Origin of the sequence: Streptomyces fulvorobeus (assembly GCF_013167895.1) — a bacterium.
Classification (GTDB): Bacteria; Actinomycetota; Actinomycetes; order Streptomycetales; family Streptomycetaceae; genus Streptomyces; species Streptomyces fulvorobeus.
Genome location: NZ_BLWC01000001.1, coordinates 3251572 through 3481220, shown reverse-complemented (window position 1 = coordinate 3481220; position 229649 = coordinate 3251572). Strand labels below are relative to the sequence as shown.

Here is a 229649-nt window from a genome sequence, read left to right as displayed (position 1 = left end):
CCCCCGCGGTCGGCGACCCCGTCGCGGACCACGTCGAGGGCTGGCGCCGGGCGATGCACGAGTCCGGCCGGTCCACGGACGGCCGGCTCTTCCAGGCCCCGTACAACCGTTACGACGCCTACCAGGCGGCCCTGCGGCTGCTGGCGGGCCCCGACAGGCCCCCGGCCATCTTCTGCTCCACGGACGACCAGGCCATCGGTGTGCTGCGGGCGGCGCGCGAGCTGCGGATCGACGTGCCGGGCGAGCTGGCGGTGGCGGGCTTCGACGACGTGAAGGAGGCCGCGCTCACCGATCCCCCGCTGACGACCGTCTCCTCGGACCGTCCGGCGATGGCGCGGGCGGCGGTGGACCTGGTCCTCGACGACTCGCTGCGGGTGGCGGGCTCGCGCCGGGAGCGGCTGAAGCAGTTCCCCTCCGCCCTGGTGGTCCGGCGCTCCTGCGGCTGCGGAGAGTCCCCGGCTCCGGCTTTCGTTCCGTAACCCCTGCCGCGGCTGCCTTGTCCGGGGCATACAGGGTTCTGCGCGGCTTCTCAGCACACCCTCAGCCGCTTCTCATGTTCGCCGGACACGCTCGTGTACATGACTGAGAGCCACCGCCCGAGCGGCGAGTACCCGACGTACGCCTCCTACGGAACCCCCGGCGCGGCGGCCTACCCGCCGCCGCCCCCGTACGAGCCCGCGCCCCCGAGGCCCGCACGCCGCGCCAGGCGCCCGGTCGCGCTGCTGGCGGCCGTGGCGATCGCGGCGTCGGTGGTCGGCGGCGGCACCGCGACCCTGATCGGGGAGTTGGCCGACGGCGGCACGAACGGCTCCGGCTCCGGGGGCGTCGTGCAGGGCACGACCGTCTCGCGGAGCGACGCCGGCACCGTCTCCGGTGTGGCGAGCGCCGTGGCGCCCACGATCGTCGAGATCGGCGCGACGTCGACGGCCGGGCGGTCCACGGGCTCCGGGGTCGTCATCACGCCGGACGGCGAGATCATCACCAACAACCACGTCATCTCCGGCGCCTCCGAGATCGAGGTCACGCTGAGCACCGGCAGGAAGTACACCGCCGACGTCGTCGGCACCGACGCCGCCAAGGACCTCGCGCTCATCAGGCTCCAGGGCGCGAGCGGACTGAAGACGGCCTCGCTCGGCGACTCCTCCGAGGTGAAGGTCGGCGACCAGGTCGTGGCGATCGGCTCCCCCGAGGGCCTGACCGGCACCGTGACCAGCGGCATCGTCTCCGCACTCGACCGCGACGTGACCGTCACCAAGACCCCCGACCAGGGCCAGACCCAGGGCCGGCAACAACAGGGCGGCGGGGACTGGCCGTTCGAGTTCGGCGGGCAGCGGTTCAACGGAGAGACGGGCACCTCCAAAACCACCTACAAGGCGATCCAGACCGACGCCTCGCTCAACCCCGGCAACTCCGGCGGCGCGCTGATCAACATGAAAGGCGAGATCATCGGCATCAACTCAGCCATGTACTCACCCAGTTCGGCGGGCTCCTCGGCCAGTTCGGCGGCGGGCAGCGTGGGCCTGGGCTTCGCCATCCCCGTCGACACGGTCAAGGCCGGCCTGGACACCCTGCGGGCGGGCGACGCCTCCTGACCGGCTCCACCGCGCCGGACGCGCCGCACGCCTAAGCACCACGGCCGTGCGAGGCTGACAGCACCCCGACGAGTCAGGAACGAGAAGAGGACGACCAGCGATGAGCCCCGCCGAAGACGATCCGCAGCGCATCCTGATCGTCGACGACGAGCCCGCCGTGCGTGAGGCCCTGCAACGCAGTCTCGCGTTCGAGGGATACGGCACCGAGGTCGCCGTCGACGGGTACGACGCCCTCGCCAGAGCCGAGGCGTACGCCCCCGACCTGATCGTCCTGGACATCCAGATGCCGCGCATGGACGGCCTCACCGCCGCCCGCCGCATCCGGTCCACCGGAGCCACCACGCCCATCCTGATGCTCACCGCCCGCGACACCGTCGGGGACCGGGTCACCGGCCTCGACGCGGGCGCCGACGACTACCTGGTGAAGCCCTTCGAGCTGGACGAGCTGTTCGCCCGTATCCGCGCCCTGCTGCGCCGCAGCTCGTACGCGGCGCGGCAGGGCGGCGGCCTCCCCGACCACGACGTGCTGGCCTTCGCCGACCTGCGGATGGACCTGACCACCCGCGAGGTCACGCGCGGCACCCGTCGCGTCGAGCTGACCCGTACGGAGTTCACGCTCCTGGAGATGTTCCTGGCCCACCCGCGCCAGGTCCTCACCCGCGAGCAGATCCTCAAGGCGGTCTGGGGCTTCGACTTCGAGCCGAGCTCCAACTCCCTGGACGTGTACGTGATGTACCTGCGCCGCAAGACGGAGGCGGGCGGCGAACCGCGTCTCGTCCACACGGTCCGGGGTGTGGGATACGCCCTGCGGCCGGGGGGTGGGGAGGGGTGAGAGGCCCCCTGCGCCGCATCCGCGCGCTGCCGCTGCGTTCGCGCCTCGCGCTGCTGGTCGCCACCGCGGTCGCGGTGGCCGTCGCGGCGGTCGCGGCGGCCTGCTGGTTCGTGACGAAGGCGCAGCTGGAACGGCAGCTGGACGACTCGCTGCGCAATTCGACGGCGATCGACAAGACGTACGTACAGGGCCTGCTGAACGCCTGCGCGGGCACCGCCGCCAGGCCGCCGACCTCCCCCACCTCCTACCGTGTGCAGATCATCGCGACCACCGGTGAACCCTGTGCGGCCCCGCCGCTGACCGCCGCGTTCCCCACCACCGCGGAGGACCTGGCGGTGGCCGGCGGGGAGAGGGAGAGCGTGCTGCACACGGTCACCGACAGGGACGGCCGGGACCTGCGGGTCTACACGTACCCGATCCGGCTGGCCGGGCCGGGGCCCGCCGCCGTCAACACCCTCGCCGTCTCCGTCGCCCGTCCCGTGAGCGAGGTCGACAACCCCCTCTCCTCCCTCGCCTGGGTCCTCCTGCTCGTCTCCGGCGTCGGCGTCATCGGCGCGGGCGCCGCGGGACTCTGGATCGCCAGGTCCGGCCTGCGGCCGGTCGACGAACTCACCGAGGCCGTCGAACACGTCGCCCGCACCGAGGACCTCACCGTCCGCATCCCGGTCGAGGGCGAGGACGAGATCGCGCGGCTCTCCCGGTCCTTCAACTCCATGACCGCCTCGCTGGCCACCTCGCGCGACCGCCAGTCGCAGCTCATCGCGGACGCCGGGCACGAGCTGCGCACCCCGCTCACCTCGCTCCGCACCAACATCGAGCTGCTGGTGCGCAGCGACGAGACCGGCCGGGCCATCCCGACCGACGACCGCAGGGCGCTGATGACCTCGGTCAAGGCGCAGATGACCGAGCTGGCCTCCCTCATCGGCGACCTCCAGGAGCTGGCCCGCCCCGACGCCGCCCAGCCCGGACCCCTCCAGGTGGTCGCGCTGCACGACATCACCCGTACCGCGCTGCGACGGGCCGGACTGCGCGGACCCGAGCTGAGGATCACGGAGGAACTGGCCCCCTGGTACGTACGGGCGGAGCCCGGCGCGCTGGAGCGGGCGGTCGTCAACGTCCTGGACAACGCGGTCAAGTTCAGCCCGCCCGGCGGCACCGTCGACGTCACCCTGCACCGGGGCGAGCTGACCGTCCGGGACCACGGCCCCGGCATCCCGGCCGAGGAGCTGCCGCACGTCTTCGAGCGCTTCTGGCGCTCCCCCTCGGCCCGCCAGCTCCCCGGCTCGGGCCTCGGTCTCTCCATCGTGGCGCGCACGGTCCAGCAGGCGGGCGGCGAGATCACGCTGCGCCCGGCGGACGGCGGGGGCACGGAGGCGGCGATCCGTCTGCCGGGCGCCCCGCAGCCGCCACCGGGCAGTGAGCGCGCCTTCGCAGGCGTCGACGGAGACGACGACGGGGGCGGCGGGCCGTCCGGCCAGCCGCCCCCGTACGCGGGGCTTACTTGATGATCGTGATCCGGTTTGTGGCCGGCGGGGCCAGCGGTGCGGCGGGCGAGGAGTGCGCCGCCAGATAGGCGTTGAACAGGTCCAGGTCGGAGGCGCCGACCAGCTTGTTCGTGCCCTGGCCGAGGGCCGGGAAGCCGTCGCCGCCGCCCGCGAGGAACTCGTTCATCGCGACGCGGTAGGAGGCGGCCGGGTCGATGGCCACGCCGTTCAGCCGGACACTGCCGACGACCAGGCGGGCCGCGCCCGACTTGGTCATGTCCAGGGTGTAGGTGAGGCCCTGGGACACCTGGAGGATCTTCGGGGACGCTTCGTTGGAGCCGCTGACCTGCTGCTGGAGCGCGGCGATGAGCCGCGCACCGGTCAGGTCGACGACGTTCATCATGTTGGTGAACGGCTGCACGGTGAACGCCTCGCCGTACGTCACCACACCGTCGCCCTCACTGCCGGACGCGGCGTACACGAGGTCCGAGCGGATACCGCCCGGGTTCATGAAGGCGACCTGCGCCCCGCCCTTGTCCGCCGGGGCCAGACCCTCCAGCTGCGCGTCGGCGATCAGGTTGCCGAGCGGCTTCTCGGGGCGGTGGAGCCGCGGCCGTTGATGTCGGCGGAGATGAAGCCCTGCGGCCGGCCGGCGACCGGCGCCGCGAGGGTGTTCCAGCGGGCGATCAGGGCCGTCATGTCGGTGGCCCTGGCCTGGTCGCGGTGGACGACGTGGTTCTCCGACGTCACGGACTTCACCGACGTACGGACGATGTCCTTGGTGCGGCGGTCGTAGGTGAGGGTCGTGTCCGTGTACACCTTGCCGAACGACGAGGCCGAGGTGACCATGCGCGGCTTGCCCGCCGGGTCCGGGACGGTGCAGACGTACGCCTGGTGGGTGTGGCCCGTGACCAGCGCGTCGACCTTCGGCGTGATGCCCTTGGCGATGTCGACGATCGGCCCGGAGATGCCGTCACCCGCGCCGGGGCTGTCGCAGTCGTAGTTGTACGCGGTGGAGGCGGGCGCGCCGCCCTCGTGGATCAGCGCGACGATGGACCGGACGCCCTGGCGGTCGAGCTCCTCGGCGTACTTGTTGACCGTCGCCGTCTCGTCGTGGAACTCCAGGCCCTTGACGCCGTTGGCCGTGACGATGTCCGGGGTGCCCTCCAGGGTCACTCCGATGAAGCCGATTTTGACGCCGTTCTTCTTCCACACCGTGTACGGCCTGAGGACCGGCTTGCCGGTCTTCTCGTCGGTCACGTTGGCCGCGAGGTACGGGAAGTCGGCGCCCTCGAAGGTCTTGCCGGCCTCGTAGCAGCCGTCGACCGGGTGGCAGCCGCCGTTCTGGAGGCGGCCCAGCTCGGTGGCGCCCTCGTCGAACTCGTGGTTGCCGACCGCGCTCACGTCGAGGCCGAGTCCGTTGAGCGCCTCGATGGCGGGCTCGTCGTGGAAGAGACCGGACAGCAGCGGGCTCGCGCCGACCATGTCGCCGCCGGCCGCGGTGACGGAGTACGGGTGGCCCTGGCGCGCGGTGCGCAGCGCGGTCGCGAGGTACTCGACGCCTCCGGCCGGGATGGTCTTCGTCGTGCCGTCGGCCTGCTTCTCGGTGACCGAGCCGGCCGAACCGGCGGGCGGCTCCAGGTTGCCGTGCAGGTCGTTGAAGGACAGCAGCTGCACGTCGACGGTGCGGCCCGGCGCGTGGCGGTCCGTGCCGCGGTCATCCGCGCCGGCCGGTATCGCGGCGACGAGCGCGGCCACGGTGGCAAGTCCGGCTGCGGCGGCGAGCACCCGCCGGGACGCCCGGTTCTTCTGCGAAGTCGCTGACATCGGTCCCCTTTGAGTTCAGCGGGAGGGTTTGGGAGTTGCGGGAAGGGTGAAGACTTTCCGGACGCAGCCTAGGGTCAACGCGCGTAGCGCGACAGGGTTTGCGGGTTACGACCGGGTTGCTTCTCGGTCGGTACGGGACCATCCACCGCACATCCCCCCTTCGGCCCACATACCTGGCAGAAGCGTCACTGCGCCCGGGCCCGCCCGCCAGCCACCACGCCCGTACGGAGACGGGCCGGCCACCGACCCGCGCCACACCCCCGCCTCCGCCACCCCGCCCGCCGTACGCTCGTACACATGACGACAGACGTACCCCTCCCCTCCCCCGGACGCGAGCTCCAGACCCTCGACGCGCTCACCCCCGAGCAGGCCGACGCCGTCCTCGACCTGCTCGCGGAGGCCACCAGGACCGACGGCAGGCAGGCGGTCTCCGAGCAGGGGCGTCTACAGCTCAGGGGCGAGCACCGCGAAGGCGTACGGCACTTCCTGCTCACCGCGGGCGGGGTCCTCGCCGGGTACGCGCAGCTGGAGGACACCGACCCCGTCGAGGCACCGGCCGCCGAACTCGTCGTCCATCCCGCCCGCCGCGGCCAGGGGCACGGGCGCGCGCTCGGCGCGGCGCTCCTCGCCTCGACGGGCAAGCGGCTGCGGGTCTGGGCACACGGCGGCATGCCCGCGGCCCGCCACCTGGCCCAGATCCTCGGCCTCTCCCTCTTCCGCGAACTGCGCCAGCTCAGGCGCCCCCTGACGGGGGCCGCCATCGCCGAGCCGGTGCTCCCCCCGGGCGTCACCGTCCGTACCTTCAACCCCGGCGAGGACGACGCGGCCTGGCTCGGCGTCAACCACGCCGCCTTCGCCCACCACCCCGAGCAGGGCTCCCTGACCCAGCGGGACCTGGACGACCGCAAGGCCGAGCCGTGGTTCGACCCGAAGGGCTTCTTCCTCGCCGAACGCGACGGCGAGCTGATCGGCTTCCACTGGACGAAGGTGCACGCCGACGAACAGCTCGGCGAGGTGTACGTGGTCGGCATCCGCCCCGACGCGCAGGGCGGCGGCCTCGGCAGAGCGCTCACCGCGATCGGCCTGCGCCACCTGGCCGCCGAGGGGCTGCCCACCGCGATGCTCTACGTCGACGCGGACAACCCGGCTGCGCTGACGGTGTACGAGCGGATGGGTTTCGTGACGCACGAGGTGGACCTGATGTACCGCACGGAGTCCTGAGAGGCCGGAACGCCCTCCCGGGAGGCGGCGCGGGTCTGCGGCCGGAGATCTGGTGAGTGGAGGCGGCCGGCCTCACCGGGGACGGTTGCCGGAGACGGTGTGCTTACCTTCCGCGTCCTGCGCCGCCGCACCGGCTGATACCACCCCTGCCCGGACCCGGGGGAGCCCGGGCAGGGCGTTCACCCCCGGTGCGCGGGGAAGCGCCCCGCAGTGACACCGCAGCCTGCATGTCATGTCGCCGTTACCGGCCATTCAGAAACGCTTGCAACCCTCACGGGATGCAGCCAGCTGTGCCCGCCCCCCGCAACGGCAGACCCCGAGGGTCCGCCGGGCCTTCCGCGATCTTTCCTGGCTCCGACGCGCCTGAGGAGCCGTCCACGCGGAACAATAGGTCCATGAGCCAGCAGCCCAGCTCCGAGGTCCCGGTCCAGCCCGCCCAGCCGTCGGTCGGCTCCCTCGCCGCGCACCGGCCCCGCCCGGTCGCCGAGTCCGCGTCCAAAGGCGTCGGTTTCGCCACCGCCGCCGATCTGGACCCGGAACTCGACACCGACGCGGACGCCTACGAACCCGACCGCGACGGCGACGGCCTGCCACAGGGCCGCTTCCTGGACCGGGAGCGCAGTTGGCTCGCGTTCAACGAACGAGTCCTGGAACTGGCCGAGGACCCCGCGACCCCCCTCCTCGAACGGGCTAACTTCCTCGCGATCTTCGCGTCGAACCTGGACGAGTTCTTCATGGTCCGCGTCGCCGGCCTGAAGCGCCGCATCGCCACCGGGGTCGCCACCCGCTCCGCCTCCGGCCTCCAGCCGCGCGAGGTCCTCGACCTCATCTGGACCCGCTCCCGCGAGCTCATGGCCCGGCACGCCGCCTGCTACCAGCAGGACATCGCGCCCGCCCTGTCCGACGAGGGAATCCAGCTGATCCGCTGGCCCGACCTGACCGAGAAGGAGCAGGCCCGCCTGTTCACCTTCTTCCGGCAGCGCGTCTTCCCCGTACTGACCCCGCTGGCCGTCGACCCGGCGCACCCCTTCCCGTACATCTCGGGACTCTCGCTCAACCTCGCCGTCGTCGTGCGCAACCCCGTCAGCGGCCACCGCCACTTCGCCCGGGTGAAGGTCCCGCCGCTGCTGACCCGCTTCCTTGAGGCGTCGCCGCAGCGGTACGTCCCCATCGAGGACGTCATCGCGGCCCACCTCGAAGAGCTCTTCCCCGGCATGGAGGTCCTCGCCCACCACATGTTCCGGGTCACCAGGAACGAGGACCTGGAGGTCGAGGAGGACGACGCCGAGAATCTGCTCAAGGCCCTGGAGAAGGAGCTCATGCGGCGCCGCTTCGGCCCGCCCGTGCGGCTGGAGGTCGAGGAGTCCATCGACCCCTACGTCCTGGACCTGCTCGTACGCGAGCTGAAGATCTCCGAGACCGAGCTCTACCCGCTGCCGGGACCGCTCGACCTCACCGGCCTCTTCGGCATCGCGTCGCTGGACCGGCCCGAGCTCAAGTACCCCAAGTTCATCGCGGGCACCCACCGCGACCTGGCCGAGGTCGAGTCCGCCTCCGCGCCGGACATCTTCGCCGCGCTGCGCGAACGGGACGTCCTGCTCCATCACCCGTACGACTCGTTCTCCACCTCCGTCCAGGCGTTCCTTGAGCAGGCGGCGGGCGACCCGGACGTCCTGGCGATCAAGCAGACGCTCTACCGCACCTCCGGCGACTCCCCCATAGTGGACGCCCTGATCGACGCGGCCGAGTCCGGCAAGCAGGTCCTCGTCCTCGTGGAGATCAAGGCCCGCTTCGACGAGCAGGCCAACATCAAGTGGGCCCGCAAGCTGGAGGAGGCCGGCTGCCACGTCGTCTACGGCCTCGTCGGCCTCAAGACCCACTGCAAGCTGTCGCTCGTCGTCCGCCAGGAGGGCGACACCCTGCGCCGCTACTCCCACGTCGGCACCGGCAACTACCACCCCAAGACCGCCCGGCTGTACGAGGACCTCGGCCTGCTCACCGCCGACCCGCAGGTGGGCGCCGACCTCTCCGACCTCTTCAACCGGCTCTCCGGCTACTCGCGCCGCGAGACGTACCGCCGGCTGCTGGTCGCCCCGAAGTCCCTGCGCGACGGGCTGGTCGCCCGTATCAACAAGGAGGTCTCCCACCACCGCGCGGGCCGCCCCGCGTACGTCCGCTTCAAGGTCAACTCGATGGTCGACGAAGCGATCATCGACGCCTGCTACCGGGCGGCGCAGGCGGGCGTGCCCGTGGACATCTGGGTACGCGGCATCTGCGCGATACGCCCCGGCGTCACCGGCCTCTCCGAGAACGTCCGGGTCCGCTCGATACTGGGCCGCTTCCTGGAGCACTCCCGGGTCTTCTCCTTCGGCAACGGAGGCGAGCCCGAGGTCTGGTTCGGCAGCGCCGACATGATGCACCGCAACCTCGACCGCCGGATAGAAGCACTGGTCCGGGTCACCGACCCGGCCCACCGCGCCGCCCTCAGCCGGCTCCTGGAGACGGGCATGGCCGACACCACCTCCTCCTGGCACCTCGGTCCCGACGGGAACTGGACCCGGCACGCCACGGACGCGGACGGCCAGCCGCTGCGGCACGTACAGGAAATGCTCATTGATGCCCGGAGGCGCCGGCGTGCGACGCCCTGATCAGCAGACGACGACGCGGGAGGCCGCGGAACTCTCCGCGGGGAGGTCCTCGGACCGTACCTCCAGGAGCAGGCCGGAGACTTCCTGCGCGGCCTGCGGCTGCACCGCGAGCACAGCGCGCCCACCGACGGCGGCAGCCGCGGCGCCCAGGAGGCGGCCGGTGCGCTGCGCCGGTCGGCCCGCCGGATCGGCGGCTCCCTGCACACGTTCCGGGGGCTGCTCGACGCGAACTGGGCCGACCAGCTCCGTACGGAACTGGCCTGGCTCTCCGGCACGCTGGCCCGCGAGGACGCGTACGCCACCCGGCTGGCCCGGCTGCTCGAAGCGCTGCACGCGCTGTCCGGGAGCTCGCTGCCGGGCGCCCGCACCGCCGCCCCCGGCGCCGGCGCCGCTGATGTCCCTCCCGCCTCCCCCGCGGACAAGGAACGCGCCGCGCTCGGCGTCGGCGCCGCGCGGGCCGGGGCCCTCCTCGAACGGCAGCTGACCCTCGCCCGGACGCGCGCCCACTCCGCCGCGCTCCAGGCCCTGGGCTCCTCCCGCTTCCACGCGGTCGCCGACGCCGTCGCGCTGCTCGCCTCCGAGGTCCCGCTGGCCGCGTCGGCCGCCGCCCCTGCCGCCGAGATGCTGTACGGCCCCGCGGAGCACGCCGAGAAGCGGCTGCTCGGCGCGGTGGCGGCGCTGCCGCCCGACGAGACGGTGGAGCCGTACAACGAGGCACAGGACGCGCCCTGGCACCATGCCCGCCTGCTGCTGCGCCTGCACCGCTACGCCGACGAGGTGGTGCGGGGCACACCCGATCCGGTCCTGGCGGGCGCGGGGCACGCCCTCGACCTGCACCGGGACGCGGCGGAGGCGGCATCGGCCGCGGCGGCGGCGGCCCGTACACCCCGGATCGCCCCCGCGACGGCGTACGCCCTCGGGGTGCTCCACGCCGACCAGCGGCACGAGGTGGAAGCGGCGCGCGGTGTGTTCAGGGAGAGCTGGCCGTACGCCGCGGCCGTGACGGGCCCATGACCCGCCCGGCCGGCCCCGTGGCGGCGGCCGGCTGCGTGCTGTGGCGCCGCTCGCCGTACGACGGGGAGCTGGAGATCTGCCTGGTGCACCGCCCCCGCTACGACGACTGGTCCTTCCCCAAGGGCAAGCTGAAGCGCGGCGAGCCCGCATTGGCGGGCGCGCTGCGCGAGGTACTGGAGGAGACCGGCCACCACTGCGCGCCGGGGGCCCGGCTGCCCACGTCCCGGTACGAGGTGGAGGGCAGGCCGAAGGAGGTCACCTACTGGGCCGCGGAGGCGACGGACGGCTCCTTCACGCCGAACGACGAGGTGGACCGCATCGTCTGGCTCTCCCCCGCGGCCACCCGGGACCGGCTGACCCAGCCCCGCGACCGCGTCCAGCTCGACGCCTTCCTGACCAGCGGCGCCCCAGGTCGCACGGCCCGCTGACGGCCTGCTGACGGCCCGCTGACGGCCGATTCCCGGGCAGGCACCACGAACCGGGCATCACGGACCTCCACAGAGGACACGCCGACCGGAACCAGCCTGCCCGACACGGTTCACCTCCCGTTCACTCTGACCCGTGGGCGGCTTCACCTGTTCTGCCTAATTTCGGACGTACACGGTGCGCGGCGACAAGCCACAGCACCTTTCCTCATCGCACGCCGTCGTAGAACGAGACAGTCACGGCGGCTCCTGGAAGGAACACCCGAAAAAGTGAAGCTTCAGCGCAAGAACCGGCTTCGTGCCACCGCGCTCGGTGCCCTCGCCGTCTCCGGCGCCCTGGTCCTCACGGCGTGCGGTTCGGACGACAACACCAGCGGCGACACCGGTGGTACCGGTGGGGAGACCAGCGCCGCATCGAACATCAAGTGTGACGGCGCCAAGGGTCAGCTCCTCGCCTCCGGGTCCAGCGCGCAGAAGAACGCCATGGACCTCTGGATCAAGAACTACATGGCCGCCTGCCCGGGCGTGGAGATCAACTACAAGTCCTCCTCGTCCGGCGAGGGCATCATCGCCTTCAACCAGGGCACGGTCGGCTTCGCCGGCTCCGACTCGGCGCTCAAGCCCGAAGAGGTCGCCGAGTCGAAGAAGATCTGCAAGACCGGCCAGGGCATCAACCTCCCGATGGTCGGCGGCCCCATCGCCGTCGGCTTCCACCTGGAGGGTGTCGACAGCCTCACGCTGGACGCCTCCACCCTCGCCAAGATCTTCGACAACAAGATCAAGAAGTGGAACGACCCGGCGATCGCCAAGCTCAACGACGGCGCCAAGCTGCCCGACAAGGCCATCCAGGCGTTCCACCGCTCCGAGGACTCCGGCACCACGCAGAACCTCGGCAAGTACCTGGCCGCCGCCGCCCCCGAGGACTGGAAGTACGAGGCCGAGAAGAAGTGGCCGGCCCCCGGTGGCCAGGCCGCGTCCGGCTCCTCCGGTGTCGCCGCCCAGGTGAAGCAGGTCGACGGCGCGATCGGTTACTTCGAGCTCTCGTACGCCTCCTCGCAGTCCATCTCCACCGTGGACATCGCCACCGGCGGTGCCACCCCGGTGAAGGCCACGTCGGAGAACGCCTCCAAGGCCATCGGCGCCGCCAAGATCAAGGGCACCGGCAAGGACCTGGCGCTCGACCTGGACTACACCACCAAGGCCGAGGGCGCCTACCCGCTGGTCCTGGTGACGTACGAGGTCGCCTGCGACTCCGGCAACAAGTCCGACACCCTCGCCACGGTCAAGTCGTTCCTGACCTACACCGCGTCCGACGAGGGCCAGAAGGTGCTGGCCGACGCCGGTTACGCGCCGATCCCGGCCGAGATCAACGCCAAGGTCCGCGAGACCGTCGCCGGCCTCTCGTAACCCTCAGCAGCACACGGCAACACATGGCGGGCCGGTCCGGCGCACCCCTCCGGACCGGCCCGCCACCAGCCCCATCCGGTGCACCGCCGCCAGGGGAGCCACTCGCTCCCCCACACAGACCGGAAAGACCATGGCTTCCATCACACCGATAGACACACCACCGGCCTCGCCGGCCCCACCGAAGCCCGCCAAGTCCACCGGGCGGGCAGGCGACAAGATCTTCCTGGGCCTCTCGCAGGGCTCGGGCATTCTCCTGCTCCTGCTCATGGCGTCCATCGCCGTGTTCCTGAGCTACCGCGCCGCTCTCGCCGTCTCCAAGGACGAGGGCAACTTCTTCACCACCTTCGACTGGAACCCGGCCGGTGACCCGCCGGTCTTCGGCATCGCGGTCCTCCTCTTCGGCACCGTCGTCAGCTCGATCATCGCGATGGTCATCGCGGTTCCGATCGCTGTCGGCATCGCCCTCTTCATCTCGCACTACGCGCCCCGAAGGCTGGCCGCGCCCCTGGCGTACGTGGTCGACCTGCTGGCCGCCGTGCCGAGCATCATCTACGGCATCTGGGGCGCCCTCTTCCTCGTGCCGTACCTGGAAGGGCTGAACCTCTGGCTCGACCAGTTCCTCGGCTGGACGTACATCTTCGAGAAGACCGAGGTCGGCGTCGCCCGCTCGCTCTTCACCGTCGGCATCCTGCTCGCGATCATGATCCTGCCGATCGTGACGAGCGTCAGCCGCGAGGTCTTCCTCCAGGTCCCGAAGATGAACGAGGAAGCGGCGCTCGCCCTCGGCGCCACCCGCTGGGAGGTCATCCGCCTCTCCGTGCTGCCGTTCGGCCGCTCCGGTGTGATCTCCGCCTCGATGCTGGGGCTGGGCCGCGCGCTCGGCGAGACGATGGCCGTGGCCACCGTCCTGTCGCCGAGCTTCCTCATCTCGATGCACGTGCTCAACCCGGGCGGCGGGACGTTCGCCCAGAACATCGCGGCGAAGTTCGACGAGGCCAACCAGCTCGGGCGTGACGCCCTGATCGCCTCCGGCCTGGTCCTCTTCGTCCTCACCCTGCTGGTCAACGGCGCCGCGCGGCTCATCATCGCCCGCCGCAAGGAGTACTCGGGGGCCAACGCATGACCACCACCGACACGAGCGTCCAGGAACACCCGACGCCCACCCCGCCCGCGAACGGGACCACGCTGCGCAGCCGCTCACTCCCGCGCTGGGCCCCGCTCGCCTTCGCCGCCGTCTCGATCGCCCTCGGCGTCGGGATCGGATCGGCGGCCGGCTGGGAGAGCCGCATCCAGTGGGGCCTGGTCTCCGCCATCCTGTTCGTGGCCATCTCGTACGCCGCGACGACCGCGGTCGAGAACGAGCGGCAGGCCAAGGACCGCCTCGCCACCAGCCTCGTCTGGGTCTGCTTCCTCCTGGCGATCGTCCCGCTCGCGTCCCTGATCTGGACGACGGTGGGACGCGGCGCCGAGGTGCTGGACGGCTACTTCCTCACCCACTCCATGGCCGGGGTGCTCGGTACCGAGCCGGGCGGCGGCGTCTACCACGCCCTGATCGGCACGCTGGAGCAGGTCGGCATCGCCACCGTGATCTCCGCGCCGATCGGCCTGCTGACCGCCGTGTACCTGGTCGAGTACGGCAAGGGCGGGCTCGCCAGGGCCGTCACCTTCTTCGTCGACGTGATGACCGGTATCCCGTCCATCGTGGCCGGTCTCTTCATCCTGTCGATCATGCTGATGGCGGGTCTCCAGCCCTCCGGCCTGATGGGCTCGCTGGCTCTGACGATCCTGATGATCCCGGTCGTGGTGCGCTCCACCGAGGAGATGCTCAAGCTCGTACCGAACGAGCTCCGCGAGGCGTCCCTCGCCCTCGGCATCCCGAAGTGGCGCACCATCCTGAAGGTGGTCATCCCGACCGCGATCGGCGGCATCACGACGGGCGTCATGCTCGCCATCGCCCGGATCGCCGGTGAGACGGCCCCGATCATGCTGCTCGTCTTCGGCGCCCAGCTGATCAACCCGAACCCGTTCGAAGGCGCCCAGTCCTCGCTCCCCTTCTACATCTGGGAGCAGTACCGGATCGGCAGCGAGGCGTCGTACGACCGCGCCTGGGCCGCCGCACTGGTGCTGATCGTCTTCGTCATGCTCCTCAATCTGGTGGCTCGCGGCATCGCCCGCTGGAAGGCCCCCAAGACCGGTCGCTGACGCGGCCGACAGCGACCTCTCGAAAGAAGCAGTGATCCCCATGGCCAAGCGAATCGACATCGGCGGTCTCACCGCCTTCTACGGCAGCCACAAGGCGATCGAGGACATCTCGATGACCGTGGAGCCCCGCTCCGTGACGGCCTTCATCGGCCCGTCCGGCTGCGGGAAGTCCACCTTCCTGCGCACCCTGAACCGGATGCACGAGGTCACCCCCGGTGGCCGCGTCGAGGGCAAGGTGCTGCTGGACGACGAGGACCTCTACGGTCCCGGGGTCGACCCGGTCACCGTGCGCCGCACGATCGGGATGGTCTTCCAGCGCCCGAACCCGTTCCCGACCATGTCGATCTACGACAACGTCGCGGCGGGCCTCCGGCTGAACGGCTCGTACAAGAAGAACCAGCTGGCGGACGTCGTCGAGAAGTCCCTGCGGGGCGCCAACCTCTGGAACGAGGTCAAGGACCGCCTCAACAAGCCGGGCTCCGGCCTCTCCGGCGGTCAGCAGCAGCGTCTGTGCATCGCCCGCGCCATCGCGGTCGAGCCGCAGGTGCTCCTCATGGACGAGCCCTGCTCGGCCCTCGACCCGATCTCGACCCTCGCCATCGAGGACCTGATCGGCGAGCTGAAGGAACGCTTCACGATCGTCATCGTGACGCACAACATGCAGCAGGCGGCGCGCGTCTCGGACCGTACGGCCTTCTTCAACCTCTCGGCGGTGGGCAAGCCGGGCCGTCTCATCGAGATAGACGAGACGGAGCGCATCTTCTCCAACCCGTCCGTCCAGGCCACCGAGGACTACATCTCCGGCCGCTTCGGATAACCCCCCTGAACGCCTGCGGGTGCTGCATGGCGGTGCCACCCGCACGGCAAAGGGTCCGCCCCGCTCTCCTCACGGAGTGCGGGGCGGACCCATGTCCGGCGGACGTACGGGGCTGTCGTCACCCGAACAGCAGCCGCACGACCCCATAGCTCACCGCGGCGACCAGCGCCGCCGCCGGCATCGTGATGAACCAGCCGAGGATGATGTTCTTCGCGACACCCCACCGCACCGCGTTCAGCCGCTTCGTGGCCCCCACGCCCATGATCGCGGACGTGATCACGTGAGTCGTGGAGATCGGCGCGTGGAACAGGAACGCGGAACCGAACATGATCGAAGCGCCCGTCGTCTCGGCCGCGAAGCCCTGCGGCGGGTCGAGCTCGATGATCTTCCGGCCGAGCGTACGCATGATGCGCCAGCCGCCCGCGTACGTGCCGAGCGAGAGCATCAGCGCACAGGCGATCTTCACCCAGATGGGGATCTCGTCGTTCGGGCCCTCGACATCGGCGATGACCAGGGCCATCACCACGATGCCCATCGTCTTCTGCGCGTCCTGGAGACCGTGACCGAGCGCCATGCCCGCCGCCGAGACCGTCTGCGCGATACGGAAGCCGCGCTTGGCCTTGTGGGGGTTGGAGTTCCGGAACATCCACATGATGCCGACCATCACCAGATAGCCGACGATCAGGCCGACGAACGGCGAGATGAACATCGGGATGACGATCTTCTCCAGCACACCGTCCCAGTGCACCATCGTCCCGCCGGCCAGCGCCGCGCCGACCATCCCGCCGAACAGGGCGTGCGAGGACGAGGACGGCAGACCGTAGTACCAGGTGACCAGGTTCCAGATGATCGCGCCGACCAGCGCCGCGAAGAGGATTCCCATCCCCTTCTGCCCCTCGGGCGTCGCGATGAGCCCTTCGCTGACGGTCTTGGCGACCCCCTGGCCCAGGAAGGCGCCCGCGAGGTTCATCACGGCGGCCATCGCCAGGGCCGCACGCGGGGTCAGCGCCCGGGTGGAGACCGAGGTGGCGATGGCGTTCGCCGAGTCGTGGAAGCCGTTCGTATACGTGAAGCCGAGCGCGACACCGATGGTCACGATCAGCGCAAAGGTGTCCACGAGGTTCAGGACTCCTTGACCGCGATGGTCTCCACGGTGTTCGCGACGTGCTCGAACGCGTCAGCGGCCTCTTCCAGCACGTCCACGATCTGCTTGAGCTTCAGCACCTCCATGGCGTCGTACTTGCCGTTGAAGAGCTGCGCGAGCAGCTTGCGGTGGATCTGGTCGGCCTGGTTCTCCAGCCGGTTGACCTCGATCCAGTACTCGGTGAGGTTCTCCATGGTCCGCAGGCTCGGCATGGCCTCGGCGGTCAGTTCCGCCGCCCGGGCCAGCACCTCGATCTGCTGCTCGACACCCTTGGGGAGCTCCTCGACCTGGTACAGCACGACCAGGTCGACGGCCTCCTCCATGAAGTCCATGATGTCGTCGAGCGACGAGGCGAGCTTGTAGATGTCCTCGCGGTCGAAGGGCGTGATGAACGAGGAGTTGAGCTGGTGGAAGATCGCGTGGGTGGCATCGTCCCCCGCGTGCTCCGCTGCCCGCATACGCTCCGCGATCTCGACTCGGGAGGCAGCATCCGCCCCGAGCAGTTCCATCAGGAGCTTCGAGCCCGTGACGATGTTGTCCGCTGATGCGGAGAACATGTCGTAGAAGCTCGTCTCCCTGGGGGTCAGACGAAAGCGCACGTGGGGTCCTCGGGGTGCTCTGGATTCGGTCAGGCTGATGCTAGGCGCATCATCCGGCCACGGCTAACCGGCGTTGTTCAGTGTCGCCCATCGGGCAGAGTGATCAGCACGGACCCCCGGTCACGTTTCGACTGGATTCGGTACGATATACCCGCCAGGGGTATTGCGCCGCAGGGCGGCAGACAACGGGAGGAAGCGATGACCACCACCGAGGCCACCGAGGCGGCCGGTACCGCGGGCGCTGAGCCGGGCACGGCGCCGGGTGCTGAGCAGGTCGCGGAAGCCGGTACGGCCACCGTCGTCACCGACCACGACCGCGGTATCCACGGCTACCACCACCAGAAGGACGAGCACCTCAAGCGCCTGCGCCGGATCGAGGGCCAGGTCCGCGGCCTCCAGCGGATGGTCGACGAGGACGTCTACTGCATCGACATACTGACCCAGGTCTCGGCGTCCACCAAGGCCCTCCAGTCCTTCGCGCTCCAGCTCCTCGAAGAGCACCTGCGCCACTGCGTCGCCGACGCCGCGGTCAAGGGCGGCGACGAGATCGACGCGAAGGTCGAGGAGGCCACGAAGGCGATCGCCCGCCTGCTCCGTACGTGATCCGGGACCCGGCCCCGTACGACGGACGGAACACCTCCCGGCGGCCGGCCCTGCTACCGGTCGCCGCCCCGGACGTTGAGCACCTCGTCGATACGGTCGGGACTGAGCCGGTCCTCACGGGCGGCCGAGGCCGCGATCATGAGCTCGCCGCACAGTTCGATTTCGGCCAGAGCCAAACAGTCCTGAGCGTTCGGGGCGCTGAGCGTCACCACGTGCGTCACCTCTCTCTGCCGTCGCCGACTCCTGGCGCACCGGCTTCCTAGCGTAGGGAGCGGAACACCCGCCGCGCATGGCACGGACGGACCATTTCGACCCCCTCCCTACCGGCCCCCCTCGCCGGTCCGGCCCTGCTGGATCAGGCCGGTGTAGATGTCGCCCCCCGCCGGCAACCGCACGGCGACCGGCACCCCGAACCCGTACAGCAGCATCGTGGAGACGACCTCCACCGCCGGCCCGTCGGAGGCGAAGCTGAAGCGGTGACGCACCTTGCGCAGCCGCCCGTCCTCGTCGAGGTACGCGTCGAACGGCACCGCGTCCGCGCTGAACCCTTTCGCCGCGGCGGCGAGCGCGCCCCGCGACCGCGCCGACGCGCCGCCCGCCGCCCGCCCCAGGTGGGCGGTCCCCCGGTAGTGATGGACCGTCACCCCGGCGAGCTCCGTCTCCCCCACATACGTCACGTCCCGGGCCGAGCGCAGCAGTTCGGCGGCGGCCATCGGATCGGTCACCCCGCCCGTGACGAGGTTGCCGTCCTCCAGCGCGGTCGTGTCGACCCGCACCCACTTCTCGTCGGGCACCCCGGCGCCGCGGTTCTTCATGTACAGCGCACCGGGCGCCAGGAGTTCGGTGATCGGCCGGTGCCCCTCCTCCCCGGCGGCGTCCTTCGGCAGCACGACCGTGACCCGCCCCAGCTGCCTGCGGAAGTCGTACGCTCCCCGGCCCCTGATCGTCACCCGGGTCCCGCCCGCCGAGGTCTCCATCGACGTACGCATCTCGGCACTCCCCGCCGCGGCCAGCACGTCCGCCGCCCGCCGCAGCGTCTCGGCGGAACCACCGGCACCGGCCGCCTCGGCACGGAGCCGCTCGCCGCGCCCGCTCGCGTCACCGGCCCCGCTCCCGCCGGAGCAGCCGGCGGTCACCGCCATCACGCCCGCCACGGTGAGGGCACAGAAAGCCAGGGCCCCGCCTCCGCACCTGTGCTGCTGCACCACCATCGCCTGCCAACCCCCAACGACCAACCCGGCACGAGCCCCCCACCCATCCCGCCTAACGACCACCGGGGCGCCCCGTCACGCCGCCCGCGCCCGCCCGTGTCCCCGGGCGCCCCGGTCCGGGAACATCGGCGGGCCCACGGACCACCGTTCGGCCGCCGCCCCCAGTACCGTGGACGCGTGCATGAGGAAGCCCCTACCCAGGCCCCGGAGCCCACCCGCATCCCGGTTCCCCGCACGGCCGACCTGATGACTCCGCCCCGCCCCGGCACCATCTCGACCGACGCGCATCCCGCCGCCGGGCCGCACAGCGTCACGACGACCGAACGGGGCTCGTTCTGCCTGGCCCGCTGTACCTGCGGCTGGCGAGGCCCGGCCCGCCGGTCGCGCGACCGGGCCCGTACCGATGCCGAACAGCACGAATCCCACCCCGCGACCACCCGAGACGACTCCGGTCCGACGTAGGCCGGAGCCCGTATGCCAGATGCCCGTAGCCTCGTATGCCCTTCGGGCCGTGGCGCGACCACGCCCTCTGACCGGGCCGCCGAGCCCCGCACCCCCGCACCACCTCGTGACCGCCCCGGCCGATCGGCCGGAGCCCACCCCCGAGTCCGGCCCGGAGGCCGCCCATGACCCGGCCGCACCACCCGAAGGCGGCTTCGCCCACACCCCAGGCCCCACCCGAACCGCAGCTCCCTCCCGAGGTCCCGTCCCCGTTCGGGCGGCGTGCCGTGCTCGGCATCGGTCTGGCCACGGGCGCGGGCGCCGCTCTGACCGCGGCCACCGGCTGCGGAGCGAACGGCGGTCCCGGCGCGGCCGGCCCTTCAGCCACCGGCCGCTCCCGGCCCTCCGACCCCGCTTCCCCGACCCTCCCGTCCTCCTCCCCCTCGCGCTCCCCCGCCGCCGGCCCCGCCTCCGCCGACTGGCCGGCCCTCGGCCGCAGCCTCGACGGCCTCCTCGTACGACCAGGGGACACCGCCTACGCGACTGCCCGGCAGCTCTACAACACCCGGTTCGACCCCCTGAAACCCGCGGCGGTCGCCTACGTACGGCACGAGGGCGACGTCCGCGAGTGCCTGGCCTTCGCCCGCGCGGCCGGTACGCCGGTCGCGATCCGCAGCGGCGGTCACTCGTACGCGGGCTGGTCCAGCGGGACCGGAACCCTGGTCATCGACGTCTCCCCGCTCGCCCGCGTGGACGCGAACGGCACCATCGGGGCCGGCGCCAGACTCGTCGACGTCTACCGAGGGCTGGCCCGCCACAGCAGGACCGTGCCGGGCGGCTCCTGCCCGACGGTGGGCATCTCCGGCCTCACCCTCGGCGGCGGACACGGAGTCACCTCGCGCGCATACGGCCTGACCTGCGACAACCTGACGTCCGCCACCCTGGTCACCGCGGACGGCAGCACGCTCACGGCCGACGCAGACCAGCACGCGGACCTCTTCTGGGCCCTGCGTGGCGCGGGCAACGGCAACTTCGGCGTCGTCACCGAACTCCGCTTCCGCACCCGGCCGGCGCCGTCGACCGTCACCGGCTTCCTCTCCTACCCGTGGTCACGCGCCCAGGCCGTCCTCGCCGCCTGGCAGCGGTGGGGACCGGAGCAGCCGGACGAGATCTGGTCCGCCGTCCGGCTCGACGCGGGCCCGGGGGGAGGAACGCCGACGGTCTCCGTGGCCACGCTCTCGCTGGGCACGTACGGGGACCTGCAGAACGCCGTGGACCGGCTCGCCGACATGATCGGCGCCTCGGCCTCCTCCGTATCGCTGCGCCCGCGCGGATTCCTGGACGCGATGCTCGTCCAGGCGGGCTGCTCCGGCCTCACGGAAGCCCAGTGCCATCTGCCGGGCCCCACCCCTGGGCGCGACGAGGGCGGGGCGCTCCAGCGCGAGGCGTACGCCGCGTCTTCCGCCTTCTTCGACCGGCCGCTCTCCGGGGCCGGCCTGCGGGCGCTGATCGACCGGGCCGAGGCGTTCACCCGGATCACGGTGGAACAGGGCGGCGGCGGAGGTTCCGTTCTGCTCACCGCACTCGGCGGGGCGATCAACCGGGTCGACCCGCAGGCGACGGCCTTCGTGCACCGCGGTTCACGGGTACTCGCCCAGTACGTCGGCGCCTGGCGGCCCGGGACCTCGGGAGCCGCCCAGCAAAGCTGGCTCAAAAAAACCCATGGGGCGCTGCGCCGGTACGCGTCCGGGGCCGCGTATCAGAACTACGTCGACCCGCAGCTGGCCGACTGGCGGAAGGCGTACTACGGTGCGGCGGCCGACCGCCTCGGACGGGTGAAGGAGCGGTACGACCCGACTCGCTTCTTCACCTTCCCCCAGTCACTCTGATTCCTCTGCTCCCCCTGCACCTTCTGAGGAGAGGAACGGATCAGAACCACCGGACCGCCCGCCGCCCGCCCACCGCCCGTCAGGCGGCAAGGTCCTTCTCTCCCGCACCACCGCCGCCGGTCCCGGGCCGCGGCTCGGGAATCCCGAGCGCCCGTCCCCGGTCGTCGGCCTCGGCCGAAGCGCCGACCGGCCTGCTGGAGCGGACGAGGCGGCCGATCCTGCCGGACCTGGACACCGCGGTGACGAGCGGTGTCAGCAGAGCCATCGCCAGCGGCGCGAGGAGCAGCGCCACCGCCGTACCCAGTGCGAAGCCGCCGATGACGTCCGTCGGATAGTGCACACCCATGTAGACGCGGCAGGCGCCTTCGACGAGCGCGAGGGCGAGGGCGGCGAAACCGAACTTCCGGTTGGCGACGAAGAGTCCCACGGCGATCGCCATCGCCATGGTGGCGTGGTCGCTGACGAACGAGAAGTCCGTCTTGCCCGCCACCAGGACTTCGAGGCCGTCGTGGTCGTTGAACGGGCGTGGCCGTTCAACGAAGCCCCGGATCGGGATGTTGATCAGGAGGGCGATGCCCGCGGCCAGCGGCGCCCAGACGAGTCCCGCGACGGCTGTCACCGAGTCCTCGGCGGTCCCGCGACGGCGGACACTCCACCAGCACCACAGCGCCACGAGGACCATGCCGAGCATGATCCCGTACTCACCGACGAACTCCATGACCCGGTCGAACCAGGGGGGAGAAGCCTTCGCCAGCCCGTTGATGTCGTAGAGCAGGCTGACGTCGGGGTTCGACCCTTCGAGTGCGAGTCCAGCCATCTGCTGCGGCCCCTTGCCTTGTCTGCTGCTGCGGCGCACACAGGCGTGCGCCGCTTTCGGTCGACCCCCGTGCCCGGTGCGATACCGCGTGTCCGGGCAGCGCCGCACGGTCAGTGTGCCTGCTGCCCCAGTCCAGGAAACGGTCTGTCAGCTGCCTGCGTTCCGACCTCCACCGAATGATCACCATGACGTTATCGAAGAGTGACTCATCGTCGCAGCTCAGGGCCCAGGCTTCACGGAGAGTTCCGGCCATGGCGACTGCCCGTCAGCCGGCGGCCGCACGCCCGTCGCATGAGCGTCAGGCCGCCGGCAGATCGGTCGGCAGGGCGGCCGCGCCGTCCTTGGTGACCCGCGTCGCGCCGAAGTAGTCGGGCGTGTCGATCTTGTCGAAACGGATCACGGACCCGGTGTACGGGGCGTTGATCATGTACCCACCGCCTACGTAGAGGCCCACGTGACGGATGGTGCGCGAGTTGGTCAGATCGTCGGAGAAGAACACCAGGTCCCCGGGGAGCAGCTCGTCCCGCGAGGGATGCGGCCCGGCGTTGTACTGGTCGTTGGCGACACGGGGCAGCTCGATGCCGACGGTCCGGTACGCGGCCTGGGTCAGCCCGGAACAGTCGAACCGCCCGCCCTGCTCGGCCGTGCCGTTACCGCCCCAGAGGTAGGGCGTACCGAGCTTCTCCTGCGCGAAGTAGATGGCCGCGGCCGCCTGCCGTGAGGGCGCGACGCGGCCGACCGGCCTGGCGAAGCTCTTCTCCAGCGAGCGGATGATCCTGACGTAGTTCTGCGTCTCCGCGATAGCGGGCACCCCGCCCGACCGGATCACCCGGTAGGCACCCGCGTTGTAGGCCGCCAGCATGTTGTTGGTCGGATCACCGGGGACCCTCTTCACGTACCCGGCCAACTCGCAGTCGTACGAGGCGGCGGACGGAATGGCGTCGGCCGGGTCCCACACGTCCCGGTCCCCGTCGTTGTCCCCGTCGATACCGTGCGAGGCCCAGGTCCCCGGGATGAACTGCGCGATGCCCTGAGCCGCGGCATGGCTCTGGGCGCGCGGGTTCCAGCCGCTCTCCTGGTACAACTGCGCGGCCAGGAGTGCGGGGTTGATGGCGGGACAGAGGTTGCCCCACTTCTCCACGAGCGGCTGATACCGCGCGGGCACGGCCCCCTTGGCCAGCCCGACGACTCCCCCACCGCCACCCCCGGCGAGCCCGGCGGCGGCGGAGTACGTACCGACGATGAGCAGCGCCACGAAGCACAGACACAGCCCGATCCCACCACCGACGACCACCCAGTATTTCCGCACCCCTCAACCATCCCCCATCCAGGCCCGGTTCATGGCCCGATTCGCTGGTGTGTGCGGGCGGGAAGGGAGCACGGCGGAGGCACGGGGGGAGCGACGGCGCCTCAGGGGGCGCCGGCGGACCAGAAGTCGGAGCGGAGGTGAGGACGGGGGATGTTCTCCATGCCTTCGTAGGAGGGGGCGGTGGGCTTGGTGGTGGAGTCGGCCACGTCGGACTTCTCTACGCAGGGGCTGTCGACCTCGAAGAAGGCTTGGCCCTCGCCTCCAAAACTCAGGCTTACACCAAACCCTCGTTTTGTTTGGGCATAGATCGCCGGAAAATCTCCATCATTATTGATCGTTTTGATTTCATAATCACTCTCACGCCAGTACCGATCGACGACTCCCAGAAAGCTCCCGCGCCGGTCACCTGAGATGACAGTCATAACTGTCCGTCGCCGCGTTACATCGCAGCTACCTGTAGTCGTTGGACCGTGAGTCCACTGCACCTCCGGTTCAATCTGCACCAAGGTTTCATCAAGCACCTTGTCAGAATATTTCGCCGCCATTTGCATATCCATTCCGATTCCAGTCCTGCAACCCAACAGAGTGACACCTAGCAGGATAGTTGCCCCTAGGCTCTGCGTTCGGTATCTCATCGCGGCTCTTCCATCTTTAGCTTGTGCGCGTTTCCAGAAACCACCAGGGCAATACTGTCCGCCGAAGAAGGATCCTTGACTGGGTCGAAATACTGGGAGTGCGCGTCAAACGACAGCCCTCCCCGACTGAGTAGAGAAGGGCCTTCACTAACTGAGAATCTCCTGGCACCAAAAGCATGGCTCGCCGGGTCCTTGCCAAACCAAGCATCGTCATCGCCTTGGTCGACCATGCCGCCGACCACATACCCGACCGGGCCCGCAGCCGCGGTCATGTTCCCCTGTAGTGCTGAAGGCGTCTTGGTCACCATGTCGTTCTCCGCAGCGCCGACGAACACATGCCTGCCGCCGACGCCGAGATCTTCAGCTCGATCCACGCCAACACCTGGACTGCCCACAAGCACGATGTCGTCGACTCCCGACAGCCCTTCACTTTGCTGCGTTGCGGCACCCACTGTGCGAGAACCGTACGAGTGCCCAATAGCTGTCATATGCGGGTCACTGCGCTCGTTGGTAGCGACCAGTCCACTGATGAATTCGCCGAAGGCACGTCCACCTTTCTCGGCCCTTTCACCACCCATGACCGCTAAGCTGTCCACCCCATCCCATGCCTGGGGGGCGTCATACCCTAGCCACGCAATCGAAGCGCTCGATGAATCATATTTACGAGCCCCCATCGCCGTGTCGCGAGCCCGCTTGAGATCACTCTCAGCAAAATCCTTGTCCAGGGATGTATTCAACCCCGGAACATAGGCCGCCACATTCCGAGACGTATCCGGATTCCCGTACGCCACAATCGCCCGGCCATTCCCCTGATCCCCGATCCCCAGCAGATACATCGGCGGGTCCCCAGGCCGGGGAACCGCCTGGAGTTGCCGGTCGATCTCCCGCAGCGCGGCCAACCGCGTCGCCGACACCTCATCGCCCCGCCCCTCCAGCTTGCCGATCAAAAGCTGGAGGTTGTCGCGGTTGGCGGCGTCGCGTACCAGGGCCGGGATCCCGTCCAGGTTCCCGATCTGGTCCGGGTACACCGCGAGGTACTCCTCGCGCTGTTCCCGGGTCAGCCCGGCCCACCACGCCCCACGCTCAGCCGGACTCGCGTCCAGCGGAATGCCGTCCTTGAGGTACCCCCGCGCCGCGCCCCGCACCGCCGCCGCGTCCCCCGCCGCGTCCGTCCACGTCGAGTCCGGGACCTTCAGGCCCTCTTCCGCCTTCAGCCTCCGCAGGATCCTCGCGTACCGCCAGTCGATCTCGGCCGCCGTCCGCACCGCCTTCACGACTCGGTCCGCGATGTCCTGCGCCTTCGCCGCGTTCGGGTTCGGCGCGACGAGCCCGGACGGTGCCGCCAGCCCCGGCACACCTCCCCCGGACGTCGTGCCGCCCACCACGGGCTTCCCGTCGGCAAGCCCCTCGCCCGCCGCCGGATACGTCACCGACCCGTCCGCGTGCACCGTGAACCGCAGCGCGGCCGCATCCTCCAGGGCCTCCGCGAGCAAACGCTGCTGCGCCCGCATCTCGTGGGCCAGGCTGTTCAGCGTCGTACGGAGCAGACCGCACTCGGTGTAGATGTACTGGAAGTTCCGGCTCAGCTGCCGCAACCGCCCGACCGCCGCATCGGCCGCCTCGCCCTGCTCCGACTCCCGCAAGCCGTTCAGCAACTGCTGTTCGATCCGGTCCCGCGCGAAGTCGGCCCGGTTGCTCGCCCGGCCCCACCCATCGGCCGCGCCTTCAAGTTCCGCGCATTTCAGGTCCCGTAACTTCGCCCACGTCAGCGCCGGACCACTCATCGCGCCCCGCCCCCGCCCGCCGCCGGCGTGAACGACGACCGCACGGCCTCGTCCGTCTCACCCTGGGCACGGGCCACCGCCCGCAGCCTCCCCGCGAGGCTCGCGCACTCGCCCTGCGCGGTCGTGATCCGCCGTTCCCAGGACTCGCGTACGGCGCCCAGTTCCGCCAGCGCTGCCAGGTCGCCCGCCCCCGCCGGCAGCCCTTCATGAGCCGCCCCCAACTCGGCCCGCACCGGCGCCAGATGCGTCCGCATCGCCTCCGCGCCACCGGCGGCCCGCGTCCACGCCCCGTCGCTGTGCTTGAGCACCCGGCTGTCCCCGCCCCCACCCCGTGGACCGGCCAGGTCACTGAGCCTCTGCTGCCCCACCACGGCCACGCCGCTCACCCCGCTCCTTGATCATGGAGCGGCACTGTCCCAGCTCTCCGGTAGCCGACATGCCACACCCGCACGGGACCCCAGATGCCCAGGGCCTCCGGCACCCCCGGAATCCCGGGCGACAACGGCAGCGCGGCCGCCCAGCCCGAATCACCCGTTCGGTGGAGGGCCGGGCGAAGACGCGGCCCTCCACTGCCAAGACGGTCACGGGCGCCCCGGAGACCACCATCACCGCCTCCCCGGACGGCTCCCGTCGCGATGTCGGGCCACCTTCACACCGGCCCCCGGCGCGGCAACGGCTCTCGAACGGCGCGTAGGAACACACCCCCCGCACCGAACGCCGCGACCGCGTCAGGAACCCGAGGCCATCCTCGTTGCCCGTGGTCACGCCCCGTGATACACAGAGTAACCATGCTTGTGCGCGCGAATGTCGGAACTAGTCGCAGGTCAGGGCGGTCGGCCCGGTCAAACGTGCGAGATCCGGGTAAAGAGACACGGGAAGGCGTCCACGGGCGCGGTTTCATCAGCGAAGATAGAAGGCGACCCGTGCCGGACGGCACGGGCGGCGAACTACCCAACTGGGGCGGTGACTTACATGATCCTGGCAGCTGAAAAGGGCGACATCACCACCATCATCGGCGGAATCGCCCCGAATTGGGGGCCGTTCGGGACCCTCGGCAACGAGGCGCGCATCATGATCGAGGTGGTGATGGCCGTAGCCATCCTGCTCTGTCTCGGTATCGCCATCTGGGGCGCTGCGAAACAACGCATCGGCGCCACAGCCATGCGCGACACCTTCAGCGCCGAACAGGGCAAAGGTCTGATCGTGGCCGGGCTCACCGGGGTCTTCATCATCGGCTCACTCGGCACCCTGTTCACCATCGTGTACGGCATGGCGGTCTGACCCGGACGCCGACCGCAACGCCCGGGCCGTCCCCGCCCACCTCACACCATCCGTCCGTCGTCCGTCGTGCCCACCGGCTGAGGTTGCGTCTCCCTGATGTCCAGTCACCACACCGCGTCCACGCGGCCACGAGCACAACTAGCGTCGTACTGCGTGGCACCGCAGACGGCTGAGGGGGCCTACGCGGCATGAGCCAGGGCGACGACCACGGTTACGGCGGCGAGTCGGGCGGTCGCGGTGACGACCCGTACAGCACGCTGGGCGGCACCCGCCAGACCCGCACACGCCTCCCAGACGGCGGCGGCGACCACGGCCGCCGCCCGGCCCGCGCCTCCCGCTCCCTCGTCATGGTGGTCGGCGTGGTCGTCCTCCTCCTCGCCGCAATCGCGTTCGCGAACCGGAGTGGAGGGGGCGACGGCAAAACGGCCGACGGCAACGCGGAGAGGCCGGCCACCACGGGGACGGGCCCCACGGCCGCCACGGGCACCAAGCCGGTCCAGGGCGCCGACGGCACCGTCCCCGCCGGCTTCGCCCACGACGAACAGGGCGCGCAGAGCGCGGCGGCGAACTACGCGGTGGCGCTGGTGTCCGCGGAGATCCTCAAGCCGGATCGCCGGGGCGACATCGTGCGCCAGATCTTCGCGGCCCAGCGGGCCGACGAGCTGGAAGCCAAGTTCGATGAGGCGTACAGCACGGAGTTCCTCGACAGGCTCGGACTCGACGCCGAGGGCAATCCGGCCGAGGGCCTGACCTACGTATCAAGAACCGCTCCCGTAGGAACGAAACTGACCGCCTACTCACCCACCTCGGCGACAGTCGAGGTCTGGTGCACGGGAGCCTTCGGGACAGCGGGCGTCAGCTCCACCAACCCGGTGAGCAACGACTGGTTCACCTTGACGCTGAAGCTCCAGTGGGTGAGCGACGACTGGAAGGTCGACAGCTTCGCTCAGAAGGAAGGACCCGCTCCGGTCAACACCGACCGCACGGCGTCCAATGCTGACGAGATCGCCAAGGCAGTCGAGGAGTACGGAGGGTTCACGTATGCCCGCTAGCACCCGCCGCACGCTCAGGACCGGTGCGCTCCTTGCCGGTGTCCAGGCAACGATGGTGATCCTGGCGACCCGCGCCGTCGCCGCACCGTCTCCGACCCCCACGCCGTCCGGCTCCAGCAACTGCGACTTCGTCATCGGCCCGGTAAAGGACGACTGCGAACGTGAGGCCGGCGGCTCCTCCAACCGCCCCCCCACCACCACAGACGACGCCCTCGACCCCCTCTCCTCCCTCGCCCGAGGCTGCGCCGACGCCGCCTCATGGACCGTCGGCAAGCTCAGCGAGGCCGTGAAGAGCACGGCGAACGTCGACTTCACCAACCCCACGTTCCTCCAGCAGTACGCGGTCGTCTTCGCGGCCTCCACCGTCCTGACCCTCGTCCTGTGGCTCCTCGCCGTCGCCAAGCGCGCCATCCGCGGCGTGCCGCTGGCCACCGCGATCTCCGAGGCGGTCGGCTTCCTCTGGCTGACCGTCCTCGCCTCCGCCTTCACCCCGCTCATCCTCTACACCATCGTCTCCGCCACCGACGGGATCACCGAAGTCATCTCCTCCGCGAGCGGCGGCCAGACGGACGTCTTCTTCGGATCGTTCGCGAAGGCCCTCGAGAAGGGCGAGGACATCGGCGGCGGTCCGATCATGCTGATCGTCGTCTCGCTCGTGTCGATCCTCGCCGCCGGAGTCCTGTGGCTGGAGCTCGTGATCCGGGCCGCCCTGCTCTACGTCGGCGCACTCCTCGGAGTGGTCGTCTACGCCGGGCTCGTCGACAAGAACATGTGGGGCCACGTCCGCCGCTGGGCGGGCATCATGATCGCGGTGATCATGGTGAAGCCGGTCATCGTCGTCGTGCTCGGCCTGGCCGGAGCCCTCTCCCAGGACGAGGGCCCTGACGCGTTCTCCGCCGTCGTCTCCGGCCTCTCCATCATCCTGCTGGCGATCTTCGCCTCCGCCATGATCTACCGCTTCGTCCCCGGCTTCGGCGACGAGATCCAGGGCGCCCGCACCAACCGCAAGCAGGCCACCGACGGCTCCCAGGCCGCCGCCCTGATCAGCTCCCCCGCCGCCCTCGTCTCCCAGGGCATCAAGACCCACAGCGGCCGCAACGACCAGAACAGCGGCGGTGGAGGCGGCGGCGCCCGCTCCGCCAACCCGGTCAGCGGCGGAGTCGCCGCCCACAGCTCCCGCAGCACCGGCGGCGGGCCGGCGGCCGCCCCCGCCCCCCGCAGCGGTTCCGGACCCACCGCCGGGACCCCCCACAGCAGCCGCTCCTCCCGGGGCGGTTCAGGCAGCACAGGTAACAACAGCACAGGAGGTGGCGGGCGTTGACGAGTCAGCCCCACACCATCGCGCCCCGCCGTACGTATCTCATCGGCCGTGCGCGGCCCAACGCGATCATCGGCAAGAACCGCGAGACCGGCGAGATCGCCCTCATCATCGGCGGCGCGTTCCTCGGCATGATGAGCGGGCTCATCGTCCCCGTTCTGTCCCTGCGGATCGTGCTCCTCATGGGCTTCCCGCTGCTGGCCCTCGCCATCGTGTACGTCCCCTACAAGCACCGCACCTTCTACAAGTGGTTCGAGATCAACCGCAGCTTCAAGCGGTCCCTGCGCCGGGGCACCGCCTACCGCTCCGCCGCCATGGAAGCCGGCGTGAGCGCGGACGGCCGTGAGGTGGAGATCGGCCCGCCCCCCGGCATCGGCCGGATCAGCTGGCTCGCCGCGCCCTTCGGCCCCGACGAGATCGCCGTACTCCTGCACGCCGACCGGCGCACCGTCACCGCCGCCATCGAGATCGAGGGCCCCGGCGTCGGCCTGCGCGACAGCGAGGACCAGGAAGCCCTGGTCGACCGGTTCGGCACGCTGCTCAAGCACGTGGCGAACGGCGACGGCTTCGTCACCCGCCTCCAGATGCTGGCCCGCACCCTGCCCGCCGACCCCGACGCCCACGCCAAGGACGTCGCCCAGCGCGGTGACAAGTCCTCCCCCGGCTGGCTCCAGGAGTCCTACGACCAGCTCCAGTCGATGGTCTCCACCTCCAGCGAGCAGCACCGCGCCTACCTCGTCGCCTGTATGCACTACAGCCGCGAACTGGCCGCCGAGGCCAACGCCATGGCCCGTGCCATCCGCCCGCACGGCGGCCGCAAGCTCGACCGGGACTCCGGCCTCGCGGTCGTCATGGCCCGCGAGCTCACCGACATCTGCGCCCGCCTCGCCGAAGCCGACATCCGGGTACGCCAGCCGCTCGGCCAGAGCCGTCTCGCCTCCCTCGTGCACTCCATGTACGACCCCGACCACCCCATCGACCACATCCAGGCGATGACCAAGCGCAACGCCTGGCCGGCCGAGCTGGACGCCGTCGAGCCGACGTTCCTCCAGGCCAAGACCCGCGAGTCCACCACCCGCGCTCCCTGGTGCCACGCCACGGCCTGGGTGAAGGAATGGCCGATGACCCCGGTCGGCGTCAACTTCCTCGCCCCCCTTCTCGTCCACACCCCGGACGTCATCCGTACGGTCGCGGTGTGCATGGACCTCGAACCCACCGAGGTCGCCATCGAGCGCATGCTCACGGAGAAGACGAACGACGAGGCGGAGGCCAGCCGGCAGGCCAAGATGAACCGGACCGTCGACCCGCGCGACATCGCGGCATACGGGCGCCTCGACCAGCGGGGTGAAGATCTCGCCAGCGGCGCGGCCGGAGTCAACCTGGTGGGGTACATCACCGTGTCGTCCCGTTCACCCGAGGCCCTCGCCCGCGACAAGCGGACGATCCGGGCCTCTGCCGGCAAGTCGTACCTGAAGCTGGAGTGGTGCGACCGCGAACAGCACCGCGCCTTCGTGAACACCCTGCCGTTCGCCACCGGAATCCGCCGCTGACGCCCCGGCGACCCCCGTACTCCCCCACGTACCCCGCGCCCCCGTACAGCTGCACCCGCAACACCCCGCCACGATCCGCGAGACCGAGAGGGAGGTCATTCACGCCATGCGAGATCCGCTGTCCGCGTTGTCGGACGCCTTTACCGCCTTCCTCTTCGGGAAGGTCGAGACGACCCGGCCACCCGTCCGTACGTCGACGGGTCAGGCCCAGGCCGTCTACCTGCCGACCGCCGCCCCCGGCCTAGGCGACTCGGGCGTGATCATCGGCCGCGAGGTGTACTCCGGCAAGGGCTACATCTACGACCCCTTCCAGCTGTACGGGCAGCAGCTTCCCGCCCCGCACTGGCTCGTCCTCGGCGAGTCGGGCAACGGCAAGTCCGCGCTGGAGAAGACGTACGTGCTCCGCCAGCTGCGCTTCCGCGACCGCCAGGTCGTCGTCCTGGACGCCCAGGGCGAGGACGGGGTCGGGGAGTGGAACCTCATCGCCCAGGAGCTGGGCATAACCCCCATCCGGCTCGACCCGGCCGCCGCCCTCAACGGCGGCATCCGGCTCAACCCGCTGGACCCGGCGATCACCTCGACCGGCCAGCTCGCCCTGCTCCGTACGATCGTCGAAGTCGCCATGGGTCACGGCCTGGACGAACGTTCCGGCTTCGCCCTGAAGGTCGCGCACGCCTTCGTGACCGACACCATCACCGACCGCCAGCCGGTCCTCATGGACATCGTGGAGCAACTGCGCCACCCGAAGCCCGAGTCCGCCCAGGCGATGAACGTCGACATAGACGACGTACGGGCCTGGGGCCTGGACGTCGCCCTCGTCCTTGACCGCCTGGTCGACGGTGACCTGCGGGGCATGTTCGACGGGCCGACGACGGTCGGCATCGACCTCGACGCACCCCTGATCGTCTTCGACCTCTCGCACATCGACCGCAACTCGATCGCCATGCCGATCCTGATGGCGATCGTCGGCGTGTGGCTGGAGCACACCTGGATCAGGCCCGACCGGAAGAAGCGCATCTTCCTGGTCGAAGAGGCATGGCACATCATCAACTCCCCCTTCGTGGCCCAGTTGTTCCAGCGGCTGCTGAAGTTCGGCCGCCGTCTCGGCCTGTCCTTCGTCGCCGTCGTCCACCACCTCAGCGACGTCGTCGACGGAGCCGCCGCGCGGGAGGCGGCGGCGATCCTCAAGATGGCCTCGACACGCACGATCTACGCCCAGAAGGCCGACGAGGCGAGAGCGACCGGGAAGGTGATCGGCCTGCCCAGGTGGGCCGTCGAGATCATCCCCACCCTCACCCCCGGCATCGCCGTATGGGACGTCAACGGCAACGTACAGGTGGTCAAACACCTCATCACCGAGGCCGAGCGCCCCCTCGTCTTCACGGACCGCGCGATGACCGAGGGCTCCGCCAACGACCTGCTCCCCGAGGACATCCGAGCGGCGGAGCTGGAGGCGGAACAACGGGCGGTCCGGATCGAGCACGCGCAGCGGATGAACGAATCGTCCGAGTCCACGGTGGCCTGACATGGCGTCGAACAGAGAGGAACGCGGCACCGGCGGCCTCCCGGACGGATTCCTTGTCGGCCTCCTGGGCCTCCTGTTCGCGCTGACGATCCTGGGCTGGACCGCCACCGGGCTGGCCGGCCTCTTCGCCCATGGAGCCTGGCCGCAGGGCGTCACGTTCACCCAGACGCCCCTGGCCCTCCGCGCGCTCGCCACCGACCCGCAGAACCTCCCGGGCGCCTGGCCCACCACCCCGCCCGGGCAGCTCTCCGGTTACGGACTGTTCTGGGGCCTGTTCATCGGCGAGCTCATGGTGCTCCTGGTGCTGGCGGTGTTCGCCCTGGGAGCCGTGGCCCGCTGGCGCGTCGTCCGCGAGAACCGCCGCCACGAGCAGCTCGCCCAGGTCCAGCAGCCCCCACCCCCCGCACCCGCGCCCACCTGCGTACACGAGCAACATCCCCACACCCCAGCACCACCACCCCAGTGCCCTCCTCAACCCCGCCCCCTGGCCCCACCCTCACCAAGATCCCCGTCCCCCACACACCCCTCGTGGCTGCCTCCGGCAGCCCGCACCTCGTCTACGGGCCCGCGGCCACCCGCCGCCCCGCAGCCGTGGGGGCCATCCTGGAGGCCGAGGGCCCCGTCCTCGTGGTGACCTCCGACCCCACGGTCTGGGCCGAGACGAAGGATGCCCGCAGCAAGCTCGGCCCCGTCCTCGTGTACGACCCCGGCCACCTCTGCGACACCCCGGCCCGGCTCCACTGGTCGCCCACCGCCGACTGCGAGGAACCTGAGGCCGCCGCGTCCCGGGCCACCGCGCTTCTCGCCCCCGTACGTCCCCAGGCCCTTATGGACGCGGCGATGGCGGACACCGCCGAGACGCTCCTGAAGTGCTGGCTGCACGCCGCCGCCGTCGACGGCCGCCCCTTCCGCCAGGTCCATCGCTGGGCACTCGGCGGCAACGGCAACGAGGCCGTCCGCCTCCTCCGTACGCACCCCAAGGCGGCATCCGGGATCGCCGGCCTGCTGGAGTCCGCGCTCATCGCCCATCCCGAACGCCGGGAGCTGGCACAGGAACTCACGGTACGGGCCTTCGCCGCCCTGTCATCGGTCCACATCCGCGAGGCATGCACTCCGAACCGAACCGATGCGGTCGCGCTGGAATCTTTTACGGGCGAAAGGGGAACGCTCTATGTGGTCGGTGAATCCATCGAGGACCCTCGCTCCCGCCCCGGCGCGATGCCTCTGCTCACCGCCCTGTCCTCACACGTGGTCGAGCACGGCCGCCGCCTGGCCGCACGGTCAACCGACGGTCGGCTCGACCCACCAATGACGCTCGTCCTCGACGACGTCGCGGCGGTGGCGCCGCTGCCCCAGCTTCCGGAGCTGCTGTCGACCGGCCCGTACCAGGGCCTGCCCCCTCTGGTACTGCTCCGTTCCCAGGAACAGGGCCGCGCCCGCTGGCGGCAACCTCTCGAATGACCCATGGGTGGAGCCGACCTCGCCGGCACCGGCACGGCACCGGTGCACTCCGCAAACAGACGGTGAACGCAGAAAAGCCCCGTGCCACAAGGGCACGGGGCTTTCCCGGAATGATTGTTCGGCGGCGTCCTACTCTCCCACAGGGTCCCCCCTGCAGTACCATCGGCGCTGAAAGGCTTAGCTTCCGGGTTCGGAATGTAACCGGGCGTTTCCCTAACGCAATGACCACCGAAACACTATGAAATCAACAAACACCGGACAACAACACAGCCGTTCGTTATTTCAGAACTAACACAGTGGACGCGAGCAACTGAGGACAAGCCCTCGGCCTATTAGTACCAGTCAGCTCCACCCGTTACCGGGCTTCCACATCTGGCCTATCAACCCAGTCGTCTACTGGGAGCCTTAACCCCTCAAAGGGGGTGGGAATACTCATCTCGAAGCAGGCTTCCCGCTTAGATGCTTTCAGCGGTTATCCTTTCCGAACGTAGCCAACCAGCCATGCCCTTGGCAGGACAACTGGCACACCAGAGGTTCGTCCGTCCCGGTCCTCTCGTACTAGGGACAGCCCTTCTCAATATTCCTGCGCGCGCAGCGGATAGGGACCGAACTGTCTCACGACGTTCTAAACCCAGCTCGCGTACCGCTTTAATGGGCGAACAGCCCAACCCTTGGGACCGACTCCAGCCCCAGGATGCGACGAGCCGACATCGAGGTGCCAAACCATCCCGTCGATATGGACTCTTGGGGAAGATCAGCCTGTTATCCCCGGGGTACCTTTTATCCGTTGAGCGACAGCGCTTCCACAAGCCACTGCCGGATCACTAGTCCCGACTTTCGTCCCTGCTCGACCCGTCGGTCTCACAGTCAAGCTCCCTTGTGCACTTACACTCAACACCTGATTGCCAACCAGGCTGAGGGAACCTTTGGGCGCCTCCGTTACTCTTTAGGAGGCAACCGCCCCAGTTAAACTACCCATCAGACACTGTCCCTGATCCGGATCACGGACCCAGGTTAGACATCCAGCACGACCAGAGTGGTATTTCAACGACGACTCCACAACCACTGGCGTGGCCGCTTCACAGTCTCCCACCTATCCTACACAAGCCGAACCGAACACCAATATCAAACTATAGTAAAGGTCCCGGGGTCTTTCCGTCCTGCTGCGCGAAACGAGCATCTTTACTCGTAGTGCAATTTCACCGGGCCTATGGTTGAGACAGTCGAGAAGTCGTTACGCCATTCGTGCAGGTCGGAACTTACCCGACAAGGAATTTCGCTACCTTAGGATGGTTATAGTTACCACCGCCGTTTACTGGCGCTTAAGTTCTCAGCTTCGCACACCCGAAAGTGCACTAACCGGTCCCCTTAACGTTCCAGCACCGGGCAGGCGTCAGTCCGTATACATCGCCTTACGGCTTCGCACGGACCTGTGTTTTTAGTAAACAGTCGCTTCTCGCTGGTCTCTGCGGCCACCCCCAGCTCACCGAGTAAATCGGATCACCAGTGATGGCCCCCCTTCTCCCGAAGTTACGGGGGCATTTTGCCGAGTTCCTTAACCATAGTTCACCCGAACGCCTCGGTATTCTCTACCTGACCACCTGAGTCGGTTTAGGGTACGGGCCGCCATGAAACTCGCTAGAGGCTTTTCTCGACAGCATAGGATCATCCACTTCACCACAATCGGCTCGGCATCAGGTCTCAGCCTCAATGTGTGACGGATTTGCCTATCACACGGCCTACACCCTTACCCCGGGACTACCACCGCCCGGGCTGGACTACCTTCCTGCGTCACCCCATCGCTTACCTACTACAAGTCTGGTTCATCGGCTCCACCACTACCCTCAACTCCGAAGAGATCAGGCCGGCTTCACGGACTTAGCATCGCCTGATTCAGTACTGGGCGTTTCAAAGCGGGTACCGGAATATCAACCGGTTGTCCATCGACTACGCCTGTCGGCCTCGCCTTAGGTCCCGACTTACCCTGGGCAGATCAGCTTGACCCAGGAACCCTTAGTCAATCGGCGCACACGTTTCTCACGTGTGTATCGCTACTCATGCCTGCATTCTCACTCGTGAACCGTCCACAACTCGCTTCCGCGGCTGCTTCACCCGGCACACGACGCTCCCCTACCCATCCATACTCCCGTTGGGGATATGTGTATGAATGACACGACTTCGGCGGTACGCTTGAGCCCCGCTACATTGTCGGCGCGGAATCACTTGACCAGTGAGCTATTACGCACTCTTTCAAGGGTGGCTGCTTCTAAGCCAACCTCCTGGTTGTCTCTGCGACTCCACATCCTTTCCCACTTAGCGTACGCTTAGGGGCCTTAGTCGATGCTCTGGGCTGTTTCCCTCTCGACCATGGAGCTTATCCCCCACAGTCTCACTGCCGTGCTCTCACTTACCGGCATTCGGAGTTTGGCTAAGGTCAGTAACCCGGTAGGGCCCATCGCCTATCCAGTGCTCTACCTCCGGCAAGAAACACACGACGCTGCACCTAAATGCATTTCGGGGAGAACCAGCTATCACGGAGTTTGATTGGCCTTTCACCCCTAACCACAGGTCATCCCCCAGGTTTTCAACCCTGGTGGGTTCGGTCCTCCACGAAGTCTTACCTCCGCTTCAACCTGCCCATGGCTAGATCACTCCGCTTCGGGTCTAGAGCGTGCAACTCAAACGCCCTATTCGGACTCGCTTTCGCTACGGCTTCCCCACACGGGTTAACCTCGCTACACACCGCTAACTCGCAGGCTCATTCTTCAAAAGGCACGCAGTCACGACTGCATGTGCAAGCACATACAGCGACGCTCCCACGGCTTGTAGGCACACGGTTTCAGGTACTATTTCACTCCGCTCCCGCGGTACTTTTCACCATTCCCTCACGGTACTATCCGCTATCGGTCACCAGGGAATATTTAGGCTTAGCGGGTGGTCCCGCCAGATTCACACGGGATTTCTCGGGCCCCGTGCTACTTGGGTGGTTCTTAAACGAGCCGTTGATGTTTCAGCTACGGGGGTCTTACCCTCTACGCCGGACCTTTCGCATGTCCTTCGCCTACACCAACGGTTTCTGACTCGTCTCACAGCCGGCAGACCATGAAAAAGAACTCCCACAACCCCGCATGCGCAACCCCTGCCGGGTATCACACGCATACGGTTTGGCCTCATCCAGTTTCGCTCGCCACTACTCCCGGAATCACGGTTGTTTTCTCTTCCTGCGGGTACTGAGATGTTTCACTTCCCCGCGTTCCCTCCACACTGCCTATGTGTTCAGCAGCGGGTGACAGCCCATGACGACTGCCGGGTTTCCCCATTCGGAAACCCCCGGATCAAAGCTTGGTTGACAGCTCCCCGGGGACTATCGTGGCCTCCCACGTCCTTCATCGGTTCCTGGTGCCAAGGCATCCACCGTGCGCCCTTAAAAACTTGGCCACAGATGCTCGCGTCCACTGTGCAGTTCTCAAACAACGACCAGCCACCCACCACCCCACCCATACAGGCGAGTTCACTGGGGCCGGCAACCGAAGATCCAGACAAAAAAATGCCCGAACCCTCAGATACCCAACAGCGTGCCCGACCCGACCGACCAATCCTTCTTTCCACGCCGAAGCAGTACTCGAAAAACCAACCTGTCGTGCCGAATAGTCAACGTTCCACCCATGAGCAACCACCGCCGAACATTCGCCGGCGAAATGGTCTCTGGATTCCCCGAAGAGAACCTAGATGCTCCTTAGAAAGGAGGTGATCCAGCCGCACCTTCCGGTACGGCTACCTTGTTACGACTTCGTCCCAATCGCCAGTCCCACCTTCGACAGCTCCCTCCCACAAGGGGTTGGGCCACCGGCTTCGGGTGTTACCGACTTTCGTGACGTGACGGGCGGTGTGTACAAGGCCCGGGAACGTATTCACCGCAGCAATGCTGATCTGCGATTACTAGCAACTCCGACTTCATGGGGTCGAGTTGCAGACCCCAATCCGAACTGAGACCGGCTTTTTGAGATTCGCTCCGCCTCGCGGCATCGCAGCTCATTGTACCGGCCATTGTAGCACGTGTGCAGCCCAAGACATAAGGGGCATGATGACTTGACGTCGTCCCCACCTTCCTCCGAGTTGACCCCGGCAGTCTCCTGTGAGTCCCCATCACCCCGAAGGGCATGCTGGCAACACAGAACAAGGGTTGCGCTCGTTGCGGGACTTAACCCAACATCTCACGACACGAGCTGACGACAGCCATGCACCACCTGTATACCGACCACAAGGGGGGCACCATCTCTGATGCTTTCCGGTATATGTCAAGCCTTGGTAAGGTTCTTCGCGTTGCGTCGAATTAAGCCACATGCTCCGCTGCTTGTGCGGGCCCCCGTCAATTCCTTTGAGTTTTAGCCTTGCGGCCGTACTCCCCAGGCGGGGAACTTAATGCGTTAGCTGCGGCACCGACGACGTGGAATGTCGCCAACACCTAGTTCCCAACGTTTACGGCGTGGACTACCAGGGTATCTAATCCTGTTCGCTCCCCACGCTTTCGCTCCTCAGCGTCAGTAATGGCCCAGAGATCCGCCTTCGCCACCGGTGTTCCTCCTGATATCTGCGCATTTCACCGCTACACCAGGAATTCCGATCTCCCCTACCACACTCTAGCTAGCCCGTATCGAATGCAGACCCGGGGTTAAGCCCCGGGCTTTCACATCCGACGTGACAAGCCGCCTACGAGCTCTTTACGCCCAATAATTCCGGACAACGCTTGCGCCCTACGTATTACCGCGGCTGCTGGCACGTAGTTAGCCGGCGCTTCTTCTGCAGGTACCGTCACTTTCGCTTCTTCCCTGCTGAAAGAGGTTTACAACCCGAAGGCCGTCATCCCTCACGCGGCGTCGCTGCATCAGGCTTTCGCCCATTGTGCAATATTCCCCACTGCTGCCTCCCGTAGGAGTCTGGGCCGTGTCTCAGTCCCAGTGTGGCCGGTCGCCCTCTCAGGCCGGCTACCCGTCGTCGCCTTGGTAGGCCATTACCCCACCAACAAGCTGATAGGCCGCGGGCTCATCCTTCACCGCCGGAGCTTTTAACCCCGTCCCATGCAGGACAGAGTGTTATCCGGTATTAGACCCCGTTTCCAGGGCTTGTCCCAGAGTGAAGGGCAGATTGCCCACGTGTTACTCACCCGTTCGCCACTAATCCACCCCGAAAGGCTTCATCGTTCGACTTGCATGTGTTAAGCACGCCGCCAGCGTTCGTCCTGAGCCAGGATCAAACTCTCCGTGAATGTTTTCCCGTAATCGGGATCACACCATGAGAGCGGAACGACCGAGTCGGAATAAGACCGGCCGTTCACAGCGTCCTCGCTAGTGTTGCCCACCCCGAAACCCCAAAGGGCCGGAGCGGGACTTTTTCAAAGGAACCACCAACCTGCCGAAACAGGCCGGGGTATCAACATATCTGGCGTTGACTTTTGGCACGCTGTTGAGTTCTCAAGGAACGGACGCTTCCTTCGGTCCCGTGTCACCGGGGCCCTCCGGGCGCTTCCCTTCGGTCTTGCGTCTCCGACTCTACCAGACACTTTCATGTCCGATTCCCGGTCGAAGCGGGATTCGCTTTCCAGTTCTTCGCTTTCGCGTTTCCCTTTCCGGCGGGTCCGACTCTATCAGATCCTTATCGGGCCTGATTCCCAGTCAGCGGGATTTGTCTTTCCGGCTGTTGGGCCGTTCCGACGTCCCGAACTCTAGCGGATTCCCCCGGTGACTCATAATCGAGCCATTCGAAATGAATTCCGGCACGCCGAAATTCTCCCCGGCGGGAGGTCGTGCAGAGTTTGGGTGCCGCATGTGCGGCGGGATCGGTTGTCACAGAACCGTTTCGGCCCCGTGACAACTCGAAGAACCTTACGGATCGAGGAGGGGTGTGTCAACCCCGCCCCGGTCGGCCTCAGTCCAGGTCGGTGAGTCGGCCGCCGGCGTCCGGCTGGGCGTGCTCCACGCGGCGCAGGAGGCGGATCAGCATGTCGCCCAGACCGCCGCGTTCGTCGTCGGAGAGGTCCTGGAGCAGGTCTTCCTCGAAGGCGGTCGCCATACGCATCGCCTCCAGCCACTTCGTACGGCCTTCGTCGGTCAGTTCGACGATGACGCGCACCCGGTTGTTCTCGTCCCTGTCGCGGGTGACCAGGCCCTCGCCCGCCATGCGGTCGATGCGGTGGGTCATCGCTGCCGGGGTGAGGCCGAGGCGCTTGGCGAGTTCGCCCGGCCCCAGTCGGTAGGGGGCGCCGGCCAGGACCAGGGTCTTGAGCACCTCCCACTCGGCGTTGCTGATGCCCAGAGCGGCGAGCTGCCTCCCGTACGCGACGTTCATACGGCGGTTGAGGCGGCCGAGGGCCGAGACGACCTGCTCGACCTGCGGGTCCAGATCGCGGAACTCGCGCTGATAGGCGGCGATCTGCTCGTCGAGGCTCGGCTCCTGCGGGCCGGGCTCGGGGGTGTCGGACATGGCGGGCAGTATGGCACGCCCTCCCTTGGCCCCTAAGTCCTTCAAGGTCAATTGTTAAGCATCTAACTTTAGTGCTAAAGTCTTCGAGTCTTGGTAGTTCGATGTTGTCTGATTCTTCGAGATCTTGAGGTAGGTGAGCGTGACCAGGGAGATGGGCGCAGCGCTGCGGCGGATTCAGGTCGGGAGCGCGCTGAGCGCGTTCGGACTCGGGTTCACCGTTCCGTATCTGTACGTCTACGTGGCGCAGGTGCGGGATCTTGGTGCCGGTACGGCGGGTGTCGTACTGGCTGTCTTCGCCATGGCAGCTCTGGCCGTCCTGCCGTTCACCGGGCGGGCCGTCGACCGGCGCGGTCCGGTGCCCGTACTGATCGTCGCCGCCGCCGTCGCGGCGGTGGGGGCGGCCGCCCTCGGCCTGGCCGGCGGGGTGACGGCCACCGTGCTGTCCGCCGCCGTGCTCGGTGCGGGAACCGCGGTCATGCAGCCGGCGCTCGCGACGATGCTCGTGTGGTGCTCAAGCACGTCCACCCGTACCCGCGCGTTCGCCATGCAGTTCTTCCTGCAGAACCTGGGGCTCGGGATCGGCGGGCTCTTCGGCGGGTTGATCGTCGACACGGACGATCCGTCGAGCTTCACCCTGCTGTTCCTCGTCGAGGCCGGGATGTTCGTCGTGCTCGGTGTCGTGTCGGCGACCGTCCGGATGCCGCGTACGGCTTCCATCACCGACGCCCGGCCTACCGACGGCGCGGCGCCCAAGGGCGGGCTGCGGGTGCTTCTCTCGCACGGGGCGATGGTGCGGCTGTGCGTGCTGGGCTTCGTGCTGTTCTTCGCCTGTTACGGGCAGTTCGAGTCCGGGCTCGCCGCCTACGGCACCGAGGCCGCAGGGATCGAACCCTCGACCCTGGGTGTGGCGCTGGCAGCCAACACCGCGGTCATCGTCGCCGCGCAGTTCGTCGTACTGCGGCTGGTGGAGCACCGGCGGCGTTCGCGGGTCATCGCGTGGGTCGGTGTGATCTGGGCGTTCGCCTGGATCGTGGCGGGATACGCGGGGCTCGGGCACGGCAGCCAGACCATGGCGACGGCCGCGATGATCTCGACGTACGCCCTGTTCGGACTCGGAGAGTCCATGCTGTCGCCGACCGTGGCTCCGCTCGTCGCCGATCTGGCGCCGGCTTCGATGGTCGGTCAGTACAACTCGGCCTTCGCGCTCTGCAAGCAGCTCGCGCTGGCGGTCGGGCCGGCCGTGGGCGGGCCCATGGGGGCGACGCTGCACGGGCCGTACATCGTGACGTTCGTCCTGTTCTCGCTGGGCATCACCGTGCTGGCACTGAGGCTGGGCCGCCGGCTCACCCCCGTACAGGACCGGCCCTCGCTCGCGCCGGTGCCCTCTCGCGTGGTGGCCGTGTCACTGCCGGGGAAGGCGCCGGCCGTGACGCCGGCCGTCGCTCACTGAGGCAGCGCGAACTCGCACCACACCGCCTTGCCGCCGCCCGGGGTGCGGCGGCTGCCCCAGGACGAGGCGATCGCCGCGACGATGGAGATGCCGCGGCCCGCCTCGTCCGCCGGTTCCGCGCGGCGCCGGCGCGGCAGGTGGTCGTCACCGTCCGTCACCTCGATGATCAGGCGGCGGTCCGTGCGGCGCAGGCCGAGCCGCATCGGCGGGGTGCCGTGCTGGAGGGAGTTGGCGACGAGTTCGCTCGCCGCGAGGACGCCCAGGTCGCAGAGTTCCACCGGGAAGCGCCAGGACGTGAGCACTCCCGTGGCGAAGGCGCGGGCGCGCGGGGCGGCCTCGACACCACCGAGCAGTTCGAGCGAGGCGTTGTGGAACAGCTCGGCGTTCGACCCGGTGCGCGCGGGGTGCTGGACGACCAGCACGGCGACATCGTCGTCGTGCTCCGCGGTCACGCCGAGGGAGCGGATGAGCCGGTCGCAGACCACCTGCGGTGATCCCTTGGCACCCGAGAGGGCGCGCTCCAGCGCTGCCACTCCTTCGTCGATGTCCTCGCTGCGCCGCTCGACCAGGCCGTCCGTGTAGAGGACGGCGGTGGAGCCCGGGGGCAGGCCGATCGTGCCGGAGGTGTGGATCCAGCCGCCGGTGCCGAGCGGGGGGCCGGTCGGGTCCTCGGCCCGGTGGATGACGCCGTCCTCGTCGCACACGAGGATCGGCAGGTGGCCCGCGGAGGCGTAGACCAGCCGGGCCTCGTTCGGGTCGTGGACCGCGTAGACGCAGGTGGCGATCTGGCTGGCGTCGATCTCGGCGGCGAGCCCGTCGAGGAGCTGGAGCACCTCGTGGGGCGGCAGGTCGAGGCGGGCGTACGCGCGCACCGCGGTGCGCAGCTGGCCCATGACCGCCGCCGCCCGCACGCCGCGTCCCATCACGTCCCCGATGACGAGGGCCGTGCGGCCCGCGCCGAGGGTGATGACGTCGTACCAGTCGCCGCCGACCGCCGCGTCCGTGCCGCCCGGCTGGTACGTGGCGGCGATCCGCAGGTCGTCGGGCTGCTCCAGCTCCTGCGGGAGCAGGGAGCGCTGGAGGGTGACGGCCGTCTCGCGGTGGCGGCGCTCGCTGGTGCGGAGCCGCTCGGCCGCGTCGGCGTGGTCGGTGACGTCGGTGGCGTACAGGAGCACGCCCGCCTCACTCCCCGTGCCGGACGCGGCCACGGGGGTACAGGTCACGGTGTACGAGTCGCCGCTGAGGACCTTGCGGGACTTCACCGTGCGGGGGGTGCCGCTGCGCAGGACCTGGTCGAGCAGGGGCAGCAGGCTCAGCTCGGCGAGCTCGGGCATGGCTTCGGCCGCCGGGGCGCCGATGGGGCGGGGGCCGAACGCGGTCTCGTACGCCTCGTTCACATAGGTGACGCGGTGGTCGGCGCCCTGGAGCAGGGCTACCGGGGCGGGCAGCTGACCGAGGATCTCGCGGGCCGAGAGGTCCGCCAGGCCGGGAGCCGGTACGCCCGCGGCTGGGGACGCTTCTGCGGCCACGGACGATTCCGCGTCGGCTTCGGCGTCGGCGTCGGTGGCCGGCAGGGCGCTCGCGGTCTCCGGCCTGGCGCATTCGGCGCGGGCGGCGGGGACGGAACTGCGGTCGTCCCGCGCGGCGGCTCGACGCTGCGTGCCGGGGAGGCGGGCGCTCCAACGCGTGAAGTTCACGGAATTTCTGGCCTCGTGTGTCGGTCTGGCCCGCTCGGGCGGGCTGCTTCTTCTGCCAATTCTGCTGCGGTTGTGCTGCCTGGTCCCGCTGCCGGTCCCGCTGCCGGAGCGGGGCGCCGGAGACGGGACCCGGGAAGGCGCGGCCGGGCTTCGTCGTGCTGGTGAGGCGCCGCCGATCGTCACTGATGGTCACTGGGGCGGGTCACTCTGCGCACGTGTGGGCCCACCTATGGTCACACGTCCAGTGTGGCGGACCGTACTGACAGTGGTCGTTCAGCCCTCGGTCGGCCGGGGGTCGGCCACGGGTCCGAGGGCTGAACGGAAGCCGTCGCTACGGCGGCGGCCACCGGCCGCCGCCGGCTCAGTCGGCCGCCTTCGGGGGCCGTCGCCCTCACGGGGCACGGCCGGCCCTCCAGGGGTGCCCGGGCCGCCCGCGGCGAGAGCGAACTCGGCGCGGGGATGCTCCAGGGAGCCGAGCGAGACGATCTCCCGCTTGAAGAGTCCGGCCAGGGTCCATTCGGCAAGGACGCGCGCCTTCCGGTTGAACGTGGGGACCCGGCTGAGGTGGTAGACGCGGTGCATCAGCCACGCCGGGTAGCCCTTGAGCTTGCGACCGTAGACGTGTGCGACGCCTTTGTGGAGGCCCAGGGAGGCGACGGAGCCGACGTAGGCGTGCCGGTACTCCTTGAGCGGGCGGCCTTCGAGTGCGGCGAGGACGTTCTCCGCGAGGACGGCGGCCTGGCGCACGGCGTGCTGGGCGTTGGGCGCGGTCTCCCTGCCCGGTTCGGCGGCTGTCAGGTCGGGGACGGCCGCGGCGTCGCCCGCCGCCCAGGCGTGCGGCCGGCCGTCGACGGCGAGCGTGGCGGTGCAGCGGAGCCGCCCACGCTCGGTGAGGGGCAGGTCGGTCGCGGCGAGGAGCGGTGCCGGTTTCACGCCGGCCGTCCATACGAGTGTGCGTGTCGGGAAGCGGGAGCCGTCGCTGAGCACGGCGACCCGGTCCTCGCACGAGTCCAGCCGGGTGTCGAGGCGTACGTCGATGTTGCGCCCGCGCAGCTCTCGGATGGCGTACTTCCCCATCGCGTCCCCGACCTCCGGGAGGATGCGGCCGGACGCCTCGACGAGAATCCACTTCAGGTCGGTGGCCTTGATGTTGTGGTAGTACCGGGAGGTGTAACGGGCCATGTCCTCCAGCTCGGCGAGCGCCTCCACACCCGCGTAACCGCCGCCCACGAAGACGAAGGTGAGGGCGGCGTCGCGGATGCCGGGATCGCGGGTGGCGGAGGCGATGTCCATCTGCTCGATGACGTGGTTGCGCAGCCCGATGGCTTCCTCGACGGTCTTGAAACCGATGCCGGATTCGGCGAGTCCGGGGATCGGCAGGGTGCGCGAGACGGAGCCGGGCGCCAGGACGATCTCGTCGTAGACGATGTCGAGGCCGCCGGTGCCGTCCTCGGCCGAGGCGAGTGTGGTGACGGTGGCGGTGCGCCCGGCGTGGTCGACGCGCTGCACCTCACCGATGACGATCGTGCAGTGCTTCAGGACGCGGCGGAGCGGCACGACCACATGACGGGGCGAGATCGAGCCGGCGGCCGCTTCCGGAAGGAACGGCTGGTACGTCATGTAGGGCTCGGGAGTGACCACCACAATCTCGGCATCGCCGCTCTTCAATCTCTGCTTGAGCCTGCGCTGGAGACGCAGTGCCGTGTACATGCCGACGTAGCCGCCACCGACTACGAGAATGCGCACACCGGGCCGGGTGCCGGGGGTCGTCCCCGGAAATCTGGAGCCATCACCATCCCATGACGCAACGGAGTCAGGTGTTTGTCCACAGCCCCGACAAATTGTGTGACTGGAAGTCAGCGGCGGCCGGACGGCGCGCGCGTGCCGCGGAATGCGATACCTGTGCAGGTCAGACGTGAAAAGAGGGGTGGCGGGCGGGGGTGATATCGGTGACCAACCGGTCCTTGCTCCGATCGGGGGGCGCTCCGTGCGGAACTACCCCCTTCTGAATTGACCCAGGCTCAACTATGTTCGTAACCCGTCGAGGTGTCAGGTGCGGAGAGTGATCCGCGCCTCGGCGGATACGGCGGGGAAGTCTCCGGGGGGAGACGTCATAACCGGGGGAAGTCATGCACATTCAGGATTCGCATTGGCAGGCCGCTGTCCAGTCCTCTTCCGAGGGCCATGGACGGCTGAGCGCGGTGGGTACGGCGGGGACAGCTGGGACCGGCGTCCGTCAGGCGCCGCTCCGCGTGGACGCACAGCGCAATCTGGAACACGTACTGCGGGCCGCGCGTGAGGTGTTCGGCGAGCTGGGTTACGGGGCTCCGATGGAGGACGTGGCGCGTCGCGCCCGGGTCGGGGTCGGCACGGTCTACCGGCGGTTCCCGAGCAAGGACGTGCTGGTACGGCGGATAGCCGAGGAGGAGACCTCCCGGCTGACCGAGCAGGCGCGGGCCGCGCTCGGGCAGGAGGAGGAGCCGTGGTCGGCGCTCTCCCGTTTCCTGCGGACGTCCGTGGCTTCGGGTGCGGGCAGGCTGCTGCCGCCGCAGGTGCTGCGCGTGGGCGTGGAGGCGGACGGGACGGACGCGGGGGTACGGGGGCCGGGCACGGAATCCGCCGCCGAGGCGGCGCCGGGCGAGGGCCAGGACGCGGCGCGGGTTCCGCAGCAGCGCCAGGGGGTGGGTCAGCCCGACCTCCGTGTGGTCGCGCGGCGCCCGGCCGCCGAAGAGGTTCTCGACGACGAGGACACGGGCGCGGGTGAGCTCCTGGAGGTCGTGGGCAGGCTCGTCGACCGGGCCCGGGAGTCGGGTCAGCTCCGCGGTGACGTGACGGTGGCCGATGTGCTGCTGGTCATCGCCACGGCGGCGCCCGCACTGCCGGACGCGGCCCATCAGGCGGCGGCTTCGGCGCGGCTCCTCGACATACTGCTGGAGGGACTGCGGGCCCGGGCCGTGTGACGTGCCGGGTGTCCGTCCCCCCGGGGGCGGTCACCCGTACAGCCCCGCTGCCGTCAACCGCGCGCCTGCCGGGGAGGGCCGGATTGTTCCCGTACGAGTGATCTCGCGTGCCCACACCTGACAAATTGCCCTCGGATGGGTGGTTGACGGGATCAACAGTCCTGGGTGACCCCACGCTGTGGGACTCTTGCCCGGTTCGGGTCCGAAGGCGCAAACGGGGGCTTCCGCGATGAGCGGTGACGGGCAGCAGGAAGTACCCCTCGACGGCGTCGCCGCCGGGAGCGGGGAGACGGGGACCGGCGGCCAGGTGCCCAGCCAGGCCGGAGCGGAGCGCTCGGCCGGAGAGGCCGGGAGGGACGCCGAGGGAGACGCCGAGGGGGGCACCATCCTGCCGGGCCCCTGGCCCGCGGTGCGGGCCGACGAGGTGTCCGCGGCCGCCGCGTCCACACCTGGTGAGGGGTACGCGGTTCCGCCGCAGCGCGAGGGCGGCAGCGCCTCGGCGGACGGCGTGGTGTCCGACGCCCAGTTGATCCGGGCCATGCGCGCCGGCGACGACCGGGCGTACGACGAGCTGTTCCTGCGGCACTCGGGCGCGGTCCGCCGCTACGCGCGCAGCTGTTGCCGCGACGCCCACACCGCGGACGACCTGACGGCCGAGGTGTTCGCGCGCACGCTCCAGGCGGTGCGCGGCGGCAAAGGGCCGGAGGAAGCGGTCCGCGCCTACCTCATGACCGCCGTACGGCATGTGGGCGCCGCCTGGACGAAGAGCGCCAGGCGGGAGCAGCTCGTCGACGACTTCGCGGTCTTCGCGGCGCGGTCCACACGTGTCTCGGCGCTCTCGGACGACGACACCCTGGAGCTGGGCGCCGACGTGCTGGCGATGCGCGCGGCCGAGCAGTCCATGGCCGTGCAGGCGTTCCGGAGCCTGCCCGAGCGCTGGCAGGCGGTGCTCTGGCACACCACGGTGGAGGAGGAGTCGCCGAGCGAGATCGCCCCGCTGTTCGGTCTGACCGCCAACGCCACCGCCGTACTGGCCAGTCGGGCCCGTGAAGGGCTCAAGCAGGCGTACCTGCAGGCGCACGTGGGCCGGGCGCTGACGACGGGGGGCGACTGCGCGCAGTACGCGGACCGGCTCGGTGCGTACGCCAGGGGCGGGCTTCGCATGCGGGCGGAGCGAGGGCTGCGCAGGCACCTGGACGAGTGCGCGAGGTGCCGGACCGCCGCGGGGGAGCTGACGGACGTCAATGCCGGGATTCCGGCCCTGCTGCCCGTCGCGGTCATCGGCTGGTTCGCCGCCGGTTACTCGCTCAAGGCCGCGGGCATCGTCACGGGAGGTGTGGCCGGCGCGACCGGTGCCGGTGCCGCCGCGGCGGCCACGGGCGGTGGCGCGGCCGGAACCACGGCTGGTGGCGCGGTGGCTGCCGAGGGCCTCGGCGCACCGGCGAAGGCCGGGATCGCGGCCGCGGTGGCCGTGGCCGCTGCCGCCGGACTGGTGTGGGCCCTGGTCGGGGACGACCAGCCGAAGCCCGAGCCGAAGCCGGTGGCCAGGCCGCCGGTGGTGGCCCCCGCCGTCCCCGCTCCCGAGCCGCCGCCGAGGCCCCGGCCCCCGCGCCGCCGACCCGCCCTCCGGCCCCCGCTCCGGAGCCTGCTCCCACGCCCAGTCCGACTCCGCCGCCGAGCCCGCGCCCCAGCCCCAGCCCGGCCCCTGAGCCGCCGCCGGAGCCCGCGCCGCCACGGTCGCCCTCCCCCGTACCCGCCCCGAAGCCACCCGAGCCCGCGCCCGCCCCGGCCCCCGCTCCGCGGGTGTACCAGGTCAGCGAGATGAGCTACTCCGCGTTCGGTGACCACACCGAGCCGGAGGTGGTGATCGGCCGGAGCAGCTGGCTCTGGCAGCGGTCGGGCCTCTCGATCGCTGCCACGCGGTACGCGCGCGGAGTGACCGTCCACGCGAACTCCTCGGTGCTCATCGAGCTGAACCGCCGGTGCACCCGTTACGAGGCGATGGCCGGGGTCGACGACCTGACGATGGGCCTCGGGGCGGTGCGCTTCTCCGTGTTCGACGGTGACGGCGCACGGCTGTGGCGGTCCCCGGTGGTGCACGGCGGCGACGCGGCCGTGCCGGTGCGCGTCCACATCGCCGGTCAGCAGCGCGTTCACCTCGTCGTGGAAGCCGCGGAGGACACACGGACAGCGATGGGGACGGGGGCGGGAATGGGGAAGGGGAACGGGGAAGGGGTCGGCAGGGCGTTCGACGCCGTCGCCCTGGCCGACTGGGCGGAGTCCCGGGTCAGTTGCACGTAGGGCTCGGGAGGAGCCGGGGACGACCTGGACACGACCCGGGAGGACCCGGGTGTCCGCGGGGTTTGCAGCGCTCCGAAGGCCGTTACGACTGAAGGGTCCGCCTGGCCGGGACCACGCCGCCCGCCACCGCGCGCTGGCGCGGAGCCGCCGTGCCTGTCCAGCAGGTGCCCCGGCGGGCGAGGAGCCGCCGGAGCCAGAGCTCCGTGGACGCCAGCTCGGCCAGCCCGTCCAGCGGCAGCGGCTCACCCTCGGACGCCGCCCGCAGGGCCTTGCGCACGACCCGTGCCTCGACCAGGCCCGCGTCGGCGAGGAGCGGGGCGTCGAACAGGTCCAGCAGCTCCGGGAGCGCGGCGCGCAGTCCCACGCGGGTGGCCGCCGTCGAGGTGGCGTGGGACGGGGCGCCCCACCCCGGTGGCAGCTCCTGGATGCCCGCGCCCGCCAGGACGCTGCGCAGGATCGCGGCGCGCGCGCCCGGCTGGACCCGCAGCGATTCCGGAAGGGCCCGGGCGGCTCGTACGACCTGGTTGTCCAGGAACGGGGCGTGCAGGCGTTGGCTGCGGATCTCGGCCGCCTGTTCCAGGATGCGGTGATCGTTGGCGTGCCGGGCGAGCGCGGCACGGGCGCGGGCCTCGCCCGGGCGCTGCACGGAGGTCGGCCGGAGCGCCGCCTCCTGAAGGCGAACCGATACTTCGGCGAGCGCCTCCCCGGTCAGCCAGCGGGCCGCGGGACCCGGCCGTGACCAGGTGAGGGCCGAGAGGGACGCGTCGGCGGGGGTGTCGAGGTGGGGGGCGTGTCTGTTGGCGTCCGGCAGCCGGCCGGCCGCCGCTTCGAGCCCGGTGCGGTACGACGTACGGGCGAGCCTGCGTGCCGCCCGGTAGACGGCCAGCGGCACGAACAGGGAGTGCGCCGACGCTCCCTCGGCTCTGGCGAGCGCGGCGACCGGTCGCAGCAGGTGGCGCCTGCGACGGTCCAGCAGGAGGTCGGCGAGACGGGCGGGGTGGGCGTCGAGGACCTGGCGGGCGCCGTACCCGACGAAGTGGTCGGCGCTGCCCCCCGCGAGGCGGCGGCGGTGGCGCGCGGCCTCGACCAGGGAGGGCCCGGGTTCGTCGGTGAGCGGACCGTCCAGCTCGGCGTAGGGCAGGGCCTCCTCGCCCGCGGCGACGACCACATGGTGCAGCCGCGGGTTGGCGGCGATGACGCGGGCCCGTTCCAGCTCGTCCTCGTGGTCGCGCGTGGTGAGGTCGTTGAAGGTGACGGCGAGTAGCCGCTCCCCCGCTCCGGTGCCGTGCCCGAGGAGGGTGCCCGGCAGGCCGGGCAGCCCGGCGGCCAGCAGTGCGAGGGTGGCGGACGCGCTGCCTCCGGAGAGGTCGGCGCCGATGCCGGGCACGGGCGCCCCGCGGGCCGCCCGGCGTTCGGCGGGCCCCATCCCGGGTACGGGCCCGGGGTCGACCGGCAGCGCCTCCGGGGCGTGGCGCGGCGCCAGGAGCCGGGCGCGTACGGCTTCGACCAGGGCGTCCCGCACGCCCTCCACCGCTCGTACCGGGTCGCTCTGGGGGGCCGCCACGGCCAGGGAGGCCACCGCCTCGTACCCGGTGATCTCGCGCGAGCCCTCCCGCAGGATGAGCGCGTGGCCCGGCGGGACGCGCTTGACCCCCGCGTAGGGCGTGCCGTTGCCCAGTGCCTCCGGGGTGTCGGGGCAGGCGAGGAGCGCGGCCAGGTGCCCGATGTCCAGCTGGGCCTCGATGAGGTCGGCGAGCGGGAGGGCGGCGGTGGCGTACGCCGTGCCGTTGGCCCAGGGTGTGTGGAACACGGGGCGCGCTCCGGCCAGATCTCCGACGACGGTGATCCGGCGGCCGATCTGGACGACGGCGGTGTAACTGCCGGGCCAGGCGGTGAGGTGGCGCAGTGCTCCCCCGCGTGCGGACAGCAGGCCCACGCGCAGTTGTTCCTCGGTGGCGCCGCAGCAGCCGAGGACGGCGATGCGGGCGGCGGGGGCGCCCGGAGGCGTCGCGGCCGTGACGACACGGATCTCGTCGGGCCGCCAGTCCCCGACCGCCCACAGCGGATCGGGGTCTCCCCAGAGCAGTTGGGAGCCGACGGGGTGAACTGTGCGCCCCTCGTCGCCCGCGTCGACCGCGCCGACGGTGCCGAAGCTCGCGGCGATACTGCTCCACCCCACCAACCAACGCATCGCCGCCTCCACAGGCTGTGGACAAACCGGCGCGCCTGAACCGAGGAACGCCTGCTGCGGGACATGCTGCCACGACAACGGCCCACCCGAGGGGGTACGGGCGGCGCACGCCGGAACTGGATGCGCCCCTGGCAAAGGCCCGACAGCCCCTCCGCGGAGAATCCACCAACGGAAGGCCGCCTTCCGGCCGTTGAGGCGCGTGAAGGCCGGAGGCGATCCCGGTTCACCCTGCGGCGGGCGGTCGCGATCCAGCCACCGTACGGCCGTTCGCACGGACCTCATCCCATAGACGTCATTCAGCCAATCTCGAACGGCTGAGGCGCGGCCTGTGCCCCGTGCGCCGCACTCCGCGACACTCTGCGGCACGCCGCGATGCCGGGGTGGGGCGTACGGGAGCGGCGCCGGGCGCTCCGGCTCGGCGCCGGTCCCGGCCCCCGGCCGCGCACGGTCCGGGAGGTGCGGCGCACCTCCCGGACCGGTCCACCGCCCGCGGGGAATGGAGCGGCGGTATCCCCCAGCCCACTGAGTCCAGTGCAGCGGGCCGACCCACGCAGCACCTATCGAAGCGCTTGCACCCCGGCCCGTACGAGAGCGCACGGCCGGGCGCACGGCCACACGTGAGGGGCACGTCCGGCGGCGCCCGGGGTACCACGGCGGACCAGCCGGAGATCCGCCGCCGCGGGCCCGCACGCTCCCGGCCCGAGCACGGCCGCGGTCACCGGCCGCCGCGCGCGCCGCCGTCGGCCGACAACAATCCCGCCATACGGACGTCTGCCCCTTAACGGTAGGGATGCGGCGAACTACGCTGTGTTTACTGACGTTCTCGGCAGGGAGGCATATTCCTCGGGGCTCGGCCAAATGCGTGTGCGGCCGGAGTGCCGGGGTTCGTCCCTGGGGAGGACACGGTACGAATGCCGCGCGCCTCCCGGGTGACGCGGCGGCCGTCTGTGTGTCGAGGGGTGGCGCATGTCCAGGGAGCAACGCGGGCCGAACGAGAAGCTCGGCACGGTTCTCGCCCTCGCGGGAATCAGCAACGCCGGGCTCGCCCGGCGGGTCAACGACCTCGGAGCACAGCGCGGTCTGACACTGCGGTACGACAAGACCTCGGTGGCCCGGTGGGTCGCCAAAGGCATGGTGCCCCAAGGCGCCGCGCCCCATCTCATCGCCGCGGCGATCGGCGCAAAGCTCGGCCGCCCGGTGCCGCTCCACGAGATCGGGCTCGCGGACGCCGATCCGGCGCCCGAGGTCGGCCTGGCGTTCCCGAGGGACGTGGCCGAGGCCGTTCGGTCGGCGACCGATCTCTACCGGCTGGATCTCGCCGGACGGCGGGGCGGCGGTGGGATCTGGCAGTCACTGGCCGGTTCGTTCTCCGTCAGCGCGTACGCGACACCCGCGTCCCGCTGGCTGATATCACCCGCCGACTCGTCGGTGGCGCGGGATTCCACGGCCGCGGAGGCCGCCATTCTCGGAGTTCCCGGAGCGCGGGGCGCGCTCGGAGCACAGGGAGCACACGCCGGTGTGCCCATGCAGCCGGGGCCGGACTCCGTCTCCGACGCCTCACCGTTACGGGTCGGCCACAGCGATGTGTCCAAGCTCCGGGAGGCCGCCCAGGACGCACGCCGCTGGGACTCCAAGTACGGCGGCGGGGACTGGCGCTCCTCGATGGTCCCGGAGTGCTTACGCGTCGACGCGGCACCCCTGCTCCTCGGTTCGTACAGCGACGAGGTGGGCCGCGCGCTGTTCGGCGCGTCGGCGGAACTGACCAGACTCGCCGGGTGGATGGCGTTCGACACCGGCCAGCAGGAAGCCGCCCAGCGCTACTACATCCAGGCGCTGCGCCTGGCACGGGCCGCCGCCGACGTTCCGCTGGGCGGTTACGTACTGGCGTCGATGTCCCTCCAGGCCACCTACCGCGGCTTCGCCGACGAGGGCGTGGACCTGGCGCAGGCGGCCGTCGAGCGCAACCGCGGCCTCGCCACCGCCCGCACCCTGAGCTTCTTCCGGCTGGTGGAGGCGCGGGCCCACGCGAAGGCGGGCGACGCCCAGGCCGCCGGGGCCGCCCTCAAGGCCGCCGAGAGCTGGCTCGAACGCTCACGGCCCGGAGACGCCGACCCGTCATGGCTGGGCTTCTACTCGTACGACAGGTTCGCGGCCGACGCCGCCGAGTGCTACCGCGACCTGAAGGCACCCCGGCAGGCGCGCCGCTTCACCGAGCAGGCGCTCTCCAAACCCACCGAGGAGTTCGTCCGCTCGCACGGTCTGCGCCTCGTCGTGTCGGCGGTGGCCGAACTGGAGTCCGGCAACCTCGACGCGGCGTGCGCGGCGGGGACACGGGCCGTGGAGGTGGCGGGGCGGATCTCCTCGGCCCGCACCACGGAGTACGTACGGGACCTGCTGCACCGGCTCGAACCGTACGGGGACGAGCCCCGGGTGGCCGAGCTGCGCGAGCGGGCCCGGCCGCTGCTGGTCGCCCCGGCGTAGGAGCTGTCCCCGAAGCGGGGGTACGACCCGGTACGTCCGCCCGTCCGGTCCCCGCGCGGGGGCGGATGTGCGCCACGCCCCGCCCATCCGTGGTTTGAGCCCGTTGTCAGTGGGTCAGTGCACTATTCGGGTGGGAGGTGGCGCGATGATGACGCACGCGGCGTACGACTGCGAGGTGCTGGTGATCGGCGGCGGGATCGTCGGTCTGTCGACGGCGTATGCGATCACGCGTACCGCCCCGGGCACCCGGGTCACGGTCCTGGAGAAGGAGCGGGGGCCGGCCCGCCATCAGACGGGGCGCAACAGCGGAGTGATCCACAGCGGTATCTACTACCGTCCGGGTTCGCTCAAGGCCCGCTTCGCGGTAAGGGGAGCCGCCGAGCTGGTCGACTTCTGCGCGGAGCACGGCATCGCCCACGCGGTGACCGGCAAGCTGATCGTCGCGACCGAGCGGTCCGAGCTACCCAGGCTGCACGGACTGGTGCAGCGCGGCCGTGAGCACGGCCTGCCGGTCCGTGAGCTGGGACCGGCCCAGATCGCGGAGTACGAGCCCCATGTGCGCGGCCTCGCCGCGATCCGGGTCGGCACGACGGGCGTCTGCGACTTCGGTGCTGTCGCGGCCCGCCTCGCCGCGGAGGTGGACGGGGCGGGCGGACAGATCCGTTACGGGGCCGCGGTCACCGCGATCGACCGGCGCCCCTGGGGCGTGGCGGTGCGGACGGCGGACGGCCGGGTGGTCCGCGCCAGGGTCCTCGTCAACTGCGCGGGTCTGCACAGCGACCGGATCGCCCGGCTCGCGGGCGACGAGCCGGGAGTGCGCATCGTCCCCTTCCGCGGGGAGTACTACGAGCTCGCCAGGGAACGGCTGGTGCGCGGCCTGGTCTACCCGGTGCCCGACCCCGCCTTCCCCTTCCTCGGGGTGCATCTGACCCGGGGCTTCGACGGCTCCGTACACATCGGGCCGAACGCCGTGCCCGCCCTGGCCCGCGAGGGGTACAGCTGGCCCGTCGTGCGCCCGCGCGAGCTCGCGGCGACCCTGACCTGGCCCGGGTCCTGGCACATCGCCCGGCGGCACTGGCGGTACGGGGCGGGCGAGCTGCACCGGTCGGTGTCGAAGCGGGCGTTCACCCAGGCCGTCCGGCGGCTGCTGCCCGAGGTGACGGAGGACGATCTGCGCCCCTCCACGGCGGGGGTCAGAGCCCAGGCGGTACTGCGGGACGGCACGCTGGTCGACGACTTCCTGATACGTGAGGCACCGCACACGGTGCATGTGCTGAACGCGCCGTCGCCCGCCGCCACCGCCGCACTGCCCATCGGGAGGGAGGTGGCACGGCGGGCCCTGCTGCGGGCTCGTGCCACGGGGTGGAAGCCGCCCGCCGTAGAATCGGGGCACTGTGTCTGAGTCCCTGAACCCCACCCCCGAGACGCCCGGCGCCACGGACGACGCGGCTGCCCTGCGGGCCGCGTCCTTCGAGCGGATGCGCCGGCTGCGCCAGGAGCCCCGCTTCCCCGGCGGCCCCGCCGCCGACCCCGCCGGCTCGCACCACGAGCGCCGCATCCGCAGCTTCCAGCCGCGCCGCAGCCGGGTCACGGCCGGCCAGGAGGACGCCCTCCAGCGGCTGTGGCCGAAGTGGGGCCTGGACATCGACGGGCAGCGCGTCCTCGATCCGGGCGAGATGTTCGACGGGCTGCCGGTGGTCCTGGAGATCGGCTTCGGGATGGGGGAGGCCACCGCGCAGATGGCGGCCGACGACCCGGAAACCGGGATTCTCGCCGTCGACGTGCACACTCCGGGTCAGGGCAATCTGCTGGGGCTCGCGGACCGGGCGGGTCTGACGAACGTCCGCGTCGCCAACGGTGACGCGATCATCCTGCTCCGCGAAATGCTCGCACCCCAGGCACTCGACGGCCTGCGGGTGTACTTCCCCGACCCCTGGCCCAAGGCCCGCCACCACAAGCGGCGCCTGATCCAGCCGGACTTCCTCGACCTGGCCGCCCAGCGGATGAAGCCGGGCGCCGTGGTCCACTGCGCGACCGACTGGGAGCCGTACGCCGAGCAGATGCTGGAGGTGCTCACCGCGCATCCCAGCTTCGAGAACACGCAGGCGGACGGCGGGTACGCGCCACGGCCCGCGTTCCGGCCGCTGACCCGGTTCGAAGGCCAAGGACTGGACAAGGGGCACGTCGTGCGCGACCTGCTCTTCACCCGCGTCTGAACCGGTCGCCGCGTGCCGCGCTCCCCGGGGGCGGGGGCGGACGCGCTTCTCGGCCATGCGCCCCGCACGCCGTGGCCAGCTGTCAGTGCTCCTCGTTAGGGTCATCGGATGTCCGAATGGTCCGCGCAGCACCAGCAGCCGCAGCCGGCGGTCCCGGTCCTCGAGGAGCGACGGCTCCACGAGATCCTGGGCGCCGTGCCGGAGCGCGGCCAGTGGCGTTACCGGCCGCGCCGCGTCGGCATGGTCTGGCGCAGCAAGGCGTTCCGCGCCGGTGCGGTGATCTCCGTACTGGCGCTGTGCGGACTGCTCATCCTGTCGCTGGTCCGCGAACAGACCGGTACGGAGGGCTTCCTCGTCGGGCTCGGGCTCGCGGTGCTGCCCGTGCCGCTGCTGATGGCGGCCTTCCGCTGGCTCGACCGGGTCGAGCCAGGCCCCTGGCGGAGTCTGCTGTTCTCCTTCGCCTGGGGTGCCTTCGCCGCCGCGCTGGTCGCGATCACCGCCAACACGTTCGCGGCCCGCTGGATAGCCGAGGCGTCGGCGGACCCGAGGAGCGCCGACACGCTGGGCGCCACGGTGATAGCGCCGGTCGTCGAGGAGAGCGCGAAGGCCGCCGCCGTCCTGCTGATCTTCCTCTTCCGCAGACGGGAGTTCAGCGGCGTCGTCGACGGGATCGTGGTCGCCGGATTCACCGCGACCGGTTTCGCGTTCACCGAGAACATCCTCTACCTGGGCAACGCCTTCGGCGAGGACCAGCAGTTGGGCAGCGCGGGGCTCGGGTCGGTGACGGCCGGGACCTTCTTCGTCCGTGTGGTGATGTCCCCGTTCGCCCACCCGCTGTTCACCGTGCTCACCGGCATCGGCTTCGGAGCCGCCGCCCTCAGCGCGCGGCGCCACCGGGCCCGGCGTATCGCGCTCCCGCTCCTGGGGCTCGTCCTCGCCATGGCCATGCACGCCCTGTGGAACGGCTCGTCGACCTTCGGCAGGTACGGGTTCCTCGCGGTCTACGGGGGGTTCATGGTCCCCGCCTTCGCCCTGGTCACCTGGCTGGCGATCTGGTCGCGCCAGCGCGAGCTGCGCACCCTCGCCGCCGAGCTGCCCGTGTACGCGGCGGCGGGCTGGCTCTCGCCCGCCGAGCCCTCGGCGCTCTCCTCGATGCGGGCCCGCGGCATGGCACGTGACGCGGCCCGGTACTGGCACAGCGGCCCCGGCCGGGCCGGTGGCAGGGCCGCGGCCCGGTCGGTGGCCGAGTACGAGTCGTTCGCGACGTCACTGGCCGTGCTGCGGCGAAGGGCCCGCCGGGGGGCGGTCGGCCCGGACTTCGCCGTACGCGAGCAGGAGTTGCTGCACCACCTGTGGGAGCGCAGACAGGTCGCGGGCCCGGCGCTGACGTACGCGGCGGGCCGGCTCGGGCGCCACCGGCCGGCACCGCTTCCGCCTCCGCACCAGTGGTACGGGGGCTTCAACCCGTACCTGGGCCAGGCGGCTCCCCCCGCCGGGCCACTCCCGCACCAGTGGGCACAGCCGCACCACCGGCAGCCGTACCAGCCACCGCCGTACCAGCAACCCGCCCACGGGCAGGGCGCCGCTCACCGGCAGCCGCCCCATCGCCCGCACGCACACGACTCGACCCGCCACCGGAGGCACTGAGCGCTTCCCCGGAGGCGGAGGCATCGCACGCCTCAGGCCGAGGCGTCGGTCAGCGCCGCCTGCTCCTGCCCGGTCAGCCGGAGGCCGGCGACCGCGACCAGCGCGGGCACCTGCTCGACCGTACGGGCCGACGCGATCGGGGCCACCACGGTGGGACGGGCGGCCAGCCAGGCCAGGGCCACGGTGGCGATCTCCTCGCCGCGCTCCCCGGCGATCCGGTCGAGCGCGGCGAGAACCCTCCGCCCGCGCTCCGACTCCAGGTGCTGTCCCGCCTGGCCGGCCCGCGGGCTGTCGACCGTGGTGCCCGCGCGGTACTTGCCGGTGAGGAAGCCCGAGGCCAGCGCGGAGTACGGGACGGCCGCGAGACCGGCGTCGGCGGCCGTGTCCTGGAGCCCGCCCTCGTAGGTGCCGCGCGAGACGAGGTTGTAGTGCGGCTGCACGGCGACGTAACGGGCCAGGCCCTCGCGCTCGGAGAAGTCCAGTGAGGCCCGCAGCCGCGCGGGGCTGATGTTGGAAGCGGCGATCTCGCGCACCTTGCCGTCCTTCACCAGCTGGTCCAGGGCGGTGATGATCTCCTCGACGGGGACGGTCTCGTCGTCGAAGTGCGTGTAGTAGAGGTCGATGTGGCCGGTGCCGAGCCGGCGCAGCGATTCCTCGGCCGCGCCCTTGATGGTCGCGGCGGAGAGCCCTTTGTACGAGGGGTGGGCGCCGACCTTCGTGGCGACGACGATCTCGGAGCGGTTGCCGCGCGAGGCCAGCCACCTGCCGACGACGGTCTCCGATTCGCCGCCCTCGTTGCCTGGCGCCCAGGCCGAGTAGGAGTCGGCGGTGTCGACGAAGTTGCCGCCCGCCGCCGCGTAGGCGTCCAGCACGGCGAAGGACTGCGCCTCGTCGGCCGTCCAGCCGAAGACGTTGCCGCCGAGGGCGAGGGGAAAGACCTCCAGGCCGGAGGAGCCGAGCGTACGGAGTGAAGTCATGGGTGGTTCAACCCGCTCACCGCGTCGCGCTATTCCGTTCTCCGGCGCGTACCCCGGAGGAGTGCCGGACCGGCAGCCCTGGCGTCGGGGGTGTACGTCAGGGCTGCCGGGGTCGGGCGCGTGTCCGGGTGGAAGCGGGACACGGTGGTGTGGCGGGTGCCGGGTCTCAGACCGTGAGGCCCTTGCTGCGCAGCCAGCTCAGCGGGTCCATACCGGAGCCGCCGGGGGTGTGTACCTCCAGGTGCAGGTGGACACCGGTGGAGTTGCCTGTCGATCCGGCACGGCCGATGACGTCGCCGGTGTTCACGCTCTGGCCCGCGGCGACGTTCAACGAGGACTGGTGGCTGTAGGTGACCTCGGTGCCGTCGTCGAGCTGGATGACGGTGTGGTAGCCGTACGCCGTGTGCCAGCCGGCCGATGTGACGGTCCCGCCGCGCACGGCCTTGATCGGTGCGCCCGCCTGCGTCGCGAAGTCCAGGCCCGTGTGCTGGCCCGATGACCACATGGGTCCGGACTGCCCGTAGGTCGAGGTGATCGTGTACGAGGAGAGCGGCAGGGTGTAACTGGCGGCCAGCTTGGCGATCCGCTCGGCCTCGGCCTTGCGCGCGGCGGCCTCCTCGGCCGCCTTCTTCTCGGCGGCGGCCTTCGCCTCCGCCTCGTCCTGCTGGGCCTTCGCCTCGGCCGCGGCCTTCTCGGCGGCCGCCTTCTCCTGGGCGGCCCTGGCCTCGGCGTCGGCGTTGGCCTGCTGCTGTTCGGCCTGCTGGAGGATGCGGTTGCGCAGCGCCTCCCCGGCGTCCGTCGTGCCCTGCTCGGCCTCGGCCGTGGTGATGCCGGCGGTGGTGAGCGGGGACGAAGCCACCACCATGGCGGCGTCCTTGGCACCGGAACCACCGGAACCGTCGGACATGAAAGAGCCGACACCGGGAAGGGACTTGGCGTCGGGCAGATTGTCCGCGAGGGAATCGGGAAGAGAGATGGAGACGGGCGGCTTGCCCTGGGCGGTGGCCATGCCACCCGCGCCGACTGCCGCGATCACACCGACCCCGAGGACGGTGGAGCTACGAGCGAGACCGCGCTGCTTGGCTACGCGATGCCTGCCGCGAACGGGCCGGAGGGAATCCTCGGTGGGGTTCCACTCCTCCCAGGTCCTCTCCTGGGCACCGAGCGTGTCGGTACCGAAGGATGACGGGGCCTCGGGGGCAGGCTTGTTGGACGCCACGTGGGCGCACTCCTTTCCTTCCTTCTCGCCTACCGGGTTAGCTGACGGGTTCGGAGCAGGAAGGTCTCCTACGGGCCGTTCTGCCTCTCGCGAGACACAGGTGGCCCGATTCACCCCATGTAGGTGGTTCCCCGGTTCCCTTGCGGAATTCGGCGCTCGCGCACGGTGCCGCCTCTTACGACGACTGGGACGACCGCGCTGCGTTATCGAACGTTAATAGACGGACGGCTCGCATTCCAAGCTGTTCCAGGTGATCGTTCCCACCTTCGACCTGGACTTAACGGGATACAACCGGGTGCAATCGGGCGAGTCGCACACCGACCCGCCACCATCTGTTTTCTGACGCTGCGTCACCTGTTCTGCGGAGGGGCACCCTTCAGTCACGGACGGTGGCTCCGTCCAGCGGCACCGCTCGCGCGTCGCCCGCCGAAGGACCGTCACCCCTTGGCTCATTCCGGTCCCCCGGGCCCCCGGCCCACGATCTTCACGGTCCTCCGCCGCTCCGGCTGCCCCTCGGCCGGCCGGCCGACCGCGAGCAGCGCCATGTCGTCCGTGGACCGGCCGCCCGTGTGCAGGCGTACGTCATCGGTCAGCGCGGACAGCAGTTCCTCGGGTCCGGGGAAGATCCGCCCCCGCAACCGGGCCGCCGGGTCGTAGAAGGCCCCGGCCGCGTCCCGCGCCTCGGAGAGGCCGTCCGTGAACATCAGCAGCGTCGCCCCCGCGGGCAGCGGCCACTCCTCCGCGCGGTCCGGCCACACCCCCAGGTCCATGCCGAGCGGCAGCGCGGGCGAGGCGGAGGTGAGCACGTCCAGCTTCCCGTCCGCGTGCAGCAGGATCGGCTCGGGGTGCCCCCTGTTCACGATCCGCACCAGACCGGCCCCGGGCGGGATCTCGGCGAGTGCGGCCGTGATGAACCCCTCCATCGCGTCGAGCCCGCCGCGCCGCGTCCCCTCGCGCGCCAGAGCGCGCTCCAGGCGCTGCGCCACGCCCTCCAGCGACCGCTCCTGCTCGGCGGCCTCCCGGAACGCCCCGATGACCACCGCGACCGCCGCGACCGCGTCGAGCCCCTTGCCCCGCACGTCCCCGACCACCAGCCGCACCCCGTACGGGGTGTCCGCGACGGCGAACAGGTCGCCGCCGACGTACTCGTCCGCCTGAGCCGCCTCGTACCGTGCCGCGACGTGGAGCCCGCCGATCCGCTCGGCCGGCGTCGGCAGTACCGCCCGCATGGCGGTCTCCGCGATGACCCGGGCCGACGCCAGCTGCTCGTTGCTCCGCCGGACGACACCGTTGATGAAGAGGGCGAGCAGCCCGGCGGTGGCGACGGTGAGCAGTTCGATGACCGGCTCGGCCTCTCTGAGCGTGCGGGTCAGCAGGTCGAGCACCGCCATGACGAGGACCGAGGCGATGCCCGTACGTACCGTGCTGGCCCGCGAGAAGAACGGCGCGGCGATCAGGGGGGCCGCGACGAACAGGGGGACGGGTGTGAACGTCGGCGGCGTCGTCACGTCGAAGAGCGCCCCGCCCGCGATCATCGCAGTGGGCAGCACGCGGACGAACCGACGGGCACGGACTCCCCCGCGAGCTCCGCCCGGACCTGTGTCCCGCTTCCCCACCTGTGCACTCCTGCCCGGGTCCGCCTACGGTTGCGGACGGTACCGCGCCCCACTCAGGCTGACCGGAGCCGCGCCGCGCGGCGACTCCTCATCGGCCGAAGGAGGGAACGCGCGGGGGCGCTTTCCGTGCCCTCGGCACGTATTGACCCCTGTGACCCGTCGGATACCCAGGAACGACTTACACATCCAGGAAACGACTCGTACGTGGAAACGACTCGGGCCCGGCACGCTGTGTGCGTACCGGGCCCGGTCCTTCAGTAGCGGGGACAGGATTTGAACCTGCGACCTCTGGGTTATGAGCCCAGCGAGCTACCGAGCTGCTCCACCCCGCGTCGTAAACACAACTCTACGGCATCGCGGAGGGACTCATGACCACGCCTCGCGGCGGCGTCCGGCCGGCCGGGCTCCGCGGTGCGGGGACCGGACCTCCTGCGCCGGGGCGGCCCGATTGCGCGGCTTCATCCCGATTGCGCGGCCTCCTGAGCGGCGGGAGGCTTGAGGTACCTGCCTGAAGACGGACCGGTGCGTCGCTCGCTGTCAGCGTGCCGGTGAGGAGATGGTCATGGACAGCACAACTTTTGAAGCGATGGCGACCGCGCTGCGCGGCCCGGTCATCGGGCCGCGCGACCCGGAGTACGGGGCGGCCCGCACCCTCTACAACGCCATGATCGACAAACGGCCTGCGGCGATCGTCCGGTGCCGGGACACCGCGGACGTCATGGCCGCGGTCGACTTCGTCCGGGACAACGGACTGGAGCTCGCCGTCCGGGGCGGCGGGCACAGCGGCCCGGGCCTCTGCCTCGTCGAGAACGGCGTCACGGTCGACCTCTCGCCGATGCGCGGGGTACGGGTCGACCCGGCCGCGCGGACGGCCCGGGTGGCCGGCGGCGCGCAGCTCGGCGACCTCGACCACGCCGCGCACGGCTTCGGCCTGGCGACCCCGGCGGGCATCATGTCGACGACGGGCGTCGGCGGGCTCACCCTGGGCGGCGGACACGGCTACCTGACCCGCAGGTACGGGCTCACGGTGGACAGCCTGCTCGCCGCCGACGTGGTCCTCGCGGACGGCAGCTTCGTCACGGCGAGCGAGAACGAGTACGCGGACCTGTTCTGGGCCCTGCGCGGCGGCGGCGGGAACTTCGGCGTCGTCACCTCGTTCGACTTCCGCCTGCACCCGGTGGACACCGTGGGCATGGGGATCACCGTGTGGCCGCTGGACATGATCGGCGAAGTGCTGCGCTGGTACCGCGACTTCCTGCCGCAGGCACCCGACGACGTGTACGGCTTCTTCGCGTCGCTCACCGTGCCTCCGGGCCCGCCGTTCCCCGAGGAGATCCAGGGGCAGAAGATGTGCGGGGTCGTGTGGTGCTTCACGGGCGACCCGGCCGGGGTCGGGGAAGCCCTGTCGGTGGTCGAGGACCCCGGTACACCGACGTTCCACTTCACCTCGCCCATGCCCTATCCGGTGCTCCAGACCATGTTCGACGAGCTCATCCCCAAGGGTCTCCAGTGGTACTGGCGAGGGGACTTCTTCGACCGGATCACGGACGAGGCGATCGACGTGCACGCCCGCTACGCGGAGAGCCTGCCCACCGGCCTGTCGACGATGCACCTCTACCCGGTGGACGGGGCGGCGGCCAGGGTCGGCCAGGACGACACCGCGTGGGCCTACCGGGACGCCGTCTGGTCGGGCGTCATCGCCGGCATCGACCCGGACCCGGCCAACGCCTCGGCGGTCACCCGGTGGAGCACCGACTACTGGGAGGAGCTGCATCCGCACTCGATGGGCGGCGGTTACGTCAACTTCATCGGCGCCGACGAGAGCCGGGAGCGCGTCCGGTCCACCTACCGCGGCCACCACGACAGGCTCGCCGACGTCAAGAAGGCGTACGACCCCGACAACCTGTTCCACGCCAACCAGAACATCGCACCGGCGGAGTGACCGTCAGCACCCCGCCCCAGGGGTGACCCATCCGGGTACACACGGCGCCGAACACCCACCCGATACACCCCTGTTCACGGACAATGTCTCCCTTGTCCCGCCACCACGCGCCGCCCCGGGGAGACCATGCGCACCCGTACGACCGCCATCGCCGCCACCGCCCTCGGAGCAACACTCCTGCTCGCGGTAGTCACCGCCTGCACACAGTCCGAAGCGGAGGTACGGGCCACCTGCGAGAGGGCGCTGGACAACCATTCGACCCTCGACAACCGCCCCGAGGCGTGCCAAGAGGTGCCGGACGAGTCGTACCGGACACTCCTGCTGGTCTACGACCTCAAGGCGGAAGGACTCGACTGACCGGGCCGCAGCGCGCCCGCCTCCGAATGCAGGTGTCCGTACGCCAGGATGGCTTGTTCGGGCGCGGAGTTCATGTTGCCCGTCACCCGGCGCCAGCATCTGGTCGAGCACTACACGTCCCCCGAGATGCTCCGGCGGCAGCCGCCCTGCTCGGCCTCGACTACTCCGAGGCCCGCTTCGGCAGCGTGGACGAGATCTACAGAAGCGAATCCGGCCGCGACATCCTGACCGAACCCACCCTCCTCTTCGCGGACGCCGGCAAAGACGGGGCAGCTGCCGTGGCCGCCCAGGGCCGCTGACTGTGAGGTCTGAGGACCGTCCGTCCGCAAGAGCCCGGAAACGACGGAATAAAAGTCCCGGCAGGCTCCTGCCGGGACTTCCGTCGGGCAAGCCGGTGCTCCAGAAATTGCCGGTCAGAGACATGCCCTTGACGCCCGGTCCAGATCTGACCGCGTCGTGCCAGCACGTCCGCTCACGCATCGCTCACGCATCGGACTCACCAAGGGCGTTTCGACCCAGGCCGCTTTCCACCTGTTCGTTCGGGGGCATGCGAGGCGCGGGAACACTCTGAATCGCGGAAGACAGACTGGCTGGCCCCTGGCCCGTGATCGGATCTTGCGAAGCACATAGTGGCCACACCGTCGGCTGGACCAGTTCCATGCCGGTATGCCGAATATTCTCGCGGAACAGCACCTATGCCTCCTGTGCCAGGCAGCTCAAGCCGTGGCTTCACTTCACGCTCTGGACGGCTTGGCCAGTGTGGGCAGTTGTGGCTCGCTCGGTGCCAGGTACGAATGCCTCCCCCGTGCTCGACCGGTGGTCCCCGTCGTGGCCAGACGACAAGACGCATGGCAGCCTCCCCTTGTAGGCCGGGTTTCCTTCACCGCATCCGTAGAGGTACGGCTCGGCGCCCGCCTCACAGATGGCCGCGCGGGCCGCTGCCCACACACTGCGGGCCATTACCGGCACGTCCTGCGCATGCTGGAGTGCCACCCTCACGGACACCTGCACCATTCGGCTGCATGACTCAACCGAGAAGGGAGAAGCCGGGGGCGGCGTGGGTTCCGTCTTGGCGGCCTCCACTTCCTTCAGTGCAGCCATGCGCTCCTCGCCCTCAGCCTCTGCCTTCGCCCTAGCCGCGGGGCCGCAAGGGTGGTCGCCCTTACGGGCCTCGGCGAGCAAGGTGCGCGCCTCGCGGAGGAGCGGCAGGAACGACTCGATGTTCGCGATAAGCCGGTCGGTCTGCTCCTCGTCAAGCTCGTAGGAATCGCCGCCAGACCAGATCCACAGCTCGGATCTGACACCGAACACGTCAGGCTCGGAGTTCACGGTGGTGACGTGGGCGGTGAGAAACGGCTCGGCATTTCCGTCGTGGAGCTGGGCTTCCAACGGCGGAATGATCGCCGGGGCGGCCTGGTGCCACTCCGAGGTGACGCCGGGGCTGCTGTGGTCCATGGCGCACCACGGCGTGCAGCAGTAGGTGGCCATCCACTCCGGGCCGCGCTCAGCGGCTGTTAGGACGTGGGTGTGCTGGTCGGAGGGCATTGTTGTTAACGCCTGTGCGGTGCTGTACATACCGATTCCTCGTTCTCTACTTGCTTGTGCATGTGTGGATCGCTGCTGACCAAGATCCTTGGCGGGACTCAGGGAAGAATTGCGGTCGCTCCCTTCGGACAGCCCGAGAAAGCAGTGATGGTCGGCGCTACGAGCGACGCGGTTTCGGCCAAGCTCCATCGATAGCTGGTTCTCGGCTGCGAGGTTGGCAGGTGGCCCCGGTGAGTCCGAGTTCCCTTCCGGGGTCGATCAGAGACGGACCACGGCCGGTAATCCGCAGGTGACCACGATCGTCGGTGCTGAGACTGGTCGCACCAACCACCGCTTTGCTTCGGTCATCTGTTGGTGGACCGCCCGCAACCAGAACGCCTGCTACTGGCCGACCACAACTCGCAACCGCTCCGGCTCAGCAGCCCGAATTCAGCTCGGCACACGATCACACCAACGAGTGGAGCAACAATTAGTCACATGATCCACACGGCACGATTCCGGCACCTCCGACGCCGGAACCCTGAGTGGATAGCTCGATTGGCGAAAATGTCAGAGCAGCAACAGGACAGGGCGATCTACGATCGCTGGTCATGGTCGTATACACGAGCGGGAACCGGACTGATGCGTCGCCGAAACGAGCGGTGGAGCCGCATGCTGAGTTCTTCCAGAGGATCGCCGGTCCGTTCTGGGACCAGGTTCGGGATGTGATCAACGAGTGGTGGTCGCACCTCCCGGACCAGGCTCAGACCGGCGCGCGTAGTCGGCTGCTCGACGGGAACTCCGACACGAACGTCTTCTCTGCGCTGTGGGAGCTGTACCTGCACGAAATGCTGCTCGGTTCCGGCTGTACCGTGGAGATCGAACAGCCGATAGGCACACGTGGCAAAAGTCCCGACTTCCTGGTCACCCGCGACGGCAGGCAATTCATCGTCGAGGCGATCTGGACGGCCCAGCGCCTGGGTGGCACCGTGCCTGACTCACTGCCACCTCAGCTGGCCGATGCCATCGATAGCGTGCCGAGCCCAAATTTCTTCGTAGCGTGTGAGCTCGTCAGGACTGGGGTGGCAACACCGTCGCAGAAGCGGCTGAAGGTTGGGCTGACGCGGTGGCTCGCGAGTCTGGACCCCGATCAAGTCATCGCCCAGTACGAGCGCAAGGCCCCGTTGCCCAGACACACCTGGCTCGAAGCTGGCTGGTGCCTCACGTTCGAGGCGATCCCTCGCAGCCCGGGCAGACGAGGCGATCCAACGAGCAGGACCATCGGTGTCCTCTCCGCATCGCCCTGGCTCGACGACGAGTCGAAGCGAGTGTTTGACGCGGTCAAGAGGAAGGGCGGGAAGTACGGCGACCTAGCGCTGCCATTCATCGTGGCGGTTGGACACGCGGCCGTATTTCCCGAAGACGAGGACACGGAGACCGCGTTGTACGGGACTTCGGCCGAGTGCGCGCACGGCAGCATACCGACCTTCGGCCGGATGTCGGACGGCTACTGGACTGCTGCCTACGATCACCCTCACGCCCGAGTCAGTGGCGTGCTCATCGTCGACAATCCTGCACCCTGGACCTGGACGAAGAACATCCCTGTTCTGTGGCACAGCCCCGCTCCCAGTTCCCTTCCAGCGCCAATTCTCCCTACATGGGCGACTGCACAGCTGGCCAACGACCAAGTTGAACGCCGGCCAGCGGCTTTGCCGACCCACGCTGCCCTCGGCTTACCCCAGCAATGGCCTGTCGGCGAAGCCTTCCCCCGGAATCACGAGAGCAGCTCAAGCTGACTGCAGTGGGCGGGGCGAAGGGCACGGCTCAACCAGGGCGTGCGCCGACCGACGCGGTCGTATAGACCAGCTGCGCCCCGTGGATGACGAGGACGGCGTCTTTGCCCTTGCCGGGGACTGTCTGACCGCCATGGGCCGGTGACCTACGTGTGGTCTGTCCCATTCATACGGCGACCTCGGCCGAGAGACTGGCACGCCGCAGTAGGGTGCGGGGACCATGAACGAAACACTGGCAATCTGGGCGCGTCAGGTGGCAGTCGCGGAGTTGCGTGAGCCGCTTCCTCGCCGATGGGCGCACTCTCAAGGGGTCGCGCGGCGCGCGGCCGAACTGGCGGAGGTCCTGGGCCAAGACGCAGACCTGCTGGCTTCTGCCGCCTTGCTTCACGATGTGGGCTATGCACCGCGGCTGGCCGTGACCGGCTTTCATCCGCTGGATGGGGCCAGGTTCCTTCGTGACGTCCATGGAGCGGATGAGCGGCTGGTGCGGTTGGTGGCGAACCACTCGTTGGCGTTGCTGGAAGCTCAGGAGCGCGGATTGCGGGACGTGCTAGAGGTCGAGTTTCCCCTGCTCGACAACCAGCGGCTTGTTGACGCCCTCGTCTACTGCGATATGACGACCACGCCCGATGGCGAGGCCACCTCTGCCGCGACTCGGCTGGCGGAGATCACCGACCGTTACGGCTCCGACAGCCTGGTGGGGCGGTTCATCCGTCGGGCGACGCCGGACATCCTTGCGGCTGTGGGACGGGTGGAGGCGGCGCTGGAGGCTCAGCCCAGGTAGGGGTACGTGCCCGCGAGGTAGTCGCCGATCTGCTGGCGCATGCTGGGGTGGACGTCGTACTGGTCGAGGTCGGCCGGCTGGATGAAGCGGACGCCGTCTGCCTCGTCGTTGATGGTGGGCTCGCCTCCGACGGGGCGGCCGATGTAGGTGTTCTCGTACTGCTGGCGGATTTCGCCGTCGGTGTAGGCAACGATGTGGTTCGGGTTGGTGTAGACGCCCAGGAAGCCGGTGATCTCGGCGATGATGCCGGTCTCCTCCAGGCACTCCCGCACCGCGCACTGTGCCGCCGTCTCGCCGATGTCCTGAGCGCCACCTGGCAGGGCCCACTGGCCTGTGTCGCGACGGCGCTGGAGCAGGATGGCGCCGCTGTCGTCCACGACGAGCAGGTTGTTGGCGGGGATGAGGGTGTTCGCCTTGGGCGCCTTGGGATCGTTGTAGTACTCAGTCCTGCCCATGCGGAGAGGTCCCCTCCTGGTCCGGTGTCCAAGGGCGCGCTGTGGCCCAGACGGCTTCAAAACTCTGAGCGTAGTTGTCGAACCACCCTGTGGCATCGACTCTCTTGAGGTGGAGCAGTGGGTTGGCGCTCGCCGGCTGACCCCACACGTGCGGGTTGACCAGCAGGTTGTCGTCGTAGCGGAACATTGAGGTGTAGAGCGTGGTGTCGTGCAGCCGGACCTCGCAACCGGCCTCGGACAGTAAGGAGCGGTAGTAGGTCAGGGAGGCACGGATCTTGGCGCCGAGTGTGTCGCCGATGCCTTCTTCGCGGCTGCGGATGGCCGCTGCCTGGCCGTTCGATTCGCCGAAGCACAGGCGGACTTGGACGCCGTCGGCCGCGCGCTCGGCGAGCATCTTGGCCACGTGCGGGTTGGACTGGGCGAAGAATGTGCCGGAGAAGACGAGCACGCCGATCTGCTTCTGGGCTCCCTTCAGGAGCGAGAGCCAGGTGTCCCGAGGAACACTGGCCCTGTTCTGGTAGGTGCCGACGAGTTCGACGCCTGACCCGGCGCTGGTTTGGCTCGCGCTCGGCGGCGGGGTCGGCCAGAGGAAGGTCTCCTCCACACGCAGGTGTTGGGCGACGTGGAATCGATGGCGTGGGTGGGGAACGCGCCCGCCAAGCCAGCGACTGACGGTCTTCGGGTCTACCTCACAGGCTTCGGCGAGCGATTCTGGTGAGACGCCGCGTTGGGCGAGTACGGAGTGCAGTCGCTCGTTCACAGCGCTATCCAAGCCGAGGCGTCCAGGAGCGGGCAAGGACGCTTTGGGACGTTCCCACGAAGCTGACGCCGCAACCGGGATATTTACGCTTGCGGTATGGAGCTCATCGTCCTGTGGGACATCGACCACACGCTCATCGAGAACTCAGGGGTGAGTAAAGAGATCTACGCCGCCGCCTTCACGACGCTGGCGGGCACCGGTCCGACAGGGCCGGCGCGGACGGAGGGCCGTACGGATCGCCTGATCATGCGCGACATGTTCCAGCGAGAAGGGCTGTCCGAGCCGGACTGGGCGACTATCGAGGCTGCTCTTGCCTGTGCTGGGCAGGAGCGGCTCCGCGAGCTCAGCAGGCGAGGAACAGCGCTGCCGGGTGTACGCGATGTCCTGAAGGCTGCCTCGGTACGAGACGCCTGGGTCTCATCGGTCCTGACCGGCAATATCGCGGCCAATGCCCACGTGAAGGTGTCGGCGTTCGGCCTTGACCCTCTGCTGGATCTGGCAGTTGGCGCTTACGGGGCGGACGCCCTCCAGCGTCCCAGCCTGGTAGCTGTCGCCCGGGAGCGTGCCCAGTGTCTCCGGGGCGTCCAGGATGACGTGCCTGTCGTACTTGTAGGGGATACGCCGAGGGACGTCGAGGCTGCACTCGCCACGGGCTCGCGGATCATCGCCGTCGCTTCTGGCGTCCACAGCCGCGAAGAGTTGGCTGCTGCCGGTGCATCCATGGTGCTACCGGATCTCACGGACACCGCGCAGGTGCTCGGGATCCTGGAGAGCTTCGCAGCGCGCTGAAAACGTCCCAGGACGTCCTCGGATCGTCCGGATACGCGGTGATGCGGTCCTGTGCCGTTCCGCCAGCATCAGGTCTCCCACCAGGCAACTGCCAGAAGGAGACCCACGTGATCGGGGAAGTCACCGGGATTCGCAGAATCCGGATGCTGTACCTGCAACTGTTGTACCGCTGCAACTTCGAGTGCCTGCATTGTTTCCACGGCAAGCGGCTCCAGCATGCCGACGCGTTCACCGCCGACGAGGCAATCAACCTCCTCACGCTTATGCGCGAGCAGTACGGCACCGAGGCTGTCACTCTGCTGGGCGGCGAGCCGTTCGTCTACAAGGACCTCATCCAGGTCGTCCGGTACGCCAAGCAGGAACTGGGCATGCGGGTTGAGATCTGCACCAACGGCTATCGGATCGAGCGCCGGCTGACCGAGATCGCTCCCGACCTGGACCTGTTGCGGGTCTCGCTGGAGGGCATCGGCTCGACCAACGACCACATCCGCAAGTTCGGGAGCTACCAGAGTGCGCTGAGCGCACTCGACATCGCCCGGGGACTCGGCGTCCGTACCGGCGCGACCATGACGGTCACCTCTCGCAACATCGACGAGGTGCTGCCGCTCGCCCGTATCCTCCAGCAGTACGGGGCAGAGCAGTTGAAACTCCACTGCCTGCGGCCGGTCGGCAACGCAGCCGCTCACCCCGAGTTCCTGGTCACCGACCCCGCTGCGTACATCCGCCTTCGCGGTCAGCTCCAGGCGGCCGAGCTGGACATCGAGGTGATCGTCGACGAGGACCTGTCCGAGCACGGCGCCCCGGAGGTCTGCGCTCCCGAGGGAGGCCCCGAGGCCATCGAGCGGATCGAAGCCGACCCGCGCGGTGCACTCACCATGTCCTGCAAGGCGGTCGGCAAGGACTCACATGCCTTCTGGTACGACAAGCTCGCCGACCACATCGAACACCGCCCGTCCGCCACCGACGAACTTACCCTCGCGGTACCAGACGTGGTGTACAGACGTGTCTGACACCCCGCTGTTCGAGAGCCTCGAAGGACTCCGCGGCACCGGCAAGTCGACCATCGCTCCGATGCTGGCAGTAGCCCATGGAGCCGTTCTGGTCCCGACCGTTCCGCTCATCTACCAGGCGCTGCGACGCGAGGTGGACCTGCTGGGGAATACCGAGGCCCGGATGTGCTTCTACCTGTCCGCGCTGTTCACGGCGGCCGATGAGATACGGCGCTACTTGTCCGCAGGCACCCCAGTCGTCGTGGAGAGCTACTTCGCCCGCTGCCTGGCCACCCACCGCGCTCTCGGTGCCCGTCTCGGCGTCAGGCTGCCGCCCGACCTGCCCCAGCCTGTGACCTACGAGCTGACATGCGGCGACGACGAGCGCCGGCGTCGGCTCGCTGACCGGACCAAGCCCGTATCCCGCTGGGACGCCCTCGTCGAAGGCGCTCCCGACCGGGTTACCGACGCCTACGCCCAGTTCCCGATGCACCGCGTGGACACCACGCGGCTGGACCCCGACGAGGTCCTCCAGGCGATCCTGGCCATCGACACGCAAGGAGCCCACCACCGTGCAGACGCAAAGCCTGTGGGAGCACACCCTCACTTTCTTCCCCCAGTTCCTTGCCGCGCTGAAGGAGCGTGTCGCTCCTGACGCCACTGTCGCGGTCATCGGCGCGAGCGATGGCAAGTTCATCCTGCCGCTGGCCGCAGCCGGCTATCGCGTGATCGCGGTAGAGCGTGATCCCCTTGCTCTTCACGGCGGTGAGGTCAGCCTCCCGGGTGAAAACCGGGCTTACGCGATGGGCCTCATCGACCGCCTCAAGCTCGAATCACTGCACGACAGCGTGCAGGTTGTGGAGAAGGACTTCCTTCAATGGGAGCCTCTGGACATGCCGTGCGACGCCATCTGGACGAGCTGCTCGTGGCATTACAGTGCCAATCACCATCGCCCGCTCGCCGAGTTCGTCACCCGCATGCAGGCTTCCGTATGCCAGGACGGCCTGTTCGGAGCGGAGTTCATGATGCCTGTCACTCAGCGCCAGCATCTGGTCGAGCACTACACGTCCCCCGAGAAACTGCGGCGTCACTTCATCGGTGACTGGGACGTGCTGCTGACTCTGCGAACGAATGAGTTCGCCGAGCGGGCCCACATCGGTCAGCTCCAGGACCACACCCACCGGATGGGCCTGCTCCTCGCGGCCCGTACCCCCTCCTTTCGCTAAGGGAAGAGCCCATGAAGCACGAGTACGAGGCCAAGTTCCTCGCCATCGACGTCGCGGGCCTCCAGGCCAAGCTCACCGATCTCGGTGCCGCCCAGGCGTTCCCGCGCACCCTTCTCACCCGCAAGATCTTCGAGAACGACGCTCTCGAAGGAGGTGCCTGGGTGCGGCTGCGTGACGAGGGCACCCGATCGACGCTGACCCTCAAGCAGGTTACCGACGCCACCACGATCGACGGCACCACCGAGATCGAGACCGAGGTCGCGGACCTGCACGCCATGGCCGAGATCCTCCGCAGTCTCGGCATGCGTGAAGTCCGGTACCAGGAGAACTACCGCGAGGAGTGGTGTCTCGGCGAGGTCGCCTTCGACTTCGACACCTGGCCGGATCTCCCCACGTTCGTCGAGATCGAAGGGCCGGACGAGGCGTCGGTCCGGCAGGCGGCTTCCCTGCTCGGCCTCGACTACTCCGAAGCTCGGTTCGGCAGCGTGGACGATATCTACAAGAGCGAATCCGGCCGCGACATCCTGGCCGAGCCCACCCTCCTCTTCGCGGACGCCGACAAGGGCGGAGCGGCTGCCGTGGCCGCTCAAGGCCGCTGACTGTAAAGGCCGAGCTGTGCTTATGGAACTGGCCGTGCCCCACCGGGTGATTCCCGGTATCGCCGAGTTCGCCCGTGAAGGTCTACCCGCGCCGGCAAGCACCAATGACGCCAACCACTGGGTCGACGGACTGTGCTGGCTCTACTGCGGCCAGAGGTGGACGCGTGTCCTGTGGATCGGTCCCGCAAGCGTGGCCGGTGCCCAAGCAGCGATGTACGCCTGCGGCCCCTGCATCCGAGAACTTCAGGAACGAGTCTGGCAGTCCATCCTCCTCAACGATGAGCCGGTGCGTTCGACGGCGTCAGGGGCTCCCGCCGAGGCAAAGCCTGAGGGCCGACGTCGGGTGGGACGCCGTTGAGAAGCACTGGTTACTCCATAGCCGGCTGCTGGGTATGTGCGCTCAGGCTCCGCCCCGCGTTCCCCACAGCGACAGGCCCCGCAGAACGGCATCAGTAGCGCATGTCATCGGACCGTCCGCCCGCAAGAGCCCGGAAACGACGGAGCGCCCCGACCGGCCAAAGCCGGTCGGGGCGCTCCGCCGCAGGTCAGAGGGTTTCCCCTCCCCTGCCACGCGTAGGCCGTGTGGGACTCGAACCCACAACCAACGGATTAAAAGTCCGCTGCTCTGACCAATTGAGCTAACGGCCCTCGTGGATCACCCCCGAGCATAGCCCGCCCCGGACCCGCAGCCGATCCGGTATCCCCTGCCGGGCCCGTCGCGGCCGGGTGACGCGGGTCGTCGAACTGGTTCCGGCCGGGTCCCGCCTCACCGGAGCAGCGGTCCTCCGTCGGTCACCGGCGGCGCCCCGGACCAGCAGGCGGCGGCCGTGGCGGGGAGTGGCTGCGTCAGAAGACGCCCTTGTAGACGTGCCAGCCGGAGGCGATCTGCGTACGGCTGCCGAACGCGCCCTTGCCGTTGCCGTTGTTGCGGAAGAGCCGGCCGCTCGTGTCCCGCTCGACCAGGTCCGGCCTGCCGTCCCCGGTGATGTCGCCGACGCCGACCACCACGTCGTACGAGCGTCCCCAGTCCGAGGCGACCAGCGCCCGCCCGGCGAAGCGGCCGGTGCCCAGGCCGTTGTAGCGCCACAGCCCGCCGTCGCGGTCGTGGGCGAGCAGATCGGCCCTGCCGTCCCCGGTGATGTCGCCGACGCCCGTCATGCGCGCGTACTTGCCCAGGGCGCTGCCGATCTTCAGCCGGGCGGCGAACTTCCCGTCCGCCGTTCCGGCGTGGAAGTAGACGTCCCCGGTGGACTTCTGGCGGGTGACCAGGTCGGGCCTGTTGTCCCCGTTCAGGTCTCCGGTCGACGTCATCACGTCGTAGACCTGCCAGCCCGTACCGAGCGACACATGGCTGCTCGACGGCGTGTACGCCCGGCCGCACCGGCCCGAGTAGCGGCGCAGCTCTCCGCCCGCCATCCGGACCAGCAGTTCGGCACAGCGGTCGCTGCCCGTGTCGGCGAACGGGAGAGCGGTGCTGCCGGCCGGCCAGCCCGCGCCGGAGGACTTCCCCGAGAAGACGCCGCCCTTCTGGCCGAAGTGCTGGGTCAGCGTGCCACTGGAGTTGAGGGTGACCAGGTCCCCCAGCGCGGCGTACGCCTGGTCGTGGAAGCCGTGGCGGCCGCCAGAGACGCCGATCGTGCCCTGCGTGGTGTACGTGCCCGAGCCCTCGCGCGGGGTCGCGGTGAGGCTCCAGGTGTGGTCGGCGCTGTAGGTGTACGCGCCCGTGTCGGTGCGCCCGTCCCAGACGACGGCGGCCACGGTTCCGCCGCCGCCCTTCATGGTCCTGACCGTCCGTCCGGAACCGTCCTTGACGGTGAAGGTCCAGGTCGCTGGCTTGCTGAGCTGCCAGGAGCTCGACCAGACCTGCCCGCCACCGGAGTCCTTGATGTCCAGGTAGGTGTCGTCCTGGTCCGCGGAGAGCCTCTCCAGCGGCCTGGTGGGTACCCCGCTCGGCACCACGTGCGCCGCGTGGGAGGCGTCCAGATACGCGATGTCACCGCCGAACCTGTCGACCGCCCAGGTGAGCCCGCGCTGGTCCGCGGTCTTCCCTGCGGGCAGGTCGGCGATCACGCGCGGCGCGGCGGCCGCGCCGGTGTGGAAGTCGGTGAGCACCAGCTTCCCCGCGGTCCGGTCGTGGCGGACGAGGTAGCCGTCCCCGACCAGCGCGGGGCCGGAGGGTACGGTGACCGACTTCCTCGCCGTACGGTCCCAGACGCCCGCCGCGCCGGAGGTGCCGCAGTTCCAGTAGACCCAGCGTCCGACCGGCCGTACTTCCCTGATCACGCAGGGGGCGCCCGTGGCGACGGTCTCGACGGTCTTCTTCTGCACGACGTCCAGCACGGTCAGCGCACCGGCCGTCGAGCTCGCCGACCACAGCCGGGTGCCCCAGATGCCGGCCGCCCGCACGGAACGGGTCATCCGGACGTCGCTGCTGCGGTAGTCGAGCCGGCCGTCGACGTACTGCGCGGCGGGCGAGCCGCCGTTCAGGACGTAGTACGAGCCGGTCAGGTCGACCAGTTCCAGATCGCTCGACTCCAGCTCGTCGACGAGGAGCGAGTTCTTGCCCGTCCACACCTGGAGGGACTCCGTGCCCTGCCCGCTGACGGCTATGACCCCGTAGTGGCCGTTGCCCGCAGCCGTGATCCGGACGCACGAACCGGCGTCGCACGGGACGGACTTGAGGTGGGCGCCTCCGGCGTACTCCCCCGCGTAGTTCATGTACGAGGGTCCCGCCACCGCCGACGCGTCCGCGGTGACCTGCCTCTGGGTGATATACGGATCGCCGTTCGGCGCCCGCTCCACCGTGTGGAGCAGGCCACCGGCGAAGCCGAGACCCCGCCCGGTCGTCGGCACGGGAGCGGCGACGGCCGCACCGGCCGCCACCGGGGCCGCCTGCGCACCGGGCAGCACGCCCACGGTGGCGGCGAGAACGGCCAAAGACGTCACAGCGGTACGGCCGCGCGCATAGCGAGCCAAAGAGAGTCCCTCCCCAGGAATACCCATGGGCGTGGGGGAACAGCGGCGCACTGTCGCTGAGTGCGCCCGCCGGTTCCTGCCGGCCCCGGCCCCCCGGCCCGAGCCCTCCACGCAAGTCGCCGGATCGTAGCAGCCGTTGCAGATGAGGCGTGAGGGAAAAACAGAAGCGGGCCCGTTCGTGAAGAACGGGCCCGCTTCAGCAGCTCACAGCCTTACGGCGAGATGACGGTCAGCTGTTGCGCTTCCAGCGCGGCTTGTCGTCGCGGCGGCCGAACGAGCCGGTGCTCGTGCCGGTGCCGGTGCCACCGCGGTGGTCGTCGCGGCGACCGGTGGGACGCTCGCTGGTGCCGCCGGCGCGGAAGCCGCCGGCCGGGCGCTCGTCACGACGGTCACGGTTGAACGGGCGGTCGGTGCCCCCGGCGCGGATGCCACCGGACGGGCGCTCGTCACGACGGTCACGGTTGAACGCGGGACGGTCGTTGTCACGGTTGAACGCCGGACGGCCACCACGGTCGTCACGACGGTCGCCGCCACCCGTGCCACCGGCACCACCGGAGCGGAAGCCGCCCGAGGGACGCTCGTCACGACGGTCACGGTTGAACGCGGGACGGTCGTTGTCGCGACGCTCGAAAGGACGGCCACCACGGTCGCCGCCACCGGTACCACCAGCGCCGCCGGAGCGGAAGCCGCCCGAGGGACGCTCGTCACGACGGTCACGGTTGAACGCGGGACGGTCGTTGTCCCGGTTGAACGCCGGACGGCCACCACGGTCGTCACGACGCTCGAAGGAACGGCCACCACGGTCGCCACCGCGGTCGTTGCCACCGCGGTACCCGCCACGGTCGCCGCCGCGGCTGTCACGGCGCTCGAAGTTGCCGCGGTCGTCGCGACGCTCCTCGCGGACGGCCGGCTGCTGCTCCGGTACCGCTGCCGCGGCGGCCTCGATCGCGGCCTCCGCCTCGGCGGCGGCCGCGGCCACTGCCTCCTCGGGGTCGTCCCCCCGCTCGCGTGCGGCGCGGGCGACCAGGCGGTCGGCCTCCTCGCGCAGCTCGCCGGCGCGGCGCTGGACGCGCTCCAGCTGCTTCGTCAGGTCGGCGACCTCGCGCTCGGCCTGCTTGGCGGCGTTGTTCGCGGAGTCGGCCTGGACCTCGGTGAGCGAACGGGCACCGGTGATCTCGGCGACCTCGGGCTCGAAGACGCCCGCGCCCTGCACGAGGTGACGCGAGGCGTCGACGCCCGCGTCCTCCATGAGGCGGAAGATCTGGCGACGCTGGTGCGGAAGCGCCAGCGACACGACGACACCGGACTTGCCGGCCCGGGCGGTACGGCCCGAACGGTGCAGGTAGTCCTTGTGGTCGCCGGCCGGGTCCACGTTCAGGACCAGGTCGATGCCGTCGACGTGGATACCGCGGGCGGCGACGTCGGTCGCGACGAGCGCGTGGACGTAGCCCTTCTTGAAGTCCTCGAGCACGCGGGTGCGGGCACCCTGCGTCATGCCGCCGTGCAGCGCGTCGGCCTTCACGCCGGACTCGATGAGCTGCTCGGCGATACGGTCGGCGCCCAGCTGGGTGCGGACGAAGATGATCGTGCGGCCCTTGCGGGCGGCGATCGCGGCCGTGACGGGCGCCTTGTCCTTCGGCTTCACGACGAGGACGTGGTGCGTCATGGTCGAGACGTTGCCCTGGGCGCTGTCCACTTCGTGGGTGACCGGGTTGCTCAGGTAGCGCTTGACCAGCGTGCCGATCTCGTTCTCCATGGTGGCGGAGAAGAGCATGCGCTGTCCGCCGCCGGGGATCTGGTCGAGCAGCTCGGTGACCTCGGGCAGGAAGCCCAGGTCAGACATCTGGTCGGCCTCGTCGAGCACGGCCACCTGGACGTTGGCCAGGGAGCAGGCACCGCGGTTGATGATGTCGCGCAGACGGCCCGGGGTGGCGACGAGGACGTCGACACCGCGCTCCAGCGCGTAGATCTGGTTGCTCATCGACGTACCGCCGCAGACGACCTTCATCTTCAGGCCGAGTACGTCGCCGTACGGCTGAAGCGCGTCCGCGACCTGCATCGCGAGCTCACGCGTCGGCGTCAGGATGATCGCGCGGGGCTTCTTCTTCTCCGTGGTGCCGCCGGCCAGCGTGGCCAGGGTCGGCAGGCCGAAGGAGAGGGTCTTGCCGGAGCCGGTACGGCCGCGGCCCAGGATGTCCTTGCCGGCCAGGGCGTCCGGGATGGTCGCGGCCTGGATCGGGAAGGGCGCGGTGACGCCGTTCTGGGCGAGCTTGCGGACGATGCCCTCGGGCAGACCGAGGGAGGTGAAGGTGACGGTCGGCTCGGCGTCCTCGGCCTCGGCGCTGTCGTCCGCGGCGGCCTCGGGGTCTCCACGACCTCGGCGGCGGCGGTCTCCACAGGAGCGGCGTCGACGCGGGCGGCCTGCGCAGGGGCGGCCTCGACGCGGACGACCTCGACAGGAGCGGCCTCGGCGGCGGGGGTCTCGACGACCTCCACGACCTCGACCTCGACGACCTTCACGACCTCGGGGTCGGCGGCGACGACGGCGGTGTCCGCCTCGGCCACGACGGCCTCGGCGAGCTCCGCGAGCTCGTTGTCCTCAAGGGACTCGACCGACTCGACGTTCTCGATGGTGTCGAGGGTGATGAGCTCGTCGTTCTCGACGTTCTCGGGCATGACGGTGTGGTCAGAACTGGAAATTGACATACGAAATGCGAAACCTTCCGGAGTCTCGGCACGCGCCCGTAACTCCGTGATTCGCAATTTCGACCGCCTCAATGCGGTCCAGCCACGGCAAGGGAGAGTACGCGCCACACGGCGCTCTTCTGTGTCGGCGCCGGGCAATGGATCAAACGATCTATAACCATACGCACCCTTACCCGTATAGCGCAAACCGCCTGGTCACAGCCCTCTTTCCGCCCCGCGCAGCGCCCTCGTTCAGGCTGGCCCCACCTGCGGTGAAGCCTCCGGCGTACGCCGCGTCCCGGGGCTGTCGGGAGCGCCCATCGCCTGGTTCCTGAGCTCCGCGGCGGGCGAGGCTGAGGGCTCCTGCGGCGGCGGCGTCGGTTCGGGATCGGGGTCGGGCGCGGGGTCGGGGTCGGGGACCGGAGGAGGCGGGGTGGTCGGCTCATGAGTGACCGGCGGGGGCGGCGGCTCACCCGGTCCCGGCACCGACGGCTGCGGGGCCGGCGGCCTCCCCGCTCCGGTCGGCACCGGCGCTCCGGGCTTCGGGGAGGCCGGCGCCCCACCGGGCGCGGCCGACGGCGCGCCGCCCGGAGCGCTCGGGCCCGGCTTGGCGCCGGCCCCCCGGTCGGACTGCGCCTCGGCACGGCCGCCGCCGTGGCCGGCCCGGCCGGAACCAGGGACCGTGCCGCCGTTCGGTTCGGCGGACGCTCCCTTCGGGCCAGCCGACCGCGAGGGCGCCGGCTTCCCACCGTCCTCGCCGACGCTCATGCAGCCGGTGGACGCGGCGATCGTCAACGCGGTGACGGCTGCCCAGCGGGCAGGAGCGGACAACTGGCGCACGGGTGGCACCTCCGGGGCGTGAGGGGGGCGGGGAAGGCGGGGGCTCCGTGCCCAACTCCCCCGACCCCGCCGGGGACACGCCCCCGACGCCGCCTACCGCCCGAACCCGCCCGCGAGTTCCACCCCCAGGAACACCGCGCCGAGGCCCACCAGCAGGGACACCACGACGTTGGCCAGCGCGAGAGACGCCCGGCCGCCCTCGGCGAGCCGCAGCGTCTCGTAGGAGAACGTGGAGTACGTCGTGAGCGCCCCGCACAGCCCCGTACCGAGCAGGTCGAACATGGGTTCGGACACCGCCGCCCCGGTCAGCACCCCCAGCAGCAGGCTGCCCGCCGCGTTGACGGTGAAGGTCCCCCACGGGAAGACGTACGGCAGCCCGGGACCGTGACGCGCCCGCACCGCGCGGTCCGTCAGATAGCGCAGGGGCGCCCCCACCGCCCCGCCGAACGCCACCAGGAGCCAGTTCACGCGCCCCTCCCACCACCGCGCACGCCCAGCAGGGCCCGCGTCGCCGAGGCCGCGGCCCAGACCGCGCCGAGCGCCCCGGCGAGCGTCGCCGCCGCGTACGCGAGGGCGGTCGGCGCCTCCTGGCGGTCCAGCAGCTTCGACACATCGGCCGCGTACGTCGAGAACGTCGTGAACCCGCCGAGCACACCGACCCCCAGGAACGGCCGCACCAGCGGATGAGCCGCGCCGTCCCGCTCGGCGACCAGCACCATCAGCACGCCGATCAGGGCGCAGCCGGTCACGTTGACGCCGAGGACCGCCCAGGGGAACGACCCCCCGGCGGCAGGCCAGAGCACCAGGGCGGCATACCTGGCGACGGCCCCGAGCGCCCCGCCCGCCGCGATGGCCCCGAGCACCCCCACCCCTCGCGGGGAGCGCTCACCCGTAGCCCAGCGCGTGCAGCCGCTCGTCGTCGATGCCGAAGTGGTGGGCGATCTCGTGGACCACGGTGATCTCCGTCTCGGCGACGACGTCCTCGTGCGACCCGCACATCCGCAGCGTCGGCCCGCGGTAGATGGTGATCCGGTCCGGCAGCACCCCCGCGTACCACTCACCGCGATCGGTGAGCGGCGTGCCCTCGTAGAGCCCGAGCAGGTCGGGGTCGCCGGGGTCAGGTTCGTCCTCGACGAACACCGCCACGTTGTCCATCAGCCGCGTCAGCTCCGGCGGAATCCGGTCAAGAGCCTGGCTCACCAGCTCTTCGAACTCCTCGCGCGTCATCTCCAACACCCCGCCATTGTCACGTACGACGGGCTCGTACCGCGTGTTTCCCCACCACCCGCTTGCCCTCCGGCCCGCATGTCCTGGCCGTAACCAGGGCATAGGGGCCCAATGGTCCGTGCCCCGCTCCGCGCCGCCGTCGTCCGACTCCGGCACCGCCCCCGCTCCACCGCCCTCACCGGCGCCCCGCACCCCGTCACCCGGGCGCTCGGGCTGCTCGCCGTCGTCGTGCTGGGGGCCTGGCTGGGGCTGCTGATCGTCGGCAGCGTCCGTACGCCGGTGGGGCCCATGGACACGGACATGACGCTGCGCCCGTCCCTCAGCGGCGGCACCAAGATCAACGTGTCCCCGCTCGGCGCGCTCGAGCTGGACTCCCACATCGCCCCGGTGCGCCTCGACGTCGATGTCGACCGGCTCGACCCGGTGCGCTCCCAGGCTCTGGTCAAACACCCCGAACGGCTCTCCGGCCTCCAGGACGAGGTCACGTCCGACGTCGTCTCCGGCACCCTGGACCTGGCCGTCCGCTCCTGTGTGGCCGTCGTCTCCGGTGCCACCGCGCTCGGTCTCGCGGTCTACCGCCGCCCGCGCCGCGCCCTGGCGGCGGGCGGCCTCGCGCTGGCACTGCTGGCCGCCTCGGGCGTCTGCGCCTACGCCACCTGGAACCCCAAGTCGGTCCTGGAGCCGAAGTTCTCCGGGCTGCTCTCCAGCGCCCCCTCGCTGGTCGGCGACGCCCGCTCGATCGTCACCGAGTTCGACGTCTACCAGCGGGAACTGGCCCGTCTGGTCACCAACGTCACCAAGCTGTACGACGCCACGTCGACGCTCCCCGTCTACCGCCCGGACCCGGCCACCATCCGCGTCCTGCACGTCTCCGACATCCACCTCAACCCGGCGGCTTGGCACATCATCGGCTCACTCGTGGAGCAGTACGAGATCGACGTGATCATCGACTCCGGCGACACGATGGACCACGGCACCGCCGCCGAGAACGGCTTCCTGGACCCGATCAGCGACCTCGGTGCGCCGTACGTCTGGGTCCGGGGCAACCACGACTCGAAGGTCACCCAGGCGTATGTGAAGGGCCTGCGCAACGCGCACGTCCTGGACGAGGGCAGCGCCCTGGACGTCGGCGGGCTGCGGGTGGCCGGCACCGGGGACCCGCAGTTCACCCCGGACCGCTCGCTCCCGGCCCAGGGGAAGGCGGCCGAGCGGATGGCGGGCCTCCGGCTGGCGTCCGCCCTGCGCGACCAGGAGCAGGCCGGCACGCCGGTGGACATCGCGGTCGCCCATGACCCGAACGCCGCACGCGAGACCGACGGCACCGTCCCCCTCGTCCTGGCGGGCCATGTCCACCACCGGGTGAACACGGTGATGAAGTTGGGTACGCGGCTGAAGGTGGAGGGCTCGACGGGCGGCGGGGGGCTGCGCGCCGTGCAGAACGAGAAGCCCGAGAAGGTGCACGCCTCCGTGCTCTATCTGGACCGCTCGACCCGCCGGCTCCAGGCGTGGGACGAGATCACCCTGGGCGGTCTCGGTCTGACGACGGCCGAGGTCAGCCGCCATCTGCCGGAGGGCGGCCCGGCGGACCGCTCCCCCTCCCCGACCGCCCCACACCCACCGGCTGAACGGTTTTGGCGTTCGCCGCCGCATCCCATATGCTTCTGACGTCCCCGACGCGCTGGAAAGCAAACCGGTGGGCCTTTAGCCCTCATCGTCTAGTGGCCCAGGACGCCGCCCTTTCAAGGCGGTAGCACGGGTTCGAATCCCGTTGGGGGCACGCTTTACCGTGTGCGAGACTTGTCTCGCACATAGCTTGGTCCTGTGGAGCAGTTTGGAGTGCTCGCCACCCTGTCAAGGTGGAGGCCGCGGGTTCAAATCCCGTCAGGACCGCTGCAGCCCGTATGAGCTGCGTGGCTGGGTAGCTCAGTTGGTACGAGCGATCGCCTGAAAAGCGATAGGTCGCCGGTTCGATCCCGGCCCCAGCCACCACCCGAAGGCCCCGTCCGGTGGACGGGGCCTTCGTCGTGTCAGCCGCCCTCCCGCTGCTCCAGGAGCCGCTTGCGCTGCCGTCCCGCGCGGCGCCACGCCCGTACGGCGAACGCCGTCGCCACCGCTGCCACCACGGTCCCCAGCAGCACCGCGTCCGGCACGTGCGCGCCGATGCGCTGGGCCCACCGCTCCACGGCGAACGAGTCGTCCACGTCCAGCAGCCCGGGCAGCGCGGTCGTCCCGTCGTACGCGAGGAAGACCGTGCCGAGCCCGATGAAGAAGAGCCCGGACAGCGCGGTGGTGCTGTGCACCTCGAAGCGGCCGACGCGCAGGGGGCGGCCCCTCAGCCAGGCACGGCGCCCCAGCTCGTACCGCTCCCAGAGCAGGGCGAGCACGAACAGCGGTACGGCCATGCCCAGGGCGTAGACGGCGAGCAGCAGCCCGCCGTAGACCGGGCTGCCGCTGACCGCCGCGACCGTGAGGACGCTGCCGAGGACCGGACCGGCGCAGAACCCGGCCAGCCCGTAGACCGCGCCCAGGGCGTAGACCGGGAAGGCGGTCGTGGGCCGGATGCGTCCGCCGATGGCGGCGAGCCTCCGTGAGGCGAAGCCGAGCCCCATGATCTGGGCGGCGCCGAGCGCGATGATCAGCCAGCCCGCGCCGAGGACCAGCGCGTCCCGGTGGCCGTGGAAGAGCCGTCCGGCGTACGAACCGGCGGCGCCGAGCGGGACGAGGGTGGTGGCGAGACCGGCGTAGAAGATGCCGGTGCGGGCCAGCAGCCGTGAGGCCGAGTCGACGGAGTACGCGAAGAAGGCGGGCAGGAGCAGGGCGCTGCACGGGCTGACCAGCGCCAGCAGCCCGCCTAGGAAGGCCGCGAAGTAGCCGATGCCCGCCGTCACTTCGCGGCGTCCGGGGTGGCCTTGGCGTCCGGGGTGGCCGGGGTGGCCTTGGCGTCCTTGGTGTCCTGGGTGGCCGCCGCCGCCTCGATGGCCCGGGTGAACGTCTCCTTCGGCTGCGCCCCGGCGATGGGCCGGCCGTTGACGAGGAACGACGGCGTGGACGTGGCGCCGATCCCGTACGCCTGCTCCTGGTCGGCGCGGACCGCGTCCGCCGCGGCGGTGCCGTCCGTGTCGCGGGCGAACCGGTCGAGGTCCTTCACACCGGCCTGCCGCGCGAGCTCCTTCAGCCGGTCGTCGCCGAAGCCCTTCTCCTTGGCGTCCTCGGCGTAGGCGGCGCGGTGGAACTCCCAGAAGCGGTTCTGCTGACCCGCGGCCCAGGCGGCGCGGGCGGCTGCCTCGGACTCCTCGCCGAAGATCGGCAAGTTGCGCCATTCGATGCGCAGGGTGCCGTCCCGTACGTACTTCTCGATCAGCTCCGGCTCGGTGTCCCGGGCGAACTTCCCGCAGTAGCCGCATCGGAAGTCGGCGTACTCGATGAGGACGACGGGCGCGTCGGTGCGCCCCTGGGCCAGTTTGTCGCCCGCGTCGCGGCGGGCCAGCCCGGCCAGTTCCGCGTAGACCTCGGCGGACGGGTCGTCGCTCACCTCGGCGGCCGGCGACGAGGCCCCCGAACCGGAACCCTGCGGTCCGGTGGCGGCGTAGGAGGCGTATCCGAGGAATCCGGCGGCCAGGACGACGACCGCGCCGTACAGCAGCGGCTTCTTCGACGAGGAGTGCGGGGAGGAGGTGGGCGTGGGCATGCGTCACTCCGTGCGGGGGGATACGGGATGGCGGAAGGGGGAAAGGTGGCCGGGCGGTAGCGGCTACACCCTCAGCACGGGGGTTCTATGGGGCTGGGGGCGGCGCCGGGGCACCACGCGGCGAGCCCGGGTGCCTGGTCGTGCGGGGCGCGGCCCCGGAGCAGCCCCGGTACGACCGTGACCACCGCCGCCAGGCGGCACCACTGCGTACGGGACACGGCGACCGGCCTCTCGGGAAGGGGTGCGGGTGATCAGTTGCCCGAAATGGTACGTGGTGTGACGACTCCCCCTCCCGCGGTCACCCGGGGAGTGACGGAGACCGCGCGAAATGCGTTCGCCACTCCTTGCGCCCGGGTGCGATCCTGGGACCCGTATGTCTACTTCCTTCGCCGATCTCCAGTCACAGCTCGGACAGCTCTCACTCCGCGAGGCGAACCGGCTCGGCCGCCGCCTCGAGGGTGCGCGCCGCATCCGTAAGCCCGAAGCCCGACAGTCCGTGCTGGACGAGATCGCCGCCGAGGCCGGGAAGGCGGCCGAACGGCTCGCGGGGCGCGCCTCGCGGATGCCCGCTCTGTCGTACCCGGAACAGCTGCCCGTCAGCCAGAAGAAGGACGAGATCCTGGAGGCGATACGCGACCACCAGGTCGTGATCGTCGCCGGTGAGACCGGTTCCGGGAAGACCACGCAGATCCCCAAGATCTGCATGGAGCTGGGACGCGGCGTCCGGGGCATGATCGGGCACACCCAGCCCCGCCGGATCGCGGCCCGCACGGTGGCGGAGCGCATCGCCGAGGAACTGGACACCCCGCTCGGCGAGGCCGTGGGCTGGAAGGTCCGGTTCACCGATCAGGTGAACCCCGATGCCACCTTCGTGAAGCTGATGACGGACGGCATCCTGCTGGCGGAGATCCAGACGGACCGCGAACTGCTGGCGTACGACACGATCATCATCGACGAGGCGCACGAGCGGTCGCTGAACATCGACTTCCTGCTCGGCTACCTGGCCAGGCTGCTGCCCAGGCGCCCGGACCTGAAGGTCGTCATCACCTCGGCGACCATCGACCCGGAACGCTTCGCCCACCACTTCGGCGAGGCACCGATCGTCAAGGTCTCGGGGCGTACGTATCCCGTCGAGGTCCGTTACCGGCCGCTCCTGGAGGACGAGGGCGAGGACTCCGACCGCGACCAGACCACCGCCATCTGCGACGCGGTCGACGAGCTGGCGTCGGAGGCGCACGGGCACGTCCTGGTCTTCCTCTCGGGCGAGCGGGAGATCCGCGACACCGCGGACGCGCTGAACAAGCGCAACCTCAGACACACCGAGGTGCTCCCCCTCTACGCCCGTCTCTCGCACGCCGAGCAGCACCGGGTGTTCCAGCGGACCCCCAACGGCATCGTCCGCAGGATCGTCCTCGCGACCAACGTCGCGGAGACCTCGCTGACCGTCCCCGGCATCAAGTACGTGATCGACCCGGGCAACGCCCGCATCTCCCGCTACAGCCACCGCACGAAGGTCCAGCGGCTGCCGATCGAGCGGATCTCGCAGGCCAGCGCCAACCAGCGCAAGGGCCGGTGCGGCCGTACGTCCGACGGCATCTGCATCCGGCTGTACTCCGAGGACGACTTCCTGACCCGGCCGGAGTTCACGGACCCCGAGATCCTCCGTACCAACCTCGCCTCCGTCATCCTCCAGATGACCGCGGCGGGCCTCGGGGAGATCGAGAAGTTCCCCTTCATCGACCCGCCGGACCACCGCAACATCCGCGACGGTGTGCAGCTGCTCCAGGAGCTCGGGGCGCTGGAGCCGGGCGAGAAGTCCTCGCAGGAGGGCAGGCGGGGCAGCGGCTCACGCCCCTGGGGCGCCAGCTCTCGCAGCTGCCTGTCGACCCGCGTCTGGCCCGCATGGTCATCGAGGCCGAGCGCAACGGCTGTGCGCGCGAGGTCATGGTGATCGCCGCCGCGCTCTCCATCCAGGACCCGCGTGAGCGGCCGGCGGAGAAGCAGACGCAGGCAGATCAGCAGCACGCCAGGTTCAGGGACGAGACCTCGGACTTCCTGGCGTACCTGAACCTGTGGCGCTACATCCGCGAGCAGCAGAAGGAGCGCGGCTCCTCCAGCTTCCGCCGGATGTGCAAGCAGGAGTACCTGAACTTCCTGCGCATCCGCGAGTGGCAGGACATCTACGCCCAACTGCGCACGGTGGCCAAGCAGATGGGCATCGAGGTGAAGGAGTCCCCGACCGGTGCCGACGCACCGGAGCAGGCGGTGCACACCTCCCTGCTCGCGGGCCTCCTGTCGCACATCGGGCTCAAGGACACCGAGAAGAACGAGTACGTGGGCGCGCGCAACGCCAAGTTCGCGATCTTCCCGGGCTCGGCGCTGTTCAAGAAGCAGCCGCGGTTCGTGATGTCGGCGGAGCTGGTCGAGACGTCCCGGCTGTGGGCGCGGGTCAACGCGAAGGTCGAGCCGGAGTGGATCGAACCGCTCGCCGGACACCTGCTGAAGCGCACCTACAGCGAGCCGCACTGGGAGAAGGACCAGGCGGCGGTCATGGCGTACGAGCGGGTCACGCTGTACGGGGTGCCCATCGTCGCCCAGCGCAAGATCAATTTCGGCCGTATCGACCAGGAGGCGTCGCGCGAGCTGTTCATCCGCAGCGCCCTGGTCGAGGGCGACTGGCGCACGCACCACCAGTTCTTCCACGACAACCGCAAACTCCTCGGCGAGGTCGAGGAGTTGGAGCATCGTGCCCGGCGCCGCGACATCCTCGTGGACGACGAGACACTCTTCGACTTCTACGATCAGCGGATTCCCGGCCACGTCGTCTCCGGTGCCCACTTCGACTCCTGGTGGAAGCAGAAGCGGCAGGAGGAGCCGGACGCGCTCGACTTCGAGCGCTCGATGCTCATCAACGAGAAGGCCGGGGCCGTCACCAAGGACGACTACCCGGACTCCTGGCGCCAGGGGAAGCTCAAGTTCCGGGTGACGTACCAGTTCGAGCCCGGTGCGGACGCCGACGGTGTGACCGTCCACATCCCGCTCCAGGTGCTCAACCAGGTCACGTCCGAGGGCTTCGACTGGCAGATCCCGGGCCTGCGCCAGGACGTGGTCACCGAGCTCATCCGCTCGCTGCCCAAGCCGGTCCGCCGGCACTACGTGCCCGCCCCGGACTACGCGGGCAGGTTCCTGGACCGGGCCGTCCCGCTCCAGGAACCGCTGCCCTTCACGCTCGCCCGTGAGCTCCAGCGGATGGTGGGCGTCCCGGTGAAGGCCGACGACTTCGACCTGAGCCGGGTCCCGGACCACCTCAAGATCACCTTCCGGGTGACCGACGAGCGGCGCCGCACGGTCGCCGAGGACAAGGACCTGGACGCGCTCAAGGTCCAGCTGCGCCCCAAGGCCCGCCAGGCCCTCTCCAAGGCCGCCGCGGCCACCGCGGGGCCCTCGGGCGAGTCCATCGAGCGGTCGGGCCTCACCGGCTGGACGATCGGCACGCTGGACCGGGTCTTCGAGACCCGGCGGGCCGGCCAGCCCGTCAAGGCGTATCCGGCCCTCGTCGACCAGGGCGCCACCGTGGCCGTACGGCTCTTCGACACCGAGGCCGAGCAGCAGCAGGCGATGTGGCGCGGCACCCGGCGGCTGATCCTCCTCAACATCCCGGTCAACCCGGCCAAGTTCGCCTCGGACAAGCTCACCAACCAGCAGAAGCTGGCCCTGTCCCGCAATCCGCACGGTTCCGTCCAGGCCCTGTTCGACGACTGCGCGACGGCGGCCGCCGACCGGCTGATCGCCGCGCACGGCGGCCCGGCCTGGGACGAGGCTTCGTTCCGCGGGCTGTACGACAAGGTGCGCGCCGATCTCGTGGACCTGACCGTCCGCACGATCGGGCAGGTGCAGCAGATCCTGGCGGCCTGGCAGGCGTGCGAGCGGCGGCTGAAGGCGACGAACAGCCTGGTGCTGGTCGCCAACGTCGCGGACGTACGCGAGCACCTCGCCCGCCTCGTACCGCCGGGGTTCGTCACCGCGACCGGGCTGCGCAGGCTGCCGGACCTGATGCGCTACCTGGTGGCCGAGGACCGCAGGCTCCAGCAGATGCCGACGAACGTCCAGCGCGACACCACGCGTATGGCGAAGGTCCACGAGATGCAGGACGAGTACGCCTGGCTGCTGGAGCAGTTGCCGCAGGGACGGCCGGTCCCCCAGGAGGTGCTGGACATCCGCTGGATGATCGAGGAGCTGCGGGTCAGCTACTTCGCCCACGCCCTGGGGACGGCCCAGCCCGTCTCGGACAAGCGGATCGTCAAGGCGATCGACGCGGCGGCCCCGTGACCCGCGGGACCGGGGAGCGGAGCCGCTCTCCGGTCCTCCCCACGGCCCTCCGGCCGTGACGGGGGCGCCACCGTGGGTGAGTTCGACCGCACCCTCCGACCTCCTGTACAGTCTGGTTTCGCAGCCAGCCGCGAGGCAGCCGCGAAAACCTGGTCCTGTGGAGCAGTTTGGAGTGCTCGCCACCCTGTCAAGGTGGAGGCCGCGGGTTCAAATCCCGTCAGGACCGCAAGAAACGAAAGCCCGGATCTTCTGATCCGGGCTTTCGTGTGTCTTGACGGCGGCACCCGCCCCGGGTAACCCGTAGAGCAGAGGCTGCCCCTGTTCCCTCGGCTGGGGGCCGCGCGTCCACCGGGAGGTGGCACGTATGTACGCGTCCACGGCACGTCACGAGACCCGCGCCCTGCTGCGCGCCCACCTGGCGGCGGCTTCCGGCCTCCGCCACCTCACCCGCCACTGCCCGGTCTGCCATCGCCTGCTGCGGCTCGCCCTGGAGTCCCCGCCGGCGCAGCGCGCGCCCGGCGCCCTCCCCGACCCCCCTCGCCCTCCCCGCCTCCCCCGCCCCTCGGAGGCCCCTGAAGCGCCGGAGGAGCCCTCGACCGTCCCTGCGGCACCCGGCGGGCTCATGGAGCCCCACAGCGGCGCGGGGCGGCGCGCGGACGAAAGTCCTGCCACGGCGTGACCATCGGCCGCGCCGCCCGCCTCCCGGCAGTGGCAGCCTGGAGGTTGGCAAGGCCAGGCCGGTGTGACGGGAGTCACCGAACGAGTTTTGGGAAGGGGCGACTTTACTCCCTTCTTACACCTGGCGAATTTAATATGTGCAATTGCACCAGTCGGACGGCCCGCCCCGCACCCCTCTCGCGAGGCCGGCCCGGAGTGCCCAGGAGGTCCGCACAGGGCCCCGTACCGGTCCGCACACGGTCGACGACGGGCCATGCCCAGCGGCCCCCACAGGGCCCCGCCCTCGGCCGTTCGGGCAGAAAAAAATCGCGCTGGACCCGGCGGAGTCCAGCGCGATCGAGTGACGCACCCGCATTACATAGGTATGACGCCCGTTGGGGCAGGCGTCCGTCATGTGGAGCTATAGGCGGGCAAAGAGGGTTGGGGGACCCGGCAGTGCCCGGTTATGGCGCGGCGACAGGGGTGTGTCAGGCCTCGCTGCGCTGCTGCGGAATACCCGCAAGCAGTGCGCGGACCTCTGCCTCGCGGTACCGGCGATGCCCACCGAGCGTGCGGATGGACGTGAGCTTGCCTGCCTTCGCCCAACGGGTGACCGTCTTCGGGTCCACGCGGAACATCGTGGCAACCTCAGCCGGGGTCAGCAGCGGCTCGGCATCAGGGGTGCGAGCGGTCATGAGCGGCCTCCTCGGGAGAACCGAACCATCTCGGTTCTTTCCTCTAAATTCTGCACCTTGACCCGCGTTGCCCGAAATGGCGGACGCGGGCCGAGTCGGTTATAGGACGAACGGCGTGTCCTCGGCACTACAACTACACCATCCGTCCAGCCGCGTCGGCCAAACCGATGGAATTGCCCTCCCAGGTGTTCATCAGCGACGGAAGCCGATGGACCATGCCATAGCGGACAGTCACGTCACAGTGACGATCAGTCACAGAGCGATCAGGAGTCACCAGACCCCCATAGAGCGCAATACCGAGTTTTCCGCCCATAGTTGGACGGAAGGAGCCCTCCCCGGACTCCTTGTCCTATTTTGCCACGAGGAGTGGGGATGGGCGCAAGGGCGCGGTTAGTGCTATCCGTCACGCTTGAGGCAAAGGCCCGGTTCAGGACGTAGGTCCTGACCTCAGCGGCATACTCTCCAGCCCCACTCGCCCCACGCGTCACACAGGACGCACTTTCACGGGCCGTCAGCTCGCCGGAACGCCCCTCGCGCACCACAGAAAGTGTAGATGCGCTCCGGCTCGCACACCTATGCGCCGGTTGGTGCGCCTCTGCGCCTATTGCCGGGGCATGGCAGGTTTCGTGTCAGTTGGCGAACTGACGGTCCCGGACCACCCGCCACCGCTCGGCGAGACGCGCGTACGCCGTGCCCGCCCCGTCGCTGTCCCCGGTCCGCAGGGCCGCGATCCCCTCCGCCACGTCCGCCGCCGAGCGGTCACCGGCAAGGTGCTCGGGCGGCAGGGCGTGGACGAGGCCGCCGTAGTCGAGCTCGACCAGCGCGCGGGGGTGGAACTCCTCCAGCCAGCGGCCGACGTCCACCAGGCCCTCGGTCAGGGCCCCTTCGTCGACCGTCTCCCGCAGGGTCCTGAGCGCGCGCGCCAGCCTGCGCCTGGCCTGCACCATCGGGGTGCGGTAGCGCAGCACCGGCGCCTCGCCCGTCTCGCCCGCCCCCCGGTACTCCCGCTCCTCGTCGGCGAAGAGCACGAACCAGCGCACGGGGACCTGCCACACCGCCGTCCTGATCCACGGCCGCGCATCCGGATTCCGCTCCCGCCAGCGCTCGTGGTCCGCGAGCGCCTGACCCCGTACGACCGGAGGCAGCACCGCGTCGAACACAGTGGCCGGAAACATCCCCTCCAGTTCCTCCAGAGCCAGCCATCCGCGCAGCCTGGTCCGCCACGGGCAGACGCACACCACCCCGTCGGCCTCGGTGACGAACGCGTCCGCGCTCTCGTGCGCGGGCACTCCGACCGGCGGCGTGGCCGCCAGGCCGGCGAGTGAACGGCGCTGTTCGTCCTGGGCGGTGGGGAAGGAGGCACGCTCCGCGTACCGGGCCCAGTGCGCGCGTTCGGGCCCGGGAAAGGCGGCGAGCGGCTCGTACACCCGCAGGTAGGACGAGTAAGGGACGAGCACTGAAGACACCACCGGCATGTGCCGAATCGTGTCACGCCCGTACTCCGCCAGGGGGTGATCCGCGGCACCGGCACCGATACCCGCGCGGGGAGGACTTACGCTCTTGCCCAGTCGGGCCGGCCGTGCCGGTCGGCCCGGGGCCCTCCCCACCCTCAGGAGGGTCTTTCCGCCGCTTCGTACTTGGGAGTCACCACAGTGACCGATGTGACCGGCGTGCCTGTCGACGTACTGCACACCCTGTTCCACTCCGACCAGGGTGGCCACGAACAAGTCGTGCTCTGCCAGGACCGTGCCAGCGGCCTCAAGGCCGTCATCGCCATCCACTCCACCGCCCTGGGCCCGGCCCTCGGCGGCACCCGCTTCTATCCGTACGCCTCCGAGGAGGAGGCGGTCGCGGACGCCCTGAACCTCGCGCGGGGCATGTCGTACAAGAACGCCATGGCCGGCCTGGACCACGGTGGCGGCAAGGCCGTCATCATCGGTGACCCGGACACGGTCAAGTCGGAGGAACTGCTGCTGGCCTACGGCCGGTTCGTCGCCTCGCTGGGCGGGCGCTACGTGACCGCGTGCGACGTCGGCACGTACGTGGCCGACATGGACGTCGTGGCCCGCGAGTGCCGCTGGACCACCGGCCGCTCGCCCGAGAACGGCGGCGCGGGCGACTCCTCCGTCCTCACCGCCTTCGGGGTCTTCCAGGGCATGCGGGCCTCGGCCCAGCACCTGTGGGGCGATCCGACCCTGCGCGGCCGTACGGTCGGTGTCGCCGGCGTCGGCAAGGTCGGCCGCCATCTGGTCGGGCACCTGCTCGCGGACGGTGCCGAGGTCGTCGTCACGGACGTACGGGCGGAGTCGGTACACCGGATCACCGAACTGCACCCCGGGGTCAGGGTGGCCGCGGACACCGACGCGCTGATCCGCACCGAGGGCCTGGACATCTACGCCCCGTGCGCGCTCGGCGGCGCCCTGGACGACGACACCGTGCCGGTGCTCACCGCGAAGGTGGTGTGCGGCGCCGCCAACAACCAGCTCGCGCACCCGGGTGTCGAGAAGGACCTGGCCGACCGCTCGATCCTGTACGCACCCGACTACGTGGTGAACGCCGGTGGCGTGATCCAGGTCGCCGACGAACTGCACGGTTTCGACTTCGACCGGTGCAAGGCGAAGGCGGCGAGGATCTTCGACACCACCCTGGCCATATTCGCACGTGCGAAGACGGACGGGATTCCGCCGGCCGCGGCTGCCGACCGGATCGCCGAGCAGCGGATGGCCGAGGCCCGCCGCTCCTGACCGGCGCCCTGAGCTCCGTGGCCCCCGCGACCCCGTGCCCCCCGTGAGGGGGCCCGCCCGCCGACCGGCGAGACAAGACTCACCCCGGTCGGCGGGTCGGCCCCCGCAAGAGGTTAAAATCGCAGGTGACCAGCGAGGACCACGCGCTTCGCCGGGTCGGTTCCGTGGTGCTTCATGCGGGCGGCGTACCGTAGGGCCACGGAAGCAGGTACCGTTGAAGCTCCACAGGCGCGGTCTCTCAGCCGGGAGTCCGTCCTGAAACATGAACGCGTGTCAAGACTCTGGGGCCGTCGAGCCCCGTCACCGAGGGGGTCGAGCCATGGGGCGCGGCCGGGCAAAGGCCAAGCAGACCAAGGTCGCCCGTCAGCTGAAGTACAGCAGCGGCGGGACCGACCTGTCGCGTCTGGCCAATGAGCTGGGCGCATCACCTTCGAGTCAGCCACCGAACGCTGAGCCGTTCGAGGACGACGACGAGGAAGATGACCCGTACGCACAGTACGCGGAGCAGTACAACGTCGAGGACGAGGACGAGGACGGCCAGTCCGGCCCTTCGTCACAGCGCCGCGGCGCTTGACCTCGCGCTGACACAACAACCCGGTCCGGGCCTCGCTCGGACCGGGTTTTGTGCTGCCCCGAAGCCCTGCGGCCCTGCGGCCCGAAATCCTGACGCCCCGGACCGCGGTGGTCGAAGGACCCCGGCCCGCGCGGCGACCGAGTACGTGCTCCGGCCCCGGAGGCCCGGTTCGCGGCGGGTGACCGGACGATCCCGGTGACCCGCCGCGTACCGCCTACTTGGCGTACTCGCCGACCAGCTCCGCGCCGGACGCGTGGGCGCCGCGGTCCGTGATCTCACCGGCGACCCAGGACTCCACGCCCCGGTCGGCCAGCGTGGTCAGTGCCACGTCCACGGAGTCGGCCGGGACGATCGCGATCATTCCGACGCCCATGTTCAGCGTCTTCTCCAGCTCCAGGCGCTCGACCTGACCCGTCCTGCCGACCAGGTCGAAGACCGCGCCCGGCGCCCAGGTGGAGCGGTCCACGGTGGCGTGCAGCGCGTCCGGGACGACCCGGGCGAGGTTGTTGGCGAGGCCGCCGCCCGTGACGTGGCTGAAGCCGTGCACCTCGGCCGTGCGGGTGAGGGCCAGACAGTCCAGGGAGTAGATCCTGGTGGGCTCCAGCAGCTCCTCGCCGAGCGTGCGGCCGAACTCCTCGACCTCGCGGTCCAGCGACCAGCCCGCGCGGTCGAAGAAGACGTGCCGGACCAGCGAGTACCCGTTGGAGTGAAGACCTGAGGACGCCATCGCGATGACCGCGTCCCCCTTGCGGATGCGGTGCGCGCCGAGCAGCTGCTCGGCCTCGACCACGCCCGTGCCGGCGCCCGCCACGTCGAAGTCGTCGGGGCCGAGGAGGCCCGGGTGCTCGGCGGTCTCGCCGCCGACCAGGGCGCAGCCCGCGAGGACGCAGCCTTCGGCGATGCCCTTCACGATGGCCGCGACACGCTCGGGATGCACCTTGCCGACACAGATGTAGTCGGTCATGAAGAGCGGTTCGGCGCCGCAGACGACCAGGTCGTCGACGACCATGCCGACGAGGTCGTGGCCGATGGTGTCGAACACGCCCATCCGGCGGGCCAGGTCCACCTTCGTACCGACACCGTCGGTGGCGGACGCGAGGAGCGGGCGCTCGTAACGCTTGAGTGCCGAGGCGTCGAAGAGACCGGCGAACCCGCCCAGACCGCCGAGTCCGGCGACCTCCGGGCGCTGGGTCTTCTTCACCCACTCCTTCATCAGCTCGACGGCGCGGTCACCGGCTTCGATGTCGACGCCCGCTGCCGCGTAGGAAGCACCTGTTGTCTCAGACATTGCCTGGGATCTTTCGTGTGGAGATACGGGGCTGGTGGGAGAGGCGCCGGTCGTACCGGGTCACGGACGACGCAGCGCGTCGGCCGCCGCGGTCGCGGCGGGGCCGGCCGCCAGCTCGGTCTCCAGCAGCTGCTTGCCGAGCAGCTCCGGGTCCGGGAGCTCCATCGGGTACTCGCCGTCGAAGCAGGCGCGGCAGAGATTCGGCTTGGCGATCGTCGTCGCCTCGACCATCGCGTCGAGCGAGATGTACGAGAGCGAGTCGGCGCCCATGGACGTGGCGATCTCCTCGACCGTCATGCCGTTGGCGATCAGCTCGGCGCGGGTCGCGAAGTCGATGCCGAAGAAGCAGGGCCACTTGACCGGCGGGGAGGAGATCCGGATGTGGATCTCGGCGGCACCGGCCTCGCGGAGCATCCGGACCAGTGCGCGCTGGGTGTTGCCGCGGACGATCGAGTCGTCGACGACCACCAGGCGCTTGCCCTTGATGACTTCCTTGAGCGGGTTCAGCTTGAGCCGGATACCCAGCTGGCGGATGGTCTGCGACGGCTGGATGAAGGTGCGGCCGACGTAGGCGTTCTTGACGAGGCCGACGCCGAACGGAATTCCGCTGGCTTCGGCGTAGCCGACGGCCGCGGGGGTTCCGGATTCCGGGGTCGCTATGACCAGATCGGCGTCGACGGGGGCTTCGGCGGCCAGCTTGCGGCCCATCTCCACCCGGGAGAGGTAGACGTTCCGTCCGGCGATGTCGGTGTCGGGGCGGGCCAGGTACACGTACTCGAAGATGCAGCCCTTAGGCTTTGCTTCCGCGAATCGCGAGGTGCGCAGGCCGTTCTCGTCGATGGCGATCAGCTCGCCCGGCTCGACCTCGCGGACGAAGCTGGCGCCGCAGATGTCCAGGGCGGCGGACTCGGAGGCCACCACCCAGCCGCGCTCCAGACGACCCAGGACCAGCGGGCGGATGCCCTGCGGGTCGCGGGCGGCGTACAGCGTCTGCTCGTCCATGAAGACGAGCGAGAAGGCGCCCTTCACCTCGGGAAGCACCTTGGTGGCGGCTTCCTCCACGGTGAGCGGCTTGTCGTCCTCGTCGGTCTGGCCGGCGAGGAGGGCGGTCACGAGATCGGTGTCGTTGGTCGCGGCGACCTGGGTGGCTCGGCCGTCCCTGCGGGGCAGGTCGGCGACCATCTCCGCGAGCTGGGCCGTGTTGACCAGGTTGCCGTTGTGACCGAGGGCGATCGAACCGTGCGCGGTGGCACGGAACGTCGGCTGCGCGTTCTCCCACACCGAGGCGCCGGTGGTGGAGTAGCGGGCATGACCGACCGCGATGTGGCCCTGGAGCGATCCCAGGGACGTTTCGTCGAAGACCTGCGAGACCAGTCCCATGTCCTTGAAGACCAGGATCTGGGACCCGTTGCTCACTGCGATGCCCGCGGACTCCTGTCCACGGTGCTGCAGGGCATACAGTCCGAAATAGGTGAGCTTGGCGACCTCTTCGCCCGGAGCCCAGACACCGAAGACGCCGCAAGCGTCCTGGGGGCCTTTCTCTCCGGGGAGCAGGTCGTGGTTGAGTCGTCCATCACCACGAGGCACGCCACCGAGTGTAGGCGAGATCGACCACCGGTCCGAATTCGCCGTCTGCCGCCCCGGGGCTGCCGGGGCTCCCGGTACGTGGATGACCGGCCCCCGGGGCGCGCCCTCCGCACCTCCCTCGGTGATCACTCCGGGTGACCGGGGCGAAGTGACCGGGCGGGCGGTCCGGGGCCTTTGGGCGGCGGACGCCCGGATTACCGGTGGGCCGACGGGCGGTTTTGGTCGTCCGCCGCCCGGGTGCGGCGCGGTGCGTCGTGGCGCACGGTGATCCGGGGGACCGCCGGCGAAGCCGCCCACCGCACGACTGTTCCGTGGTGAGCCTCACACCGCGGCGGGCCTCGGCGGACGGACCAGGGGGACGCCCAGCCTCCGGGACCGGGCATTGACAGCCGCGCGACAGGGTTGGCAGGCTCCTGCCATGCAGCCCCCCGGTGACCGGTCGGTCACGCTCGTGGAGCGCCGCCACGTCGATCTGGGACGTGTGTCGAGCGCCATCTGTCGCTGCGCCTGAGTCACTCCGCACCCCCGGCGGCCCTGCGAGGGCCCGTCAACGGGCGTGCGCCGAGCCTTTTCCCGGCCTTTTCCTGAGCCCTTGGGCTCCGCCCGGCTGAGCTCCCGGGCCTCGGTCTACCGGGGCGAGGGAGGCGCCGATCAGCTGTTCCGGCTCTCGCACGACCAGCGGGAGCAGGCCGACCGGGCCGCCGCCGAACCGGAGCTGCTCGCCGCTCTGCGGGCGGCCTGGGAGCGGACGGACGCGGGGCTGCTGCCGTATCCGACAGGCGGCGGGTGACCGCTACTTCTCGTCCTTGGGAGCGGAGGCGCCGAGTCCCTTGCCGTCCTGCGCGGTGAGGGACAGGGCGTGGCCGTCGAGCGTGTACGTCGTCTTCCCCCGCAGGACGGCGAGCATGGACCGCTCGACGTCCATCTCGGCCTCCCCGCACATCATGCGGGTGGAGACGAGCGGTCCGAAGGTGATCGCCGTGTCCGTGACCTTCGCCGTGCCCCGGAAGCTGTTGCAGCCGAGGCTGCCCTCCACGGTCCCGTCCTTGCCGAAGGTGAGGCGGGGCGCCTTGTCCCGGGTGCCGGCGGGCACCGACGTGGCGGTCTCGCCGTCCAACAGGGTGGTGACGGTCCAGGTGGTGCCGGCGAGGGGGACGGGGGCCGAGGGCTCGGAGCCGAGGGTGACGGTGTCGCCCCCGGCCGTCGTCAGGGTCAGGGTCCCGCTCCTGACGTCGGCCTTGAGCGTGCCGTCCAACGCGCGGGCCAGGGCGTTCTCGAAGTCCTGGACGTCCTTCTCGCACGCCATCTCGGTGGTGGTCCCCGGCCCCACGGTCACCGTCCCGCCCTCGACGCGGGCGTCGGCGGTGTAGTGGTTGCAGCCGAGATTGCCGGTGGCCCTGCCATCGGAGCCGATCGTGAGGTGGGCGGCGGCCGGGGCGGTGGTCCGCTTGCCGCCGACCGTCATCGACCGCACGCTCCAGCGGACGTCGGTGAGGCGGGGATCGCTCCGCACGGTGCCGCTTCCGGTGTCGGACCCCGAGCCGGCGCCGGAACCCGGCTCCGTGCCGCAGGCGGCCAGGGTGAGAAGGGCCAGGACGCTGAGGGCCATACGTTGAGTGCGCATGGCCCTGGGACGGATCGGGGTGGCGATCCGGTTCCCCTCAGCCCATCAGGGGCAGCAGACCGGCCAGATCGGCCCGCTCCCCGCTCGCGCTGACCTCGGCCGCCTCCAGCGCCTGGGCCCAGCGGGTGCGGCCGGTGGCGAGCCTGGCCCAGACGAGCGGACCGGTCTCGACGACGTTGGGCGGGGTGCCGCGGGTGTGCTTGGGACCGCCGATGCACTGGACGACGGCGAACGGCGGGATACGCACCTCGACCGAGCCGCCGGGAGCCCTGTCGGCGAGGGCGTCGGCGAGCAGCCGGGTGCACGCGGCGAGCGCCTGACGGTCGTACGGGATGTCCAGACCGGCCGCCGCGTTCAGATCGTCGGTGTGCGTGACCAGCTCGACCGTGCGGGTGACCAGGAAGTCCCCGAGCCGCATGCTCCCGACCCCGGTCGCGAGCAGCCGGTCCTCCGGCACGGCGGCCACCAGTTCCCCGAAGCGGTCCGCGGCCTCCGCGCAGAGCGCGTCGAGGTCGGGACGGGCGGCGGCCAGCTCCCGCGTGGCCCGGTCGATCCTCCCGGCCCGGCCGGCCGTGGAGAACGGCCACTCCAGCAGGCCCACATCCGGCTTCGGACCGGCCGGTTCCGGCAACTCCAGGGCGTCGGTGACCCGGGACAGCGCCATCGTGAGGTGCACGACGAGCTCCCGCACGGTCCAGTCCCCCAGGCGCGTCGGCAGCGCGAGCGGCTCGGGGCCGAGGGTGCGTACGGCTTCGCGTACGTGGGCGAACTGGGCCAGGAGTGCGGCCCGGGTCCTGGTGGCGTCGTACGTGCGGGGGCGCTTCTTGGCCGGAGGCATACGGGCGAGACTAACCGGCGCTACCGGACGAACCGGTGCCCTCGGACGAACCGGTGCCCTCGTCGGCGGAACCGTCCAAGGTCTCCCGCACCGTGAAGTGCTCCCCGTTCGCCGGTACGCCGATGCCCCGCCAGCTGAACGGGATGCCCCGCGCCACGTCGAGGTCCGGAGCGTCCATGAGCTGGAAGTGGACGTGCGGCTCGGTGGAGTTGCCGGAGTTCCCGCACGCGGCGAGCTCCTGTCCGGCTTCGACGGTGTCGCCCGCCCTCACCAGGAGCGAGCCGCGGCGCAGGTGGGCGTAGAGCGCGTACGTACCGTCGCCGAGGTCGAGGACGAGGTGGTTCCCGACGACCCCGCCCGCGCCCGTCATGTCGCGCAGAGGGGCCTCGAACAGCATCAGACAGGCGAGCGCGGGACCCGAGTTCCGGCTGAGGTGGTCACGTCGGCCGTCGTTCGCGCGCACCACGGTGCCGTCCGCGACCGCGAACAGCGGGGCGCCGAAGGCCGGGAAGTCCCGGTTGCGGCGGACCAGCGGCCACAGCCACCGGAACGGCGGGCGGGCCGGGGCCCCCGCGCCCTGCGGCTCGGCCACGATGTCGATCGCGTACGTCTGCCCGTAGACGTGGGTTCCGTGGCTCGGCACCCTGTCGGCCGGGCTGTTGAGCGCGCTCCAGCGGCCGGTCACCGGCGGCTCGGTCACGACGGCGGGGCGGTCCCCGGCCAGGTCCGCACGGCTGCGGCGGTTCAGCGTGAGACCGATGACGATGCCAACCACCGCCGGCACGAACGTCACCCCGTAGGGCACGAGCGGATCGGTGAGGAAGCTGATGACCACCAGTGCGAGGAAGGCGATCCAGCAGCAGCGGCTCAGCACCGCCGCGGCTTTGCGTACGGACACGAACTCCCCCTCGGTATGCGCGGGTTCAGGACCGGACCGCCGAAGCCCCCGTCCGGTCGACCCGGACGAGGGCTTCGGCACGACGGGCGGGACTCAGGCGAACAGTCCCTCAAGGGTGCCCTCATGGGCCGTACGCAGCTCGCTCAGCGGAATGCCGAACTCGCCCTGCACCTCGATCTCCTCGCCGTCCACGACACCGATCCGGGTCACGGGCAGACCCCGCGCACCGCACATGTCGTTGAAGCGGAGCTCCTCGCTGCGCGGGACCGAGACGATCGCGCGCCCGGCCGACTCGGAGAAGAGGAAGGTGAACGCGTCCAGACCGTCCGGCACGACGAGCCGCGCGCCCTTCCCGCCGCGCAGGCAGGACTCGGTGACGGCCTGGATCAGGCCGCCGTCCGAGAGGTCGTGCGCCGCGTCGATCATGCCGTCGCGGGAGGCCGAGATCAGGATCTCGCCGAGCAGCTTCTCGCGGCCCAGGTCGACCTTGGGCGGCATACCGCCCAGGTGCTGGTGGACGACCTCGGACCAGGCCGAGCCGCCGAACTCCTCGTGGGTGTCACCGAGCAGGTAGAGGAGCTGGCCCTCTTCCGCGAAGGCGATCGGCGTGCGCCGTGTGACGTCGTCGATCACACCGAGCACGGCCACGACCGGGGTCGGGTGGATCGCCGTGTCACCGGTCTGGTTGTACAGCGACACGTTGCCGCCGGTGACCGGCGTACCGAGCTCCAGGCAGCCGTCCGCGAGACCACGGGTGGCCTCGGCGAACTGCCACATGACGTCCGGGTCCTCGGGCGAACCGAAGTTCAGGCAGTCCGAGATCGCCAGCGGCCTGGCACCGGAGGCGGCGACGTTGCGGTACGACTCCGCCAGCGCGAGCTGCGCACCCGTGTACGGGTCGAGCTTCGCGTACCGGCCGTTGCCGTCGGTCGCCATGGCCACGCCCAGGTTCGACTTCTCGTCGATCCGGACCATGCCCGCGTCCTCGGGCATCGCCAGCACGGTGTTGCCCTGCACGAAGCGGTCGTACTGGTCGGTGATCCAGGACTTGGACGCCTGGTTCGGGGAGGCGACCAGCTTGAGGACCTGCGCGCGCAGTTCCGCGCCGTTCGCCGGGCGGGCCAGCTTGCCCGCGTCGTCGGCCTGGAGCGCGTCCTGCCACGACGGGCGGGCGTACGGGCGGTGGTACGTCGGGCCCTCGTGGGCCACGGACCGCGGCGGTACGTCCACGATCTGCTCGCCGTGCCAGAAGATCTCCAGCTGCGAACCCTCGGTCACCTCACCGATCACGGTGGCGATGACGTCCCACTTCTCGCAGATCTCCATGAAGCGCTCGACGTGCTGCGGCTCGACGATCGCGCACATGCGCTCCTGCGACTCGCTCATGAGGATCTCCTCGGGCGAGAGGGAGGAGTCGCGCAGCGGCACGGTGTCCAGCTCGACGCGCATACCGCCCGAACCCGCGGAGGCCAGCTCGCTCGTGGCGCAGGAGAGCCCGGCGCCGCCGAGGTCCTGGATGCCCGCGACGAGCTTCTCCTTGAAGATCTCCAGGGTGCACTCGATGAGGAGCTTCTCCTGGAACGGGTCGCCGACCTGGACCGCGGGCCGCTTGGCGGGACCGGTGGAGTCGAAGGTCTCCGAGGCGAGCACGGAGACCCCGCCGATGCCGTCGCCGCCGGTGCGGGCGCCGTACAGGATCACCTTGTTGCCGGGGCCCGACGCCTGCGCCAGGTGGATGTCCTCGTGGCGCATCACGCCGATGCAGCCGGCGTTGACGAGCGGGTTGCCCTGGTAGCAGGCGTCGAAGACGACCTCGCCGCCGATGTTCGGCAGGCCGAGGCAGTTGCCGTAGCCGCCGATGCCCGCGACGACGCCGGGCAGGACCCGCTTGGTGTCGGGGTGGTCCGCCGCGCCGAAGCGCAGCGGGTCGACGACGGCGACCGGGCGGGCACCCATGGCGAGGATGTCGCGGACGATGCCGCCGACGCCGGTGGCCGCGCCCTGGTAGGGCTCGACGTACGAGGGGTGGTTGTGCGACTCGACCTTGAAGGTGACCGCGTACCCCTGGCCGACGTCGACCACACCGGCGTTCTCGCCGATGCCGACGAGCATCGCGTCGTTGTCGGGGACCTTCTCGCCGAACTGCTTGAGGTGGACCTTGCTGCTCTTGTACGAGCAGTGCTCGGACCACATCACGGAGTACATGGCGAGCTCGGCGCCGGTGGGACGGCGGCCCAGGATCTCGCGGATGCGGGCGTACTCGTCCTCCTTGAGGCCGAGTTCCTTCCAGGGCTGCTCGGAATCCGGGGTTTCGGCCGCGTGCTCGACCGTGTCCAGGCTCATGCGTCGACCAGCTTCTTGATGATCGAGGTGAAGAATCCGAGACCGTCGGTGCCACCGGTGCCGATCAGCGGCTCGACGGCGTGCTCCGGGTGCGGCATCAGGCCGACGACGTTGCCCGCGGCGTTGGTGATGCCGGCGATGTCGCGCAGCGAGCCGTTGGGGTTCACGTCGAGGTAGCGGAAGGCGACACGGCCCTCGGCCTCCAGCTCGTCGAGCGTGCGCTCGTCGGCGGTGTACTGGCCGTCCAGGTTCTTCAGCGGTACGGAGATCTCCTGGCCCTCGGTGTAGTCCGAGGTCCACGCGGTGCCCGCGTTCTCCACCTTCAGCTTCTGGTCCCGGCAGATGAAGTGGAGGTGGTTGTTGCGCAGCATGGCGCCGGGCAGCAGGTGGGCCTCGGTGAGAATCTGGAAACCGTTGCAGATGCCGAGGACGGGCATTCCCGCCTTCGCCTGCTCGATGACGGTCTCCATGACCGGCGAGAAACGGGAGATGGCTCCGGCCCGCAGATAATCGCCGTAGGAGAAACCCCCGCCAGGACCACGGCGTCGACCTGGTGCAGGTCCTTGTCGCGGTGCCAGAGGGATACGGGTTCGGCGCCCGCGATCCGGACGGCCCGCAGGCTGTCCTGGTCGTCGAGGGTGCCGGGAAAAGTGACGACGCCGATACGAGCGGTCACTTCTCCTCCTCCACCCTCACGACGAAGTCCTCGATGACGGTGTTGGCGAGAAAGGTCTCCGCGAGCTCGTTGACGCGGGCCAGGGCGGCGTCGTCGACCGGCCCCTCGACCTCCAGCTCGAATCGCTTTCCCTGACGTACGTCCGCGATTCCTTCGAAGCCGAGACGGGGCAGTGCGCGCTGCACAGCCTGTCCCTGCGGGTCGAGGATCTCCGGCTTGAGCATGACGTCGACTACGACGCGTGCCACTGGCACTCCCGGTGGTGTGGTGCGGCTGTGTCTCCGGGGGGTTCCCCAGACCCCCGCGGGTCCACTCAGCGTACCTGGCCGGAAATTCTACGCGCATAGATATTCAGCGGGTCCCCGGCGCGGCCCCGGCGGGCCTCCGGCCGGGCGGATCACACCGAGATATCGGCTGCGACAACTCACGGGGAAAGTCCTGGAAAAAAATTCCTCACCGGATTGCCCGTGGACACGCTGAAGCAATTGACTGGGCTTCACAATGCGGCACCCGTCGCTGTACAAATGATTACCCGGGGAAAGCGGCATCACCCCGGAACAGTCGACACCAGTCGATCCGCATCCGCCTGACAGCCGAGAAGGCCGGCATCACCGCATGTCAGAAGCGGCGGTGCCGTAGGAAAGGACCGATATCCGTGGCTCAGCGCGTAGTGGTTACGCTCTCCGACGACATCGACGGGGGAACAGCGGCGGAAACGGTCACCTTCGCCCTGGACGGGAAGTCGTACGAGATCGACCTCAACCCCGCCAACGCAAAGAGACTGCGCAGGACTCTGGCGCCGTACATGGCGGCGGGCCGGAAGCAGACAAATGCCGGCAAGCACGGCAAGACTCCCGTCTCGTACCACCACACCTCACTCGCACCCGACCCGGCGGCGGTCCGCGCCTGGGCCCGTTCGCACCGGATGGAGGTGCCGGCCCGGGGCCGGATTCCCAAGAAGGTCTACGAGGCGTTCCACGCCGCCAGTTGAGAGGCACCGGCACCGGGACCCTCCGGCCGGCGCCGCTTCCGGCCTTCTTCGCGACTCCTGCGGGGAGCCGACTTGCGCGACACCCCCGCAGGTCGGCTAGAGTCTGGAGCACGCCGAGGGGCAAGGCCGAAAGGCCCGGTCCCGAGCCGCGTGCGGGTGTAGTTCAGTAGTAGAACATCCCCCTTCCAGGGGGAAGGCGCAGTGTGCAATTCCTGTCACCCGCTCTGCACCACACTTTCTGGCCCCTTGGTGGATCAGGTAGAGTGGTGAGCGCTCCACCGGTGAAAGCCGAGTGGCAGCAATGCGGACGTAGCTCAGTTGGTAGAGCGCAACCTTGCCAAGGTTGAGGTCGCCAGTTCGAACCTGGTCGTCCGCTCTTGATCGAAGGCCCCGGTCGTTTATCGACCGGGGCCTTTGTCGTATCCGTGCCGCCCTTTCCGTCGGGGCTCCTGGCGCCTCGGCTGTCGCATCTTCTCGCGCCGCCCTGTCCCCGGATCGGCCTCTTGGTATCCGCCTGCGCCCTCGCTCGGCACGCGTCACTTCGGAGGCCCTTGATCGGGAGATGCCGGGCACCGAGGTGTGAAGGTCGCCACATCGCTGCGGGCCGGACTGACCGGTTGCCGGGCGGCGACCGCGACGAGCCACTCCACAACAGGGCATCTGAAGCGCGCGCTCGCGGCGGGCGTCCAGGCGTCCGTGCCGAACGCGGTCAGCGCCCGCGGCCGGCCGGGGCCATCCGTACGGTGCACGCCGGAAACGGTTCCGCGGAGCCGGAGTTGGCGGCTGACGCGATCTCCGCGAGCGCCTCGCCGCCCCGACCGCCCGGGAGACCGAGGTGCGGGAACGGGCGGCGGACGGAGCGCCTGTCGCGGAGGGGCCTCCCTGCCGCAGGGGACGTACGCGACCCCCTGTCGTCGGCGGACTCCGAATGCGGTGCGGAGAACCGTCGTACGGCATCGCGTCCGGCCCGGCAGCGAGGGTGGGTATAGTAGGCACCGCACTTCGGCGCACTGCGAACGTAGCTCAGCTGGTAGAGCGCAACCTTGCCAAGGTTGAGGTCGCGAGTTCGAACCTCGTCGTTCGCTCCACGCAAGAAGGCCCCGGTCCTCGTGACCGGGGCCTTCTTCGTATCCGGGAGTGCGTTACGACCAGGTGGTGCCGGTCAGCAGCTCGTAGGCGTCGACGTACTTGGCGCGGGTCGCGTCCACGATCTCCTGCGGCAGCGCCGGCGGCGGCTGCTCGCTCCCGCGGTCCCAGCCGGAAGCCGGCGAGGTCAGCCAGTCACGCACGAACTGCTTGTCGTACGAGGGCTGGGCGCGGCCTGGCTGCCAGGTCCCGGCGGGCCAGAAGCGCGAGGAGTCGGGGGTCAGCACCTCGTCCCCGATGATCAGCTCGTCCTCCCCGTCGCCCTCGGCGCCGGTGGCGAAGCCGAACTCGAACTTCGTGTCGGCGAGGATGATCCCGCGCTCCCGCGCGATGTCGCGGGCCCGGCCGTACACGTCGAGCGTCGTGCGCCGCAGCCGGGCGGCAGTCTCGGCGCCGACCTCCCGGGCCACCTCCTCGTAACTCACGTTCTCGTCGTGGTCCCCGACAGCCGCCTTCGTGGCGGGCGTGAAGATCGGGGCCGGGAGCTCGGAGCCGTCCACGAGGCCCTCGGGGAGACCGAGGCCGCAGACCGTGCGGGACGCCTCGTACTCGACGAGCCCGGAACCGGTCAGATAGCCGCGCGCGACGCACTCGACGGGCAGCATCCGCAGTGAGGTGCAGATCAGCGTCCGGCCGGCCCAGTCGGCGGGGGCTCCGGCGGGGAGTTCCGTGGACAGGACGTGGTTGGGGACGAGATCGGCGAGCTGGTCGAACCACCACAGCGACAGCTGGGTGAGGACCCGGCCCTTGTCGGGGATCTCGGTGGGCAGGACCCAGTCGTACGCGGACATACGGTCGCTGGCGACCATGACGAGGTCGCCCGCCTCGTTCCGGTACAGGTCGCGCACCTTGCCGGTGTGCAGGTGGGTGAGACCCGGGACCTGCACGGGCTCGGGCTTTTCTACGAAACCGGACACGCTGCCTCCGCGTAGGTTGATCCAGGAGTCGTTCCGATTGTCCCGTATCGGGATGGAGCGGTGAGGGGCGGGGCCTCCGGACGGGCGCCGTGGTGCCCGGGAGCGTCAGTCCCGTTTGCAGATGCGGTCGAGGAGGTTGGCCGTGGCGCGCTGGATACGGGGGTCCACATGGCCTGGGCGGTCCAGGGCCGGGGACCAGGCGAAGGTGCCGGAGGCGAAGACGAGGGCGCCGGAGGGGGCCCGGTACAGGGAGGTCTCCTGGTGGCGGGTGGCTCCGTCGCCGTCCTGGTACGGCGAGTGGGCCAGCAGGATGCGGTTCTCGTGTTCGGGGAGCGTGGTGCGCGGGAAGTAACGGTCCGCCTCGCCCGCCACCAGCCCGTCGATCTCGTCGCCCTCGGTGGCGCCGCTCGCGTCCCAGAGCCAGTGCTCCGCGTTGCGTACGACCAGGGGGCGGGGTTCGGGGACCCGGCCCGCGTACTGGATGCCGAGGAGCTGCTGTTCGGCGCGGTCGACCTCCCGCCACAGGGCGGGCTTGCCCGGTCCGCGGCGCTTGCGGCAGGTGAGCAGCCGGTCGGGGACGCCGGAGGCGGAGGGGGAGAGGCCGACCTGCCAGTACATGGTGTTGGCGGAGAGGAAGACGAGCGAGGTGCCGGTGTCGCGCGCGAGTTCGGTGGTGCGGCGCATGGGCACGGACCAGTACTCGTCGTGGCCGGGGAAGACCAGGCCCCGGTAGCGGCTGGGGTCGACGCGGCCCGCGTGGAGGTCGCGCGCGTCGGCGTAGGCCAGGTCGTAGCCGTACCGCTCGGCCCAGCGGATGAAGTCGTAGGCGTGGCCGACGTGGAGGGGGAGTCCCGCACCCGCGTACGGCCGGTCGAAGGAGACGGTGGCGGCGGCGTCCTTCTCGCCGAGCAGCCGTCCCTGTTCGTCCCAGGCGTGGTAGAGGCTGGCGCCGGTTCGGCCGTCCTCCGGGTAGAGGTTGTACGCCTGCCAGGTGATGTCGGGGAGCAGGAGGAGCAGGTCGGCGGGGTGGTCGTCGCGGACCGTGAAGGGGATGTGGGAGCGGTAGCCGTCGGCGGTGGTGAGGACGGCGACGCACGCGCCGACCGACCAGTAGCTGGGGATCTGGAGCCGCCAGGAGAGCCACCAGTGGTGGCAGGAGACCGTGCGGTCCGCGGCCAGCGGGGGCGGCTGGACGATGCCGGAGAGCCGGGGGCTGGTGGTGATCTTGGCGGCTCCGTCGCCGCCGTAATGACCGATGCGGTAGACGTCGACGGAGAACTGCTGGGGCGGGTCCACCGTGATGTGGAAGTCGATCGCCTCGCCGGGGGCCGCGGCGCCCGGTGAGACGAAGCCCTTGATCTGCCGGTGCACGTCGTCGGCGGTACGCGTCCCGCCTCCGGTGCCGCCACGGCCGAGCTCGGGGTCCGCGTACCAGGGGACGACCTGGCCGGTGTCGTCGAAGTAGTTCTCGCTGCCGCGCAGCCAGGGCAGGGGCCCCTGCCCGAAGGGATCGCTCACGGCATGCGCGAGGGCACCCGACTCCCATCGCCGAATCTGCTCCGCCCCCATACCGCTCCCCTCCCTCGTGTCCCCCGGCCAACTCCGGTGCGCTGGGTGTCAGCGCCGATCCCCAGCACATCACATAACGCACGCACTCCGTCACCGTTCGTCGCGAATTGACGTGAACGGAACCTGCGCTTCCGGGTATTGGGGCCAGAGGGGCGCGTGCGGCGGGCTCGGCGGGCACGGAGGTGGCGCGAGCCGCGCCCGTATCTGTTCTCGCCCGTATCCGTTCTCGCCCGGCTCTGTTCTCGCCCGCCGACCGGCCGCGCGAGGCGCAGCACTTCCGCCGCTCGGTCAGACCAGACGAACCGGTTTGTCGGTGCGGACGCCGACCTTGGCGAGCCACGTACGCAGCGGTTCCGCGTCGCCGTCCTCGACCAGGGTGAGGACGGGCCCGCCCGGGTCGGCCGGGCGCTGACCGTCGACGAGCAGTGCGGGGCCGTCGAGCCAGTCGAGCCCCGGAGCCGCGCCCGCCGTGTCGACGGCGGCGCAGCAGACCATCGCCACCACGTGGTCGACGAGCAGCTCCGTACCCGTACGCGGCGGCTGGAGCGGGAAGAGCGGGAGAGGGCCGGAGCCCCAGAAGTCGAGGGGGTCGGCTCCCGTACCGCCCCGCGCCGGGTCCGCACCCCCGGCCGCCGGCGGAGAGCTCTGGGCCGCCTCCTCGCGGGCCACGGCGGCACCGATTCCGGCGGCGAGCTCCTCGCCGCCCGGCGGAGTGGCGGTCAGGTGGCCGATGACGCGGGCGAGCGTGGGGACCGCCGGGTCGGCGGGGTCGGCCGTGACCGTGGGCGGCCCGGTCCTGGCGTCGAGGACCCGGTTGAGCCGGGCGGCCTCCGCCCGCCACTTCCGGTCGACGACCTCCTCGGGATACTGCTGCCAGTCGACGGGGGACCAGTCGGGGCCGCTCTCCGCCGGCCCGCCGTGGAAGAGCCTGGCCGCCAGCAGTGAGACCGCTTCGTCGGCCGCGCCCGGTTCCTCCAGGAGGTCGCAGGCGGGGCGCTCGCCGAGGCGGGAGGCGAATCCCTCCGCCAGCCGGTCCCGGCGGGACAGCTCGGTCAGGGCGGAGACGACACCGGCGTCGAGCCGCGAAGGCCACCGGCCCATCCGCCACGCGGGCAGCGCGACCCGGGTGAGCAGCCGGTCCCAGCCCGCGTAGGCGAGGCCGACCTGTTCCTGGGCGATGATCCGCAGCCCGTAGTCCACGTTCTGCGCGCGCATCGACGCGGCGGCGGCGACGCACCGCTCCATCTCGGCGGCGTGCTCACGGCAGCCACGCAGCAGAATCCTGGCGACCCGGCCGACGAAGGCGAGCGGCAGCCCGCGTATCGCGCCCTGTCCCGGCGCGGCGCCGTCGGCGACCGCGGCGTCCAGCCCCCGTACGAAACGGCGGGCCGCGGCTATGTCCGGGTGCGCGGACGAGTCGGTGCCGGCGACGACGGGGGCGAGCACCGCCCGCAGCTCGGCGACGCGCATCCACCAGAGGAAGGGGGACCCGATGACCAGGACGGGTGCGGCCCGCACCCGCCGGCGCGGCCGTACCGCGGCGAGACCCCTGCCGGCGCCCGCCGTGCCCGGCTGGGCGGAGGGGTGCGTACGGTCCTCCAGCCAGCTGTCGCAGTCCGGGGTCAGCTCCACGGCGGACGGGGCCGGGACGTCCAGCCGGTCGGCGAGCTCCCGGACCAGACGGTAGAGGTCGGGCGCGGACTCCTCCGTGACGGTGACGGTCGGGCTGACCGCCGGCCTCGCCCTGGCGACCGCGAAGGCGACGGCGGCGGCGACCACCAGCACGACGAGCGCGCCCACCGTCACCGCCCAGCGCACGGTGTCCCAGACACCGCCGCTGATACGGCCCTGCACGGCGGCGGCCAGCAGCACGACGGCCACGGCCGCGGGCAGGATCGCCACGGCCACCGCGCTGCTGCGGATACGCAGCAGCGCGAGAGCTCGGGCACGCGCGGCACGCGCGCCCAGCTCCTCACCCAACCCGGTACCGGACACAGCCGGATGTCACCCCCTCTGCCCCCACGACGGTGTTGCTCACTCCCCCACTGTGGCACCCGTCACTGACATCGCAATGCCGGTGGGCCAAGTGCCGGAACGCTTGCGCCGCACCCTAGTTGGGAGCTCGCCGGGCGTCATCCGGATGGCCGAGTCGTCACTCGATGGAATGGCTTTGGCTAAAGCTGCTGACGCGCCGGTTCACATGGGTTCGCTGTTCTTCGCGGCATGCGGCGCACGGGGGCCGTGCACCCCGGGGCGCGGAGGAGGCGTACGGCCCGCGTGTGGACGGGGAGTGAGTGGACACACCAGTGCCCGGCCGCCTCCGGAGAGGGACCGGGCACTGGTGGGCGCCGAGGGACGGCCGGTGAGCATGCCAGGAACCGGCCGCGTTCAAGCGTCCGAAAAGGCTGGTCAGACCCCGGCGGCCTTCAGCGCGATGTCCGTACGGTGCTGCGCGCCGTCGAGGCGGATGCGCCCGAGCGCCGTGTAGGCCCGCTCCCTGGCCTGGGAGAGGTCCTTGCCCGTCGCGGTCACCGAGAGCACACGGCCCCCGGCGCTCAGGACGGCGTCACCGTCCTGCCGGGTCCCCGCGTGCAGGACGAACGCGTGCGGGGCGTCCTTCGCCGCGACGTCGGCCAGCCCTTCGATCGGGTCACCCGTGCGGGGCGTACCCGGGTAGTTGTGCGAGGCGATGACCACGGTGACGGCGGCGTCGTCGCGCCACTTCAGCGGCGGCAGGATGTCGAGGGTGCCGTTGGCGGATGCCAGGAGGACACCGGCCAGCGGGGTCTTCAGGCGGGCCAGGACCACCTGGGTCTCGGGGTCGCCGAACCGGGCGTTGAACTCGATGACCCGGACGCCGCGCGAGGTGATCGCGAGACCCGCGTACAGCAGCCCGGAGAAGGGCGTGCCGCGGCGGCGGAGCTCGTCCACGGTCGGCTGGAGGACGCTGTCCATGACCTCGTCGACCAGCTTGGGGTCGGCCCAGGGAAGGGGCGAGTACGCACCCATGCCGCCGGTGTTCGGGCCCTCGTCGTCGTCCAGGGCCCGCTTGAAGTCCTGGGCGGGCTGGAGCGGCACCACGGTGGTGCCGTCGGTGATCGCGAAGAGGCTCACCTCGGGGCCGTCGAGGAACTCCTCGATGACCACGCGGTCGCAGGCCAGCGCGTGCGCACGCGCTTCCTCGACGTCGTCGGTGACGACGACGCCCTTGCCTGCCGCCAGACCGTCGTCCTTGACGACGTAGGGGGCACCGAAGGCGTCGAGGGCGGCGTCGATCTCGGCAGGGGTGGTGCAGACGTAGCTGCGGGCGGTCGGGACGTTGGCACCGGCCATGACGTCCTTGGCGAACGCCTTGGAACCCTCCAGCTCGGCCGCCTCGCGCGAGGGCCCGAAGCAGGGGATACCGGCGGCGCGCACGGAGTCGGCGACCCCGGCGACAAGCGGTGCCTCCGGGCCGACGACCACCAGCTCGGCGCCCAGTTCGGCGGCGAGGCGCGCGACGGCGTCACCGTCGAGCGCGTCGACCGGGTGCAGTTCGGCCACCTCTGCGATGCCGGCGTTGCCGGGGGCGCAGTACAGAGCGGTGACGTCGGGGTCGAGGGAGAGAGAGCGGCACAGGGCGTGTTCGCGGGCGCCGCCGCCGATGACGAGGACCTTCACGGGGTGCAGCCTAGCCGCCGGGGGCCACCGAGCTTGACGGCTTCCGCCCCGTGGACGTGCCACCACCGCGTAACCGCCCTGCTCGTACGCGCCCAGGTACTCGCCCTTCCCCAGGTACTCACCCTTCTCCGGGCACTCACCCCTTCACGGCACCCACCCCGGGGGCGCCCTCGTCGCTGCTCGTCACTGCTCGTTGACGAACTCCTCCACGACCGTGGCACCCAGCTCGCGGACGATCAGGTCGTGGCCCGAGAGGGCCGAGTCGACGAGATCCGGGTCGTCGGCCTCGGCGGTGTCGTCCTCCGGGGCCACGGAACGCGGCGGCTCGGGTGCGTAGGAGGACTGGGACGCGGCTTCGGCGCCGGGCCCGCCGGAGCCACCGGGGCCCTGGGACGGCGACGCGTAACTCGACGACGACGGCGACGAGGGCTGGTACGAGGACGGGGAGCGCGGAGGCTGCTGGCCCTGTTGCCCTTGTCCCTGTTGCCCCTGCTGCGGGTCCGGGGGGTCGTACGACTGCGGGCCGGGCGCGGAGGGCTGGTAGGGGGCGGTCGGCGGGCGGCCCCCGCTCTGCGGCGGCGGGCCGGAACCGCCGGAGGGGTCGATGACCGCCTCCACCTTCCACTGGGCGTTGAAGCGCTCGGCGAGTGCCTGCTTCAGGACTTCCTCGCTGCCGCTGGTCGCGAAGTTGTCGCGGGCGCCGGCGCTGAGGAAGCCGATCTGCAAGGTCGTCCCGTCGAAGCCGGTGACCTGGGCGTTCTGGCTGAGCAGGATCCAGGTGAACCGGCGGCGGTTCTTGACGGCCTCCAGGATGTCCGGCCACATGTTCCGCACCTGCGCCGCACCCGCGCCGGACGCCACCCCCGGGCTCGGCTCGGGGGCCGGAGGCGCGGAGGCGGCGGGTGGGGCATGAACCGGGGCGGGAGCCACGGGGGCGGCCTGCGCGGGCGGTGTCCGGCCGGGCACGGACGCGGTCGGCCAGCCGCCGGGGCGGCGTCCCGCGTCGGCCCCGGCGGGAGCGGGCCAGGCGCCGGGCCGCTGCCCGGCAGGCGGCTCAGCCTCCGGCTGCTGGGCAGGAGCGGCGGGGGCGGCCGGTGCCGCGGGCGCGGCGGGGGCGGCCGGAGCGACGGGCGCCGGGTGGGCCTGGGCCGCGACGGCCCCGGGCGCCTCCCCCCGTACCGCGCCCCGCGCGACGGCAGGACCGGCGTCCGGCTGACCGGCGGGCTGCACGGCGGCGGCAGAGGGCGCGACCGGCGCCATGGTGTGGGCCTCGGGCCCCGGCACGTACCCCATGGCGGGGCCGGAGGCGGCGGCGGCGAAGGAGGCGCCGCGCTCCAGCCGGTCGAGCCGGGCCTGGAGCGAACGTTCGTCGTCGAAGGCGGCGGGCAGCAGCACCCGGGCGCAGATCAGCTCGACCTGGAGCCGGGGGGAGGTCGCGCCGCGCATCTCCGTGAGCCCCTCGTTGACCAGGTCCGCGGCGCGGCTCAACTCGGCGGCGCCGAAGACGGCGGCCTGGGCCTGCATCCGCTCGACGACATCGGCGGGCGCGTCGATGAGTCCCTTGTCCCCGGCGTCCGGGACGGCCGCCAGGATCACCAGGTCGCGCAGACGCTCCAGGAGGTCGGCGACGAAGCGGCGCGGATCGTTCCCGCCCTCGATCACCCGGTCGACCACCTCGAAGGCCGCGGCCCCGTCCCCGGCCGCGAAAGCGTCCACCACGGAGTCCAGGAGGGACCCGTCGGTGTAGCCGAGGAGCGAGGTGGCCATGGCGTATGTCACACCGTCGTCGCTCGCCCCGGCCAGCAACTGGTCCATGACCGACATCGAGTCACGCACGGAACCGGCCCCGGCGCGCACGACCAGGGGCAGCACGCCGTCCTCGACGTAACTGTTCTCCTTGGCGCACACCTCGGCGAGATATCCCCGCAGCGTCCCCGGGGGGACGAGCCGGAACGGGTAGTGGTGCGTACGCGACCGGATCGTGCCGATGACCTTCTCGGGCTCGGTGGTCGCGAAGATGAACTTGAGATGCTCCGGAGGCTCCTCGACGACCTTCAGCAGGGCGTTGAACCCTGCCGGGGTGACCATGTGCGCCTCATCGATGATGTAGATCTTGTAGCGACTCGAAGCAGGCCCGAAGAACGCCTTCTCCCGCAGGTCACGGGCGTCGTCCACGCCTCCGTGGGAAGCGGCGTCGATCTCGATGACATCGATGGAACCCGGCCCGTTGCGCGCGAGGTCCTGGCAGGACTGGCACTCCCCGCACGGCGTCGGCGTCGGCCCCTGCTCGCAGTTCAGACAGCGGGCGAGGATGCGCGCGCTGGTCGTCTTCCCGCAACCGCGCGGCCCGCTGAACAGGTACGCGTGATTGACCCGGTTGTTCCGCAGGGCCTGCTGGAGAGGGTCAGTGACATGCTCCTGACCGATGACCTCGGCGAACGACTCGGGGCGGTAGCGGCGGTACAGCGCAAGGGACGACACACATACGAGGTTATCGGGGCGGACTGACAACCGGCCCCGCCCCGGGTACACCACGGCCCCCCGGCCACCGCCGGACCCCGGAAAACGCAAGGGCCCCCCACGCACCCGCCAGAGCCAACCTACCCTTGCTGCCTTCCGGCCCTGGGGGAGTTCAGTCAGATAGCGCCACGTGAGGGGCTGACGCCCACCTTAGCCGATCCCCACCCCCCGAAGTCCACCCGATCCGGCCCGGTGGCACCTCCGGACGATCTCAGGGGCAACGGGTTCGCGAGCACTCCTCAACGTCTTGTATTGTTTGCCGCGGAGGATTCGCCTAGTGGCCTAGGGCGCACGCTTGGAAAGCGTGTTGGGGGCAACCCCTCACGAGTTCGAATCTCGTATCCTCCGCCATTGCTCTCACCGGGCAATACGTCGAAGGGCCCCACCGTTCGCGGTGGGGCCCTTCGGCGTTCTTCTAGGCCCGTAGTCTCATCTGCAGTCTCATTGCGACGCTTCGGAGCCCTCCGCGCCGCTCTCGTCGGGCTCCTTGGCCACTTCCCAGATGAGTCCTCCGACCCGCTGCGCGACGTCGGCCAGGATGCCGCCCGTCACGTGCTGGTACCGGGCCGCCATCGCCGTGGACGACCAGCCCATGATCTGCATCACGACCCGTTCGGGTACACCAAGGATGAGCAGAACCGTCGCCGCGGTGTGCCGGGCATCGTGCAGGCGCCCGTCCCGAACCTTCGCGTCGGTCAGCAGCCGCTTCCACGCGTCGTAGTCCGTGCTCGGAACCAACGGCTCCCCCACAGGAGAGGTGAAGACGAATCCGGACTCCCGCCAGTCGTCCCCTGCGATCGCCCGTTCGTGTGCCTGCTCTCTACGGTGGAGCTCCAGCAGCCTCACCAGTTCTTCAGGGACACCGATGACACGTCGGCCGGCGCGCGACTTCGTGCTTGCCGTGTCCTCGTTCTTCCTGACCCGCTTCTTGCAGTACCCCGGCTTCGTGCCGCAGTCGCCGCCGCACCCGTGCAGGTACTTCGGCCTCAGCCGGTTCTTCCTGACGCGCAGGACTCCGCTGTTCGTATCGAGGTCTGCCCACCGCAGTCCGAGCGCTTCCCCCTGCCGGAGCCCCAGAGCGAGCGCGATGGACCAACGGGCGCTGTTCCGGAGCTTGGCAGCCTCGAAGAGCAGCCTCTGCACTTCTTCGATGTCGTACGGTTCCACCTCCTCTTCCTCGATCCTCGGCGGGACCGCGAGGGTGGCGACGTTCCGCGTGACGTGGCCGCGGCGCATCGCGTGATTCAACGCGGTACGGATCGTCCGGTGCGCCTGGTGCGCGGTGGCGGGCTTGCTGCCATTGGCCAGCATCCGGCTGTAGAAGCGCTCCAGGTGTTCGGGCTCCAGCTTGTCCAGCCGGTGAGCCCCGACACCCGGCACGAGGTGGACCCGTACGGCCACCTCGTAACCGGCGTAGGTGTTCTCCCGCACCGAGGGCTTCGCGATCTCTTCCACCCAGTGCAACAGCCACGCCTTCACGGTCCACGCGCGGCCGGCCTTTCGTACCTTGCCTTCGTCCCGTTGCTTCTCCAGCGCGCGGACCTTCTTGATCACCTCCCCTTCGCTGACCTTGCTCATGACGTGTCGCCGGTCCGGCTTGCCGTCGTCACGGATGCCGACGGTCACTCGTCCGTGCCAGTAGCCGTCACTGCCGAGATAGATGGATGACGCCCCGTCCGGGCGCTTGGGCCGCTTGGCCATTGGTGCTCCTTACGCCGCGGCGTGGTTGTTGCTGGTCTGCATGTGCTGGTTCAGGTAGTTGATGAGCGCCTGAACGGGGACGCGCCGACTTCGGCCGAACGGGACCGTCTGGACGGCGCCGTCACGGATCAGGCCGTACATCGTGGTCCGGCCGATGCTCAGGCGGCGGGCGGCTTCCTCGACTGTCACGGCGAGGAGGGTGAGATCGAAGTCCTGCGGGTTCTCGTCGTTCTTCAGCAATTCGAGCCGGGGCATGGCACTCCTCGGTGCGGTCATGCGAGTTGGTGTGTGTTGAGTCCGCATTGCTGTGTGTCGCGACTCAAGCGACTCAGGGGCCGTTCCGGGGCGGCGTGAGTCGCTTGAGTCGCGACACGGGCTATCGCGGATCGGACGGCGTGAGGGTGATGCCGGTGTACGTGGGCACCTGCCGGCCGTATGCGTCGCGGGGGCGGGCCCGGTGCAGTTGGGGGACGACGGAGAGCAGATTCCGTCCGAACATCTGCTTGGTCCCCACGGCCCGTACGCCGTTGTCCTCGGCCCACTCGCGCCAAACCGCCCACAGGGTGTCCACGGGGACCTCACAGGCGGCGCCGACCGTGCAGCGCTCACGAATGAACGCGCTCGTCGGCGAGGCGGTGTCCTGCATCGTGATGACGGCCTCTTGCGAGGAAGGCGGGTCCGTGATCCGACCGATGCGCTGGAGGCGGGCCAGCCCCTCCAGGGCCCAGTTGAGAATCCCGGGCATCTCGGCGGCCAGCTTGTCGGTGAGGTTGGTGTCTTCCTTCCCGAGCCAGGACACCGTCATGTTGAGCACGATGAACCGGCGGGCGATGACCCCGGAGGAGTCCCCGAAGCTCGGCAACTCGTTGGTGAGGATCATCAGCCGCGTGGGCAGTTTGCCGGTCCACGGGTCGCGGAACTTGCGGTCGATGTCGATGGTGTCCTCACCGGAGATGGTGAGCAGCCGTTCGACGACCTGACCGCCGTCCTTGCCTGAGAGACGGGCGTCGGAGATGACGGCGAGCGGCTTGCCGAGCAGCGTGGACAGACCGAAGTTGCTGCCGAGACCGGCGAGCGTCGGCCCGGCCAGATTTTCGCGTCCGACCAGTTCCTTGAGGACCCGGGCGATGGTGCCTTTACCCGAGCGGGACGGCCCTTTGATGAGCAGGATCTTCTGTTGGTCGGTGCGGCCGGAGAGGACGTAGCCGAACCATTCCTGCAGCGCGTCCAGGGCGGCTTGGTCGTCGGGCCAGATCTGCCGTAGGAAGCGTTCCCATGTCGGTGCCGTGGCTGCGGGGTCGTAGTGGAACGGGACGGAGACGAGGTTGAAGAAGCCGGGAGTGTGCGGCAGCAGGGCCCGGTCCCGGATGCGGAGCAAGCCGTTCTCACAGGCCACGATCGGGCTGCTGTCCTTGCCCGCGGCGTCCTGCTCGACCCACGAGGGGGCGTCGGTGTCGGTGGGCAGGAGCGTGATGGCTCCCAGGGCATCGAGCAGGTTACTGATCTTCTGCTTCGTGGGTGCCCAGTCACGGATCTCGGGCTGGCCGTCCTTACCCGGAACACTGTAGATGGCGTACTCCAGCCGCTTGTAGAGCGAGGACCGCATCTGCTGCTCGTCCAACTCACGCCAGCAGGTACCGGTCCAGCGCATCCACGACCCGCGCCACCGACGGCACACGAGCCTCTGGTTCTCGTTCTGCCAGCTCGGAAGCAGGCGACGCGCCACGGCCATCGGATTGGACGGCACGGGCAGTTCCTCCCGGTCGCTCATGCCGCACTCGCCTCCAGCGCGCCGCCCCGGACGAATCCGGAGCGGATCGCGGTGCGGCACTCTCCGGCGGGCAGGCCGATCGACTGCCCGGCGCTCATGAGTTCGCTGCTGACGGCGGCCTCGGTGAGGTCCCCGCTCCGGATCATCCGGGCGAGGGCGTAGGCCGCGAAGTACACAGCGCGATTACGACCGCCCTCGCGGGCGGACAGCACCTTTTCGAGCTCCCCGCGCAGTGCGGCGGTGCTGTAGGCGGTGGCGTTGCGCATCCGGGCCGACAGCTCGGACAGCGGCATCGGGGCCGGTGCGGGCTTGGGGGTGAGCAGGTCACTGAGCCACGCAGGGAGGGGGGCCGGAGACGCGTCGTGAATGATCTCGTACGACGCTCCACCCACGCTGCTGCCGGCGCCCACCACGTACCCGCCCCAAGCTCGGGTGTCGACCTTCCAGCCCAGGACGTCGGCCGTGCTGCGTAGCCGCTTTCCGGCAGGCGCGGTGAAGTACAGATGCTGGCCGCCACGGCGGGTGCGCACCGTGTACGTCTCGGTCGGCAGCCGTTCCCCGGCGCGCTCGCAGAGCATGGCGAACACGTCCAGGCCGTCCGCTGCTCCCGCCCATTCGGTGGGTGGGGTGTCGGTGGCGTCCTTGGGCAGGTCGAGGTCCAGGACCACGAGGTTCGCGGGCCCGGTGGCGATGCCGACGTTGTAGGGGGCCGTCTGCCAGCACGTGGCGATGTTTCCGGGGTCGGTGGTGGCGCGCTGCTCGGGGATGCGGTGGCCACTCGCGCAGCGGCCGGTACCGGGACAGTGGCGTTCGGGGTGCCCTGCGGGCCGCTTGTCGTCCGGCCGGAGGGGGAAGACGGGCCAGCCTCGCTCGGCAGCGGCCAGGGCGGCGCTCAGCAGCGCTGGGGCAGGGGTTGGTGTCATGCTGGGGGTTCTCCTGTTTCCGCGAAGGGAGAAGGGAACCGGGGCGGTCGCGGTCTTTGGCGAGAGGCGACCGCCCCGGGCATAGCTACTGCTCGTCGGCCCACAGGGCGTACTGCTGGCGGACGTAGTGGCGCGGGTCGCAGATGGCGTCCGGGTCGTCCAGGTCCATCAGCCGCGCCGCGGCGACCTCGGCCGCTTCGATGGCGTCCCCGCCGTGGCCCGCGGCTTCTTCGGACAGCGCGATGCGGTCCAGGAGCGCGGCCTTACGAAGCCAGAACTCCCGGCCCATCCGGGTGCCGAACGGCTTGTCGATGGCGGCCTGAGCGGTCCATCCGATCTCACGGACCATGCTCGGGGCTGTGGCGTATGCCGTGTCCGGGGTGGGCCACTGTTCGGTGCCGGTGCTCACGTCAGTGCTCCTTGGGGGTGTCGGTGGCGGGGAGTTCGGGCAAACCGGCTTCGGTAAGCGCCTGCGGGTTGAAGCCGGGCAGGGCGGCGCGGGTGATGAGTGCGGTGGCGAGCTGTTCGGCGTAGGCCGCGCCGGAGCGGGCGACCTCGATCTGTGCCCCGGCCCGCAGCGCTTCGACGCGTTCGACGTGCCCGTGTTCCTCGCGGCGGATCGTGGTCTGCCGCTCAAAGGCCGCCGTGTCACGGCGGTCGGTGCGCCAGTAGCGGGCGGCGAGTCCGTAGACGACGGCGGTGGCCACGGCCCACAGGAGGATCGGGAGCGGGAGGCCGTCGGTGTATCCGGCGACTCCGGCCAGGGCCAGGGTTCCGGAGGTGGCGAACGCGGTTCCGGCGAGGACCCCGTCACCGCCTCCGCGTCCGGCGGCGGCGAATGCGCCGGCCGTTGCGGCACCTGCTGCGAGGACGACCATCAAGGCGGCGTTTCCGGTGGAGTGTTCGGCACCGTTGGCGTTCCAGATCCGTCCGAGGATCAGCACGGTGGAGGTGGCGATGGCGGGGGCCACCTTGGGGGTGACGAGTGCGGCCCAGTGGCGTTGAATCAGGGGTTCGTTCATGACGGTGCCTCCTACAGGTCCGGGATGGCGTCGATGACGGCGGTGGTGAGTTCGTTGATCGGGCCGGATGCGCCGGTGGAGGCGAGGAAGAACCCGAACATGACGGCGACGAAAGCGGCTCCCCAACCGAGGGAGTTGGAGCGAAGCAGGAAGAACAGGACGAGTCCGAAGAGCAGGACGAGCGAGACGGTGACAGCCACGACGAGAACTCCTTTGAGGCCGATGGGGAGTGCTGGGTAGGGTGCGGGGGCCCCGGGTGCTCGCAAGCTCGGGGCTTGGACCGGCGGTCACGCTGGCGAGCGCCTGACATGGTCGGGATCGCCTCAGGGCGGGTGACCGCCGGTCCCCTGCGTGGAAGGTTCAGCGGGTGCCGTCGCGGTGAAGGCGGGCGGCGACGTTGTAGAGGTGGCGGCCGATCCGGATGCGTTTGCCGGTGGCCTTGCAGCGGCGGCAGTCCTTGCCGCGCTTGGCACGGCCCTTGCGGTCGGTCTTCGTCGCGAAGCCCCAGCCACGGCATTTGCGGCAGTCCCCGAACGGCGAAACCGCACACAGACCGCCATAACTCAGAGTAACAAACAGAAAGAATGCGCTAGCGAGCAGGAGAGGGGTCATGAAGGGCCTCCCGGGCCTGTTTCAGGGGTTTGCGCAGGTGGGACGCTAGAGGCTAGTTAGCTGATCAAGCGGCATATGTGCCGCTAGCGGTGCCGCTAGACCTAGCGGGGTGTACTGCTAGGTCTAGCGGCGGAGCGGGCTAGCTCGCGTCCCGATTTCCGTCACGCTCCGCAATCATGGTGAGGATGTGGGAGCGCTCGATACCGCGCCGGTTGGCGCCCTTCCCGGCCTCCGTCTTGCCCCAGACCTGGCCGGTGCTGACGCCGTGCGGCTTGAGGGCTGCGGCCAGCTGCTCGGGCTCCCACCCGCCGTAGACGTCCGGCCGCAGCTCGGCCAGGCGTGCCACGACGACTTCGGACCACAGCTTCGGCTCTTCGGCCGGCACCACCGCGAGGATGTCCGCGAGCAGATCGAACCCGGACGACTCCCGGTCCTCGAAAACCTCCCCGGCCGCGTGTCCGGTGAGGGTTCCGGCGGCTTCGCGCAGGCGGCGGGCCCGCAGCCCGATCACCTCAGCGGTGGGGGCGTCGACGTAGACGGAGGAGACGATCCGCGCGTCGGAACCTTCACCGACGAAGTAGTGGATGCCCTTGTCCTTCCAGCTGAACATCGTGGCCCTAATCCCCCGCTTGTAGCTGCTGGTGCCGAGGACCATGTCGTTCTCCAGCTGGCCCATGACCTTCAGGCACCATCGGGCCGACGCATTCGCGCTGATGCCGGTGGGCAGGGCCTTTGCGTCCGGGCGCTGGGTTGCGAGCAGGAGCACGATGCCGGTGGCGGGGCCGCGCTTGACCAGGTCGGTGCAGATCTCTTCGAACTCCCCGCCGTGCTTGGGGTGCTCGAACCACACCTGGCACTCATCCACCCCGATGACGATCGGGTGCAGCCCGAGCTTGGGCTTGTTCGCCAGCTCGGACGTCACCTTTGACTCCGGGCAGATATCCCGCGGCAAGGACCGGATCATCTTGGCCCGGCGCCGCAGCTCGGTGCGCAGTTCCCGCAGGTCAGCCAGGGCGTATTCGATGTCCTCGTCGTCGTCCCCGGCCCGGTGGCGGTGCGAGACCCGCTCGCCCACCGGGTCAAGGTCGCCGGTGCCCTTGAGGTCGTAGGTGTGCAGCTCTGCGCGGTTGTCGAGTGCGGCGATGAGCAGGAGCAGACGGAGGAGGAACGTCTTGCCCATGCGGGGGATGGCTCCGATGACCCCGGCGATGTACATCAGGGTGATCTCGACCCAGCGTCCGCGCTGGTCAGTGCCGAAGGAGACCGGCTTGAACAGGTCGACGGACCCGCCCTTGATGAGCGGCCATGCGGGCTTCGTGGCCGTGGACATGTCCTGATCCCCGACCCAGAGCACCAACCGGCCGGTGTGCTCGTCCGGGACGGCTTCGGGCCACACACACCCCAGCGGGCGGCGCAGACCGGAGGCCAGCTTGTCTCGGCGCTCGATGACGTCGGTGACCGTGACGCCGTAGGGAAGGTCCCCCTCCGCACGCCATCCGGGCCCGTCACGGGTGATCGGGGCGGTGAACGTGAACCCGTCCCGGCCCTTACTCTGCACCTGATTGATCGCAGTGATCCCGAGAGCCCCGAGGGCCCGAAGCACGATGTCACTGGTGAGCTTGGGTGCCTTGGTCATCTCCACTGCGCGGGTGATGACCGGGGCATCGGCCTGAGTGCCGGCCGAGCCAAGGGCCAGCAGCAGAACCCCCATCGACAGGGCTTGAAGCCAGCCGGGGGCCAGGACGTAGATGGCGAGCGCGACACCGAGCCCGACGAACATGCCCAGCACCGCAACGAGAGTGCGCAGCCGGACACGGCCGTCACGCTGCCGGGAGAGCTTGAGGTACTCGGCTGCGTCCTCGCGCCGGACGGAAGCGAGCCGGACCGGCTCGCCCTCCCGGTCGGACACCCACCGCATCGTCCCGCCCACGAACTTCGCTGCCCCGCAGGGGACTGGAAGGTGAGGCGGGCGGCGTAGTACGGGGAGCGCAGGGCGTGGTAACCGGCCAGGTGTCCGTAGTGGCCTGCGGCCCACCGGGTCGCGGTCCGCAGCTCGGTGGTGGAGCGCAGCCAGGCGGGGACGATCGCCCGGCGCTTGGCCCCGATGATCCGGCCCATGAACCCGGGCCCGACTTCGGCCGGGCCGTCGACCATCATCGGCTCGTCCGGGTCGCCCGACCCGTCACCCGACCCGGTGGGAGCCGAGTCGGGCGACCGGTCGGCGTGCGGGTCGGCCGACTCGGTCCGGGCCGACCGAGCCTTGTCAAGGTCGACCACTTCCCCGACCGAGTCGGGTTCGGCGGGGGTGAACATGTCGGCTTCGAGTCGGCGGAGAATTTCGCTTTCGTCGTCGTGATTCACTGACTGTCCTTCCCGGACAACAGAGGTGGGAGAGGGGTCTGGACGGCACTGCGGAGGGTCTGCCGTCCACGCACTCAGGGGGTGGCGCTGTACGTGGGGAGCGGCGATAAAGTCGCGGCATGGGGGTGTCTTTCGAGCTGGAGAGGGAGCCGCCGGTCTGCCAGTGGTGCAGGCGGCCGGTAGCGCCGCGCAGGTGGTGGCTGCCGCGTCGGTTCTGTAATCGCTGGCACCAGGTGAAGTTCCGGACGGTGTCGTTCGTCGCCCGAGTGCTCGACTTCCTCTAGGGCTTCAGCGCGTGGACTGATTTTTGGGATGGGCGCAGGTAGGGCACATGCCGAGCGAGATCGGGATGCAATACCCAACATCGACACGGCACTCAGGGCAGGTGCGGCGGGCGAGCATCGCTTTGGCCAGGGCGACGGTCCGCCCCGGGGTCATGGGGCGGACGGGCTTGGCCAGCTCGATCCGGTAGAGGTAGGCGACTGCCACACCGGCTTTGCGGCGGCGCGAGCGGCGCATGATCTGCGCGGCCACTTCCTGCCCGCCGGGGCGCAGTCCGCGGGCGCGGAGTTGGCGGCGGGTGGCGTAGCCGTCGGGGGCGTACTTCCACGGGAACGTCGGTATCCCGTGCATGGTCCCGGTCGGGTCGTAGCACTTGCCGAACGCGGGGGACATCAGGCTGCGTCCCGTGGTCCGGCGAGTGCGGTGCCGCGTCGGCCGGCACGACGGCCGGACCACGTGGCGAGCAGCCTGCCGAGCCCTGCCCGACGTACCCCGGCGCGACCTTGCTTGGCCGCGTACATGGCCTCATCGGCCCGCCGCAGCAGCCCGGAGAGATTTTCACCGGGGTGGTCTGCGGCGCGGACCCAGCCGAGGGACACCGTGGTGTGCACTGCCGGTTCCAACCCGTCCGCGGGTCGGGCGAGCACGCCGTGCAGGACGGCGAGCAGGTCCGAGACGGTCCCGTGGTCGTCGATGACGACGGCGGCGAACTCATCGCCCCCGAGCCGTCCGGCGACCCCGGCCCTGCCGACGTAGTGGGCCAGCCGGTCCGCGGTTGCCCGCAGCAGGGCATCCCCCGCTGCGTGGCCGTAGTTGTCGTTGATCTGTTTGAAGCGGTCGACGTCCGCGAGGACCACCACCGCCCGAGGATCCTTGAGCAGGGTGGAGGCGCGGCGGGTGAAGCCGTCCCGTGTGTGCAGCCCGGTGAGCGGGTCCCTACGAGCGCTACGCAGTGAACGGCGCAGCCACAGCGAGTGGACCGACCATCCGGCCGCGATCGGCCCGGCAGCGGCGAGGGCGGATAAGAGGGTGTTCATGCCGCCACCGACCCGGTCGTGGCGCCACCGGCGTTGTCCTGCTCGGTGTCCACGGAGTGCAGCGGGAGAGCGGCGCGCTCTGCCTTGAGGGTGTCGCGCAACGTGCGGGCAGTCGCCTGAGAGACGCGTACCGCCGTACGGATCCCGTCCGCGGTCAGTGCTGCGTCCGGCCACGCCTCGGTGACCTCCCGGGCCTCTGCCAGGATCTCGTCCGGGGACCGCCTCGGCTTCGGCTTCGGCTTCGGTTTCGGCTTGACGCTGCGGCGAGCAGGCTTCGTAGGCGGCTTCGGCTTCGGTTCCTGGTTGCCTTCCGGCTCCGGGGCCGGTGCTGAGTCAACCGTGGCGGGCGGGTCCTGCTCGGTGGCGGGGTTGAGCTCCCCCAGCTTGAGCAGCACGCGTTCCCTGCGGGGTGTCTGCGAGCGCCACCGGCGGCCGTGCCGCTCACGCAGCTCGGCACGGGCGAGCAGGCGCTCCCGCTCGCGGGCCAGTGCGTCGGCGTAGGAGGTGACCTCCCACAGCGTCATCCGGCGCCACAGTGCGAAGGTGGAGGGGAAGGCGAGCAGCCACCGTGAAGCACGGATCTTGTCCATTCGGCGACCTGTCACCGCGCCGATCCGGGAGGCGTAGACGTGGGCGCCGATCTCGGAGAACACCACCCACAGCAGCGGCATCGTCCCGTGCGCCACCTTGGCCCACAGACCGTGCCCAGCTGAGATGTTCAGTCCGCAGGTCACCAGGGTCAGGACCCAGGGCACGAAGCGCACCCAGGCCAGCGCCATGTCCATCCGGATCAGCAGCAGGTTCGCCACCGAGAACACCGGGATGGACACGTCCATGCCGACCGGGACCATCCACGCTTCGCTGAACCCCCACCGGACCGCCGCAGCCGAGACCGCGTCGAACGAGGAGATCAGACCGAGCGCACCGACACCGGCCGCGGCGAGTGCGCCGAACCCTGCCAGGCCCAGTTCCGGGCGGGTCAGCGGTGGAACGGCCGGCCGATCCGTGCTGTGCGGTGTGGTTGTCATGCCGCCGCACCGCCCCGGTACTGCCGTCGACCGGCCGCCCTGCGGGTGGGGAGCAACACGACGTTGAAGAGATTCGGGGCGTGCGCCTCGATCGCCTCGGCGGCGGCCTGGCTCACGCGGTCGGGCAGGTCGGGGTTGTCGGCGAGAATGTCGCGGGCCGCGTCCAGGCGGGCCGCCCGTTCCATCTCGCTCTCGCCCTCCACACCCAGCCAGAGATCCAGCGGCGTGCCGAGGGCCAGTTCCACGAAATCGGTGTCCGAGACGACCTGATGACCGCCGATGTACGTACGCATACGAGCACTCCGAAGAGTCGAAGGGACGAAGAGGAACCGGGACGGTCGCGGTCTTTGGCGAGAGGCGACCGCCCCGGCGAACGTTCTGTGTGCGGTGGAGCGTGGGAATCGCGTCCCGGCTCCCTGCGACCCCACCCGTACGCCCCGCTGAGCGGACCGGACGGGCGGGGAGGCAACCGGCCGCAGCGCCGGGCACTGCGGCTACAGGTTGGCCGTGCGCGTCACGGCGGACCGGGGTCCGTGGTGACGCACTCGGCGGGTCGTGCTGTGACTCGTTGGGCTTGGCCGCCGTGCCGGTCAAGCACGTACGGCGCCCGCAGTCTTCGACGGAACACAACAACCTCCGAGCGAAGAGACACAGGGCTTCACCTGTCGGCCGATGCCACAGCCAGCCGGTCCCGAGCCTGGGGAATCGGGTGCGTCATCGTTGCTGCTCTGACGCCAGCAGGGCGGCGTGCATACGGGTGGCACCCAGGTGCTCTCGGGTGTTCTCCAGAGCCGTTGCACAGAAGGTTGGTGCCGCCGGGCGACATCACCCGGTCACCGCGGGGACGAGGATTTCCACCCCGTCATTCGTTCTTGGCACGCTGTTCAGTTCTCAAGCTACGAGCGCTTCCTTCGAACCCGTTCCACGGGGCTCTCCGGGCGCAGGTAGAGCCGTTCACTGCAATCACCCCGAGGTGATGCAGTACCTCTATTACAGGTACTGCATCGACTGCCGTCAAGCTCATCGGCGGAACCTCTGGGCTTTGCGCCGGAGCTTCTTGGCGCACCATCAGCATCGATGCAGGTCAGGGGCGTTGGTTACCCCTTCCGTGGACACCTTGGGTCTATCTGGCTACCGTCGAGAAGTCCCAAGACGTCCCACCGGGGGTAGAGATGACCAACGAACGCTTACGTTCGGCCCTGCTCGCTCAGGGCATGACCGTCCGCGACCTGGCCGAAGCCATCGACGTGAACGTCAAGACGGTGGAGCGCTGGATCACACAGGGGAAGGTGCCGTACCGACGGCATCAGTACGCGACGGCCTCTGTGCTCGCCGTGGACGTCACGACGTTGTGGGACGACGGCAGGGCTGTCGACAGCGCTACCGACCTCAGCAAGGCGGAGATCGTCACGGTCTACCCGCACCGCCACATGGTCCCGAACGGACTATGGCGGGAGCTGTACGCACGGGCCCGCACCCACCTCGATGTGCTGGTCTACAGCGGACTCTGGCTCTCGGAGGACCCTCTCTTCCACGACCTTCTGAAAGCCAAGGTTGAGGGCAACGCGCAGGTGCGGATCATGCTTGGGGACCCCGGTTGCGACGCGGTGCGGCAGCGCGGCATAGACGAGGGGCACCGCATCATGGACGGCAAAATCCGAAATGCCCTGGTGAACTACCAACCGCTCTTGACGAGCCACCCAGACGTCGGCTTCCGGCTCCACGACGCCACGCTCTACAACTCACTCTTCCGGTCCGACGACGAGATGCTCGTGAACACGCACGTCTACGGAATCGGCGCCTACATGGCCCCGGTCCTGCACCTGCGCCGACTGCCCGGCGGCGGCCTCTTCGACACTTACGCCCGTAGCATCGAACAGACCTGGGGCAGCGCACGCCCGGTCACCGACGACGACATGGTGGGAGTCTGAAACATGGGACGCATTGACTACCTTCACGACCCGGACGCCCCGCCGGCCAACTCGGTGGTGCCCTCCGTCGTGGCGTTCGTGCAGAACGACGAAGATGCCGTCCTGCTCATCCAGCGTTCGGATAACGGCCGTTGGGCACTCCCCGGTGGCGGCCATGACGTCGGCGAGTCCATCAGTGACACCGTGGTGCGCGAGGTCTGGGAAGAGACTGGCATCAAGGCCGAAGTCATTGGCATCTCAGGGATCTACACCGACCCCGGGCACGTGATGCTCTACGACGACGGAGAGGCACGGCAGCAGTTCAGCATCTGCTTCCGCGCCCGCCCCATTGGTGGGGAGGTCCGAACGAGCGACGAAACAACTCAGGTCCGCTGGGTTCCCCCAGCGGACCTGTCCACGTACGACATCCACTCGACCATGCGGCTCCGAATTGAGCACGCCATGGACGAGGCGCGGCCGACGCCCTACATCGGCTGACGTTTGACCTCTGCGAGCCGCAGCACGACCCGCGCCGTGCACGCGAGGATCTCCGGTTCCGCGCGACGGATAAACGTACCGATCAGGCTGTCAGGCCCGTACCGGCCAGTGATCTCGTTCACCCGGTCCACGGGGTTCGTCGACGTGCCGTCTGGCGTCGTGTTCATGTCGCAGTAGCACAGCGCATCTGCAAGGTCAGGCTGCTCGCGCGGGAACTCGGCTTCCAGCTCGTCGCGCATCCCTCGCGCCTCGGCTTCCATCCACGCGCAGGAGTGGTGAGCAACCAGGCGCACGATGCGCTCGTCCGCGTGCGCGACATCCCGGAGGTACCGAGCCCCGTCGAGCGGGTGAAAGCCAGTCTTGGCCAGGTCCGGCGCGTACCCGATGTCGTGCAGAACAGCCGCGGCCTCCAGCAGCTCGGTATCGTCACCGAGGATCGGGGCAAGAGTCCGGGCCCTCTCGGCCACACCCTGGCAATGCGCCCAGCGACGCGGCAACGGCTCGGCCAGCAGCTTCTCTGCGAGGGGGTAGGCCCACTCGGTCAGTCCCGTAGTCGTCAAGATTCCGGAGACTCCGTTCGCTTCGGCAGCGCCCGCACGGTGCGCTGCTTGCCCTGTCGGGCTTCAGACAGAAGGCCAGCAGCTTCGAGCTTGTCGAGAGCCTTACTCACGGTGGGCCGCGAGACGCCGAACCGCTTGCTGAGCTCCGTCGCACTTGGGAAGGGTGCCCCAAGTGGGAGATCGTCATCCGTGATGATTGCCGCAACCCGATCGGCCAACGGCCTACGGTCAACGGCCTCTCCGGAACGGACAACTCTCCAGCGTCCGCCAGGCACAGGTTCCGCAACCCCTGCCCTCTGCAGAACTCCAAAGACTCGCAGCGCAACACCGCGAGAGACACCGTGGTCACGCATCAGATCTGCAGCGGACGGCAGCTCGGACATGCTCATGTCCGCGTCAATCTGCCCCCTGACAGCATCAGCGATCTTCAAGAAGGTCCCCCGCGGGCTGGCCTGTGGCGACACGCGTTTGTACCTCTCAACGTCGTAGTTGTCCTCTAAGCCTGCCACGCGCTGGTCGGGCATGGGCCCAGGTGACCCATGCATCCTCATTAAGGGGATATACCCATTGAGTATACGATCAAGACGATAAATAACTTACTACGGCTTATGTAAGCTTAGTAAAGAAAGTCACAAATAGCCAACAAGTGAACGTTTGGCGAAACTATTTTGGGGCACCGGCTGACGCATTAAGGCAATCTGCTTGCCACGCACGGTGAAAGCTGGATGATGGGACACCCCCCACGTCTACAGCCCCCACACTCGAAGCTGCCTTTCCGCGCAAGATGTGAAGTGAGACGTTCTTGAACCAGCCCGATATCGAACCGCGTTTCAGTGCAGCCGAGGTAGCTGGCTGCCTCGGTTCGCCTGTGACGTTTCTGGGGTCCGGAGCATTTGGGGATACTTGGAGAGTCGATGACGAAGCGCTGAAAATCATTTGCGTGGACGACTACCCGAGGGCGCGACTTGAACGAGAAGTCGAAGGACTCACTCGCGTTCAGTCTCCCTACGTGGTGAGCTTCCGGGGCCTATCTGAGCTGAATCTAGGCGGGCACATTCGCCCGGCTCTGCGATTTGAGTATATCGCTGGAAGTGATACGGAAGGCCGCCTCAAGCATGGTCAGTTGCTACCCAGACATTCCGCGCTTGGCTTTCTGCGGGGTCTACTGATGGGCGTTCAGGCTCTACATAAGGTCGGCACGGTCCATCGAGATATTAAACCAGCGAATATTTCTCTACGGGACGGAGATTGGGAGCGACCCGTCCTCCTGGATCTCGGGCTTTCCAAGCACATGGACGCAAATACCATCACTGTTTACCCAGGCCATATTGGCACCCCACCATATATGGCACCTGAACAACTGGAGGGTCGGCGGGCGCGGAAGGCTGCCGATCTGTGGGGCGTCGGAGTATCGGTTCGGCAGTTGCTCACTGGGCGACACCCCTTTTATTCGTCAGACGGAAAGTACAGCGTGGATGAGGCTTACGCACGCTTGATGCGTGGCCCGGAACCCCTGTCAACAGAATGCTCCATAGTCGTGGGTGAAGTTCTGGAAAGACTTACGTCGGTTGTTGAGCATGAACGAGGAAGTAGCGGTAGCAATCTTCTGAGGCTGAAAGTCTAACGAGGAGGAAAGAGTGCCGCACGAAGAGCCCGATCCCATGCCGGACGACTACTTGGAGTGGCTGGGGAATGAGAGCAGTATGGCAGATCAAGTTGACGAAGACGGCCTCGCCGACGCCGCCACGGACGCCTACTTATCCGCTGATGAAGAATATATTCCGCTCGATGATGGCACCGGCTATCTAGCCGTTGGAGGAGCGGGGGAGGTAGCATCGTAAATGCAGTCCCATCAGGGTCTTCCATTATCGCAGCTTCTGCGGCGCCAATAGTGGGTACTCGGGATGAGGTGCTGTCTGGAACCCGGCCGATCTATCTGATACACAGAGGAGGGCAGCAGGCGGAAGTTCTGCCCGGCCTCATGGGGGAAGTGCATCGTCAGCATGGACGTTCGCTTTCCATCGGCACAGTAGTTGGATTGCCGTCGGCTAAGGATGCGAAGCTGGCTTCCTTTTTTGCTCAAGCATCTGTGGCGGCCCTGCGTATCGCGGATCCGCAGTGTTTTCGGCTCGATGACAAACTGCTGCGCCTGCCGAAAGATCCCATAGGTGTCAGGGCTTGGGACTATGCCCCCTACCTCGCAACCACTGAGGACAGTGATTGGGGCCGGCAAGTAGTTGCGGCACAGCGCGACGTTGGAGCAAACCTGCTCCTGACCCCTGGGCGGGCGCTCGACCCCGACGACCCGCAAGGCTCGCTGGATTCTCTAATCCGCGAGGCAGACGACATCTTGGCGGTGATGGAGCGCGGCGAGCGTCTTGCGCTGAATCTCACGATCCCATCGCGTTGGCTGTCAGGTGAGGCGCTTCGGAATCGGTTGCTTGATGAGATTCTTGATCAAGATCAGTTCGACGTGCTATATGTTCGGACTCAGTGGGCGCAAGATAAGGCATTCTCCCCTACTGAAGACGCGGCGCTCCTAGGAGGCATCAAAAAGCTTGCTAATCTCTGCCAAGATGAAGGCAAGTGTCTACTGATGCCACAAACCGGCATAACCGGATGGCTATCGCTCGCCCATGGCGCTTCCGGGTATGGGATTGGACTGAGCGGCGCGGACCAGAATTTCGCTGAGTTCGTTCCTCGGCGAGGACGGAAGGGGCAGCAAAGGGCTCAGCGGTATTTCGAGAGCCAAATGCTCCACACCGTGGACCGAGCTGCCCATACTGTTGTGCAGTCCGTTCCAGGGTATATCGAATGCTCCTGCCCGTACTGCCCCCGCCTTTTCGGCAGCGAGCCTTGGTCGCACCCTTTCGCAGCCTTGCATCACCTGTTCATGATGGGTGCGCTGACGGCAAAGGTCCACGAGGATTCAGCCCGGGGCGGGCGACACGGTGCGGTGCGTCGCATCGTTACTTCCGCAAGAAGGTGGACTAGCGGGCTGCCCCTCGGCCCGAGTGAAGTACCCCGCCACTTGGCCGCCTGGGATCAGGGCCTGTAGAAGTCGTTAGGTCTGCGCCGAATACAAGGCCGATTGAGTCGCTAACCTTTCCTTCGACGTAAAGGTTAGCGGCTCTTTCGGCTAGCAACTCGCGATAAACGCTTTGAGCGCGCTTCCTGGCTTTTGGAGCTACCACTCGATTGATTCCTTCAGTGGCGTGCAGCGTAGCCAATCCGACTCCAGCCCGCTGAAACCATTCCTCGTGGGCTGAAGCTGGTCCACCGAACGCGCAGTCGAGCACGAGCCATGCCTCGTCAGCCGAGGTCCCGTGGCGCAACGCCTGGCCGTACCCACTACGCCAGTCACGAATCTTTACCTCGATGGTACAAGTGCGTCTGGCTAGACTTTCGAATTTGGAAACGAGGCGCCAGTGCCCGCGACGTTCTCTTTCCACATGGCCGTGCTCCGCCAGGCGAGGTAGTACGGTCGACGAAATGTACTTCGCGCTCCAAGGGAGACGTTCTGCCAATGCCGGGGCAGTGACCGTTTCGGTATCGACATTTTTAAGAGCGAGAGTGACACACATATCGGACAGGTCAGTGATGAAGGATTTACCACTTGCCTTCCTACGTTTCACGGCACTCTTATTGAAGTCGCAAAATACGATATCAGGAACTCCTGAAGTGGTTTGCACCTCGAAAAATGTGTTACTCGACCCAGGCATTAATTGAGCTGCCTGCTTGGCGATCGGGGCAAGCATGTCGGCTTCTCGCTTGAACTGCGCGGTCGGCATAAGCAGGCTCCTAGCTTCTAAGCGATACATTGTCAGTATAGGCTCAGGAAGCCGGAATAGCTACAGAAAGAGCCTCCTCAGGAGTGCCTTTATTCTAAGGTCGCTCGATAGGCTTTTCGTTCGAAGCCTACTTTAGCGGGGTGCCGTTTGGTGACTTAGTTGACTTTCTTTCGCCCCGAGCATCAATCACTCGCCTCAATAAAGGGGCGTGCGACTGATCGCAGCGCTGCTGAAATATAGCGGTCTACACGAGGGGATTGATGTAATAGCGCAGACATCTTCATTCCAGCAGCTGCCGCCATGCGCCAGTGCGTCTCATGAGCCCTGTAGCAGCCGGCATGACCGTCGTTGACCATTCCGACTTGAGCATTTAAACAGCTACCGAATCGACCTTTACCCCTTACCTGTCTGCGAACGTGGTCAATGCCTTGCGCGCTGCCTTCAAGTAATGATCCAGCGCCGCTCTGATCTCGCCTGTGTAGTCACCGCTGATGCCAATTGGGCGTCCGTCGTCGTGGGTGTCTCCGCCGCTCATGTTCCACACGAGAGCAGTGTGATGCAGGTCGTTGAAGGCTTTCACCACCTTGTTCGCAGCCTCGCTGACCGCCTCGGGTCCTTCCAAACTCACGCCCGCGAGGGTGCGTTGTAGCATCGGCCGGTGTTGATCAATCGTGTACTCGATTCGCCCCGATTCGGCTTCCTGCGTCTCTTCTTCCCATAGGTCTACGAGGGCAATATGGGCTTCCCGACAGGCCAACAGGAACTCGCTGTACGTGCGCTTCCGGGGCTCTCGAAGCTGGAGTTTTGCGTCCGAGATCATCTGCTGCTCGGCCTGCCGGGCCGTGGTCCACGTACGCGGCAACTGGCGCGAGCCCACCAACCTCTACACCGTGGTGGCCCTCCCGCCCGGCAACCGCAAGTCCGCCGTCTTCGCGCTGCTCACCAACCCGCTGTATGAGGCGGAGAAGCAACTCAAGGCCGCGATGAAACCGGTCATCGTCGAAGCGTAGGTGACGGCGCGTCTGGCCAAGGAAGCCGCTGAGAAGGCCGCCGCCAAGGCCGCGTCCGCCGACAACGACAAGAGGGAGCAGGCGGTGGCCACCGCGGTTGGTCTCGCGCAGACTGCCGACACGCTGACCGTCCCGGCCGAACCGGTGCTTCTCGCAGACGACTCCACCCCCGAGACGGTCACCTCGCTCATGGCGGAACAGGGAGGCCGGTGCGGGCGCGATTGTCCTCGACATGAGCATTGTTGCGCAGGCCCCTGCGGAACCCAGGCGTTGACGGACTGTGGGCCGCCCACAGGCCGGTCGAACCTTCAGCGGCGTCAGGGAGTTGTGAGCTGCACTAGCGTTACAGAAGTGACAGGCACGGTGAATTTTAGGGGTCCTTTAGGACAGCTGCTGATCGCGATCGTCATCGTCGTCGATTTGGCATCTACTTCCGCAATCTCCCCGCGTACCGGATTCTGAATTCCGTCACACTTTTGCGACAGGGCTCGGTACGTTTCCGCAGAAATTGTAATATCCGCCGATTTCGACTTAGGCTCCTGCGGTTGCTTGCCGTACTGGTCACTGAGAACGAAACCGGCGAAGGCTAGCGAGAGCGTGAGCACCATTACCGCAACCCTTGCAGCCCATCTCTTCTTTCTGATTACCGTCTCAAGATTGACTTTGACGCTGCTCATCAAGTTATCGTTCGCGAACTTGATGCCGCAGGACTGGCCCCACATGCAAGCCAATGCGGCGAGGGCGAAACCGCAGAACGGGAGAGCAGTAGAGAAATCGGCGGACTCGTCCTTCGGTGCAACCAGAGCAATCACCGCACCATAGACGGTGGTCAACGAAATTGCCGCCGTAAGGATCTTTTCGCAGGCCGAGTCGCTGGACGATAGAGAGGCTTTAATCCCTTCCGTATAGCTGTCAATCGCAATTCTTTGACCGAAATCCGGCGGGATCCGTTCGGGTTGGTTCATGGCGTCTCAGATTCCGTACAGATAGATGTGGTCGCAGTCACAGTGCACAATGACTCCGTCACCCGTTCCAATTGCCCTCACCAATTCTCTCTGCAGGCTCGACTCCTCGGGGAGAAGATTGATTCAAACACTTCCGCCATGAAAACCTCCCGAGGCATTTTGATTTCAGTTGCGAATCGATCTGTTTTTAGTTGGATTCCCTCCGGGAAGAGCAGAGCGGCCAAAGGCTGCGAGAGCAGCGAAAGATTCCCCTGCTTCACCAGCACGGTGGCGCCTGCCGACACAACGGAATCAGGTTCGGTACACAATCCCCCGTCGTTGTGTCTGCACGGTACGACGGCCATTCGAGTCCTCCTCCTAGCAGGGGTGTCAACTCGGACCATATGTGGAGGTGGTCTGAAGCGCCTGTTGGCGTGAGGTGATCGGGTGGTCGACGAGAACAGCCTGGGTAATGAGCATCGCTGGAAGGGAATCGAGACGCCGCAGCGCTTGGGTCATGCCGCGATTGGACCATCGAGTGCGCCCTCGACACGCAGGCAGGCGCCGAAGGGTACCGCCGACAGTCTCAACGGCAGTCTCATCCGTGCCCGTTCGGGACCGTACAGTGGGGTGCTGATCGGTAGTAATGCAGCGGGTGTGTACGAGGTTGAACGACTCTGTACTGGACCATGCAGAGTTGGAAAGCGTGTTGGGGGCAACCCCTCACGAGTTCGAATCTCGTATCCTCCGCCATTGCTCTCACCGGGCAATACGTCGAAGGCCCCGCAGCTTGCTGCGGGGGCCTTCTGCGTTGAGCCTCGCAGTTTGTGTTGCAGTTGCCGCAGTCACCCCCGATCCGACCCCTGCCGCACGCACCGCGGAGATGGTCCCCGCGCTAGCCACCGGCGGCTGCCATCACCTGCTACCGCCCCATGTCGCGCCGAGAGGCACCGCCCGTGGACTCTGGCGCCATCTGTTCGACCGCTCCACGGATGCGAGGCGCTCAGTCACCCCGCGAGACGGTGGCGGCGCCGAGTAGCATCATTCGACCGATATGACGGGCCTGCGCGCAGTCCCGCCGCCCTGAGGAGGTGCTTCCACTTGTGATGGTCGGTGCTCGGTTGAGTCGCACGAGGGTGACTTGAAGGCCGGGCTGCTCAGGGATGCAACCTCTTCACCATGACCGCATACACCGGGGAGTCGGCGAAGGGCTGCTGCTCGCCCGCCTTCTCGTAGCCCCACGTCTCGTACAGGCCCTGAACCTTCGGGTGGGTCACGTCGACCAGAAGCACCGCGAGATCCTCGCCGCGTTCCTTCAGCAGGGCTTCGTGGAGCCGCTCCGAGATCCCTTGCTTCCGCCACTGCGGGCGCACCATGACCTCGGAGACGGCGTAGGTCGCGGTGTAGCCGTTGTTCGGCGCGAACGTCGTGGAGCGCCACCACTCACGACCCGGCTGGAGCGGGGCGCCGTACGCGAAGCCGGTCGGCTCGTCGCCGTCGAAGGCGACGACGCAGGTGAAGCCGTCCATCCCTGACCAGTGATCGACGAACCACGGGAACCGCTGGTTGAAGTCGTCGTCCATCGCGTCGGCGTAGGCGTCGGCATGCACATCGATCAGCATCTGTTTGAAGCCCTCGGGGAGACTCCCCTGTCCGTAGTGCCGCAGGTCGATCACCCTGGTCACGTTCGACTCCATTCATCTCGCATTCGGTCTGCCCAGTCGCGGGCGTACGTCGTCGACGGCGCCAGCCGGAACAGGTCTCGGTGGAAGTCTCCGATCAGGGTGCGCATGCGCCCCGGCAGTGGAGCGCCCTCCATGATCGTGAAGACGGTGGCCGCGGTCGCCGTGGCCTGCTGGGGCTCGCCCTGGCGGAGTTGCGCCAGGCCGAGTTGGCAGGTGGCCAGCGCACGGTTGCGCTGAAATTCCGCCGGCATCTTGGCCAGAGCTCTGTGCGCCATTGCCTCGGCTTCGGCGGGCTCCCCGTTGTGGTTGAGGATGATCGCCGCGAGGTGGTTGAGTTCGGCCGGCCCGTAGAACGCGGTCCATCGAGGGCGCTCCTCTTCGGCCGCCTTCCGGTAGTTCTCCTGCGCTACGCCCAGGGCCCGCCGAGCTGCCCGGATGTCCCCCAGCGACGAGTGGGCGAGCGCCAGACGGACGCGGCCCATGGAGCCGAAGAACGGATCCTTGCGGGCGGCAGGGGAGGCGTTGGCCGCCTGCGCTGCCGCGAGTTGTTCCGGGTAGTTCTTCCGCTGGTAGGCGAGCATGGCCATGTTGACCCACACGCGCATGCTCGTGGAGGGGTCCTGGGACAGGCCGGCGAACGTGGACGACTCGTGCAGGTACGTACGGGCCTTGTCCAGTTCCCGTAGGTCGATACACGACCAGGCGGCGACAGTGGTGAACTCGGCTGCGAGCGCGTACAGGGCACGACGTACACGCTCGCCGGCGTTGCGCTGCTGAAGTTCCAGCACCTTGGCGCGAGCTTCGAGGGCCGCGGTCGCCAGGGAGGTGTGCCCACCTTGGCGGTCATCGGCCTCCACAAGCTGGTTCATGCCAGCCGATGCGCGGGCCACGTCCGTCATACCTACTGACCGACGTTGCTTGACCATCGGAACGGCTGCGGCTGCCGTTCCAGTGGTGGAAGCGATGAAGTCGCGACGCCGCACGGGGCCCTCCGAGGGGTGGTGCATGGAGCTGGGTGCGCTGAACCCTAAGTCCGCCACCGGGCAGCCGAACACACGCTCAAGTGCGGCGCAAGTGCGTCCGATTGGGCGTCGGCTTGATCCGTTGAGCAGGTTGCGGACCGTCCGGGAGGAGATGTCGCCAGGCCGACCGGTGATCTCCTGTAGCGCGGCGTTCAGGCGTGCCGCCAACTCCTCCTGGGTCAGACCGAGTTGATCAAGTCGGTCCTGAAGAACGAGATTTCCTCCCATGCACCGAACGTAGTACCACCGTCACGCTGGCACCTAGAGCTCGGGTAATGGAAACGCAAAGTCTTCCGGTTGGTGGACGTGTACGGATCCGGGACTCTTCCTGTTGCGCTGGGCTCGTCGCTCGTTGACTGGTCATCGGTCGCCAAGCCGGGTTCGGTGCGGCGGCACGGAGGAAAGCCCGGTCCTGCCTTGCTTGTCCGGACAGGGAACCCCAGCCGGAGGGAAAGACCTCGTGACCATGACCGTCGCTCAACCGAATGCGATCGACTCCCCGGGTTACGCCGCAGAGGTGCCCTGCGTACGTGAGTCCGTGAGCCTCGCCCGCGCCTTCATCTCCCAGGTGCTGGCGGTCTGGGGCATGGACGACGACGTGACCGGCTGGGGAAAGATCATCGTCACTGAACTGCTGGCCAACGCCGTCGAGCACACCGAGACCCCGGTGTCGCGAATCCACATCGAGCGACCGAGCAACGGTGCCGTCCGTATCGGAGTCTCCGACCGCTCGCACGACGCTCCCCATCTGAAAACGGCCGACCTGAACGCTGAGAGCGGCCGGGGTCTGAGTCTGGTCGCGGCGATGAGTTCGCAGTGGGGCTACGACATGCACTCGTGGGGCAAGGACACCTGGGCTGTGGTCGAGACTCCGGTGGGGAGAGAGCGGTGAGCACCGCAGTGGCTCCGAAACCTTCAGCCCAGGAGTGGACGCCACCGCTCGACGCGGACGGTTTACGGCTCGTGCTGGAGCGGTTCCGGGCGTGGGAACCCCTCGACATCGAGGAGGGCTTCGACGACCTCGACGCGGCGATCGGCAGTCAGCCGCCACCTGTTGCAACGGCTGTCGCCCTGCTCGGCCGCCTCCGCAGACACCTGAAGCAGCTCACCGACATCACGGTGGCTGACGACAGCTTCCCGCCCAGTGCCGAGATGACCCGCCTTGTCGAGCGAGGAGTTCCTCTGTTGGAGGAGCCCACTCCGGCTGGCTATCGGCAGGCCGTCGGACTCGCCCGCCGTCTCGCCTTCGTGACCGCTGACCTGATCGAAGTGTTGATCGAGGCTCGCTACATCAAGGAGATCGAGTGACGCACGCCCCTTGCCACCCGCGAGCCACCCAGCGGGCTGGTCGACACGAACCGGCCCGCCGGGCAGCCCTCCGCGGGTGTGGACCTCCCAGCTCGCCGTCCAGCGCGGCCCTGTCGGTCAGCCGACGAGAACCGAGCGCGCTCTCCCCTGGATTACCCGACCCATCCGGCACGCGACCGCCGGCCTGCATCCCCAAATACGCACGACTGAAGGAAGTCCATGACGAACACGACCGTCGAGCCCGACGAAGCGACCCGTCTCCGGAACAAGGTGGTGGACGAGTTGCGCGCAGGCGGCGACATCTCCTCCTCGGAGATCGAAGCCGTCATGCGCAAGGTGCCTCGGCACGCGTTCATTCCCGACACCCCGCTGGACAAGGCGTACGACACGTACGCGGCAGTGATCACCAAGACGGACGAGCACGGTGTGCAGCTCAGCTCCGTCTCCGCCCCGCAGATCCAGGCGATGATGCTGGAGCAGGCCCAGGTGAAGCCCGGCATGCGCGTGTTGGAGATCGGTTCGGGCGGGCTGAACGCCGCCTACCTCGCCGAGCTCGTGGGCGAGCACGGCGAGGTCGTCACCGTGGACATCGACCCCGTAGTCACCGAGCGGGCGCACCGGCTCCTGAACGAGCACGGCTACGACCGGGTACGCGTCCTTACCGCCGACGCCGCCGAGCCCATTCCGGAGCTCGGCGAGGTCGACGTCGTCATGGTGACTGCCGGAGCCTGGGACATCGCTCCGGCGTGGACCGTGCAGCTCAAGCAGGGCGGTCGGCTTGTGGTGCCGCTGCGGATGCGTGGCCTGACCCGGTCGGTCGCCTTCACCCAGATCCCGGGCGAACACGGTCCCTACCTGGAGAGCGTGTCGGCGCTCATCTGCGGTTTCGTCCCGATGCAGGGCTCGACAGCCCACCGGGAAGAACTTCTTCTCGTCAACGGCACACCGGAGATCGGGCTGAAGTTCGACGACGGACTACCGGCCGACCCACACCGACTGGACAACGCGGTCACGTTCCCGCGCCACGAGCTGTGGACAGGCGTCGTCATCGGCCTTTCGGAACTCATCGACACCCTCCAGATGGCCATGGCCATCAGCCTGCCCGGCTTCTGCACGATGGCCGTCGACGAGGACCTGGACACGGGCCTGGTCGCCCCCGTGAACAAGCGGTTCGCCCTCGCCGCCGTCGAGGACGACACCTTCGCCTACCTCGTCACCCGCCGCACCGAGGACAACAAGCACATCGAATACGGCGTGCACGCCCTCGGCCCGAACGCGAAGCAGTTCGCCGACCAGGTCGCCGACGTGCTTCGCGACTGGGAGGCCAGCCGGCGCGGGGGCCCCAGCCCGGTCATCCGGGTCTATCCGGCCAACACCTCTGATGACCAGATCCCGGCCGACCGGGTCATCGACAAGGTGCACAGCCGGGTCTCGCTCTCCTGGCCCTCGGCGTAACGCCGGAAGCCAGGTCGTTCCACACCATCCAAACACCAAGAGGAAAGGCACGAACATGACGAGCGCCACTCTGGCCCCGCTCGCCCCGCTGGCGGGCCTGGACGACGACTTCGCGCCCCTGGACGTGAAGGTCGTCATCGCCGAGCACGCGTACGGCAAGCTCATGTGCTCCACGGGCGACGGCTGCGGCACCACCTGCGCGACCGGCGCCTCCGCCTGCGGCTCCTTCACGGAGGACCCGGCCTGATCCAGGCCGTTCCCTGCCGGTGGGCCGAGCGAAGTGCTCCGCTCGGCCCACCGGCCCCTCACCCGCCCCGCCAGACGGAGGGCCCCATGGTTTCCCGAGCAGTCGCCGACTACCGATGGCAGGGCGCTGCCATGCTGCGCGCCACCACCAGCCCCGGGCCGGCAGACATCCCCCGTACCCTCGACCTGGACAACGTGGCCGTCACTCGCGGGTGGCTGAACCGCGTCTGGGAATGCGATGGCTTCCGCAACGCGCTGGAGCTGGCCACCCCCGTCCTGTCCGATGCCATCGAAGCAGTCGTCCAGGGTCGGCAGTCCGAACCCCGTCACGTCCGCCGCACCGCGGTATCGACGGTCTCCTACCTCTTGCGGTGGCAGCACCGGCCGACCCCGCTGGGCCTATTCGCCGGCACCGCTCCGGTGACGGTCGGGCCCAGGGCGAGCGCGCGGTGGCGCGACAAGCACCGCGTGCTGATCCGGCCGGACTCCGAGTGGGTCACCGACATGGTCCTCCAGCTTCAGCGCAGCCCCGTGTTACTGACGCGGCTCCCCCTCGTCGCCAACAACGCCGCTCACACGCGGGGCGATCGGCTCGTGGCGCCGGGCCCACCCTCCGACGGGCACGCCGTCCTGCTGGCCCCGGTCGAGATATCCGTCCGCAATGCCCGGCCGGTGGCCGCCGTCATGGACGCCGCCCGCTCGCCCATCCCTTACGGCGCCTTGTACGGCCACCTGTGCGACAGCTTCCCCCAGGCCACACCGGAGCAGATCGACGCGCTTCTCACCAGCCTGGTCGAGCAGCGGTTCCTCATCACCAGCCTGTGGGCACCCATGACCACCGTGGACCCCCTCCAGCACCTGTGCCACGAACTGGAACAGCACGACGCAGACAACATCCCTGACGTGCGGGACCTGGTCCACGAGCTGTACGCACTACGCGACGAGGTATCCGCCCACCAGCCGACACTCTCCGACATCAGCGTGAGCGCCCTCGCCACGCGGATGCGCGCCCTCACCGCCGTCACCCCGACACCGTTGCTCATTGACACCGCCCTCGACTGCGAGATCCAGCTCCCGCAAACCGTGATCGCGGAAGCGCAGGCAGCCGTGTCAGCCCTCTACCGGACCACCCCGCAGCCCTACGGCTATCAGCACTGGCGCGACTACCACCGCCGGTTCCGGGCCCGGTACGGCGTCGGCGCCCTGGTGCCGGTGATGGACCTGATTGCCGACAGCGGCCTCGGGCTGCCGGCCGGATACATCGGCTCCGAACGCGGAGCCTCCCTAAAGGTGCGCACCGACCGCGACGAGCTGCTGCTCTCGCTGATGCAGCAAGTCCTACTCGACGGCCGCGACGAACTGCGGCTGACGGACGACATGGTCCATGCCCTGGAGAAGGCCGCCGGAACGGACGAGCGGCTGTTCGTGCCCCGAGTGGAGGCCGCCTTCGAGATCCACGCCCCCAGCACCCGGGCGCTGTCCAGCGGCACGTTCGACCTCCTGCTCACGGCGGTGCCCCGCCCCGGCAGCAGCATGGCGGGCCGGTTCGCCCACGTCCTGCCGCCCGAGCACCAAGACGCCCTCGCCACCAGCTATCGCGGGGCACCGGACCGCCTCGCGGCGCAGCTCGTGTTCCCACCGCGTCGGCACCGCAACGAGAACGTCACCCGCACATCACGACTGCTGCCGCACATCATCGAGCTGTCTGGCCACCAGGAGCGCGACGAGACGACGATCCGGCTCGCCGACATCGCCGTAACCGCCGACCCGCGCAGTTTCCATCTCGTGCAGCTCTCCACCGGCCGGCCCATCGACGTGCGGGTCCTGCACGCCTTGGAAGGCGGAACCCAGACCCCGCCGCTGGCCCGGTTCCTGGCAGAGGTGGCCAACGGACGGTACGCCGCCTACAAGCCGTTCGACTTCGGCGCCGGTTCTCGGCTCCCGTACCTCCCTCGGGTCCGCTACCGCCGCACCATCCTCACGCAGGCCCGATGGCTGCTGATGGCGGCAGACCTGCCCGGCCGCAAAGCCCCGGGGCAGGAGTGGGAGGACGCCTTCGCCTCCTGGCGGGACCGGCTGCGGGTCCCGATGCAGGTCGCCGTCATCGAGTACGACCAGCGCCTCCCGCTCGACCTGTTCCACCCGGTCCACCTCCGGGTCCTGCGCGCCCACCTCGACAACGCCCGGCGCGTGGAGCTGCGCGAGGTACCGGCCGCAGACGCCCACGGCTGGATCGGACGGGCACACGAGATCTGGCTCTCGCTGGGCCGATCCGAGCCGGACACCCCGTACGTGCCCCGGCCGCGCTCCACTACGTCTCCGGGCGCCCAGCGGCATCTGCCGGGCGGCGGCGACGTTCTTCACGCACAGCTCCACGCCCATCCGCGCCGCTACGACGAGATCCTGAGCCACCAGCTCCCCCGCCTGCTCACCGCGTTCGGGGAGGAGCCGCCGACTTGGTGGTTCACCCGGCACCGGGAGATGGCCCGGCCGGACGCCGACCAGCACCTCGACCTCACCCTGCTCCTGTCGCCGGACTCGTACGAAGTCGGCGCACGGCACGTCCGCGCGTGGGCCGACAGCCTGCACACGATGGGGCTCGCGTCCGGACTCGCCCTGGCCCCGTACCAGCCGCAGACCGGACGCTTCGGCCACGGGCCGGCCATGGACGCCGCGCACCAGGTGTTCGCCGCGGACTCCGCCGCCGCCCTTGCGCAGATCCAGCTCGCCGAGCGCACCGATGCCTTCGCCCGACAGGCCCTCGCCGCCGCCAGCGCACTGCACCTCGTCACTCCCCTGGCACCGAACGCTGCGGCGGCCGAAGAGTGGCTGGTGGGCAACCTCCCCCAGGGCACCGGACGCTTGGACCGGACCCTGCGCAGCCAGGTGCTCGAACTCACCGGGCCAAACGGCGCCTCTGCGCTCGCGCCCCTCCCCGGGGGCCAGCAGGTCACTGAAGCGTGGCGAGCCCGCGCCGCCGCCGTGGACTTCTATCGGACCGCATTGGTCAGTGAACGTAATCCGCTCGACGTCGCCCGGTCGCTGCTGCACCAGCACCACGTCCGAGCTCTTGGCGTCGATCCGCGCACCGAGGAGACGACGATTCGACTCGTGCGAACAGCCGCCCTCCAGCACCGGATGGCGGACCGATGACCACGCTGGCAACCACCGCCGCAACAGCCTTGGAGCAGTACACAGCTGATCTGGCTGAGCCTCCTCCCCCGCCCCCGGAGGAGCCCTGGGCGGTGCAGTCGCTCGCCGACGGCGCTGCCGGAATCAGCCTGCTGCACATCGAGATCGCCAGCAGGTACGGCGGCTCCTGGCGTTCCGCGCACCGGTGGATCACGAGTGCAGCCTCCGGACCCATCAGCGCGGCCGACCAGACGGGCCTGTTCCTCGGCGCCCCGGCCGTCGGCTTCGTCCTCACCGCCGTCCCTCCGGCCTACCGGCATCTGTACGTCTCGGCCCGCACGACCCTTCACCAGCACATCACCGACCTCGCCAACCGCCGCGTGGACGCCGCGCTCGCCCGTATCGGCAGGGGAGACCTGCCGACCTTCGCGGAGTACGACCTCTTCTACGGCCTCACAGGGGTCGGCGCCTACCTCCTGCGCACCGAGCCCGAGGGCCCAGCCCTGGAAAGGATCTTGCAGTACCTCGTCGCCTTTACCCGGCCGCTCGCCTCTGACGGGCGCGGGCTGCCCGGCTGGTGGGTCCGCCATGACCCGGCGCGCGGCGAGTCGCCCCACTTCCCGGGCGGGCACGGCAACTTCGGCGCGGCCCACGGCATCACAGGCCCGCTCCTCCTCCTAGCCCAGGCCATGCGCCGAGGCGTCACCGTCCATGGCCACCAGGACGCCATGTTCACCATCTGCGCCCACCTCGACGCCTGGTGCCAGCACGGCGATTCCGGCCCGTGGTGGCCAGAGCACATCTCCCGGTGCGACCTCGACCGCAGTCAGCCACATCACGACGCCCCCGCCCGTCCGAGCTGGTGCTACGGCACGACAGGCATCGCACGGGCAGGGCAGCTCGCGGGGATCGCCCTGCGCTCACCCACGCTCCAGAAGTTCTACGAGGACGCCCTGTACCGGACGTTGTCCGATCCCGCGCAACTCGCCCTGGTCACCGACAGCGGTCTCTGCCACGGATGGGCGGGCATCTACCAGACCGCTCACCGCGCAGCCGCAGACGCGCTCGACCCACGGCTGCGTATCCTCCCGGACCGTCTCGGTCACGCCCTCACCGCCTCCGGCCAGCCCAGCACCTCCTCGACTCCCGGCCTGATCAACGGCGCGGCCGGCACCGCACTCGCCCTCACCACGTTCGCCTCGAAGCAGGCACCGAGCACTGGATGGGACGCATGTCTCTTGATCAACTGACTCAGCCAAGTGAGCCGAGCCCGACGCAGCACGCCGTCCTCGCCGTCTTGACCGGCCTGCCGCTCCGCGACGCAGCGCGCCAGTACCGGATGGACCCCGTGGTCCTCTCCGACGCAGTCGCGGTCTACGACCAGGCCGGCCGGGAAGCCCTGGTCCGCCACGCGGCCACCACCGACTGGTGGCAGACGTACCTTCACTTCACGGACTGGTCGAACGCCGACAGCACTTTCGCCACGCATGTCCTGACCATCCTGCGCGAGGCGGAAGCCGCCGACGCGATCGACGGCTGGTGGTACACCAGAAAGCACCCCTGCTGGCGGCTGCGTCTCCGGATCCAGCCCGTGAGCGGTGCCAAGCTGACCATCGAGGATGGCTTCGACCGCCTCGTATCCGAAGGACACCTTCAGCGCTGGTGGCCCGGCATCTACGAACCGGAGACGCCGGCGTTCGGCGGAAAGACCAGCATGACGGCCGCGCACGCCCTGTTCGTCACCGACAGCCGAGAAATCCAGCAATTGCGCCTGCGCGACGATCTCGCCATCGGACCGAGGGAGTTGTCCGTCCTGCTGTGCACCATCATGATGCGCGCCGCACGGTTGGAGTGGTATGAGCAGGGCGATGCCTGGGACCGCGTCATCACGACGGAGCACCGCTCGGCCGTCAGTGACGTTCCGCAGGAGCGGCTCGACGCCCGAGCCCAGGAGATTCGTACCCTGCTTCTCGCCGACAGCGACGTCCTGCTGCGCCCCGGAGGTCCGCTGGAACCCGTCGCCGAGTGGGTCGCCGCGTTTCACAGCGTCGGCCAAGCACTCGCCCGCGGCGTCCAGTACGGAACGCTCAACCGCGGGCTGCGACAGGTACTCAGCTACCACGTGATCTTCCACTGGAACCGGCTCGGGCTGTCCATGCGCGGGCAGAGCATCCTGGCCTGGGCAGCCAGGACAGCGATCCTGCACGGCAACGGGAGTAGGGCGACTTAACGCACAAGGTCCTCGGCACCGTGGATTCCGCACTCCACGGCTGGGCTGTCATACGGCATCATCTACCGACGGCCGGATCACCCCCTGTCAAGAAGCTGATCCAGCACTGCAACCACGGCCGCCGCTCCGACCAAGGCGAAGCCTAGGGTGGGTGCGCGCACGATAAGAACGACGACGAGGGTGCCCGACAGGAGTAAGACGAGCGCACGAACGCTGAGCTGTTCCATGGGGAGACCTTCCATACCAGGGTGATCGGCCAACGCTGTTTCCACAATCAGCGTGCGCGGCCCTCACTGCCCTCTGACAGCCCTGGACAGTCCCTGACAAGATCAGTCAGCTAGGTCCGCTGGCAAGCGTTCTGTGGCAGAGTCTGACTACAGCTAGCGTGTTGCGCGCCGCATTGTCATACAGCGAACTCCGGTCCCAGGGAGGCATCGTGAGTGCTCAGGTCTGGACGAGACCCGATCTCTCCCGCCAGCCCCATCTGAAGGACCTCAACGACAGCCTCCATGAGCTCAGACTGAACGCGGGACTGCCATCCGCACGGGGTATCCGAGATCGAATCGGCAAGGACACGCAGAACTTCTATATCGTTAATCACCAAGCGATTCTGGATGTCTTTCAGAAGCCCGACTTGCCGCAGCTCGCCCGTCTCGACCTCATCGTCCGCGCCCTATCCGAGATAGCTCGCCATGACGAGGACGCAACAGCCGATCGGTTCGACGGCCTGTGGAAGCTCGCAGCCAGCGAAGCGGTCACTCAAGCTCACACGGGCGTTCCAGACGATGCCACGGCACAGGATGAGGATGCGGAAGATGACGCGCCAGGCGATCTCTCCTTGGAGCCCCTCAAAGCCCTAATCATTAATGCCGCACAGTCACTTTGGGACGACAAAGACGCACTCCGAGTATTTCTCGGGGTTGTCCGCCGAAGTGAGGGATTCGCGAAAATGGCGGACGCACTAGAGGAGCACCGACCGGCGAATGCAACGTTCTACGGGGTGCAGAGCCACGAGTTTTCAGTGGCAAACTCCTCTGCACGTTCGGAACTCGTTGCACTGCACCGCATCCTTCGTACGCACCGCCTAAAGAACCGCTGGTCTTTCACCGACATGGAACACGAAACGCGGATCTCCGCTCATAGATGGATCCGCTGGTACACGCTTGACGAACTACCTGACCGCGAGGCTCTCATCGCCTTTTCCAATGCAGCGCGCTTGCAATTGGAGGACCGCACGATGATGCTCGGGCTCTGGAACGCAGCCCGCGAGAATTTGGGCTGGCGGGCACGCCTCGAAGCTCTACCGTCCTCTATCGGGTTTGACGAAGCGTGGGAAATGCGACCTTCGACAGCGTCACGGTTGTGGGTACTAGCAGGCGTAGGAGGCGATCCCTTAGCTGCCCACGGCCCCGATCTCGCGACCGGGACCGTACCCGCTTTCACCATCGCTGGGCCAGCCGGATCTGGGCGGTCCACCGCTCTGACGACGGTCGCACGTTCTTTGATGGCAGGCGGCGTCAGAATCCTGCTGATCGCGCCACGGCCCTCGCCGCTCCGGGCACTAGCGGGGCAGGGCTCCGTGATGGGCTGTATCGACCGGAAGGACTTCGAGCGTCGGGAGGTGGAGGAGGCATTGGACACGGCCACTCGTGAAGACCCGGTGGTGATAGTTATGGATGACGCCGAGGTGCTAGCAGATTCTGGGGCCTCTTCAGTGCTGAGACATCTACTCCTCCACGGATTCGACGAAGGAACGGCTTTGGTCGCAGCTGGCGAAGAGCAGGCACTCGACCAAAGTCTGAAGTGGCTGAGCGAACTGACAAAGGCGCATAGGGGTCTCCTCCTCGCGCCTCAGGTCCCCACGTCCGGCAGGTTGATCGGCAGCGCTTCGGTAAGACTCTCTTCTGTCAGCGATAGGTCCGCCCCTGGCCGAGGCTGGCTGCATCTCGGTGAGGGCACTCTCCTAGCGGTGGCCGTTCCCCGTTCGTCGTGATCACCAGTGGGGAAAAGCTACGGCCGCAGGCCCACAAGTGCCGACCTGACGCCACGCGTTCATACATGCCGGTTGCCCGTTGGCTTGGCTGGGCAGATCTGAGGACGAGCGCGAGCATCGCATCGGGAGGGGATCGTGGCACGTAAGAAATCATTGGCCGGACAGCTAGTGAAGGCGTACCAGGGCTCGAAGAAGGCCAAGGCTGCCGAGCAGAAGCGATTGGAACAGGAACAGGCTCGACGTGCCCGGGCCGCCGAGCAGGCTCGAAGTCGCGAAGAGCGGGCCAGAGCGCAACAGGAGCGGGAGCAGGCCCGGGAGTGGGAGCGGGCACGCAAGGAGAAGGAACGGCAGGACGCGGAGCGAGCGCGTAAGGCCGCGCAGATCGAACGCGACCTGGAGAAGCGCCAGACCGCCAAAAGGCAGGCCGAGGAACGTCGCAAACGTGAGGACGCCAAGGTCAGGGCGGCCGCCGAGCGGCAGGCGAAACTGGCGCGTACCGAAGCGCTGAAGGCCGAGGCAGTCGACCGCACGACGCAGGTACAGGAGCGGATCGAATCCTTGGAAGCGATCCTCCTACAGAGAGCGACGGGTCTGTACGGTCACCGGACGGCCGTGGAGGACGCCTTCAACAGCAGCGGACCGGACGGCTTGGTCGAAGCGATCGAAAGGGTTCTGACGGAGCTGCCCGATCCAGAGGGCCTGCGGGGTGAGTGGCGTGCCGTATTCGCGCCCGAGACACGAGAACTGGTCGTGGAGATGGATCTTCCGGGTCAGGAGGTCGTGCCTGCGGTCGCGCAGTTCCGCTTCAAGTCCACCGCCCCAGCCGCAGTCATCCCCCAGCCCAGAAAAGAAGTAGAGGTCAAGCAGCAGTACTCACGGCTCGTCGCTCGGCTGGCGCTGCGCGCCATCAATGAGGTGCTGGCCGCCAGCCCGCCGTCGCTTGTCGACGTCGTTGCCTTGAACGCTCACGTCCGGAGTAAGAACCGGGCCACCGGGAAAGCTATCCGTCCGTGCCTGGTCAGTGTGCGCAGCAGTCGTGACGACTTCGAGGACCTGGTGCTGGACGAACCCGCGCTCGACCCGGTCCAGTGCCTGCGCCACCTCAACGCCATCGTTTCCCAGCACCCTTACGACCTCGAACCGGTCCGCCCTGTGGTCACATTCGACCTCAGCAAGTACAAGTTCGCTCCCGAAGTGGATGTCGTGGCCGGACTAGACAGCAGGCCGGACTTGATGACGCTGGATCCCATCGAGTTCGAACACCTCATCCGCCGCCTCTTCGAGGCGTACGGCATGAAGGCGTGGGTCACCCAGGCATCGCGGGACGACGGGATCGACGCTGTCGCGACGAATGAGGATCCGATGACAGGCGGCCTGTGCACCATCCAGGCCAAGCGCACCAAGAACACTGTCCCAGCGGAAGCCGTCCGCGCGCTGGCCGGCGTCATGCATGACAAAGCCGCCGCGAAGGGCATCCTTGTCACTACAGCGTGGTTCGGAAAGACCAGCCTGGACTTCGCCCATCGCACCGGCCGCATGCAGCTCATCGACGGCCGTGGGCTCAAGGCTCTACTCCAGGAACAGCTCGGCATCGACGCCCTCATCGGGCTTCCCAAGGTTCCGCCTGGCTGGGTTCCGGAAGACCTCAGGTGAGGAGCACTCCGCCGAACGGATCGCGGTCCGTCGCCTGAGCGGCTGGCCTCGTCCCTACGCGGCGTCCGCGCCCTGCCGAGGGTTGCAGTTCGGGTTGCGTTCATGGGCGTTCACGCAGGTCCCTCCGAGCGACCCAATACCGCTGGATCGCAGGTCAGAACGCCCGCGAACCCGTCCGGACCCCCACACGAACATTTGGAAAGCGTGTTGGGGGCAACCCCTCACGAGTTCGAATCTCGTATCCTCCGCCATTGCTCTCACCGGGCAATACGTCGAAGGCCCCCGCAGCTCGCTGCGGGGGCCTTCGACGTTGATGGTCTCAGTTCTGGTCTCATTCATTTCCAACATAAGAGACATTTCATTCCGCCGACTTGCCGTCGCCGGGTCGAGTCACAAGACATCGCCTTCACTCAGAAGCGGGTTTCTGCCGACTCAGGACGCAAGCGTCCCCCGCGATCCGCCATTCTGGGTCTGTGCAGGACCGATTCCGGTCGGAGACCACCGGCACTCGTCTTTGTGAGGTGTCCCCATCGGCAAGCCCAGTGGATCAACTCTGGCCGCGTGGCTGAGTGATCTGGAAGTCGACCGGCTTGAGCGGGTCCTGGCAGCTCGCCCGGATGCCGTGTCCCCGCCGGAACCACGATCGTTCGGCGAACTCGCGGACCGCCTTCAGCGCCCGGCGTCGGTGGCCCCGGTGTTGACCGGACTCGCGCTGCCACACCTGCAGGTAGCCGAGACACTGGCGGCATTGGGGCCCGTTCCATGTGCCGCCCTGGCCGATCTGGTGGACGTGACCGGAACGGAGAGCGCTCGCGGGCTGGGCGCGGCCTTGGAGGCGCTGGCCGACCGCGCACTCGTCTGGCCGGACGGCGAAGGGCTGCTGCGCATGGCGGCGCCGTTGCCGCAGGCGTGGGACTCGCCGCTGGGGCTGGACGCCCCGCTCACCCGGCTACTGGCGGACACGACCTCCGAGGAACTGCGCCGCATGCTGGTGGCCCTGGGCATCCCGTCACCCGGCACCACCAAGAAGCATCGGCTGACGGCCCTCCTGGAACACCACAGCGATCCGGAGCGGGTGGCCGCGGTGATCGCTTCGGCACCTTCGTCCACCCGGAATCTGCTTGAGCGGCGAGCCTCTCACCGGGGTGAACAGGCTCAATCACAGGCGCATTTCCTCATGTTCAGGACCCCGCCGGCCGACTTCGAGCCGAGTGTGCGATGGGCACTGGAGCGGGGACTGCTGGTCCAGGACCGGCACTCCGGGTACGAATCCACACGCATGCCCGCCGAGGTGGCGCTCGCACTGCGCGGAGCCGGCTGGCGCGCCCCCTTCGAGCCCGTCCCGCCCGTCGTGCGGACGGTGTCCGTCACCTCGGCGGAAGTGGACCGGGAGGCGGCGGCCGCCGCCACGGCGTTCGCCGCACATGCCGCGTCGGTTCTGGCGACGTGCTCCGCGGCTCCGCCGGTCCTGCTGAAGTCCGGCGGGGTCGGAGCACGTGAGTTGTCCCGGATCAGCAAGGCGGCACAGTGCGACGACATCGTCGTACGCCTAGTTCTGGAGACGGCGTACGACGCCGGGCTGCTGGCCCGGGACGGCGACCAGGTCGCGGCAACGGACGGATGCGACACCTGGGCGGAACGAGAACCGGCGGAACAGCTCACCGCGCTTCTCCACGCCTGGCGGACGCTTCCGCTGACTCCGACCCAGGCACGCGGCGAGGACGGCAAGGCGCTGCCCGCGCTCGCCGGAACACCGCCCTGCGGCGGCTGTCCACAGGCCCGGGAAGGGCTCCTCGCCGCCGCGGCGCAGCTCCCGGCGGACCGGGGAGTGCACAGCCCCGCGGAACTGGGGCCGCTGGTCGCCTGGCATCGCCCGCTCGCCGAGCAGCTCTCCCAGGACACCACGCCTTTCGCCACCGCGATCCGGGAAGCGGAACTGCTCGGGGTCGTCGCCCGCGGCGCCCTGTCCCCCATCGGTGCCGCTCTGCGGACCGACGACGCCGAAGCGCTGGCCGCCGCCTGTGAGCGGCTGCTGCCGACGGCCACCAGGGCAGCCCGTTTCGGCGCGGACCTCACCGCCGTCGTCACCGGCACACCGTCCGCCCGCCTCGCCGCACTGCTGGACACCGTCGCTGACAAGGAAGTCGGTGGCACGGCATCGGTGTGGCGGTTCAGCCCCACAACCGTTCGCCGTGCCCTGGACACGGGCCGCACGGCGGATGCCATCGCGGCAGATCTGAGCGCCGTCGCGGTCGGCGCCCTCCCCCAGTCGCTGTCGTACCTGATCAACGACTCCGCACGCACTCACGGCCGTGTGCGCATCACCCCCGCTGCCTGTGTGATCCACGGCGAAGAACCCGCTCTCCTCGCCGAACTCGTCACGCACAGAAAGCTCGCCGCCCTCGGCCTGCGCTTGCTGGCACCGACCGTGCTGGTCAGCCGGACCCCACTCGACAAGACCCTCGCCACGCTCCGGGCCGCCGGCTACGCCCCCGTTGCCGAGAGGGCCGACGGGACCGTACGCGTCGAAAAGACCCGGCGCCGACGTGCCGCCGCACCGGTCCCGCCCCCACTCCCAGGCCAGCGGCGGCGTTCCGTGCCGACGGTGACTCCGGTGACAGTCGGCCTGAGCACGCTGGTCGCCAGGCTGCGGGCCGCCCCGCCGATACTTCCGGCTCCCGACCCGTTCGGCACCGGGGTTCCCTACGGCACGGACACCGAGGAGATCGTCGCCGGATGCGCGAAGAACCTGGCGTACAGCGATGTCCGCCAGCTCGCCCATGCCATCGACGCCGGCACAGCCATCACGGTCGAGTACGTCGCCGCCTCGGGCAACCGGACCGTACGTACCCTCAGCGAGCTCGTGCTCGACCCGCCCTACTTGTATGCGTGGTGCCACCTGCGCGACGACGAACGGGTCTTCACCCTCTCCCGCATCCACGGCGTCATGCCCGGGTAGCCGGGATCCGCGTCGTGGCTCGGTGTTCGGCCGGCCACTGCGGCGATGCCCCACGACCAAGCGCTGCGACGAGCCGCCACTACGATCGCCGACCATGGACTGGGTCGAGCGCACCGCACAGTTGAGGCAGTGGACGAGGAGCGGGACGCGGGCTCCGCACAAGCCGTTGCTGTTCCTGTACGCGCTCAGCCGGTTCCAGCAGGACGCCGATGACGAGCTGCGGTACAGCGCCGTGGAGGAGGACCTGCGGGGACTGCTCGCCGAATACGGTCCTGGTAACCGGACGACGCCCGCCTATCCCTTCCATCACTTGGTGAGTGACGGCGTGTGGGAGGTGCGCACCGAGCGCGGGCCGGGCAGCCCCGGGACCGGGATCAGGGAACTGCGCGCAACCGGCGCCGCTGGGCGGCTGACGCCGGAGCTAAGGGCGGCGCTGCGGCGGGAGCCGTCTCTTCTCGGCCGGATGACACGGGTGCTGCTCGATCTGAACTTCCCGCCCTCCCTCCACGGCGAGCTGTGCGAAGCCGTCGGCCTGGAGCTGGAGGAGGCCGAGACCGCACTGCTCTCGGCCGCGCGCAGGCAGCGGGACCGGCGGATGCGGGAGATGGTCCTGACGGCGTACGAGTACCAGTGCGCCTTCTGCGGGTACGACGGCAGGATCGGCGCGGTGCCGGTCGGGCTTGAGGCCGCCCATGTGCGCTGGCGGGCGTTCGACGGACCGGACGGCGTCGAGAACGGGCTGTGCCTGTGCTCGCTGCACCACAAGCTGTTCGACAAAGGCGTACTCGGTCTCGGCGAAGGCCATGGCAAGGGCCACCGCATCCTGGTCTCGCAGAGCTTCGTCGGCCACAGCACCGCCGCCCGCGAGCACGTCATCACGCTCGCCGACCGTCCGCTCATCGGCCCCCAGCCGGGCGTCCGCCCCATCGCCGCCGCCCACCGTTCCTGGCACACCAGCCAGGTCTTCTACGGCAGCCCACGTCCCGCCACGACCGCCTGACCGCCGACCTGGCGGTCACGAGAATTGCACTGGTAAGGAGTGTGACACCAAGAGTATGGTCGCTTGTATGGCGACGAAGAAGGTAACGGTGACGATTCCCGAGGATCTCCTGGACGAGATCCGTGCGGAGGCGGCAGAACGGGGGATGTCGGCGTACGTCGCCGAGGCGCTGCGCTTCAAGCGCGACCGGGACCGGCTGCGGGAGCTGTCGGACTGGCTGCAGGAGGAACACGGTCCTCTCACCGAGGAAGAGCGCACCACAGCGTTCGAGGAGTTGGAGGGCCTCGACGCCGAGCATGAGCGCCGGCGCGCCACCGGAACGCACGGCGCCGGAGAAGCCGCGTGAGGAAGCGGTCCGGCGAACCCGGGCAGCGGCCGCTACGCGTCTTCGTACTCGACTGCGAAGCCCTATCCCTGGCCGTACGCGGCGACCGGAAGATGATCGCGTGGCTCGACCTCGCAGCCCGGGGTGAAGCCGAGGTGGTCACGTCTCCGATGACGCTGGTCGAGGCGTACGACGGCAGAACCACCGAGCAGCGCTGGGACTGGGTACTCTCCCGGCTCGAAGTCGCTGACATCGGGAAGGACGAGGCCCGCCAGGCCCGCCGCCTGCTGGCGGATGCCAATCTGCACGGCCACAAGTACGCGATCGACGCAATACTCGCCGTCATCGCGCGCCAGCAGAAGGGGCAGGTCACCGTCTTCACCTCGGATGTGGACGACCTGGAGAGGTTGGTTCCGGAGTCGATCGTCGTCAAGAAGGTATGACCGGCCTCCGGTCTCAGTTCTGTATTGCCATCAAGGCCCGCGAAGGCGCGGGTGCGCGCTGGGCACGAGGGGGCAGGCGACGCACGCGCGGACTGTCTCTCCTCCTGGCGGGCCGAGGCCCGGTGGTGCATGGTCCACAGCGGGGCCTGAGTGGTCCAGCTGATCGCAGCAGGTGTCCGACGGCCCATCCGTGGTCTCAGTCCTGGTCTCGTTCGCCTACGTACGGGGCCGTCCAACAGCCCATCCGTGGACCGCTCCGCCACAGGTCAGGACGCACATGACCCCCGCCGGACCCTCAAGCGAACATTTGGAAAGCGTGTTGGGGGCAACCCCTCACGAGTTCGAATCTCGTACCCTCCGCATGCTCTCACCGGGCAATACGTCGTGGGCCCCCGCAGCTCGCTGCGGGGGCCTCGACGTGCAGTGGTCGCGCGGCCCCGCCCCGCCGCGTCCCGCCTTCACGCGTCGGAGAGCAGTGGGTCGTAAGGGGTCGAGCGTCGGCGGCCCGACATGAAGGAGAGGAAGTCCCGCACGAATGCGGCTCGGGAGTAGCGTCCCTGGGCGTCCACGAGGGCGCGGCCGAAGCCTCTTCTGAACAGTGCCCGGTACTCCTCGGCGTCGATGAACTGGTCGCCGTCCGCGTCGGTGACGCCGAAGAGGACCTCCGCGACCCTGATCAGCGCCGGGCCGGCCAGGGACGGGGTCGCGGCCGCGTACTCCTCCTCGCTTACCCGGCCGTCCCCGTCGGTGTCCAGGGCCGCCTGGAGTTCCCTCCACCACGCGGCGAACGCGTCGTACAGCCGGGTCTCCTCGGGCTCGTCCAGGTCGAGGCGGGAGCAGAGCTCCCGTGCCATCGCGGCCAGATCGGGCCAGTCCAGATAGCCGTCCCCGGTCTGGTCCAGCACCTCGGTGAAGAACTCGCGGGCGCTGCGCAGGTTCTCGGCCCCGCCCGTGCCTGGCGCGCCCGCCGTATCTGCCGGATCGCCCGTTCCCCGTCTGCCGTCCTGCTGCGACGGTACGGGCGTGATCAGCCGGAACAGTGCGCCGGCCCGTCTCATCCGGCCGCGCAGAGTACTGAGCGTCTCGGCGTAGGGGCCGTCGCCGTCCGGCGACAGGTGGAGCAGGCTGATGACGTTCTCGGTCTGGAGCCAGTTGTCGGGCAGGGCGCGGGCCATGCGAGCGGCCACGTAGGCGCCCTGCATCAGGGTCTGGGCACCGGGGACCTCCGGCAGTCCCGCCCGGCGGCGGAAGACCTCGGGGAGGGAGGCCACGGTGACGGTGCCGATGACCGGCCCCGCCAGCGCCCGGCCGGTCGCCCAGACCGTGGGCAGGCCCGCGAACAGCGGTGGTGCCGGCAGGTGCTCGAAGAGTCTGTAGAGGATGATGCGCAGCGCTTCCGTGTTCTGCAGTTCCTCCGCGACCATGCGGTCGTAGTACTGCCAGAACTCGGGCAGCGTGGGCGGGAGGTGGCCCGCCTGGTCCCCAACGCCGTGAGGAACCCCTGGAACTCGGCGTAGAGCCGTTCCATGGTGATCGGGTCCAGGGGCTGCCCGCTCAGCCGGCACATGGTGACGGAGCTCTCGAAGAGCGTCGCGACCACCCACGCCCGTACTTCGGGGTCCATCGCGTCGTAGGGACGGTTCTTCGCGTCCGTGCCGCTGAACCGGGTGTGCAGACGGTTGAGCCGTGCCGCCTCGCGCTGCCGTACGTCTTCGTCGGCACCGTACATGCGCTGCAGGCTCACCAGGGTGTTGCGGAGTCGTCGCCAGGGGTGGACGACGAAGGAGGAGTTGTCCACCAGTGCCGCGCCGATCTGCGGGTGGGCGGCTTCCAGCACCGTGGCCCTGACGACGGCCAGTGCCCAGCGGGGATCGTTGAAGAACTGGTGGAACTGCGACCCGGGGCCGAAGAGGGATTCCGTCGGCGCGTCGGTGGTCTCGCTGCCGGGGCCGTCGTACCGGCCCGTGGCTGCCGGGCCGGGGGGCCTGGCGTGGCTGCTGTCCGTGTCCTTCACCTTTCACGCTCTCCGTTCGTTTGCGGTGTCACGCCGCCGAAGCGGCGGTCGCGGTTGCGGTAGTCGTGCAGGCACTCCAGGAAGTGCGGTGCGCGGAAGTCCGGCCAGAGCACCGGGGGGAAGACCCACTCGGCGTACGCCACCTGCCAGAGCATGAAGTTGGAGATGCGCTGCTCGCCGGAGGTACGGATGACGAGGTCGACGTCAGGCATGTCGGGCACCGGCAGGTGCGCGGCGAAGCGCTCCTGGTCGACGGCGTCGGCGGGCACTCCGGCGCGGATGAGGGACCGCGCCGCGGAGACGATGTCCTGGCGTCCGCCGTGGTCGAACGCCACGGTCAGCGTCATGCCCCGGTTGCTCTCGGTCAGCGTCATCAGGTCGTCGAAGTCCTGAGCCAGGGGGGCGGGGATCTTCGGGTCCTCGGCTCCCAGTAAGCGGCAGCGGATGCCGCGGGCGTGCAGGAGGGGCGCGTGTTTACGTACTACACGGCGCACCAAGCGCATGAGGAAGTCGACCTCCTCGCCCGGGCGGCGCCAGTTCTCGGTGGAGAAGGCGTACAGGCTGAGCCACTCGACCCCGGCCGACCGGGCCGCCTCGATGACGTCGATCACCGTCGTCTCCGCCGCCTGGTGCCCCGAGGTACGCGGCAGGGAGCGCTGCTGCGCCCACCGGCCGTTCCCGTCCATCACGCACGCCACATGGCGGGGCACCGGGCGGGGCCGCTGCTCACCGGACGGGCCCCGTTGCTGTACCGGGACCGCCGGTAAGGCCGGGCGCCGCGGCCGCGTGCCGCCGCTGCCGGCCGTCGTACCCGTCGCATGCGCCTGACCGGATGGCCCGGCTCCGCCGGATGTCATCGCAGCGCCCCCTTCGGCTCACGTCCGCGGGTCTCACCGGGCCCGTGGCCTGGGCCGGCCGGCGCGCCCCCGCTGCTCCGCACCTTCAGCAGAGTGCCGGTGCCAGGACGCGGGCGCATCACGATGCCCGCATATTCACCCGTAGCACGTCAGTCGGAGGGCGACGGGGCGGCCGGTGACGCGCCGGGCCACTCCCCGCCGCCCGCGAGCGAGCGCCGGGTCGTACCGCTCCGGCTGCACCCTCCCCGCCCTGGGCCCCGCGTTCCCGCTCCGGCGCCGCGTGTCCGCTCCGGGCGCGGGCCTCAGCCGGCGTTCCCTTCTCAGCGAGGCGGGTCGCCGGCCGCCGCCCGCGACCCGCAGCGGGCACGGCTCGGATACCGGGAGGCTCAGGCCAGCGAGCGTGCCCTGCGTTCCCACTGTTCGATACGTGCCACGGCTCCCCGGAACTGTTTGAGCGCCGCGGTGATGTCCCTGCCCGGGCCTCTGAACTGACGGCTCATGCCGGACATGAGTCTCAGAGCGGCACGTTCGTACGCCGCGTCCTCGTTCTCCGTCGCACCACCACCGGGCCGGGTGGCCAGAGGCCACGCAGAATCCGCGCGGGCGTCAGCAGGTCGAGGCGTCACGGATGCCGCTCCCGGGCGCAGGTTCGGCACCCCCGGCCATCCCCCTACTACAAACGCACCCCGCATCCCGCCGAACGTCCTTCTCCGGCCGGAACCGACGCGCTGACAGCGGTTTTCGGCCAACCCTGTGGGTCTCCTGGGTCCGCAGACAACTCGGGTGCCGCTCACCGGCTCTTCACGGCCGGGGAAAGAGTTCCGCTCCCAGCAGGCATGCGGAACCCGTGTATGAAACGGAGTACGGGGAAAATGACCACATCCCGCCAGACCCGTCTGTGGCGCTCGGCGATGGCCGCGGCCGCGGCGATCACCGTGACCGCCGGAGTCGTGGCCGCCGCGCCCGAAAGCAAGGCGGCCGCCGCGCCGAAGCTCGACCTGATCGCGGCCTCGACCTCGGTGACGCTCGACTCGTGGAAGGAGGACCCCGGGGTCTACCTCGACCTCGGTACGTACGTCACCGCCGACAACGGGCCCTTCGAGCTCAAGGTGACGCGTAAGTCCTACAAGGACCCGGTCGTCGCCACCCAGATCATCCGCGAAGGAAAGACCGTCCGCACCAGGACCCTCCCGCGCGGTGCGGTGAAGGACTTCGCGGGGCTGCCCGGCTTCGCGCGGATCATCATCACCGACGCCTCGGGCAAGGTCGTGGCGAACCGGACGGAGTCCTTCTGCCCGAACAACGCCTCCGGGCGGGTACGGCCCGAGGCGCCGTCCACGTCGAAGTATCCCGAGAGCTGCCCGACCAACCCGTTCACCCTCGGCTCGGTGTGGGGGATCGAGAAGGGCTGGGCGTCCAACACGTACGCGGGGTACTACGGGACTCCGGTGGTCATGAAGCCCGGCAGGTACACCGCCAAGGTGTCCGTGACCAAGAAGTACCGGGACCTGTTCGGGATCGCCGACAAGCCCCGGTCGATCAAGGTGACGGTCCGCGAGCGCAGCTGGGAGGACGAGTCGGGCGAGGCCGGGGCCCGGGGCGCTTCCGCCATGGCCGGTCACGCCGGTCACGGCGGCCCGGTGCGCGCACCCGCGCCCGCCTCCGCGACGAGCGGCGCCGGTCCCTCGTACAACGTGGGTCACGGTCCGCTCACCCCCGCGCCGCCCGCCCTGCCCTGGGCGCTGAGGAAGAGCGCGCTGCGGGCGTCGGACACGGGTGACGCTCCCGGCCAGACGGACGGTTCGCGCCAGGCGCCGGCCGTCGCGCCCAACGCCGCCCGGCCGAAGGGCAAGGCGTCCGTGCCGGACGTGCCCAAGCCGGACCTCCGCTCGCTGCCGGCCTACGGCATCACGGTCAGCGACGGCTACGAGAACGTGAAGGGCAAGGACTACCTGGCCTTCAGCGCCAACGTGTGGAACGCGGGCCCGGCCCAGCTCGTCGTGGACGGCTTCCGGGCGCCCGGCAAGGAGCTGATGGACGCCTACCAGTACTTCTACGACGCCGAAGGCAAGCAGGTCGGCTACACGCCGACCGGCACCATGGAGTGGGACCCCCGCCCCGGCCACGAGCACTGGCACTTCACCGACTTCGCCAGCTACCGGCTGCTGAAGGCCGACAAGAAGGAGACCGTGCGCAGCGGCAAGGAGGCGTTCTGCCTGGCCAACACCGACGCCGTCGACTACACGGTGAAGAACGCCAACTGGCAGCCGGGGAACACCGACCTGTCCACCGCGTGCGGCCAGGAGAACTCGATCTCGGTGCGCGAGGTGCTCGACGTGGGCTCCGGCGACACGTACACGCAGGACCTTCCGGGCCAGTCCTTCGACATCACCGGCCTGGCGAACGGCACCTACTACATCCAGGTGCTCGCCAACCCGGAGAAGCGGCTCAAGGAGACCGATCTCACCAACAACAGCGCCCTGCGCAAGGTCGTCCTGGGCGGCACGCCGGGAGCGCGCACGGTGACCGTGCCCGCGCATGACCTGGTGAACGCCAACTGACCTGCCGGCGGCTGGTGCGGTACGCGGCCCCCGGGACCTTCGTGGTCCTGGGGGCCGCTCCGCTGCCGCCCGGTGCGCCGGCTCCGGAAGCCGTGCGCCGGCCGGTGAGCCGGCCCTGTCAGCCGTGCGCCGCCTCGCGCGCGGCCGGGCTCAGTCCTCGCCCTCCAGCTCGCCTTCCGTCTCCAGGAAGACCTTGCGCAGCGCGTCGAGTACCGCCGGGTCGGGCTTGGCCCACATGCCGCGCGACTCCGCCTCCAGGAGGCGTTCCGCGATGCCGTGCAGCGCCCAGGGGTTGGCCTGCTGGAGGAACTCGCGGTTCGTCGGGTCCAGGACGTACGTCTCGGTGAGCTTGTCGTACATCCAGTCGGCGACCACGCCCGTCGTCGCGTCGTACCCGAAGAGGTAGTCGACCGTCGCCGCCAGCTCGAAGGCCCCCTTGTACCCGTGGCGGCGCATGGCCTCGATCCACTTCGGGTTGACCACCCGGGCGCGGAAGACGCGGGACGTCTCCTCCACCAGGGTGCGGGTGCGGACCGACTCGGGGCGGGTCGAGTCGCCGATGTACGCCTCGGGGGCGGTGCCCTTCAGCGCGCGTACGGTCGCGACCATGCCGCCGTGGTACTGGAAGTAGTCGTCCGAGTCCGCGATGTCGTGCTCACGGGTGTCGGTGTTCTTCGCGGCGACCTCGATGCGCTTGTACGCGGTCTCCATCTCGGCCCGCGCCGGGCGGCCGTCCAGCTCGCGGCCGTAGGCGTATCCGCCCCACACCGTGTAGACCTCGGCGAGGTCGGCGTCGGTGCGCCAGTCCCGCGAGTCGATGAGCTGGAGCAGGCCGGCGCCGTACGTGCCGGGGCGTGAGCCGAAGATGCGCGTGGTGGCGCGGCGTTCGTCGCCGTGCTCGGCGAGGTCGGCCTGGGTGTGCGCGCGTACGTAGTTGCGTTCGGCGGGCTCGTCGAGCGAGGCGGCCAGCCGCACCGCGTCGTCCAGCAGGCCGATGGTGTGCGGGAACGCGTCGCGGAAGAACCCGGAGATGCGCAGGGTGACGTCGATGCGCGGCCGGCCGAGCTCCTCGTACGGGATCGCTTCGAGCCCCGTGACCCGGCGCGAGGCGTCGTCCCACACCGGGCGGACGCCGAGCAGCGCGAACGCCTCGGCGATGTCGTCGCCCGCCGTGCGCATCGCGCTCGTCCCCCACAGCGACAGGCCGACCGAGGTGGGCCAGTCGCCGTTGTCGGTGCGGTAGCGCTCCAGAAGGGAGTCGGCGAGGGCCTGTCCGGTCTCCCAGGCGAGCTTGGAGGGGACGGCCTTGGGGTCGACGGAGTAGAAGTTACGGCCGGTCGGCAGGACGTTGACCAGGCCCCGCAGCGGGGACCCGGACGGGCCGGCCGGCACGAAGCCGCCGTTCAGCGCGTGGACGGTGTGGGTGAGTTCGTCGGTCGTCGCGGCGAGGCGCGGCACGACCTCGCGGGCGGCGAAGTCGAGGATGTCGGCGACCGGCCGCGGCCGTCCGGCGGCGACCGCCGCCACCGCCGAGGGGTCCCAGTCCGCGTCCTCCATCGCCTGGACGAGGGCGCGGGCCTGCTCCTCGATCTCGTCGGCCGCGGTGCGGGTGGCCGCCGACTCGTCGAGGCCGAGGGCCTCGCGCAGGCCGGGCAGCGAGGACGTACCGCCCCAGATCTGGCGGGCGCGCAGGATCGCCAGGACGAGGTTGACGCGCTCCTTGCCGGTCGGGGCGCCGCCCAGGACGTGCAGCCCGTCGCGGATCTGGACGTCCTTGATCTCGCAGAGCCAGCCGTCCAGATGCATGATGAACTCGTCGAAGCCCTCGTCCTCGGGCCGGTCCTCGAGTCCCAGGTCGTGGTCGAGCTTCGCGGCCTGGATGAGCGTCCAGATCTGGGCGCGGATCGCCGGGAGCTTCGCCGGGTCCATCGCCGCGATCTGGGCGTGCTCGTCGAGGAGCTGTTCCAGCCGGGCGATGTCGCCGTAGCTGTCGGCGCGGGCCATCGGCGGTACGAGGTGGTCGACCAGGGTGGCGTGGACCCGGCGCTTGGCCTGGGTGCCCTCGCCGGGGTCGTTGACCAGGAACGGGTAGATCAGGGGCAGGTCACCGAGGGCGGCGTCGGGACCGCAGGCGGCGGACAGGCCGGCGTTCTTGCCGGGCAGCCACTCCAGGTTCCCGTGCTTGCCGAGGTGGATCATCGCGTCGGCGCCGAACCCGTTGTCCCCGGCGGACGCGGCGATCCAGCGGTACGCGGCCAGGTAGTGGTGCGAGGGCGGCAGGTCGGGGTCGTGGTAGATCGCGATCGGGTTCTCACCGAAGCCGCGGGGCGGCTGGATCAGGATGAGCAGATTGCCGCGGCGCAGGGCCGCGAGCACGATGTCGCCCTCCGGGTTGCTGGACCGGTCCACGAACATCTCGCCGGGCGCCGGGCCCCAGTGCCGCTCGACGGCCTCGCGCAGCGAGGCCGGGAGCGTGGCGAACCAGCGGCGGTAGTCGGCCGCCGGGATGCGGACCGGGTTGCGGGCCAGCTGCTCGTCGGTCAGCCACTCCTGGTCGTGGCCGCCCGCCTCGATCAGGGCGTAGATCAGCTCGTCGCCGTCGCCGGAGACGAGACCGGGGATCTCCTCCTCAGGACCGAAGTCGTACCCCTCCGCCCGGAGCCTGCGCAGGAGGGCGACGGCGCTGGCGGGGGTGTCGAGGCCGACCGCGTTGCCGATACGGGAGTGCTTGGTCGGGTACGCGGAGAGGACGAGCGCGATGCGCTTCTCGGCGGCCGGGATGTGGCGCAGGCGCGCGTGCCGTACGGCGATCCCGGCGACCCTGGCCGCGCGTTCGGCGTCGGCGACGTACGCGGGCAGGCCGTCCTCGTCGATCTCCTTGAAGGAGAACGGCACGGTGATCAGCCGGCCGTCGAACTCGGGGACCGCGATCTGGCTCGCGGCGTCCAGCGGGGACACGCCCTCGTCGTTCTCCTCCCAGTCGCCGCGCGAACCGGTCAGGCAGAGCGCCTGGAGGATCGGTACGCCGAGTCCGGTCAGCGCGCCCGCGTCCCACGACTCGTCGTCGCCGCCCGCGGACGCCTCCGCCGGGCGGGTGCCGCCGGCCGCGAGGACCGTGGTGACGATGGCGTCCGCGGCGCGGAGTTCGTCGATGAGCTCGGGCTCGGGGGTACGCAGCGACGCCACGTACAGCGGGAGCGCGCGGGCGCCGGCGTCCTCGACCGCGGAGCACAGGTCGTCGATGAACGCGGTGTTCCCGCTCATGTGGTGGGCGCGGTAGTAGAGCACCGCGATGGTGGGCGCGGCGTCGCCGGCCGGGCGGGCGGTCCGCTCCAGCGGGCCCCAGGCCGGGGCGGGGGCGGGCGGATCGAAGCCGTGGCCGGTGAGCAGCACGGTGTCGGACAGGAAGCTGCCGAGCTGCGCCAGGTTGGCGGGGCCGCCGTGCGCGAGGTAGGCGTGCGCCTCGGCGGCGATACCTATGGGAACGGTGGACGCGGCCATCAGCTGGGCGTCGGGGGCCTGTTCACCGGTGAGTACGACGACGGGGCGGCCGGTGGCAAGCAGCTGGTCGAGACCGTCCTGCCAGGCGCGTACGCCGCCGAGCAGGCGGACGACGACGAGGTGCACGCCGTCGAGGAGCGCGGGGAGGTCGTCGAGCGGGAGGCGGGAAGGGTTGGCGTAGCGGTAGCTGACCGGGCCTTCCGACGCGCGGGCGCTCAGCAGGTCGGTGTCGGACGTCGACAGGAGCAGAATCATGCTGCGTCAAGCCTTCCTCGGGGTGTCCACGCCCCGGGCGGTGTCGGAATGGATTCCCCGGACCCGGGCGGAGCCGGGCGTGCGGGGAAGGGAGTTCCTGACTCGCCCGGCCGGGTCTCGGCCGAGCTCACAGTGGCGGGACCGCGCCGGAATCTCACCGGGCTTCCTCCCCTGTCGCCGTCTGGCGATGGCGGCCGGAGTGACCGCCGTACGCATCCTAAGCGGCGGGGGTGGGCGGGTGGGGGGCGCCCGGGATCTTGCTCTTCCCGCCGGACGGGCGGAGCGGGCCGGGTGTGCTGGGCCGGGGGCGCCACCGGGGCCGGTCCGCAGACGCCGGACAGGCCGGGATCGGTGGCCGGACTCCGGCCCCGGTCGCCGGGCGGGCCGGGGCGGCCCGTCTCAGCCCGTCCGGCGGCTGAGGACGTCCCAGCGCTCAGCCAAGCGCGGCGTGGCCGGAAAAATGGCTGGGGCTGTTCCCCCGGTCGATCCAGGGGCGGCCGTCGGCGCCAGGACCGGCCGGGGAGGCGCGCAGGCCACCGCACCGCGCGGCCGTACCGGCCGGCCCGCCCGCGCCGCAGGGCCTCAGCCGGTCCGGGGAGGCGCCTCGAACGGTCCTCGCCCCCTCCGTCCGGTCCGGGCATCGTGCCGGGCCCCGCCGAACGCGGTGTGATGGTCGGTATGCTCGCCGCCATGTCCGCATCCGCCCTTTCGCCCCGGTCCCAGGGCGCCGCCTGTGCCCGGAGCAGTGGCGATGCCTGCCCCGGCACCCTGCGGCTGCACCAGGCGGACGACGGCGCGCTCGCCCGGGTACGGATACCCGGCGGCATCCTGACCACCGCTCAGGCGGAAGCCCTGTACGAAGCCGCCGGGCGGCTCGGTGACGGCGACGTGCACCTCACCTCGCGCGGCAACGTCCAGCTCCGCGGCCTCGCCCCTGACTGCGGCCCCGAACTCGCCCCGCTGCTCGCGGGCGCCGGGCTCCTGCCCTCCGAACGCCACGAGCGCGTACGGAACATCGTCGCCTCCCCCCTCTCCGGCCTCGACGACCGTGAGTCCCCGGACCTGCGCCCCTGGCTGACCGAGCTGGACCGGCTGCTGTGCCGGAGCGAGAACGCGACCGCGCTCTCCGGCCGCTTCCTCTTCGCCCTCGACGACGGCCGCGGTGACGTGGACGCCCTCGGCGCCGACGTGACCCTCGTCGCGCACCCCCCGGCCGGCGGCAGCACCGCCCTCCTGCGGGTCGGCGCAGGCGACACCGCCCTGCGGCTGCCCGCCGCCGACGCCCCCCGCGCGGCCCTCCTGGCCGCCGAGACCTTCCTGCACGCCGCCCGGCCCTCCGGCGCCTGGCGTGTGAAGGACCTGCCCGACGACGTCCGCGACGCCCTGCCGGACCGGGTGGCGGGGCAGCTCACAGGGGCCGTCCGGACAGTGGCCCCGCGCCCGGCCGGGGCGGTCCCGCCGGCTCCCGGCCAGGTGCCGGCCGGCCGCCGCCCCGCCGTCGCGCTCTCCGCGGGCGTACCGCTGGGCCGTCTCGCCCCCGCGCAGTGGCAGTCGCTCACCGCGACCGCCCGTCGCTGCGCCGGCGAACTGCGCCTCACTCCGTGGCGCGGGGTCGTCGTCCCCGGCGCCGCCCCGGACCTGGCCCCCGCACTGCTGGCCGACCTGGCCGCGGCCGGACTGATCACCGGCCCCGCGTCCCCGTGGACGGGCGTGGGCGCCTGCATCGGACGGCCCGGCTGCGCAAGATCGCTGGCCGACGTACGGGCCGAAGCGGCGGCCTCCGTGGGGCCGCCGGGACGGCTGCCCGTCCACTGGTCGGGCTGCGAGCGCCGGTGCGGGCATCCGCACGGGGAGTGGGTCGACGTGGTCGCCACCCCCGGGGGCGGCCACCGGATCACCGTCGTACGGGACGACGGCCCCCGCGCCCCCGTCACCGTGGCGCCCGGCTCGGACTCGCTCGCCGCGGCCGTGGCGACGGCCCGTACCCCCAGCTGACCCACCCTCATCCACCCGACACAGAAAGCGAAGGCACTGTGCATCAGTACGAGAAGGACGGACCGGCGATCTACCGCCAGTCCTTCGCCACCATCCGCGCGGAGGCGGATCTGGCCGGGCTGCCCGCCGACGTCAGCCAGGTCGCCGTCCGCATGATCCACGCCTGCGGCATGGTCGACCTCGTACGCGATCTCGCCTTCTCACCGGACGCCGTGGCGCACGCCCGTGCCGCACTGCGGTCCGGCGCTCCGATCCTCTGCGACGTGGCCATGCTCGCGAGCGGTGTGACCCGCAAGCGGCTCCCCGCGGACAACGAGGTGATCTGCACGCTCTCCGACCCGGCCGTGCCGGGCCTCGCCGCCGAGCTGGGCACCACCCGCAGCGCCGCCGCCCTCGAACTGTGGCGGGACCGCATGGGCGGCGCCGTCGTCGCCGTCGGCAACGCGCCCACCGCACTCTTCCGGCTGCTGGAGATGGTCGAGGAGGGTGCCCCGCGCCCCGCCGCCGTCATAGGCATGCCGGTCGGCTTCATCGGAGCCGCCGAGTCCAAGGACGCGCTGGCCGCCCACCCGTCCGGCCTGGAGTACCTGATCGTGCGCGGCCGTCGCGGCGGCAGCGCGATCGCCGCGGCCGCCCTCAACGCCATCGCCAGCGAGGTGGAGTGACCGTGAGCACCCAGCGGAACGCGGAAGGCACGAGCGGCGCGGCGGACGCCGCGGGCTCACGGACCACCGGGCGGCTGTACGGGGTCGGGCTCGGCCCCGGCGACCCGTCGCTGATGACCCTGCGGGCCGTCCAGGTCATCGCCGAAGCCGACGTCGTGGCGTACCACAGCGCCCGGCACGGCCGCTCCATCGCCCGTTCCATCGCGGCCGAGCACATCCGTGCCGACCACATCGAGGAGGCGCTGGTCTACCCGGTCACCACGGAGACCACCGACCACCCGGGCGGCTACCGGGGCGCGCTGGAGGAGTTCTACGCCGAGGCGGCGGCCCGCCTCGCGGTGCACCTGGACGCCGGGCTCACCGTCGCCGTCCTCGCCGAGGGCGACCCGTTGTTCTACGGCTCGTACATGCACATGCACAAGCGGCTGGCGGATCGTTACGCCACCGAGGTCGTCCCCGGTGTCACCTCGGTCAGCGCCGCCGCCGCCCGCCTCGGCACCCCGCTCGTCGAGGGCGAGGAGGTGCTGACGATCCTGCCGGGCACCCTGCCCGAGGAGGAGCTGACGGCCCGTCTGGCGGCCACCGACTGCGCGGTGGTGATGAAGCTGGGCCGTACGTTCCCGGCCGTGCGCCGCGCCTTCGAGGCGTCCGGGCGGCTGCCCGACGCGCGGTACGTGGAGCGGGCGACGATGGCGGGGGAGCGCACCGGAGAGCTCGCGGACACCGACCCGGACTCGGTGCCGTACTTCGCCGTCGCGGTGCTGCCGAGCCGTGTCGACGCACCGCGCCCCGAGCGCGCGGCCGGCTCCGGCGAGGTCGTCGTGGTCGGCACCGGCCCGGCAGGACCGCTGTGGCTGACCCCGGAGACGCGCGGGGCGCTGGCCGCCGCCGACGACGTGGTCGGCTACACGACGTACCTGGACCGGGTCCCGGTCCGGCCGGGCCAGGCGCGCCACGGTTCGGACAACAAGGTCGAGTCGGAGCGCGCGGAGTTCGCCCTCGACCTGGCCGGGCGCGGCCGGCGCGTGGCCGTGGTGTCGGGCGGTGACCCGGGGGTCTTCGCGATGGCGACCGCGGTGCTGGAGGTCGCCTCGCAGGACCTGTACAAGGACATCGCGGTACGGGTGCTGCCCGGCGTGACCGCGGCCAACGCCGCCGCCGCCCGCGTGGGCGCCCCGCTCGGTCACGACTACGCCACCATCTCGCTGTCCGACCGCCTCAAGCCGTGGGAGGTCATCGCGGAGCGGCTGCGCGCGGCGGCCGCCGCGGACCTGGTGATGGCGCTCTACAACCCCGGCTCACGCACCCGGACCTGGCAGGTCGGCAAGGCCCGCGACCTGCTGCTCGAGCACCGCTCCCCGGACACGCCCGTGGTGCTGGGCCGGGACGTCGGCGGCCCGGCGGAGAGCGTCCGTACGGTGCGGCTGGCCGATCTCGACCCGGCCGAGGTCGACATGCGCACGATCCTCATCGTGGGGTCCTCGCAGACCCGGTGGGTGCGGCGGGGCGGCGGCCAGGAGATCGTCTGGACGCCTCGGCGCTATCCGGAGGCTTAGCCCGCCAGCGTCTCCCGCAGCCAGGCCACGGCCTGCTCGGGTGTGCCGGCCACCGGGACCCCTCCGGGTATCGGTGGCCGGCCGACCACGACCACCGGGATGCCGGCCTCCCTGGCGGCGGTCAGCTTGGGGGCGGTCGCGTCGCCGCCGCTGTCCTTGGTGACGAGGACGTCGATACGGTGGCGGGCGATCAGGGCCCGTTCCCCTTCGAGGGTGAAGGGGCCCCGGTCGAGCAGGACCTCCATGCGCGCGGGACACGGCGCCTCCGGGGCGTCCACCGAGCGCGTCAGGAACCACAGCTCGTCGAGTCCCGCGAAGGCGGCCAGCCCCATCCGCCCCGTCGTGAGGAAGACGCGGCGGCCCAGCGCGGGCAGGAGCTCCGCGGCGGCGGTCAGCGAGCCTGCCGGGTGCCAGCGGTCGCCCGCCACGGGCACCCACCCCGGGCGGCGCAGCGCGAGAAGAGGAACATGGGCGGTGGCGGCGGCCTCGGCCGCGTGGAAACTGATCGTCCCGGCGAAAGGATGGGTGGCGTCGATGAGGGCATCCACCCGGTGCGCCCGCAGCCAGTCGGCCAGCCCTCCGGCCCCGCCGAAGCCGCCGATCCGCACCTCGCCTGGCGGGAGTGCGGGACGGGCCACACGGCCCGCGAGCGAACTGGTCACCCGTGCCCCGGCGGGCAGGGTGTCCACCAGTGCCCCGGCGAGCCGCCGGGCTTCCGTCGTGCCTCCGAGCACGAGTACATGCAGACGCATCGGATGGTCCATCCATGAGCAGTGAGGCGAAGGGCGGGCGCGCCGCCCAACTCAAACACACCGGTCTGCGGCCCGGGTGGACGACCGGTGCCTGCGCGACCGCGGCGGCCACGGCGGCGTACACGGCGCTGCTGAGCGGTGACTTCCCCGATCCGGTGACGGTCACACTGCCCCGGGGGCAGACGCCCTCCTTCGCCCTGGCGGTGGAGGAGCTCTCCGCCGACCGGGCGATGGCCGGGGTGGTCAAGGACGCGGGCGACGACCCGGACGTGACGCACGGGGCGCTGGTACGGGCGACCGTACGCCACGCTCCGCCGGGTTCCGGGGTGGTGTTCCGGGCCGGTCCCGGCGTGGGCACGGTCACCCTGCCCGGGCTGCCCCTGGACGTGGGGGAGCCCGCCGTCAACCCGGTGCCCCGGCAGATGATGCGGGAGCACATGGCGCGGGTGGCGGCGGTCCACGGCGGCTCCGGTGACGTGGAGATCACCCTCTCCGTCGACCAGGGCGAGGAGATCGCCCGTTCCACCTGGAATCCGCGCCTGGGCATCCTGGGGGGCCTGTCGATCCTGGGGACGACGGGCGTGGTGGTGCCGTACTCCTGCTCGGCCTGGATCGACTCGATCCGCCGCGGGGTGGACGTGGCGCGGGCCGCCGGGCGTACCCATGTGGCGGGGTGCACCGGCGCCACCTCGGAGAGGACCGTGGTGGCGGAGTACGGGCTGCCGGAGATCGCCCTGCTGGACATGGGGGACTTCGCGGGCGCGGTGCTGAAGTACGTACGCAGGCACCCGGTGGACCGGCTGACGGTGTGCGGCGGGTTCGCGAAGCTGTCGAAGCTGGCGGCGGGCCATCTGGACCTGCACTCGGCACGCTCCCAGGTCGACAAGGCGTTCCTCGCGGAGCTGGCGCGGACAGGAGGCGCGGACGACGCCCTGGCGGAACGGATCGCCACCGCCAACACGGGCCTCGCGGCCCTCCAGCTGTGCGCGGCTGCGGGCGTCCCGCTGGGCGACCTGGTGGCGGTGGCGGCGCGCGACCAGGCGCTTTCGGTGCTGCGGGGGGCGCCGGTGGCGGTCGACGTCATCTGTATCGACCGCGCGGGGGCGGTGGTGGGACGCAGCGGCGTGCGGTGACCGGGGGCCGGGCGGCCACCGGTCCGGGGCGGGCCCGGAACCGCCGGTTCAGCACACGTGCCGGTCGCGCCCCGGCGAGTACAGGTGGCTGTCCCGGAACTGCTCCGCCCCCAGCGTACGGCCCACCATGATCACCGCCGTCCGGATCACCCCCGCCGCCTTCACCTGCTCCGCGATGGAGTCCAGCGGCCCCCGCAGGATCAGCTCGTCGGGCCGTGACGCCATCGCCACCACGGCCGCCGGGCAGTCCGCCCCGTAGTGCGGCAGCAGTTCCTCCACCACCCGGTCCACGTACCGCGCCGCCAGGTGCAGCACGATCAGCGCGCCGCTGCGTCCGAGCGTCGCCAGGTCCTCGCCCTCCGGCATCGCGGTCGCCCGCTGCGCGATCCGGGTCAGGATCACCGTCTGGCCGACCGTCGGCACGGTCAGCTCCCGCTTCAGCGCCGCCGCCGCCGCCGCGAACGCCGGTACCCCGGGGACCACTTCGTACGGCACGTCCGCCGCGTCCAGCCGCCGCATCTGCTCGTTGACCGCGCTGAACACCGACGGGTCGCCCGAGTGCAGCCGCGCCACGTCGTGTCCCGCCGCGTGGGCACCTACCAGCTCCGCGGTGATCTGTTCGATGTCGAGCTGCGCGGTGTCCACCAGCCGGGCGTCCGCCGGGCAGTCGTCGAGCAGTTCGCGCGGCACGAGACTGCCCGCGTACAGGCAGACGGGGCTCGCGGCGAGGAGCCGGGCGCCGCGCACCGTGATCAGGTCGGCCGCACCGGGGCCCGCGCCGATGAAGTACACGGTCATGTGTTGTCTCCTGAGCCTTCGCGCACGGATGAGTGCGTGCGTACGGATGAGTGCTTGCGTACGGACCACTGGGTCACGGGCATGGCCTGGCGCCAGCCGGTGAAGCCGCCGACCGGTACGGCATGGGCCACCGCCAGGCGTACCAGCTCCCCGCCGTGCGCCTTGTACCGCTCGGCGAGCAGGGCGTCGGACTCCAGGGTGACCGTGTTGGCGACCAGCCGGCCGCCGTCCGGCAGCGCGTCCCAGCAGGCGTCGAGCAGACCGGGGACGGTGAGTCCGCCGCCGATGAACACGGCGTCGGGCACCGGGAGTCCGGCCAGGGCGTCCGGTGCCCGGCCGGTGACGACCCGCAGACCGGGGACCCCGAGCCGGTCCGCGTTGCGGGCGATGCGCCTGGCCCGCTCCGGGTCGCGCTCCACGCTGACCGCCCGGCAGGAGGGAGCGGTCCGCATCCACTCGACGGCGATCGAACCTGAGCCGCCGCCGATGTCCCAGAGGAGTTCGCCGGGGGCGGGTGCGAGCGCGCCGAGCGTGGCGGCCCGCACGTGGCGCTTGGTGAGCTGGCCGTCGTGTTCGTACGCCTCGTCCGGCAGCCCGGGTACGGCACCGAGCCGCAGGGCGTCCGGGGCGCGCCTGCACTCCACCGCGACGACGTTCAGCGCGTCGCCCGCCGGGTGCGCCCAGGTCGCGGCGATCCCCTCCGCGCAGGACTCGTGCGCACCGCCGAGCTGTTCGAGCACCCGCATCCGGCTCGGCCCGAAGCCCTGTTCGCGCAGCAGGGCGGCCACGGCCGCGGGTGTGGCGGCGCCGGCGCTCAGGACGAGGAGCCTGCGCCCCTCGTGGAGGGCGGCGGCCAGCCGGGCGGCGGGGCGGCCGACCAGGGTGACGACCTCGGTCTCCTCCAGCGGCCAGCCGAGCCGGGCGCAGGCGTGGGAGACCGACGACGGATGGGGCAGGACCCGCAGCGCATCCGCGCCCAGCTCCTCGGTGAGGGTGCGGCCGATGCCGTAGAACATGGGGTCACCGCTGGCCAGGACGGCGACGGCGCGTCCCGCGTGGGCGGCGAACAGCCCCGGTACCGCCGGTCTGAGCGGCGAGGGCCAGGGCACCCGCCGCCCCGCACAGGCCGCCGGGAGGAGCGCGAGCTGACGCGGGGCGCCGATCAGGACGTCGGCCGCCAGGAGCACCGTACGCGAGGCGTCCGGCAGGCCCGCCCATCCGTCGGCTCCGATCCCCACGACACTCACGGCCCGCGAGGGCTGCGTGGCGGATGGTTCGGACGGCTCGGAGGGTTCGGACGGTATGGCGGGTGCGGAAGACAAGGCCGGTACCTCGGTGATCGGGGAAAGGCGCAGCCGCACTCTACTGTCAGGCCCCACCGCGCCCACCGCCCGGTGCCGGGCCCGGCCGCTCCCGGTGCCGCGAGGCCGACGGGTGATTCCCGGGAGTCCTCCGCGCGGTGCCGTGATTTCCCGCCCGGTTCCGACGTCCCCTGGGAGAGCCGTCCACCGGGGGCGGCGTCCGGACCGAGGAGAAGAACCATGAAGTACCTGGTGATGGTGGAGGGCTCGCAGGCCGACTACGACGCGATGAGCGGCAAGGGCTCCCCGCAGAGCCCGGCCTGGAGCGAGAAGGACGTGCAGGAGATGTTCGCCTTCATGCGGGGCGTCAACGACGACCTCGCCGAGACCGGCGAGCTGGTGGAGGCCCGGGGTCTGACCGAACCCGCGAGGACCCGCTTCGTCGGCGTCGGCGACGACGGGCGGACCGTGATCACGGACGGGCCGTACGGCGGGACGGAGGCACTGCTCGCCGGGTACTGGGTCCTGGACTGCGAGAGCCTGGAGAGGGTCACCGAGATCGCCGCACGCGTCGCGCGCTGCCCGCAGCCCGAGGGGGCGCCCGCCTACCCGGTGGTGATCCGGCCGGTCGACGAGGGTCCGGAAGGCGCGTCCTGAGCCCGTCGTGAGGAGTGCCGTACGAGCCGTACGACCGAGGCCGAGGACCTGCCGCGCGGGGAACCGTGGCGGTCAGCCGGCTCCCGCCCGGCGCCGGGAACCCCGCCCGAGCGCTGACCGCCCGAGCGCTGAGGAAGGGGAGCGGTGAGGCGCTGAGAGGAGCGTGGGCCATCGGCAGCAACCCGGGTCGCGGCTGTTCCCCCTCTCGTGATGATCGGGAGATGACCAAGAGCGACGACGGCAAGGACGTCACCCTGCGGATCGCCCAGCGGCCCGAGGCGGACGAGCTCCTCGGGCGCAGTCCGCTGGCCGCGCTCGTCGGCATGCTGCTGGACCAGCAGGTGCCCATGGAATGGGCGTTCACCGGCCCCTACACCCTGGCCCGGCGCATGGGCGGTGACGACCTCGACGCGCGGGACATCGCCGCGTACGACCCCGACGCCTTCACCGCGCTCTTCACCGCGAAACCCGCACTGCACCGGTATCCGGGCTCCATGGCCAAGCGCGTGCAGCAGCTCTGCCAGTACCTCGTGACGGAGTACGGCGGCGACGCGAGCGCCGTGTGGGCGGATGCCGGGACCGGCGACGAGCTGCTGGAACGGCTGAACGCACTGCCCGGCTTCGGTGCCCAGAAGGCGCGGATCTTCCTCGCGCTGCTGGGCAAGCAGTTCGGCGTACGGCCCACGGGCTGGCGGGAGGCGGCGGGTCCGTACGGCGAGGCGGGCTCCCACCGCTCGGTCGCCGACATCACCGGCCCCGAATCCCTCGCCGAGGTACGCGCGTACAAGCAGGAGGCGAAGGCAGCGGGGAAAAAGCCTGCCGCGCCCGACACCGCGCCGGAGACCGCGCCCGGGACCGCGCCCGGGAAGTAGTCCCCAGCGAGCCACACAACCGAGCACAACCGATCACAACCGAATACAGCTGGCCGCAACCGTTCCCAGATGTCACTGCGCTCGCTAGCTTTCGTGCACATCTGTTCACACCGGAAGGACTCCTGTGCACGCAACTCGTCGCAGAGCCATGGCAGTCGTGGCCGCCGCCGCACTGGCCACGCCACTCCTCCTGGGCGCGTCACCCCACCAGGCGCAGTCCTCGCACGACCCCGCCAAGGACGCGGCCAAGCTGGCGCGCACGCTGGTGAAGCGGGCGTCGGCGGACGACGCGTACCGGCACCTCCAGCGGTTCCAGGCGATAGCCGACTCGGCGGACGGCCACCGCGCGGCCGGTTCGCTGGGGCACGACGCCTCCGCCGCGTACGTCTACCAGCTGCTCCGGAAGGCCGGGTACGACGTCTCGTACGAGTCCTTCGACTTCATGTACACCGAGCCGCTCGCCGAGAAGTTCGCCGTCGTCTCGCCCACCCCCCGGGACATCGCCATCAAGGCGATGACGTACACGCGGTCCACCCCGGTCGGAGGCGTGGAGGCGGCCCTGGTCGCCGTCCCCCTCGACGGGACCACCGGCTGCGAGGCCGCGGACTACGCCTCGGCCAACTTCACCGGCAAGATCGCGCTGATCAAGCGCGGCGGCTGCTCCTTCGCACAGAAGCAGGCGACGGCGGCCACCGCCGGGGCGGCCGGGGCGGTCATCTACAACAACGTCGAGGGCGCGCTCTCCGGCACCCTGGGCGACGTCGAGTCGGGGAGGATACCCACCGGCGGGCTCAGCCTGGAGGAGGGCGAGAAGCTCGCCGCGGAGCTGGCCGGGGGCGAGGTGACGGTCTCCTTCGAGATCCGCGAGTTCCAGGAGAAGCGCACCACCCGCAACGTCGTCGCGGAGACTCCCGGCGGCAGCGCGGCGAGGACCGTGATGCTCGGCGCCCACCTGGACTCGGTCACCGAAGGCCCCGGCATCAACGACAACGGCTCCGGCTCGGCCGGCCTCCTCGAAGTCGCGCTGGAGCTGGCCGGGACGAACCGCGCCCCCGCCAACAAGGTGCGCTTCGCCTGGTGGTCGGCGGAGGAGAACGGCCTCCTGGGCTCGGAGGCGTACGTCGCCGCGCTCACCGAGAAGCAGCGGGAGCAGATCGCGCTCTACCTCAACTTCGACATGATCGCCTCGCCGAACGGCGGACAGTTCGTCTTCGACGGCGACGACTCCGACGGAGTGGGCGAGGGCGAGGGGCCCGAGGGTTCCGCGCAGCTGGAGCGTGACATCAACGACTTCCTCGACGGGCGGGGCCAGGCCCGCGAGGGCACGGACTTCACCGGCCGCTCCGACTACGGCCCGTTCATCGACGTCGGCATCCCGTCCGGCGGCACGTTCACCGGCGCCGAGGGCATCAAGACACCGGCCCAGGCGGACAGGTTCGGCGGCGAGGCGGGCACCGCGTTCGACCCCTGCTACCACGCGGCCTGCGACGACCTCGACAACCTCCACCTGGGGCTGTTCGACACGAACATCGACGTGATCGCCGACGCCGTGGGCACCTACGCCCACGACCTGCGCTCGCTGACCCGCCCGGTCCCGGCCGAGCCCACGACCGGGGAGCCCGGCAGCGGCGGCGGCCTCCGCGAGGGCCACGCGCACGGGGTCACCGAGTAGTCCCGGCCCCGCGCGGGGAACCGGCTCGCGGCGGACCCGGCGGAGCGCTCCACCTTCGGGCGTTCTGCCGGGTTCGCCCCTGCTCGCAGTCCTCGTCCCCGGCTGCGCCCGATGCCCCTTGCCCGGTAGGCTTTCCGTGTGATCTTCAAGCGCATCGGAAATGGGCGGCCATATCCCGACCACGGCCGGGAAAGCACCCGACAGTGGGCGGATGTCGCCCCGCGTCCGGTCCGCCTCGACCAGCTGGTGACCACCAAGGGGCAGCTGGACCTCGAAACCCTGCTCGCCGAGGACTCCACTTTCTACGGCGACCTGTTCGCGCATGTCGTGAAGTGGCAGGGCGACCTCTACCTGGAGGACGGGCTGCACCGCGCGGTGCGCGCGGCCCTCCAGCAGCGTCAGGTGCTGCACGCCCGCGTGCTCGACCTCGGCTGACCGCCGCGCGCAACCCCCCAGGACGCTTTTCGGGCCTTTCGGGTGCATTCCCTCCCATGTGGGTGCAATCCATTGATCATTTAGTAGGCACCATCACCAGGTCGCACTACGCTTTGCCCATGAGCATGCTCACTCCCCCCGGCATGGGCGGAAAGTACCGCGTCACGGGCAACACGTTCCCGCGCATGCGCCGTCCCCGTCACCGCCGCAGGCTCGTCCTGGCGGCCGTCGCCGCTGTGGTGGCCCTCGGCCTGGCCGGCTGGGGCACGCTGCAGCTCATCGACGTCTTCACGGGCGGCGACCGGAAGGCCGCCGCGGCCGCCCACAAGAAGAAGTGCGCCACGTCGGTGTCGAAGCAGGCGGCGCTCCCCAGGGCCCTGCCCAAGCCGGCTGGCATCAAGGTGAACGTCTACAACGCGACTCCCCGCAGCGGGCTCGCCAAGGCCGCGGCCGACGAGCTGAAGAAGCGCGGCTTCACCATCGGAAAGGTGGGCAACGCACCCGCCGCGTACGACAAGAAGGTCCCCGGCACCGGCCTCCTGCTGGGCGCTCCCACCGCCGCGAACGGCTCGTTCACGGTGCTCGGCACCCAGCTGCCCGGCAGCGCGCACCGGACGGACGCCCGCAGGACGGCGGACGTCGACCTCATCATCGGTACGAAGTTCAAGGCGTTCAGCACGCCCGCTGCCGCGGCGACCGCCCTGACCGCCCTCACGAAGCCGTCCCCGGCCCCCTCCCCCTGCTGACCCCGGACAGCCGTCGGGGCGGGCCGCGCCTCGCGCGCACCCACCCCGTACCGGCCCTGGACCGGCTCTAGCCGGCCGTGCCGTACATCCGGTCGCCCGCGTCGCCGAGCCCCGGCACGATGTAGCCGTTCTCGTTGAGCCGCTCGTCGACCGAGGCGGTGACCACGGTGACCGGCGTCCCGGCCAGCTCGCGCTCCATCACCTCGACGCCCTCGGGCGCCGCGAGCAGCACCACCGCGGTGACATCGTCCGCGCCGCGCTTGATGAGCTCCCTGATCGCCGCGACCAGCGTGCCGCCGGTGGCCAGCATGGGGTCCAGGACGTAGACCTGGCGCCCGGAGAGGTCCTCGGGCATCCGGGTCGCGTACGTCTCCGCCTGGAGCGTCTCCTCGTTGCGGATCATGCCGAGGAAGCCGACCTCGGCGGTCGGCAGGAGCCGCACCATGCCGTCGAGCATGCCGAGACCGGCGCGCAGGATCGGCACGACGAGGGGCCGGGGGTGCGTGAGCTTGACGCCGGTCGTGGCCGTCACCGGGGTCACGATGTCGACCTGTTCGGTGCGCACGTCCCTGGTGGCCTCGTAGGCGAGCAGGGTGACCAGCTCGTCGGCGAGACGCCGGAAGGTCGGGGAGTCGGTGCGCTTGTCGCGCAGCGTGGTGAGTTTGTGCGCCACCAGCGGGTGGTCGACGACATGAATGCGCATGGCGTCAACAGTAGCCGGGGCCTCCTGGCACCCTGCGCTGGCATCAACCGCCTGTTCGGAGGGAAGGTGGTGCCTCAAGGACCCAGCATTGGGGTGGTGTGTCGATGGCGGACGGCGAGCAGCCGAAACGGGCACGTGCCGCGCGTGTCCCCCCGGAGGAGCCGGGCGACGCGCCGGAGGCGACGGACACCCGGGAGAGTGAGACGTCGCGCCGCAGGCGCCGCGCCCAGTTCCTGCGCGAGCTGCACGAGGCCAAGCAGCTGCGCGACCGCGTGCAGCCCCGCAGGGCCCGTGCGGCCCGGATGCGCCAGGCGATGAGGATGCGTACGTTCCGTTGGTGACGGGCGCCTTACGGGCCGGTGGACCGCTTCCGTCGTACCGCCGCCCAGCAGGCACTCCGGCAACTGGTGGCCGACGCAACCGCCGAAGAGGTCTCGCTCAGCCGCTGTTTCTGCCACGATGCCGATTGGGCGGGCACAGAGCAGCCGGAACAGCGGCTGCCCTCCCGTCGGACCGATTCACCTATGAAAAGTGGGAGAGTCACGGTGTACTTCGCCGCACTGCTCGCGCGCACCGAAGACGGGTGGGAAGCGAGCGACACGGAGCTGGACGATGTGGAGACCCTGACCGATCTGACCGATCTGGCCCGGGACGCCTCGGTGGACGAGGACACGGTCCTCGTCTACATCGAGCAGGAGGACGCCTGGTTCGGCGTCGTCCGGGTGGACGGTGAGGAGGACCCCCGTATCTACGTCTCGGACGCGTCCGCCGCCGCCCGCTCCTCGTACGGGGAGATCCTGCTCACCGACGAACTGCTCGGCCGCGAACCGGGGGCCGGGGACGAGATCGCCGCACTGGAGGAGCTCGTCGACCTCGACGGCACCGAGGACGGCGAGCCGGAAGTGTCCGAGGACGCTGCCGTGGGCGGCCGGGCGGACCCGGCCGCCGACGACGACGTCTCCCCTCTCGACGCCGTACCGCCGGGGCCGCTCGGCGACCTCGCGCTCCTGGCCGACTTCGGTCTCGCGGAGAAGGAGCTGCTGACCCTGCGCACCGACGCGCTGGGGAGATCACGGACGCGCTCGGCGCGGCCGAGGTCATGGAGTCCGTCCGTTAGGGTCCGCGGGTGACCGCACCACCACCCCCTCCCTCCTCACCGCCTTCCCACGACCCGGTACGGGACCCGTGGCGGGCACCCATGCGCCGCGCCCTGGCCGAGGCGGCGCAGGCGGCGCTGGCCGGCGACGTGCCGGTCGGCGCCGTGGTCCTGGGCCCCGACGGCTCACCGCTCGCCACGGGCCACAACGAACGCGAGGCGACCGGCGACCCGACGGCCCACGCCGAGGTGCTCGCCATCCGCCGCGCCGCCGCCGCTCTCGGCGAGTGGCGGCTGTCCGGCTGCACCCTGGTCGTCACCCTGGAACCGTGCACGATGTGCGCGGGCGCCCTCGTCCAGTGCCGGATCGACCGGGTCGTCTACGGGGCCCGGGACGAGAAGGCCGGGGCGGCGGGTTCGCTCTGGGACGTCGTACGCGACCGCAGACTCAACCACCGGCCCGAAGTGGTCGCCGGAGTGCTGGAGGACGCCTGCTCCGCCCAGCTCACGGCCTTCTTCCGCGCCCTCTGAGAGCTGATTTCTGCTCGCGGCCGGGAATGGTCTAAGCTCTCTCTCGGTAGCGTGTCCGAGCGGCCGAAGGAGCTCGCCTCGAAAGCGAGTGTGGGGAGACTCACCGAGGGTTCAAATCCCTCCGCTACCGCTCTTACGAAGGGCCCGACGCATCGCGTCGGGCCCTTCGGGCGTTCCGGGAGGAGCAGGTCGGGGGAGGCGGCGCCGGGGGTCCCGAAGGCCGCATCTGCGTTCTGATCCGTGATCGGGAACATGCTCGGGATACGGCCATTCGTGCGGCTAGAATCGCCCGACCGTACAGGGGAGCGAACGGGAGAGGCAGGGGCTGTGGTGCAAGCGAGGAAGATCGTGCTCTACGCGGTTTCGGTCTTCGTGCTGTACACGATCATCACGTCCCCGAACGGGCCGCTGATCTTGTCCAGGTAGGGTTCGAAGGCATCGCGAGTGCCGCCCAGGGCGTCGGTGACTTCATGTCCGAGCTCATCAACTAGGAGAACCCGATGATCCGCCACCTGGTCCTGATCAAGCTGAACGAAGGCGTCGAACGGGACGAGCCGCGGGTCGTCGCCGGGGTGAAAGCCTTCCAGGAGCTCGGCGGGCAGATCTCGGAGCTGGAGTTCTGGGAGTGCGCCTGGAACATCACCGACCGGCCGATCGCGTACGACTTCGCTATCAACTCGGCGGTCGCCGATCCGGACGCCCTCACGCGCTACACCGAGCATCCGGCCCATCAGGCCGCCGCCGGACAGTGGCGGGAATTCGCCACCTGGGTGATCGCCGACTACCCGTTCTGATCTGACGCGACCCCTTGCTCCGCCTGGCCCCTCACCTCTCAGGTGAGGGGTTTTTCTATGCGTTTAAACCAACTTGTCCTCAACACGGGCATAAGCGGTGCTTGCACACAGTGGACATGTCTTGTGATGCTATGACCGCTTTTGACGGATGAGTTGACCGCAGTTGACCGCGAAGGGGTGGCGTCACCGTGCCGGCCAGTACAGCGCCTCAAGTGCCTCCCCAGAACGTCCAGACCGACGACATCCAGACCGAGACGCCCGACCCCGCCACGCCCACCAGAACCCGGGGCGCGGACACCAGGGCGCTCACGCACGTGCTGTTCGGCCGCCTCAAGGGGCTGGAGCCCGGCACCGCCGAGCACGGCAGGGTCCGCGCGGCCCTGATCGAGGCGAACCTGCCGCTCGTGCGATACGCGGCGGCCCGCTTCCGCAGCCGGAACGAACCGATGGAGGACGTCGTCCAGGTCGGCACCATCGGTCTGATCAACGCCATCGACCGCTTCGACCCGGAACGCGGCGTCCAGTTCCCGACCTTCGCGATGCCGACCGTGGTCGGTGAGATCAAGCGGTACTTCCGGGACAACGTACGGACCGTCCACGTGCCCCGGCGCCTCCACGAGCTGTGGGTCCAGGTCACCGGCGCCACCGAGGACCTGACGACCGCTCACGGCCGCTCGCCCACCACGGGCGAGATCGCCGAGCGGCTCAAGATCCCGGAGGAGGAGGTGCTCGCCTGCATCGAGGCGGGCCGCTCGTACCACGCGACCTCGCTGGAGGCCGCGCAGGAGGGCGACGGCCTGCCTGGGCTCCTGGACCGGCTCGGATATGAGGACCCCGCCCTCGCGGGCGTCGAGCACCGCGATCTCGTACGGCACCTGCTCGTACAGCTGCCCGAACGCGAGCAGCGCATCCTGCTGCTCCGCTACTACAGCAACCTGACACAGTCACAGATCAGCGCCGAGCTGGGTGTCTCGCAGATGCATGTGTCAAGGCTTCTGGCCAGAAGTTTCGCCCGACTTCGATCCGCAAACAGGATCGAGGTCTAACCGGATCGGGTAGATCGTGCCCCGTCCGTTTCGGGCGGCGTAAAAGCCCCACACCCCCTGTTTCCAGCACAGACATCGCGCTTACTTGTCGACATGTCACTACAGCGTGTTGCCGACATGTGACATTCTGCTGGAAGCGCGTTTGCCGCAGCCTCCCCTCCGGTATTCAGGTGGAGGCTGCGTTCCTCCGATGGTCGCGGCCCCCGCGACCGTCCGCGACCTCAAGGGGGTGGCATGTCCGCAGAACAGGGCAGCTCGAAGGTGCTCACGCTCACGAAGAGCGTGCCGGCACCTACCGTGCTCACCAGCTCACCGGAAGCCATCGACACCCGCACGCTGTCCCGCTCCCTGTTCCTGCGGCTCGCCGCACTGGGCCCCGCACCGGGCCCCGACGGGGTGGAGAGCCCGGAGCGGGCCTATGTGCGGGACACGCTCATCGAGCTCAACCTCCCGCTCGTGCGGTACGCGGCGGCGCGGTTCCGCAGCCGTAACGAACCCATGGAAGACATCGTCCAGGTCGGCACCATCGGCCTGATCAAGGCGATCGACCGCTTCGACTGCGAACGCGGAGTCGAGTTCCCCACCTTCGCGATGCCGACCGTGGTCGGCGAGATCAAACGCTTCTTCCGCGACACGTCGTGGTCGGTGCGGGTACCGCGCCGGCTCCAGGAGCTGCGGCTCGCCCTCACCAAGACCAGTGACGAGCTCGCCCAGAAGCTCGACCGCTCGCCGACCGTCCCGGAGCTGGCCAAGGCGCTCGGGGTCTCCGAGGAGGACGTGGTCGACGGCCTGGCCGTCGGCAACGCCTACACGGCCTCCTCGCTGGACTCCCCTTCCCCCGAGGACGACGGCGGGGAGGGCTCGCTCGCGGACCGTCTGGGGTACGAGGACACGGCGCTGGAAGGCGTCGAGTACCGCGAGTCCCTCAAGCCGCTGCTGGCCAAACTCGCCCCGCGTGAGCGCCAGATCATCATGCTGCGCTTCTTCGCCAACATGACCCAGTCACAGATCGGCGAAGAGGTCGGCATCTCCCAGATGCACGTCTCGCGCCTGCTGACCCGTACGCTCGCGCAGCTCAGGGAAGGGCTCATCGCCGACTGACGCCGTACCCCCGCGACTCGCGCGCGGGGGAACGCATCGACGGCGCGGGCCGCCTCGGCGCGATGCGACGCCAGACATGTGGCTTGACCGGCCGCCGGGCCACCGTGACCGCTGCTCCGGCGGCCGTGCTGTGCCCGGGCGGCGGGGTGACCGCCTGCGGCGGCGGTGCGGAACGGCGTACCGGGTGGAGTGGTGGCGCCGCTTCGGCCCCGCCTCCGGCAACGAGCCGAGACTTGAGGACCCCTTCGGCCGGTACGTCATCACCACGTTCGTGCATCCCGTGCTGCTGACCTGAACGGACCTACTTGGATTCGACCCGTCCGAGCGGGTTGGGACCGGCCGTCAGCGCGTCGCAGGCCGCCTGCCAGGCGGAGTCCCCGGGGTACAGCTCGGTGCGCAGGTAGGCCAAGGCGAGCCGCGCGACCGCGGCGACTCGTTCGGGATTCTCGTCCGTGGTCTCGGCCACGTCGTATCCGGGGATTCCGCCGAGCGCGTGCCCCGCGCCGAACAGGGTGAGCAGGGACTTGGGGCTCGGGGCGAGGGTGTAGGGGTCGGCGTGCCAGTCCGGCCCCATGTCGGTGAAGTGCCGGGAGTCGTCCTCGTCGCCGGCGACGACCAGCGCGGGCGTGGTCATCGTGGAGAAGTCGATGGTCCCGAAGACCGGCAGCGCGCTGCCCATGGGTCCGTTGATGACATCGCCCCGGCCAGGCGCGGCCAGCAGCACACCCGCCTTGATCCGGGGCTCGATGACGCTTACTTCCTCCCCGGTCTCGGGGTCGGTGACCCGGGCGCCGAGCAGGAGGCTGGAGGTGAAGCCGCCGAAAGAGTGTCCGGCGACGGCGACCCTGGTGTGGTCCATACGGCCGGCGAGCAGCGGCACGGCCTTTTCGATCACGTCGAGCCGATCCAGGATGTGCGGCATGTCTTCGGCGCGCGAGCGCCAGAAGAAAGGTGCTCCGGGGGCGTCGGCGACCAGGTGGGCCAGCGTCCTGGAGGTGAGGTGAGTGGGCTGGATGACGACGAATCCGTGCGCCGCCCAGAAGTTGACCAGCGGCGCGTAGCCGTTCAGCGAGGAGAGGTTGTTCGAGGGGCCGTGGCCGTGGGAGAGCAGGATGACGGGCAGGTCGGTTCCGCTCTCGGGCGCGGTGACTCGTACCTCGAGGTCCACGGGACGTCCGGGTACGGACAGCGCCAGCGGGCTGTAGGACAGGACCGGGACGGGCGAGCCCAGGGCGTCTGCGGTGGCGGCGGATGTGCTCATGAGTGCTGCTTCCTCTTCTGTCGGGTCTGTCACCACCGGTCTCGGCCGGCCGACGGCAGACAGGGCGTACAGGAGCGCCCCTTCGGCTAACCTTTAAGAGGAGCGCTGCACCACTTAATATCCGGAACAACGCTCCGCTTTGTCAAGTGACGCCGGAAGGAAGAACGTGATGCCCACCGAGAGCCCCACGGGGAAGGCGGTCCGAAGCAAGCGCGCCGACGCCCAGCGCAACCAGCAGACGGTGCTCACGGCTGCCGCCGAGGTGTTCGTCGCCTCCGGCGTCGACGCGCCGATCCGCCAGATCGCGGCCCGGGCCGGCGTCGGGATGGCCACGATCTACCGCCACTTCCCGACTCGGGCGGATCTCGTCACCGCCGTCTACCACCACCAGATCGAGGCGTGCGCGGAGGCCGGCCCGAACCTGCTGGACAGTTCGGACTCTCCGTTCGACGCGCTGCGTCAGTGGATCGACCTCTTCGTCGACTTCCTGGTCACCAAACACGGGCTGGCCGACGCCCTGCAGTCCGACAGCGACCGCTTCGCCGCGCTGCACACCTACTTCATCGACCGCCTGCTGCCTGTGAGCGCCCAACTGCTCGACGCCGCAGTCGAGGCCGGGGAGATCCGGCCCGGCATCCAGCCCTACGAACTGATGCGCGGCATCGGCAACCTCTGCGTCGGACGCGACGACGACCCCCGCTATGACCCCCGCCGATTGATCGGACTGCTCCTCCAAGGGCTGCGGCAACCGCAGTCGCCTTGATGTCGACACCCTCCGGCAGCCGCAGTTCTCACCAACGGCCCTTTGCCCGAGCAGGATCACATGGGGCCGCGCGGGGATCGCCGAGAGCTTGATCGGTTCGCGGAAGCTGTTCTCACTCAGGAGTGCCGGGAGGGCAGCTCTGCGACGTGAGTGGTGCAAAATCCGGGCTCATGACGGGCACTCACGAGCCTTCCTCGCTCACCGTGTCGGAAGCCGATCCCGTGGAACGCCATCCGTGCCCGAAGGGCAAGGCGGCCCCCGGCTCGCCGTGCCGCTCGCGCTCCGGAGCGGTCGCGAGCGCGTACCACCCCGGACGCTTCACCAAGGTGCCGAAGCTCACCAAGGAGCTGCGGGTGCAGACGCCGGCTGCCCGTCATCACCGGCGACATGCCGCACACCGGGCTGCGGCGGAAGGCGGACGTCGAGTCCGTCGAGTCCGTCGAGCAGATCCAGCCCGACCTGATCATCCCCACCGGCAAACGCACGGGCCGGAGCCCGTCCGTCGCCGGCATCTACCGCGCGCTCGCCGAGCGCGAGAGGAGGGAGGCGTACCCCGAAGCGGTCGCGGCGGCGCACGCCGACTTCGCCGACCTCCAGGACGTCGACGACGTTCCCCACCCCCGCCGAGCCCGCATCCGGCACCCGGACGATCCGCCTACGCCGGAGGAAGCCGATCTTCGGCGGCGTCTCCAGGGCCAGGTCCTCCGGTCCTCGGAGGCCGCGTAGCCGGCTAGATCACTCCGTGGCGTGGCGGGTTTCCGGCGTATCGGGTCATGCCCCGAAGCGACGCCCACGGACGCGGGGACGGGGCGAACGGTCAGCCGAGCGCGAGCCAGGCGACCGCACCGAGGATGATGACCACGGCGACGACGGCCGCGATCACTCCGGCCCTCGGTCCCGACGAGGTCGCGGCCGGCCGCTGCCGGCGCTGCGGTTCGCCCTCGTCGACGAATGCGCGGAACATCTGGGTGCTGCCCGCCGGGTCGCTGGTGCCCTCGGGGCCCTGCTGAGGGGCGTGGGGGTTGTGTGCCATGGGGCAGGACCCTAGCGAACTCGGCGTTACCACCCAACCCCCGGGTACCTCAAGGCAGTCGGCGCACCAGTGCGCCCAAGCCTTTTCGGAGACGCGATCCGGCCCCCGGCGAAGTGGCAGGCGTCACAGCCGGGGGAGGGCGGCGGCACACGCTGGGCGTTTGACCCGGTCCCTACGCAGGCTTGGGTTTTCCTTTACTTCTGCAAGCCCACTTTCGTTTGCCTGTAGCAACCATCGGCTTCTATGGTTGCCCTAAGCAATTAGTTGGCGCCGAGATGTCAGGAGGGCCCGTGGCCGCTCGGAGTCACTACCAGGAGCTCGCCCGGCAGCTCAGCGCGGTCGGCGCGGTCAAGCGCGGACTTGCCCGGACCCTCCCCGCCGAGTGCCCCGGCGGGTCCGCCGCCGTGCTGGCCCTCCTGGCGGAGCACGGCGAGATGCGGATCAGCAGACTGGCCGAGCTCCTGGCCGTGGACATGTCGGTGACCAGCCGCCATGTCGCTCATGTGGCCGAACGCGGCTGGATAGAACGGTGTCCGGACCCCGCCGACAAGCGCTCCCGCATCCTGCGGCTGACCCCGGCGGGAGGCGACAAGCTCGGCGAGCTGAGCCACCGGACGACCGAGGTGTTCGCCCAGAAACTCATCGACTGGTCCGACGAGGACGTCGGCCTGCTGAACACCCTGCTGGCCCGGCTGCGTGACAGCTTCGCCTGTCGCGGCTCCGGTGAGTGCCCACCCGGAAAACACGGCGGGGACTGCCGCACGCGGCACTACGAGGATTCGCACACCCGTACACCCCTGTAACAGATGCAAAGAGAAGGAACTCCATGGCTACGACCACACCCACCGGTGTGCGGGGCGGCCACGCCAAGCACGGGGGCTCATCGGCTCCCGACGGCACGCCGATGACACACCGGCAGATCATGGAAGCGCTGGCCGGACTGCTGCTCGGCATGTTCGTCGCGATCCTGTCGTCCACCGTCGTCTCCAACGCCCTGCCCGAGATCATCAACGACCTCGGCGGCGGCCAGAGCGCGTACACCTGGGTCGTGACGGCCTCGCTGCTGGCCATGACCGCCACCACCCCGCTGTGGGGCAAGCTGTCCGACCTGTTCAGCAAGAAGCTGCTGGTCCAGATAGCACTGGTCATCTACGTCGCGGGATCGGTCGTCGCCGGTCTCTCCACCAGCAGCGGCATGCTGATCGCCTGCCGCGTCGTCCAGGGCATCGGTGTCGGCGGTCTCTCCGCCCTCGCCCAGATCGTGATGGCCGCGATGATCGCCCCGCGCGAGCGCGGCCGGTACAGCGGCTACCTCGGCGCGGTCTTCGCCGTGGCCACCGTCGGCGGTCCGCTGCTCGGCGGCGTCATCACCGACACCAGCTGGATGGGCTGGCGCTGGTGCTTCTACGTGGGCGTGCCGTTCGCGGTCATCGCGCTCGTCGTGCTCCAGAAGACCCTGAAGCTGCCGGTCGTCAAGCGTGACGTCAAGGTCGACTGGGCCGGCGCCTTCCTCATCAGCGCCGCCGTCTCCCTGCTGCTGCTCTGGGTGACCTTCGCGGGCGACAAGTACGACTGGATCTCCGGACCCACGTACGCGATGCTCGGCGGCACCGTCGTGCTCATCGGGCTCTTCCTGCTCGTCGAGTCCAGGGCGAGCGAGCCGATCATCCCGCTCCGCCTCTTCCGCAACCGCACCATCACGCTGGCATCGGTCGCCTCGCTGTTCGTCGGTGTCGCGATGTTCGTGGGCACCGTCTTCTTCAGCCAGTACTTCCAGCTGGCGCGCGACGAGTCGCCGACGATGTCCGGCGTCATGACGATCCCCATGATCGCGGGGCTCTTCCTCTCATCGACCGTGTCCGGCCAGGTCATCACCAGGACAGGCCGCTGGAAGGCGTGGCTGGTCAGCGGCGGCTTCCTGGTCACGGCCGGACTCGGCATGCTGGGCACCATCCGGTACGACACGGAGTACTGGCACATCGCGGTCTACATGTTCGTGATGGGCCTCGGTATCGGCATGATGATGCAGAACCTGGTGCTCGCCACACAGAACCAGGTCGCTCCCGCCGACCTCGGTTCGGCCAGCTCCGTCGTCACGTTCTTCCGTTCGCTCGGTGGGGCGATCGGCGTCTCGGCGCTGGGCGCCGTCATGGCGAACCGTGTCACCCACTACGTCAAGGACGGCCTGGCCGACCTCGGTCCCGAGGGCGCGGCCATGGGCCACGGCGGTACCGGCGGCGGGGGCATCCCCGACCTGGACACCCTGCCCGTCCCGTTCCGCACGGTCGTGGAGGCCGCGTACGGGCACGGCGTCGGTGACGTCTTCCTGTACGCCGCTCCGGCCGCGCTCGTCGCCTTCATCGTGACGCTCTTCATCAAGGAGGTCGCGCTGAAGACGAACGCGGCGAACGACACCCCGGGCCCCGGTGAGACCACCGAGGTCACCGAGGCGTCCCAGGTCGCCGGAGGCGTCGCCGGGGTCACCTCGGCCGCCACTTCCGAGGCGCCCGTGGAGACGGTGCGCGGTACCGCGGTACGCGGTGTGGTGCGCGGCGCCGAGGGCGTGCCCGTCGCCCGGGCGGCCGTCACGCTGATCTCACCGGCCGGCCGGCAGCTGGGGCGCTCCGTCGCCCAGGCCGACGGCGGCTACGTACTGGACGCGCCGGGCGCGGGCTCGTACGTCCTGATCGCGTCCGCGGACGGCTTCCAGCCGCAGGCGTCGACGGTGGTCGTCGGCGACGGGCCGGTGGCCTACGACGTCCTGCTCGTCGGTACGAGCGGTCTCACCGGGACCGTGCGGGCCGAGGAGACCGGGGCTCCGGTCGAGGGCGCGATGGTCGTGGTGACCGATGTGCGCGGTGACGTGCTGGCGACCGGCAGGTCCGGCGAGGCGGGCGAGTTCACCTTCGGTGAGCTGGTCCCCGGCGCGGTGACCGTCGCGCTGAACGCCGCCGGTTTCCGTCCGATGGCGCTGCCCGTCGAGGTCGGCGGCCAGGGTGTCACCCGGGTCGAGGCGGCGCTGCGGGCCGGCGCGCTGGTGCGGGGCGTCGTGCGGGCCGGGTCCGCCCGTACCCCGCTCGACGACGCCCGCGTGACGCTGATCGACGCGGCCGGCAACGTGGTCGCCACCGCGAGGACCGGGGAGGACGGGGCGTACGCCTTCACCGACCTGGACGCGGGCGAGTACTCGGTCATCGCGACCGGATACCCGCCGGTGGCCGGCTCCCTGACCGTGGCCGGTCACGGGGTCGACGGCCACGACATCGAGCTCGCCCACCCAGGCGAGTGACCATGTCACCAGGGTGACCCGGTTCACCCTGGGTAGCAAAGACCTCTGGCGGGACGGCACTTCGAGCGGAGAGGCTGTCCCGGCCGGTGGAAACGGCCCCGGGGCGGGTACGGCAGGCAGGGGACGGCCTGCCGCACCCGCCCCCGGGGCCCGACTCATTCGACCCCCGGGTCATGGAGCGAGAAGAGAGATACGGGATGGCACTTCGCGCACAGGTACGCACACGGGACGGCTGGGCGGTCCAGCACGCGGTCGTGACGGTCACCGACATGACCGGCACACAGGTGCTGCGCGCCGACGCCGACGAGGACGGGACGGTCCGCGCCGACGACCATCTGCGGGCCGGCGCGTACACCGTGATCGTGACGGCGGTCGGGTACGCCCCCGCCGCCTCCAGCGCGCTCGTCACGGCCGGCGGCCGGATCGACGCGGGCACGGTCGTGATCGCCCGGCAGGGTGGGGCGGAGCTGCCGCCCCCCGGCGTCTGGTCACTGGACCCGGCGCACTCCTCGGTGGGCGCGGTCGCACAGCACCTGGGGATCTCCAGCGTGCACGGCCGGTTCAGCGACTTCTCCGGCCGGATCGAGATCGCGCCGGACGTCGAACGCTCCCGGGTGGAGGCGGTCATCGCCGCGTCCGGCATCGACACCGGCAACAGCATGCGGGACAACCACCTGCGGTCCGCCGACTTCCTGGACGCCGACCGCTACCCGGAGATCACGTACCGCTCCAGCGGGCTCACCCCCGCGGGTCCCGACCGCTGGACGGTCCACGGGGAGCTCACCCTGCACGGTGTGACGCGCGCCGTGGACCTCGACCTCAGCTATCTGGGCACGGGCCCCGACCCCTGGGGCGGCACCCGCGCGGCCTTCCACGCCACGGCCGAACTGCGCCGCGAGGACTTCGCCATGAACTACAACCAGGTGGTGCGGGCCGGGATCTCGGCGATCGGTACGACGCTCCGCGTGGAACTCGACATCCAGACGGTGCAGGGCGAGTCCCTGCCGTCGTAGCGATTCGGGAGCGTCGTAGGGTCGGGGTATGGCACCCCACATCGCGACCAACACCGCCGTGGAGCTCGACGAGCTGCTGGCGTTCGTGCGGCCCCGGCACCGGGCGATCCTCCTGACCACCCGGTCCGACGGCCGCCCCAGGGCTCCCCGCTCACCTGCGGCGTGGACGACGCGGGCCGGATCGTGGTCTCGACGTATCCGGAGCGTGCGAAGACCCGTAACGCCAAGCGGGACGAGCGGGTGAGCGTGATCGTCCTGTCCGACGACTGGAACGGGCCCTGGGTCCAGATCGACGGTTCGGCCGAGGTGATCGACGCGCCGGATTCGGTCGAACCGCTCGTCGAGTACTTCCGGAACATCTCAGGCGAGCACCCGGACTGGGACGAGTACCGGGCGGCCATGCTCAAGCAGGGCAAGTCCATCATCCGGATCACACCGGAGCGCTGGGGCCCCCTCTCCACCGGTGGCTTCCCGGCCCACCTGGCTCCCGGCAGCTGACGCCCCCGATGCCAGGCCCCCCGCCCGCACCGCCCGCCCCCGAACTGCTCGCGCGGGCCCGGCTCCTGGTCGCGCCCGACGTAGGCGAGCCCGTGGTCCGGGAGCTGGAGCGGATCACCGGGAGGGCGGGGGAGCGGGCGCCGGGGAACGCGCCCGACGGGCCGTACCTCCACGTCGGCGCCTCGCTGCCGGAGGCGCTGCGCACCGGACGGCTCGTGTGGTTCCACAGCGTCAACGCCGGTACGGACGCGCTGCTCGACTCGGGGCCGTGGCCGCCGGACGCCCTGCTCACCCGCACGGTGGGCCGCATGGGCGAGCGGATCGCCCAGTACGTCCTGGCCTGGGTGCTCGCCGAATGCCAGTCCGTTTCCGAGTTCACCGCACAGCACGCGCGCGCCGAATGGCGGCGCCTCCCCTGCGAACCGGTCGCGGGCCGGACCGCCCTGATCTACGGAACCGGGCGCATCGGCTCCGTGGTCGCCGGTCTGCTGCGGGGGTGCGGTATCCGGACGGTGGGCGTGGCCCGGACCCCGCGTCCCGTACCGCCGCCGGGCTTCGACCTGGTGATCGGGGCGGACGCGGAGACGGAGGAACTGGGCGCGGCGCGCTGGGTGGTCGCCGCACTGCCGCTGACCGACGCGACCCGGGGGTACTTCGGTGCGCGCCGCTTCTCGGCCGTGCGGGGTGCGAGCTTCGTCAACGTGGGGCGGGGGGCGACCGTGGACCTGGCGGCGCTGGGGGCGGCGCTGCACGCCGGGACCGTGCGGCGGGCCGTCCTGGACGTGCTTCCGCGCGAGCCCCCGGCGCCCGACGACGGCTGCTGGCGCCTCCCCCGTACGGTGATCACGTCGCACTCAGCCGGGATCACGGCCGACGCGGACGTCGTCGCGGACTTCGGGGCGTGCTGGGACGAGCTGCGCGCGGGCAGGAGACCGGCGCTCGCCGTGGACGTGTCCCGGGGCTACTGAGGGCGGGCCGCCGAGCCGAGTCCGCCGAGCCGAGGGCAGGGCTACCGGGCCCGGACGCCCGCCCTGGCGCACATCGCCTCGATGCCCGCGACCACCAGGTCCAGCGCGAAGACGAAGTCCCGCTCGCGCATCTCGCCGACCGTGTCGCCGCCGCGTGCCTCCATCACCTTCAGGGAGGACTCGGCGAACTCCTTGAGGTGCGGCTCGGCCTCGATCGTGCCCATCGCCTGCTGGAAGTACTCGTCCTGGCTGAGCCCCGCTTCCCTGCACCGGTCCACGAAGTGGCCCTCGATGGTGCTGAATCCGTACACGAAGTGGAAGGCGGCGGCCAGGGCGCCGGTCTGGTGCTTCATCGGCAGCCCGGTGGCGCGGATGATGTCCTGGACGGCGTACGAGAAGAGCATGGCGTGCGGGCCGATGTTGAGGAAGTGGCCGGCCAGCGGCGACACCCAGATGTGACGGACAATCAGTTCGCGGTAACCGCGGGCCATCCCGCGCAGCCGGTCGCGCCAGTCCGTGTCCTCGGCGGGGGGCACGATCTCGGCGAAGACCGAGTCCATCGCCAGTTCCAGCAGGTCGTCCTTGGTGTCGACGTACCAGTAGAGGGACATCGCGGTGACGTCCAGCTCCGCCGCGAGACGGCGCATGGAGAACTTGGCGAGGCCCTCCGCGTCCAGCAGCCGCACCGTCGCCGCGGTGATCCTGTCCCGGTCCAGACCCACGGGCGACTCGGACCTCCGGGCACGCGAAGGCGTCCGGCGGTCCAGCCACACACTGGTCCGTGCGGGGTTGTTCACGCGGTCGGCCGCGGACACCATGGCGCACTCTCCTCGTTCTGCCGGACGGCACCGACCGGGGCGGTGGGGTACGTACCGGACGGCCACGGTCCGGTACGTCTCCCCTCCGATGCTATGCCGCTGTTCCGGCCGAGTCTGCCGCAGCCGGGTCCTTGGCGGCAGGGCCCGCGGGCCCGGATTCGGTCCGCTCGGCCCGCCTGAGCAGCGCCGCGGCGAGGAGCCCGCCCGCCAGCACCGCCACCGCGCCGACCAGCTGGCTCGTCTCCAGCCCCGCGGCGAAGGCGTCCGTGATGCGCTGCCGCTCGCCCTCACCGTCCGCCGCGGCGAGCGCGGCGGGCAGCGAGGCCGCTCCCACGGCCGCCGGCACCAGGGCGGCGAAGCGCGAGTTCAGTACGGCGCCGAGCACGGCGACCCCGAGGCCGTTGCCGAATTCGGCGAGCGTGCCGTTGACCCCGGCGCCCACTCCCGCCTTCTCGGGCGGGATGGCGCTCATGATGGCGTTGGCCATGGCGGGCATCGCGAGCGAGATGCCCGCGCCCATGACGACCAGGCCGAGGAGCATTCCGCCGTACCCGCCGCTGCCCGACACCGCGACGGCACCGAGTCCCGCGGCCAGCAGGCTCATCCCGGCCGCGATGGTGGCGGGCGTCCCCATCCTGGGTACGAGCCGGGCGCCCAGACCCGTGAGGTTGAGCGCCACCACGGTGAGCGCGAGCGGCGCCGTACGGAGTCCGGCCTCCAGGGGCCCGTATCCGAGCACGAACTGGAGGTGCTGGGTCAGCAGGAAGAGCGAGCCGCCCATCCCGAAGGCGACCAGGATCGCACCCGCGACCGCCCCGATGAACTTCTGGTTCCGGAAGAAGTGCATGTCCAGCATCGGGTACGGGATGTGGAGCTCCCACAGCACGAACCCGGTGAGCACCGCGACCCCGGTGAAGGCGGTGAGCAGGACCTGACCGGATGCCCAGCCGTGTTCCGGGCCGGAGATGATCGCGTACACGACGGCGGTCATACCGATGGTGGAGAGCAGCGCGCCGAGCAGGTCGGGCCGGTCGCCCTGCGGGTTCCTGGATTCCGGCACGAGGCGCAGGACCGCGATCAGACCGATGACCGCGACCGGGATGTTGATCAGGAAGATCGCTCCCCACCAGAAGTGGTCGAGCATGATCCCGCCGATCAGCGGACCGGTCGCGAAGCCCAGCGAGTTGACGGTCGACCAGAGGCCGATCGCCTTGACGCGCTCGGTGTCGTCGAAGATCTGGACCACCACGGCCAGGGTGGTGGTGATCAGCAGCGCGCCGCCGACGCCCATTCCGGCCCGGGCGGCGATGAGCTGGCCGGAGGACTGCGCGAGGCCGGCCACCAGCGAACCGATGCCGAAGAGGACGAGCCCGGCGACCAGCATCCGCTTGCGGCCGTAGCGGTCGGCGGCGCTGCCAGCCGTGAGGAGCAGACCGGACTGGACGAGCGAGTAGGCGTTGATCATCCACTGCACATCGGCGGTGGAGGCGTCCAGCTCGGTGGTGAGGGAGGGGATGGCGACGTTCAGGACGGTGTTGTCGAGCAGCACGGTGAGCTGGGCCAGACAGATGACGCCGAGGATCAGCCAGCGCTGCGGGTGCCCCTGGGGGGCGAGGTCGTTCGGCTCGGCGGTGGTCGCCGTCATGGAGGGCTCCTTGAGCTCCGTCGCTACTCGTACGGTGTATGGGAGTGCTTGGCGTCGTACACCGTAAGGCACCTCTTCTACGCCGTACAAGTCCATTTCGCGACCACCGCCCTGGAGGCTTGCCGGCCTGTGCTCCGCCCGGTTACCGCGCCCCGGCCACCGGCCGGGTGAGGGCGTGGAGGGTCGCGCTGCCGGCGGTGACCTGCTCGGAGGAGTTCGGGGGCGCCGGGAGACGAGGAGCAGACCCGCAGCACCGTGACGCCCCTACCGACGAGCGCCGCGAGGCAGGGGGCCAGGGCCACGGTGCAGTACTGGTTCGGCGGTGGAGCGCAGCTGGTCGTGCAGCTTGCCGTACATATGGCTCCGGAACACGAGGGCGGTCACCTTGCCGATGACCGCCGCCACGACCGCGATGAGCGACACGGCGGACACGACGAGCCGCCTCCGCAGCGTCCACGGCCGCCCTGCCCGCCTACTCACCGGGCTTGATCAGATACCCGGCCCCGCGCCGGGTGTGGATCATCGGCGAGCGCCCCGCGTCGATCTTCTTGCGGAGGTAGGAGATGTAGAGCTCGACGACATTGGCCTGGCCCCCGAAGTCGTAGTTCCACACCCGGTCGAGGATCTGGGGCTTGCTCAGCACCCGGCGCGGGTTGCGCATGAGGAAGCGGAGCAGCTCGAACTCGGTGGCCGTGAGATGGATCGACTGCCCGCCCCTGGCGACCTCGTGACCGTCCTCGTCGAGCACCAGGTCACCGACGACGAGCGCGGAGTCCCCGCGCGCCGCCACGGCCGTACCGGACCGGCGGATCAGTCCGCGCAGCCGCGCCACGACCTCCTCCAGGGAGAACGGCTTGGTGACGTAGTCGTCGCCCCCCGCGGTGAGCCCCGCGATGCGGTCCTCGACCGAGTCGCGCGCCGTCAGGAACAGCACCGGCACGTCGGAGAGCTCCCGGCGTATCCGGCCGAGGACGGCGAGACCGTCCGTGTCGGGCAGCATCACGTCGAGGACGACCGCGTCCGGCCGGAAGTCGCGCGCCGCGCGCACGGCCCCCGCGCCGTCCCCCGCACTGCGCACCTCCCAGCCCTCGTACCGCAGGGCCATGGAGAGCAGCTCGGCGAGCGGAGCCTCGTCGTCCACCACGAGTACGCGGACGGGACCGCGGTCCGGCCTGAGGAGTTCGGTACGCCCCTGGGGCGAGGTCGTCATCGTCATGCGCCCACCCTGGGAGACGCCCGTGAGAGAGCTCTTGGCCGTTCCTGTGAATCCCCTGAGAAACCACCGGCATCCCCCGGCTCTCCCCGCCTCACCGGAACAGGACCGGTTGTGACGTGAACACCCGGGCCCCTCCTCGACGCCCTCCCCACGGCACCCTTCCCCCACCCCTGCGACGTCCTTTACCCGGGGCCCCTGCCGACCCGCTCAGAACAACCCGCCCTGCACCCCGCCCCCGCCGATGTCAACGACCGGCACCGACACCCCCGCCCCCGCGTCGGCCGCCCTGAGCTCCCACCCGGTGACCAGCCGCGTGTCCAGCACCACGACACCCCCGGCCCCGCTCTCCAGATGCAGATCCGGCCCCGCGGCGGCCACCAGCCGCCCGGCCACCACACCCCCGTCGACCAGCCCGGTCACCGCCCGGGCCACCTCGACCGCCCCGCCGAACCCGAACACCGCACCGTGGTCGACGGCCTCGAACGGCAGCCGCTCCAACGACTCCGGCCACCCGCCCCCTTCGAGCGCCGCGGCCCGCCCGTACCACTCGGCCACCTCGCCGGTCCGCTCCCCCACTCCCGGCAGCGCCGCCCGCACCACCCTCTTCCTGGCGTACGGAATCCGGTCCGGTACCCCGAGCGCGGCCCGCAGCAGCTCCTCCGTCCGGCGCGCGGCCATCAGCGGCCCGCGCCCCAGCCAGCTGAACACCACGGCCCCCTGCTCCCGCAGCCGTGCCGCACCCCGCTCCTCGGCGGTGATCCCGACCTTGACCATCCCGGGCCCGAACCACGCCAGATAGACGCGGTACGTCCGCGGGTCGTCGGCGATCGTGTCGGCCGCGACCGAATGAGCCCGGTCCAGCCGCGCGCACTCCGGACACCGCGCCCCCGTACCGCGCGCCGGCACCACGGCGTCCACCGGACAGACGTTGCCCCGGGCCCCGGCACAGCGCCGCTCCCCGACGGCCCGGAACCCGATCTCCTGCCCGTACACGAGGCGACTCGCCCGCCGCGCACCGGGCACGCCGTCCTTGCGCCACCCCAGCTCGGGCCGGTCATCGGGCCACCGCAGACCGGTGCAACGCCATCCCACGCCCAACCCCCGCACTCCGCAGAAACATCAGCGCACCCACGGTACGGGCGTCACGGATGGGGCACTCTGGAGTGATGACCGGCCTCCGTATCGAACAGCCCGTAGGCGACGCCATGCTCAAGGACTGGCAGCACGCCCACAACCTGATCCTCCCGGACCACCCCCTGTCGCTCGACGAGGTACGGGCGCGCGCCCCGCACGACTACCTGGAGGTCGCCTACCTCGGCGACGTCCTCGTGGGCTGCTCCACCGTCCGCCCCCCGTCGGACGACACCTTCACCGCGACCGTCATCGCCCGCGTCCTCCCCACCCACCGCCGCCGGGGCTTCGGCACCGAACTCTGCGAACGCTCCCTGAAACGCGCCCACACCCTCGGCGCCCAGGTGGTCGAGACCGTGGTCCTGGCCTCGGACCAGGACGGCCTCCGCTTCGCCCACAAGCACGGCTTCGTCGAGACGGAGCCCCGTCTGCCGCCCGGCGAAACGGACCACTGGATCACGCTGCGCCTCCAGGGAGACACCGCATGACGGTGGCCGAGGCGGTCACCCCGCCCGGTCGGCCCGCGCGGATCGAACAGACCAACCAGACGTACGACGGCACGGACCACTGACCGACGCGAGAGCCGGAGTCCGGACCGTGGCGCTGCTGCCCGTGAACGACGTGGCCCGGTTCGAGACCTCCCTGCCACGCCTGGGGGCCATCGGCGCCGCGGCCATGGTGACGGGCCCCGGCGACAAGCAAGCCGCCGCTGAGGATGTCGTGCGCCTCGGGCGTCACCTCCGAGTGGCCCAGCGCCGACGCCCTCGCGGCCCACTAACGCGAAAGACCCCCAGGACTTCTCCTGGGGGTCTTTCGCCTGCTGTGCACTCGGCAGGATTCGAACCTGCAACCTTCTGATCCGTAGTCAGATGCTCTATCCGTTAAGCTACGAGTGCCTGCCGTTGGTGTGATCCTCCGGCTCGCCTCCGGGGCTTTTCTGCCCTGTCGGCGTTGCGAGAACAACATTACATGACCTGCGCCGTCACGCGAAATCCATTGGCTCCATCCGCCCTGAGCTGCGGAAACACCCTCCCAGGGCCCTCCCGGAGCCCTCCCAAAGCCCTCCCGGAACGACCGAAGCCCCGTGCCTGGGCACGGGGCTTCGGGTGGGAGCGGAGGCGGAGGGATTTGAACCCTCGATGGGCTGTAAGACCCAAACCGCATTAGCAGTGCGGCGCCATAGACCGGACTAGGCGACGCCTCCAGCACACCCCGCGCGAGCGCGAGTGGTGCGTTGCAGATGATGACACAGACGAGCGCGCTGTCACCAATCGCCGCCCACCGTACTAGGCAGGCGGCTGCCAGAGCAAAGCATCACTGCGGTTGCGCATCGTCGCGGCGTGCGGAGCGTTAGAGAGAGCGGGGGCACCGCCCCCGTCCATCGTCCGTCGTGTCCCGAGCACAGGAGCCCCGCATGCTGCGTCGCCTCGCCGTCACCGCCGCCGTCTCACTCGTCGCCCTGTCCACCGCCGCCGCGCCGGCGGCGGTCGCGGCCCCGGCCCCCGTACCGCTGCTGCCGGTACCCCTGTTCCTGGACAGCCCGCAGGGCCCGTGGGCCCCGCAGGAGGGCGGTGACACGGGCAGCCAGGACGCCACGATGCGGATGACCGTGACCGTCACGGACTCCGGGGACCGGGCGGCCGACGGGACCTTCGAGCTCGTGTGCGGTACCGACCGGGCCGGTGGCACCCACGCGAAGGCCCAGGCCGCCTGCGACCGTCTGGCCAAGGCGAGGGCGGCCGACGAGAACCCGTTCCTGCCGACGCCCGCTGGCGCCATGTGCACGCAGATCCACGGCGGACCCGCCACCGCCCGGATCGTCGGCACCTGGCAGGGGAAGCACTTCTCCGCTCATCTGAACCGGGTGAACGGCTGCGAGATCTCCCGGTGGAACAACCTGGTTCCCGTCGTGCCCACCGTCTGACGGTCCTCCGGCCACCCCCGACGCCTGGCGTCCGCGCACGTCACACGGTGCGCGGACGGTCACAGTTCACGCCCCCGGCGTACACCGCTCGCACAGAACCTTGGTGAGAGCTCCCCCTCATAGGCCGCCCTGCCGCGCTCCCCTGCCTTTAGACTCCTTCAGTGACAGCCTGAGGCCCGAGGGGCAGGATGGGGCCCGCTGTCGGCAAGGTGCGGTAATAAGGGAGGAAGCGTCGTCGTGAGCAGCAGGCCATCCCGAGGCGCTGCTCGCCTCGCAGCCATACTCGACGCCCTCCCGGACGGGCTTCTGCTCGTCAATTGCAACGGTACGGTCGTCAACGCCAACACCATCGCCCTCGAAATGTTCGAGACCCCGGGCACCGCGCTCGTCGGGCGCGGACTGCTCGATCTGCTTCCGGAGTTCGACTCCAAGCTGATCCCCGGGTCGATGCGCCGGCCGGAGGCTGCGGACGAGCAGGGCAGGACCAAGCCGACGCGGATGACCGCGCGGCGTACCGACGGCATCGAGTTCCCGGCGGAGATCACCAGCGCGAGCCTGGACAGCGGCCAGGCCGGGTACAACGACATCCACTCCAGCTACACCGGCGACGAGCTGCTGATGCTGGTCGTACGCGATCTGTCGGGCACCGTCGACACCGAGGCCGAGCTGGCCCGTTCGCAGCGCCAGACCGAGATGATCCTGCGGGCCGCGTCCGAGGGTGTCGTGGGGACGGACACGGACGGCCGAGTCGTCCTCGTCAATCCTGCCGCCGCGCAGATACTGGGATTCCGTGCCAGCGACCTGGGCGGCAAGGAGCTGCACCCGCTGGTCCTGCACTCACGCGCGGAGGGCGAGCCCTTCCCGTACGAGGACTCCCCCCTCGCCGACACCCTCAAGTCCGGGCGCAAGCACCGGGTGCGCGGACAGGTGCTGTGGTCCAGGAGCGGTGCGCAGGTGCCGGTCGACCTGACGACCGCGCCCGTCAGGGACGGGGACCAGCTGGTCGGCGCGGTGATGACGTTCACCGACCGCAGGCCGTACGAGGAGCTCACCGAGCAGCACACGGCCGAGGTCGCCGAACTGACCGGGAGCCACACCGCCGAGGTCGCCCGCCTCACCGAGGCCCACGCCGCGGAGATCGCGGAGCTGACCGAGCGGCACGCGGCCGAACTCGCCGACCGCACCGAGCGGTACGCCTCCGAGCTGGAGAAGCAGACCGATCTCCTGGCCGGCCTCGGCGCCCGGCACGGCCAGCTGACCGCCGTGCTGGGCGAGTCGCTGCGCGGCCCGCTGGAGGAGCTGCGCGGGGAGCTGTCCACGCTCGCCGCCGACCCGGCCGGCCAGCTGTGGCCGGAGGCCAACCAGATCCTGCACCATCTGGCCGCGGGGTACGCCCGGATGACGACCCTCGTCGACAACGTGCTGGGATTCCAGCGTCTCGACGCGGGCGCGGAGGGCCTCACCAAGGTCCCCGTCCTGCTGGACGGGGTCGTGGCGGCCGGTATCGACGGCGCCGTGGAGCTGATCGGGCCGGGGCGCGCGCAGTTCGCGGTGCACGCTCCGCCGATCGAGGCCGAGGTGGACCCGGGGCGGCTGGCGACGGCACTCGCCCACCTGGTCGCGGACGTGGCCGGAGTCGACTCGACGGGCAAGACCCGGCTGGTGCCCGGCGGTGGTTACGTCGATTCGACGGTCGTCGTGGCGGCGGCGCAGCGCGGTGAGGTCGTACGCATCGAGGTGCGCGGGCCGTTCGCCGGGGGCGACCCGGTGCACGAGCCGATCGTGCGCGGGATCGTCCGGGCGCACGGCGGCGTGCTCCAGACGCACGAGATGCCGGGGATGAGCGGTAGCGCGTACGTACTGGAGGTACCGCTCGGAGCCGGTTCCGGCACCGTCGCGCTCCCGCCCCCGCAGGTGGAGACCCTACCGGCGCTCCAGGAGGCCGTCCCGGCTCAGGAGGCCCCTCCGCAGGACGAGGGCGGCACGAGTGGCGGTCGGCGCAGGGCGCGCAGGTCGTCGACCGACGCGTTCCTTGACAGTCCTGAGGGCGGCGCGGCGGCCCCGGAGACCGATGCGGCGGAGCCCACCGGGCGGCGCAGGGCGCGGCGCGAGGCGGCGGAGTCCGCTCCGGGCGCTCCGGGCTCTGTCGAGGAGCAGCCGCTCGCGGAACCGGGCACCGGTACGCCGAACGGTGGCTCCGGCCGCAGGCGCGGACGCCCCAGCCCGGCGGAGACGGGCGCGGTGGAACTTCCGGAGAGGGCTCACGGCGAAGGGGCGCACGGGGCTCACGGCCTTCAGGGGCCGCAGAGGTCTCAGGGGCCGCAGAGTCCGCAAGGGGCTGCCCGGCAGGGGCAGGGCCCGGGCCAGGCACTTGCGTTGCCCGCCGCTCCTTCCGCGGCTCAGGTTCCTTCCGCAGGTCAGGTCCCGTCCGCCTTCCCCGCTCCTTCCGAGGGATCGGTCGTCACCGCTGCCGAGGGCGCACAGCCCCGTCCCCAGCTGGGGAGGACCGTGCCACCGCAGGGCGTGCCCTCGGGCGGGCAGATGCCGGCCGGACCGACGGGCCGCCGGGCACGACGGGACGGGGAGCCGCAGCCGGCTCTCCCGGCGCTCGCCCCACCCCACCCGCCCCAGGCGTCGCCGACGTCCCCCGACCACGCCCCGGGCGGCGAGACGCAGGGCTCGCAGCCCGGCGGCCGCAGGGCGCGGCGCGCGCTCTCGGCTGCCCAGGAGCGGGCCGCCCAGGCGGAGCCGACCGGGCCGCGTACCGCGTTCGCGCTGCCGCCCGCCGACGCGGACCGGGTACCTCCCGTGACCGAAACCGGGACCGGGGCCGGGACGGCGGCACCGGCAGCGCCGGAGCGCCACGACGCCGTACGGACCGCGCCCGACGACGACCACACCCCGCCGCAGGCGCACCCCGTACCGTCCGGCCGCCGCCGGGCCCGCCCTCCCGTCGCACCGGAGGGGCCGGCCGACGCCACACCGCCCGGCTGGAGCCAGGGCGGCACCTCGGGGCAGGGCCTGGCGGCACTTGCGGGCGACACCGCCGGGCCCGAGAGCGAGGCATGGGCGGGACCCGGCCGGACCACGCACACCACGGGGGCCGCTCCCGGTCCCGCACCGGCGCCCCCGCAGGGAGCGCCGCCCGCCGGCCACGCGGCTCCTGCGCAGGACGTCCCGCGTCGGCCGTTGCCCGCCGAAGCGCCGGTGCCTCCGTCCCCGGACTCCACCCAGGGCCGTGCGTTCAGCGTGCGGACGCTGGGGCAGAACGTGCCGTTCGCACAGCACCTCGCACACCAGCAGAACCAGCAGAACCAGAGCCTCGGCGGGGCCGGACGGCGGCGCAAGCTGGCCGCCCCTCCCGAGGCCGAGCCCTCGGCACCGCCCGTACCCCCGCAGTCCGGTGAGGCCCCGGCCGAGCCCGACCAGTCGGGTACGCAGGCCGGTGCGAAGACCCCAGGGCCCGCCTCGCTGCTGTCGGCGCCGGTGGCCGCAGGGCGCGCGTACGCCATAGGGGCGCCCGACCGGAGCGCCGCCGAAGGGCCGGAGCCGCTGGACGGCCCCGGCGGCGCGGTCGAGGTGGCCAACCGGCCGCAGCCCCGCCCCGTCGACGACGAGCTGCCCCCGGAGCCGCTGGACAACCCGCGACGGCTGCTCGTCTGGCCCGCGCCCGACGTCTCCACCCAGCAGGCGTTGAGCGACCGCGGCTACCGCCCCGTGATCGTGCACTCCCGCGAAGAGGTCGACGCCCAGATCGCCGCGTTCCCCGCCGCGCTCTTCGTGGACCCGCTGACCGGCCCGATCACCCGGACGGCCCTGCAGTCACTGCGTCAGGCGGCGGTCGCCGCCGAGGTACCCGTCCTGGTGACGGCGGGGCTCGGACAGGCGACCCGCGAGGCCGCGTACGGCGCCGACCCCGCCGTACTCCTCAAGGCGCTCGCTCCCCGCGACAGCGAGCAGCATCCCCCGCGGGTCCTCGTCATCGAGGAGCACGAGGAGATCGCGGTGGCTCTGACGGAGACGCTGGAGCGCCGCGGGATGCAGGTCGCGAGGGCGGCGACCGACAGTGACGCGGTCGAGCTCGCCACCCGGATGCGGCCGAACCTGGTGGTGATGGACCTGATGCAGGTACGCCGCCGACGCGCCGGGATCATCGACTGGCTGCGGGCGAACGGGCAGTTGAACCGCACGCCGCTGGTCGTCTACACCTCGATCGGTCTGCACGAGTCGGAGCTGTCCGGACTCGGCTCGGGCGAAACCGTCCTCTTCCTGGCCGAGCGCTCCACCAGCGACGAGGTGCAGTCCCGCATCGTCGACCTGCTGGCGAAGATAGGCACCAACTGACGCGCGTGGCTGCGGCCGGCGCGTACGGGGAGGGCGGTACGGGAAGTCCCGTACCGCCCTCATCGTCGTGCCGGGTCAGAGCTGGGTGACGTCCAGCTCGCCGTCCGCGTACTGCCTTCGGATTACCTTCTTGTCGAACTTTCCGACGCTCGTCTTCGGGACCGCCGGGATGACCGACCAGCGCTCCGGCAGCTGCCACCTGGCGACCGACTGCGCGAGGAACTCCCTGAGCGCGGCGTAGTCGGCGGTCGCGCCCTCCTTGAGGACCACCGTGGCGAGCGGGCGCTCGCCCCACTTCTCGTCGGGGACGGCCACGACCGCGGCCTCTGCCACGTCCGGGTGCGCCATCAGGGCGTTCTCCAGGTCCACGCTGCTGATCCACTCACCGCCTGACTTGATGACGTCCTTGGCCCGGTCGGTCAGGGTGAGGAAACCGTCCGCGCTGATCACACCGACGTCACCGGTCTTCAGCCAGCCGTCCTCGGTGAACTTGTCCTCTGGCCGCAGATCGCCGCCCGGACCGCCGTAGTACGCACCGGCGATCCAGGGCCCGCGGACCTCCAGCTCACCCGCCGACGTACCGTCCCAGGGCAGGTGCTCGCCGGCGGTGCCGGCCAGGCGTGCCTCGACCCCGGCCGGGAAGCGGCCCTGCGTGATGCGGTACGGCCACTGCTCCTCCTCGCTGAGTCCGGCGGGCGGATTGGCCATGGTGCCGAGCGGGGAGGTCTCCGTCATACCCCAGGCGTGGCAGAGGCGGACGCCCAGCTTGTCGTACGCCTCCATGAGGGAGGGCGGGCAGGCGGCGCCGCCGATGGTGACGTTGGCCAGGGACGAGAGGTCGCGCGGGTTGGCGGTGACCTCGGCGAGCAGTCCGTGCCAGATGGTGGGGACGGCGGCGGCGTGGGTCGGCTTCTCGCGCTCGATCATGTCGGCGAGTGGGGCGGGCTGGAGGAAGCGGTCCGGCATGAGCATGTTGACGCCCGTCATGAACGCCGCGTGCGGCAGGCCCCAGGCATTCACATGGAATTGGGGCACGACCATCAAAGTGGTGTCCCGGTCCGTCAGCCCCATCGACTCGGTCATGTTGACCTGCATGGAGTGCAGGTAGATGGAGCGGTGGGAGTAGACGACACCCTTGGGGTCGCCCGTGGTGCCGGAGGTGTAACACATGGCGGCGGCCTGGCGTTCGTCCAGCTCGGGCCAGTCGTACGTGGTGGGCCGGCCCGCCAGCAGCTCCTCGTACTCGTGCACGCGCGGCGCGATCCCGCTGAGCCCGGAGCGGTCACCCGGGCCCGACACCACCACGTGCTCGATGGACGGCAGGTGGGGGAGCAGCGGTACGAGCAGCGGCAGCAGTGAACCGTTGGCGATGACGACCTTGTCGTCGGCGTGGTTGACGATCCAGGCCAGCTGTTCGGCCGGGAGCCGGAGGTTGAGCGTGTGCAGTACGGCACCCATGGAGGGGATCGCCAGATACGCCTCGACGTGCTCGGCGTTGTTCCAACAGAGGGTCGCGACCCTCTGGTCGCCGTCGACGCCGAGCTCGTCGCGCAGGGCGTTGGCCAGCTGCGCGGCGCGCCCGCCGATCTCGGCGAAGGAGCGTCGATGCGGCTCGGGTTCGCCGGTCCAGGTCGTGACCTGTGACCTCCCGTGGATCGTCATCCCATGGGTCAGGATGCGGGTGACAGTCAGCGGTACGTCCTGCATGGTGCTGAGCACGGCGTCCTCCCGTTGGGCGCTACGCGGCGGTAATGATGCGCTGATTCTGCGCACATACCAAGCGGTATGTCACTAGCGGGCGCCTACAAATCGCTGCCGCCGGACGACATCGCCCGTCTCGCGACCAGCCGCCCTGCCGGGCCGAGGGCGGGTTGCCCCGGACGGGGGGCGGGCCCGCTGTCTACCGGGACGAGACCGGGCGTGCTCCCTGCCGGACCGGGGGCGGGTGCGCTCACTACCGGACCCAGATCAGGCGTGCTCTCTACCGGACCGGGGTCAGCTCCGGGTCCTCGCGCAGTTTGCCGAGAGCCCGTGACACCGCGCTCTTGACCGTCCCGATGGACACCCCGAGCACCTCGGCCGTCTGGGCCTCGCTGAGGTCCTCGTAATAACGCAGGACGACCATGGCCCGCTGGCGGTCGGGGAGCTTGAGGACGGCCCGCCACATCGCGTCGTGCAGGGACTGCTGCTCGGCGGGGTCGGGAACCGGTGCGGACCCCTGCTCGGGCAGTTCCCCGCAGGCGAACTCGTCGACCTTGCGCTTGCGCCACTGCGAGGTACGCGTGTTCACCAGTGCCCGGCGGACATAGCCGTCCACTGCCCGGTGATCCTCGATCCGCTCCCACGCGACGTACGTCTTGGTGAGCGCTGTCTGCAGCAGATCCTCCGCGTCGCTCGGGTTCGCGGTGAGCGAGCGGGCCGTCCGCAGCAGTACGGGCCCCCGCGCCCGTACGTACGAGGAGAACGACGCGTAGGGCGAAGAGGTCGGGTGTCCGGCGGTGGCAGCGACTGCCCTGGAGGCGCCGGTGCAGACTGGCGTGGTCATACCCCCACGCTAGGAGCGGGCGCGTGCGAGGGGATCGGCCCCAGGTCCCGAAGCGGCGTCCGCCTCAGGTTGTAGGGGCGGGGCGGGCCGCACCTCCTGAAGGTGGAGGGGCCGGCCGTCCACCTCAGGGTCCGCCCCTGAGCCGGGCACCGGCGGGCCGGCACCCACGCGCGCGCCCGCACGGCCGGGGCGGCGCGGTCCGCCCCAGGTCGTCCGGACCTGGCGTCAGCGCCGAGGCGGTCATGCCCGTACCGGCCGTGACCAGCGTCCCGGCCGCGACGAGCACCACCCACCGACCACGCTCACCGCGTCGCCACCGCGCACAGGTCCGCGCGGCGGCACCGGAGTGCCGCCGCGCGGACCGTGCTCACCTCACCGTGGACCTGCACCCCAGCGGGCCCCCGGGCTGCGGCTCACCAGAGGAACGGGGAGAAGTTCACCGCGTAGTCCTGGTTGGCCTGGTTGATCACCGTGATGCCCGAGCCGTCCGACTGTGCCGAGTTGCTCTGGTTCGAGGCGCCGGGCCCGACCGCCTGTTGTTGCGAGGTCGACGAGTTGCCCAAGTTGTTCCCACCGACGCCGCTACCGCCGACCGTCCCCACCGCCGCGTTCGATCCGTCGTTCGCGAAGGAGCCGTTGTCGGCCGCTGCGACACCACCGGAGAGGGCGACAGCGAGTGGCAGGGCGGCAAGAGCGGCGAAGGCACGAGCGGTACGGATGCTTGCCATGTCAATTCCTCCAGGAACCGAATATGCGGCTAATTTCAGCTAGATACGGCTTATACAGCCGATACAGCTGATATGGCTGATATGGCTGATTCCGGAGCAGTTGGCCGACCGCTGCGGAGTTGGTTACGACGTCGCAGCACCAGAGTTGCCCACCGAATCCCCGGCGAACCACCCCGCAGCCCGTCATTCCCCCTCAAGCATGAGCAGCACCCGATAAACCTCCCGCACGCCCCAAAACCAGGATCAGCTACCCCGCTCCTTCGCCACTCGGCACCCCGCATGGGGAGAAGCGTTCCTGCGGCGCCCCTTCGTCTCATTCCCCACCCCCGGCGCACCTTTCGCGCCCTTCCTTCTATCGAACGTCTGTACGAGAATGTCTCCATGGCCACCATCGACCGGCAGACCGCCACCCTGGCCCTGGCCCACGCCCTCGTCGCCGCCGAACGCGGGCTCCCCGTCATCCCGCTGTCCGCCACCAAACTCCCCGCCCTGCGCTCGCCCCACCGGGGCGACGACCCTCCGGTCCGCTGCCGGGGCGCCTGCGGGCTGCCGGGCCACGGCGTGCACGACGCGACCACCGACCCCGCCGCCGTACGAGCCCTCTTCGCCGCCGCGCCGCATGCCACCGGCTACGGCATCGCCTGCGGCCGGCCACCGCACCGCCTCATCGGCGTCGACCTCGACGTCGGCACCGCGCCGGGCGACGACTCCACGGCGGCTCTCTGGCACCTCGCCGAGCGGCACCGTTTCGCCATCCCGCCGACCGTCACCGTGCTCACCCCGAGCGGCGGGCGCCACCTCTGGCTGACCGGCCCGCCCGACGTCCCCGTACCGAACTCGGCGAGCCGGCTCGCCCGGGGCATCGACATCCGCGGTTCCGGCGGATACCTCGTGGGCCCCGGTTCGGTCACCACCCACGGCACCTACCGCCTGGCCCCGGGCACCGCCCACCTCGCCCCGGCACCGTGCCCCCGCCCACTCCTCCACCTGCTCACACCCCCCACCCGCCATCCCGCGCGCGCCCGCACCACGCCCCCACATCCCGGAAGCCGCCAAGGCCAAGGACTGGTCCAGTTCGTACGGGCGGCCCGGCGGGGACAGCGCAACACCCGCCTCTTCTGGGCAGCGTGCCGCGCCTACGAAAACGGCTTCGGCGACGCCCTGACCGACGCCCTCACCGCCGCCGCCCTGCACACGGGCCTCTCCGAACAGGAGGCCAGGGCAACAATCGCCTCAGCGGCCCGCCTGACCACGGGCGGCCCGGAACTCCCCTGACTCCCCTGACCGGAACTCTGACCTCCACCCCAACGCCGCCCACCCGGACCTGACGAATGGGAACTACGGATCACATGCTGAGCCTCCGCAGCAGGCATCATGAGCCCGTGGGGATAGACGTGGAGCTGCACTCAGCACGGCCAACGCGCAACTGGCGCAAGTCCCGAGCGACGCTGCTCCGGAGTTCGTACGGGCACGGGGACGCGTTGGCCGACGCGATCGGCTCGCTCCGACTGCTCGGAGTGCCTGGGCGGCTGACCGCCGTAGATCCGTACGGGGATGCTCTGATGAACGAGCAGGAGGCAGCCGTCGCCCTCGGTGAGATCCCCGATCTACGGCAACGGTGCACCGATGAACGCCAGCTCGCTGCCTTGAACGACCTTGCAAGGTTGCTGAAGCAGTGCGCCGACACTCCGGGCAGCTATCTGTGGTTCCAGGGAGACTGAAACCCGTGCCCCATCGCGCCCTGGACCGGACCCACTGGGAAGCACGGTCACCAGCAGGCGCAGCGCATGGTGAAGGCCCCCGACCGCCGTACTGGTCAGGGGCCGTTCACGCGCGGTGGGTGTGGGATTTGAACCCACGGTGACATCGCTGCCACGACGGTTTTCAAGACCTTTCGCTGATCGGACGGGATCGCTGTTCCCTCGCAGGTCAGACCGGCGAAACCGTGCCGCTGCAGTCAGAGCAGTGCACGCCGTGCCCCCCACGTGCCCCAAGTACATGAGCGTGTCGGCTCAACCACCCGTCAGAACCGGAACGATCACTGCAGCAACAGCCGACAGCAGGCCGCCCACAGCGAGAGCCCCGTGGAACTTCTCTTTGGCCGTAGGAAAGACGGAACGGCCGACGTTACCGACCTTGCTGCGCAGGACGATCATCTTGATCTTCTGCCATCTGTGCTGACGTTTCGAGCAGCCCATCAACACGCCATAGGCGTTGTTGCGACAGTAGGTCCGCCCGTCTCGATTAACCGCACCACACCAGACCGGCACCTGGAAGGCTGCGTAGGCGGAGACACCGACCGACAGAGACGCGATCACCGGCAATGCCCACTGCTGGCTCCACGCAACGACCAAGGCGGCAGCCACCATGTAGCCCCAGTACAAGCGCACCACTTTCCCCATGGACACGCAGAGTAGCTGCACCTATACGTAACGGATAGATAGCAATTGGACATGGTCAGGCGTGATGGGCGCTCACGGAGCAGACGTGCATCAAGCGGAGATCGGTTGCCGCACAGCACGACGTCCCTGACCACGTTTCGGTCAGGGACGTCAGCGGGTGCACGCGTCTCTATGTGGCTAGTGCGCCTCGGAAGAGTCGTCTTCCTCTCGGAACCATGCATCAGCGGCATCCGCCACCTGGTCGTCACGACCAGCCACAGGCCGTGCGTAATGCCGAGTGGTCACGCTCGCGTTCGAGTGCCCGAGCCGGTGGGCGGCGGTCATCACGCCGTAGCGGTCGGCCACCCATGTGCCGTGCGAGGCGCGGAGATCGTGCGGCGTGACATCGGTGAGCCCGGCCGCCACCACCGCAGGGTCGAAATACGCCTTGCGCCACTGGTTGTAGCGCAGAGGCTTGCCGCCGGGCGTGACGAAGAGGAGAGCGTCCTCCCCGCCGGGCAGCGTTTCCAAGTGCCGGCCGATCCGCGCCGCGAGTGACGGCCCGATCCGCAGGACCCGCTTCTGATGGGACTTGGGAGTGTCGAAGACCAGGGTGCCATTCGCTTCGGCCAGGTTCTCATCGACGAGGACCAGGCCGCCGGACACATCGATGTCCGCTCTCCGCAGCGCGAACGCCTCCCCGACCCGCAGACCCGCGTAGGCAAGCAAGGAGATCAGCAGGTCATGCGGTTTCGTCGCGCTCCGCACAATCCGTGAGGCTTCCAGCGGGGTGAGGATGTGCGGCTCGGTCTGCGGCATGCGAGGCAACTTCACGCCCCTGCACGGAGTCTGCCCGATCATCTCGTTGTCGACGGCCGCCCGCATGATCTGCGAGAGCACCCGGTATGCCTGCCTGATCCGCGAGGCACTGAGACCACGGGTTTTCATCGCACCGACCCATTCGACGATGGTGATAGGTCGGAGGCTGGAAAGCTCACGATCACCGAGCGCCGGAACGATCAGCGAGTTGATCAAGGATCGGTACGACGCCTGTGTCTTGTGCTTCAGCTGCGGGGAGACCGCGGTGAGCCACCGTGCCGACCAATCGCGGACGGTGGTCCTTCCCTCGGCGGGGTCGAGCCAGCGGCCCTCCTCCATCTCGATTCGCTTCCGTGCCAGCCAGCGATCGGCGTCCGTGGTCGTCGCGAACGTCTGATCAGCGGCACGCAGCACGCCGTCAGGCCCCGGATACCGAGCCTGGAACCGGCCGGACGGCAGCTTCCGAATCCGGCCGAAGGCGCGGCGGGACTTACGCTTGGCGGCCATCAGGCAGCCCTCCGGTACGAGTACGCCGACACGGGCCGCAGGACGACCGGCGCCACCGTGTGGGCACTGACGTACTCCTCCACGGCGCTCTCGGGGATGCGGACGTGTCGGCCGACCTTGACGAACGTGATGCGGCGTTCCTCGATGAGCCGGCGAGGGAAGCGGAGACCGGTGCCGAGGCGTTCGGCGACCTGGTTCACGGTGAGCAGTCGGTCCGCCACGGTCACCACTCCCCCTCGTTGGCAGTGCGCTCCTTCAGTACGTCGCGGGCGGTCTCGCGGTTGGTCTGGAGGTCACGGGCGATGGTGGCGGCGAGAGCGCCTTCACCGGGGGTGTGCCCGTGGCCGACGTACTGCCAGTCCGTCAGGACGAGGACCGTGTCCGATTCACGGTCGGCCAGGCCGAGGACGGTCGCTTCCTGCGAAGCGCGGTAGTCGGCGCGTTCCTGGCGGAGGGCACCGAGGGTGGTCGAGTAGGTGCGGGACTTGGACGAGAAGTGGCCGCGAAAGCCGAGCATGTGGGCCCAGGCCCAGAGGCGCCGGTCCGGATAGAGGCTGTCGAGCTCACGGCATGCGGTGATGAGTCGACGGGTGTGATCGGGAACGCGGTGGCGGTCGAGTTCGGCGAGTTCACCGATACGGCGGTCCAGGGTGCCGGTGTTCTCGGCGGCTTTGGTGGCGTACTTGGCCACGTACGAGGCGACTGCCTGTTCCGTGACATCTGAACCGTCGCCGAAGGCTTTGACCGGGCGGACGTCGAGCTGTCGGCCCCACCGGAAGGTCCGGGCCGACTGTTCGCCGGCAGCCGGGACAGAGACCGACGTGTACGAGTGCGCGGCTGCGGCGCGTATCGCGTCGGTGAGGAGATCGACCGTGGCCCAAGAGGGCGGCGGCGTACGAGGTCCCTCCGGGCCGTCGAGACGTACGACGGCGTGGAAGTGGAGGGCTCCGCGCTTCTGAAATTCGGCGACTTTGCCGAAGGAGACGCGGAGATGGTCGCCCAGCTCACGGCGTGGGATTTCTGCGTGGATGGCGAGTTCGCGGCGGAGTCGGGTGGTGAAACGCTGCCAGAGCTCCCCGGCGTGGTTGTTGAAGAGCACGGCGCCCGAGTAGTCGTAGGTCTCCGGATCAAGGGCGGAGCCCAGGTCCCAGGAGTCCGAGGCGTGCGCCGTGCCGCACCGGCAGGTACCCCGGTCGGGGCGGTTGTGGACAGGGCCGAACGAGGGTGCGGTGAGGGTGGCGAATACGCGCGGGTGGTCGCGGACGGCGGCGGTGATGTCGCGGCGGTCGTCTCCGGCGAGGCCGGCGCGGATCAGGTGGTAGGTGTCGCCCGCGTAGGTCCAGGCGCAGGAGGGACAGCGGGAGGCACGGCGGTTGCCGCAGGCGATGCGGAGGCGTCCGCCCGGCTCGTACGCGGTCGAGTAGCGGTGCAGGGTCTCGCCGGTGGCCTTGTCCTTGTGGGTTACCCAGCCGCTCAGATGGACGGGGTCGGCACAACCGCCGGTGCGGCGGATCTGGTCCTCCCAGCGGGTGTAGTCGGAGGCCGAGGCCACCCGGAGAACGTCCCCGAGGACGGTCGGGTCGAGCGGCGGGGCGGGCTTGGACCGCTTCTGTTTCGAGGGTGAGGGCCGGTGGGCCATGCTGGGGGTTCCTTCCGGTTGCGAGATCGATCGGTGGGGACGGCTCCCGGGCGGCGGATGCTTGGCGGTATCGACGCCGCCCGGGGCCGGTCAGCGGCGTTTGGCGTCGGACGCGATCAAGGAGCGCAGGACAACCGCACAGACGGCGACCGAGGCACTGGTGACGGCGACCGCCAGGAGCAGCGAGACCAGGACGGTGCCGACGACCAGGACGACGGCAGTACCGGCACCGACGAGCGCGACCGCGGTGCCGGGGGCGAGCTGTACGACCGGACGGGCCGGCGCAGAGGCGGCGGCGGGTGCCGGGGCAGGCGTGCCCGGCGTGATGGCGGTCGGCTGGACGACGGCGGGCGGGGTGACCGGGCCCGAGGGCTGCGGCATGGTCGGGATCTTGGGCTGGAACATGGGTGGTTCTCCTCTCCCGGGCGCGGGTTACTTGACTGCGGTGTCGATGACGGAGGCGAAGAGGCTGTCGGCGAGGAGGTAGCCGCCGAGGAGGAGTACGCAGATCAGCCACACCGGCGGACGGAAGAGCTTGATGCCGAGGTAGCCGACGACCAGCAGGGCGATCCAGAGAGGGACGTCCATGGACGCTGTCTCCTAACGGACGGTGCAGCGGTGGGTACGGGCGGCGAGTTGGGCGGCGGTCCGGCTGGAGTAGTCGGCGGACCAGCCGCAGCGGTCGGCAGTGCAGACGGCGGCGTGGGCGGTGCGGCCGGTGCGGTCGCGGTGGGTGCCGATCTGCACGGGGCCGATACGCATCACGGAGTGGAAGCTGTCGCGTGCGGGCATGCTGGTCAGCCCCTGTCGGTCGTCGGGTCGGTGTACTGAGGGCGGATGCTGCGGGCGGTGGCCGGGTCGTCGACGCGTCGTGCGGCTTCCTCGGCGAGCAGGTGAGCGAGGAAGGGGCGTCCGGCTGCGGCCATCTCACGCGCTCCGTCGAGGTAGTCGGCCACGGTCAGGTCGGCGGGATCGTGGGTCATCTCAGTTCTCCTTTGCGGTCAGCTGAGGCGGGCGGCGATGGCGTCGGCGAGGTGGGGCGGAACGCCGAGGCGGGAGCGGAGGGTGTCGGTGTCGATCGGTGATCCGGTGCGGGTGCGGTACTCGTCGGCGACCTTGCGGGCGTGGTCGATCAGCACGGCGGGAACGAGCGGTTCCGGGGACGGGGCCGGTGGCGAGGACAGGGCCGTTGTCGCAGGGGGTTCATCGGCCGGGGATGGGATCGGGGCGACTTCAGGCACACGTGTCGGCCCGACATCCTTTGTCTCCGTGAGGGCGGCTGACGGACCCGGCACCGGCTTCCTCGACGAGTGGGCGAGGAGAGTGCCGCCAAGGAAGGCGAGCGCGGGCCATCCGGCGATGCCGAGCCGGAGCGGGGCCGGTGGGTCGGCCAGGTCGAGGAACCCGGCGGTGGCGACGTTGGCGCCGAGCGAGGCGAACAGGGCGATCAGGAACCAGCACCAGGCCAACCGAGACGGGCCCTCACTACGCAGCCGACGCCAGGCGGCGACAAGGAGCAGGTCGACACTGACCGGGTAGGCCCATGCCTTCCAGCCGTCCTGTCCGGCCGCGGCGGCGAGGTCGTGCAGGTGGGCGAAGGACAAGGCTCCGGCGATAACCGCCTGGATCAACACCGCGTCGATCCGGAGACCGTGCCGGGTGCCCATCAGGAGTCCTCAGCGGGGTCGGAGTCGTCCGGGAACGTGCCCGGCGGCGGCTCCGGCAGCGACACGGCGAGGGACGGGCTGACGACGTCCACGAAGTCGAGGTCGGCGCCGGCCATGTCGGCGTACAGGGCGAGTTGGCCGAGCAGAAGCACAGTCCGGGCGAAGTCCTCGCAGTCGGGGCACATGGCGGTTCTCCCTTCTCTGGGCATGGCAGTGGTAGGGACTCGGCGCGAAGACGGTCACGCCTACCGGGTAGGGGGAGAGATCAGGCGGTGGCCGTAGATGCCTTCGCCGATGGCACAAGCTCGGTGGCGGTGCCGGTGGTGGACCGGAATGGGGCCAGCTCGGGCAGGTCCGGGGTCCTGTCGGCGTACCGATTGCAGAGGTTCACGGCCTGGCGGAGCGAGGTGTGCGGAGCGCGGATGCGGTGCCAACCGCCGGACGCGTCTCCCGCGATGGCGAGACCTCGCAGTTCGGCGGGAATCTTGATGGCGGCAAGGACCGCGTCCGGGGCGATGTCACCGAAGGCCATGTTGGCGGAGGTCTCGTCGTTGAGACGGTGGGCGGTGCGGCCGGTGAGTTGGGCGCGGAGCATGGTGATGCCCTTGCCGAGTTCGGAGCCGAAGCGCTGTCCGCAGATTTCGAGGTAGATACCGGCGGCGCGGCCGAGCTGCGCGAGACGGACCAGGGCGGTGATGATGCGATCCCGCCGCCTCTCCTCCTCCTTCGATGCGTACAGGGCGAGTTCGGCCACCTCGTCGACCAGGACGACGACCGGGGTCGGGCGGAGCTCATCAGGCAGGTCCCAGATGTCGGCGGCGATCTCCGCGTCCGGCACATCGACGGTGATGCGCTGCTGGGTACGGATGAGGCGGTAGACGTCCGCCATCCGCGCCACGAGTGCATCGAGGAGTTCGGCAGCGGTGTCCGGGCTGTCGGCCAGCGCTGAGAACCGGCGCGCCAGCGGGAAGAGCTCGACCCCCTGCTTGCAGTCGATGCCGACGAGGGCGACGTCCAGAGGAGCAAGGCCGGCGACCAGGTTGCGTTGGTAGACGGACTTGCCGGACTCCGTGGCACCGAGGGTGAGGGCGTGAGGTATCGCGCGGTAGTCGCGGTAGTGCACCGACCCGTCCTCCCGAAGGGCGACCGGTACCCGCATTGCCCGGGTCTCCGTTTCAGCAGGCATCTGCACCCGCTTGAGTACGTCGTATCCGGTCATCCGCACCTCTACGACACCGGACCGCACCTCACGCGAGGTCACGCCGAACATCGAGAACGAGTGCCGAAGCCGGTCCGAGGCCGCAGCGATGTCGAAGACGTCCTGCCCGGGACGGAGCTTGAGTCGGAGGACCAGGCCGGTGCGAGTCGGCCGCAGTCGCCGGATACGCGGTGGGCGGGGCTCAGGTACCGGCCGGTGGGTGGCCCGAGCCAGGGCTAACCGCCACCGCGCCGGCGGAACGGTCAACCCGCACGCGTCCATGACCGAGCGGTACCGGACCAAGACCCGCAGCGCGGCCAGAGTGACCCCGAAGGCCAGCCAGTACCAGGCGGGCCGCCGCCACCGCAGGAGACCCGCAGCAGCGACGACCAGCACCAGAGCGACCGTGAAGGCGGTCATGATCAGGCCGCCTTCGACCCTGTGGTGGCGACGTCGGCGAGCGAGGTGACCGCGACCGCGCGGAACGCGATGCCGTGCCGCCGCTGGCCGTTGAAGTCGTTCTCCCACGGACGGGCGACCAGGCCGGTGAGCGCGACCGGCGTACCCATGGCCAGCTCACCGGTGATCCCGGGCTCCGGAACGGTGACGGACAGGATCTCCACCTCCTCGTTCGCCGCGAACATCACGTCCACGGTCATGAGCTGAGCACCGGTCTCCATGTCGGTGGCGATCTCACCGGTGCGGCGGTCACGGACCTTGACCTGCGGAATCTTGGCGACCATCACGACAGCGCTGGAGGTGTCGACGGGAATCTGACGCACAGCAGATCACTCCTCTATAGATGCTGAACTCCGTCACTCATGTATATGAGTTACATGGAGAAGAGTGCCTGACTCCTGTACATGAGTCAACCCGCCGCGAAGAAGAACTCACGACGGGTTGCGGGAAGTTGAGCGGACGTCAGTCGTCGGCAGGGATCCGATACTCGAAAACGAACTGGTCAGCGGCCATGAGCGTGTCGCACACCTCGACCACCCGACCCGCGGTCGTACGGGCCTCCCGGATCAGGTGAACCACGGGGGCGCCAGGGCTGAGCGCCAGTTCCGACGCCTCCGACTTCGAGGCCGGGCGCGCTTGCAGCGTCTCGACGAACTCTGCGAACTCATGCCCGTGGTCTTCGAGTCGGGCATAGATGCCACCGCCCCGGGGTTCTCGGCGAACAGCTCGGGGATCTCCTTCACCACGTCCCAGGGCAGGTACGACGAGGCGGTTTCCACCGGCGTGCCGTTACGGAAGTAGAGGCGCCGGCGGGCCAACACCTGCGTACCGGCGGGAACGCCCAGGCGCTCGGCGGCATCCTCGGGCGCGTCCATGGGACCGATGTAGAGGACGCTGACTTTGGCGGTGGCGCCAGACTGGACGGACTCCGCGAGGTAGGCGGCCTGGCCACCTTGACGGAGCGAGCGCCGAAAGCGATTGGAGGAGCGGTGCCGTACAGGGGGGCGGTTCTTCACGATCGAGCCCTTGCCGTGCCTGGTCTCGACGAGCCCACTCGCCCGTACCTCGACCATGGCCTTACGGATCGTCCCACCGGAGACGCCGTAGCGGTCCACCAGCTCGGATTCGCTCGGCACCATGTCGCCGGCCTTGAGAACCCCGCCCGGATCTGCTGCACGAGGTCATCAGCGATCTGCACATACCGAGGACCGGAACCGGCCCCTCCCGCCGCAGTTCCCATAGTCCTTCCCTGCCTCCTATGCTCCTCTACATGAGTCAACCACAGGAAGCGGCACCCACTCCCCTGCACTCCGTGTCCGTCGCCGGAGTAGTGGTGCGTGAGGACGGCCTCCTCCTGGCGATCCGCCGAGCCGACAACGGCACCTGGGAGCTCCCGGGCGGCATCCTCGAACTCAACGAGACACCGGAAGCCGGCGTTGCCCGCGAAGTCTGGGAAGAGACAGGCATTCACGTCGAGGTGGACCAGCTCACCGGCGTCTACAAGAACACGACCCGAGGCATCGTCGCCCTGGTCTTCCGCTGCAAGCTCTCCGGCGGCACGGAGCGCACATCAAGCGAGTCGACAGCCGTCTCCTGGCTCACGCCCGACGAGGTCAGCGAGCGCATGGCCGAGGTCTACGCGATCCGCCTCCTGGACGCCCTGGACGGCAACGGCCCTCACGTGCGGAGCCACGACGGCAAGCAGCTCATCACAGCGGGATAAGACTTTCTCTACTTCATCAAGGCCCGCGCACGGCGCGGGCACGCGCCGCCTCAGCGGCGCGGCCTGCCTCCTGTCTGCGCCCCGGCTGGCCGCGCCCGGCGGCGCGCTACGTGCTGCGGGTGGCTCTAGGAAATCGTCCGCGGCTCAGGGATATGCCTCCGGCGGGGGCGCTCAGACTCCGGGATAGGAGGGGCGCCGTTCGCGGGTGCCGGCCGGAGCGTGGTGAGCGTCGTGGGGCTCCCATCCCGACCACCTTCGACCCAGGCAGAGCCGAGCAGTCGCGGCCCAGGGCGTCAAGGTCGTTCGTACAGTGGCGCGCTCCACCTTGACGCCCTGAACCACGACCGCTCCACGGAGTGTGGGTCGAAGGCGGACGGGATGGGAACTGGGGTGAGTGGCGGGTTGGGGAACCCCTCCAGCGGCGTGCCACCCACGTACCCCAGAAGTACGAGTCAGCCACCGAAATCACAAACACTGCTAATCACCGTGGCCAGATAGTAAGTGTTGAGGGCAGCAAAGGAATATCTCAATGGATCACCGAAGTGCGCTGCATGAATTCCTCCCCCCAATCCCCTCGGGCCAAATGGGCTGAACCGGCCAGACGCAATATGGAAGCCAAGTGTTCAGGCTCTACACTTTGAGGACGCTTGGATCCGCAGTATCCACACAGTGCGGCACTCAATGCACCAAGGAAATCACGACCTCGAAAGTAAGGCGCAGTCCCACGAGGACACTTTGGCACGGACCTCGCTTCCTTGACTCCGTTTGCGTATTCAAGCAAGACCGCTTGGCCCGGACTTTGGTCGGAAGTGGAATCCAGCGCAGCACAATATGGCTGCAACTTCAGTGCAAATTTTTTTCGGTCGATCTTGGAGGATATTTCGACGCGATCGAACGCGAGGCCCCAATTATTCTCATAATTTGCTCGACGAAGTCTGGAAACTGGCTCGATTACAGAATATGTTCTCTGCAAAACCTGTTGCACACCTCCTAAATTCTTAATCTTATCGACACTTCCGAATTCTGACACCAGATCGCCTGCTGCACCTGCGACCGTCAGCATTCCTTCGAGGTCGGCGTTGTCGTAGGGGTGGAGGGGCATTTTTTCGTTTGCTTGACTTACATTAGAAACTTCGTCGTCAAAGTCCCGATCCACTACGCAAATGAAGTATTTCTGACTCCAAAGGCTCAGCTTTTTGGCCGCTTCCAGGGCTACGGGGCGGGAGCCGGCCGGAAAATAGACTACGTCGCTTTCAGAGAATGCACGCTGAAGGATGCGCTTGTCACTTACACCCTCGACGATGACTACGTTACGTGGGTCCCCTTGGCGGTGAAGCCTAACCCTGTCAGCTAGATTATCAAGGTCCTTCATGGAGTTCTTCTCCATCTCAGACCTCGCTTTCAATATCATCGAATGCAGCGTCATCCACTTCTGGCTGCGCTTCCATCAGGGGTGCCTTAATTTCTTGCACAATGTCCCAGTTGCCATTGATGATGGCGCTTGAGTGAGTGGCGATGACGATCTGCATTTTAGCGATATTCGCCACCTCTGTAATATCATTGAGGAAGGAATGTTTCCAGGCTGCATGCATCGAAATCTCAGGCTCATCGACTAGCACAAGTGAACCTTCGCTCGCAGCGAAGAGCAGCATAGTGAATACCGCCAGAAGGTGTTGCTCGCCTGACGATAGAGAGTTCACGCTCAACGGTTTCCCGTTATACTTCGAGCGGAAGAGAATGTGACCCCTCTGAGTTAGCACTAGCTCTTTGCCGATGAACTTTGATTCAACAATCCGCCGCAAAGTCTTGAGCTTCTCATGAGTGGGCAAAAGCGGCTTTAGTTTGCGCTCCCAATCATCTAGAAAGACGTTCAAGATTCTACGTTCGGTGGGAGATGTTTTCCCGTCCGGAAATTGCACGTCAACAGGACTTACACTGAGTCCACTAGCGTGAAGTTCCGCATGCTGGTCTGCGATCCTTTGGTACCGTTCCTTGAGGTCCTTTTCGTTGATTGTGGTTCGAGCCTTTTTTAGAACCCTGACTGCAAATGTCTGATCGGCCCTTAGAGACTCATTAAGCGACTTTCGGCGAGCGTCTGATAGCTGCGCAGCAACCTGGGTGATGTACTGCCTGACTGGCCTTACATCGCTACGGGCGCGCGAGGGGGCCGAGGAATTTTCCAAGCGTTGAGTATCGATTAGAATCGACTTCGACTCTGTGAAAAACTCACCGAGCCAGGTGCCTTCGAAATACGCAAGAGCATCCGGAGTTACCGAGATTCCATATCTACGCTGGGCGGTCTGTGACGTGATTGGGCGATCGTATCGCGTGTCGTACCAACTCCCATCAGCTAGTTGAACGACGTTGAAAGGGAGATCCTGATCGCTATCCTTACTATCTACGTATGGGACATTAGTAACTCTGTATGCGCGACGAGGGCTTTGTTTTTCAGAGAACTTGAATCCGACTACCTCGTCCCCGTCTCGCGTCTGTGCCAGCCTGAGGACACTTCTATCTTTTAGGTGAATCTCAATTTTCCTGAACTCCACTGTCGCCAGAGTTTTCAAGTCGAGAGTTGTCAAGGCGTAAAGCAGGCGAAGGAAATGGGTTTTCCCGATCCCATTAGGCCCTGAGATGATAGTGATCGGAGAGTCTTTTGAGAATCGCACATCATGGTCTACATACCCAAACAATCCGTTGATGCTTGCCTGCGTGATGTTTCGCATGATCGCTCCCGACTCATAGACTGAAGGTGAATCCTAGCGGGCACAAGGCTGCTGTGTAGAAAAATGTCTGAAAGTGAAGAAGAGCGACCAGGAGAGTGGAGGCGTGCTCTCCCTGCCTGCCTCGTCCGAATTCGACGCATATCGTGGGTCGCCAGCATTGACCATGGCACGGTGTCCTACGAAGCGGCCCTCGGGGCGTGCCGCCGGTCTGGCTGCCTCAGTTTGCGGCTAGCAACTGGACTGGCATAACGCAACGGGAGGGAAACCCCGGCATTTTACTCGGTTCCCTCCCCGCATAGTGGGGATGTCTGTCCTCGGCTGGCGCCATTCTGCCGCAGCCTCGTCAGATTCGGTGAGGCTCGCTCACTGCGAGCAGATGTCCTCGGCTGGCCGCGACCCGGAGCACGTCTCTCAGGGCGCCAGTCAGGTCGTGAACCAAGCGGCGCAGGTCAGTCAGATCCGTGTCCCGGTCGTCGAGGGTTTTCGAGACCTCTTCCAGCAGTTCAGCCGCCGTCCCCAGTTGGACCGCTTCGATGTTGTCTGCCAGGCGGGAGACGTAGCCGCCGGGGTCGTCAGTGCTCAGGTAGCAGGGCTTGTCCCCCGGGCCCGACCACGGGAGGAGCCGAAGTTCGTTCGGTGTCGTCATCCTTGGGTTTGCCTCTCGTCGAGCATGTGGTGGGTAGTGAAGACGGCGTCGACTCGGTCTCCCGGAAAAGCCAGGAGCGCGGCTTCTACGACGCGGCCGTTGGTGTCGGTGGCGATGCGCGTGATCGCGAGAACGGCCATGTTGTTCCCGATCCGGAGGGCCGACGCTTCGTCTGGGGTAGGGGAGCGGGCGGAGACCGTCTCTCGGATGGTGGCCGGCGACGGGCCGAGGACGGCAAATCTCGTGGCTGCCTCCAAGCACACGGAGTCGTCGTCGAGGACTCCGGCCGGGGCCAGGTCGCGCGGGATGTAGATGCGGGCCAGCCCGTGCGGCGCCCCCTGGTCGAGGCTGAGGCAGGTGTACTCCGCAAGAGGGCTGCCCGTGGGCACCTTCAGCAACGTCGTCAGGTGCACGGAGGCCGGAACGGTGGTGCTGCGAACCGTGATGCGCAACGTTGGCTCAGCGGCGGTCCAGGGGTCCAGCGTGCCCCAGCCGCCGACGTACATGATCTTGCGGCGCGGGTGCCGGACGTAGTTGCCCTTGCCGTGGATCTTCTCGACGAGTCCTTCGCTCTGGAGCACGGCGAGAGCGCGTCGCAGGGTCACCGTGCTGACCCTGTACCGGGCGGCCAGGCCGGCTTCGGACGGGAGGCGTTCGCCGGGCTTGATGCTGCCCGTCGTGATTTGGTTGCGTAGGTGGTCGGCGATGTCGGGATGGCGTCGGGGCACGGAGCCGGTCACCGCCTTCTCAGCAGTCGCAGGGCGGTGAGCCGGGTGCGGGCGTGTATGGCTAGCAGTTCGCCCGACTCGAAGACCAGTTGCTTGGCTCCGTGGCGGAGCTGGAAGAGGTCTCGCACTCGGCAGGCCCGACCGCCGAGTTGGATGATGTCGCCGCGCTGCACGGTGGCCGCAGTGACTTCGACGGGGGAAACCAGCGCGCCGCCGGGGGCCGGCACCTTCACGCCATCACCTTCATGGGCGTAGACGGGTCTGGGGTCGAGTGGCACGGGCAGATGAACACCTCGTAGATCACCGGTACGTCGTCCGTCGTCGCAGGCGGGGACGGCTCGATGCAGGAATGGTGCGTGCCAATGCAGCAGGCGATCGAGCGGTAGGGGACGGAAGCTGCGCCCGTTGGGTGCGGTTGTCGGCGAGGAGGCATCAGCGGGCCCCCGCGAGGGCCGACCAAGCATCGGCCGGCAGGTCGGGGGCGACGAGCACTGTGCGCGTCCGTGCACGCTCCTCCCACGCCAGCAGGTACGGACGCACAAGCGCGACGTCCTCTCCCCTCAGCGGGTAACGGTGCAGCGGGCCGACCGGAGTCCGCCCCAGGGCGACGGTCGAAGCGTCAGCGGGCGCAGGGCAAGTGGGAGAGGCCAGCGGCCTGGAGGGCGTTAAGGGGCGGCGGTGCCGACCGTTGGGGAAGCACCGCGCTCTGGTGCGCGAGATGGCTTGGCGGATACGGTTGAGCATGCTGTTCAGCTCCTATCGCTGATAGCCCGGTCCCCCGACGTCGCCTGTCGTGGGGACCGTTTTGCGTACGACCGCCCATAAGGTGCGGCCGTTCAAGCTGGTGGCCACGAGCCCGAATCGATCGGCATCGGCCACCGCCTCCAGGACCTCCCGCCATGAATCGACGGAGAGCGTGTCCGGTACATCTGCCTCCACCGTCGCGAACCGGGCGTGCTCCTCCACACGCGGGCGGAGGCCAGCGGCAGACAAGCGGGCGGCGAGAGCCGCTGCGGTCACTCCCGAAGCGGACACAGCGCACCCCCCGTTGCCAGCGATCACTTTCAGTGAAGCTAGTTAACTAGATTAGAGCTAGTGGACTAGATTTTCCATATGTCTGAGCAACCGCCGTACCTCCGCATCGCCGACGAACTCCGGCGGCGCATCGCGGAGCACGTCTGGGAACCGGGTGACCGCCTCCCATCCCGCGCCCAGATCGGCCAGGAGTGCGGCGTGGGCGAGAACGTGGTGCGCAGGGCACAGGAGTTGCTGATCTCCCAAGGAGTGCTGGAAGGCCGGGCCGGATCAGGGACCTACGTCGCCGAGCCTCGGCAGCGAGTGAGAGTCGTCCGGTCGTCGGCACGTGAGCAGTCCAGCGGGTCCCCGTTCCGCCAGGACATGAAGGCCCTTCGCCGGCAGAGCGACTGGGAGAGCCGGACCGACGCGAAAGTCCCGGCCCCGGTGGAGATCGCGTCGCGGCTCGGGATCGCCGAGGGCGAGCTGTGCGTGCGTACGACGTACGAGTTCCTTGCGGACGGGAAGCCGGTCCAGCTGTCGACAAGTTGGGAGCCGTACGCCGTCACTGGCGGAACCCTCGTCGTTCTCCCCGAGGGAGGACCGCACGCGGGGGCCGGGGTCGTGAACCGCATGGCCGCGATCGGAGTCACCATCAGCCACGCGGTGGAACAGCCCGAACCCCGGCACGCGACCGCCGTGGAAGCCTCACTGCTCGGCATCCAGAAAGCCGCACTCGTGACGCACATCCGGCGGACGTACTACAGCGACGAGGGCCGCCCCGTGGAGACAGCGGACATCGTGGTGCCCGCAGCGCACTGCGAGATCGTCTACGAGATCCCGATCCATCGCTGAGCGGCCTTATCCCTTTGCGGGAACCGTCACCACGGGCAGGATGCGTGCGTGGGAGTCAACGTGGAACTGCACTCTGCCCGCCCGGCGCGCAGCTGGAAGAAGGCACGCAGGACGTTTTTGCGAGGCTGCTACGGGCACGGCGAGGCGTTGGCCGACGCGCTTGGGTCGCTTCACTATCTCGGCGTCCCTGGTCTCCTTCCAGTCGTCGATCTCTACGGAGACACGGTGATGAACAAGCAGCAATCCGCAGCAGCGCTCATCGAAGTTCCCCGCCTGAAAGAACAGTGCTCGGACGAGCGCCAGCGCGCGGCCCTGGACGATCTCGCGGCGGTACTGGAACAGTGCGCAGCTACCCCGGGCAGCTACGTATGGTTCGCAGGCGACTGAGGTGCACGTGCTGATGTCTGTCTCCGTGCCCCCCGCATGCCCCTTCCGTGCCCGACAGAGCGGGAAACCAAGGGGAACAGCGGTGCCCGACAGGGAATGGGCATGGCAAAGGCCCCGACCATACGTGCTGGTCAGGGGCCTCTCGCCTGCGGTGGGTGTGGGATTTGAACCCACGGTGACATCGCTGCCACGACGGTTTTCAAGACCGTTCCCTTAGGCCGCTCGGGCAACCCACCCTCGCCCCGCCGCACCTGCGGCTGAGCGGGCTACAGCCTACCGGGCGCGGCTCGCTCTGCGGGTGCCTGGTCCGTCCCTGGTCCGTGAGGTTCGGAAACCTGGTTCGTGGCGGCGACGCCCTGAGCCTGTCACGACTGCCCCCAGGTCCGAAACCGATTCCCGCGACACCGGTGCTCGTTGCACACAGCGTTGCTGCGGCGGGTCGGGCGCGACGGCAGAGCTCCTGCCGGGGGCGCGGCTGTCGGCCGGTGGTCCATTGCCCTTCGGCGCACGTTCCCGGGCATGGCACTGAGGAAACTTGTCCGATGGGTCCTGCCGGACGCTTCCAGGGCGTCCCCGGGAGCTCGTTGGGGGTTCAAGGGCCGGGTTTTCTGTGCACGCGGCGCGCTTCCGTTGCCGGCACGCGACCGGTGTTGCGGCAGTCGGCGGCAGCTGGCCCTTTCGATTGCTGGTTCCGACGAGCGAATAGTCTTCCGAACAACTTGGAGGCGTAACGATTCGGCGGGTGAACGGCCCCGTGGCTCCGAATGACCGTGCTCAGCGGCGGGCAACTCTAGGGCGGCCAGTACTCCACGGATCGGCACACACCGCCCACGGGCCCTTGAGGCCGATCCCCCACCGCTTCAGGAGTTCCCCTTGCGTACTCGTCGAGTCGTGACCAGCGCCCTCGGTTCCGCCGTACTCATGCTCACCTCTCTCGGTGCGGTGCCCGCTACCGCGAGCCCTGCGGCAGCCGCCCCATGTGGCTACTACGAGGGCAGCACCGACGCCTTCTACAATCACTGCACCTCGGACGGCTCCAAGATCGTCATCCATGTCAGGGTCGCCCTGGAGCCTGACTACGAGCGGTGCGTCGGACCGGGTAATACCTGGCTCGGTCCGGCCAGCAAGATTCAGGGTGCCCATTACGTCGGGCGCACCTGCTGACGTGCGCCCGCCCCGGGCGCCGCGCACCACAACCAGGTGACGGTTGCCGAAGTGGCCTCGGAGAGATCCACGTTGCGCGGTCCTCCTAGACCACGCCCTTGGGGAGAGTGACGAGCAGGTCGAGGCCCCGCAGACCACGACAGGCCCCGCTCGTGCGAGAGCGGGGCCTGCTTCCTGGTGCGGGGCGGGGCCGTGGACACCGACGCCAGGCTTTTCCGTCCCTGCGCTTTTACGGCCGTCCCCTTAGGTCCCCTAGGCCGCTCGGGCAACCCAAACCGCGTGGTCGCGCCGACAGGCGCCCGGACCGCCTCTACGCGAGGGACCGCGCGAAGGACAGTCAGCCGGTCAGCTGTCGCCCTCGCGCTCGCCCAGGGTGACCTCGGCCGTCGCCGTCTTGCCGTCGCGCTTGTAGGTCAAGGTGACCTTGTCGCCCGGCTTGTGGGTCCAGATCTCGCCGATCAGGGTGGGGCCGCTCTCGATGACGGTGTCGTTGAACTTCGTGATCACGTCGCCGCCCTTGAGGCCGGCCTTCGCCGCGGGGCCGCCGGGGGAGACGGCCGGAGTGCCGCCCGCGCCCTCCTCCGAGATGACCGCGCCGCCCGTCGCGTCGTCCATGCTGACCGTCGCGCCGATCACCGGGTAGACCGGCTTGCCGGTCCTGATCAGCTGCTCGGCGACGTTCTTCGCCTGGTTGACCGGGATCGCGAAGCCGAGCCCGATCGAGCCCGCCTGGGACTGGCCCAGGCCGCCGCTGGTCGACTGGATGGCCGAGTTGATCCCGATGACCGCGCCGCCCGCGTCGAGCAGCGGACCGCCGGAGTTGCCCGGGTTGATCGAGGCGTCGGTCTGCAGGGCGCTCATGTACGAGTTCTTGCTGCTGGAGCCGTCTCCGGAGGCGACCGGGCGGTCCTTCGCGCTGATGATGCCCGTGGTGACTGTGTTGGACAGGCCGAACGGCGCCCCGATCGCGATGGTCGAATCACCGACCGCCACCTGGTCGGAGTTGCCGAGGGGCAGCGGGGTGAGTCCGTCCGGCGCGTTCCTCAGCTTCAGTACGGCCACGTCGTAGCCCTGCGCGCGGCCGACCACTTCGGCGTCGTACTTCTTGCCGTTGGAGAACGTCGCCGTCAGCTGGCCGCTGTCCGCCGCCGAGGCCACCACGTGGTTGTTCGTGAGGATGTGGCCCTCCTTGTCGTACACGAAGCCGGTGCCGGAGCCGCCCTCACCGTCGCCGTTCTGGGCGTCGATCGTCACGACACTGGGCAGCGCCTTCGCCGCGACGCCCGCGACCGTACCCGGGTCCCGCTTGAAGTCCTTGGGGCTGTTCGAAGCCGCGATCGTGGTCGATCCGGTGCCGGAGTCCGTGTCGTTCCGGTCGGCCACCCAGTAACCCAGGGCTCCGCCGACGCCGCCGGCGACGAGTGCCGCCGCGGCCACAGCGGCGACCAGTCCGCTCGCCCGCCGCTTGCGCGGGCGCTCAGTGGGCGCCGGCGCCGGAGCACCCCAGGCCGCGTTCGAGTCGCCGCCCCCGGCGTAGGAGGGGATCACCGGAGGGGGAGGCGGCCAGCCGCCCGCTCCCGCGGGCTCCTGATAGGGCGACTGCGGAGAGGAGGAGTAGGGCTGCTGCTGATGCTGCTGGGCGGTCTCGTGCGGCCGACCATCGGGCGACGCCCCAGGCGCACGCGGCACACCAGACGCCCCCGGCACACCAGGCGCTCCGAAGACCCCGGAAGCCGGAGCGGGGGCCTGCTCCGCAGTCCGCTCAGCAGTCCGCGGCGCTTCATCGGGAACAGCCGGGGCCTGCGGCGCCGCGGACGGGGGCATGCCCTCGGGAGCAGCGGCCGGCGGCACTGGAGGTGTGGACGGAACAGGCGGTACGGCCGGGACCGCAGTGCCCTCATTGCCCTCGTTCTCGGTGCTCACAGCTCTTTACTCCTCGGTTCCACTCGGTCTTCGGCAAGAGATCCGCTGTGCACGTGTCTGTGGTCAGCTTTTCCCACAGCACGTCAGGCCACTGTAAACAGGACCTGTGCATCCGCACACCAATCTTTACATCAGACAAAACGGTCTCCCCCTATGTCCTCTCTTATGTACTCCTCATGTCCTCCCTCACGCCTCGGCCCGCACGGTGTGCGCGCCCAGCGCCGACCGGTGGCACGATGACGCGGTGACCGACGTACGCCAGCACACCATCCGCACCCCCATCCAGGTCATCGCCCACCGCGGGGCGTCGGACGACGCGCCCGAGCACACACTGGCCGCCTACCGGAAGGCCATCGAGGACGGTGCCGACGCCCTGGAGTGCGATGTGCGGCTCACCGCGGACGGACATCTCGTCTGTGTCCACGACCGCCGGGTGAACCGCACGTCCAACGGCCGCGGCGCCGTCTCCGCGCTCGAACTCTCCGCTCTCGCCGCTCTCGACTTCGGCTCCTGGAAGGACCGCGAGGAGTCCCCGGACTGGGACCCGGCGTCGGGCGAACTCACCTCCGTCCTCACACTGGAGCGCCTGCTCGAACTCGTCACGGAGACCCGGAAGGCCGGGCGGCCCCTCGAACTGGCCATCGAGACCAAGCACCCCACGCGCTGGGCGGGGCAGGTCGAGGAGCGGCTGCTGCACCTTCTCAAGCGCTTCGGTCTCGACGATCCGCCGGCTGACGGTCCCTCGCCGGTACGCGTCATGAGTTTCTCGGCGCGTTCCCTGCACCGCGTCCAGGCCGCCGCGCCCACACTGCCGACCGTCTCTCTGATGCAGTTCGTCACCCCGCGGCTACGCGACGGGCGGCGGCTCCCCGCGGGCGCCCGGATCGCCGGTCCGGGGATGCGGATCGTACGCAGTCACCCCGGTTACATCGACCGCCTGCACGCCGCCGGCCACCGCGTACACGTCTGGACGGTCAACGAACCGGCGGACGTGGACCTGTGCGTACGCCTCGGGGTGGAGGCGATCATCACGAACCGCCCGAAACAGGTTCTGTCCCAACTAGGACGTGTTTAACCCCTGTTACGTGGAGTGCACCGGCGCATTCATTCCGTATCCGATCGTTACGAGTGCGTCACCGGCGAACCTTTGGCCGGTTTCCGGTCCAGTCCATTGGGGCATCCAATCCCTGGCGTGGGCGAAGGAGGTCCGGGGGTGGCGTTGGTGGTGGCACAAGAAGTGCCCGCGTCGTCGAGCATGGCCGTACCTCATGGCCCTGCGGGCGTGGGGCAGGCGCGGCACCGTATGCGCGAGCAACTGCGCAGCAACGGGGTCGCCGACACGGTCGTCGACGATGCAGTCCTGATCCTTTCCGAACTTCTCAGCAACGCCTGCCGCCACGGCAGGCCACTGGGGCAGCAGACAGAAGTGGGTGACGGCGATGTCCGCGCCGCGTGGCGCGTCGACAGAACGGGCGGGCTGACCGTCGAGGTGACCGACGGCGGCGGACCGACCCGGCCGGTCCCGGCCACCCCTTCGGTGACCGCGCGGGGCGGTCGTGGGCTCAACATCATCAGCACCCTCGCCCGGGAGTGGGGTGTACGCGACAGCTCCTCCGGCGAGGTGACCGTCTGGGCCCAGCTGGCCCAGGAGCACCAGCCGGCCGGCCGTACGGGGGGTGTCCTCGAAGGCCAGGACGGGCTCAGCGGGCTCAGTGAACTCAACGGCCGCGAGGGACCGGGTGAGCTGGGCGGACTCGCAGGGCTCACAGGCATCGACGGACTCGGCCTGGCCGACGCCTTCGACGACGTGAGTTGACGACGCGGGTTGACGACATCCGCCGCAAGGCGACGGTGATTCACCGACTGGACGCGAGTTCACCGATCCGACGGGATTCGGCACCAAGCACCACGTCGACCGGCCGCCCTCGACCGGCCGCCCTCGACCGCCCGACATCGACCTGCCGCCGCAGCAGCCCGCGCGGCGGCACCGGGCAGCTCACTCCCACGGCACCGGACACCTCGCAGAACACCCCGTACAGCGGTCCGGCCGTCAGGTGGCGCGTGCGGACAGTGGCGGCAGGTGTCCCCACCGGTGGCGCAGACGGCTAGGCTCGCGGCCGAGACCGCACTGTCGCAATCGGGAGAATGCCCACCATGGCCAAGAAGCGCCCTCAGTCCAAGGCCGGGAAGCAGCAGCTCAAGGATGGTGAGATCCCGGTCGTCGGGGCCCGCGAGCCCTGCCCGTGCGGTTCGGGCCGCCGTTACAAGGCGTGCCACGGTCGCGCCGCCGCCCAGGCCGTGACCGAACTGGTCCAGCGCCCCTTCGAGGGGCTCTCCGGCGAATGCGACTGGGTCGCCCTGCGCGAGCTGGTGCCCGCCGCCACCGCCGAGCTGACACTGAAGGGCGGTCTGCCCGACGGCGTGCCGTCCGTGACGCTCGCGACGGTGCTTCCCATGGCGTGGCCGGCGCTGCGCCGGGACGACGGTTCCGTACTGCTCGCCCTGCAGAACGACACCTCATCGGGCGACCTCAGCCGCGACCTCGCGGACACCCTGGCGCGGGCGCTGGAGGCGGAGCCGGGTTCGCCTGTCGCCGCCCGGCGCGTACCGGCGGACGGTCCGCGCCTTCAGGACGTGCTCGACGCGGGTGCTCCGTTCGAGCCGGTCGTCCACCCCGGATTCGAGTTCTGGGTCCCGGACGCCGAGAACGCCACCGCGGAGGTCTCCGCCTCCCTGGAGCGCGCCAACGACGCCGCGCTGCCCACCACGCTGCTCTCCGGCGTGGACGCCGCGTACTGGTGCGAGACCCCGGAGAAGAACCACCTCCGCTGGGTCATGCCGCACCCCGAGGAGCAGCTCCTGGACGCGCTCGCCCGGCTGCACGCGGCCGGGACGTCCTCGCTCGGTGAGGGAACCCGCCTCGTCGGCTCGTTCCGGGCCCACGGGCTGATGGTCCCGGTCTGGGACCTGCCCCGCACGATGGGGGCGCAGGAGTGCGAGAAGCCCGCCGCGGAACTCGCGGAGCGCCTCGCCGACGCGCTCGCTTCGGACGCCCCGCTCACCCCCGAGGAGCGCCGTGCGCGCGGCGGGCTCACCAACCGCCAGGTGACGCTCAGCTGACGGTGACGCCCCCGGCGGGGCGGTCCGGTGACGCCCGTCACAGCCGACCGTACTCGCGGGTAAATCGTTGTCCGAATAGGCCGGATCCAATTTGCGAACGGCAGATCTCTTGTTACCGTTCTGGAAGCCCGGTCGCTGGTGCATCCCCCGTCGCCAGCGATCGGGCATCCTCTTTTCCCGGCCGGACGGACGCCCGGAAGAGGCACGGGACGAACGGCCCCTATGTCCGGCCCGGCGCGCGTCGCTCCATCCGCGGACCACCCGGGCAGCCGGAAGAGGCCGGGGCCATCAGCCGATGGGCGCGGAAGCCCTGCTGCTGCCGGTCCGCAGGAGCAGCGGGGAATCCTCAGCCCTGCCGGCCGCCGCGTACTCCGCCACCGCCGTGTAGCCGTCCACCGCACCGTGCGCAGGTCCTCGCGGCGTCTCGCAGACCCCTGGCCCGTCGTGCGCCCCGACCTCGCAGCGCAGCACCACGGCCCGCCCACCGGGCCCCAGCAGCGTGGTGTGCGCGTGCAGTTGCCCGCCTGTGGTGTTGCGGTAGTACGTGCGCGCCCAGACGTCCTGCCCCTGCGTCATGACACAGGTCTGCGCCTCGACGCCCTGGGGGGAGGTGAGTTCGGGACCGCACCTGGAGACCGGCGCGTCGGCACCAACCGGGCCTGCGGGCAGCCGACTTTCGGACAGAAGTCCGGGCGGGGAAATCTTTTCCGTAGGCTTTTTGTCCGTATCTCCGGCCTGTTGTTCCCTGCCCCGTCCGCCTTGTTCCGCGGAAAGGGCATCAGAAAGCAGCGGCTTCGCGGATTTTGCCTCGGACGATACGGATTCATACGTTCCCGACGTCACCGCCGAGGCGGCGAGCGGAAGCAGAGCGGTGAACAGGACCGCCACCGAGAGACCGGCCATGCGGAGATTCATCGGGGCCTCACCTGGCGACTGGGTGCCGAATTCTGACGGTACGCCGACGATATCGACGGAATGCGGGCGGCCAGGCCGCCGCGCACCCGATCACCGCAGATCCCGGGCCGGCTCACACCCGTACGAGTGAGCCGGCCGGCTGGTGGCGGAAGTGCTGACGGTCCGTCAGTACGAGAGCCGGCTTCCGCCGTCCGGAGCACCCGTGCTCGCCTCGACCAGGGCGTCCAGCACCGCTTCCACGTCCGGAAGCCAGGGGGCGGCCGACCCGGGCCGCGGCGGCCGCACCCAGCGCACTTGTCCCGCGCCGATCTCCGACGGCGGGAGGACGAGGTAGCCGCCCTCGCCGTGGAAGCGCAGGGAACTGGGCACCCAGTCCTTGGCGTGGAGCAGTTCGCCGAGCCGTTCCAGCGTGTACGGGGCCACCAGCAGCGACCACCGCGTGGGCGTCGCCACCACAGGGCCGATACGCAGCCCCATCGCGTCCAGCGCGTCCACGGCCCGGGCACCCGCCACCGCGGGCAGGCTCAGCGCGCAGGGTGCGCTGCCGCCCGTGGCCAGCATGATGGGGGCGGCCGGACGGCTCGTCCACCACCACCGCACCATGCGCTCGTCCGTGGTCGCGGCCAGGAGGCCGGGATCGAAGGGGTGTGCGCCGGGCACGGCGCACTCGGGGTCGGGGCAGGCGCAGCCACGTCCGCGGTCACCGCGCGTGCCGGTCGTCGCCGGTCCTGCTCCGGGCAGCACGGGCCACTGCCACGCGGTGGCACAGGTCAGCGCCGCGTCGAGCTGTGCGAGCCGTCCCTTGCGCCGGAGCCGGAGCCTGCGTCGCCTTCCGAGGATCTCGCGCATGAGCGCTCGTTCCTTTCCGTTGAACGCCGAGGTCCACATCGCACCGCGTGTGCGTTACACCACGCGGGCGTCTCTTCGCTGTGCGTACAAGCCCATCAGATCTGCGGTACGGGCAAGCCGTCGGTACCGAGCGTGAGCCGAGCCGAGCAGAGTGGAACCGTGCAGAGGTGGAGCTGAGCCGAACCGAGCTGAGCCGAATGGAACCGGGTCCAGCCCATTACCTGGCGTGCGGCGCGCGCCGCACGCTTGCGTCCGTGGTGCGAGCCCCGCCGGTCGGGGGGTGGGCGCTCGGCCGTCAGGGGTGAAGACGTCCGGGCCCGCCGCCAGGTTCCAGGGCGATCACGACTGCTCCTGGTCATCCCGGATTACGTACCCCGCTTGCCCCGGATGACGCTCCCCCGGGCACTTCACCCCGAGGGCACCGTCTGTCGAGCGCTCCCAGTCGATCGCAAATAACTGTCATTGGTGCTTTTTTTAGCCAAGTTAACTGCCCCGCAGACACCACAGATCCGGCGCGGACAATGCTGGACATCGCCTTACTTGTGCGTGTACATGTGGATGCACCAGCCGCGCGGAATGACATGGGAGTTTGCGATGCTATTCGGCGAATCGCACCGGTCGGAAAGCTGGCTGCCATGAGCGCCCCTCACCTGCCGAAAGTGGCTGGAATCGATCCTACGGTTCCTGTTTCAACGCACACTTCCGCGCCTTTGACGGGCGTCCCGGCTCTCCCGGGAGCCTTCCTCCAGGACCGCCTGGCCTCCTGGGTGTCCGACCTCACGACCCTGCACGAACTCACCGAGCGGCTGGCCCGAACCCATACGCTCGACGACGCCCTGCGCGAGCTGCTGGACGCCGGAGCCGCTCTCGTCGGCGCCCGGCGGGACTCCTCGTCCTCGAACCGGCCGCGGGCGGCCCGTCCACCACGATCGGCCTGGGGCTCGCCCACGCGGAGCTCGGGCACATCGAGACCGTTCCGCGCAGCGCCACCTCCTACGGCCGCATCCTGGACGGACTGCCCGGCGCGCAGACCTCGCTGACCAGCCCCGACCTGTTCGGCGACGAGAACCTCGACCCCCGTCACCGCGAGGTCGCCGCCCGGCTCGGCTACGCCGCGAGCTACGCCCTGCCGCTCGCCACCGAGGCCGCGGGCCTGCTCGGGGCGGCCGTCTGGCTCTACGACGAACCCGCCGAGCCACTGGAGCGCCAGCGCCACCTCGTCGGCCTCTACACCCGGTACGCCACCGAGCACCTGGCTAGGCTGCTGGAGCTCGAACGTGCCCGCGCCGACGTGGCGACCCTCGCCGAGGAGCTGCTGCCCACCAGGCTGCCCCGGATTCCCGGCGTCCGGCTGGCCGCCCGCCACAGACCGCCACCCCAGGGCGGCGGTGACTGGTACGACGCGTTGCCGCTGCCGGACGGGGCGCTCGGTCTCGCCGTCGGATCGGTCGGCGGCTCGGGCCCCGGCGCGCTCGCCGCGATGGGGCGGCTCCGGGCGAGTCTGCGGGCGTACGCCGTGATGGAGGGCGAGGACCCCGTCGCCGTACTCTCCGATCTGGAGCTGCTGCTGCGGCTGACCGAGCCCGCCCGGGCCGCGACCGCGCTGTTCGCCTACTGCGAGCCCGCCCGCCGCAGGATCGTGCTGGCGGGGGCCGGTCACAGCCCGCCCCTGGTGATCGGCGAGCGCCGCACCGAGTTCGTGGAGACCACCCTGTCGGCGCCCCTGGGGATGCTCTCCTGCTGGGAGGCGCCGAGCGTGGAGTGCGCCCCCGGGCCCGGCGAGACCGTGCTCCTCTACACGGACGGCCTGCTGCGGGGCACCGGCGACGCGATGGACCGGGCGTTCGCCCGGCTGCACTCGGCAGCCGCCTGTGTACCGAAGGCCGCCCGGCACGACCCGGGAGCCATCGCCGACCACGTGCTGCGGGCGATGCTCCCGGAGGGCTCCGGCCAGGGCGGCGGTACGGAGGACGTCGTGATCCTGGCCGCCCACTTCGACTGACGGCCGCCGCGACCGGGCGCTCGGGCGGAAGGCGGCCCGGCGCCTCGGGTGTAACAGGTCTTCGGGCCCTGGACCCCCTTCCGTACGCCCGTACGATGGGGAGTGGTCCAGTGTCGTAACAAGGAGAGACAAATCGTGTCTGAGGAGCTCATCCCGGAGAACCCGGAGCCGGAGACCGAAGAAGCAGAGCCGATCAAGCAGCGGAAGAACGGCCTGTACCCGGGCATTTCCGATGAGCTCGCCGAGAACATGAAGTCGGGCTGGGCCGACACCGAGCTGCACGGCCTGGAACCGATCGCCCAGGCCGAGTACACCGCCGCCCGTCGCGCCGCGCTCTCGGCGCGCTTCCCCGGCGAGCGCCTGGTCATTCCCTCGGGCAACCTCAGGACCCGTTCGAACGACACCGAGTACGCCTTCCGCGCCTCCACCGAGTACGCGTACCTCACCGGTGACCAGACCCACGACAGCGTCCTGGTCCTGGAGCCGAAGGGCACGGGGGGCGAAACGGGACACGAGACGGGACACCAGGCGACGGTCTATCTCCTGCCCCGCTCCGACCGCGAGAACGGCGAGTTCTGGCTCGACGGCCAGGGCGAGCTGTGGGTCGGCCGCCGCCACTCGCTCGCCGAGGCCGAGCAGCTCCTGGGCATTCCGGCGAAGGACGTCCGCGAGCTGCCCGCCGCGCTGGCCGAGGCCACCGGACCGGTGCGCAACGTCCGCGGCCACGACGCGGGCATCGAGACCGCGCTGACCGACAAGGTCACCGCGGAGCGCGACGAGGAGCTGCGCGTCTACC

At 69.8% G+C, this 229649-nt stretch carries 189 protein-coding genes, 14 tRNA genes, 3 rRNA genes, 1 other RNA gene, 18 pseudogenes and 2 riboswitches (2 of these 227 only partly in view); of the genes and pseudogenes, 114 read left to right on the top strand and 111 right to left on the bottom strand.

The features are described from left to right. From Sfulv_RS15785 to Sfulv_RS15770, 4 genes are all read left to right on the top strand, one after another. Nucleotides 1–479, top strand: partial view of a LacI family DNA-binding transcriptional regulator gene (locus Sfulv_RS15785; RefSeq protein WP_173314431.1) — the 3' portion only. It extends 571 nt beyond the left edge of the window; the window shows 479 of its 1050 coding nt (coding positions 572–1050); the start codon falls outside the window, past its left edge; its stop codon occupies nucleotides 477–479. A 99-nt stretch (nucleotides 480–578) separates the two neighbouring features. Continuing rightward, on the top strand, nucleotides 579–1592 hold the full coding sequence (locus Sfulv_RS15780) for a S1C family serine protease (RefSeq protein ID WP_173314429.1): 1014 nt from the start codon (nucleotides 579–581) through the stop codon (nucleotides 1590–1592). Between the two features lie 100 nt (nucleotides 1593–1692). Continuing rightward, on the top strand, nucleotides 1693–2424 hold the full coding sequence (locus tag Sfulv_RS15775; RefSeq protein ID WP_173314427.1) for a response regulator transcription factor: 732 nt from the start codon (nucleotides 1693–1695) through the stop codon (nucleotides 2422–2424). Then, nucleotides 2421–3929 carry a sensor histidine kinase gene (locus tag Sfulv_RS15770; RefSeq protein ID WP_173314425.1) on the top strand — a complete coding sequence of 503 codons (1509 nt, stop codon included), beginning with the start codon at nucleotides 2421–2423 and terminating at the stop codon, nucleotides 3927–3929. The genes Sfulv_RS15775 and Sfulv_RS15770 overlap by 4 nt, the downstream gene beginning before the upstream one ends. Here the strand turns inward: Sfulv_RS15770 and Sfulv_RS15765 are convergent. Then, nucleotides 3922–5735, bottom strand: a pseudogene (locus tag Sfulv_RS15765) (bifunctional metallophosphatase/5'-nucleotidase). The gene Sfulv_RS15770 and the pseudogene Sfulv_RS15765 sit on opposite strands and share 8 nt — an antisense overlap. 297 nt (nucleotides 5736–6032) lie before the next feature. On the opposite strand from Sfulv_RS15765, the gene mshD reads away from it, so the two are divergent. From mshD to pstB, 8 genes and pseudogenes are all read left to right on the top strand, one after another. Further along, nucleotides 6033–6956 carry a mycothiol synthase gene (gene mshD / locus Sfulv_RS15760; protein ID WP_173314424.1) on the top strand — a complete coding sequence of 308 codons (924 nt, stop codon included), beginning with the start codon at nucleotides 6033–6035 and terminating at the stop codon, nucleotides 6954–6956. A 395-nt stretch (nucleotides 6957–7351) separates the two neighbouring features. Next, on the top strand, nucleotides 7352–9604 hold the full coding sequence (locus Sfulv_RS15755; RefSeq protein WP_173314422.1) for an RNA degradosome polyphosphate kinase: 2253 nt from the start codon (nucleotides 7352–7354) through the stop codon (nucleotides 9602–9604). After that, nucleotides 9591–10618, top strand: a pseudogene (locus tag Sfulv_RS15750) (CHAD domain-containing protein). Before Sfulv_RS15755 ends, Sfulv_RS15750 begins: the two are co-directional and overlap by 14 nt. After that, nucleotides 10615–11046: an NUDIX hydrolase gene (locus Sfulv_RS15745; protein ID WP_173314420.1), complete on the top strand. Its 432-nt coding sequence runs from the start codon at nucleotides 10615–10617 to the stop codon at nucleotides 11044–11046. The pseudogene Sfulv_RS15750 and the gene Sfulv_RS15745 overlap by 4 nt, the downstream one beginning before the upstream one ends. 267 nt (nucleotides 11047–11313) lie before the next feature. Continuing rightward, a complete protein-coding gene (gene pstS / locus Sfulv_RS15740) occupies nucleotides 11314–12450 on the top strand; it encodes a phosphate ABC transporter substrate-binding protein PstS (RefSeq protein ID WP_173314418.1) in 1137 nt (378 codons plus the stop codon). Nucleotides 12451–12580: 130 nt separating this feature from the next. Continuing rightward, nucleotides 12581–13573: a phosphate ABC transporter permease subunit PstC gene (gene pstC, locus Sfulv_RS15735; RefSeq protein ID WP_173314416.1), complete on the top strand. Its 993-nt coding sequence runs from the start codon at nucleotides 12581–12583 to the stop codon at nucleotides 13571–13573. Continuing rightward, on the top strand, nucleotides 13570–14652 hold the full coding sequence (gene pstA / locus Sfulv_RS15730) for a phosphate ABC transporter permease PstA (protein WP_173314414.1): 1083 nt from the start codon (nucleotides 13570–13572) through the stop codon (nucleotides 14650–14652). Before pstC ends, pstA begins: the two co-directional genes overlap by 4 nt. Nucleotides 14653–14692: 40 nt before the next feature. Continuing rightward, a complete protein-coding gene (gene pstB / locus Sfulv_RS15725) occupies nucleotides 14693–15469 on the top strand; it encodes a phosphate ABC transporter ATP-binding protein PstB (protein ID WP_173314412.1) in 777 nt (258 codons plus the stop codon). Nucleotides 15470–15587: 118 nt separating this feature from the next. Here the strand turns inward: pstB and Sfulv_RS15720 are convergent, their stop codons facing one another. Next, on the bottom strand, nucleotides 15588–16586 hold the full coding sequence (locus Sfulv_RS15720) for an inorganic phosphate transporter (protein WP_173314410.1): 999 nt from the start codon (nucleotides 16584–16586) through the stop codon (nucleotides 15588–15590). Between the two features lie 5 nt (nucleotides 16587–16591). Beyond that, the gene (locus Sfulv_RS15715) at nucleotides 16592–17212 is read right to left on the bottom strand and encodes a DUF47 domain-containing protein (RefSeq protein ID WP_173314408.1); all 621 of its coding nucleotides are present in this window, start codon (nucleotides 17210–17212) and stop codon (nucleotides 16592–16594) included. Nucleotides 17213–17410: 198 nt separating this feature from the next. On the opposite strand from Sfulv_RS15715, the gene Sfulv_RS15710 reads away from it, so the two are divergent. Then, a complete protein-coding gene (locus Sfulv_RS15710; RefSeq protein WP_218900386.1) occupies nucleotides 17411–17815 on the top strand; it encodes a metal-sensitive transcriptional regulator in 405 nt (134 codons plus the stop codon). Nucleotides 17816–17868: 53 nt separating this feature from the next. On the opposite strand, the gene Sfulv_RS15705 is transcribed toward Sfulv_RS15710, so the two are convergent. After that, nucleotides 17869–18027 carry a hypothetical protein gene (locus tag Sfulv_RS15705; protein WP_173310093.1) on the bottom strand — a complete coding sequence of 53 codons (159 nt, stop codon included), beginning with the start codon at nucleotides 18025–18027 and terminating at the stop codon, nucleotides 17869–17871. A gap of 108 nt (nucleotides 18028–18135) precedes the next feature. Beyond that, entirely contained in the window at nucleotides 18136–19026 is an 891-nt protein-coding gene (locus Sfulv_RS15700; RefSeq protein WP_173314406.1) for an SCO4651 family lipoprotein, read from the bottom strand. A 177-nt stretch (nucleotides 19027–19203) separates the two neighbouring features. Here Sfulv_RS15700 and Sfulv_RS15695 point away from each other — a divergent pair, with 177 nt between their 5' ends. Next, complete coding sequence (locus Sfulv_RS15695; RefSeq protein ID WP_256668942.1) at nucleotides 19204–19488, top strand: hypothetical protein; 285 nt, start codon at nucleotides 19204–19206, stop codon at nucleotides 19486–19488. Between the two features lie 164 nt (nucleotides 19489–19652). After that, on the top strand, nucleotides 19653–21356 hold the full coding sequence (locus Sfulv_RS15690) for an FAD-binding oxidoreductase (RefSeq protein ID WP_173314404.1): 1704 nt from the start codon (nucleotides 19653–19655) through the stop codon (nucleotides 21354–21356). Between the two features lie 79 nt (nucleotides 21357–21435). Here Sfulv_RS15690 and Sfulv_RS15685 read toward each other — a convergent pair whose 3' ends face one another. From Sfulv_RS15685 to Sfulv_RS15665, 5 genes are all read right to left on the bottom strand, one after another. Beyond that, nucleotides 21436–22173 (bottom strand): phosphatase PAP2 family protein, encoded by a 738-nt coding sequence (locus Sfulv_RS15685; RefSeq protein WP_173314402.1) that lies wholly within the window; start codon nucleotides 22171–22173, stop codon nucleotides 21436–21438. A gap of 298 nt (nucleotides 22174–22471) precedes the next feature. Continuing rightward, a complete protein-coding gene (locus Sfulv_RS15680; RefSeq protein WP_173314400.1) occupies nucleotides 22472–23482 on the bottom strand; it encodes a C40 family peptidase in 1011 nt (336 codons plus the stop codon). 101 nt (nucleotides 23483–23583) lie between these two features. Further along, on the bottom strand, nucleotides 23584–24039 hold the full coding sequence (locus tag Sfulv_RS15675; protein WP_173314398.1) for a hypothetical protein: 456 nt from the start codon (nucleotides 24037–24039) through the stop codon (nucleotides 23584–23586). Nucleotides 24040–24113: 74 nt separating this feature from the next. Next, nucleotides 24114–25901, bottom strand: a complete 1788-nt coding sequence (locus Sfulv_RS15670; RefSeq protein ID WP_173314396.1) for an alpha/beta hydrolase — start codon at nucleotides 25899–25901, stop codon at nucleotides 24114–24116. Next, nucleotides 25898–26287 carry a hypothetical protein gene (locus Sfulv_RS15665; RefSeq protein WP_173314394.1) on the bottom strand — a complete coding sequence of 130 codons (390 nt, stop codon included), beginning with the start codon at nucleotides 26285–26287 and terminating at the stop codon, nucleotides 25898–25900. The genes Sfulv_RS15670 and Sfulv_RS15665 overlap by 4 nt, the downstream gene beginning before the upstream one ends. 586 nt (nucleotides 26288–26873) lie before the next feature. Between Sfulv_RS15665 and Sfulv_RS15660 the strand changes: the two genes are divergently transcribed. The 6 genes and pseudogenes from Sfulv_RS15660 to Sfulv_RS31490 all read left to right on the top strand — a co-directional run bounded on the left by Sfulv_RS15660 (nucleotide 26874) and on the right by Sfulv_RS31490 (nucleotide 34088). After that, nucleotides 26874–27182 (top strand): DUF8827 family protein, encoded by a 309-nt coding sequence (locus tag Sfulv_RS15660; RefSeq protein ID WP_173314392.1) that lies wholly within the window; start codon nucleotides 26874–26876, stop codon nucleotides 27180–27182. A 188-nt stretch (nucleotides 27183–27370) separates the two neighbouring features. Further along, on the top strand, nucleotides 27371–28234 hold the full coding sequence (locus Sfulv_RS15655; protein ID WP_173314391.1) for a DUF8175 domain-containg protein: 864 nt from the start codon (nucleotides 27371–27373) through the stop codon (nucleotides 28232–28234). Further along, nucleotides 28224–29555 carry a hypothetical protein gene (locus Sfulv_RS15650; protein WP_173314389.1) on the top strand — a complete coding sequence of 444 codons (1332 nt, stop codon included), beginning with the start codon at nucleotides 28224–28226 and terminating at the stop codon, nucleotides 29553–29555. Before Sfulv_RS15655 ends, Sfulv_RS15650 begins: the two co-directional genes overlap by 11 nt. Then, entirely contained in the window at nucleotides 29552–31102 is a 1551-nt protein-coding gene (locus Sfulv_RS15645) for an SCO6880 family protein (protein ID WP_173314387.1), read from the top strand. The genes Sfulv_RS15650 and Sfulv_RS15645 overlap by 4 nt, the downstream gene beginning before the upstream one ends. A 106-nt stretch (nucleotides 31103–31208) precedes the next feature. Beyond that, on the top strand, nucleotides 31209–32627 hold the full coding sequence (locus Sfulv_RS15640) for an ATP-binding protein (protein ID WP_173314385.1): 1419 nt from the start codon (nucleotides 31209–31211) through the stop codon (nucleotides 32625–32627). Between the two features lies 1 nt (nucleotide 32628). Next, nucleotides 32629–34088, top strand: a pseudogene (locus Sfulv_RS31490) (P-loop NTPase family protein). A 116-nt stretch (nucleotides 34089–34204) separates the two neighbouring features. Here Sfulv_RS31490 and rrf read toward each other — a convergent pair. The 4 genes from rrf to Sfulv_RS15615 form a co-directional block, all read right to left on the bottom strand. Beyond that, a 5S ribosomal RNA gene (rrf, locus tag Sfulv_RS15630) occupies nucleotides 34205–34321 on the bottom strand. 79 nt (nucleotides 34322–34400) lie between these two features. After that, nucleotides 34401–37526 (bottom strand): 23S ribosomal RNA (locus tag Sfulv_RS15625). Nucleotides 37527–37828: 302 nt separating this feature from the next. Then, nucleotides 37829–39354: ribosomal RNA gene (locus Sfulv_RS15620) — 16S ribosomal RNA — on the bottom strand. Together the 16S, 23S and 5S rRNA genes form the textbook arrangement of a ribosomal RNA operon. A gap of 659 nt (nucleotides 39355–40013) precedes the next feature. Then, nucleotides 40014–40568: a MarR family winged helix-turn-helix transcriptional regulator gene (locus tag Sfulv_RS15615; RefSeq protein WP_173314383.1), complete on the bottom strand. Its 555-nt coding sequence runs from the start codon at nucleotides 40566–40568 to the stop codon at nucleotides 40014–40016. Between the two features lie 151 nt (nucleotides 40569–40719). Here Sfulv_RS15615 and Sfulv_RS15610 point away from each other — a divergent pair, with 151 nt between their 5' ends. After that, complete coding sequence (locus tag Sfulv_RS15610; RefSeq protein ID WP_173317898.1) at nucleotides 40720–42018, top strand: MFS transporter; 1299 nt, start codon at nucleotides 40720–40722, stop codon at nucleotides 42016–42018. Here Sfulv_RS15610 and Sfulv_RS15605 read toward each other — a convergent pair. Both Sfulv_RS15605 and Sfulv_RS15600 read right to left on the bottom strand, forming a co-directional pair. Then, on the bottom strand, nucleotides 42012–43715 hold the full coding sequence (locus Sfulv_RS15605; protein ID WP_173314381.1) for an ATP-binding SpoIIE family protein phosphatase: 1704 nt from the start codon (nucleotides 43713–43715) through the stop codon (nucleotides 42012–42014). The two genes, Sfulv_RS15610 and Sfulv_RS15605, sit on opposite strands and share 7 nt — an antisense overlap. Before the next feature lie 273 nt (nucleotides 43716–43988). Then, nucleotides 43989–45461 carry an NAD(P)/FAD-dependent oxidoreductase gene (locus Sfulv_RS15600; RefSeq protein ID WP_256668941.1) on the bottom strand — a complete coding sequence of 491 codons (1473 nt, stop codon included), beginning with the start codon at nucleotides 45459–45461 and terminating at the stop codon, nucleotides 43989–43991. Nucleotides 45462–45844: 383 nt separating this feature from the next. Here Sfulv_RS15600 and Sfulv_RS15595 point away from each other — a divergent pair, with 383 nt between their 5' ends. Further along, nucleotides 45845–46675, top strand: coding sequence for a TetR/AcrR family transcriptional regulator (locus tag Sfulv_RS15595; RefSeq protein ID WP_173314379.1), 831 nt, complete (start codon nucleotides 45845–45847; stop codon nucleotides 46673–46675). Nucleotides 46676–46904: 229 nt separating this feature from the next. Then, nucleotides 46905–48976: pseudogene (locus tag Sfulv_RS29660) on the top strand (sigma-70 family RNA polymerase sigma factor). 82 nt (nucleotides 48977–49058) lie between these two features. On the opposite strand, the gene Sfulv_RS15585 reads toward Sfulv_RS29660, so the two are convergent. Continuing rightward, a complete protein-coding gene (locus Sfulv_RS15585) occupies nucleotides 49059–51167 on the bottom strand; it encodes an asparagine synthase-related protein (RefSeq protein WP_173314375.1) in 2109 nt (702 codons plus the stop codon). Between the two features lie 966 nt (nucleotides 51168–52133). Here Sfulv_RS15585 and Sfulv_RS15580 point away from each other — a divergent pair. From Sfulv_RS15580 to Sfulv_RS15565, 4 genes are all read left to right on the top strand, one after another. Then, nucleotides 52134–53648 carry an NsdA family TPR-like regulatory protein gene (locus Sfulv_RS15580; RefSeq protein WP_173314373.1) on the top strand — a complete coding sequence of 505 codons (1515 nt, stop codon included), beginning with the start codon at nucleotides 52134–52136 and terminating at the stop codon, nucleotides 53646–53648. A gap of 145 nt (nucleotides 53649–53793) precedes the next feature. Next, complete coding sequence (gene lhgD, locus Sfulv_RS15575; protein ID WP_173314371.1) at nucleotides 53794–55050, top strand: L-2-hydroxyglutarate dehydrogenase; 1257 nt, start codon at nucleotides 53794–53796, stop codon at nucleotides 55048–55050. Further along, nucleotides 55043–55864, top strand: coding sequence for a tRNA (guanosine(46)-N7)-methyltransferase TrmB (gene trmB / locus Sfulv_RS15570; protein ID WP_256668939.1), 822 nt, complete (start codon nucleotides 55043–55045; stop codon nucleotides 55862–55864). Before lhgD ends, trmB begins: the two co-directional genes overlap by 8 nt. Nucleotides 55865–55972: 108 nt before the next feature. Then, nucleotides 55973–57511, top strand: a complete 1539-nt coding sequence (locus Sfulv_RS15565; protein WP_173314369.1) for a PrsW family intramembrane metalloprotease — start codon at nucleotides 55973–55975, stop codon at nucleotides 57509–57511. A gap of 32 nt (nucleotides 57512–57543) precedes the next feature. Here the strand turns inward: Sfulv_RS15565 and Sfulv_RS15560 are convergent, their stop codons facing one another. The 4 genes from Sfulv_RS15560 to Sfulv_RS15545 form a co-directional block, all read right to left on the bottom strand. Beyond that, entirely contained in the window at nucleotides 57544–58488 is a 945-nt protein-coding gene (locus Sfulv_RS15560; protein WP_173314367.1) for an aldo/keto reductase, read from the bottom strand. A gap of 166 nt (nucleotides 58489–58654) precedes the next feature. Beyond that, nucleotides 58655–59707 (bottom strand): M23 family metallopeptidase, encoded by a 1053-nt coding sequence (locus Sfulv_RS15555; RefSeq protein WP_173314365.1) that lies wholly within the window; start codon nucleotides 59705–59707, stop codon nucleotides 58655–58657. Nucleotides 59708–59718: 11 nt separating this feature from the next. After that, nucleotides 59719–59872, bottom strand: a riboswitch (cyclic di-AMP (ydaO/yuaA leader). Nucleotides 59873–60156: 284 nt separating this feature from the next. Continuing rightward, nucleotides 60157–61323, bottom strand: a complete 1167-nt coding sequence (locus tag Sfulv_RS15550; RefSeq protein ID WP_256668938.1) for a PP2C family protein-serine/threonine phosphatase — start codon at nucleotides 61321–61323, stop codon at nucleotides 60157–60159. A 258-nt stretch (nucleotides 61324–61581) separates the two neighbouring features. Next, a tRNA-Met gene (locus tag Sfulv_RS15545) sits at nucleotides 61582–61655 on the bottom strand. A gap of 230 nt (nucleotides 61656–61885) precedes the next feature. Here Sfulv_RS15545 and Sfulv_RS15540 point away from each other — a divergent pair. The 3 genes and pseudogenes from Sfulv_RS15540 to Sfulv_RS30455 all read left to right on the top strand — a co-directional run. Further along, nucleotides 61886–63265 (top strand): FAD-binding oxidoreductase, encoded by a 1380-nt coding sequence (locus Sfulv_RS15540; RefSeq protein WP_173314363.1) that lies wholly within the window; start codon nucleotides 61886–61888, stop codon nucleotides 63263–63265. Between the two features lie 126 nt (nucleotides 63266–63391). Beyond that, a complete protein-coding gene (locus tag Sfulv_RS15535; protein WP_173314361.1) occupies nucleotides 63392–63622 on the top strand; it encodes a hypothetical protein in 231 nt (76 codons plus the stop codon). 137 nt (nucleotides 63623–63759) lie between these two features. Further along, nucleotides 63760–63921, top strand: a pseudogene (locus Sfulv_RS30455) (adenylyl cyclase); the annotation flags it as partial. Nucleotides 63922–64351: 430 nt separating this feature from the next. Here Sfulv_RS30455 and Sfulv_RS15530 read toward each other — a convergent pair. Then, nucleotides 64352–65197: a DUF6907 domain-containing protein gene (locus tag Sfulv_RS15530; protein WP_173314359.1), complete on the bottom strand. Its 846-nt coding sequence runs from the start codon at nucleotides 65195–65197 to the stop codon at nucleotides 64352–64354. Between the two features lie 560 nt (nucleotides 65198–65757). Here Sfulv_RS15530 and Sfulv_RS15525 point away from each other — a divergent pair. Then, nucleotides 65758–66942, top strand: coding sequence for a hypothetical protein (locus Sfulv_RS15525; protein WP_246353131.1), 1185 nt, complete (start codon nucleotides 65758–65760; stop codon nucleotides 66940–66942). A gap of 217 nt (nucleotides 66943–67159) precedes the next feature. Then, nucleotides 67160–67723 carry an HD domain-containing protein gene (locus tag Sfulv_RS15520; protein ID WP_173314357.1) on the top strand — a complete coding sequence of 188 codons (564 nt, stop codon included), beginning with the start codon at nucleotides 67160–67162 and terminating at the stop codon, nucleotides 67721–67723. Here the strand turns inward: Sfulv_RS15520 and Sfulv_RS15515 are convergent. Together Sfulv_RS15515 and Sfulv_RS15510 are read right to left on the bottom strand one after the other, a co-directional pair. After that, complete coding sequence (locus Sfulv_RS15515; RefSeq protein ID WP_173314355.1) at nucleotides 67711–68178, bottom strand: NUDIX hydrolase; 468 nt, start codon at nucleotides 68176–68178, stop codon at nucleotides 67711–67713. The genes Sfulv_RS15520 and Sfulv_RS15515 overlap by 13 nt on opposite strands. Continuing rightward, nucleotides 68165–68938 (bottom strand): helix-turn-helix domain-containing protein, encoded by a 774-nt coding sequence (locus Sfulv_RS15510; protein WP_173314354.1) that lies wholly within the window; start codon nucleotides 68936–68938, stop codon nucleotides 68165–68167. Before Sfulv_RS15510 ends, Sfulv_RS15515 begins: the two co-directional genes overlap by 14 nt. A gap of 96 nt (nucleotides 68939–69034) precedes the next feature. On the opposite strand from Sfulv_RS15510, the gene Sfulv_RS15505 reads away from it, so the two are divergent. The 5 genes from Sfulv_RS15505 (at nucleotide 69035) to Sfulv_RS15485 (ending at nucleotide 72541) form a co-directional block, all read left to right on the top strand. After that, the gene (locus Sfulv_RS15505; protein ID WP_173314352.1) at nucleotides 69035–69727 is read left to right on the top strand and encodes an HAD family hydrolase; all 693 of its coding nucleotides are present in this window, start codon (nucleotides 69035–69037) and stop codon (nucleotides 69725–69727) included. A 107-nt stretch (nucleotides 69728–69834) separates the two neighbouring features. Beyond that, nucleotides 69835–70737 carry a radical SAM protein gene (locus tag Sfulv_RS15500; RefSeq protein ID WP_173314350.1) on the top strand — a complete coding sequence of 301 codons (903 nt, stop codon included), beginning with the start codon at nucleotides 69835–69837 and terminating at the stop codon, nucleotides 70735–70737. Beyond that, the gene (locus Sfulv_RS15495) at nucleotides 70730–71371 is read left to right on the top strand and encodes a P-loop nucleotide/nucleoside kinase family protein (protein ID WP_256668937.1); all 642 of its coding nucleotides are present in this window, start codon (nucleotides 70730–70732) and stop codon (nucleotides 71369–71371) included. Before Sfulv_RS15500 ends, Sfulv_RS15495 begins: the two co-directional genes overlap by 8 nt. After that, complete coding sequence (locus tag Sfulv_RS15490) at nucleotides 71289–71942, top strand: class I SAM-dependent methyltransferase (protein ID WP_173314348.1); 654 nt, start codon at nucleotides 71289–71291, stop codon at nucleotides 71940–71942. Before Sfulv_RS15495 ends, Sfulv_RS15490 begins: the two co-directional genes overlap by 83 nt. Before the next feature lie 11 nt (nucleotides 71943–71953). Beyond that, a complete protein-coding gene (locus Sfulv_RS15485; RefSeq protein WP_173314346.1) occupies nucleotides 71954–72541 on the top strand; it encodes a class IV adenylate cyclase in 588 nt (195 codons plus the stop codon). A gap of 574 nt (nucleotides 72542–73115) precedes the next feature. Here the strand turns inward: Sfulv_RS15485 and Sfulv_RS15480 are convergent. The 7 genes and pseudogenes from Sfulv_RS15480 to Sfulv_RS15450 all read right to left on the bottom strand — a co-directional run bounded on the left by Sfulv_RS15480 (nucleotide 73116) and on the right by Sfulv_RS15450 (nucleotide 80278). Continuing rightward, nucleotides 73116–73189: transfer RNA gene (locus tag Sfulv_RS15480), tRNA-Lys, on the bottom strand. A gap of 198 nt (nucleotides 73190–73387) precedes the next feature. Next, nucleotides 73388–75487: an FG-GAP repeat domain-containing protein gene (locus tag Sfulv_RS15475; RefSeq protein WP_256668936.1), complete on the bottom strand. Its 2100-nt coding sequence runs from the start codon at nucleotides 75485–75487 to the stop codon at nucleotides 73388–73390. Between the two features lie 259 nt (nucleotides 75488–75746). Further along, nucleotides 75747–78013, bottom strand: a pseudogene (locus tag Sfulv_RS15470) (DEAD/DEAH box helicase). 441 nt (nucleotides 78014–78454) lie between these two features. Beyond that, a complete protein-coding gene (locus Sfulv_RS30450; RefSeq protein WP_256668935.1) occupies nucleotides 78455–79042 on the bottom strand; it encodes a hypothetical protein in 588 nt (195 codons plus the stop codon). 93 nt (nucleotides 79043–79135) lie between these two features. Then, nucleotides 79136–79510: a fluoride efflux transporter CrcB gene (gene crcB / locus Sfulv_RS15460; RefSeq protein WP_173314339.1), complete on the bottom strand. Its 375-nt coding sequence runs from the start codon at nucleotides 79508–79510 to the stop codon at nucleotides 79136–79138. Further along, on the bottom strand, nucleotides 79507–79911 hold the full coding sequence (gene crcB, locus Sfulv_RS15455; RefSeq protein ID WP_173314337.1) for a fluoride efflux transporter CrcB: 405 nt from the start codon (nucleotides 79909–79911) through the stop codon (nucleotides 79507–79509). The genes crcB (Sfulv_RS15460) and crcB (Sfulv_RS15455) overlap by 4 nt, the downstream gene beginning before the upstream one ends. A gap of 16 nt (nucleotides 79912–79927) precedes the next feature. Next, nucleotides 79928–80278 carry a metallopeptidase family protein gene (locus Sfulv_RS15450; protein WP_179764094.1) on the bottom strand — a complete coding sequence of 117 codons (351 nt, stop codon included), beginning with the start codon at nucleotides 80276–80278 and terminating at the stop codon, nucleotides 79928–79930. Between the two features lie 102 nt (nucleotides 80279–80380). Here Sfulv_RS15450 and Sfulv_RS15445 point away from each other — a divergent pair, with 102 nt between their 5' ends. The 4 genes from Sfulv_RS15445 to Sfulv_RS15430 all read left to right on the top strand — a co-directional run bounded on the left by Sfulv_RS15445 (nucleotide 80381) and on the right by Sfulv_RS15430 (nucleotide 82258). Beyond that, entirely contained in the window at nucleotides 80381–81934 is a 1554-nt protein-coding gene (locus tag Sfulv_RS15445) for a metallophosphoesterase family protein (RefSeq protein ID WP_173314335.1), read from the top strand. Nucleotides 81935–81973: 39 nt separating this feature from the next. Further along, nucleotides 81974–82046: transfer RNA gene (locus Sfulv_RS15440), tRNA-Glu, on the top strand. A 38-nt stretch (nucleotides 82047–82084) separates the two neighbouring features. Continuing rightward, nucleotides 82085–82159 (top strand) — tRNA-Asp (locus Sfulv_RS15435). Nucleotides 82160–82181: 22 nt separating this feature from the next. Continuing rightward, nucleotides 82182–82258: transfer RNA gene (locus Sfulv_RS15430), tRNA-Phe, on the top strand. A gap of 38 nt (nucleotides 82259–82296) precedes the next feature. On the opposite strand, the gene Sfulv_RS15425 is transcribed toward Sfulv_RS15430, so the two are convergent. Beyond that, nucleotides 82297–83157: a cytochrome c biogenesis CcdA family protein gene (locus Sfulv_RS15425; protein WP_173314333.1), complete on the bottom strand. Its 861-nt coding sequence runs from the start codon at nucleotides 83155–83157 to the stop codon at nucleotides 82297–82299. Next, complete coding sequence (locus Sfulv_RS15420) at nucleotides 83154–83957, bottom strand: DsbA family protein (RefSeq protein ID WP_173314332.1); 804 nt, start codon at nucleotides 83955–83957, stop codon at nucleotides 83154–83156. The genes Sfulv_RS15425 and Sfulv_RS15420 overlap by 4 nt, the downstream gene beginning before the upstream one ends. 373 nt (nucleotides 83958–84330) lie before the next feature. On the opposite strand from Sfulv_RS15420, the pseudogene hrpA reads away from it, so the two are divergent. From hrpA to Sfulv_RS15405, 3 genes and pseudogenes are all read left to right on the top strand, one after another. Further along, nucleotides 84331–88286 (top strand): annotated as a pseudogene (gene hrpA / locus Sfulv_RS15415) (ATP-dependent RNA helicase HrpA). Nucleotides 88287–88437: 151 nt separating this feature from the next. Next, nucleotides 88438–88512 (top strand) — tRNA-Asp (locus Sfulv_RS15410). A 138-nt stretch (nucleotides 88513–88650) separates the two neighbouring features. After that, nucleotides 88651–88965: a DUF6274 family protein gene (locus Sfulv_RS15405; protein WP_173310091.1), complete on the top strand. Its 315-nt coding sequence runs from the start codon at nucleotides 88651–88653 to the stop codon at nucleotides 88963–88965. A 466-nt stretch (nucleotides 88966–89431) separates the two neighbouring features. On the opposite strand, the gene bldC is transcribed toward Sfulv_RS15405, so the two are convergent. Together bldC and Sfulv_RS15395 are read right to left on the bottom strand one after the other, a co-directional pair. Beyond that, on the bottom strand, nucleotides 89432–89638 hold the full coding sequence (bldC, locus tag Sfulv_RS15400) for a developmental transcriptional regulator BldC (protein ID WP_003949541.1): 207 nt from the start codon (nucleotides 89636–89638) through the stop codon (nucleotides 89432–89434). A 629-nt stretch (nucleotides 89639–90267) separates the two neighbouring features. Next, nucleotides 90268–91113 carry a DUF8083 family protein gene (locus tag Sfulv_RS15395; protein ID WP_173314330.1) on the bottom strand — a complete coding sequence of 282 codons (846 nt, stop codon included), beginning with the start codon at nucleotides 91111–91113 and terminating at the stop codon, nucleotides 90268–90270. Nucleotides 91114–91290: 177 nt separating this feature from the next. Here Sfulv_RS15395 and Sfulv_RS15390 point away from each other — a divergent pair, with 177 nt between their 5' ends. Beyond that, complete coding sequence (locus Sfulv_RS15390; protein WP_173314328.1) at nucleotides 91291–92382, top strand: Leu/Phe/Val dehydrogenase; 1092 nt, start codon at nucleotides 91291–91293, stop codon at nucleotides 92380–92382. A 319-nt stretch (nucleotides 92383–92701) separates the two neighbouring features. Next, on the top strand, nucleotides 92702–92956 hold the full coding sequence (locus Sfulv_RS15385; protein WP_173314326.1) for a DUF3073 domain-containing protein: 255 nt from the start codon (nucleotides 92702–92704) through the stop codon (nucleotides 92954–92956). A 214-nt stretch (nucleotides 92957–93170) separates the two neighbouring features. Here the strand turns inward: Sfulv_RS15385 and purM are convergent, their stop codons facing one another. Further along, nucleotides 93171–94244, bottom strand: coding sequence for a phosphoribosylformylglycinamidine cyclo-ligase (purM, locus tag Sfulv_RS15380; RefSeq protein WP_173314324.1), 1074 nt, complete (start codon nucleotides 94242–94244; stop codon nucleotides 93171–93173). Between the two features lie 60 nt (nucleotides 94245–94304). Further along, on the bottom strand, nucleotides 94305–95831 hold the full coding sequence (purF, locus tag Sfulv_RS15375; RefSeq protein ID WP_173314322.1) for an amidophosphoribosyltransferase: 1527 nt from the start codon (nucleotides 95829–95831) through the stop codon (nucleotides 94305–94307). A 418-nt stretch (nucleotides 95832–96249) separates the two neighbouring features. On the opposite strand from purF, the gene Sfulv_RS31485 reads away from it, so the two are divergent. After that, nucleotides 96250–96342 (top strand): putative leader peptide, encoded by a 93-nt coding sequence (locus Sfulv_RS31485; protein ID WP_371874670.1) that lies wholly within the window; start codon nucleotides 96250–96252, stop codon nucleotides 96340–96342. Between the two features lie 117 nt (nucleotides 96343–96459). Then, nucleotides 96460–96621 (top strand): annotated as a pseudogene (locus Sfulv_RS15370) (twin-arginine translocation pathway signal protein); the annotation flags it as partial. A 3-nt stretch (nucleotides 96622–96624) separates the two neighbouring features. Here Sfulv_RS15370 and Sfulv_RS15365 read toward each other — a convergent pair. The 6 genes and pseudogenes from Sfulv_RS15365 to purS form a co-directional block, all read right to left on the bottom strand. Continuing rightward, entirely contained in the window at nucleotides 96625–97455 is an 831-nt protein-coding gene (locus Sfulv_RS15365; RefSeq protein WP_173314319.1) for an META domain-containing protein, read from the bottom strand. A gap of 37 nt (nucleotides 97456–97492) precedes the next feature. After that, nucleotides 97493–98293: a maleylpyruvate isomerase family mycothiol-dependent enzyme gene (locus Sfulv_RS15360; protein WP_173314317.1), complete on the bottom strand. Its 801-nt coding sequence runs from the start codon at nucleotides 98291–98293 to the stop codon at nucleotides 97493–97495. Nucleotides 98294–98303: 10 nt separating this feature from the next. Then, nucleotides 98304–99191, bottom strand: a complete 888-nt coding sequence (locus tag Sfulv_RS15355) for a M23 family metallopeptidase (protein WP_173314315.1) — start codon at nucleotides 99189–99191, stop codon at nucleotides 98304–98306. A 93-nt stretch (nucleotides 99192–99284) separates the two neighbouring features. Continuing rightward, a complete protein-coding gene (gene purL / locus Sfulv_RS15350; protein ID WP_173314313.1) occupies nucleotides 99285–101534 on the bottom strand; it encodes a phosphoribosylformylglycinamidine synthase subunit PurL in 2250 nt (749 codons plus the stop codon). Further along, nucleotides 101531–102210: pseudogene (purQ, locus tag Sfulv_RS15345) on the bottom strand (phosphoribosylformylglycinamidine synthase subunit PurQ). Before purQ ends, purL begins: the two are co-directional and overlap by 4 nt. Continuing rightward, nucleotides 102207–102458, bottom strand: coding sequence for a phosphoribosylformylglycinamidine synthase subunit PurS (purS, locus tag Sfulv_RS15340; RefSeq protein ID WP_173314311.1), 252 nt, complete (start codon nucleotides 102456–102458; stop codon nucleotides 102207–102209). The pseudogene purQ and the gene purS overlap by 4 nt, the downstream one beginning before the upstream one ends. A 407-nt stretch (nucleotides 102459–102865) precedes the next feature. On the opposite strand from purS, the gene Sfulv_RS15335 reads away from it, so the two are divergent. From Sfulv_RS15335 to Sfulv_RS15320, 5 genes and pseudogenes are all read left to right on the top strand, one after another. Continuing rightward, on the top strand, nucleotides 102866–103201 hold the full coding sequence (locus Sfulv_RS15335; protein WP_173314309.1) for a histone-like nucleoid-structuring protein Lsr2: 336 nt from the start codon (nucleotides 102866–102868) through the stop codon (nucleotides 103199–103201). Nucleotides 103202–103353: 152 nt separating this feature from the next. Next, nucleotides 103354–103425, top strand: a tRNA-Gly gene (locus tag Sfulv_RS15330). Nucleotides 103426–103504: 79 nt separating this feature from the next. Then, a tRNA-Gly gene (locus Sfulv_RS15325) sits at nucleotides 103505–103577 on the top strand. Between the two features lie 174 nt (nucleotides 103578–103751). Then, nucleotides 103752–104190: pseudogene (locus Sfulv_RS30445) on the top strand (response regulator); the annotation flags it as partial. A 23-nt stretch (nucleotides 104191–104213) separates the two neighbouring features. Beyond that, a tRNA-Gly gene (locus Sfulv_RS15320) sits at nucleotides 104214–104289 on the top strand. 54 nt (nucleotides 104290–104343) lie between these two features. On the opposite strand, the gene Sfulv_RS15315 is transcribed toward Sfulv_RS15320, so the two are convergent. From Sfulv_RS15315 to ffs, 6 genes are all read right to left on the bottom strand, one after another. Continuing rightward, a complete protein-coding gene (locus Sfulv_RS15315) occupies nucleotides 104344–105264 on the bottom strand; it encodes a phosphoribosylaminoimidazolesuccinocarboxamide synthase (protein WP_173314307.1) in 921 nt (306 codons plus the stop codon). Nucleotides 105265–105369: 105 nt separating this feature from the next. Further along, nucleotides 105370–106833 carry a N,N-dimethylformamidase beta subunit family domain-containing protein gene (locus tag Sfulv_RS15310; protein ID WP_173314305.1) on the bottom strand — a complete coding sequence of 488 codons (1464 nt, stop codon included), beginning with the start codon at nucleotides 106831–106833 and terminating at the stop codon, nucleotides 105370–105372. A gap of 288 nt (nucleotides 106834–107121) precedes the next feature. After that, nucleotides 107122–108828 (bottom strand): M48 family metalloprotease, encoded by a 1707-nt coding sequence (locus Sfulv_RS15305; RefSeq protein ID WP_173314303.1) that lies wholly within the window; start codon nucleotides 108826–108828, stop codon nucleotides 107122–107124. Between the two features lie 414 nt (nucleotides 108829–109242). Continuing rightward, nucleotides 109243–110493: a phosphoribosylamine--glycine ligase gene (purD, locus tag Sfulv_RS15300; protein ID WP_173314302.1), complete on the bottom strand. Its 1251-nt coding sequence runs from the start codon at nucleotides 110491–110493 to the stop codon at nucleotides 109243–109245. A 183-nt stretch (nucleotides 110494–110676) separates the two neighbouring features. After that, a complete protein-coding gene (locus tag Sfulv_RS15295) occupies nucleotides 110677–112974 on the bottom strand; it encodes a DNA polymerase III subunit gamma and tau (protein ID WP_173314300.1) in 2298 nt (765 codons plus the stop codon). An 86-nt stretch (nucleotides 112975–113060) separates the two neighbouring features. Next, an RNA gene (gene ffs, locus Sfulv_RS15290) (signal recognition particle sRNA small type) lies at nucleotides 113061–113155 on the bottom strand. Nucleotides 113156–113276: 121 nt separating this feature from the next. Here ffs and Sfulv_RS15285 point away from each other — a divergent pair. Next, nucleotides 113277–113364 (top strand) — tRNA-Ser (locus Sfulv_RS15285). Between the two features lie 90 nt (nucleotides 113365–113454). Here Sfulv_RS15285 and Sfulv_RS15280 read toward each other — a convergent pair. From Sfulv_RS15280 to Sfulv_RS15220, 13 genes and pseudogenes are all read right to left on the bottom strand, one after another. Then, nucleotides 113455–114714 (bottom strand): tyrosine-type recombinase/integrase, encoded by a 1260-nt coding sequence (locus Sfulv_RS15280; protein ID WP_173314298.1) that lies wholly within the window; start codon nucleotides 114712–114714, stop codon nucleotides 113455–113457. A 9-nt stretch (nucleotides 114715–114723) separates the two neighbouring features. Then, nucleotides 114724–114990 carry a helix-turn-helix domain-containing protein gene (locus tag Sfulv_RS15275; RefSeq protein WP_073747230.1) on the bottom strand — a complete coding sequence of 89 codons (267 nt, stop codon included), beginning with the start codon at nucleotides 114988–114990 and terminating at the stop codon, nucleotides 114724–114726. Nucleotides 114991–115090: 100 nt separating this feature from the next. After that, complete coding sequence (locus Sfulv_RS15270) at nucleotides 115091–116485, bottom strand: DNA primase family protein (RefSeq protein WP_173314296.1); 1395 nt, start codon at nucleotides 116483–116485, stop codon at nucleotides 115091–115093. After that, the gene (locus Sfulv_RS15265; protein WP_173314294.1) at nucleotides 116482–117408 is read right to left on the bottom strand and encodes a bifunctional DNA primase/polymerase; all 927 of its coding nucleotides are present in this window, start codon (nucleotides 117406–117408) and stop codon (nucleotides 116482–116484) included. The genes Sfulv_RS15270 and Sfulv_RS15265 overlap by 4 nt, the downstream gene beginning before the upstream one ends. Nucleotides 117409–117493: 85 nt before the next feature. Next, on the bottom strand, nucleotides 117494–117817 hold the full coding sequence (locus tag Sfulv_RS15260) for a hypothetical protein (protein WP_173314292.1): 324 nt from the start codon (nucleotides 117815–117817) through the stop codon (nucleotides 117494–117496). A 1-nt stretch (nucleotide 117818) separates the two neighbouring features. Next, nucleotides 117819–118430, bottom strand: coding sequence for a hypothetical protein (locus Sfulv_RS15255; protein ID WP_173314290.1), 612 nt, complete (start codon nucleotides 118428–118430; stop codon nucleotides 117819–117821). A gap of 11 nt (nucleotides 118431–118441) precedes the next feature. Continuing rightward, the gene (locus Sfulv_RS15250; protein ID WP_109164529.1) at nucleotides 118442–118630 is read right to left on the bottom strand and encodes a hypothetical protein; all 189 of its coding nucleotides are present in this window, start codon (nucleotides 118628–118630) and stop codon (nucleotides 118442–118444) included. A 160-nt stretch (nucleotides 118631–118790) separates the two neighbouring features. Next, on the bottom strand, nucleotides 118791–119042 hold the full coding sequence (locus Sfulv_RS15245; RefSeq protein WP_173314288.1) for a hypothetical protein: 252 nt from the start codon (nucleotides 119040–119042) through the stop codon (nucleotides 118791–118793). 139 nt (nucleotides 119043–119181) lie between these two features. Continuing rightward, nucleotides 119182–121403: pseudogene (locus Sfulv_RS15240) on the bottom strand (cell division protein FtsK). A 288-nt stretch (nucleotides 121404–121691) separates the two neighbouring features. Next, nucleotides 121692–122078, bottom strand: a complete 387-nt coding sequence (locus Sfulv_RS15235) for an RRQRL motif-containing zinc-binding protein (RefSeq protein ID WP_173314286.1) — start codon at nucleotides 122076–122078, stop codon at nucleotides 121692–121694. Further along, a complete protein-coding gene (locus Sfulv_RS15230) occupies nucleotides 122078–122722 on the bottom strand; it encodes a GGDEF domain-containing protein (RefSeq protein ID WP_173314284.1) in 645 nt (214 codons plus the stop codon). Before Sfulv_RS15230 ends, Sfulv_RS15235 begins: the two co-directional genes overlap by 1 nt. Further along, a complete protein-coding gene (locus tag Sfulv_RS15225; RefSeq protein ID WP_173314282.1) occupies nucleotides 122719–123750 on the bottom strand; it encodes a DUF2637 domain-containing protein in 1032 nt (343 codons plus the stop codon). The genes Sfulv_RS15230 and Sfulv_RS15225 overlap by 4 nt, the downstream gene beginning before the upstream one ends. After that, complete coding sequence (locus Sfulv_RS15220) at nucleotides 123747–124043, bottom strand: hypothetical protein (protein WP_173314280.1); 297 nt, start codon at nucleotides 124041–124043, stop codon at nucleotides 123747–123749. Before Sfulv_RS15220 ends, Sfulv_RS15225 begins: the two co-directional genes overlap by 4 nt. 879 nt (nucleotides 124044–124922) lie before the next feature. Here Sfulv_RS15220 and Sfulv_RS15215 point away from each other — a divergent pair. After that, complete coding sequence (locus Sfulv_RS15215) at nucleotides 124923–125681, top strand: helix-turn-helix domain-containing protein (RefSeq protein ID WP_173314278.1); 759 nt, start codon at nucleotides 124923–124925, stop codon at nucleotides 125679–125681. Between the two features lie 3 nt (nucleotides 125682–125684). Next, the gene (locus tag Sfulv_RS15210; protein WP_173314276.1) at nucleotides 125685–126158 is read left to right on the top strand and encodes an NUDIX domain-containing protein; all 474 of its coding nucleotides are present in this window, start codon (nucleotides 125685–125687) and stop codon (nucleotides 126156–126158) included. Here the strand turns inward: Sfulv_RS15210 and Sfulv_RS15205 are convergent. Both Sfulv_RS15205 and Sfulv_RS15200 read right to left on the bottom strand, forming a co-directional pair. Then, entirely contained in the window at nucleotides 126146–126718 is a 573-nt protein-coding gene (locus tag Sfulv_RS15205; RefSeq protein WP_173314274.1) for an HD domain-containing protein, read from the bottom strand. The two genes, Sfulv_RS15210 and Sfulv_RS15205, sit on opposite strands and share 13 nt — an antisense overlap. Then, nucleotides 126715–127242 carry a GntR family transcriptional regulator gene (locus Sfulv_RS15200; RefSeq protein WP_218900382.1) on the bottom strand — a complete coding sequence of 176 codons (528 nt, stop codon included), beginning with the start codon at nucleotides 127240–127242 and terminating at the stop codon, nucleotides 126715–126717. The genes Sfulv_RS15205 and Sfulv_RS15200 overlap by 4 nt, the downstream gene beginning before the upstream one ends. A gap of 344 nt (nucleotides 127243–127586) precedes the next feature. Here Sfulv_RS15200 and Sfulv_RS31480 point away from each other — a divergent pair, with 344 nt between their 5' ends. From Sfulv_RS31480 to Sfulv_RS15185, 3 genes are all read left to right on the top strand, one after another. Further along, the gene (locus Sfulv_RS31480; protein WP_371874721.1) at nucleotides 127587–128342 is read left to right on the top strand and encodes a serine/threonine-protein kinase; all 756 of its coding nucleotides are present in this window, start codon (nucleotides 127587–127589) and stop codon (nucleotides 128340–128342) included. 13 nt (nucleotides 128343–128355) lie between these two features. Beyond that, nucleotides 128356–128559 carry a hypothetical protein gene (locus Sfulv_RS15190; protein WP_173314272.1) on the top strand — a complete coding sequence of 68 codons (204 nt, stop codon included), beginning with the start codon at nucleotides 128356–128358 and terminating at the stop codon, nucleotides 128557–128559. Between the two features lie 68 nt (nucleotides 128560–128627). Continuing rightward, nucleotides 128628–129776 carry a hypothetical protein gene (locus Sfulv_RS15185; RefSeq protein WP_173314270.1) on the top strand — a complete coding sequence of 383 codons (1149 nt, stop codon included), beginning with the start codon at nucleotides 128628–128630 and terminating at the stop codon, nucleotides 129774–129776. Between the two features lie 1133 nt (nucleotides 129777–130909). Here Sfulv_RS15185 and Sfulv_RS15180 read toward each other — a convergent pair. Beyond that, nucleotides 130910–131329, bottom strand: a complete 420-nt coding sequence (locus Sfulv_RS15180) for a hypothetical protein (RefSeq protein ID WP_173310089.1) — start codon at nucleotides 131327–131329, stop codon at nucleotides 130910–130912. 16 nt (nucleotides 131330–131345) lie between these two features. Between Sfulv_RS15180 and Sfulv_RS15175 the strand changes: the two are divergent. Then, nucleotides 131346–131729 (top strand): annotated as a pseudogene (locus tag Sfulv_RS15175) (DUF3987 domain-containing protein); the annotation flags it as partial. Nucleotides 131730–131836: 107 nt separating this feature from the next. Here Sfulv_RS15175 and Sfulv_RS15170 read toward each other — a convergent pair. The 3 genes from Sfulv_RS15170 to Sfulv_RS15160 all read right to left on the bottom strand — a co-directional run bounded on the left by Sfulv_RS15170 (nucleotide 131837) and on the right by Sfulv_RS15160 (nucleotide 135398). Then, entirely contained in the window at nucleotides 131837–132484 is a 648-nt protein-coding gene (locus Sfulv_RS15170) for a hypothetical protein (RefSeq protein WP_173310087.1), read from the bottom strand. 1136 nt (nucleotides 132485–133620) lie between these two features. After that, nucleotides 133621–134148 (bottom strand): GNAT family N-acetyltransferase, encoded by a 528-nt coding sequence (locus tag Sfulv_RS15165; RefSeq protein WP_256668930.1) that lies wholly within the window; start codon nucleotides 134146–134148, stop codon nucleotides 133621–133623. Next, nucleotides 134145–135398 carry an NsdA family TPR-like regulatory protein gene (locus Sfulv_RS15160; RefSeq protein WP_173314266.1) on the bottom strand — a complete coding sequence of 418 codons (1254 nt, stop codon included), beginning with the start codon at nucleotides 135396–135398 and terminating at the stop codon, nucleotides 134145–134147. Before Sfulv_RS15160 ends, Sfulv_RS15165 begins: the two co-directional genes overlap by 4 nt. 238 nt (nucleotides 135399–135636) lie before the next feature. Between Sfulv_RS15160 and Sfulv_RS15155 the strand changes: the two genes are divergently transcribed. The 7 genes from Sfulv_RS15155 to Sfulv_RS15125 all read left to right on the top strand — a co-directional run bounded on the left by Sfulv_RS15155 (nucleotide 135637) and on the right by Sfulv_RS15125 (nucleotide 143541). Continuing rightward, on the top strand, nucleotides 135637–136062 hold the full coding sequence (locus tag Sfulv_RS15155) for an ATP-binding protein (RefSeq protein ID WP_173314264.1): 426 nt from the start codon (nucleotides 135637–135639) through the stop codon (nucleotides 136060–136062). Continuing rightward, nucleotides 136059–136478, top strand: a complete 420-nt coding sequence (locus Sfulv_RS15150) for a DUF6415 family natural product biosynthesis protein (RefSeq protein ID WP_256668929.1) — start codon at nucleotides 136059–136061, stop codon at nucleotides 136476–136478. The genes Sfulv_RS15155 and Sfulv_RS15150 overlap by 4 nt, the downstream gene beginning before the upstream one ends. Nucleotides 136479–136697: 219 nt before the next feature. Further along, the gene (gene fxlM / locus Sfulv_RS15145; RefSeq protein ID WP_173314262.1) at nucleotides 136698–137933 is read left to right on the top strand and encodes a methyltransferase, FxLD system; all 1236 of its coding nucleotides are present in this window, start codon (nucleotides 136698–136700) and stop codon (nucleotides 137931–137933) included. A gap of 55 nt (nucleotides 137934–137988) precedes the next feature. Then, nucleotides 137989–138180 carry an FxLD family lanthipeptide gene (locus Sfulv_RS15140; RefSeq protein WP_173314260.1) on the top strand — a complete coding sequence of 64 codons (192 nt, stop codon included), beginning with the start codon at nucleotides 137989–137991 and terminating at the stop codon, nucleotides 138178–138180. Nucleotides 138181–138266: 86 nt separating this feature from the next. Beyond that, the gene (locus Sfulv_RS15135; RefSeq protein ID WP_173314258.1) at nucleotides 138267–141332 is read left to right on the top strand and encodes a lantibiotic dehydratase; all 3066 of its coding nucleotides are present in this window, start codon (nucleotides 138267–138269) and stop codon (nucleotides 141330–141332) included. Further along, nucleotides 141329–142561: a lanthionine synthetase C family protein gene (locus Sfulv_RS15130; protein WP_173314256.1), complete on the top strand. Its 1233-nt coding sequence runs from the start codon at nucleotides 141329–141331 to the stop codon at nucleotides 142559–142561. Before Sfulv_RS15135 ends, Sfulv_RS15130 begins: the two co-directional genes overlap by 4 nt. Then, nucleotides 142543–143541, top strand: coding sequence for a thiopeptide-type bacteriocin biosynthesis protein (locus Sfulv_RS15125; protein ID WP_173314254.1), 999 nt, complete (start codon nucleotides 142543–142545; stop codon nucleotides 143539–143541). Before Sfulv_RS15130 ends, Sfulv_RS15125 begins: the two co-directional genes overlap by 19 nt. Nucleotides 143542–143618: 77 nt before the next feature. Here the strand turns inward: Sfulv_RS15125 and Sfulv_RS15120 are convergent, their stop codons facing one another. Continuing rightward, entirely contained in the window at nucleotides 143619–143768 is a 150-nt protein-coding gene (locus tag Sfulv_RS15120) for a hypothetical protein (protein WP_173314252.1), read from the bottom strand. Nucleotides 143769–143977: 209 nt separating this feature from the next. On the opposite strand from Sfulv_RS15120, the gene Sfulv_RS15115 reads away from it, so the two are divergent. The 6 genes from Sfulv_RS15115 to Sfulv_RS15090 all read left to right on the top strand — a co-directional run bounded on the left by Sfulv_RS15115 (nucleotide 143978) and on the right by Sfulv_RS15090 (nucleotide 151914). Further along, nucleotides 143978–145534, top strand: a complete 1557-nt coding sequence (locus Sfulv_RS15115) for an ATP-binding protein (RefSeq protein ID WP_173314250.1) — start codon at nucleotides 143978–143980, stop codon at nucleotides 145532–145534. A 135-nt stretch (nucleotides 145535–145669) separates the two neighbouring features. Then, complete coding sequence (locus Sfulv_RS15110; protein WP_173314248.1) at nucleotides 145670–147187, top strand: restriction endonuclease; 1518 nt, start codon at nucleotides 145670–145672, stop codon at nucleotides 147185–147187. A gap of 529 nt (nucleotides 147188–147716) precedes the next feature. Continuing rightward, nucleotides 147717–150146, top strand: coding sequence for a helicase-associated domain-containing protein (locus Sfulv_RS15105; protein ID WP_173317882.1), 2430 nt, complete (start codon nucleotides 147717–147719; stop codon nucleotides 150144–150146). Between the two features lie 94 nt (nucleotides 150147–150240). After that, nucleotides 150241–151146, top strand: a complete 906-nt coding sequence (locus Sfulv_RS15100; RefSeq protein WP_173314246.1) for a phosphorothioated DNA-binding restriction endonuclease — start codon at nucleotides 150241–150243, stop codon at nucleotides 151144–151146. Between the two features lie 67 nt (nucleotides 151147–151213). Beyond that, a complete protein-coding gene (locus Sfulv_RS15095) occupies nucleotides 151214–151492 on the top strand; it encodes a ribbon-helix-helix domain-containing protein (protein WP_173314244.1) in 279 nt (92 codons plus the stop codon). Further along, nucleotides 151489–151914, top strand: a complete 426-nt coding sequence (locus tag Sfulv_RS15090) for a type II toxin-antitoxin system VapC family toxin (RefSeq protein ID WP_173314242.1) — start codon at nucleotides 151489–151491, stop codon at nucleotides 151912–151914. The genes Sfulv_RS15095 and Sfulv_RS15090 overlap by 4 nt, the downstream gene beginning before the upstream one ends. Before the next feature lie 458 nt (nucleotides 151915–152372). Here the strand turns inward: Sfulv_RS15090 and Sfulv_RS15085 are convergent. Then, nucleotides 152373–153928, bottom strand: a pseudogene (locus Sfulv_RS15085) (oxygenase MpaB family protein). Then, nucleotides 153925–154626: a polyprenyl diphosphate synthase gene (gene uppS / locus Sfulv_RS15080; protein WP_371874720.1), complete on the bottom strand. Its 702-nt coding sequence runs from the start codon at nucleotides 154624–154626 to the stop codon at nucleotides 153925–153927. Before uppS ends, Sfulv_RS15085 begins: the two are co-directional and overlap by 4 nt. Nucleotides 154627–155657: 1031 nt before the next feature. Here uppS and Sfulv_RS15075 point away from each other — a divergent pair. Then, complete coding sequence (locus Sfulv_RS15075) at nucleotides 155658–157346, top strand: lysyl oxidase family protein (RefSeq protein ID WP_173314238.1); 1689 nt, start codon at nucleotides 155658–155660, stop codon at nucleotides 157344–157346. A gap of 150 nt (nucleotides 157347–157496) precedes the next feature. On the opposite strand, the gene cobN is transcribed toward Sfulv_RS15075, so the two are convergent. Continuing rightward, nucleotides 157497–161102 carry a cobaltochelatase subunit CobN gene (gene cobN, locus Sfulv_RS15070; protein WP_173314236.1) on the bottom strand — a complete coding sequence of 1202 codons (3606 nt, stop codon included), beginning with the start codon at nucleotides 161100–161102 and terminating at the stop codon, nucleotides 157497–157499. Nucleotides 161103–161193: 91 nt separating this feature from the next. Next, nucleotides 161194–161271: riboswitch (cobalamin riboswitch) on the bottom strand. A 509-nt stretch (nucleotides 161272–161780) separates the two neighbouring features. Here cobN and cobG point away from each other — a divergent pair. From cobG to cobJ, 3 genes are all read left to right on the top strand, one after another. After that, entirely contained in the window at nucleotides 161781–163097 is a 1317-nt protein-coding gene (gene cobG, locus Sfulv_RS15065) for a precorrin-3B synthase (protein WP_173314234.1), read from the top strand. A gap of 38 nt (nucleotides 163098–163135) precedes the next feature. After that, nucleotides 163136–163762 (top strand): precorrin-8X methylmutase, encoded by a 627-nt coding sequence (locus tag Sfulv_RS15060; protein WP_173314232.1) that lies wholly within the window; start codon nucleotides 163136–163138, stop codon nucleotides 163760–163762. Nucleotides 163763–163836: 74 nt separating this feature from the next. Continuing rightward, the gene (gene cobJ, locus Sfulv_RS15055) at nucleotides 163837–165318 is read left to right on the top strand and encodes a precorrin-3B C(17)-methyltransferase (RefSeq protein ID WP_173317878.1); all 1482 of its coding nucleotides are present in this window, start codon (nucleotides 163837–163839) and stop codon (nucleotides 165316–165318) included. Here the strand turns inward: cobJ and Sfulv_RS15050 are convergent. Beyond that, a complete protein-coding gene (locus Sfulv_RS15050; RefSeq protein WP_173317880.1) occupies nucleotides 165315–166064 on the bottom strand; it encodes a cobalt-precorrin-6A reductase in 750 nt (249 codons plus the stop codon). The genes cobJ and Sfulv_RS15050 overlap by 4 nt on opposite strands. A 20-nt stretch (nucleotides 166065–166084) precedes the next feature. Between Sfulv_RS15050 and Sfulv_RS15045 the strand changes: the two genes are divergently transcribed. After that, nucleotides 166085–167203: a cobalt-precorrin-5B (C(1))-methyltransferase gene (locus Sfulv_RS15045; RefSeq protein ID WP_173314230.1), complete on the top strand. Its 1119-nt coding sequence runs from the start codon at nucleotides 166085–166087 to the stop codon at nucleotides 167201–167203. Between the two features lie 48 nt (nucleotides 167204–167251). Here Sfulv_RS15045 and cobM read toward each other — a convergent pair whose 3' ends face one another. Further along, complete coding sequence (gene cobM / locus Sfulv_RS15040) at nucleotides 167252–168001, bottom strand: precorrin-4 C(11)-methyltransferase (protein WP_173314228.1); 750 nt, start codon at nucleotides 167999–168001, stop codon at nucleotides 167252–167254. Next, nucleotides 167998–169248 (bottom strand): precorrin-6y C5,15-methyltransferase (decarboxylating) subunit CbiE, encoded by a 1251-nt coding sequence (cbiE, locus tag Sfulv_RS15035; RefSeq protein WP_173317876.1) that lies wholly within the window; start codon nucleotides 169246–169248, stop codon nucleotides 167998–168000. Before cbiE ends, cobM begins: the two co-directional genes overlap by 4 nt. 294 nt (nucleotides 169249–169542) lie before the next feature. Here cbiE and Sfulv_RS15030 point away from each other — a divergent pair, with 294 nt between their 5' ends. The 5 genes from Sfulv_RS15030 (at nucleotide 169543) to Sfulv_RS15010 (ending at nucleotide 173684) form a co-directional block, all read left to right on the top strand. Beyond that, entirely contained in the window at nucleotides 169543–169959 is a 417-nt protein-coding gene (locus Sfulv_RS15030) for a YciI family protein (protein ID WP_173314226.1), read from the top strand. Nucleotides 169960–170180: 221 nt separating this feature from the next. Further along, nucleotides 170181–170831, top strand: a complete 651-nt coding sequence (locus Sfulv_RS15025; protein WP_173314224.1) for an HhH-GPD-type base excision DNA repair protein — start codon at nucleotides 170181–170183, stop codon at nucleotides 170829–170831. A 148-nt stretch (nucleotides 170832–170979) separates the two neighbouring features. Continuing rightward, entirely contained in the window at nucleotides 170980–172503 is a 1524-nt protein-coding gene (locus tag Sfulv_RS15020; RefSeq protein ID WP_173317874.1) for a M28 family peptidase, read from the top strand. Nucleotides 172504–172641: 138 nt separating this feature from the next. Further along, the gene (locus tag Sfulv_RS15015) at nucleotides 172642–172938 is read left to right on the top strand and encodes a type II toxin-antitoxin system VapB family antitoxin (protein WP_096626547.1); all 297 of its coding nucleotides are present in this window, start codon (nucleotides 172642–172644) and stop codon (nucleotides 172936–172938) included. Between the two features lie 143 nt (nucleotides 172939–173081). Next, the gene (locus tag Sfulv_RS15010) at nucleotides 173082–173684 is read left to right on the top strand and encodes a LytR C-terminal domain-containing protein (RefSeq protein ID WP_173317872.1); all 603 of its coding nucleotides are present in this window, start codon (nucleotides 173082–173084) and stop codon (nucleotides 173682–173684) included. A gap of 67 nt (nucleotides 173685–173751) precedes the next feature. Here the strand turns inward: Sfulv_RS15010 and upp are convergent, their stop codons facing one another. Further along, nucleotides 173752–174387: a uracil phosphoribosyltransferase gene (gene upp / locus Sfulv_RS15005; RefSeq protein ID WP_173314222.1), complete on the bottom strand. Its 636-nt coding sequence runs from the start codon at nucleotides 174385–174387 to the stop codon at nucleotides 173752–173754. 104 nt (nucleotides 174388–174491) lie between these two features. Between upp and Sfulv_RS15000 the strand changes: the two genes are divergently transcribed. The 8 genes from Sfulv_RS15000 to Sfulv_RS14965 all read left to right on the top strand — a co-directional run bounded on the left by Sfulv_RS15000 (nucleotide 174492) and on the right by Sfulv_RS14965 (nucleotide 179250). Next, entirely contained in the window at nucleotides 174492–174728 is a 237-nt protein-coding gene (locus Sfulv_RS15000) for a hypothetical protein (RefSeq protein WP_173314220.1), read from the top strand. Nucleotides 174729–174932: 204 nt separating this feature from the next. Next, nucleotides 174933–175517 (top strand): tRNA adenosine deaminase-associated protein, encoded by a 585-nt coding sequence (locus tag Sfulv_RS14995; protein WP_371874719.1) that lies wholly within the window; start codon nucleotides 174933–174935, stop codon nucleotides 175515–175517. A 68-nt stretch (nucleotides 175518–175585) separates the two neighbouring features. Then, nucleotides 175586–176014, top strand: a complete 429-nt coding sequence (tadA, locus tag Sfulv_RS14990; RefSeq protein ID WP_173317870.1) for a tRNA adenosine(34) deaminase TadA — start codon at nucleotides 175586–175588, stop codon at nucleotides 176012–176014. 45 nt (nucleotides 176015–176059) lie between these two features. Beyond that, nucleotides 176060–176144 (top strand) — tRNA-Ser (locus Sfulv_RS14985). 370 nt (nucleotides 176145–176514) lie between these two features. Continuing rightward, complete coding sequence (locus Sfulv_RS14980) at nucleotides 176515–176808, top strand: Dabb family protein (RefSeq protein ID WP_173314219.1); 294 nt, start codon at nucleotides 176515–176517, stop codon at nucleotides 176806–176808. Nucleotides 176809–176996: 188 nt separating this feature from the next. Beyond that, nucleotides 176997–177854, top strand: a complete 858-nt coding sequence (locus tag Sfulv_RS14975) for an RNA polymerase sigma factor SigF (protein WP_173314216.1) — start codon at nucleotides 176997–176999, stop codon at nucleotides 177852–177854. Nucleotides 177855–178088: 234 nt separating this feature from the next. Continuing rightward, nucleotides 178089–178955: an RNA polymerase sigma factor SigF gene (locus Sfulv_RS14970; protein WP_173314214.1), complete on the top strand. Its 867-nt coding sequence runs from the start codon at nucleotides 178089–178091 to the stop codon at nucleotides 178953–178955. 76 nt (nucleotides 178956–179031) lie between these two features. Beyond that, entirely contained in the window at nucleotides 179032–179250 is a 219-nt protein-coding gene (locus Sfulv_RS14965) for a hypothetical protein (protein ID WP_173314212.1), read from the top strand. Between the two features lie 6 nt (nucleotides 179251–179256). On the opposite strand, the gene Sfulv_RS14960 is transcribed toward Sfulv_RS14965, so the two are convergent. Then, the gene (locus tag Sfulv_RS14960; RefSeq protein ID WP_173314210.1) at nucleotides 179257–180216 is read right to left on the bottom strand and encodes an alpha/beta hydrolase family protein; all 960 of its coding nucleotides are present in this window, start codon (nucleotides 180214–180216) and stop codon (nucleotides 179257–179259) included. 169 nt (nucleotides 180217–180385) lie between these two features. On the opposite strand from Sfulv_RS14960, the gene Sfulv_RS14955 reads away from it, so the two are divergent. Together Sfulv_RS14955 and Sfulv_RS30435 are read left to right on the top strand one after the other, a co-directional pair. Continuing rightward, nucleotides 180386–180979, top strand: coding sequence for a TetR/AcrR family transcriptional regulator (locus Sfulv_RS14955; RefSeq protein ID WP_173314208.1), 594 nt, complete (start codon nucleotides 180386–180388; stop codon nucleotides 180977–180979). Between the two features lie 387 nt (nucleotides 180980–181366). Beyond that, entirely contained in the window at nucleotides 181367–181705 is a 339-nt protein-coding gene (locus Sfulv_RS30435) for a hypothetical protein (RefSeq protein WP_246353125.1), read from the top strand. A 91-nt stretch (nucleotides 181706–181796) separates the two neighbouring features. Here Sfulv_RS30435 and Sfulv_RS14945 read toward each other — a convergent pair whose 3' ends face one another. Continuing rightward, complete coding sequence (locus Sfulv_RS14945) at nucleotides 181797–182012, bottom strand: hypothetical protein (protein WP_173314206.1); 216 nt, start codon at nucleotides 182010–182012, stop codon at nucleotides 181797–181799. Nucleotides 182013–182302: 290 nt separating this feature from the next. Between Sfulv_RS14945 and Sfulv_RS14940 the strand changes: the two genes are divergently transcribed. The 5 genes and pseudogenes from Sfulv_RS14940 to Sfulv_RS14920 all read left to right on the top strand — a co-directional run bounded on the left by Sfulv_RS14940 (nucleotide 182303) and on the right by Sfulv_RS14920 (nucleotide 187780). Further along, entirely contained in the window at nucleotides 182303–182815 is a 513-nt protein-coding gene (locus tag Sfulv_RS14940; RefSeq protein WP_173314204.1) for a MarR family winged helix-turn-helix transcriptional regulator, read from the top strand. Between the two features lie 101 nt (nucleotides 182816–182916). Further along, nucleotides 182917–185301 (top strand): MFS transporter, encoded by a 2385-nt coding sequence (locus tag Sfulv_RS14935; RefSeq protein WP_486388586.1) that lies wholly within the window; start codon nucleotides 182917–182919, stop codon nucleotides 185299–185301. Between the two features lie 197 nt (nucleotides 185302–185498). Beyond that, complete coding sequence (locus Sfulv_RS14930; protein ID WP_173314200.1) at nucleotides 185499–186314, top strand: YceI family protein; 816 nt, start codon at nucleotides 185499–185501, stop codon at nucleotides 186312–186314. A 28-nt stretch (nucleotides 186315–186342) separates the two neighbouring features. Continuing rightward, nucleotides 186343–186812 (top strand): annotated as a pseudogene (locus tag Sfulv_RS14925) (PPOX class F420-dependent oxidoreductase). An 8-nt stretch (nucleotides 186813–186820) separates the two neighbouring features. Next, nucleotides 186821–187780 (top strand): NAD(P)-dependent oxidoreductase, encoded by a 960-nt coding sequence (locus Sfulv_RS14920; protein WP_173314198.1) that lies wholly within the window; start codon nucleotides 186821–186823, stop codon nucleotides 187778–187780. Nucleotides 187781–187821: 41 nt separating this feature from the next. On the opposite strand, the gene Sfulv_RS14915 is transcribed toward Sfulv_RS14920, so the two are convergent. The 5 genes and pseudogenes from Sfulv_RS14915 to Sfulv_RS14895 form a co-directional block, all read right to left on the bottom strand. Further along, a complete protein-coding gene (locus Sfulv_RS14915; RefSeq protein WP_173314196.1) occupies nucleotides 187822–188598 on the bottom strand; it encodes a TetR/AcrR family transcriptional regulator in 777 nt (258 codons plus the stop codon). A 91-nt stretch (nucleotides 188599–188689) separates the two neighbouring features. Further along, nucleotides 188690–190243 (bottom strand): MFS transporter, encoded by a 1554-nt coding sequence (locus Sfulv_RS14910; protein ID WP_173314194.1) that lies wholly within the window; start codon nucleotides 190241–190243, stop codon nucleotides 188690–188692. Between the two features lie 276 nt (nucleotides 190244–190519). Beyond that, a pseudogene (locus tag Sfulv_RS14905) lies at nucleotides 190520–190723 on the bottom strand (two-component sensor histidine kinase); the annotation flags it as partial. Continuing rightward, nucleotides 190716–191459 (bottom strand): response regulator transcription factor, encoded by a 744-nt coding sequence (locus Sfulv_RS14900; protein WP_173314192.1) that lies wholly within the window; start codon nucleotides 191457–191459, stop codon nucleotides 190716–190718. The gene Sfulv_RS14900 and the pseudogene Sfulv_RS14905, both read right to left, overlap by 8 nt. Before the next feature lie 207 nt (nucleotides 191460–191666). Beyond that, nucleotides 191667–192551, bottom strand: a complete 885-nt coding sequence (locus tag Sfulv_RS14895; RefSeq protein ID WP_371874669.1) for a DUF2797 domain-containing protein — start codon at nucleotides 192549–192551, stop codon at nucleotides 191667–191669. A 74-nt stretch (nucleotides 192552–192625) separates the two neighbouring features. On the opposite strand from Sfulv_RS14895, the gene Sfulv_RS14890 reads away from it, so the two are divergent. Both Sfulv_RS14890 and Sfulv_RS31725 read left to right on the top strand, forming a co-directional pair. Further along, a complete protein-coding gene (locus tag Sfulv_RS14890) occupies nucleotides 192626–193078 on the top strand; it encodes a GNAT family N-acetyltransferase (RefSeq protein WP_173314188.1) in 453 nt (150 codons plus the stop codon). Nucleotides 193079–193235: 157 nt separating this feature from the next. Next, a pseudogene (locus Sfulv_RS31725) lies at nucleotides 193236–193362 on the top strand (oxidoreductase); the annotation flags it as partial. A 51-nt stretch (nucleotides 193363–193413) separates the two neighbouring features. On the opposite strand, the gene Sfulv_RS14885 reads toward Sfulv_RS31725, so the two are convergent. Together Sfulv_RS14885 and Sfulv_RS14880 are read right to left on the bottom strand one after the other, a co-directional pair. Then, a tRNA-Arg gene (locus Sfulv_RS14885) sits at nucleotides 193414–193486 on the bottom strand. 217 nt (nucleotides 193487–193703) lie between these two features. Continuing rightward, nucleotides 193704–193794: transfer RNA gene (locus tag Sfulv_RS14880), tRNA-Ser, on the bottom strand. A gap of 210 nt (nucleotides 193795–194004) precedes the next feature. Between Sfulv_RS14880 and Sfulv_RS14875 the strand changes: the two genes are divergently transcribed. Together Sfulv_RS14875 and Sfulv_RS14870 are read left to right on the top strand one after the other, a co-directional pair. Continuing rightward, on the top strand, nucleotides 194005–194514 hold the full coding sequence (locus Sfulv_RS14875) for an SSI family serine proteinase inhibitor (protein WP_173314186.1): 510 nt from the start codon (nucleotides 194005–194007) through the stop codon (nucleotides 194512–194514). Between the two features lie 237 nt (nucleotides 194515–194751). After that, nucleotides 194752–198858: a PAS domain-containing protein gene (locus tag Sfulv_RS14870; protein ID WP_173314184.1), complete on the top strand. Its 4107-nt coding sequence runs from the start codon at nucleotides 194752–194754 to the stop codon at nucleotides 198856–198858. Nucleotides 198859–198933: 75 nt separating this feature from the next. Here the strand turns inward: Sfulv_RS14870 and Sfulv_RS14865 are convergent, their stop codons facing one another. The 3 genes from Sfulv_RS14865 to Sfulv_RS14855 all read right to left on the bottom strand — a co-directional run bounded on the left by Sfulv_RS14865 (nucleotide 198934) and on the right by Sfulv_RS14855 (nucleotide 202131). Continuing rightward, nucleotides 198934–200577, bottom strand: coding sequence for a long-chain fatty acid--CoA ligase (locus tag Sfulv_RS14865; RefSeq protein WP_173314182.1), 1644 nt, complete (start codon nucleotides 200575–200577; stop codon nucleotides 198934–198936). Nucleotides 200578–200839: 262 nt separating this feature from the next. Beyond that, nucleotides 200840–201403 carry a SigE family RNA polymerase sigma factor gene (locus tag Sfulv_RS14860; RefSeq protein WP_173314180.1) on the bottom strand — a complete coding sequence of 188 codons (564 nt, stop codon included), beginning with the start codon at nucleotides 201401–201403 and terminating at the stop codon, nucleotides 200840–200842. Between the two features lie 413 nt (nucleotides 201404–201816). Then, nucleotides 201817–202131 (bottom strand): hypothetical protein, encoded by a 315-nt coding sequence (locus Sfulv_RS14855; protein WP_173314178.1) that lies wholly within the window; start codon nucleotides 202129–202131, stop codon nucleotides 201817–201819. 381 nt (nucleotides 202132–202512) lie between these two features. On the opposite strand from Sfulv_RS14855, the gene Sfulv_RS14850 reads away from it, so the two are divergent. Then, on the top strand, nucleotides 202513–203406 hold the full coding sequence (locus Sfulv_RS14850) for a bifunctional DNA primase/polymerase (protein ID WP_173314176.1): 894 nt from the start codon (nucleotides 202513–202515) through the stop codon (nucleotides 203404–203406). A gap of 107 nt (nucleotides 203407–203513) precedes the next feature. After that, a complete protein-coding gene (locus Sfulv_RS14845; protein WP_173314175.1) occupies nucleotides 203514–203852 on the top strand; it encodes a hypothetical protein in 339 nt (112 codons plus the stop codon). A gap of 291 nt (nucleotides 203853–204143) precedes the next feature. On the opposite strand, the gene Sfulv_RS14840 is transcribed toward Sfulv_RS14845, so the two are convergent. From Sfulv_RS14840 to Sfulv_RS14780, 13 genes and pseudogenes are all read right to left on the bottom strand, one after another. After that, nucleotides 204144–204533: a hypothetical protein gene (locus tag Sfulv_RS14840; RefSeq protein ID WP_173314173.1), complete on the bottom strand. Its 390-nt coding sequence runs from the start codon at nucleotides 204531–204533 to the stop codon at nucleotides 204144–204146. A gap of 177 nt (nucleotides 204534–204710) precedes the next feature. Then, the gene (locus Sfulv_RS14835) at nucleotides 204711–205838 is read right to left on the bottom strand and encodes a tyrosine-type recombinase/integrase (protein WP_173314171.1); all 1128 of its coding nucleotides are present in this window, start codon (nucleotides 205836–205838) and stop codon (nucleotides 204711–204713) included. Next, entirely contained in the window at nucleotides 205838–206059 is a 222-nt protein-coding gene (locus tag Sfulv_RS14830) for a helix-turn-helix domain-containing protein (RefSeq protein WP_371874668.1), read from the bottom strand. The genes Sfulv_RS14835 and Sfulv_RS14830 overlap by 1 nt, the downstream gene beginning before the upstream one ends. A 2-nt stretch (nucleotides 206060–206061) precedes the next feature. Next, nucleotides 206062–207477, bottom strand: coding sequence for a replication initiator protein RepSA (gene repSA / locus Sfulv_RS14825; protein ID WP_173314167.1), 1416 nt, complete (start codon nucleotides 207475–207477; stop codon nucleotides 206062–206064). Nucleotides 207478–207567: 90 nt separating this feature from the next. After that, nucleotides 207568–207882: a SpdD-like protein gene (locus tag Sfulv_RS14820; protein WP_173314165.1), complete on the bottom strand. Its 315-nt coding sequence runs from the start codon at nucleotides 207880–207882 to the stop codon at nucleotides 207568–207570. A 27-nt stretch (nucleotides 207883–207909) separates the two neighbouring features. Next, the gene (locus Sfulv_RS14815; RefSeq protein WP_010060553.1) at nucleotides 207910–208065 is read right to left on the bottom strand and encodes a hypothetical protein; all 156 of its coding nucleotides are present in this window, start codon (nucleotides 208063–208065) and stop codon (nucleotides 207910–207912) included. 12 nt (nucleotides 208066–208077) lie between these two features. Then, nucleotides 208078–208269, bottom strand: a complete 192-nt coding sequence (locus Sfulv_RS14810; protein ID WP_003967784.1) for a mobile element transfer protein — start codon at nucleotides 208267–208269, stop codon at nucleotides 208078–208080. Nucleotides 208270–208274: 5 nt separating this feature from the next. Next, the gene (locus Sfulv_RS14805; RefSeq protein WP_173314163.1) at nucleotides 208275–208460 is read right to left on the bottom strand and encodes a hypothetical protein; all 186 of its coding nucleotides are present in this window, start codon (nucleotides 208458–208460) and stop codon (nucleotides 208275–208277) included. Between the two features lie 18 nt (nucleotides 208461–208478). Continuing rightward, on the bottom strand, nucleotides 208479–209144 hold the full coding sequence (locus Sfulv_RS14800) for a DUF2637 domain-containing protein (RefSeq protein WP_173314162.1): 666 nt from the start codon (nucleotides 209142–209144) through the stop codon (nucleotides 208479–208481). Beyond that, nucleotides 209144–209329 carry a hypothetical protein gene (locus Sfulv_RS14795; protein ID WP_015577979.1) on the bottom strand — a complete coding sequence of 62 codons (186 nt, stop codon included), beginning with the start codon at nucleotides 209327–209329 and terminating at the stop codon, nucleotides 209144–209146. Before Sfulv_RS14795 ends, Sfulv_RS14800 begins: the two co-directional genes overlap by 1 nt. A gap of 80 nt (nucleotides 209330–209409) precedes the next feature. Further along, a complete protein-coding gene (locus tag Sfulv_RS14790; RefSeq protein WP_173314160.1) occupies nucleotides 209410–210762 on the bottom strand; it encodes an FtsK/SpoIIIE domain-containing protein in 1353 nt (450 codons plus the stop codon). Nucleotides 210763–210764: 2 nt separating this feature from the next. Continuing rightward, nucleotides 210765–211124: an SCO3933 family regulatory protein gene (locus Sfulv_RS14785; protein WP_010060547.1), complete on the bottom strand. Its 360-nt coding sequence runs from the start codon at nucleotides 211122–211124 to the stop codon at nucleotides 210765–210767. 139 nt (nucleotides 211125–211263) lie between these two features. After that, nucleotides 211264–212041, bottom strand: a pseudogene (locus Sfulv_RS14780) (GntR family transcriptional regulator). Nucleotides 212042–212059: 18 nt separating this feature from the next. Here Sfulv_RS14780 and Sfulv_RS14775 point away from each other — a divergent pair. After that, nucleotides 212060–212524: an NUDIX hydrolase gene (locus Sfulv_RS14775; RefSeq protein ID WP_173314158.1), complete on the top strand. Its 465-nt coding sequence runs from the start codon at nucleotides 212060–212062 to the stop codon at nucleotides 212522–212524. 526 nt (nucleotides 212525–213050) lie between these two features. Here the strand turns inward: Sfulv_RS14775 and Sfulv_RS14770 are convergent. From Sfulv_RS14770 to Sfulv_RS30425, 6 genes are all read right to left on the bottom strand, one after another. Then, a complete protein-coding gene (locus Sfulv_RS14770) occupies nucleotides 213051–213896 on the bottom strand; it encodes a DUF4435 domain-containing protein (RefSeq protein WP_179764083.1) in 846 nt (281 codons plus the stop codon). Between the two features lie 16 nt (nucleotides 213897–213912). Continuing rightward, entirely contained in the window at nucleotides 213913–215250 is a 1338-nt protein-coding gene (locus Sfulv_RS14765; RefSeq protein ID WP_173314154.1) for an AAA family ATPase, read from the bottom strand. Nucleotides 215251–215593: 343 nt separating this feature from the next. Next, a complete protein-coding gene (locus tag Sfulv_RS14760) occupies nucleotides 215594–215896 on the bottom strand; it encodes a hypothetical protein (protein WP_173314152.1) in 303 nt (100 codons plus the stop codon). Next, nucleotides 215893–216636, bottom strand: a complete 744-nt coding sequence (locus Sfulv_RS14755) for a GntR family transcriptional regulator (RefSeq protein WP_173314150.1) — start codon at nucleotides 216634–216636, stop codon at nucleotides 215893–215895. The genes Sfulv_RS14760 and Sfulv_RS14755 overlap by 4 nt, the downstream gene beginning before the upstream one ends. Further along, nucleotides 216633–216857, bottom strand: a complete 225-nt coding sequence (locus tag Sfulv_RS14750; RefSeq protein ID WP_173314148.1) for a hypothetical protein — start codon at nucleotides 216855–216857, stop codon at nucleotides 216633–216635. Before Sfulv_RS14750 ends, Sfulv_RS14755 begins: the two co-directional genes overlap by 4 nt. Before the next feature lie 523 nt (nucleotides 216858–217380). Continuing rightward, nucleotides 217381–217659 carry a hypothetical protein gene (locus tag Sfulv_RS30425; protein WP_256668924.1) on the bottom strand — a complete coding sequence of 93 codons (279 nt, stop codon included), beginning with the start codon at nucleotides 217657–217659 and terminating at the stop codon, nucleotides 217381–217383. 78 nt (nucleotides 217660–217737) lie between these two features. On the opposite strand from Sfulv_RS30425, the gene Sfulv_RS14745 reads away from it, so the two are divergent. Next, nucleotides 217738–218493, top strand: a complete 756-nt coding sequence (locus Sfulv_RS14745; protein ID WP_173314146.1) for a GntR family transcriptional regulator — start codon at nucleotides 217738–217740, stop codon at nucleotides 218491–218493. Between the two features lie 48 nt (nucleotides 218494–218541). After that, nucleotides 218542–218880, top strand: coding sequence for a hypothetical protein (locus Sfulv_RS14740; protein WP_173314144.1), 339 nt, complete (start codon nucleotides 218542–218544; stop codon nucleotides 218878–218880). A gap of 149 nt (nucleotides 218881–219029) precedes the next feature. Here the strand turns inward: Sfulv_RS14740 and Sfulv_RS14735 are convergent. After that, nucleotides 219030–219116 (bottom strand) — tRNA-Ser (locus tag Sfulv_RS14735). A 655-nt stretch (nucleotides 219117–219771) separates the two neighbouring features. Here Sfulv_RS14735 and Sfulv_RS14730 point away from each other — a divergent pair. Continuing rightward, nucleotides 219772–220044 carry a DUF6355 family natural product biosynthesis protein gene (locus tag Sfulv_RS14730; protein WP_173317868.1) on the top strand — a complete coding sequence of 91 codons (273 nt, stop codon included), beginning with the start codon at nucleotides 219772–219774 and terminating at the stop codon, nucleotides 220042–220044. Between the two features lie 345 nt (nucleotides 220045–220389). On the opposite strand, the gene Sfulv_RS14725 is transcribed toward Sfulv_RS14730, so the two are convergent. Continuing rightward, nucleotides 220390–221967, bottom strand: coding sequence for a S1C family serine protease (locus Sfulv_RS14725; protein ID WP_173314142.1), 1578 nt, complete (start codon nucleotides 221965–221967; stop codon nucleotides 220390–220392). A 244-nt stretch (nucleotides 221968–222211) separates the two neighbouring features. Here Sfulv_RS14725 and Sfulv_RS14720 point away from each other — a divergent pair, with 244 nt between their 5' ends. From Sfulv_RS14720 to Sfulv_RS14710, 3 genes are all read left to right on the top strand, one after another. Continuing rightward, nucleotides 222212–223042, top strand: a complete 831-nt coding sequence (locus Sfulv_RS14720) for a glycerophosphodiester phosphodiesterase (protein WP_173314140.1) — start codon at nucleotides 222212–222214, stop codon at nucleotides 223040–223042. Between the two features lie 138 nt (nucleotides 223043–223180). Beyond that, nucleotides 223181–223783: an ATP-binding protein gene (locus tag Sfulv_RS14715; RefSeq protein ID WP_173314138.1), complete on the top strand. Its 603-nt coding sequence runs from the start codon at nucleotides 223181–223183 to the stop codon at nucleotides 223781–223783. Nucleotides 223784–224121: 338 nt separating this feature from the next. Further along, nucleotides 224122–225087: a DUF5926 family protein gene (locus tag Sfulv_RS14710; RefSeq protein WP_173314136.1), complete on the top strand. Its 966-nt coding sequence runs from the start codon at nucleotides 224122–224124 to the stop codon at nucleotides 225085–225087. Nucleotides 225088–225375: 288 nt separating this feature from the next. On the opposite strand, the gene Sfulv_RS30420 is transcribed toward Sfulv_RS14710, so the two are convergent. Further along, on the bottom strand, nucleotides 225376–225663 hold the full coding sequence (locus tag Sfulv_RS30420; protein WP_246353123.1) for a hypothetical protein: 288 nt from the start codon (nucleotides 225661–225663) through the stop codon (nucleotides 225376–225378). 504 nt (nucleotides 225664–226167) lie between these two features. Then, nucleotides 226168–226851 carry a bifunctional DNA primase/polymerase gene (locus Sfulv_RS14700; protein WP_173314132.1) on the bottom strand — a complete coding sequence of 228 codons (684 nt, stop codon included), beginning with the start codon at nucleotides 226849–226851 and terminating at the stop codon, nucleotides 226168–226170. Nucleotides 226852–227486: 635 nt separating this feature from the next. Between Sfulv_RS14700 and Sfulv_RS14695 the strand changes: the two are divergent. Continuing rightward, a pseudogene (locus Sfulv_RS14695) lies at nucleotides 227487–228853 on the top strand (PP2C family protein-serine/threonine phosphatase). A gap of 135 nt (nucleotides 228854–228988) precedes the next feature. Next, nucleotides 228989–229649, top strand: partial view of an aminopeptidase P family protein gene (locus tag Sfulv_RS14690; protein ID WP_173314130.1) — the start only. It continues 833 nt past the right edge of the window; only the first 661 of its 1494 coding nucleotides appear in the window; the start codon lies at nucleotides 228989–228991; its stop codon lies beyond the right edge, outside the window.

What these genes read in the sequence shown, in the direction of transcription:
- Sfulv_RS14710 (WP_173314136.1), top strand. Translation starts at nt 224,122, where the DNA reads ATGGCCAAGAAGCGCCCTCAGTCCAAGGCCGGGAAGCAGCAGCTCAAG.
- Sfulv_RS15225 (WP_173314282.1), bottom strand. Translation starts at nt 123,750, where the DNA reads ATGACAACCACACCGCACAGCACGGATCGGCCGGCCGTTCCACCGCTG.
- Sfulv_RS14910 (WP_173314194.1), bottom strand. Translation starts at nt 190,243, where the DNA reads ATGACGGCGACCACCGCCGAGCCGAACGACCTCGCCCCCCAGGGGCAC.
- Sfulv_RS15530 (WP_173314359.1), bottom strand. Translation starts at nt 65,197, where the DNA reads ATGTACAGCACCGCACAGGCGTTAACAACAATGCCCTCCGACCAGCAC.
- Sfulv_RS14765 (WP_173314154.1), bottom strand. Translation starts at nt 215,250, where the DNA reads ATGCGAAACATCACGCAGGCAAGCATCAACGGATTGTTTGGGTATGTA.
- upp (WP_173314222.1), bottom strand. Translation starts at nt 174,387, where the DNA reads ATGCGCATTCATGTCGTCGACCACCCGCTGGTGGCGCACAAACTCACC.
- Sfulv_RS15445 (WP_173314335.1), top strand. Translation starts at nt 80,381, where the DNA reads ATGGTCCGTGCCCCGCTCCGCGCCGCCGTCGTCCGACTCCGGCACCGC.
- cobG (WP_173314234.1), top strand. Translation starts at nt 161,781, where the DNA reads ATGCTCGCCGCCATGTCCGCATCCGCCCTTTCGCCCCGGTCCCAGGGC.
- Sfulv_RS14965 (WP_173314212.1), top strand. Translation starts at nt 179,032, where the DNA reads ATGTGGCTTGACCGGCCGCCGGGCCACCGTGACCGCTGCTCCGGCGGC.
- Sfulv_RS15140 (WP_173314260.1), top strand. Translation starts at nt 137,989, where the DNA reads ATGACGAGCGCCACTCTGGCCCCGCTCGCCCCGCTGGCGGGCCTGGAC.
- Sfulv_RS14855 (WP_173314178.1), bottom strand. Translation starts at nt 202,131, where the DNA reads ATGGCAAGCATCCGTACCGCTCGTGCCTTCGCCGCTCTTGCCGCCCTG.
- Sfulv_RS14760 (WP_173314152.1), bottom strand. Translation starts at nt 215,896, where the DNA reads ATGACGACACCGAACGAACTTCGGCTCCTCCCGTGGTCGGGCCCGGGG.
- Sfulv_RS15155 (WP_173314264.1), top strand. Translation starts at nt 135,637, where the DNA reads ATGACCGTCGCTCAACCGAATGCGATCGACTCCCCGGGTTACGCCGCA.
- pstC (WP_173314416.1), top strand. Translation starts at nt 12,581, where the DNA reads ATGGCTTCCATCACACCGATAGACACACCACCGGCCTCGCCGGCCCCA.
- Sfulv_RS30435 (WP_246353125.1), top strand. Translation starts at nt 181,367, where the DNA reads ATGCCGCACACCGGGCTGCGGCGGAAGGCGGACGTCGAGTCCGTCGAG.
- Sfulv_RS15275 (WP_073747230.1), bottom strand. Translation starts at nt 114,990, where the DNA reads ATGACCGCACCGAGGAGTGCCATGCCCCGGCTCGAATTGCTGAAGAAC.
- Sfulv_RS15255 (WP_173314290.1), bottom strand. Translation starts at nt 118,430, where the DNA reads ATGAACGAACCCCTGATTCAACGCCACTGGGCCGCACTCGTCACCCCC.
- Sfulv_RS15780 (WP_173314429.1), top strand. Translation starts at nt 579, where the DNA reads ATGACTGAGAGCCACCGCCCGAGCGGCGAGTACCCGACGTACGCCTCC.
- Sfulv_RS15420 (WP_173314332.1), bottom strand. Translation starts at nt 83,957, where the DNA reads ATGCCCACGCCCACCTCCTCCCCGCACTCCTCGTCGAAGAAGCCGCTG.
- Sfulv_RS15130 (WP_173314256.1), top strand. Translation starts at nt 141,329, where the DNA reads ATGACCACGCTGGCAACCACCGCCGCAACAGCCTTGGAGCAGTACACA.
- Sfulv_RS15580 (WP_173314373.1), top strand. Translation starts at nt 52,134, where the DNA reads ATGTCCAGGGAGCAACGCGGGCCGAACGAGAAGCTCGGCACGGTTCTC.
- Sfulv_RS15505 (WP_173314352.1), top strand. Translation starts at nt 69,035, where the DNA reads ATGGAGCTCATCGTCCTGTGGGACATCGACCACACGCTCATCGAGAAC.
- mshD (WP_173314424.1), top strand. Translation starts at nt 6,033, where the DNA reads ATGACGACAGACGTACCCCTCCCCTCCCCCGGACGCGAGCTCCAGACC.
- Sfulv_RS14835 (WP_173314171.1), bottom strand. Translation starts at nt 205,838, where the DNA reads ATGGCCGCCAAGCGTAAGTCCCGCCGCGCCTTCGGCCGGATTCGGAAG.
- Sfulv_RS15755 (WP_173314422.1), top strand. Translation starts at nt 7,352, where the DNA reads ATGAGCCAGCAGCCCAGCTCCGAGGTCCCGGTCCAGCCCGCCCAGCCG.
- Sfulv_RS15135 (WP_173314258.1), top strand. Translation starts at nt 138,267, where the DNA reads ATGGTTTCCCGAGCAGTCGCCGACTACCGATGGCAGGGCGCTGCCATG.
- tadA (WP_173317870.1), top strand. Translation starts at nt 175,586, where the DNA reads ATGCGCCGCGCCCTGGCCGAGGCGGCGCAGGCGGCGCTGGCCGGCGAC.
- repSA (WP_173314167.1), bottom strand. Translation starts at nt 207,477, where the DNA reads ATGGCCCACCGGCCCTCACCCTCGAAACAGAAGCGGTCCAAGCCCGCC.
- Sfulv_RS15655 (WP_173314391.1), top strand. Translation starts at nt 27,371, where the DNA reads ATGAGCCAGGGCGACGACCACGGTTACGGCGGCGAGTCGGGCGGTCGC.
- Sfulv_RS15385 (WP_173314326.1), top strand. Translation starts at nt 92,702, where the DNA reads ATGGGGCGCGGCCGGGCAAAGGCCAAGCAGACCAAGGTCGCCCGTCAG.
- Sfulv_RS15405 (WP_173310091.1), top strand. Translation starts at nt 88,651, where the DNA reads ATGTACGCGTCCACGGCACGTCACGAGACCCGCGCCCTGCTGCGCGCC.
- Sfulv_RS15775 (WP_173314427.1), top strand. Translation starts at nt 1,693, where the DNA reads ATGAGCCCCGCCGAAGACGATCCGCAGCGCATCCTGATCGTCGACGAC.
- Sfulv_RS30420 (WP_246353123.1), bottom strand. Translation starts at nt 225,663, where the DNA reads ATGACGCAGGGGCAGGACGTCTGGGCGCGCACGTACTACCGCAACACC.
- Sfulv_RS14935 (WP_486388586.1), top strand. Translation starts at nt 182,917, where the DNA reads ATGACACACCGGCAGATCATGGAAGCGCTGGCCGGACTGCTGCTCGGC.
- Sfulv_RS14805 (WP_173314163.1), bottom strand. Translation starts at nt 208,460, where the DNA reads ATGACCCACGATCCCGCCGACCTGACCGTGGCCGACTACCTCGACGGA.
- Sfulv_RS15690 (WP_173314404.1), top strand. Translation starts at nt 19,653, where the DNA reads ATGACCCGGCCGCACCACCCGAAGGCGGCTTCGCCCACACCCCAGGCC.
- Sfulv_RS14920 (WP_173314198.1), top strand. Translation starts at nt 186,821, where the DNA reads ATGCCAGGCCCCCCGCCCGCACCGCCCGCCCCCGAACTGCTCGCGCGG.
- Sfulv_RS15220 (WP_173314280.1), bottom strand. Translation starts at nt 124,043, where the DNA reads ATGCGTACGTACATCGGCGGTCATCAGGTCGTCTCGGACACCGATTTC.
- Sfulv_RS15180 (WP_173310089.1), bottom strand. Translation starts at nt 131,329, where the DNA reads ATGATCTCGGACGCAAAACTCCAGCTTCGAGAGCCCCGGAAGCGCACG.
- Sfulv_RS14980 (WP_173314219.1), top strand. Translation starts at nt 176,515, where the DNA reads ATGATCCGCCACCTGGTCCTGATCAAGCTGAACGAAGGCGTCGAACGG.
- Sfulv_RS14960 (WP_173314210.1), bottom strand. Translation starts at nt 180,216, where the DNA reads ATGAGCACATCCGCCGCCACCGCAGACGCCCTGGGCTCGCCCGTCCCG.
- purM (WP_173314324.1), bottom strand. Translation starts at nt 94,244, where the DNA reads ATGTCTGAGACAACAGGTGCTTCCTACGCGGCAGCGGGCGTCGACATC.
- Sfulv_RS14955 (WP_173314208.1), top strand. Translation starts at nt 180,386, where the DNA reads ATGCCCACCGAGAGCCCCACGGGGAAGGCGGTCCGAAGCAAGCGCGCC.
- Sfulv_RS15200 (WP_218900382.1), bottom strand. Translation starts at nt 127,242, where the DNA reads ATGCCCGACCAGCGCGTGGCAGGCTTAGAGGACAACTACGACGTTGAG.
- Sfulv_RS15025 (WP_173314224.1), top strand. Translation starts at nt 170,181, where the DNA reads ATGACCAAGAGCGACGACGGCAAGGACGTCACCCTGCGGATCGCCCAG.
- Sfulv_RS14820 (WP_173314165.1), bottom strand. Translation starts at nt 207,882, where the DNA reads ATGTTCCAGCCCAAGATCCCGACCATGCCGCAGCCCTCGGGCCCGGTC.
- Sfulv_RS15360 (WP_173314317.1), bottom strand. Translation starts at nt 98,293, where the DNA reads ATGCCTCCGGCCAAGAAGCGCCCCCGCACGTACGACGCCACCAGGACC.
- Sfulv_RS15010 (WP_173317872.1), top strand. Translation starts at nt 173,082, where the DNA reads ATGGGCGGAAAGTACCGCGTCACGGGCAACACGTTCCCGCGCATGCGC.
- Sfulv_RS15745 (WP_173314420.1), top strand. Translation starts at nt 10,615, where the DNA reads ATGACCCGCCCGGCCGGCCCCGTGGCGGCGGCCGGCTGCGTGCTGTGG.
- Sfulv_RS15395 (WP_173314330.1), bottom strand. Translation starts at nt 91,113, where the DNA reads ATGCCGGTGGTGTCTTCAGTGCTCGTCCCTTACTCGTCCTACCTGCGG.
- Sfulv_RS15280 (WP_173314298.1), bottom strand. Translation starts at nt 114,714, where the DNA reads ATGGCCAAGCGGCCCAAGCGCCCGGACGGGGCGTCATCCATCTATCTC.
- Sfulv_RS15120 (WP_173314252.1), bottom strand. Translation starts at nt 143,768, where the DNA reads ATGGAACAGCTCAGCGTTCGTGCGCTCGTCTTACTCCTGTCGGGCACC.
- Sfulv_RS15265 (WP_173314294.1), bottom strand. Translation starts at nt 117,408, where the DNA reads ATGACACCAACCCCTGCCCCAGCGCTGCTGAGCGCCGCCCTGGCCGCT.
- Sfulv_RS14860 (WP_173314180.1), bottom strand. Translation starts at nt 201,403, where the DNA reads ATGACCACGCCAGTCTGCACCGGCGCCTCCAGGGCAGTCGCTGCCACC.
- Sfulv_RS14900 (WP_173314192.1), bottom strand. Translation starts at nt 191,459, where the DNA reads ATGACGATGACGACCTCGCCCCAGGGGCGTACCGAACTCCTCAGGCCG.
- Sfulv_RS15595 (WP_173314379.1), top strand. Translation starts at nt 45,845, where the DNA reads ATGCACATTCAGGATTCGCATTGGCAGGCCGCTGTCCAGTCCTCTTCC.
- purL (WP_173314313.1), bottom strand. Translation starts at nt 101,534, where the DNA reads ATGAGCCTGGACACGGTCGAGCACGCGGCCGAAACCCCGGATTCCGAG.
- Sfulv_RS15095 (WP_173314244.1), top strand. Translation starts at nt 151,214, where the DNA reads ATGGCGACGAAGAAGGTAACGGTGACGATTCCCGAGGATCTCCTGGAC.
- Sfulv_RS15160 (WP_173314266.1), bottom strand. Translation starts at nt 135,398, where the DNA reads ATGGGAGGAAATCTCGTTCTTCAGGACCGACTTGATCAACTCGGTCTG.
- Sfulv_RS14745 (WP_173314146.1), top strand. Translation starts at nt 217,738, where the DNA reads ATGTCTGAGCAACCGCCGTACCTCCGCATCGCCGACGAACTCCGGCGG.
- Sfulv_RS15075 (WP_173314238.1), top strand. Translation starts at nt 155,658, where the DNA reads ATGACCACATCCCGCCAGACCCGTCTGTGGCGCTCGGCGATGGCCGCG.
- Sfulv_RS14790 (WP_173314160.1), bottom strand. Translation starts at nt 210,762, where the DNA reads ATGACCGCCTTCACGGTCGCTCTGGTGCTGGTCGTCGCTGCTGCGGGT.
- Sfulv_RS15170 (WP_173310087.1), bottom strand. Translation starts at nt 132,484, where the DNA reads ATGAACCAACCCGAACGGATCCCGCCGGATTTCGGTCAAAGAATTGCG.
- Sfulv_RS14875 (WP_173314186.1), top strand. Translation starts at nt 194,005, where the DNA reads ATGCTGCGTCGCCTCGCCGTCACCGCCGCCGTCTCACTCGTCGCCCTG.
- Sfulv_RS14890 (WP_173314188.1), top strand. Translation starts at nt 192,626, where the DNA reads ATGACCGGCCTCCGTATCGAACAGCCCGTAGGCGACGCCATGCTCAAG.
- Sfulv_RS14810 (WP_003967784.1), bottom strand. Translation starts at nt 208,269, where the DNA reads ATGCCCGCACGCGACAGCTTCCACTCCGTGATGCGTATCGGCCCCGTG.
- Sfulv_RS15365 (WP_173314319.1), bottom strand. Translation starts at nt 97,455, where the DNA reads ATGCGCACTCAACGTATGGCCCTCAGCGTCCTGGCCCTTCTCACCCTG.
- Sfulv_RS15310 (WP_173314305.1), bottom strand. Translation starts at nt 106,833, where the DNA reads ATGGGGGCGGAGCAGATTCGGCGATGGGAGTCGGGTGCCCTCGCGCAT.
- Sfulv_RS14945 (WP_173314206.1), bottom strand. Translation starts at nt 182,012, where the DNA reads ATGGCACACAACCCCCACGCCCCTCAGCAGGGCCCCGAGGGCACCAGC.
- Sfulv_RS14915 (WP_173314196.1), bottom strand. Translation starts at nt 188,598, where the DNA reads ATGGTGTCCGCGGCCGACCGCGTGAACAACCCCGCACGGACCAGTGTG.
- Sfulv_RS15675 (WP_173314398.1), bottom strand. Translation starts at nt 24,039, where the DNA reads ATGGATATGCAAATGGCGGCGAAATATTCTGACAAGGTGCTTGATGAA.
- Sfulv_RS14815 (WP_010060553.1), bottom strand. Translation starts at nt 208,065, where the DNA reads ATGGACGTCCCTCTCTGGATCGCCCTGCTGGTCGTCGGCTACCTCGGC.
- Sfulv_RS15640 (WP_173314385.1), top strand. Translation starts at nt 31,209, where the DNA reads ATGCGAGATCCGCTGTCCGCGTTGTCGGACGCCTTTACCGCCTTCCTC.
- Sfulv_RS15525 (WP_246353131.1), top strand. Translation starts at nt 65,758, where the DNA reads ATGGTCGTATACACGAGCGGGAACCGGACTGATGCGTCGCCGAAACGA.
- lhgD (WP_173314371.1), top strand. Translation starts at nt 53,794, where the DNA reads ATGATGACGCACGCGGCGTACGACTGCGAGGTGCTGGTGATCGGCGGC.
- Sfulv_RS14800 (WP_173314162.1), bottom strand. Translation starts at nt 209,144, where the DNA reads ATGGGCACCCGGCACGGTCTCCGGATCGACGCGGTGTTGATCCAGGCG.
- Sfulv_RS14970 (WP_173314214.1), top strand. Translation starts at nt 178,089, where the DNA reads ATGTCCGCAGAACAGGGCAGCTCGAAGGTGCTCACGCTCACGAAGAGC.
- Sfulv_RS15515 (WP_173314355.1), bottom strand. Translation starts at nt 68,178, where the DNA reads ATGGGCAGGACTGAGTACTACAACGATCCCAAGGCGCCCAAGGCGAAC.
- Sfulv_RS14795 (WP_015577979.1), bottom strand. Translation starts at nt 209,329, where the DNA reads ATGTGCCCCGACTGCGAGGACTTCGCCCGGACTGTGCTTCTGCTCGGC.
- Sfulv_RS15485 (WP_173314346.1), top strand. Translation starts at nt 71,954, where the DNA reads ATGAAGCACGAGTACGAGGCCAAGTTCCTCGCCATCGACGTCGCGGGC.
- Sfulv_RS15540 (WP_173314363.1), top strand. Translation starts at nt 61,886, where the DNA reads ATGGACAGCACAACTTTTGAAGCGATGGCGACCGCGCTGCGCGGCCCG.
- Sfulv_RS15245 (WP_173314288.1), bottom strand. Translation starts at nt 119,042, where the DNA reads ATGACCCCTCTCCTGCTCGCTAGCGCATTCTTTCTGTTTGTTACTCTG.
- Sfulv_RS15045 (WP_173314230.1), top strand. Translation starts at nt 166,085, where the DNA reads ATGAGCAGTGAGGCGAAGGGCGGGCGCGCCGCCCAACTCAAACACACC.
- Sfulv_RS15100 (WP_173314246.1), top strand. Translation starts at nt 150,241, where the DNA reads ATGGACTGGGTCGAGCGCACCGCACAGTTGAGGCAGTGGACGAGGAGC.
- Sfulv_RS15125 (WP_173314254.1), top strand. Translation starts at nt 142,543, where the DNA reads ATGTCTCTTGATCAACTGACTCAGCCAAGTGAGCCGAGCCCGACGCAG.
- Sfulv_RS14700 (WP_173314132.1), bottom strand. Translation starts at nt 226,851, where the DNA reads ATGCGCGAGATCCTCGGAAGGCGACGCAGGCTCCGGCTCCGGCGCAAG.
- Sfulv_RS15565 (WP_173314369.1), top strand. Translation starts at nt 55,973, where the DNA reads ATGTCCGAATGGTCCGCGCAGCACCAGCAGCCGCAGCCGGCGGTCCCG.
- Sfulv_RS14840 (WP_173314173.1), bottom strand. Translation starts at nt 204,533, where the DNA reads ATGGGGAAAGTGGTGCGCTTGTACTGGGGCTACATGGTGGCTGCCGCC.
- Sfulv_RS15230 (WP_173314284.1), bottom strand. Translation starts at nt 122,722, where the DNA reads ATGAACACCCTCTTATCCGCCCTCGCCGCTGCCGGGCCGATCGCGGCC.
- pstB (WP_173314412.1), top strand. Translation starts at nt 14,693, where the DNA reads ATGGCCAAGCGAATCGACATCGGCGGTCTCACCGCCTTCTACGGCAGC.
- Sfulv_RS15210 (WP_173314276.1), top strand. Translation starts at nt 125,685, where the DNA reads ATGGGACGCATTGACTACCTTCACGACCCGGACGCCCCGCCGGCCAAC.
- Sfulv_RS14770 (WP_179764083.1), bottom strand. Translation starts at nt 213,896, where the DNA reads ATGAAGGACCTTGATAATCTAGCTGACAGGGTTAGGCTTCACCGCCAA.
- Sfulv_RS15520 (WP_173314357.1), top strand. Translation starts at nt 67,160, where the DNA reads ATGAACGAAACACTGGCAATCTGGGCGCGTCAGGTGGCAGTCGCGGAG.
- Sfulv_RS15710 (WP_218900386.1), top strand. Translation starts at nt 17,411, where the DNA reads ATGACCACCACCGAGGCCACCGAGGCGGCCGGTACCGCGGGCGCTGAG.
- bldC (WP_003949541.1), bottom strand. Translation starts at nt 89,638, where the DNA reads ATGACCGCTCGCACCCCTGATGCCGAGCCGCTGCTGACCCCGGCTGAG.
- Sfulv_RS14775 (WP_173314158.1), top strand. Translation starts at nt 212,060, where the DNA reads ATGCTCCTCTACATGAGTCAACCACAGGAAGCGGCACCCACTCCCCTG.
- Sfulv_RS15000 (WP_173314220.1), top strand. Translation starts at nt 174,492, where the DNA reads ATGGCGGACGGCGAGCAGCCGAAACGGGCACGTGCCGCGCGTGTCCCC.
- fxlM (WP_173314262.1), top strand. Translation starts at nt 136,698, where the DNA reads ATGACGAACACGACCGTCGAGCCCGACGAAGCGACCCGTCTCCGGAAC.
- Sfulv_RS15685 (WP_173314402.1), bottom strand. Translation starts at nt 22,173, where the DNA reads ATGGCTGGACTCGCACTCGAAGGGTCGAACCCCGACGTCAGCCTGCTC.
- Sfulv_RS15235 (WP_173314286.1), bottom strand. Translation starts at nt 122,078, where the DNA reads ATGTCCCCCGCGTTCGGCAAGTGCTACGACCCGACCGGGACCATGCAC.
- Sfulv_RS14850 (WP_173314176.1), top strand. Translation starts at nt 202,513, where the DNA reads ATGGCCACCATCGACCGGCAGACCGCCACCCTGGCCCTGGCCCACGCC.
- Sfulv_RS15585 (WP_173314375.1), bottom strand. Translation starts at nt 51,167, where the DNA reads ATGCGTTGGTTGGTGGGGTGGAGCAGTATCGCCGCGAGCTTCGGCACC.
- Sfulv_RS31485 (WP_371874670.1), top strand. Translation starts at nt 96,250, where the DNA reads ATGCAGCCCCCCGGTGACCGGTCGGTCACGCTCGTGGAGCGCCGCCAC.
- Sfulv_RS15215 (WP_173314278.1), top strand. Translation starts at nt 124,923, where the DNA reads ATGACCAACGAACGCTTACGTTCGGCCCTGCTCGCTCAGGGCATGACC.
- Sfulv_RS15615 (WP_173314383.1), bottom strand. Translation starts at nt 40,568, where the DNA reads ATGTCCGACACCCCCGAGCCCGGCCCGCAGGAGCCGAGCCTCGACGAG.
- cobN (WP_173314236.1), bottom strand. Translation starts at nt 161,102, where the DNA reads ATGATTCTGCTCCTGTCGACGTCCGACACCGACCTGCTGAGCGCCCGC.
- Sfulv_RS15270 (WP_173314296.1), bottom strand. Translation starts at nt 116,485, where the DNA reads ATGAGCGACCGGGAGGAACTGCCCGTGCCGTCCAATCCGATGGCCGTG.
- cobM (WP_173314228.1), bottom strand. Translation starts at nt 168,001, where the DNA reads ATGACCGTGTACTTCATCGGCGCGGGCCCCGGTGCGGCCGACCTGATC.
- Sfulv_RS15560 (WP_173314367.1), bottom strand. Translation starts at nt 58,488, where the DNA reads ATGACTTCACTCCGTACGCTCGGCTCCTCCGGCCTGGAGGTCTTTCCC.
- Sfulv_RS15660 (WP_173314392.1), top strand. Translation starts at nt 26,874, where the DNA reads ATGATCCTGGCAGCTGAAAAGGGCGACATCACCACCATCATCGGCGGA.
- Sfulv_RS15610 (WP_173317898.1), top strand. Translation starts at nt 40,720, where the DNA reads ATGGGCGCAGCGCTGCGGCGGATTCAGGTCGGGAGCGCGCTGAGCGCG.
- Sfulv_RS14930 (WP_173314200.1), top strand. Translation starts at nt 185,499, where the DNA reads ATGGCACTTCGCGCACAGGTACGCACACGGGACGGCTGGGCGGTCCAG.
- Sfulv_RS15650 (WP_173314389.1), top strand. Translation starts at nt 28,224, where the DNA reads ATGCCCGCTAGCACCCGCCGCACGCTCAGGACCGGTGCGCTCCTTGCC.
- pstA (WP_173314414.1), top strand. Translation starts at nt 13,570, where the DNA reads ATGACCACCACCGACACGAGCGTCCAGGAACACCCGACGCCCACCCCG.
- Sfulv_RS15030 (WP_173314226.1), top strand. Translation starts at nt 169,543, where the DNA reads ATGAAGTACCTGGTGATGGTGGAGGGCTCGCAGGCCGACTACGACGCG.
- Sfulv_RS15020 (WP_173317874.1), top strand. Translation starts at nt 170,980, where the DNA reads ATGGCAGTCGTGGCCGCCGCCGCACTGGCCACGCCACTCCTCCTGGGC.
- Sfulv_RS15670 (WP_173314396.1), bottom strand. Translation starts at nt 25,901, where the DNA reads ATGAGTGGTCCGGCGCTGACGTGGGCGAAGTTACGGGACCTGAAATGC.
- Sfulv_RS15700 (WP_173314406.1), bottom strand. Translation starts at nt 19,026, where the DNA reads ATGGTGGTGCAGCAGCACAGGTGCGGAGGCGGGGCCCTGGCTTTCTGT.
- Sfulv_RS15535 (WP_173314361.1), top strand. Translation starts at nt 63,392, where the DNA reads ATGCGCACCCGTACGACCGCCATCGCCGCCACCGCCCTCGGAGCAACA.